Annotated in this window: 215 protein-coding genes, 2 tRNA genes, 3 pseudogenes and 2 riboswitches (1 of these 222 cut by a window edge); of the genes and pseudogenes, 119 read left to right on the forward strand and 101 right to left on the reverse strand. The window is 72.0% G+C overall.

The window, feature by feature from the left end; translation table 11 throughout:
* Positions 1 to 250 precede the first annotated feature (250 nt).
* Together ACYVJE_RS12055 and ACYVJE_RS12060 are read left to right on the forward strand one after the other, a co-directional pair.
* On the forward strand, positions 251 to 679 hold the full coding sequence (locus ACYVJE_RS12055) for an HIT family protein (protein ID WP_461144505.1): 429 nt from the start codon (positions 251 to 253) through the stop codon (positions 677 to 679).
* 134 nt (positions 680 to 813) lie between these two features.
* Positions 814 to 1,188, forward strand: coding sequence for a VOC family protein (locus tag ACYVJE_RS12060; RefSeq protein WP_461144506.1), 375 nt, complete (start codon positions 814 to 816; stop codon positions 1,186 to 1,188).
* A gap of 102 nt (positions 1,189 to 1,290) precedes the next feature.
* On the opposite strand, the gene ACYVJE_RS12065 is transcribed toward ACYVJE_RS12060, so the two are convergent.
* Entirely contained in the window at positions 1,291 to 2,397 is a 1,107-nt protein-coding gene (locus ACYVJE_RS12065) for an oxidoreductase (RefSeq protein ID WP_461144507.1), read from the reverse strand.
* A 55-nt stretch (positions 2,398 to 2,452) separates the two neighbouring features.
* Between ACYVJE_RS12065 and ACYVJE_RS12070 the strand changes: the two genes are divergently transcribed.
* A complete protein-coding gene (locus ACYVJE_RS12070; protein ID WP_461144508.1) occupies positions 2,453 to 3,406 on the forward strand; it encodes a cupin domain-containing protein in 954 nt (317 codons plus the stop codon).
* A 385-nt stretch (positions 3,407 to 3,791) separates the two neighbouring features.
* Here ACYVJE_RS12070 and ACYVJE_RS12075 read toward each other — a convergent pair whose 3' ends face one another.
* Positions 3,792 to 4,589 carry an alpha/beta hydrolase family protein gene (locus ACYVJE_RS12075; protein WP_461144509.1) on the reverse strand — a complete coding sequence of 266 codons (798 nt, stop codon included), beginning with the start codon at positions 4,587 to 4,589 and terminating at the stop codon, positions 3,792 to 3,794.
* 316 nt (positions 4,590 to 4,905) lie between these two features.
* Here ACYVJE_RS12075 and ACYVJE_RS12080 point away from each other — a divergent pair, with 316 nt between their 5' ends.
* Positions 4,906 to 5,265 (forward strand): hypothetical protein, encoded by a 360-nt coding sequence (locus ACYVJE_RS12080; RefSeq protein WP_461144510.1) that lies wholly within the window; start codon positions 4,906 to 4,908, stop codon positions 5,263 to 5,265.
* On the opposite strand, the gene ACYVJE_RS12085 is transcribed toward ACYVJE_RS12080, so the two are convergent.
* From ACYVJE_RS12085 to ACYVJE_RS12095, 3 genes are all read right to left on the reverse strand, one after another.
* Positions 5,235 to 5,327, reverse strand: a tRNA-Sec gene (locus ACYVJE_RS12085). The two genes, ACYVJE_RS12080 and ACYVJE_RS12085, sit on opposite strands and share 31 nt — an antisense overlap.
* A 198-nt stretch (positions 5,328 to 5,525) precedes the next feature.
* Positions 5,526 to 6,626: a methyltransferase gene (locus ACYVJE_RS12090; protein ID WP_461144511.1), complete on the reverse strand. Its 1,101-nt coding sequence runs from the start codon at positions 6,624 to 6,626 to the stop codon at positions 5,526 to 5,528.
* 141 nt (positions 6,627 to 6,767) lie between these two features.
* Positions 6,768 to 7,286, reverse strand: coding sequence for a hypothetical protein (locus ACYVJE_RS12095; RefSeq protein ID WP_461144512.1), 519 nt, complete (start codon positions 7,284 to 7,286; stop codon positions 6,768 to 6,770).
* A 338-nt stretch (positions 7,287 to 7,624) separates the two neighbouring features.
* Between ACYVJE_RS12095 and selA the strand changes: the two genes are divergently transcribed.
* The 8 genes from selA to ACYVJE_RS12135 all read left to right on the forward strand — a co-directional run bounded on the left by selA (position 7,625) and on the right by ACYVJE_RS12135 (position 15,834).
* Positions 7,625 to 8,914, forward strand: a complete 1,290-nt coding sequence (gene selA / locus ACYVJE_RS12100; RefSeq protein ID WP_461144513.1) for an L-seryl-tRNA(Sec) selenium transferase — start codon at positions 7,625 to 7,627, stop codon at positions 8,912 to 8,914.
* Positions 8,915 to 8,924: 10 nt separating this feature from the next.
* Positions 8,925 to 10,688, forward strand: a complete 1,764-nt coding sequence (selB, locus tag ACYVJE_RS12105; RefSeq protein WP_461144514.1) for a selenocysteine-specific translation elongation factor — start codon at positions 8,925 to 8,927, stop codon at positions 10,686 to 10,688.
* 89 nt (positions 10,689 to 10,777) lie between these two features.
* Positions 10,778 to 11,827, forward strand: coding sequence for a non-homologous end joining protein Ku (gene ku, locus ACYVJE_RS12110; RefSeq protein ID WP_461144515.1), 1,050 nt, complete (start codon positions 10,778 to 10,780; stop codon positions 11,825 to 11,827).
* Between the two features lie 2 nt (positions 11,828 to 11,829).
* Positions 11,830 to 12,750 (forward strand): non-homologous end-joining DNA ligase, encoded by a 921-nt coding sequence (ligD, locus tag ACYVJE_RS12115; protein ID WP_461144663.1) that lies wholly within the window; start codon positions 11,830 to 11,832, stop codon positions 12,748 to 12,750.
* 119 nt (positions 12,751 to 12,869) lie between these two features.
* A complete protein-coding gene (locus ACYVJE_RS12120; RefSeq protein WP_461144516.1) occupies positions 12,870 to 13,826 on the forward strand; it encodes a phytoene/squalene synthase family protein in 957 nt (318 codons plus the stop codon).
* A 107-nt stretch (positions 13,827 to 13,933) separates the two neighbouring features.
* On the forward strand, positions 13,934 to 14,323 hold the full coding sequence (locus tag ACYVJE_RS12125) for a hypothetical protein (protein WP_459159459.1): 390 nt from the start codon (positions 13,934 to 13,936) through the stop codon (positions 14,321 to 14,323).
* Between the two features lie 168 nt (positions 14,324 to 14,491).
* The gene (locus ACYVJE_RS12130; RefSeq protein WP_461144517.1) at positions 14,492 to 15,358 is read left to right on the forward strand and encodes an SDR family NAD(P)-dependent oxidoreductase; all 867 of its coding nucleotides are present in this window, start codon (positions 14,492 to 14,494) and stop codon (positions 15,356 to 15,358) included.
* Positions 15,358 to 15,834 carry a universal stress protein gene (locus tag ACYVJE_RS12135; RefSeq protein WP_459159457.1) on the forward strand — a complete coding sequence of 159 codons (477 nt, stop codon included), beginning with the start codon at positions 15,358 to 15,360 and terminating at the stop codon, positions 15,832 to 15,834. Before ACYVJE_RS12130 ends, ACYVJE_RS12135 begins: the two co-directional genes overlap by 1 nt.
* Here the strand turns inward: ACYVJE_RS12135 and ACYVJE_RS12140 are convergent.
* Both ACYVJE_RS12140 and ACYVJE_RS12145 read right to left on the reverse strand, forming a co-directional pair.
* Complete coding sequence (locus ACYVJE_RS12140) at positions 15,819 to 16,583, reverse strand: IclR family transcriptional regulator (RefSeq protein WP_461144518.1); 765 nt, start codon at positions 16,581 to 16,583, stop codon at positions 15,819 to 15,821. The genes ACYVJE_RS12135 and ACYVJE_RS12140 overlap by 16 nt on opposite strands.
* Before the next feature lie 99 nt (positions 16,584 to 16,682).
* On the reverse strand, positions 16,683 to 16,907 hold the full coding sequence (locus ACYVJE_RS12145; RefSeq protein ID WP_461144519.1) for a hypothetical protein: 225 nt from the start codon (positions 16,905 to 16,907) through the stop codon (positions 16,683 to 16,685).
* A 220-nt stretch (positions 16,908 to 17,127) separates the two neighbouring features.
* Between ACYVJE_RS12145 and ACYVJE_RS12150 the strand changes: the two genes are divergently transcribed.
* From ACYVJE_RS12150 to ACYVJE_RS12160, 3 genes are all read left to right on the forward strand, one after another.
* Positions 17,128 to 17,295, forward strand: coding sequence for a hypothetical protein (locus ACYVJE_RS12150; RefSeq protein ID WP_459159454.1), 168 nt, complete (start codon positions 17,128 to 17,130; stop codon positions 17,293 to 17,295).
* A 174-nt stretch (positions 17,296 to 17,469) separates the two neighbouring features.
* On the forward strand, positions 17,470 to 18,492 hold the full coding sequence (locus tag ACYVJE_RS12155; protein ID WP_461144520.1) for a Gfo/Idh/MocA family protein: 1,023 nt from the start codon (positions 17,470 to 17,472) through the stop codon (positions 18,490 to 18,492).
* A gap of 71 nt (positions 18,493 to 18,563) precedes the next feature.
* Complete coding sequence (locus ACYVJE_RS12160) at positions 18,564 to 19,424, forward strand: sugar phosphate isomerase/epimerase family protein (protein WP_459159452.1); 861 nt, start codon at positions 18,564 to 18,566, stop codon at positions 19,422 to 19,424.
* On the opposite strand, the gene ACYVJE_RS12165 is transcribed toward ACYVJE_RS12160, so the two are convergent.
* Both ACYVJE_RS12165 and ACYVJE_RS12170 read right to left on the reverse strand, forming a co-directional pair.
* A complete protein-coding gene (locus ACYVJE_RS12165; RefSeq protein WP_461144521.1) occupies positions 19,400 to 19,858 on the reverse strand; it encodes an RNA-guided endonuclease InsQ/TnpB family protein in 459 nt (152 codons plus the stop codon). The two genes, ACYVJE_RS12160 and ACYVJE_RS12165, sit on opposite strands and share 25 nt — an antisense overlap.
* Before the next feature lie 156 nt (positions 19,859 to 20,014).
* Entirely contained in the window at positions 20,015 to 20,386 is a 372-nt protein-coding gene (locus tag ACYVJE_RS12170) for a helix-turn-helix domain-containing protein (protein WP_461144522.1), read from the reverse strand.
* A 221-nt stretch (positions 20,387 to 20,607) separates the two neighbouring features.
* Here ACYVJE_RS12170 and ACYVJE_RS12175 point away from each other — a divergent pair, with 221 nt between their 5' ends.
* Both ACYVJE_RS12175 and ACYVJE_RS12180 read left to right on the forward strand, forming a co-directional pair.
* Entirely contained in the window at positions 20,608 to 21,516 is a 909-nt protein-coding gene (locus ACYVJE_RS12175; RefSeq protein WP_461144523.1) for a spermidine synthase, read from the forward strand.
* A gap of 265 nt (positions 21,517 to 21,781) precedes the next feature.
* Positions 21,782 to 22,297 (forward strand): lytic polysaccharide monooxygenase auxiliary activity family 9 protein, encoded by a 516-nt coding sequence (locus tag ACYVJE_RS12180; RefSeq protein WP_461144524.1) that lies wholly within the window; start codon positions 21,782 to 21,784, stop codon positions 22,295 to 22,297.
* Positions 22,298 to 22,784: 487 nt separating this feature from the next.
* On the opposite strand, the gene ACYVJE_RS12185 is transcribed toward ACYVJE_RS12180, so the two are convergent.
* The 4 genes from ACYVJE_RS12185 to ACYVJE_RS12200 form a co-directional block, all read right to left on the reverse strand.
* Positions 22,785 to 22,961 (reverse strand): hypothetical protein, encoded by a 177-nt coding sequence (locus ACYVJE_RS12185; protein WP_461144525.1) that lies wholly within the window; start codon positions 22,959 to 22,961, stop codon positions 22,785 to 22,787.
* Between the two features lie 156 nt (positions 22,962 to 23,117).
* A complete protein-coding gene (locus tag ACYVJE_RS12190; RefSeq protein ID WP_461144526.1) occupies positions 23,118 to 24,197 on the reverse strand; it encodes a VIT1/CCC1 transporter family protein in 1,080 nt (359 codons plus the stop codon).
* Positions 24,198 to 24,409: 212 nt separating this feature from the next.
* Positions 24,410 to 24,994: a type 1 glutamine amidotransferase domain-containing protein gene (locus ACYVJE_RS12195; protein ID WP_459159447.1), complete on the reverse strand. Its 585-nt coding sequence runs from the start codon at positions 24,992 to 24,994 to the stop codon at positions 24,410 to 24,412.
* A gap of 121 nt (positions 24,995 to 25,115) precedes the next feature.
* Positions 25,116 to 25,895: an enoyl-CoA hydratase-related protein gene (locus ACYVJE_RS12200; protein ID WP_459159446.1), complete on the reverse strand. Its 780-nt coding sequence runs from the start codon at positions 25,893 to 25,895 to the stop codon at positions 25,116 to 25,118.
* 229 nt (positions 25,896 to 26,124) lie between these two features.
* Here ACYVJE_RS12200 and ACYVJE_RS12205 point away from each other — a divergent pair, with 229 nt between their 5' ends.
* A complete protein-coding gene (locus ACYVJE_RS12205; RefSeq protein ID WP_459159445.1) occupies positions 26,125 to 26,307 on the forward strand; it encodes a hypothetical protein in 183 nt (60 codons plus the stop codon).
* Between the two features lie 115 nt (positions 26,308 to 26,422).
* Here ACYVJE_RS12205 and ACYVJE_RS12210 read toward each other — a convergent pair whose 3' ends face one another.
* Positions 26,423 to 27,769: a carboxypeptidase regulatory-like domain-containing protein gene (locus ACYVJE_RS12210; protein WP_461144527.1), complete on the reverse strand. Its 1,347-nt coding sequence runs from the start codon at positions 27,767 to 27,769 to the stop codon at positions 26,423 to 26,425.
* A 346-nt stretch (positions 27,770 to 28,115) separates the two neighbouring features.
* Here ACYVJE_RS12210 and ACYVJE_RS12215 point away from each other — a divergent pair, with 346 nt between their 5' ends.
* The 3 genes from ACYVJE_RS12215 to ACYVJE_RS12225 all read left to right on the forward strand — a co-directional run bounded on the left by ACYVJE_RS12215 (position 28,116) and on the right by ACYVJE_RS12225 (position 30,386).
* On the forward strand, positions 28,116 to 28,727 hold the full coding sequence (locus tag ACYVJE_RS12215) for a TetR/AcrR family transcriptional regulator (RefSeq protein WP_459159443.1): 612 nt from the start codon (positions 28,116 to 28,118) through the stop codon (positions 28,725 to 28,727).
* Positions 28,728 to 28,910: 183 nt separating this feature from the next.
* The gene (locus tag ACYVJE_RS12220; protein WP_461144528.1) at positions 28,911 to 29,393 is read left to right on the forward strand and encodes a TSCPD domain-containing protein; all 483 of its coding nucleotides are present in this window, start codon (positions 28,911 to 28,913) and stop codon (positions 29,391 to 29,393) included.
* Between the two features lie 99 nt (positions 29,394 to 29,492).
* Positions 29,493 to 30,386 (forward strand): NAD(P)-dependent oxidoreductase, encoded by an 894-nt coding sequence (locus ACYVJE_RS12225; RefSeq protein WP_461144529.1) that lies wholly within the window; start codon positions 29,493 to 29,495, stop codon positions 30,384 to 30,386.
* A 230-nt stretch (positions 30,387 to 30,616) separates the two neighbouring features.
* On the opposite strand, the gene ACYVJE_RS12230 is transcribed toward ACYVJE_RS12225, so the two are convergent.
* From ACYVJE_RS12230 to ACYVJE_RS12240, 3 genes are all read right to left on the reverse strand, one after another.
* A complete protein-coding gene (locus ACYVJE_RS12230; protein WP_461144530.1) occupies positions 30,617 to 31,762 on the reverse strand; it encodes a lantibiotic dehydratase C-terminal domain-containing protein in 1,146 nt (381 codons plus the stop codon).
* Positions 31,763 to 32,070: 308 nt separating this feature from the next.
* Positions 32,071 to 33,090 (reverse strand): oxygenase MpaB family protein, encoded by a 1,020-nt coding sequence (locus tag ACYVJE_RS12235; RefSeq protein WP_461144531.1) that lies wholly within the window; start codon positions 33,088 to 33,090, stop codon positions 32,071 to 32,073.
* Between the two features lie 145 nt (positions 33,091 to 33,235).
* Positions 33,236 to 34,273, reverse strand: coding sequence for an aldo/keto reductase (locus tag ACYVJE_RS12240; RefSeq protein ID WP_461144532.1), 1,038 nt, complete (start codon positions 34,271 to 34,273; stop codon positions 33,236 to 33,238).
* Positions 34,274 to 34,541: 268 nt separating this feature from the next.
* On the opposite strand from ACYVJE_RS12240, the gene ACYVJE_RS12245 reads away from it, so the two are divergent.
* Entirely contained in the window at positions 34,542 to 35,561 is a 1,020-nt protein-coding gene (locus tag ACYVJE_RS12245; protein WP_461144533.1) for a CobW family GTP-binding protein, read from the forward strand.
* A 7-nt stretch (positions 35,562 to 35,568) separates the two neighbouring features.
* Here ACYVJE_RS12245 and ACYVJE_RS12250 read toward each other — a convergent pair whose 3' ends face one another.
* Positions 35,569 to 35,997, reverse strand: coding sequence for a hypothetical protein (locus tag ACYVJE_RS12250; RefSeq protein WP_461144534.1), 429 nt, complete (start codon positions 35,995 to 35,997; stop codon positions 35,569 to 35,571).
* Between the two features lie 232 nt (positions 35,998 to 36,229).
* Here ACYVJE_RS12250 and ACYVJE_RS12255 point away from each other — a divergent pair, with 232 nt between their 5' ends.
* From ACYVJE_RS12255 to ACYVJE_RS12265, 3 genes are all read left to right on the forward strand, one after another.
* Positions 36,230 to 36,943: a GntR family transcriptional regulator gene (locus ACYVJE_RS12255; RefSeq protein WP_459159434.1), complete on the forward strand. Its 714-nt coding sequence runs from the start codon at positions 36,230 to 36,232 to the stop codon at positions 36,941 to 36,943.
* Positions 36,940 to 38,133 (forward strand): MFS transporter, encoded by a 1,194-nt coding sequence (locus tag ACYVJE_RS12260; RefSeq protein ID WP_459159433.1) that lies wholly within the window; start codon positions 36,940 to 36,942, stop codon positions 38,131 to 38,133. Before ACYVJE_RS12255 ends, ACYVJE_RS12260 begins: the two co-directional genes overlap by 4 nt.
* Positions 38,134 to 38,225: 92 nt before the next feature.
* Positions 38,226 to 38,975, forward strand: a complete 750-nt coding sequence (locus ACYVJE_RS12265; protein WP_461144535.1) for a cobalt-precorrin-6A reductase — start codon at positions 38,226 to 38,228, stop codon at positions 38,973 to 38,975.
* Positions 38,976 to 39,208: 233 nt separating this feature from the next.
* Here ACYVJE_RS12265 and ACYVJE_RS12270 read toward each other — a convergent pair whose 3' ends face one another.
* The 5 genes from ACYVJE_RS12270 to ACYVJE_RS12290 form a co-directional block, all read right to left on the reverse strand.
* The gene (locus ACYVJE_RS12270; protein WP_459159431.1) at positions 39,209 to 39,631 is read right to left on the reverse strand and encodes a PPOX class F420-dependent oxidoreductase; all 423 of its coding nucleotides are present in this window, start codon (positions 39,629 to 39,631) and stop codon (positions 39,209 to 39,211) included.
* A gap of 120 nt (positions 39,632 to 39,751) precedes the next feature.
* Positions 39,752 to 40,039 carry a muconolactone Delta-isomerase gene (catC, locus tag ACYVJE_RS12275; RefSeq protein WP_459159430.1) on the reverse strand — a complete coding sequence of 96 codons (288 nt, stop codon included), beginning with the start codon at positions 40,037 to 40,039 and terminating at the stop codon, positions 39,752 to 39,754.
* A 46-nt stretch (positions 40,040 to 40,085) separates the two neighbouring features.
* Entirely contained in the window at positions 40,086 to 40,937 is an 852-nt protein-coding gene (gene catA / locus ACYVJE_RS12280; RefSeq protein WP_461144536.1) for a catechol 1,2-dioxygenase, read from the reverse strand.
* A gap of 79 nt (positions 40,938 to 41,016) precedes the next feature.
* Entirely contained in the window at positions 41,017 to 42,117 is a 1,101-nt protein-coding gene (locus ACYVJE_RS12285; protein WP_461144537.1) for a mandelate racemase/muconate lactonizing enzyme family protein, read from the reverse strand.
* A complete protein-coding gene (locus ACYVJE_RS12290; RefSeq protein WP_459159427.1) occupies positions 42,114 to 43,022 on the reverse strand; it encodes a LysR substrate-binding domain-containing protein in 909 nt (302 codons plus the stop codon). Before ACYVJE_RS12290 ends, ACYVJE_RS12285 begins: the two co-directional genes overlap by 4 nt.
* A 349-nt stretch (positions 43,023 to 43,371) precedes the next feature.
* Here ACYVJE_RS12290 and benA point away from each other — a divergent pair, with 349 nt between their 5' ends.
* The 5 genes from benA (at position 43,372) to ACYVJE_RS12315 (ending at position 50,143) form a co-directional block, all read left to right on the forward strand.
* Complete coding sequence (gene benA / locus ACYVJE_RS12295; protein ID WP_461144538.1) at positions 43,372 to 44,736, forward strand: benzoate 1,2-dioxygenase large subunit; 1,365 nt, start codon at positions 43,372 to 43,374, stop codon at positions 44,734 to 44,736.
* Positions 44,737 to 44,822: 86 nt separating this feature from the next.
* Positions 44,823 to 45,332 carry a benzoate 1,2-dioxygenase small subunit gene (benB, locus tag ACYVJE_RS12300; RefSeq protein WP_461144539.1) on the forward strand — a complete coding sequence of 170 codons (510 nt, stop codon included), beginning with the start codon at positions 44,823 to 44,825 and terminating at the stop codon, positions 45,330 to 45,332.
* A 17-nt stretch (positions 45,333 to 45,349) separates the two neighbouring features.
* The gene (gene benC, locus ACYVJE_RS12305) at positions 45,350 to 46,378 is read left to right on the forward strand and encodes a benzoate 1,2-dioxygenase electron transfer component BenC (protein WP_459159424.1); all 1,029 of its coding nucleotides are present in this window, start codon (positions 45,350 to 45,352) and stop codon (positions 46,376 to 46,378) included.
* On the forward strand, positions 46,375 to 47,169 hold the full coding sequence (locus tag ACYVJE_RS12310; RefSeq protein WP_461144540.1) for a 1,6-dihydroxycyclohexa-2,4-diene-1-carboxylate dehydrogenase: 795 nt from the start codon (positions 46,375 to 46,377) through the stop codon (positions 47,167 to 47,169). Before benC ends, ACYVJE_RS12310 begins: the two co-directional genes overlap by 4 nt.
* Positions 47,170 to 47,335: 166 nt before the next feature.
* On the forward strand, positions 47,336 to 50,143 hold the full coding sequence (locus tag ACYVJE_RS12315; protein WP_461144541.1) for a helix-turn-helix transcriptional regulator: 2,808 nt from the start codon (positions 47,336 to 47,338) through the stop codon (positions 50,141 to 50,143).
* 137 nt (positions 50,144 to 50,280) lie between these two features.
* Here ACYVJE_RS12315 and ACYVJE_RS12320 read toward each other — a convergent pair whose 3' ends face one another.
* Both ACYVJE_RS12320 and ACYVJE_RS12325 read right to left on the reverse strand, forming a co-directional pair.
* Entirely contained in the window at positions 50,281 to 50,667 is a 387-nt protein-coding gene (locus tag ACYVJE_RS12320) for a RidA family protein (RefSeq protein ID WP_461144542.1), read from the reverse strand.
* Between the two features lie 28 nt (positions 50,668 to 50,695).
* Positions 50,696 to 51,442: an IclR family transcriptional regulator gene (locus tag ACYVJE_RS12325; protein WP_459159420.1), complete on the reverse strand. Its 747-nt coding sequence runs from the start codon at positions 51,440 to 51,442 to the stop codon at positions 50,696 to 50,698.
* Positions 51,443 to 51,690: 248 nt separating this feature from the next.
* Here ACYVJE_RS12325 and ACYVJE_RS12330 point away from each other — a divergent pair, with 248 nt between their 5' ends.
* From ACYVJE_RS12330 to ACYVJE_RS12340, 3 genes are all read left to right on the forward strand, one after another.
* Entirely contained in the window at positions 51,691 to 52,929 is a 1,239-nt protein-coding gene (locus ACYVJE_RS12330) for an amino acid deaminase (protein ID WP_461144664.1), read from the forward strand.
* Positions 52,930 to 53,012: 83 nt separating this feature from the next.
* Positions 53,013 to 54,602, forward strand: coding sequence for an N-acyl-D-amino-acid deacylase family protein (locus tag ACYVJE_RS12335; protein ID WP_461144543.1), 1,590 nt, complete (start codon positions 53,013 to 53,015; stop codon positions 54,600 to 54,602).
* A gap of 160 nt (positions 54,603 to 54,762) precedes the next feature.
* Positions 54,763 to 56,166: a GntP family permease gene (locus ACYVJE_RS12340; RefSeq protein WP_459159418.1), complete on the forward strand. Its 1,404-nt coding sequence runs from the start codon at positions 54,763 to 54,765 to the stop codon at positions 56,164 to 56,166.
* Positions 56,167 to 56,191: 25 nt separating this feature from the next.
* Here the strand turns inward: ACYVJE_RS12340 and paaE are convergent, their stop codons facing one another.
* The 8 genes from paaE to ACYVJE_RS12380 form a co-directional block, all read right to left on the reverse strand.
* The gene (paaE, locus tag ACYVJE_RS12345) at positions 56,192 to 57,310 is read right to left on the reverse strand and encodes a 1,2-phenylacetyl-CoA epoxidase subunit PaaE (protein ID WP_459159417.1); all 1,119 of its coding nucleotides are present in this window, start codon (positions 57,308 to 57,310) and stop codon (positions 56,192 to 56,194) included.
* Position 57,311: 1 nt separating this feature from the next.
* The gene (gene paaD / locus ACYVJE_RS12350) at positions 57,312 to 57,836 is read right to left on the reverse strand and encodes a 1,2-phenylacetyl-CoA epoxidase subunit PaaD (RefSeq protein WP_461144544.1); all 525 of its coding nucleotides are present in this window, start codon (positions 57,834 to 57,836) and stop codon (positions 57,312 to 57,314) included.
* The gene (paaC, locus tag ACYVJE_RS12355) at positions 57,830 to 58,714 is read right to left on the reverse strand and encodes a 1,2-phenylacetyl-CoA epoxidase subunit PaaC (RefSeq protein WP_459159415.1); all 885 of its coding nucleotides are present in this window, start codon (positions 58,712 to 58,714) and stop codon (positions 57,830 to 57,832) included. The genes paaD and paaC overlap by 7 nt, the downstream gene beginning before the upstream one ends.
* Before the next feature lie 8 nt (positions 58,715 to 58,722).
* Positions 58,723 to 59,016 (reverse strand): 1,2-phenylacetyl-CoA epoxidase subunit PaaB, encoded by a 294-nt coding sequence (gene paaB / locus ACYVJE_RS12360; protein ID WP_459159414.1) that lies wholly within the window; start codon positions 59,014 to 59,016, stop codon positions 58,723 to 58,725.
* Positions 59,013 to 59,936 (reverse strand): 1,2-phenylacetyl-CoA epoxidase subunit PaaA, encoded by a 924-nt coding sequence (gene paaA, locus ACYVJE_RS12365; RefSeq protein ID WP_459159962.1) that lies wholly within the window; start codon positions 59,934 to 59,936, stop codon positions 59,013 to 59,015. The genes paaB and paaA overlap by 4 nt, the downstream gene beginning before the upstream one ends.
* A gap of 197 nt (positions 59,937 to 60,133) precedes the next feature.
* Entirely contained in the window at positions 60,134 to 62,188 is a 2,055-nt protein-coding gene (gene paaZ, locus ACYVJE_RS12370; protein WP_461144545.1) for a phenylacetic acid degradation bifunctional protein PaaZ, read from the reverse strand.
* Positions 62,189 to 62,279: 91 nt separating this feature from the next.
* Positions 62,280 to 63,068 (reverse strand): enoyl-CoA hydratase/isomerase family protein, encoded by a 789-nt coding sequence (locus tag ACYVJE_RS12375; protein WP_461144546.1) that lies wholly within the window; start codon positions 63,066 to 63,068, stop codon positions 62,280 to 62,282.
* A 13-nt stretch (positions 63,069 to 63,081) separates the two neighbouring features.
* Positions 63,082 to 63,939 (reverse strand): 3-hydroxyacyl-CoA dehydrogenase family protein, encoded by an 858-nt coding sequence (locus ACYVJE_RS12380; protein WP_461144547.1) that lies wholly within the window; start codon positions 63,937 to 63,939, stop codon positions 63,082 to 63,084.
* 436 nt (positions 63,940 to 64,375) lie between these two features.
* Between ACYVJE_RS12380 and paaI the strand changes: the two genes are divergently transcribed.
* The 3 genes from paaI to ACYVJE_RS12395 are packed head-to-tail and all read left to right on the forward strand — an operon-like array spanning position 64,376 to position 66,760.
* Complete coding sequence (paaI, locus tag ACYVJE_RS12385) at positions 64,376 to 64,774, forward strand: hydroxyphenylacetyl-CoA thioesterase PaaI (RefSeq protein WP_459159961.1); 399 nt, start codon at positions 64,376 to 64,378, stop codon at positions 64,772 to 64,774.
* Positions 64,771 to 66,102 carry a phenylacetate--CoA ligase PaaK gene (gene paaK, locus ACYVJE_RS12390; RefSeq protein ID WP_461144548.1) on the forward strand — a complete coding sequence of 444 codons (1,332 nt, stop codon included), beginning with the start codon at positions 64,771 to 64,773 and terminating at the stop codon, positions 66,100 to 66,102. The genes paaI and paaK overlap by 4 nt, the downstream gene beginning before the upstream one ends.
* A gap of 34 nt (positions 66,103 to 66,136) precedes the next feature.
* Entirely contained in the window at positions 66,137 to 66,760 is a 624-nt protein-coding gene (locus tag ACYVJE_RS12395; RefSeq protein ID WP_461144549.1) for a TetR/AcrR family transcriptional regulator, read from the forward strand.
* Between the two features lie 89 nt (positions 66,761 to 66,849).
* Here the strand turns inward: ACYVJE_RS12395 and ACYVJE_RS12400 are convergent, their stop codons facing one another.
* Together ACYVJE_RS12400 and ACYVJE_RS12405 are read right to left on the reverse strand one after the other, a co-directional pair.
* The gene (locus ACYVJE_RS12400; protein WP_461144550.1) at positions 66,850 to 67,311 is read right to left on the reverse strand and encodes an SPW repeat protein; all 462 of its coding nucleotides are present in this window, start codon (positions 67,309 to 67,311) and stop codon (positions 66,850 to 66,852) included.
* 1,017 nt (positions 67,312 to 68,328) lie between these two features.
* Positions 68,329 to 69,150 carry an SAM-dependent methyltransferase gene (locus ACYVJE_RS12405; protein WP_461144551.1) on the reverse strand — a complete coding sequence of 274 codons (822 nt, stop codon included), beginning with the start codon at positions 69,148 to 69,150 and terminating at the stop codon, positions 68,329 to 68,331.
* Between the two features lie 435 nt (positions 69,151 to 69,585).
* Here ACYVJE_RS12405 and ACYVJE_RS12410 point away from each other — a divergent pair, with 435 nt between their 5' ends.
* Together ACYVJE_RS12410 and ACYVJE_RS12415 are read left to right on the forward strand one after the other, a co-directional pair.
* The gene (locus tag ACYVJE_RS12410; RefSeq protein ID WP_461144552.1) at positions 69,586 to 70,557 is read left to right on the forward strand and encodes a C40 family peptidase; all 972 of its coding nucleotides are present in this window, start codon (positions 69,586 to 69,588) and stop codon (positions 70,555 to 70,557) included.
* 270 nt (positions 70,558 to 70,827) lie between these two features.
* Positions 70,828 to 73,188, forward strand: a complete 2,361-nt coding sequence (locus ACYVJE_RS12415) for a xanthine dehydrogenase family protein molybdopterin-binding subunit (RefSeq protein ID WP_461144553.1) — start codon at positions 70,828 to 70,830, stop codon at positions 73,186 to 73,188.
* A 191-nt stretch (positions 73,189 to 73,379) separates the two neighbouring features.
* Here the strand turns inward: ACYVJE_RS12415 and ACYVJE_RS12420 are convergent, their stop codons facing one another.
* Positions 73,380 to 74,786: a diguanylate cyclase domain-containing protein gene (locus ACYVJE_RS12420; RefSeq protein ID WP_461144554.1), complete on the reverse strand. Its 1,407-nt coding sequence runs from the start codon at positions 74,784 to 74,786 to the stop codon at positions 73,380 to 73,382.
* Between the two features lie 686 nt (positions 74,787 to 75,472).
* Here ACYVJE_RS12420 and ACYVJE_RS12425 point away from each other — a divergent pair.
* From ACYVJE_RS12425 to ACYVJE_RS12455, 7 genes are all read left to right on the forward strand, one after another.
* On the forward strand, positions 75,473 to 76,081 hold the full coding sequence (locus tag ACYVJE_RS12425) for an acetate uptake transporter (protein ID WP_461144555.1): 609 nt from the start codon (positions 75,473 to 75,475) through the stop codon (positions 76,079 to 76,081).
* 76 nt (positions 76,082 to 76,157) lie between these two features.
* Positions 76,158 to 78,128 carry an acetate--CoA ligase gene (acs, locus tag ACYVJE_RS12430; protein ID WP_461144556.1) on the forward strand — a complete coding sequence of 657 codons (1,971 nt, stop codon included), beginning with the start codon at positions 76,158 to 76,160 and terminating at the stop codon, positions 78,126 to 78,128.
* A gap of 168 nt (positions 78,129 to 78,296) precedes the next feature.
* On the forward strand, positions 78,297 to 79,358 hold the full coding sequence (locus ACYVJE_RS12435) for a sensor histidine kinase (RefSeq protein WP_461144557.1): 1,062 nt from the start codon (positions 78,297 to 78,299) through the stop codon (positions 79,356 to 79,358).
* Positions 79,355 to 80,140 carry a LytR/AlgR family response regulator transcription factor gene (locus ACYVJE_RS12440; RefSeq protein ID WP_459159400.1) on the forward strand — a complete coding sequence of 262 codons (786 nt, stop codon included), beginning with the start codon at positions 79,355 to 79,357 and terminating at the stop codon, positions 80,138 to 80,140. Before ACYVJE_RS12435 ends, ACYVJE_RS12440 begins: the two co-directional genes overlap by 4 nt.
* A 23-nt stretch (positions 80,141 to 80,163) precedes the next feature.
* Positions 80,164 to 80,487, forward strand: a complete 324-nt coding sequence (locus ACYVJE_RS12445; protein ID WP_461144558.1) for a hypothetical protein — start codon at positions 80,164 to 80,166, stop codon at positions 80,485 to 80,487.
* A complete protein-coding gene (locus tag ACYVJE_RS12450) occupies positions 80,484 to 82,193 on the forward strand; it encodes a sodium/solute symporter (RefSeq protein ID WP_461144559.1) in 1,710 nt (569 codons plus the stop codon). The genes ACYVJE_RS12445 and ACYVJE_RS12450 overlap by 4 nt, the downstream gene beginning before the upstream one ends.
* Before the next feature lie 5 nt (positions 82,194 to 82,198).
* Complete coding sequence (locus tag ACYVJE_RS12455) at positions 82,199 to 82,897, forward strand: class I SAM-dependent methyltransferase (protein ID WP_461144560.1); 699 nt, start codon at positions 82,199 to 82,201, stop codon at positions 82,895 to 82,897.
* Here ACYVJE_RS12455 and ACYVJE_RS12460 read toward each other — a convergent pair.
* On the reverse strand, positions 82,875 to 83,444 hold the full coding sequence (locus tag ACYVJE_RS12460; protein ID WP_461144561.1) for a hypothetical protein: 570 nt from the start codon (positions 83,442 to 83,444) through the stop codon (positions 82,875 to 82,877). The genes ACYVJE_RS12455 and ACYVJE_RS12460 overlap by 23 nt on opposite strands.
* A 72-nt stretch (positions 83,445 to 83,516) precedes the next feature.
* Here ACYVJE_RS12460 and ACYVJE_RS12465 point away from each other — a divergent pair, with 72 nt between their 5' ends.
* Entirely contained in the window at positions 83,517 to 83,954 is a 438-nt protein-coding gene (locus ACYVJE_RS12465) for a MarR family winged helix-turn-helix transcriptional regulator (protein WP_459159395.1), read from the forward strand.
* Positions 83,955 to 83,979: 25 nt separating this feature from the next.
* On the opposite strand, the gene ACYVJE_RS12470 is transcribed toward ACYVJE_RS12465, so the two are convergent.
* Both ACYVJE_RS12470 and ACYVJE_RS12475 read right to left on the reverse strand, forming a co-directional pair.
* A complete protein-coding gene (locus tag ACYVJE_RS12470; RefSeq protein ID WP_459159394.1) occupies positions 83,980 to 85,383 on the reverse strand; it encodes a condensation domain-containing protein in 1,404 nt (467 codons plus the stop codon).
* A gap of 48 nt (positions 85,384 to 85,431) precedes the next feature.
* On the reverse strand, positions 85,432 to 86,277 hold the full coding sequence (locus ACYVJE_RS12475; RefSeq protein ID WP_461144562.1) for a lysophospholipid acyltransferase family protein: 846 nt from the start codon (positions 86,275 to 86,277) through the stop codon (positions 85,432 to 85,434).
* Positions 86,278 to 86,735: 458 nt separating this feature from the next.
* Between ACYVJE_RS12475 and ACYVJE_RS12480 the strand changes: the two genes are divergently transcribed.
* The gene (locus ACYVJE_RS12480) at positions 86,736 to 87,410 is read left to right on the forward strand and encodes a potassium channel family protein (RefSeq protein WP_459159392.1); all 675 of its coding nucleotides are present in this window, start codon (positions 86,736 to 86,738) and stop codon (positions 87,408 to 87,410) included.
* Positions 87,411 to 87,458: 48 nt separating this feature from the next.
* Here ACYVJE_RS12480 and ACYVJE_RS12485 read toward each other — a convergent pair whose 3' ends face one another.
* Positions 87,459 to 88,136, reverse strand: a complete 678-nt coding sequence (locus tag ACYVJE_RS12485; protein WP_461144563.1) for a haloacid dehalogenase type II — start codon at positions 88,134 to 88,136, stop codon at positions 87,459 to 87,461.
* A gap of 327 nt (positions 88,137 to 88,463) precedes the next feature.
* Positions 88,464 to 89,045, reverse strand: a complete 582-nt coding sequence (locus ACYVJE_RS12490; protein ID WP_461144564.1) for a quercetin 2,3-dioxygenase — start codon at positions 89,043 to 89,045, stop codon at positions 88,464 to 88,466.
* 89 nt (positions 89,046 to 89,134) lie between these two features.
* Here ACYVJE_RS12490 and ACYVJE_RS12495 point away from each other — a divergent pair, with 89 nt between their 5' ends.
* From ACYVJE_RS12495 to ACYVJE_RS12525, 7 genes are all read left to right on the forward strand, one after another.
* Entirely contained in the window at positions 89,135 to 89,572 is a 438-nt protein-coding gene (locus ACYVJE_RS12495) for a MarR family winged helix-turn-helix transcriptional regulator (RefSeq protein ID WP_459159389.1), read from the forward strand.
* A gap of 231 nt (positions 89,573 to 89,803) precedes the next feature.
* The gene (locus ACYVJE_RS12500; protein ID WP_461144565.1) at positions 89,804 to 90,928 is read left to right on the forward strand and encodes an ATP-NAD kinase family protein; all 1,125 of its coding nucleotides are present in this window, start codon (positions 89,804 to 89,806) and stop codon (positions 90,926 to 90,928) included.
* Between the two features lie 8 nt (positions 90,929 to 90,936).
* Positions 90,937 to 91,119 carry a hypothetical protein gene (locus tag ACYVJE_RS12505; protein ID WP_461144566.1) on the forward strand — a complete coding sequence of 61 codons (183 nt, stop codon included), beginning with the start codon at positions 90,937 to 90,939 and terminating at the stop codon, positions 91,117 to 91,119.
* Between the two features lie 59 nt (positions 91,120 to 91,178).
* Positions 91,179 to 92,174 carry a thiamine pyrophosphate-dependent dehydrogenase E1 component subunit alpha gene (locus tag ACYVJE_RS12510; RefSeq protein ID WP_461144567.1) on the forward strand — a complete coding sequence of 332 codons (996 nt, stop codon included), beginning with the start codon at positions 91,179 to 91,181 and terminating at the stop codon, positions 92,172 to 92,174.
* 14 nt (positions 92,175 to 92,188) lie between these two features.
* Positions 92,189 to 93,202 carry an alpha-ketoacid dehydrogenase subunit beta gene (locus ACYVJE_RS12515; RefSeq protein WP_459159384.1) on the forward strand — a complete coding sequence of 338 codons (1,014 nt, stop codon included), beginning with the start codon at positions 92,189 to 92,191 and terminating at the stop codon, positions 93,200 to 93,202.
* Between the two features lie 7 nt (positions 93,203 to 93,209).
* On the forward strand, positions 93,210 to 94,343 hold the full coding sequence (locus ACYVJE_RS12520) for an acetoin dehydrogenase dihydrolipoyllysine-residue acetyltransferase subunit (RefSeq protein ID WP_461144568.1): 1,134 nt from the start codon (positions 93,210 to 93,212) through the stop codon (positions 94,341 to 94,343).
* Between the two features lie 208 nt (positions 94,344 to 94,551).
* Positions 94,552 to 95,826: a GAF domain-containing protein gene (locus ACYVJE_RS12525; RefSeq protein ID WP_461144569.1), complete on the forward strand. Its 1,275-nt coding sequence runs from the start codon at positions 94,552 to 94,554 to the stop codon at positions 95,824 to 95,826.
* An 88-nt stretch (positions 95,827 to 95,914) separates the two neighbouring features.
* Here ACYVJE_RS12525 and ACYVJE_RS12530 read toward each other — a convergent pair whose 3' ends face one another.
* The gene (locus ACYVJE_RS12530; protein WP_461144570.1) at positions 95,915 to 96,571 is read right to left on the reverse strand and encodes a DsbA family oxidoreductase; all 657 of its coding nucleotides are present in this window, start codon (positions 96,569 to 96,571) and stop codon (positions 95,915 to 95,917) included.
* Between the two features lie 274 nt (positions 96,572 to 96,845).
* Here ACYVJE_RS12530 and ACYVJE_RS12535 point away from each other — a divergent pair, with 274 nt between their 5' ends.
* On the forward strand, positions 96,846 to 97,880 hold the full coding sequence (locus ACYVJE_RS12535; protein ID WP_461144571.1) for a C40 family peptidase: 1,035 nt from the start codon (positions 96,846 to 96,848) through the stop codon (positions 97,878 to 97,880).
* A gap of 246 nt (positions 97,881 to 98,126) precedes the next feature.
* Here the strand turns inward: ACYVJE_RS12535 and ACYVJE_RS12540 are convergent, their stop codons facing one another.
* Complete coding sequence (locus tag ACYVJE_RS12540) at positions 98,127 to 98,696, reverse strand: DUF421 domain-containing protein (protein ID WP_461144572.1); 570 nt, start codon at positions 98,694 to 98,696, stop codon at positions 98,127 to 98,129.
* 391 nt (positions 98,697 to 99,087) lie between these two features.
* Between ACYVJE_RS12540 and ACYVJE_RS12545 the strand changes: the two genes are divergently transcribed.
* Positions 99,088 to 99,498 (forward strand): cupin domain-containing protein, encoded by a 411-nt coding sequence (locus tag ACYVJE_RS12545; protein ID WP_461144573.1) that lies wholly within the window; start codon positions 99,088 to 99,090, stop codon positions 99,496 to 99,498.
* 678 nt (positions 99,499 to 100,176) lie between these two features.
* On the opposite strand, the gene ACYVJE_RS12550 is transcribed toward ACYVJE_RS12545, so the two are convergent.
* Positions 100,177 to 100,770, reverse strand: a complete 594-nt coding sequence (locus ACYVJE_RS12550; RefSeq protein ID WP_461144574.1) for a dihydrofolate reductase family protein — start codon at positions 100,768 to 100,770, stop codon at positions 100,177 to 100,179.
* A 689-nt stretch (positions 100,771 to 101,459) separates the two neighbouring features.
* On the opposite strand from ACYVJE_RS12550, the gene ACYVJE_RS12555 reads away from it, so the two are divergent.
* Positions 101,460 to 101,867 (forward strand): hypothetical protein, encoded by a 408-nt coding sequence (locus ACYVJE_RS12555; RefSeq protein WP_461144575.1) that lies wholly within the window; start codon positions 101,460 to 101,462, stop codon positions 101,865 to 101,867.
* Between the two features lie 52 nt (positions 101,868 to 101,919).
* On the opposite strand, the gene ACYVJE_RS12560 is transcribed toward ACYVJE_RS12555, so the two are convergent.
* Positions 101,920 to 102,321 (reverse strand): hypothetical protein, encoded by a 402-nt coding sequence (locus tag ACYVJE_RS12560; RefSeq protein ID WP_461144576.1) that lies wholly within the window; start codon positions 102,319 to 102,321, stop codon positions 101,920 to 101,922.
* Between the two features lie 271 nt (positions 102,322 to 102,592).
* Here ACYVJE_RS12560 and ACYVJE_RS12565 point away from each other — a divergent pair, with 271 nt between their 5' ends.
* The 4 genes from ACYVJE_RS12565 (at position 102,593) to ACYVJE_RS12580 (ending at position 105,403) form a co-directional block, all read left to right on the forward strand.
* Entirely contained in the window at positions 102,593 to 103,156 is a 564-nt protein-coding gene (locus tag ACYVJE_RS12565) for a helix-turn-helix domain-containing protein (RefSeq protein WP_461144577.1), read from the forward strand.
* A 91-nt stretch (positions 103,157 to 103,247) separates the two neighbouring features.
* Positions 103,248 to 103,679, forward strand: a complete 432-nt coding sequence (locus ACYVJE_RS12570) for a hypothetical protein (RefSeq protein ID WP_461144578.1) — start codon at positions 103,248 to 103,250, stop codon at positions 103,677 to 103,679.
* Between the two features lie 517 nt (positions 103,680 to 104,196).
* Entirely contained in the window at positions 104,197 to 104,544 is a 348-nt protein-coding gene (locus ACYVJE_RS12575) for a tyrosine-type recombinase/integrase (protein ID WP_461144579.1), read from the forward strand.
* A gap of 739 nt (positions 104,545 to 105,283) precedes the next feature.
* Positions 105,284 to 105,403, forward strand: coding sequence for a helix-turn-helix domain-containing protein (locus tag ACYVJE_RS12580; RefSeq protein ID WP_461144580.1), 120 nt, complete (start codon positions 105,284 to 105,286; stop codon positions 105,401 to 105,403).
* A gap of 44 nt (positions 105,404 to 105,447) precedes the next feature.
* Here ACYVJE_RS12580 and ACYVJE_RS12585 read toward each other — a convergent pair whose 3' ends face one another.
* Positions 105,448 to 106,335, reverse strand: coding sequence for a Kiwa anti-phage protein KwaB-like domain-containing protein (locus ACYVJE_RS12585; RefSeq protein WP_461144581.1), 888 nt, complete (start codon positions 106,333 to 106,335; stop codon positions 105,448 to 105,450).
* 920 nt (positions 106,336 to 107,255) lie between these two features.
* Between ACYVJE_RS12585 and ACYVJE_RS12590 the strand changes: the two genes are divergently transcribed.
* The 15 genes from ACYVJE_RS12590 to ACYVJE_RS12660 all read left to right on the forward strand — a co-directional run bounded on the left by ACYVJE_RS12590 (position 107,256) and on the right by ACYVJE_RS12660 (position 118,267).
* On the forward strand, positions 107,256 to 107,528 hold the full coding sequence (locus ACYVJE_RS12590; protein ID WP_461144582.1) for a hypothetical protein: 273 nt from the start codon (positions 107,256 to 107,258) through the stop codon (positions 107,526 to 107,528).
* A 6-nt stretch (positions 107,529 to 107,534) separates the two neighbouring features.
* On the forward strand, positions 107,535 to 109,265 hold the full coding sequence (locus tag ACYVJE_RS12595) for an alpha/beta hydrolase (RefSeq protein WP_461144583.1): 1,731 nt from the start codon (positions 107,535 to 107,537) through the stop codon (positions 109,263 to 109,265).
* Positions 109,266 to 109,622 carry a hypothetical protein gene (locus tag ACYVJE_RS12600; protein WP_461144584.1) on the forward strand — a complete coding sequence of 119 codons (357 nt, stop codon included), beginning with the start codon at positions 109,266 to 109,268 and terminating at the stop codon, positions 109,620 to 109,622.
* 92 nt (positions 109,623 to 109,714) lie between these two features.
* Positions 109,715 to 110,329, forward strand: a complete 615-nt coding sequence (locus ACYVJE_RS12605) for a hypothetical protein (protein WP_461144585.1) — start codon at positions 109,715 to 109,717, stop codon at positions 110,327 to 110,329.
* An 84-nt stretch (positions 110,330 to 110,413) separates the two neighbouring features.
* Positions 110,414 to 111,652 (forward strand): helix-turn-helix domain-containing protein, encoded by a 1,239-nt coding sequence (locus ACYVJE_RS12610; RefSeq protein WP_461144586.1) that lies wholly within the window; start codon positions 110,414 to 110,416, stop codon positions 111,650 to 111,652.
* Positions 111,649 to 112,227, forward strand: coding sequence for a flavoprotein (locus ACYVJE_RS12615; RefSeq protein ID WP_461144587.1), 579 nt, complete (start codon positions 111,649 to 111,651; stop codon positions 112,225 to 112,227). Before ACYVJE_RS12610 ends, ACYVJE_RS12615 begins: the two co-directional genes overlap by 4 nt.
* Before the next feature lie 112 nt (positions 112,228 to 112,339).
* Entirely contained in the window at positions 112,340 to 112,687 is a 348-nt protein-coding gene (locus ACYVJE_RS12620; protein WP_461144588.1) for a hypothetical protein, read from the forward strand.
* A 36-nt stretch (positions 112,688 to 112,723) separates the two neighbouring features.
* Entirely contained in the window at positions 112,724 to 112,984 is a 261-nt protein-coding gene (locus tag ACYVJE_RS12625; protein WP_461144589.1) for a hypothetical protein, read from the forward strand.
* Between the two features lie 103 nt (positions 112,985 to 113,087).
* Positions 113,088 to 113,891: a hypothetical protein gene (locus ACYVJE_RS12630; protein WP_461144590.1), complete on the forward strand. Its 804-nt coding sequence runs from the start codon at positions 113,088 to 113,090 to the stop codon at positions 113,889 to 113,891.
* Positions 113,881 to 114,699: an FtsK/SpoIIIE domain-containing protein gene (locus ACYVJE_RS12635; protein WP_461144591.1), complete on the forward strand. Its 819-nt coding sequence runs from the start codon at positions 113,881 to 113,883 to the stop codon at positions 114,697 to 114,699. The genes ACYVJE_RS12630 and ACYVJE_RS12635 overlap by 11 nt, the downstream gene beginning before the upstream one ends.
* Before the next feature lie 94 nt (positions 114,700 to 114,793).
* On the forward strand, positions 114,794 to 115,069 hold the full coding sequence (locus ACYVJE_RS12640; RefSeq protein WP_461144592.1) for a hypothetical protein: 276 nt from the start codon (positions 114,794 to 114,796) through the stop codon (positions 115,067 to 115,069).
* Positions 115,066 to 115,260 (forward strand): hypothetical protein, encoded by a 195-nt coding sequence (locus ACYVJE_RS12645; protein ID WP_461144593.1) that lies wholly within the window; start codon positions 115,066 to 115,068, stop codon positions 115,258 to 115,260. Before ACYVJE_RS12640 ends, ACYVJE_RS12645 begins: the two co-directional genes overlap by 4 nt.
* On the forward strand, positions 115,257 to 116,825 hold the full coding sequence (locus ACYVJE_RS12650; RefSeq protein ID WP_461144594.1) for a replication initiator: 1,569 nt from the start codon (positions 115,257 to 115,259) through the stop codon (positions 116,823 to 116,825). The genes ACYVJE_RS12645 and ACYVJE_RS12650 overlap by 4 nt, the downstream gene beginning before the upstream one ends.
* A gap of 24 nt (positions 116,826 to 116,849) precedes the next feature.
* Positions 116,850 to 117,068, forward strand: a complete 219-nt coding sequence (locus tag ACYVJE_RS12655; protein ID WP_461144595.1) for a helix-turn-helix transcriptional regulator — start codon at positions 116,850 to 116,852, stop codon at positions 117,066 to 117,068.
* Entirely contained in the window at positions 117,065 to 118,267 is a 1,203-nt protein-coding gene (locus ACYVJE_RS12660) for a tyrosine-type recombinase/integrase (RefSeq protein ID WP_461144596.1), read from the forward strand. Before ACYVJE_RS12655 ends, ACYVJE_RS12660 begins: the two co-directional genes overlap by 4 nt.
* A 78-nt stretch (positions 118,268 to 118,345) precedes the next feature.
* On the opposite strand, the gene ACYVJE_RS12665 is transcribed toward ACYVJE_RS12660, so the two are convergent.
* A tRNA-Pro gene (locus ACYVJE_RS12665) sits at positions 118,346 to 118,422 on the reverse strand.
* Positions 118,423 to 118,763: 341 nt separating this feature from the next.
* Between ACYVJE_RS12665 and ACYVJE_RS12670 the strand changes: the two genes are divergently transcribed.
* Together ACYVJE_RS12670 and ACYVJE_RS12675 are read left to right on the forward strand one after the other, a co-directional pair.
* Positions 118,764 to 119,480: an SDR family NAD(P)-dependent oxidoreductase gene (locus ACYVJE_RS12670; protein WP_461144597.1), complete on the forward strand. Its 717-nt coding sequence runs from the start codon at positions 118,764 to 118,766 to the stop codon at positions 119,478 to 119,480.
* A gap of 230 nt (positions 119,481 to 119,710) precedes the next feature.
* Positions 119,711 to 120,718: a DUF368 domain-containing protein gene (locus ACYVJE_RS12675; RefSeq protein ID WP_459159365.1), complete on the forward strand. Its 1,008-nt coding sequence runs from the start codon at positions 119,711 to 119,713 to the stop codon at positions 120,716 to 120,718.
* A 69-nt stretch (positions 120,719 to 120,787) separates the two neighbouring features.
* Here the strand turns inward: ACYVJE_RS12675 and ACYVJE_RS12680 are convergent.
* A pseudogene (locus ACYVJE_RS12680) lies at positions 120,788 to 120,982 on the reverse strand (type I methionyl aminopeptidase); the annotation flags it as partial.
* Positions 120,983 to 121,133: 151 nt separating this feature from the next.
* Here ACYVJE_RS12680 and ACYVJE_RS12685 point away from each other — a divergent pair.
* From ACYVJE_RS12685 to ACYVJE_RS12695, 3 genes are all read left to right on the forward strand, one after another.
* Positions 121,134 to 122,081, forward strand: coding sequence for a pseudouridine synthase (locus tag ACYVJE_RS12685; RefSeq protein WP_461144598.1), 948 nt, complete (start codon positions 121,134 to 121,136; stop codon positions 122,079 to 122,081).
* A 194-nt stretch (positions 122,082 to 122,275) separates the two neighbouring features.
* A complete protein-coding gene (locus ACYVJE_RS12690) occupies positions 122,276 to 122,563 on the forward strand; it encodes a hypothetical protein (RefSeq protein ID WP_461144599.1) in 288 nt (95 codons plus the stop codon).
* A gap of 2 nt (positions 122,564 to 122,565) precedes the next feature.
* Complete coding sequence (locus ACYVJE_RS12695; protein WP_459159361.1) at positions 122,566 to 124,062, forward strand: sodium:solute symporter family protein; 1,497 nt, start codon at positions 122,566 to 122,568, stop codon at positions 124,060 to 124,062.
* Between the two features lie 44 nt (positions 124,063 to 124,106).
* On the opposite strand, the gene ACYVJE_RS12700 is transcribed toward ACYVJE_RS12695, so the two are convergent.
* Positions 124,107 to 124,490: a DUF5313 family protein gene (locus ACYVJE_RS12700; protein ID WP_459159360.1), complete on the reverse strand. Its 384-nt coding sequence runs from the start codon at positions 124,488 to 124,490 to the stop codon at positions 124,107 to 124,109.
* Positions 124,491 to 124,618: 128 nt separating this feature from the next.
* On the opposite strand from ACYVJE_RS12700, the gene ACYVJE_RS12705 reads away from it, so the two are divergent.
* The gene (locus ACYVJE_RS12705; RefSeq protein WP_459159359.1) at positions 124,619 to 124,786 is read left to right on the forward strand and encodes a hypothetical protein; all 168 of its coding nucleotides are present in this window, start codon (positions 124,619 to 124,621) and stop codon (positions 124,784 to 124,786) included.
* Between the two features lie 13 nt (positions 124,787 to 124,799).
* On the opposite strand, the gene ACYVJE_RS12710 is transcribed toward ACYVJE_RS12705, so the two are convergent.
* A complete protein-coding gene (locus tag ACYVJE_RS12710) occupies positions 124,800 to 125,969 on the reverse strand; it encodes a fumarylacetoacetate hydrolase family protein (protein WP_461144600.1) in 1,170 nt (389 codons plus the stop codon).
* Positions 125,970 to 126,156: 187 nt separating this feature from the next.
* Positions 126,157 to 126,771, reverse strand: a complete 615-nt coding sequence (gene wrbA, locus ACYVJE_RS12715; RefSeq protein ID WP_461144601.1) for an NAD(P)H:quinone oxidoreductase — start codon at positions 126,769 to 126,771, stop codon at positions 126,157 to 126,159.
* A gap of 140 nt (positions 126,772 to 126,911) precedes the next feature.
* Between wrbA and ACYVJE_RS12720 the strand changes: the two genes are divergently transcribed.
* Complete coding sequence (locus tag ACYVJE_RS12720) at positions 126,912 to 127,406, forward strand: MarR family winged helix-turn-helix transcriptional regulator (protein ID WP_459159356.1); 495 nt, start codon at positions 126,912 to 126,914, stop codon at positions 127,404 to 127,406.
* Between the two features lie 18 nt (positions 127,407 to 127,424).
* Here ACYVJE_RS12720 and ACYVJE_RS12725 read toward each other — a convergent pair whose 3' ends face one another.
* A complete protein-coding gene (locus tag ACYVJE_RS12725) occupies positions 127,425 to 127,754 on the reverse strand; it encodes a DUF2795 domain-containing protein (protein WP_459159355.1) in 330 nt (109 codons plus the stop codon).
* Positions 127,755 to 127,887: 133 nt separating this feature from the next.
* Positions 127,888 to 128,151, reverse strand: a complete 264-nt coding sequence (locus tag ACYVJE_RS12730) for a GlsB/YeaQ/YmgE family stress response membrane protein (protein WP_459159354.1) — start codon at positions 128,149 to 128,151, stop codon at positions 127,888 to 127,890.
* A gap of 221 nt (positions 128,152 to 128,372) precedes the next feature.
* On the opposite strand from ACYVJE_RS12730, the gene ACYVJE_RS12735 reads away from it, so the two are divergent.
* Complete coding sequence (locus ACYVJE_RS12735) at positions 128,373 to 128,786, forward strand: CBS domain-containing protein (protein ID WP_461144665.1); 414 nt, start codon at positions 128,373 to 128,375, stop codon at positions 128,784 to 128,786.
* A gap of 181 nt (positions 128,787 to 128,967) precedes the next feature.
* On the opposite strand, the gene ACYVJE_RS12740 is transcribed toward ACYVJE_RS12735, so the two are convergent.
* Positions 128,968 to 129,759, reverse strand: a complete 792-nt coding sequence (locus tag ACYVJE_RS12740) for a CHAP domain-containing protein (protein WP_459159353.1) — start codon at positions 129,757 to 129,759, stop codon at positions 128,968 to 128,970.
* 295 nt (positions 129,760 to 130,054) lie between these two features.
* The gene (locus tag ACYVJE_RS12745) at positions 130,055 to 130,264 is read right to left on the reverse strand and encodes a hypothetical protein (RefSeq protein WP_461144602.1); all 210 of its coding nucleotides are present in this window, start codon (positions 130,262 to 130,264) and stop codon (positions 130,055 to 130,057) included.
* A 273-nt stretch (positions 130,265 to 130,537) separates the two neighbouring features.
* Between ACYVJE_RS12745 and ACYVJE_RS12750 the strand changes: the two genes are divergently transcribed.
* A complete protein-coding gene (locus ACYVJE_RS12750; RefSeq protein ID WP_459159352.1) occupies positions 130,538 to 130,870 on the forward strand; it encodes a putative quinol monooxygenase in 333 nt (110 codons plus the stop codon).
* Positions 130,871 to 130,980: 110 nt separating this feature from the next.
* Here ACYVJE_RS12750 and ACYVJE_RS12755 read toward each other — a convergent pair whose 3' ends face one another.
* The gene (locus ACYVJE_RS12755) at positions 130,981 to 131,724 is read right to left on the reverse strand and encodes a CDP-alcohol phosphatidyltransferase family protein (protein WP_461144603.1); all 744 of its coding nucleotides are present in this window, start codon (positions 131,722 to 131,724) and stop codon (positions 130,981 to 130,983) included.
* Between the two features lie 66 nt (positions 131,725 to 131,790).
* On the opposite strand from ACYVJE_RS12755, the gene ACYVJE_RS12760 reads away from it, so the two are divergent.
* Genes ACYVJE_RS12760 through ACYVJE_RS12780 form a run of 5 tightly spaced genes read left to right on the forward strand, consistent with a single transcriptional unit; the run spans position 131,791 to position 136,237 of the window.
* The gene (locus ACYVJE_RS12760) at positions 131,791 to 132,780 is read left to right on the forward strand and encodes a zinc-dependent alcohol dehydrogenase (RefSeq protein ID WP_461144604.1); all 990 of its coding nucleotides are present in this window, start codon (positions 131,791 to 131,793) and stop codon (positions 132,778 to 132,780) included.
* 40 nt (positions 132,781 to 132,820) lie between these two features.
* Positions 132,821 to 133,219 carry a 6-pyruvoyl trahydropterin synthase family protein gene (locus ACYVJE_RS12765; RefSeq protein WP_459159349.1) on the forward strand — a complete coding sequence of 133 codons (399 nt, stop codon included), beginning with the start codon at positions 132,821 to 132,823 and terminating at the stop codon, positions 133,217 to 133,219.
* Positions 133,216 to 134,289 carry a glycosyltransferase family 4 protein gene (locus tag ACYVJE_RS12770; RefSeq protein WP_461144605.1) on the forward strand — a complete coding sequence of 358 codons (1,074 nt, stop codon included), beginning with the start codon at positions 133,216 to 133,218 and terminating at the stop codon, positions 134,287 to 134,289. Before ACYVJE_RS12765 ends, ACYVJE_RS12770 begins: the two co-directional genes overlap by 4 nt.
* Entirely contained in the window at positions 134,286 to 135,197 is a 912-nt protein-coding gene (locus ACYVJE_RS12775; RefSeq protein WP_461144606.1) for a class I SAM-dependent methyltransferase, read from the forward strand. Before ACYVJE_RS12770 ends, ACYVJE_RS12775 begins: the two co-directional genes overlap by 4 nt.
* Positions 135,194 to 136,237: a lysylphosphatidylglycerol synthase transmembrane domain-containing protein gene (locus tag ACYVJE_RS12780; RefSeq protein ID WP_461144607.1), complete on the forward strand. Its 1,044-nt coding sequence runs from the start codon at positions 135,194 to 135,196 to the stop codon at positions 136,235 to 136,237. Before ACYVJE_RS12775 ends, ACYVJE_RS12780 begins: the two co-directional genes overlap by 4 nt.
* Before the next feature lie 42 nt (positions 136,238 to 136,279).
* Here ACYVJE_RS12780 and ACYVJE_RS12785 read toward each other — a convergent pair.
* A pseudogene (locus ACYVJE_RS12785) lies at positions 136,280 to 136,933 on the reverse strand (RibD family protein); the annotation flags it as partial.
* A gap of 150 nt (positions 136,934 to 137,083) precedes the next feature.
* Complete coding sequence (locus tag ACYVJE_RS12790; protein WP_461144608.1) at positions 137,084 to 139,090, reverse strand: hypothetical protein; 2,007 nt, start codon at positions 139,088 to 139,090, stop codon at positions 137,084 to 137,086.
* 99 nt (positions 139,091 to 139,189) lie between these two features.
* On the opposite strand from ACYVJE_RS12790, the gene ACYVJE_RS12795 reads away from it, so the two are divergent.
* Complete coding sequence (locus ACYVJE_RS12795) at positions 139,190 to 139,510, forward strand: hypothetical protein (protein WP_461144609.1); 321 nt, start codon at positions 139,190 to 139,192, stop codon at positions 139,508 to 139,510.
* Positions 139,511 to 139,725: 215 nt separating this feature from the next.
* Here the strand turns inward: ACYVJE_RS12795 and ACYVJE_RS12800 are convergent, their stop codons facing one another.
* On the reverse strand, positions 139,726 to 140,016 hold the full coding sequence (locus ACYVJE_RS12800) for a WhiB family transcriptional regulator (RefSeq protein ID WP_459159343.1): 291 nt from the start codon (positions 140,014 to 140,016) through the stop codon (positions 139,726 to 139,728).
* A 182-nt stretch (positions 140,017 to 140,198) separates the two neighbouring features.
* Positions 140,199 to 141,785 (reverse strand): N-acyl-D-amino-acid deacylase family protein, encoded by a 1,587-nt coding sequence (locus ACYVJE_RS12805; protein WP_461144610.1) that lies wholly within the window; start codon positions 141,783 to 141,785, stop codon positions 140,199 to 140,201.
* A 181-nt stretch (positions 141,786 to 141,966) separates the two neighbouring features.
* On the opposite strand from ACYVJE_RS12805, the gene ACYVJE_RS12810 reads away from it, so the two are divergent.
* Positions 141,967 to 142,485: a mycothiol transferase gene (locus ACYVJE_RS12810; RefSeq protein ID WP_459159341.1), complete on the forward strand. Its 519-nt coding sequence runs from the start codon at positions 141,967 to 141,969 to the stop codon at positions 142,483 to 142,485.
* Positions 142,486 to 142,582: 97 nt separating this feature from the next.
* On the opposite strand, the gene ACYVJE_RS12815 is transcribed toward ACYVJE_RS12810, so the two are convergent.
* From ACYVJE_RS12815 to ACYVJE_RS12835, 5 genes and pseudogenes are all read right to left on the reverse strand, one after another.
* Positions 142,583 to 143,596 carry a DNA polymerase IV gene (locus ACYVJE_RS12815; protein WP_459159340.1) on the reverse strand — a complete coding sequence of 338 codons (1,014 nt, stop codon included), beginning with the start codon at positions 143,594 to 143,596 and terminating at the stop codon, positions 142,583 to 142,585.
* A gap of 79 nt (positions 143,597 to 143,675) precedes the next feature.
* Positions 143,676 to 145,007 carry an MFS transporter gene (locus tag ACYVJE_RS12820; RefSeq protein ID WP_461144666.1) on the reverse strand — a complete coding sequence of 444 codons (1,332 nt, stop codon included), beginning with the start codon at positions 145,005 to 145,007 and terminating at the stop codon, positions 143,676 to 143,678.
* A 254-nt stretch (positions 145,008 to 145,261) separates the two neighbouring features.
* The gene (locus tag ACYVJE_RS12825) at positions 145,262 to 145,948 is read right to left on the reverse strand and encodes an ABC transporter permease (RefSeq protein WP_461144611.1); all 687 of its coding nucleotides are present in this window, start codon (positions 145,946 to 145,948) and stop codon (positions 145,262 to 145,264) included.
* Positions 145,945 to 146,823, reverse strand: coding sequence for an ABC transporter ATP-binding protein (locus ACYVJE_RS12830; protein WP_461144612.1), 879 nt, complete (start codon positions 146,821 to 146,823; stop codon positions 145,945 to 145,947). The genes ACYVJE_RS12825 and ACYVJE_RS12830 overlap by 4 nt, the downstream gene beginning before the upstream one ends.
* A 31-nt stretch (positions 146,824 to 146,854) precedes the next feature.
* Positions 146,855 to 147,196: pseudogene (locus tag ACYVJE_RS12835) on the reverse strand (GntR family transcriptional regulator); the annotation flags it as partial.
* 267 nt (positions 147,197 to 147,463) lie between these two features.
* Between ACYVJE_RS12835 and ACYVJE_RS12840 the strand changes: the two are divergent.
* Together ACYVJE_RS12840 and ACYVJE_RS12845 are read left to right on the forward strand one after the other, a co-directional pair.
* Positions 147,464 to 148,933: an aldehyde dehydrogenase family protein gene (locus ACYVJE_RS12840; RefSeq protein WP_461144613.1), complete on the forward strand. Its 1,470-nt coding sequence runs from the start codon at positions 147,464 to 147,466 to the stop codon at positions 148,931 to 148,933.
* A gap of 99 nt (positions 148,934 to 149,032) precedes the next feature.
* Positions 149,033 to 149,857 (forward strand): SAM-dependent methyltransferase, encoded by an 825-nt coding sequence (locus tag ACYVJE_RS12845; RefSeq protein WP_461144614.1) that lies wholly within the window; start codon positions 149,033 to 149,035, stop codon positions 149,855 to 149,857.
* A gap of 73 nt (positions 149,858 to 149,930) precedes the next feature.
* Here the strand turns inward: ACYVJE_RS12845 and ACYVJE_RS12850 are convergent, their stop codons facing one another.
* Positions 149,931 to 150,950, reverse strand: coding sequence for an NADP-dependent oxidoreductase (locus ACYVJE_RS12850; protein ID WP_461144615.1), 1,020 nt, complete (start codon positions 150,948 to 150,950; stop codon positions 149,931 to 149,933).
* Positions 150,951 to 151,116: 166 nt separating this feature from the next.
* Here ACYVJE_RS12850 and ACYVJE_RS12855 point away from each other — a divergent pair, with 166 nt between their 5' ends.
* Together ACYVJE_RS12855 and ACYVJE_RS12860 are read left to right on the forward strand one after the other, a co-directional pair.
* Entirely contained in the window at positions 151,117 to 152,079 is a 963-nt protein-coding gene (locus ACYVJE_RS12855) for a pyridoxal-phosphate dependent enzyme (RefSeq protein WP_461144616.1), read from the forward strand.
* Between the two features lie 91 nt (positions 152,080 to 152,170).
* The gene (locus ACYVJE_RS12860; protein WP_461144617.1) at positions 152,171 to 152,968 is read left to right on the forward strand and encodes an IclR family transcriptional regulator domain-containing protein; all 798 of its coding nucleotides are present in this window, start codon (positions 152,171 to 152,173) and stop codon (positions 152,966 to 152,968) included.
* Positions 152,969 to 153,008: 40 nt separating this feature from the next.
* On the opposite strand, the gene ACYVJE_RS12865 is transcribed toward ACYVJE_RS12860, so the two are convergent.
* Positions 153,009 to 153,884 carry a glycine/sarcosine N-methyltransferase gene (locus tag ACYVJE_RS12865; RefSeq protein ID WP_461144618.1) on the reverse strand — a complete coding sequence of 292 codons (876 nt, stop codon included), beginning with the start codon at positions 153,882 to 153,884 and terminating at the stop codon, positions 153,009 to 153,011.
* 584 nt (positions 153,885 to 154,468) lie between these two features.
* Between ACYVJE_RS12865 and ACYVJE_RS12870 the strand changes: the two genes are divergently transcribed.
* Positions 154,469 to 155,980 carry an acetyl-CoA hydrolase/transferase family protein gene (locus ACYVJE_RS12870; protein ID WP_461144619.1) on the forward strand — a complete coding sequence of 504 codons (1,512 nt, stop codon included), beginning with the start codon at positions 154,469 to 154,471 and terminating at the stop codon, positions 155,978 to 155,980.
* Positions 155,981 to 156,063: 83 nt separating this feature from the next.
* Here the strand turns inward: ACYVJE_RS12870 and ACYVJE_RS12875 are convergent, their stop codons facing one another.
* The 8 genes from ACYVJE_RS12875 to ACYVJE_RS12910 form a co-directional block, all read right to left on the reverse strand.
* The gene (locus ACYVJE_RS12875; RefSeq protein ID WP_461144620.1) at positions 156,064 to 156,978 is read right to left on the reverse strand and encodes a PfkB family carbohydrate kinase; all 915 of its coding nucleotides are present in this window, start codon (positions 156,976 to 156,978) and stop codon (positions 156,064 to 156,066) included.
* A 63-nt stretch (positions 156,979 to 157,041) separates the two neighbouring features.
* On the reverse strand, positions 157,042 to 161,007 hold the full coding sequence (locus ACYVJE_RS12880; RefSeq protein WP_461144621.1) for a HAMP domain-containing protein: 3,966 nt from the start codon (positions 161,005 to 161,007) through the stop codon (positions 157,042 to 157,044).
* 4 nt (positions 161,008 to 161,011) lie between these two features.
* Positions 161,012 to 161,668 carry a response regulator gene (locus tag ACYVJE_RS12885; protein WP_459159326.1) on the reverse strand — a complete coding sequence of 219 codons (657 nt, stop codon included), beginning with the start codon at positions 161,666 to 161,668 and terminating at the stop codon, positions 161,012 to 161,014.
* Between the two features lie 277 nt (positions 161,669 to 161,945).
* Positions 161,946 to 162,182: a hypothetical protein gene (locus ACYVJE_RS12890; protein ID WP_459159325.1), complete on the reverse strand. Its 237-nt coding sequence runs from the start codon at positions 162,180 to 162,182 to the stop codon at positions 161,946 to 161,948.
* A gap of 279 nt (positions 162,183 to 162,461) precedes the next feature.
* A complete protein-coding gene (locus ACYVJE_RS12895; protein WP_461144622.1) occupies positions 162,462 to 164,018 on the reverse strand; it encodes a PrsW family intramembrane metalloprotease in 1,557 nt (518 codons plus the stop codon).
* A gap of 111 nt (positions 164,019 to 164,129) precedes the next feature.
* Complete coding sequence (locus ACYVJE_RS12900; protein WP_461144623.1) at positions 164,130 to 165,551, reverse strand: amidase; 1,422 nt, start codon at positions 165,549 to 165,551, stop codon at positions 164,130 to 164,132.
* A gap of 55 nt (positions 165,552 to 165,606) precedes the next feature.
* Entirely contained in the window at positions 165,607 to 167,100 is a 1,494-nt protein-coding gene (locus ACYVJE_RS12905) for a CoA-acylating methylmalonate-semialdehyde dehydrogenase (RefSeq protein WP_461144624.1), read from the reverse strand.
* Entirely contained in the window at positions 167,097 to 168,401 is a 1,305-nt protein-coding gene (locus ACYVJE_RS12910; protein WP_461144625.1) for an aspartate aminotransferase family protein, read from the reverse strand. The genes ACYVJE_RS12905 and ACYVJE_RS12910 overlap by 4 nt, the downstream gene beginning before the upstream one ends.
* Before the next feature lie 327 nt (positions 168,402 to 168,728).
* Here ACYVJE_RS12910 and ACYVJE_RS12915 point away from each other — a divergent pair, with 327 nt between their 5' ends.
* The 3 genes from ACYVJE_RS12915 (at position 168,729) to ACYVJE_RS12925 (ending at position 169,985) form a co-directional block, all read left to right on the forward strand.
* A complete protein-coding gene (locus tag ACYVJE_RS12915) occupies positions 168,729 to 169,445 on the forward strand; it encodes a TSUP family transporter (RefSeq protein WP_459159320.1) in 717 nt (238 codons plus the stop codon).
* 115 nt (positions 169,446 to 169,560) lie between these two features.
* Complete coding sequence (locus ACYVJE_RS12920; RefSeq protein ID WP_459159319.1) at positions 169,561 to 169,773, forward strand: zinc finger protein; 213 nt, start codon at positions 169,561 to 169,563, stop codon at positions 169,771 to 169,773.
* Positions 169,770 to 169,985 carry a hypothetical protein gene (locus ACYVJE_RS12925; RefSeq protein ID WP_459159318.1) on the forward strand — a complete coding sequence of 72 codons (216 nt, stop codon included), beginning with the start codon at positions 169,770 to 169,772 and terminating at the stop codon, positions 169,983 to 169,985. The genes ACYVJE_RS12920 and ACYVJE_RS12925 overlap by 4 nt, the downstream gene beginning before the upstream one ends.
* Positions 169,986 to 170,087: 102 nt before the next feature.
* On the opposite strand, the gene egtD is transcribed toward ACYVJE_RS12925, so the two are convergent.
* From egtD to ACYVJE_RS12945, 4 genes are read right to left on the reverse strand one after another with little or no spacing between them, the layout of a single operon-like run.
* The gene (gene egtD, locus ACYVJE_RS12930; RefSeq protein WP_461144626.1) at positions 170,088 to 171,059 is read right to left on the reverse strand and encodes an L-histidine N(alpha)-methyltransferase; all 972 of its coding nucleotides are present in this window, start codon (positions 171,057 to 171,059) and stop codon (positions 170,088 to 170,090) included.
* Entirely contained in the window at positions 171,056 to 171,865 is an 810-nt protein-coding gene (egtC, locus tag ACYVJE_RS12935; RefSeq protein ID WP_461144627.1) for an ergothioneine biosynthesis protein EgtC, read from the reverse strand. The genes egtD and egtC overlap by 4 nt, the downstream gene beginning before the upstream one ends.
* Positions 171,866 to 171,878: 13 nt before the next feature.
* Positions 171,879 to 173,183 (reverse strand): ergothioneine biosynthesis protein EgtB, encoded by a 1,305-nt coding sequence (gene egtB / locus ACYVJE_RS12940; protein ID WP_459159959.1) that lies wholly within the window; start codon positions 173,181 to 173,183, stop codon positions 171,879 to 171,881.
* Between the two features lie 46 nt (positions 173,184 to 173,229).
* Positions 173,230 to 174,498 (reverse strand): glutamate-cysteine ligase family protein, encoded by a 1,269-nt coding sequence (locus ACYVJE_RS12945; RefSeq protein WP_461144628.1) that lies wholly within the window; start codon positions 174,496 to 174,498, stop codon positions 173,230 to 173,232.
* A 181-nt stretch (positions 174,499 to 174,679) separates the two neighbouring features.
* Between ACYVJE_RS12945 and ACYVJE_RS12950 the strand changes: the two genes are divergently transcribed.
* The 3 genes from ACYVJE_RS12950 to ACYVJE_RS12960 all read left to right on the forward strand — a co-directional run bounded on the left by ACYVJE_RS12950 (position 174,680) and on the right by ACYVJE_RS12960 (position 179,145).
* Entirely contained in the window at positions 174,680 to 175,270 is a 591-nt protein-coding gene (locus ACYVJE_RS12950; protein ID WP_459159314.1) for a TetR/AcrR family transcriptional regulator, read from the forward strand.
* A gap of 158 nt (positions 175,271 to 175,428) precedes the next feature.
* On the forward strand, positions 175,429 to 177,516 hold the full coding sequence (locus ACYVJE_RS12955; protein WP_461144629.1) for an FUSC family protein: 2,088 nt from the start codon (positions 175,429 to 175,431) through the stop codon (positions 177,514 to 177,516).
* A 75-nt stretch (positions 177,517 to 177,591) separates the two neighbouring features.
* Positions 177,592 to 179,145 (forward strand): alpha/beta hydrolase, encoded by a 1,554-nt coding sequence (locus ACYVJE_RS12960; protein ID WP_461144630.1) that lies wholly within the window; start codon positions 177,592 to 177,594, stop codon positions 179,143 to 179,145.
* Positions 179,146 to 179,197: 52 nt separating this feature from the next.
* Here the strand turns inward: ACYVJE_RS12960 and ACYVJE_RS12965 are convergent, their stop codons facing one another.
* Positions 179,198 to 180,670 carry a peptide MFS transporter gene (locus tag ACYVJE_RS12965; protein WP_461144631.1) on the reverse strand — a complete coding sequence of 491 codons (1,473 nt, stop codon included), beginning with the start codon at positions 180,668 to 180,670 and terminating at the stop codon, positions 179,198 to 179,200.
* Between the two features lie 746 nt (positions 180,671 to 181,416).
* Between ACYVJE_RS12965 and ACYVJE_RS12970 the strand changes: the two genes are divergently transcribed.
* The 3 genes from ACYVJE_RS12970 (at position 181,417) to ACYVJE_RS12980 (ending at position 184,807) form a co-directional block, all read left to right on the forward strand.
* Positions 181,417 to 182,757, forward strand: coding sequence for a hemolysin family protein (locus ACYVJE_RS12970; protein ID WP_461144632.1), 1,341 nt, complete (start codon positions 181,417 to 181,419; stop codon positions 182,755 to 182,757).
* The gene (locus ACYVJE_RS12975; RefSeq protein WP_461144633.1) at positions 182,754 to 183,809 is read left to right on the forward strand and encodes a hemolysin family protein; all 1,056 of its coding nucleotides are present in this window, start codon (positions 182,754 to 182,756) and stop codon (positions 183,807 to 183,809) included. The genes ACYVJE_RS12970 and ACYVJE_RS12975 overlap by 4 nt, the downstream gene beginning before the upstream one ends.
* 107 nt (positions 183,810 to 183,916) lie before the next feature.
* Positions 183,917 to 184,807 carry a 3-methyladenine DNA glycosylase gene (locus ACYVJE_RS12980; protein WP_461144634.1) on the forward strand — a complete coding sequence of 297 codons (891 nt, stop codon included), beginning with the start codon at positions 183,917 to 183,919 and terminating at the stop codon, positions 184,805 to 184,807.
* A 270-nt stretch (positions 184,808 to 185,077) separates the two neighbouring features.
* On the opposite strand, the gene ACYVJE_RS12985 is transcribed toward ACYVJE_RS12980, so the two are convergent.
* From ACYVJE_RS12985 to ACYVJE_RS13020, 8 genes are all read right to left on the reverse strand, one after another.
* Complete coding sequence (locus ACYVJE_RS12985) at positions 185,078 to 185,350, reverse strand: HesB/IscA family protein (RefSeq protein ID WP_459159307.1); 273 nt, start codon at positions 185,348 to 185,350, stop codon at positions 185,078 to 185,080.
* 164 nt (positions 185,351 to 185,514) lie between these two features.
* The gene (gcvP, locus tag ACYVJE_RS12990) at positions 185,515 to 188,418 is read right to left on the reverse strand and encodes an aminomethyl-transferring glycine dehydrogenase (protein WP_461144635.1); all 2,904 of its coding nucleotides are present in this window, start codon (positions 188,416 to 188,418) and stop codon (positions 185,515 to 185,517) included.
* 57 nt (positions 188,419 to 188,475) lie between these two features.
* A riboswitch (glycine riboswitch) is annotated at positions 188,476 to 188,594 on the reverse strand.
* A riboswitch (glycine riboswitch) is annotated at positions 188,595 to 188,692 on the reverse strand. It lies immediately after the preceding riboswitch.
* Positions 188,693 to 188,828: 136 nt separating this feature from the next.
* On the reverse strand, positions 188,829 to 189,347 hold the full coding sequence (locus ACYVJE_RS12995) for a MerR family transcriptional regulator (RefSeq protein WP_459159305.1): 519 nt from the start codon (positions 189,345 to 189,347) through the stop codon (positions 188,829 to 188,831).
* Between the two features lie 530 nt (positions 189,348 to 189,877).
* Entirely contained in the window at positions 189,878 to 190,354 is a 477-nt protein-coding gene (locus ACYVJE_RS13000; protein WP_459159958.1) for a bifunctional nuclease family protein, read from the reverse strand.
* A 342-nt stretch (positions 190,355 to 190,696) separates the two neighbouring features.
* Positions 190,697 to 191,161: a glycogen accumulation regulator GarA gene (garA, locus tag ACYVJE_RS13005; RefSeq protein WP_459159304.1), complete on the reverse strand. Its 465-nt coding sequence runs from the start codon at positions 191,159 to 191,161 to the stop codon at positions 190,697 to 190,699.
* A 119-nt stretch (positions 191,162 to 191,280) separates the two neighbouring features.
* Positions 191,281 to 191,664, reverse strand: a complete 384-nt coding sequence (gcvH, locus tag ACYVJE_RS13010) for a glycine cleavage system protein GcvH (protein WP_459159303.1) — start codon at positions 191,662 to 191,664, stop codon at positions 191,281 to 191,283.
* A 125-nt stretch (positions 191,665 to 191,789) separates the two neighbouring features.
* On the reverse strand, positions 191,790 to 192,389 hold the full coding sequence (locus ACYVJE_RS13015; protein ID WP_461144667.1) for a CDP-alcohol phosphatidyltransferase family protein: 600 nt from the start codon (positions 192,387 to 192,389) through the stop codon (positions 191,790 to 191,792).
* Between the two features lie 380 nt (positions 192,390 to 192,769).
* Positions 192,770 to 193,000, reverse strand: a complete 231-nt coding sequence (locus tag ACYVJE_RS13020) for a hypothetical protein (protein WP_461144636.1) — start codon at positions 192,998 to 193,000, stop codon at positions 192,770 to 192,772.
* Between the two features lie 390 nt (positions 193,001 to 193,390).
* Between ACYVJE_RS13020 and ACYVJE_RS13025 the strand changes: the two genes are divergently transcribed.
* A complete protein-coding gene (locus ACYVJE_RS13025; protein WP_461144637.1) occupies positions 193,391 to 195,277 on the forward strand; it encodes a propionyl-CoA synthetase in 1,887 nt (628 codons plus the stop codon).
* Between the two features lie 131 nt (positions 195,278 to 195,408).
* Here ACYVJE_RS13025 and ACYVJE_RS13030 read toward each other — a convergent pair whose 3' ends face one another.
* From ACYVJE_RS13030 to ACYVJE_RS13065, 8 genes are all read right to left on the reverse strand, one after another.
* Positions 195,409 to 195,651 carry a phosphopantetheine-binding protein gene (locus ACYVJE_RS13030; protein ID WP_459159299.1) on the reverse strand — a complete coding sequence of 81 codons (243 nt, stop codon included), beginning with the start codon at positions 195,649 to 195,651 and terminating at the stop codon, positions 195,409 to 195,411.
* A 26-nt stretch (positions 195,652 to 195,677) separates the two neighbouring features.
* On the reverse strand, positions 195,678 to 196,355 hold the full coding sequence (locus ACYVJE_RS13035) for an isochorismatase family protein (protein WP_461144638.1): 678 nt from the start codon (positions 196,353 to 196,355) through the stop codon (positions 195,678 to 195,680).
* 1 nt (position 196,356) lies between these two features.
* A complete protein-coding gene (locus ACYVJE_RS13040; protein ID WP_461144639.1) occupies positions 196,357 to 198,021 on the reverse strand; it encodes a (2,3-dihydroxybenzoyl)adenylate synthase in 1,665 nt (554 codons plus the stop codon).
* A gap of 51 nt (positions 198,022 to 198,072) precedes the next feature.
* Positions 198,073 to 199,323 (reverse strand): isochorismate synthase DhbC, encoded by a 1,251-nt coding sequence (dhbC, locus tag ACYVJE_RS13045; protein WP_461144640.1) that lies wholly within the window; start codon positions 199,321 to 199,323, stop codon positions 198,073 to 198,075.
* 49 nt (positions 199,324 to 199,372) lie between these two features.
* Positions 199,373 to 200,158, reverse strand: coding sequence for a 2,3-dihydro-2,3-dihydroxybenzoate dehydrogenase (locus ACYVJE_RS13050; RefSeq protein ID WP_461144641.1), 786 nt, complete (start codon positions 200,156 to 200,158; stop codon positions 199,373 to 199,375).
* A gap of 133 nt (positions 200,159 to 200,291) precedes the next feature.
* Complete coding sequence (locus ACYVJE_RS13055; RefSeq protein WP_461144642.1) at positions 200,292 to 201,668, reverse strand: carboxyl transferase domain-containing protein; 1,377 nt, start codon at positions 201,666 to 201,668, stop codon at positions 200,292 to 200,294.
* The gene (locus ACYVJE_RS13060) at positions 201,661 to 203,103 is read right to left on the reverse strand and encodes an acyl-CoA synthetase (RefSeq protein WP_459159293.1); all 1,443 of its coding nucleotides are present in this window, start codon (positions 203,101 to 203,103) and stop codon (positions 201,661 to 201,663) included. The genes ACYVJE_RS13055 and ACYVJE_RS13060 overlap by 8 nt, the downstream gene beginning before the upstream one ends.
* 24 nt (positions 203,104 to 203,127) lie before the next feature.
* Entirely contained in the window at positions 203,128 to 204,462 is a 1,335-nt protein-coding gene (locus tag ACYVJE_RS13065; protein ID WP_461144643.1) for an SLC13 family permease, read from the reverse strand.
* A gap of 225 nt (positions 204,463 to 204,687) precedes the next feature.
* On the opposite strand from ACYVJE_RS13065, the gene ACYVJE_RS13070 reads away from it, so the two are divergent.
* The 3 genes from ACYVJE_RS13070 to ACYVJE_RS13080 all read left to right on the forward strand — a co-directional run bounded on the left by ACYVJE_RS13070 (position 204,688) and on the right by ACYVJE_RS13080 (position 208,319).
* Complete coding sequence (locus ACYVJE_RS13070) at positions 204,688 to 205,437, forward strand: FadR/GntR family transcriptional regulator (RefSeq protein WP_461144644.1); 750 nt, start codon at positions 204,688 to 204,690, stop codon at positions 205,435 to 205,437.
* A 139-nt stretch (positions 205,438 to 205,576) separates the two neighbouring features.
* Positions 205,577 to 206,065 (forward strand): VTT domain-containing protein, encoded by a 489-nt coding sequence (locus ACYVJE_RS13075; protein ID WP_461144645.1) that lies wholly within the window; start codon positions 205,577 to 205,579, stop codon positions 206,063 to 206,065.
* Positions 206,066 to 206,198: 133 nt separating this feature from the next.
* Entirely contained in the window at positions 206,199 to 208,319 is a 2,121-nt protein-coding gene (locus ACYVJE_RS13080) for a catalase (protein ID WP_461144646.1), read from the forward strand.
* A gap of 230 nt (positions 208,320 to 208,549) precedes the next feature.
* On the opposite strand, the gene ACYVJE_RS13085 is transcribed toward ACYVJE_RS13080, so the two are convergent.
* Positions 208,550 to 209,047, reverse strand: a complete 498-nt coding sequence (locus ACYVJE_RS13085) for a hypothetical protein (RefSeq protein ID WP_461144647.1) — start codon at positions 209,045 to 209,047, stop codon at positions 208,550 to 208,552.
* Between the two features lie 428 nt (positions 209,048 to 209,475).
* On the opposite strand from ACYVJE_RS13085, the gene ACYVJE_RS13090 reads away from it, so the two are divergent.
* Together ACYVJE_RS13090 and ACYVJE_RS13095 are read left to right on the forward strand one after the other, a co-directional pair.
* Positions 209,476 to 210,453, forward strand: a complete 978-nt coding sequence (locus ACYVJE_RS13090) for a hypothetical protein (protein ID WP_461144648.1) — start codon at positions 209,476 to 209,478, stop codon at positions 210,451 to 210,453.
* A 106-nt stretch (positions 210,454 to 210,559) separates the two neighbouring features.
* Complete coding sequence (locus tag ACYVJE_RS13095; RefSeq protein WP_461144649.1) at positions 210,560 to 211,999, forward strand: amino acid permease; 1,440 nt, start codon at positions 210,560 to 210,562, stop codon at positions 211,997 to 211,999.
* Between the two features lie 17 nt (positions 212,000 to 212,016).
* Here the strand turns inward: ACYVJE_RS13095 and ACYVJE_RS13100 are convergent, their stop codons facing one another.
* Positions 212,017 to 213,447, reverse strand: a complete 1,431-nt coding sequence (locus ACYVJE_RS13100) for an MFS transporter (protein WP_461144650.1) — start codon at positions 213,445 to 213,447, stop codon at positions 212,017 to 212,019.
* A gap of 169 nt (positions 213,448 to 213,616) precedes the next feature.
* Positions 213,617 to 215,284 carry a BCCT family transporter gene (locus ACYVJE_RS13105; RefSeq protein WP_459159285.1) on the reverse strand — a complete coding sequence of 556 codons (1,668 nt, stop codon included), beginning with the start codon at positions 215,282 to 215,284 and terminating at the stop codon, positions 213,617 to 213,619.
* A gap of 260 nt (positions 215,285 to 215,544) precedes the next feature.
* Between ACYVJE_RS13105 and ACYVJE_RS13110 the strand changes: the two genes are divergently transcribed.
* The 5 genes from ACYVJE_RS13110 to ACYVJE_RS13130 all read left to right on the forward strand — a co-directional run bounded on the left by ACYVJE_RS13110 (position 215,545) and on the right by ACYVJE_RS13130 (position 219,232).
* Positions 215,545 to 216,405 carry a TetR family transcriptional regulator C-terminal domain-containing protein gene (locus ACYVJE_RS13110; RefSeq protein ID WP_461144651.1) on the forward strand — a complete coding sequence of 287 codons (861 nt, stop codon included), beginning with the start codon at positions 215,545 to 215,547 and terminating at the stop codon, positions 216,403 to 216,405.
* Positions 216,406 to 216,533: 128 nt separating this feature from the next.
* Positions 216,534 to 217,418 carry a beta-keto acid cleavage family enzyme gene (locus tag ACYVJE_RS13115; RefSeq protein WP_461144652.1) on the forward strand — a complete coding sequence of 295 codons (885 nt, stop codon included), beginning with the start codon at positions 216,534 to 216,536 and terminating at the stop codon, positions 217,416 to 217,418.
* An 83-nt stretch (positions 217,419 to 217,501) separates the two neighbouring features.
* Entirely contained in the window at positions 217,502 to 218,482 is a 981-nt protein-coding gene (locus tag ACYVJE_RS13120) for a 3-hydroxyacyl-CoA dehydrogenase NAD-binding domain-containing protein (protein WP_461144653.1), read from the forward strand.
* Positions 218,479 to 218,919: a thioesterase family protein gene (locus ACYVJE_RS13125; RefSeq protein WP_459159281.1), complete on the forward strand. Its 441-nt coding sequence runs from the start codon at positions 218,479 to 218,481 to the stop codon at positions 218,917 to 218,919. The genes ACYVJE_RS13120 and ACYVJE_RS13125 overlap by 4 nt, the downstream gene beginning before the upstream one ends.
* A 148-nt stretch (positions 218,920 to 219,067) precedes the next feature.
* Positions 219,068 to 219,232, forward strand: a complete 165-nt coding sequence (locus ACYVJE_RS13130; protein ID WP_459159280.1) for a hypothetical protein — start codon at positions 219,068 to 219,070, stop codon at positions 219,230 to 219,232.
* A gap of 78 nt (positions 219,233 to 219,310) precedes the next feature.
* Here the strand turns inward: ACYVJE_RS13130 and ACYVJE_RS13135 are convergent, their stop codons facing one another.
* Positions 219,311 to 220,693 carry an FAD-binding oxidoreductase gene (locus tag ACYVJE_RS13135; protein WP_461144654.1) on the reverse strand — a complete coding sequence of 461 codons (1,383 nt, stop codon included), beginning with the start codon at positions 220,691 to 220,693 and terminating at the stop codon, positions 219,311 to 219,313.
* Between the two features lie 153 nt (positions 220,694 to 220,846).
* Positions 220,847 to 221,827: an NAD-dependent epimerase/dehydratase family protein gene (locus tag ACYVJE_RS13140; RefSeq protein ID WP_461144655.1), complete on the reverse strand. Its 981-nt coding sequence runs from the start codon at positions 221,825 to 221,827 to the stop codon at positions 220,847 to 220,849.
* 180 nt (positions 221,828 to 222,007) lie between these two features.
* On the opposite strand from ACYVJE_RS13140, the gene ACYVJE_RS13145 reads away from it, so the two are divergent.
* Together ACYVJE_RS13145 and ACYVJE_RS13150 are read left to right on the forward strand one after the other, a co-directional pair.
* Entirely contained in the window at positions 222,008 to 222,877 is an 870-nt protein-coding gene (locus ACYVJE_RS13145) for a hypothetical protein (protein WP_459159278.1), read from the forward strand.
* A 31-nt stretch (positions 222,878 to 222,908) separates the two neighbouring features.
* A protein-coding gene (locus ACYVJE_RS13150; RefSeq protein ID WP_459159277.1) for an amidohydrolase crosses the window boundary here: on the forward strand, positions 222,909 to 224,158 show its 5' portion. It continues 379 nt past the right edge of the window; 1,250 of the gene's 1,629 nt are visible here — the first part of the coding sequence; its start codon is at positions 222,909 to 222,911; its stop codon lies beyond the right edge, outside the window.

Consider the following 224,158-nt stretch of genomic DNA (forward strand, 5'->3'; position numbering starts at 1 on the left):
GCAGCGTTCAACGCACGCCACCCTGACGGCACGGTGGTCGAGTACGTACATCACCGCCCCACCGAAGACGAGCGCTGACTGGCCAGAAACCGGGACATCCTCATCCCGAAACGCGTCCGCAAGACCAGCCCCCGTGAGAGTGACGAGGAGGTGCTGAACCAGGTCAGCGGCGAGACAGGGAGCACCGGGCAATGGCCGCTCTGTCACGAGCGATGCGCCGCTACCCGAGCAATGGCTAACGTCTATGGGCATGAGCGATCAGTGCCTGTTTTGCAGCATCGTGACCGGCAACATCCCGAGCGTGAAAGTAGCCGAGGACGAAACGACGTATGCGTTCATGGACATCCACCCGGCCTCGGACGGTCACTTGCTGGTCGTTCCCAAGCAGCACAGCAGCGACCTGTTCGAGATCCCGGTCAAGGACCTCACCGCGGTGACCCTGGCCGCACAGCGGGTCGCCAAGGCAGCGGTCGGGGAATTCGGTGCCGACGGGGTGAATCTGCTCAACTGCTGCGGTGCCGAGGCATGGCAGACGGTGTTTCACTTTCACCTGCACGTGATTCCGCGGTACGTCGACAAGGCCAAGGACCGACTGGTGCTGCCCTGGCAACCGGGAACCCCGGGCGACATGGACGCGATCGCCGCCCGGGGCGGTCGGCTCTCCGCCGCCCAGGACTGACTCGCCGCTGGGGAAGTAGGTCAGTGGAGCGGTAGTCCGAGAAGGGATCGTCATACGAGACAGGGCGCTGCTGGTGTGGCGTGTCCGGGTCAGCAGGCTGTAACCGCGTCTGTGCGCGGCGCTACTGTTGGGCAATGATCACCCACATCGCATCTGCTGTGTTGTACGTCGCCGACCAGGACGAGAGTCTGGTGTTCTACCGCGACACCTTGGGCTTCGAGATAGTCACTGATGCCGACATGGGCGGAGGAAACCGCTGGCTGGAGGTACGCCCGGCTGGAGCGCAAACGGCGATCGTCCTGGCGTCAGCTGAGGGCTTCGGTCGATCACCCGGTGAAGGAGCGAATCTCACGTTCGCCAGCGAGGACGTGGCCGCGACGGTCGAGGCACTGCGCTCTACCGGTGCAACCGTCTCAGACCCGGTCAGGGAGCCGTGGGGGACGTACGCAACGGTCGACGGTCCTGACGGCCATAAGGTCCAGTTCCACGAGCGGAGCGCGCACGCCTGAAGTTCCGGCGTCTCACGAGAGGATCCCTCAACTGCAGCTCTGTCGGCTTCCCAGACTCCATACCTCCGGAAATAACCCATCAGCATGATCAGAACACCTCAGTCAGAATGCCCGGTGGTACTGCTTGGGCCAGGTATCGGTCGGCGTCCCGTCGTGGGCGCGGAGGGTCCAGTAGGGGTCGCGCAGCATGACCCGGCCAACCAGCAGCGCGTCGACAGAGTGCGGGATGGCCTCGTGGAGTTGCCGTGCTTCGGTGACCGAGCCGGAGGTGGCGGTGGCCACTCCGAGCGTGCGGAATCGCCCTGCGAAGCGGGCGTTCTCGAGCGGTTCGGTGGGGCGGGGCGCTTCGGGCACGAGGGCGCCGGAGTTGATGTCGAGCAGGTCCGCGCCGAGCTCGGCCATACGAGCGACGAGGACCTCGGTCTCGTCGATGGTCACGCCCCCCTCGAGGAGATCGGTAACCGGCGTGCGGATCACGAGGGGCTTCTCCGCCGGCCACCCGGCCCGCAGGGCGGACACCACCGCGAGCGGGAACCGCAGCCTACTCTCGAGGTCACCGCCCCACGCGTCGGTGCGCTCGTTGGCCAGCGGTGAGAGGAACTGGTGGAACAGGTAGCCGTTCGCCCCTTGCAGTCCGAGGGCTTCGTAACCGGCCCGGTGGGCGTTGCGGGCGGCGCGTTCGACGTCGCCGAGCACGCGGTCGATGTCGTGTGCGGTCATCGAGCGAGGTGGGGCGAGTCCGGAGAACGGCAGCGGTGACGGCGCGAGCGGCTGCCACCCACCCTCTGCGGGGGAGACGGGGTGGCGTGTGCCGGTGTTGTCCCACGGGATGCCGTGCGAGCTCTTCCGCCCCGCGATGCCCAATTGGACCGCGGGCACGGACCCGACGGAGCGGATGAGCCCGGCCAGCCGCCGGTGCGCGGCGACCTGGCGCTCACTCCACAGGCCCAGATCGCCAACGGTGGTGCGCATGTCCGGGGCGACAGCGGTGGCCTCGACCATCACCATCCCCACACCGCCGGCAGCTCTGGCCCCGTAATGGGCCAGGTGCCAGCCGGTGGGAGCGCCGTGTTCGTCCGCGGAGTACTGGCACATCGGCGAGAGCCACACCCGGTTGGCCAGTTCCAGCTCCCGCAGGTGCATACCCGTCCAGGGCGTCACGTCCGCCTGCACCACGTCGTGGTCCGATTCTGCCGTTCCGAGTTCCATGACCACGATTGTCGCGACCAGGCGTCTGGACGGTCAGTAGCATGGAATCTAAGACTTGTACCCGTTCGTCCAGGAGCTTGCTGTGCGTGCCGTTGATGACCTGTTGCTGACGATGAACATCGAGGAGGCGCAGTTCAAACGGATCACTCCCCGCGCTCCCTGGGGGATCGCCTTCCCGCCGCGCCACGTGGCGCGCCTGTTGCTCGTGGCACGGGGGTCGTGTTGGCTGAGCGGCGCAGGCTTGACCGAACCGCTGCGGCTGCGGACGAATGACTGTTTCCTCGTCCGGGACGGGGTGACCTTCGAGCTGCAGGACCGTCCCGGCCGCGCGCTCGTCGACTGCGAGGACTTCCAGAGCGCGCCAGACGGCGCCGATACCGGCGAGTCGACCGAGATCCTCTCCAGCCGCTTCACCTTCGACGTGGTAGCCGCCGACGCGCTGTTCGCGCTGCTGCCCCCACTGTTCCGGATCGACCTCGACGAGCAGTCGGGTCGCCAGCTGCGGGCCACCTTCGACCTCATCGCGCAGGAAACGGCCGAGGGCGCCATGGGCTCCGGGTTCATCAGCGCGCGACTGTCCGACGTGCTGTTCGTCCAAGCGCTGCGTGCCTGCTCCTCCGGACCGGCAGGCTCCGTCGGATGGCTCGCAGCGCTCCGGGACCCGCAGCTCGCTCCGGCAATCAACGCCATGCACACCGACCTGGCCCATCCCTGGACGATCGACGAACTCGCCAGTCGCGCAGGAATGTCCCGGTCCGCGTTCGCCGCCGCGTTTCGCGACAAGACCGGCGACACACCCCTGGGGTATCTCACAACCTGGCGGATGTTCCGCACCAAGACCCTGCTGCGCGACACCGACATGAGCCTGCAGGAAATCGCCAACCGAGTCGGCTACCGCACCGGCCAAGCACTCAGTCGGACCTTCACGCGACGACAGGGCCAAGCACCCGGCAGCTGGCGACAGCGCCCAGGGGCCAACGGTCAGAACACCGACACTCTGGCCAGTTGATCGTTAGAGTCCAGGCAGCGATCCCGGCCGGGAGGGGCTGAGTGTGTTTCTGTGTTGGTCACAGCCTCAAGATTGGCCTGCGACGAGGGTTGGAACAGGATCGAGTCACCTCCGCGAGGTCCCTCGGCGGTGGACGGGCGAGCGCGCGAGTGCAGGCGAGTAACCCCGTCGGGGCTCGCGCCCGCTCGTCCGTTCTGGAGGCCCCGGGGCCACTTCCGCAGTTGGTGCCCTGTCGGGTGATCCGGGCACCTGAACTAGTGCCACAACCTGTGGAGAAAGAGCGTTCGGCGACGGATGGTGGGGCGGCAACCGGATACACCGCGGCCCCTTTCCCGCGGATCCCACCCCAGCTGAACCGGGGCGGCCGTGAACGGAGGCACTAAAGCTAGCTGTTCTGTCCCGTGAGGTGGTGTCGGAACCAGGTGATCAGGCCGGCGTCGACCTCGCGAGCCAGCGGCAGCTGTGGCGCGGGCTCGATTCCGGGCTCGTCGGCAAGCGGATGCGCCAACTCGGGGATCGACAGCAGGTCGGAGTCTTCTCCCAATGCGTCGACGAGATCCAATGCGTCGGCACGTAGCGCCGGGTGATCCCGCTTGCCACTGACGACCAGCAACGGCGAGCGACCAGCGATGGTGCCAGCCTTGGCAACGAAGTCCAGACTGTCGACGGCCTTTGCGGACTCGGTGTCATACGAGTAGTCGCCGAACAGGTCGACGACGGAGCGCATCCGGATGGCGGCGTTCACCACGGCGCCGGCGAAGACCGGAATCTCGGTCTCGGCAAGGACCCGCAGCGCCACGGCCCCGCCCAGTGAACCGCCGAGCACGCCGATCGGACCGTCATCGATCGGCAGCTGCGCACGGATCGACGCCAGCACGGCCGGGAACTCCTCGGTCGCCTCTCGGACGAACGGGTACAGAGCAGACATCAGGGGATCGGTGCGCAGCAGCTCCAAGCCAGCGTCCATGCTGCCGTCGACCATCCGCGCCCCGCACATCGGCATGCCGAGGTGCACACGCCACGCGGGCAGGCCGTTCATCGGCAGCGCGGCAGCGAACGCGGCATCCGACCTCGGCGCGTCCAGCATGTGCCAGGTGACGATCAGAGGCGCTGGGCCGTCATCGTTCGGTGGCAGCGCGGTGAATGGCACGCCGGCAGCCGTGCCCGTGATCGGTGAGCGCATGCGGCAACGGTAGGTCGACGGCCCCCTGCCAGAAAGCGGTTACGCCACCAGCGGAATCAGCGCGGCGGGCCGAGCATTGCTCCGCAGGTCGGCCCGCACGTCATGCCATTTTGAACGCCGCCGACGAGACTCTCCGATGACTGGCTCTGGCCCACTTGCGGCGATAATAGACAGTAGCGGCGACGACGGGAGTCCGGCGAGCAAGCATCCGCAGGCCACGAAGCTGAAGTGGTCCTCCGTGAGAGTTGACATGGCCTCCGAGGTGAGCCCGGTGCCCGGGCCGCATCCTCGCTGCAGCGCTGTCCGTTCGCGAACCGTGGAGGTCAGAGCACCAACCAATCTCGCCGTATCTGTTTGTGACAACCACTCAACGATTCGTCACCACCGCAAGTCGACCAGAGCCGTCAGATCGACACTCCCGGACGAGGCCACCCTCGAGGCCATCACCGAGCAGCTCGACACCGTCCTCGCCACCGGCCCCCAGGCCGAGGCCAAAGCCGTGCTCGCAGAACTCGTCGCCACCGTGCGCGTCACCGGGCCCCAGCACGTCGTGCCCGTGTTCCGCGTCCCGGCCGGCGACGCCGCACCCGCGGCATCCTCGCAGGGCACAGAATCGCCGGCCGGGGTTCGCACGGTGCCACATCAGCGGAGGCGGACGGGAATCGAACCCGCCTGACCGAGCTTCTCGGCCACATCGGTTTTGAAGACCGCGGGGCCCACCAGGACCCAAACGCCTCCGCGGGGCAGCGTAGTAGACATCGTCCTGGCAGCAACGTCGCAGACCTCGGCGCGTCGAGCGCTCCACACGGCAACGCGGTTGGGAGCGCCCAGTTCTGCTCCGCACCTTCCCCGCGGTCACCGCCAACCGCGTCCGCGGTGAGCACCGAACGGGTGCTCGCTGGGAGCGCTGAACGGCGCGGCCCCGCGCGGACGCCGTCAGCGCAACGACGCCTCGAGCACGGAGTACGGCCCGGCGCCGCGCGCCGGTGCGACGCGGTCGAAGTTGAATCCTGCGGCGTGGAACAACTCCTCGAACTCCGCGCGGGTGCGCTCGCGACCGGTGATCATGCCGAGCATCGTGAGGTCGGAGTACTTGCTGAAGTGCGGTTGGTCGTCGTCGGGCATGACGGTTTCGACGACGACCAGGCGGGCGCCGGCATCGGCGGATGCGGCGATGCGCCGCAGCAGTGCGGTGGCGGCCTCGTCGTCCCAGTCGTGCAGGACCGTCGACAACAGGTACACCGCACCGCGCGGCACGGACGCGAAGAAGTCACCGCTGATGACGTCGACGCGCCGCTCCAGGTCCGAGTCGTGGACCCGCTGCTCCGCCGCAGGCACCACCGCGGGCAGATCGAACACGACGCCGGACCGGTCGGGGTGTTCGCGCAGGAGGCGTGCGAGCACGGAACCGTCGGCCCCGCCGACGTCGACCACCGGGTCACCGGGTGGCAGCGGGTAGCCGTCGAGCGTGGATTCCTTGACCACGTCGGTCAGGTCCGCCATCGCTGCGCTGAACGCCTCGGAGCGCTCGGGCACTTCGACGAGCCAGTCCATGAACGGGCGGCCGTAGTGCACCGTGGCCGCGGGGGTCCCGGTGCGGACGGTCTCGGCGAGGTGCGCGAACGCCGGGTAGTGCGTTTCCACCAGCATCAGCGTCATGTCGCGGATCGACTGCGGCGCGTCCGCCGCCAGGCACCGCCCCAGTTCCGTGGTGGCGAACGCACCCGGAGTCGGCTGGTGGAACACGCCGAATCCGGTGAGCGTGCGCAGCAGCCGGAAGACCGCATCCGGACAGGTGCCGGTGCGTTCGGCGAGATCCGCGGCCGTTCGCGGGCCGGAGGCGAGTTCCGTGGCCAGGTCGAGCTTCGCCACCGCGTACAGCGCCTGGGACACCTCGAATCCCTGCACCATGCGCAGCAGTCGCAGCGGTGGTGCGTTCTCCGCGGATGCGGTGTCCTCCGCGGGTGCGGCACCCTGCGGGGGTGCGGCACCCTGCGGGGATGTGGCGGCCTGCGGGGAGTCCGGGTCCGCTGTCATGCTTCCGCACCTTCCCGCCTCGACGCGACGAGTGCCGACCGTACCGCCGAGCCGCGCGCATGAGTGCCCCTCGACCGCGAATTCCACCGCAGGGACGAATCGGATTCCCGGGGCGCGTCGACCGAGCCCTTCGCCGCGCGGTCACCGCGCTCGAGCACAGCACCCACCTCCGTGCAGGAACCACGTGCCATGATCCGTTGGAGCGACCCCGGCCCACCGCAGCGCGGCCACCGCCAACGGGTCCAGAGCGCTCGCGTCCCCATCAGCGCGGAGCAGTTCCTCCATCGCGCGGAACGCGAGGTCGACCGCGATCTCCTCGTCCTCGGGGCGGCGGAAGCGCTTGGCGCCGCGCAGCAGTCTCCGCTCGACCTTCTCGGCGCGTTCCAGCACCTGCTGCCGCTCGTGTTCGCGGCGCGCACGGCGCAGCCGGCGCGCGGCTTTCCTGGCCGCGTCCGCGGCGAGGAGTTCGGCGAACCACTCCGGTGCCGTGTCCGGCCGCGCCTTCCAGCCACGCGCTCGCGCGGCGGTGAGCTGTTCGTCAACTCCCGCTGCGCGCATCGCGTTGGCGACATCGCGCACCCGCAGCTGCACGGCGCTCGCCACGGCGACGGGGCACAGGGCGCGGTCCGCGCGCTGCCGCGCGGTCCGATCTCCGGACACGTCACATCCCCCAGCACACCAGTCGTTTTCACGCCCGCCCCCGTCCAATCGCCCCGCAGTCCGGCGCACACCGGCGACTCCGCGGTCCCACCGAAGGCCGGGAGCCGCGTGGCGATCCGGTCCTCGGCGGACACCTCGAGAACCCGCAACCGCCGCGCGGTGGGCACCGCACCTCCGGCCAACGGCACAACCCGAGCGTGCCCGACGTCGAACTCGTTTTCGACCGAGCAGTGCGAGATCCACACGACCGTGCGAAGTGCCTGTCGCACCCGCCGCCCGACACGACGAGGCGTGTCGGCCTCCGACCGGACCTGCCCCCGCCGCCTATAGTGCGGTGCATGGCGGACGAACGCCGACGGATCCCCGGAACGGGCTGGCTGCTGCACTCCCCGGAACTGGCCGCGCCGATCGCCCGGCTCGGGCGGCCGCTGGTCAAGAGCGTGGTGCAGCGCGTGCAGCAGCGCGCCCGCGACGGCGAGATCGACCCCGACGAGGTGCTCGACGCGGTGCACGCCGCCCTGCCGCGCGCGGCCACGCAGCTGCGGCACGTCGTCAACGCCACCGGCGTCGTGCTGCACACCAACCTCGGCCGCGCCCCGCTGTCGGAGGCGGCGGTGCAGGCGATGGGCGAAGTCGCCGCGACCTGCGATGTCGAGCTCGACGTGCACACGGGTCATCGCGGCGGTCGCGCGGTCGCGGTGCGCGCGGCGCTGCGCGGGGCGGTGCCGGAGGCCGAGGACGCGCACGTGGTGAACAACGGCGCGGCGGCGCTCGCACTGGCCGCGACCGCGCTGGCCGGCTCCGGCGAGATCGTGCTGGCGCGCGGTGAGATGGTGGAGATCGGCGACGGTTTCCGCATCCCCGAACTGCTCGAGTCCACCGGTGCCCGGTTGCGCGAGGTCGGCACGACCAACCGGGTGCGCCTGGAGGACTACCGGGCCGCGGTGGGACCGCGGACGGGGTTCGTGCTCAAGGTGCACCCGTCGAACTTCGTCATCCGCGGGTTCACGGCCTCGGTCCCCCCGGCCGCGCTGCGCGAGCTGGAGGTGCCGGTGGTCGCCGACATCGGTTCGGGCCTGCTGCACCCGGATCCGGTGCTCGGCGACGAACCCGACGCGCGCGGCCTCCTGCGCCAGGGCGCGGACCTCGTCATCGCCAGCGGCGACAAGCTCCTCGGCGGCCCGCAGGCGGGGTTGCTGCTCGGCGAGGCCCGGCTGATCAGCCGCCTGCGCGCGCACCCGCTGGCACGGGCGCTGCGCGTGGACAAGACGACGCTGGCCGCGTTGGAGGCCACGATCTCCGGCCCGGAGCCCCCGGTCTCGGCGATGCTGCACCAGGACCCGCAGCGCCTGCACCGGCGCGCGCACCGGTTGGCCGAGACGCTGTCGGCCGCGGGGGTTCCGGCCACCGCGGAGTCCGCGGAGGCCACCGTCGGCGGGGGCGGTGCTCCCGGGGTGGTGCTGCCGAGCGCGTCGGTGGCGCTGCCGGAACGCTACGGCAAGGCGCTGCGCGGAGCAGATCCCCCGGTGCTGGGGCACGTGGAGCGGGGGCGCTGCGTGCTGGACCTGTTCGCGGTACCCGAGGACGAGGACGAGCTGCTGTGCCGGGCCGTGCTCGCGTGCGATTGAGGTGAGGGACATGCACGTCGTGGCCACCGCCGGGCACGTGGACCACGGCAAGTCCACGCTGGTGCGCCGGTTGACCGGGACCGACCCGGACCGCTGGGCCGAGGAGCACCGGCGCGGGCTCACGCTGGACCTGGGGTTCGCCTGGACGGGCCTCGACGACGGCTGCGCGGTCGCGTTCGTCGACGTCCCCGGCCACGAGCGGTTCGTCGGCAACATGCTCGCCGGGGTGGGGCCGGTGACGGCGGTGCTGTTCGTGCTCGCCGCCGACCAGGGGTGGCAGGCGCAGTCCAGCGAGCACCGGGACGCGCTGCACGCGCTGGGCGTGCGGCACGGGCTCGTGGCGATCACCCGCTGCGACCTGGCCGATCCGGCGCCCGCGGCCCAGCAGGCGCGCGAGCAGCTCGCCGGCACCGGGATGACCGACCTGCCGGTGTGCCCGGTCAGCGGCGCCACCGGCGAGGGCTTCGCCGAGCTGCGCGCGGAGCTGGACGCGCTGGCGCACCGGCTCCCCCGCCCGGACGCGGAGGCGGCCGCGCGGATCTGGGTGGACCGCTCGTTCACCGTGCGCGGTGCGGGCACCGTGGTGACCGGCACGCTGCCGGCGGGGCGCGTGCGGCGGGGTGACCGCCTGCTGCTGCACCCGGGGCAGCGCCCCGTCACCGTCCGCGGTTTGCAGGCGCTCGGCGAGGACCGCGCGGAGGTGGTGGCGGCGGCGCGGGTGGCGGTGAACCTGCGCGGTGCCGAGCACCACGAGATCCGCCGCGGGCACGCGCTGGTCACCCCCGGGCGGTGGTGGTCGACCGGCACCGTCGACGTGCGCGTCGCGGGCGCGCCGGTGGCGGAACTGCCGCGGGAGCTGGTGGTGCACGCGGGCACGGCCTCGCTCGCGGCGCGGGTGCGTCCGCTGGGCGCGGACACGGCCCGGTTGCAGCTGCGCGAACCGCTGCCGCTGGTGATCGGCGACCGCGTGGTGCTGCGCGACCCCGGTCAACACCGGATCGCGGGCAGCGCGTGCGTGTTGGACGTGTCCCCTCCGGCGCTGCGGCGGCGCGGGGCCGCGCGGCAGCGGGCGCGCGCGCTGGAAACCGCGGACGGCTCACCGGACGCGTGGGCGGAGCTGCGCCGCCGCCGCATCGTGCGCGCTGCGGATCTGCGCGCCATGGGTGTGGCGCTGCCGCCCGAGCTGCGCGAGGACACCGCGGGCCCGTGGCTGGTGGATCCCCGGTACCGCGCGGAGGCGGCCGAACGCCTGGCCGAGCACGTGGCCGAGCACGAGCGGCGCCGTCCGCTCGACGGCGGTCTCGCGCCGGAGGCGGCGCGCCGGGCGCTGGAGCTGCCGGACCGCGACCTGGTCGTCGAGCTGGCCCGCGAAGCGGGGGTCGTGTTCGCGCGCGGGCGGTTGCGCACGCGCGACGAGGTGCCGCAGGCGGCGCGGGAGGTGGCCGCGCGGGTGTGCGACGTGCTGTCCGAACGGCCGTTCCGCTCCCCCACCAGCGATGAGCTCGCCGAGCTCGGTGCCGGTGAGGCCGAGCTGGCCGCGGCCGAGCGGGGCGGGCTGCTGGTGCGGCTCGCGCCGGGCGTGGTGCTGGGGCCGCGGTCCGCGGAGCACGCCGCTGCCCTGCTGGCCGATCTGGAGCAGCCGTTCACGCCGAGCCAGGCGCGGCGGGCGCTGGACACCTCGCGGCGAGTGGTGGTTCCGCTGCTGGAGCACCTGGACCGGTGCGGGTTGACGCGGGCGCTGCCCGACGGCACCCACCAGGTGCGCTCCGCGTAACCGACCCTGTCCCCTTTCGGGTACTGCGATCTCGCGGGTGCTGCGCGCATCGTGGGGGTGGGAGCTGGTCGCGGCGAGGGGAGGAAGCCATGCCGCCGCGCAGGATCTGGACCTGTTCGATCAACTTCGGGCTGGTCACGATCCCGGTCGACCTGTACAGCGCGACCGAGGATCGCAGCAACCAGTTTCACCAGTACGTGCGCGACACCGCTGACCGGGTGCGGCTCAAGCGCGTGAACGAGCGCACCGGCGAGGAGGTGGACTACGGCGACGTCGTGAAGGGCCGCGAGATCGGCGACGTGGTGGTGACCGTCGAGCAGTCCGAGCTGGACGAGGTCGCACCGGGCCGGTCCCGCGCGATCGACATCGATCGTTTCGTGCCCGTATCGGAGATCGACCCGGTGTACTTCCAGCGGACCTACTGGCTGGCGCCGACCGGAGGCGCGTACGCGCGCCCGTACGCGCTGCTGCGGCGCGCGCTGCAGGCGTCGGGCCAGGCCGGCATCGCCACGGTGGTGCTGCGCGGCAAGCAGTACCTGACCGCCCTGCGCGCGGAGGACTCGGTGCTGGCGCTGGACACGTTGCACTTCTCCGCGGAGGTGCGCGATCCCGGCGGCCTCGTCGGCGATGCGGCGGAGGCGGTTCCCAGCGGCAACGAGATGCGCATGGCCGGCATGATCATCGACTCGATGAAGGGCGCCTGGGAACCGGAGCACTACACCGACACCTACGCCGAGCGCGTCGAGCAGCTGCTGGTGGAGAAGGCCCGGGGCGTCGCGCCGGCGCCGGCCGCGAGCCCGCCGGAGCCCACGGAGGTCACCGACCTGAGCGAGGTGCTGCGGCGCAGCGTCGACGAGGCGCTGCGGCGCAGCGCCGAGGAGTCCCGCGAGGGCTCGGGACCGGTGCCGGGGCCGCGGGACGGGCCGCGCGGCCGCTCGGGGACCAGCTCCTCCGGTGGGCGTTCGCGCGGAGCGCCCGGTGGGGCGCACCGCCCGGACCTGGCGGGCATGCGCAAGTCCGATCTCGCCGAGCGCGCCCGGCAGCTGGGCATCCGGGGACGGTCGAAGATGAGCCGCGGAGACCTGGAGCAGGCCGTTGCCGCCGCGGACGCGGGCGGCCGATCACGGCGGGTGCCGTGACCATGGCCGGCACCGAGGTCTCCCACCACGTCACCGTCGACGTCGACGGGGTGCGCCTGACCCTGTCGAACCCGGACAAGCCGCTGTACCCGGCGGCCGGGTTCCGCAAGCGGGACGTGCTGTCGTACTACCACCGCGCGGCGGAGGCCGTGCTGCCGCACGTGCGCGACCGCGCGGCGACGCTGGTCCGCGCGCCGGACGGGGTGGGCGGTGCGTCGTTCCTCGAGCGGAACACCGGCAGCCGCGCGCCGGAGTGGGTGGACGCGGTGCCGGTCACCAGCGACGCGGACGGGTCCGGTTCGGCGACGAACCACCACGTGCGCATCAACGACCTGCCCACGTTGATCTGGACGGCGGACCTGGCCGCGCTGGAGCTGCACGTGCCGCAGTGGACCGTGGAACGCGACGGCCGGCGGCACCTGCCGGACCTGCTCGTGTTCGACCTGGACCCGGGCGATCCGGCCACGGTCGTGGACTGCTGCCGGATCGCCGAGCGGTTGCACCGCGTGCTGCACGCGGACGGGCTGCGGGCGTTCCCGAAGACGAGCGGGTCCGCGGGGATGCAGCTGTACTGCCCGATCTCGGTGGCGGAGGCGGCGCGGCCCGCCGACTACGCCCGGGAGCTGGCGCAGCGCTTGGCGCGCGAGCACCCCGAGCACGTGGTGGCCACCGCGGGCCGCGAGCTGCGGCGCGGGAAGGTGTTCATCGACTGGAGCCGGAACAACGCGGCCACGGCGACGGTGGCCGCGTATTCGCTGCGGGCGCGGTCCCGCCCCACGGTCTCCACGCCGGTCACGTGGGCCGAGGTCCACCGGTGCAGCGAGCCGCACCAGCTGGTGTTCACGGCGGAGCAGGTGCTGCGGCGGCTCGACTCGGGGCTGGACCCGTTCGAGGGCCTGCACGAGGCGCCGACCGCTCTGTGAGGCCGCCGGCGGCGACCCCGCGCGGGGAGTCCTCTGTGGATCGGCGGCGGGCGTGACCGGGTTCACCGCAGGTCGCACCGCGCGTCGCGGCACCGGCCGCGTGTGCTGTGATGACGCTCATGGGCAGCCGACCCGGGGGCTCACCGACAGCGTTGCGCGAGCTGCGCGCCGCCGGTATCGACCGGCCGTCGCTGCGCGCGGCGTACCTGCGGTGCCGGGAGATCAACGCAGCGCACGGACGCACCTACTTCCTGGCCACGCGGCTGCTGCCCGCGGCGCGGCGCCCCATGGTGCACGCGCTGTACGGGTTCGCGCGGTGGGTCGACGACATCGTCGACGATCCGGAGGTCTCCCCCGCCGCGCGCCGGGAGGCGCTGCTGCGCGTCGAGCGCGAGCTGGACGAGTCCTGGACGGCCGGTGGGGGTGCCGATCCGCTCGTGACCGCGGTGGTCGACGCGGCCGCGCGCTACGAGCTGGACGTGGCGCTGTTCCGCTCTTTCCTGCACTCGATGCGCATGGACCTGACGGTGCGGGACTACCCCACCCGGGCGAGCCTGGACGCCTACATGCACGGCTCGGCCGGGGTGATCGGGTTGCAGGTCATGCCGATCCTCGGCACGTCCGTCCCGCGCGCGGAGGCAGCGCCGTACGCCGAGCGGCTGGGCCACGCGTTCCAGCTGACGAACTTCCTGCGCGACATCGCCGAGGACCTCGACCGGGGGCGGCTGTACCTGCCGGCGGACGAGCTCGCCGCGTTCGGGGTGGACCGGGAGCGGCTGCTGCGGTGCCGGCGGCGCGGGCGCGCCGACGGCCCGGTGCGGCGCGCCCTGGCCGACCAGGTGTCCCGCGCGCACGCCTGCTACCGCGCGGCCGAACCGGGGATCCGCTTGCTGGCGCCGCACGCGCGGCCGTGCGTGGCCACCGCGTTCACGCTCTACGGCGACATCCTCGACGGAATCGTCCGCTCCGGATACCAGGTGTTCGCCCAGCGCGTCACCGTTTCCCGCGCCCGCCGGCTGGGGGTGGCGCTGCCCGCTGCCGGCGCCGCCGGGCTGTTCCGCCTCGGCGCGGCGTGAGGCCGGCGCACCGCCCGGCGGCCCCCGGATGTGTAGTGGCCGCTGAGCGGGGTATTCGCCGAGATGGCAGGAGTTGTGCGACGTGGCGAGACGTGGGGAAGCCGAGGATGACGGGAAGCGCTTCGGACTGGCACGAGCTGCACGCCCGCGCGGAGGCGCTCGCGCAGGCGAGCCACCGGTTGGAGAACCGCACCGCCGGGGAGCTCTCGGCCGCGGAACTGGCGCAGGTGCGCGAGGCGCTGCACAGCATCACCGGTGCTGGCCGGAGCCTGTCGCGGCAGCTCGACCGCCTCTCGCAGCGGTGCCGCCCGGTCGGCCGGACCGAGCCCTCGGACAGCCAGGTGGCCCTGGACCAGGCCGCCGCCGCTGCCGAGGACCTCGGTGCGTGCTCCAACGCCGCCGCGCAGGCGCTGCAGGACGAGCAGGAGCAACCGCACACCGGTCAACGGCCCGAGGCGGGTGAAGTCCCGCGGCAGAGCGATCCGCCGCGGCCGTGACCCCGGTGCGCCGGGTGCGGGTCGCGGAACGACCGGGGAGCGGACACGCCCGCCCGGCGCGGGTGACAACGCGGTGCCGCACTCCGCACACTGGTGGGTGCTGCCCGTGCCCGGCAGCGCACGAGGGCGACCGCCGTGCAGGCCACCCCCCGACGTGAGGGAGCGACCGTGTCCTCTTCCGCACCGCCCACCGTCCTGCTGACCGGCGCGACCAGCGGCCTGGGGCGCGCCCTCGCCGAGGAACTCGTCCGCAGCGGTGCCCGGCTGGTGCTGCACGGGCGGGATCGCGAACGCGCGGCCGCGGTGCGCGACGAGCTGGCGCGGTCGGCGGGCGCGGACGCCGTGGACGCGGTGGTGGCCGATCTGGCGCGGTTGCACGAGGTGGAGCTGCTCGCCGGCTCCGTGCACGACCGGTGCGCGCGGTTGGACGTGCTCATCCACAACGCCGGGGTCGGCCCCGCGGACGGCGGGCGGTCCGAGAGCGCCGACGGCATCGAGCTGCGCTTCGCCGTCAACCACCTCGCCGGGTACCACCTCACCCGGCTGCTGCAGCCGCTGCTCGTCTCCTCCGCCCCGGCGCGGGTCATCAACGTGGCCTCGGCCGGCCAGCGCCCGATCGACTTCGACGACCCGTTGCTGACCACCGGCTACACGGGGTCGCGCGCCTACGCCCAGAGCAAGCTGGCGCAGATCATGAGCACCTTCGACCTGGCCGACGAGCTGCGGCCGCACGGGGTGCTGGTCAACGCGGTGCACCCGGCGACCTACATGAACACGCCCATGGTGCGCGCGGCCGAGATCAGCCCGGTCAGCGACGTGTCCGAAGGGGTGCACGCGGTGCGGCGCCTGGCCTTCGCCCCGGAGCTGGCCGGGACCACGGGGGAGTACTTCCACGGTGTGCGGCAGGCCCGCGCGCTCGACCAGGCCTACGACGCGGGCGCCCGCGCACGGCTGCGGGAGGTGTCCGACGACCTCATCCGGCGGGCTCAGCAGGGGAGCACCGCCGCACGGAGCACGCGGAGCGAGGAGGTCTGATGGCAGCTGCTGGCGGTCCGGGCACGATCGTGGTCGGGGTGGACGGCTCCCCCTCGGCGAAGGCGGCGCTGCGCTGGGCGGCTCGCCAGGCCGAGGCGACCGGGGCGCGGCTGCGCGCCGTGGGGGCGTGGGAGTTCCCCGCCTTCTACTCCTGGGAAGGCGGCCCGATGCCGCCGGACGACTTCGAGGAAGCGGCGCGCACGGGCATGAACGAATCGGTCGACGAGGTCGAGCACGAGGGCACGAGCGCGACGATCGACCGGGAGATCCACCACGGCCACGCGGCGCAGGTGCTGCTGGACGCCTCCCAGGCCACCGGGGTGGAGCTGCTCGTCGTCGGCAGCCGGGGGCACGGCAGCTTCTACGGCGCGCTGCTGGGGTCGGTCAGCCAGCGCTGCGCCCAGCACGCGAAGGTGCCGGTGGTCATCGTGCGCGGGCAGGGCACGACCGGCGGCGGGGATCAGTCGGCCCGGTAGCCGAGCTGCTCGGAGAGTCCGGCGGCCCCGCTGCGGGCGAGCTCGACGAAGGTGGCCGCGGCCTCGTCGTTCCACCGCAGGATCGGCACGGAGATGCTCAGCGCGGCGACGACGGTGCCCCGGTGGTCGCGGACCGGGGCGGCCACGCAGGCCACGGCGTCGTTGGACTCGCAGTACTCGCGGGCCACGCCCGCCTCGGCGACGGCGGCGAGTTCCCGGTGCAGGGACTTGCGGTCGGCGATGCTGTTGGCGGTCATGGTGGTCAGCGGCTCCTCGCCGCAGAGCGCGTCGACCTCCGCTGCGGGCAGCGCGGCGAGGAGGGTCTTGCCGAGAGCGGTGCAGTGCGCCGGCAGCCGCCTCCCGACCGCGGAGACCATGCGGACGGGGTGGCTGCTGTCGACCTTGGCGATGTAGAGCACCTCGGCGCCGTCGCGCACTCCGACGTGCACCGTTTCGTGGCACTGCGCCGCGGTGTCCTCGGCGGCGCGCTGACCGACGCGGGCCAGGTCGAGCCGTTCGAGGTAGGCCGAACCGAGCTGGAAGCCGCGCACGCCGAGGCCGAACCGGTTGCTGTCCCGAGCGGTGGGGGCGAGGTAGCCGCGAGCGGTGAGGGTGCCGATGAGCTCGTGCACCGTGGTGCGGGGCAGGCCGAGGCGCTGGGTGATCTCGGGTGCGCTGAGCTCGGCCTCGTCGAGGAAGAGTTCGAGCACGTCGAAGGCGCGTTCCACGGCGGGTACGGACCGGGCCACGGCGTTCCCCCACTCCTTCACAACGTTCGGTATCTCGAACAGTGTAGTGGACGGGAGGGAGTGCTCCGCAGCCGCCCGCTCGGGCGTGTCCGCGGAAGGTCAGCCGTGGTGGTCGGGGCGCGCCCGCCGCAGGCGCAGCAGCCACAGCTCGAGCTCGGAGAGCTGGCCGTCGAGGCTCTCGCTGCCGTACATGTCGGGGCTCACGCGCAGCGTGGCGAGCTCCTGCCAACGCCGCTCCATCTCCTCGACCAGGTCGGCGACCGTGGGGGCGGCATCGGCGCTCTCGCGCGGTCGCGGTGTGGCGGCGGACTCCCGGGGCTGCACGATCGATCACCTTCCGTTGCGGTGCGGCTGCGTCCGGTGACGACGGTATGCCGAGCGGCCGCTGCGGCACACGGGAAAAAGTCCCGGACGCGCCGTGACCGCCCACCGCTCGGCCCCACCGTCCGGGCGAGAGCGGGCGGTCACTTCGAGTGATGAGCACCCCGGGGAGCCGCAGCTGTGGTGGGATCGGACCAGGGACGAACCGAGCGCGAGGAAAGCGATGAGACGCGGACGCCGAGGACATCCGTGCGAGGTGGACACCTCGCGCATGGGGTTGTGGCGCTGCCCGGAGTGCGGACAGCAGTGGGAGGTGCACGGGGTGGCCGATCGGCCGCGGGTGCGCCGGGTCAGCCGCATCGGGTGGTTCCTGGCGCGGATGCTGAGCTGACCCGCCGCGCCCCGGCCGGAGCACCGCTCGCCGCGCCGGAGCAGCGTTCCCGCGCCACCCGAACAAAAAGTCCTTATGTCAGGACCAAGTATTGACACGTGCCTCGTGCCCCGGAAACACTGGCCGCACCCGGGCGATGGGAGTCACACCCGGGAGCGTCCCAGGGAGGTAGGCATGAGCGAGCACGACGTGCGCATCGGACTCATCGGAGCCGGCCGGATGGGTGCCGACCACGCGCGGCGCATCCACGAACGCATCAGCGGGGCCCGACTCGCCGTGGTCGGCGACCCCGATGCCGACCGGGCGCACGCCGCCGCCGCGGACACCGGGGCGCGCGTGACCACCGACCCCAGCGACGTGATCACCTCCGCCGACGTGGACGCCGTGGTCATCGCCTCGCCGGGGCACACGCACGAACCGCTGCTGCTCGCCGCGCTCGAGCACCGCATCCCCGTGCTCTGCGAAAAACCGCTCACCCCGGACGCCGAGTCGGCCCAGCGGATCGTCGCCGCCGAGGCCGACACCGGCCGGAGGCTGATCCAGCTCGGCTTCATGCGCCGGTTCGACGCGGAGTACGCCCACCTCAAGCAGGTGCTCCGCGACCGCGAGCTCGGCGAGGCGCTGCTGCTGCACTGCACGCATCGCAACGCGGCCACACCCCCCGAGTTCACCGACGAGATGATGATCTACGACTCGGTGGTGCACGAGGTCGACACCGTCCGCTGGCTGCTCGACTCCGAGATCAGCGCCATGTCCGTCCGCGCTCCGGGGCGCAGCACCCGCGCCGCCCCCGGCCTGACCGACCCGCAGCTGGTCACGATCGAAACCGACGAGGGCGCGCTGGCCACCGTGGAGATCTTCGTCAACTGCCGCTTCGGCTACCAGGTGCGCTGCGAAGCCGTCTGCGAGGACGGCACCGCCCGCATCGGCGCCGAATCCGGGCTCGTCCGGCACACCCGCGACGGTTGGGGCGGATCGGTGCCGGCCGGTTTCCCCGAGCGGTTCGGGCAGGCCTTCGACCTGGAGGTCCAGCGCTGGGTCGAGGCCGCCCAGCACGGCGAGGTCGTCGAAGGCGCGGCCAGCACCTGGGACGGCTACGCCGCCGCGGCGGCCTGCGCCGCAGGCGTGCGCGCCCAGGCCAGCGGTGAACGCGTGCCCGTCTCCCTCGGTGAGATGCCCAAGCTCTACGCGACCTGAGACTCCCCACCGCGCCCGCACCCCCGGGCGCTCGCCCCCGCCGTACCAGCACCACTGACGCGAGGTCCGCAATGAAGATCGCACTCGACCCGCACATGTTCCGCTTCACCCCGCTGCTGGAGTTGCCACGGCTCGTGGCCGAGCTCGGCTACGAGTGGATCGAGCTCTCCCCGCGCGACGACGTCCTGCCGTTCTTCGAGCACGCGCGCATCGACGACGCCACGCTGCGCGCCTTCCGCCGGGAGCTCGACGCGGCCGGCGTGGGGATCAGCTCCGTGCTGCCGCTGTACCGGTGGTCCGGCCCGGACGAGGACTCCCGCGAGGCCGCGGTGCGCTACTGGAAGCGCGCCATCGACATCACCAGCAAGCTCGGCGCCGACGTCATGGTCTCCGAGTTCAACGGCCGCCCCGAGGAGCCGGCCCGCAGCGAGGCCTGCTTCTGGCGGTCCATGGAAGAGCTGCTGCCGCTGTTCGAGCGCGAGGGCATCACGCTGCGCCTCGAACCGCACCCGGACGACTTCATCGAGGAGGGGCGCGCCGCGGTCGACCTCATCCGCGGCATCAACTCGCCCAACGTGGAGTTCCTCTACTGCACGCCGCACACGTTCCACATGGGCAACGACGCCCCGGGCATCATCGAGCACGCGGGGCCGCTGCTGACGCACGCGCACATCGCGGACACGTTCGACCACACCGCCTCCTCCGGCAAGCGCTACATCGTCAACCCGCCGTGGTCGACCGCCCGCATCCACCAGCACCTGGACATCGGCCAGGGCGAAGTGGACTGGGAGGAGTTCTTCCGCGCGCTGTCCGGCATCGGCTTCGACGGCACGCTGGTGGCGTGCGTGTTCGCCTGGGAGGAGCGCGCCCGCGAGTCCTCGCTGTACATGCGCGAGACGATCGGCGACTACGTGGCGAAGCACCTCTCCTGACTTCCTCCCCGCCCTCGAGGGGCGGGGATTCCCCTCGGGCTCGCGCCCGGGGGTTCCTGCTTCATCGCTGGCTGCGGAAGGGAGGACCCTTGCCGACTCGCACCAGCTCCACGGGCTTGGCCGGGGTTGTCCCCGGCTACCGCTCGACCAGCGGCAAGGATGTTCTTCGCCGCGTTGACATCCCGGTCGTGCCGGGTGCGGCAGTGCGGACACGTCCACGCCCGCACCGGGAGTTCCAGGCCGGACAGCAGGTGCCCGCAGTTCGAGCAGGTCTTGCTGGACGGGTACCACCGGTGCACCGCGAGCACGCGCTTGCCGGCGCGAGCTGCCTTGTACTCCAGCTGGCGGCGGAACTCGCTCAACGCGGCGTCCAGGAAGCGCCGTTCAACCCGGCTTTCGACCGCACGTTGCGGCCCGGCTCGTCGGCGGTTCATGCGGCGCTGCTGGTCATGCCAGCGACGTTGAGATCCTCGATGGCGATCGTCTCGGCCCGGCGCACCAGACCACCACCATCGTCGGGTTCAACGCGGCCGGATCGATGCCCGGCCAGGACAACACGAACCGCAACGGCGATTTCTGCTTCGCCAGCGTCAGTTCCCCGCCGCGCAGTGTGAAGGCGCTGCGGGTGCAGTGCGCCGACTGCTTCCCGTTGCGGACCCGAACCTCGGGTGTTGGGCGCGTCCGGCGAAGAAGTTCGCGAACGCGGTGTGCTGGTGCCGCAGCGTCTGCTGCAACGGCACGGACGACACCTCGGGCAGAAACGCCAGCTCGCCGATCTTCTTCCACTCGGACAGGGCCGCGTCGGTTTCCTTGCAGGAGGTCGACCGGCCTTCGGCGCGGTAGCGGCGGTGCCGGGCGCCGAGGGACTTGTTCCACACGAGGCGCACACAGCCGAACGTGCGGCTCAGTTGGGCCACCTGTTCGTGATCCGGGTAGGCCCGGCACTTGCACGCCGTCCGCATACCGATCATTTTACCCGTGATGTCCGTTCGAGTAAGCGAGGGTCGCCGCGCCCCTTCAGGATCGATTTCCTCCCCGGCCTGAGGGCCAGGGCTTCTCTCGATGGGAGACCCGGTGAACCGCTGCCCCGGGCTGCACTGTCCGCTGCGGACAGTGCAGCCCGGGGCAGCGCATCCGCAGGACCTGTGATCCAGCAGACACCGGCAGGTCGGTACGGTACGTGGTGACAGATGACGGTATCGGTGACCGATTGGTGGTGCAGTTGAACACGCGCTGGCTTACGGAACCCGTCCGCGACGACGTCCGCGACCTCTGGCGGCTGCACGAGGTGCTCCACGAGGGGTCCACCCCCTACCAGCAGGTGCTCGTCGCCCGGACCCTGCTGGGGACCACCCTCTTCTGCGACGACAACCCGCAGAGCGCCGAGATCGGCCAGCTCGCCTTCCACGAGGCGGAGCTCGTGCCGGCGATGCTGCTGGCCGAGCGCCTCGACCGGGTGCTGGTGATCGGCTGCAGCGAGGGGGCCGTCTCGCAGATCGCCGCCGAATCCGGTGCGCAGGTCGACCACGTCGACATCGACCCGGAGTGCGTGCGCATCTGCGCGGAACACCTGCCGTACGGGTTCACGCCCGAGGAGGTGCGCGCCGCCGAGGCCGGTGACGGCCCCGTCCGCCTGCACTACCAGGACGGCGCGGACTTCGTGCGCTCCGCTTCCCCCGGAGCGCGCTACGACGTGATCGTGCTCGACCTCCCGGAGGAGCAGGAGGAGCTGGACCTGCCGCACAACGCGCTCTACGAAGCGGACTTCCTGCGCGAGTGCCAGCGGTTGCTGGCGCCGGGAGGCGTGATCAGCACGCACGTCAGCCGCCCCTACCTGAGTCTGCCCACAGCGGACTCCGCTGCGAGCCTGGTGCGACCGTGGCAGCGCTTCGGCGAGGTCTTCGGCACCCGGGTGTACTTCCGCGCCGACGAACAGCCGTGGGGAGCCATCATGCTCGGCCGCGACGACGCGCTCACCGATCCGGTGGCGCGCATGCGGCGGCGGCTGGCCGAGCTGCGCTACCGGCCGCGGACGATGGACGACCCCGCCCTGTTCAGCGCCACGCACGTGCCCATGGTCCTGCGCACCTGACGCGCGGGCTCCGCCGCGGCGCGAGCGCTCGGGTGCACCGGCGCGGCCGCGTGCACCCGAATCCGAGGAATTTCCCGGTATTGCCGGTATTCCCCCTCGGTCGCGGCAGTTTTGCCGGGCGCCTGCCGTCTTTCCCCGTTTCGTTGACCCCCGCCCGCCCCCTCCCTAGAGTCGTCGCCTCGTGACACGGAAATCCGTGCCGCACGGGAATTCTCAGCACCCCTCCCGCGCATCCGCGGGAGGGGTCGACCGACTCGGGAGAAACATGCGCTCCACCGCGAAGATCGCCGCCATCAGCGCTGCCGTCGCCCCGCTGCTCGTCACGTTCGGCTCGGGCACGGCCAGCGCGCACGGTTACGTCTCCGACCCGCCCAGCCGGCAGGCGCAGTGCGCCGCCGGCGCGGTCGACTGCGGGAGCATCCAGTGGGAGCCGCAGAGCGTCGAGGGACCGAAGGGGCTGCGCAGCTGCAGCGGCGGCAACGAGCGGTTCGCCGAGCTCGACGACGACAGCAAGAACTGGCAGTCCACGCCGGTCGGCGAGACCGCCGAGTTCAACTGGTCGATCACCGCCGCGCACGCCACCAGCACCTGGGAGTACTACGTGGACGGCACCAAGGTCGCCGAGTTCGACGACGGCGGGGCCAAACCCGGCGACCACGTCTCGCACACCGTCGACCTCAGCGACCACCGGGGAGAGCACACCGTGCTGGCGGTGTGGAACATCGCCGACACGAGCAACGCGTTCTACGCCTGCACCGACGTCGTCGTCGGCGCCGCGTGACCCGAACCTCCCGCCCGGACTGCGCCCGCCCGGCGGCACGGCCGCTGCGGGCGCAGGCCGCGGCCGCGAACACGGCCGCATCAGCAGGCCTGCCCGCACTTGGCGCAGATCCTGCCCTCATCGCCCTGCAGCGGGATCGGCGCGTGCGCCCCTCCCTGCGGGCACTCCTCGACGGCGGGCACCAGACCGCGCCCACCGGGCGCCTCCCACCGAGGATGCTCCGCCACCCCCGCGCGGGACGCCCGATCGAGCGTCCGCCGCCCCCGCGGGAGAGCACCACAACGACGCGCGCACGAGGACACCGCTGCCGGCAGCACGACCAAGATCATCCGGCTATCGTGCCGGACGCACCGTGAAATGTGATTCGGATCGCGATCATGCGCACATGCCCGCAACCTTTGCCGCGGGCACCGGCAGCGATCGGGAGAACCGCGAACGAGGCGGCCGAATCCGGTGGCGCCTCCTCACGCGCGGCGGCCGGGGACCGCTACTCGGACGGGTCCACCCCCTGCTCGGCCACCGGGGGCTCCTGCTCGGCGACCTCCTCGACGATCTCCTCGTCCTCCTCCTCGGCACCGAGCACGGCGGGGGCCGCCGTTTCGTCGACCTCGAACATGTCCCGACTCGCGTACACCATCGCCAGCTGCTCGCTCTCAGGTCCCACGCACAACAACGGATGGGGCAAGCTCGCACGTGCGTTCTGATCCGGTCAAGTTCGCGACACAGCGGACTTTCGCGCCATGTCGGAATCGGCGGTGACCGCCGGAGCGGCGGCACCGCACCTGCCGCACAGGTCCGATGTGGATGGGAGGAGCGCATCTCACCCGACGGCCCCGAAGGACAGGCCGAGCGCGTAGGTGATCCCGGCGGCCCCGAACCCGATCGCCAACTGCCGCAGCGCGCGCGTGACCGGTGAGGCACCGGAGATCACCCCCACGCAGGCACCGGTGCCCAGCAGCGCGATACCGACGAGCACGACCGCGCTGAGCACCGCGGGCCACCCCGCGGCCCCGACGGCGAAGGGCAGCACCGGGACGAACGCCCCGCAGGCGAACGTGCCGAAGCTGGTGACGGCGGCGCGCATGCCGGTGCCGACGACCTCGTGCCCGTCCTCCTGGGCGATGTCGGTGGGGGAGGCCGCGCCGGAACCGCCGGCCAGCACCGCGTCCGCCTTGCGCTGCGCCGCTTCGCCGTCCATGCCGCGGGCGCGGTAGACGAGGGCGAGCTCGTTGGTGTCGACGTCGAGGTGCGGCACGGCGGAACGGGCCTGCGCGTCCGGCGCGGTGGCCGCGAGCAGTTCGCGCTGCGAGCGCACCGACACGAACTCCCCCGCCGCCATGGACAACGCCCCGGCCAGCAGCCCCGACAACCCGGTCAGCAGCACCGTGTCCGCGGCCAGTCCCCCGCCGACGACGCCGAGCACCAGAGCGAGGTTGCTGACCAGGCCGTCGTTGGCGCCGAAGATCGCGGCGCGGAACGCGCCGGAGAGGCGTTCACGCCCGCGCGCCGCGAGCGCCCGCACGACCTCCTCGTGGATGCGCTCGTCCGCGGCGATCTCCGGTGCGGCCTCCTCGGCGGCACCGCGGGAGGCGCGCTTCTCGGCGCGCTGCGCCAGGGCGAGGACGACCACGAAGCCGAACACCCGTGCCAGCTGCGCGAGCACGCGCATGCGCAGCGCGGCGCGCGGCTCCGGTGCGGCCTTCGCCCCGAGCAGCTCGCGCCAGTGGGCGGCGTGGCGCTCCTCCGCCTCGGCCAGCCCGAGCAGCACGTCGCGTTCGCTGCCGCTGCTGCGGGCGGCGAGCTGCCGGTAGACGGCGGCTTCGGCGCGCTCGTAGCCGAGTCGGCGCCGCCAGCGGCGCAGCGTCCGCGGGCCGGCGGCGTGCGGGGAGGGCTCGGGCACGGGCCCAGAGTGGCAGCGCCCGGGCGGGCGGACCAGCGCGGGCGCGGCGCGACGACCAGCGGCAACCGACGGAGTCGAACCGTGCGCGGCGTGTGACGGCGGCGCCCAATATCCGGCTGTGACCCTTCGGCCCAGCGGCGGTTGCCGCGGGGTGCAACGCGCGGCGCCGGGGGCGTATTCCGCCTCCGGCACCACGCCGTTCCCCGGCCGCGTCAGCCGGACGCGGCCTGGCCGACCACCCGCTGGCCGTGCACGCCTTCGGCGATCTCCTCGACCACCTTCGCGTCGAAGGCGGCGAGGTCGTCCGGCGTGCGGCTGGTGACCAGCCCGCGGTCGGTGACCACTTCGCGGTCCACCCAGGTGGCCCCGGCATTGCGCAGGTCGGTGGCCAGGCTGGGGTACGAGGTCACCTCGCGGCCGCGCACGACATCGGCCTCGACGAGCATCCACGGCGCGTGGCAGATCGCCGCGACCGGCTTGCCCTGTTCGAACAGGGTGCGCAGGAACGACACGGCGGAGTGATCGCGCCGCAGCGCGTCCGGGTTGGCCACGCCGCCCGGGAGCACGAGCCCGTCGTAGCGGTCGGGATCGGCCTCGGAGACCACGGTGTCCACGGCGAACAGGTCGGCCTTGTCCAGGTGGTGGAAGGCCTGCGCGGTGCCGGAGCGGGTGGACAGCAGCTCCGTGGCGGCACCGGCTTCCCGCACCGCGTTCCACGGCGTGGTCAGCTCCACCTGTTCGATTCCTTCGGTGGCGACGAGGAACGCCACGCGCTTTCCTTCCAGCGTCGTTGCCACTGCTCCTCCTTGCGCGCTCGGATCGCGCGGGCGCACCTGCCGCGCCCGCGGAGGTCCGTGCTGGAGGTTCCCGCTGCTGCGGCAGCGGCAAACGTGCCCGCGGTGCGGGAGCGGACGCGGATCACTCCGGGAACGCCGGTGGGCGCTTGTCCACGAACGCCTGCATGGACTCGCGCCCCTCGGGGGTCTGCGAGGAGGCGGCCATGGCCTCCAGCGCGATCGCGTAGGCGTCCTCCTCCGGCCGGTCGAGCTGGGCGTAGAGCACCTGCTTGCCGAGCGCGGTGCTGCGCCGGCTCCCGCGGGTGGCGCGGGCGAGCAGCTCGTCGACCGCGTCGTCGAGCGCGTCATCGGCGACGACGCGGTTGACCAGCCCCCAGTCGGCGGCGGTGGCGGCGTCGATCGCGTCGCCGGTCAGGGCCATCTCCATCAGCCGCTTGCGGCCGATGTTGCGCGCCACCGGCACGGCCGGGGTGTGGCAGAACCAGCCGCCCTTGCCGCCCGGCAGCGCGAACCCGGCCGACTCGCCGGCCACGGCCAGGTCGCAGGAGGCGACGAGCTGGCACCCGGCGGCCACCGCCAGCCCGTGCACGCGGGCCACCACCACCTGCGGGACGGACTGGACGGTGCGCATCAGCTCGGTGCACGAGCGCAGCATCTCGCGGGTCTCCTGGTGGTCCCGCTCGGCCAGGTCGGCGAAGTCGTGCCCGGAGCTGAACACCGGCCCCGCACCGGCCAGCACGATGCCCGCGGCCTTGGTCTCGCCCGCCTGCTGGAACGCTGCGCGCAGTTCGGCGAGGTGCTCGCCGGTCAGCGAGTTGCGGCGCTGCGGCCGGTCCATGGTGATGCGGACCGCGGGGTCGGTGTGCTCGACCCGGATGTGCTGCCACGACGTGCTGCTCATGTTCGTCGCCTCCGGTGGATGCGTGTGGTGGACCGCACGTGCCACGGCAAGCCTCGCACATCGCCCGCGGTCGTTGAAGGAACGCGACGGCGGGCGGAACGTCCGGCGTGCCGCGTTCGACGCGTTCGGGCGCGCCGTGCCCGCCGGTCGCCACCGCACCTCCGGTGCGGCCGGGTAGGCTCGCACGCGCATCTCGGTCTGATCGCCGCTGACTCGGAGGGTTGATCCGGTGGACCGCAAGGGTGTTGTGGTGATCGTCGTCCTCGCCGTGCTCGTCGTCGGCTTCCTTGTGGTGCGCGACCCGGTCAACGCCGCCGGGGTGGTGCGCAACGGGTGGGAAGCCCTGCTGAGCCTGGTCCGCACCATCGGCTCCGCGCTGGTGACCTTCTTCCAGCACCTCGCCCAGGAGTGAGGCCCGCCGGGCGGGGAGGTCGACGAGCGGCGCCGCACGCGCGTGCGGCGCGCCGCTGCCGGTTCCGGCAGCGGCGCGCCGCGTGATCACCTGCAGGGGTGTCCCGGACCGCCCGCTACTGGAGCTGCGCGGCCGCCTTCCCCGCCGGCTGCAGCGCGAAGTCGTAGCCGGCGGTGCGCCCGGGGCGGACGGCGACCCGGTCGGCCAGCGGGCGCATGCCCTGGGCGGCGACGACGACGGTGACGTGCTGGTCCGGCAGGTCGTGCACCTCGTAGGTGCCGTCGGCGTCGCTGGTGACGCGGGCGAGCTGCGCCCCGCTGCTGTCGGTGACGGTGACGACGGCGCCGGGCACCGCCGTCGCCGCGGTGTCGCGGACCGTGCCGGCCAGCGTGCGGTGGTGCGCGGGCCGCGGGGGCACCACCGACGGGTCGGCGACCGCCTCCGAGGGCTCCTCCTCGTGCTCGTAGGTCCCGCCGGTGTCCACGACCTCGGGGTCCTCGGCCTTCTTGCGGTGCTGCCACCACTGGGTGCCGGACACGAGCGCGACGCCGATCGCGCACCACGCGACGAGTCCCCAGACAGCGGGGGTGGCACCGGAGCCGCCGAAGTAGAAGATGCCCCGCATCGCGTCCACCGCCTGGCCCAGCGGCAGGAGGTTGTGCAGGAACTGGAAGAACTCCGGCACGAGCTCCTTCGGGATCGCGCCGCTGGAGGACGGGATGCTCAGCAGCACGAACAGGCCGATGGCCACCGCGGGGATGAACTGCTTGACCAGGGGGACGAGTCCGAAGGCGGTCCACCCGATGGCCTGCGTGAGCATGAACGCGATCGGGATGAACGTCAGCGGCTGGTTCGGGATGACGTTGGTGCTGACCGCGAAGACGTAGGCGGCCACCGCGGCGAAGATCCCGACGCCGACGATGGACAGGAGCTTCTGCCGGGTGCCGACCTCGGCCCGCAGCAGCATCATCACGGTGATGTACGGCGGGATGTTCAGCGCCATCAGGCAGTAGAACAGGCCCGTGCCCATCACGTCGCCCGCTGCCGTCGGCGCGAGGTCGGTGAGCTGCAGCTGCTGCCCGGTCGCTGCGGCCACGGGGCTGAAGATCTTCTGGGTGAACTGCATCAGCGCCTGGCCGTTGGCCTTGCCGTAGAACAGCTGCCCGTCGGCCGGGTCGTAGGCCGCGACCACGTCCCGGTCCTGCACCGCTTGCCGGGCGTCCTGCTCGGAGGGCACCGCGCTGACGTCCACCCCGTCGGGCATCTTCTGGTCCAGCTGCACCTCCAGCTGGGCCGCCGCCTGGTCACCGACGACCGCCACCGGCATGTGGTGCGGCGACGGGGCGTGGAACGGCAGCAGGTAGAACACCAGGAACCCGAGGATGAAGAACAGCGGGAACCACAGTGCCGAGGTCAGCGCTCGCGCCGTGCGCACCCACTGGCGCGACTCTTCCGCAGCCAACAAGCCTCCTGATCTGTGGAACGGATCTGCGTGCAACGACCGGTCGCCCCGAGCTGCGCTGCTCGCGGGCTGCGCGTGAGCTCCCGCGACGCGGGACGGGGCGGACATGCGCCAGGACGGCAGCAGTGCCGCGCTGCCGATGACCGCGTCCCCACCGATGGTGGGCGCACGTCGACGGACCCCCCGTGCTCCTTGCTTAGTCAGGCTAACTGATTTCTGCAGTCGATGCAAAAATGCAGGAACGCACGGATGCCGGGTCCGCACCCGCGGGAGGCGGGCTCTACCATCCGGCGCAACGGCCCCGCACGTCGCACGCAGCACCGCCGGAGCAGTCGGAGGGATGGCCATGTCACACCCCGCAGGCGCGTCACCCGGGGGCCTGCGCGAGCGCAAGAAGCGCGCCACCCGGGAGGCCCTCCGGCAGGCCGCGATCGGCCTGTTCCGCGATCACGGCCCGGAGTCGGTCACCGTCGACGACATCTGCGCGCGAGCCGACGTCTCCCCGCGGACCTTCTTCAACTACTTCGCGGCCAAGGAGGAGGTCCTCGTCCCGTGGGACGACGACATCCTCGCCTGCGTCGCCGACCGCATCCCCGCCGCCCCGGCCGAGCAGGAACCGCTGACCGTGCTGCACACCGTGCTGGCCGAGGCCGTGGACAGCGCGATGGCCGGGCCGACCTGGCGCGACCAGACGCGCGTGCTGCGCGAGCACCCGGAGCTGCTCCCCCGCGTGATCACCTCCTCCCGCGCGCTCGAAGCGACCGTCATCGACGGCCTGGCGCACCGGCTCGGGCGCGACCGGACGGACCCCTACGTGAACCTCACCGGCGGGGTGGCCATGACGGCTCTGCGCACCGCGGTGCAGTGCCAGGGCCAGAGCGACTCCGAGCGCGGCGCGCGCGACTACCTCGACGAGCTCTTCGAGCACCTCCACCGGGGACTGCGCCCGCCGTCCTGACCCCGCCCGCGGACGCGCCGGCAACCGCGCGTCCGGGAGCGAGCGCCCCGACCGCCGCGCGGTCGTGAACGTCCACACGGGACGCGACACCCGGGGCCGGTGCGCCGCAACGGCGGTGCGCTGCTGTACCTTGCGTGCCACGGCACCACGACCCGACACCGAACCGAAGGAGCGCCCCGCGGCATGTCCCGCCCCGTCGGCACCCGTGACACCCGCAGGCTCATCCCGATGGACCTCGGCACCCGGCGCCGCCACGCGCCGCGCCGCCGCCGCGGGTACACGCGCGAGTTCACCATCGCCGGCCACCTCGGGAGGCTGACCACGAACGTCTACCCGGACGGCGCTCTCGGCGAGGTGTGGGCCGGCATCGAACCGGCACCCGACAGCACGTGGGACCACCAGTCCGTCAACGGCTTCCTCAGCGGCCTGTGCAGCGCGGTCACCCTCGGCCTGCAGCACGGGGTCTCGCTCGAGCACTACGTCCGCCAGTACGTCGGCATGTCCTTCGCCCCGGCCGGGCCGGTGTCCGATCCGGACATCCCCCGCGCGCTCAGCGTGCCCGACTACGTGTTCCGCCGCATCGCACTGGACCACCTCGACTTCCCCACCCGCTCCCGCCTCGGCATCCGCAGCAGCGGCGAAGCCGGCGGCGAGACCTCCGCCTGAGCCCGGCCGGGACCCCACCGCCCTGGGCCGTCCCCGTGACGTCGGCGCCGCGTCCCGCTAACGTGCCCGGGAGATCGTCCCGGGAGGAAGGAGCACGGCGTGACGGCATCGGTGGGGGTCGTCGGGCTCGGCCCGATGGGAACGGCGCTGGCGCAACGGCTGGCGGAGTGCGGCATCGCCACCGCGGCCACCTCCCGCAGCGCGTCGACCCGCGAGGCCGCGGCCGAGCGCGGCGTGCACGTCGTGCCGGACGTTCCCGCACTGGTCGAGTCCGTCTCCGAACGTCCGGTCATCGTCACCTCGCTGCCGTCGGGGCCGGAGGTGCGCGCGGCCTGCCTCGACGCGAACGGCCTGCAGGACTCCGGCCTGCACGAGTTCGTGCTGGTCGACACGAGCACCTGCGCACCGCGGGACTCGGCGGACCTCGCCGCGGAGTTGCGCAGGCGCGGGTGCGCCGCGGTCGACGCCCCGGTCTCCGGCGGCCCCGCGGCGGCCCGGGACGGCAACCTGTCGGTCATGGCCGGAGGTGCGCAGGACGACCTCGACGCTGCCGATGCGGTGCTGCGGGCGATCGCGGGCCGGCTGGTCGTCTGCGGCGGCCCGGGCGCGGGGCAGGTGGCCAAGGCGTGCAACCAGATGGTCGTGGCCGCGAACCTCGCCACCGTGGCCGAAGCGCTGGTCACCGCCTCGGCGTTGGGCGCCGATCCCGCCTGCGTGCGGGAAGCGCTGCAGGGCGGCTACGCGGCCAGCCGCGTGCTCGACCTGCACGGCGAACGCATGCTGCAGCGCGACTTCTCGCTCGGTGGCGCGGCGCGCACGCACCTCAAGGACATCGGCATCATCCGGGAGCTGACCGAGGGGGTCGCCGACAACCGGGTCTTCGAGCAAGCCGCCGAGATGATGGCCGAACTCGTCGAGGACGGCGGTGCCGACCTCGACCACAGCGCCGTGGTGCGCATCGCGGAGAAGCGTTCCGGGCACCGGCTGCCGTGAGGGCCTGCGCCGGGGCCGCCTCACGGCGCGTGCCTCACTGCTCGGAGAAGTCGCAGTACATGATGTGCAGCCCCCGCGGCCGAGCCCGGGGTGCTGGAACGCGCCGAGCACGGTGCCGACGATCTGGAAGCCGAGGCGCCCGTGGAGCTCCACCGCACCGCGGTTCGTCTCGACCGCGGCGACGGCGGTGCGGGCCGGACGAGCTCGCGCCGTCACGAGTGGTGCACCGCTCACCGCACCGGACTCGCACCGGGCCCGGACAGCGCCCGGCCCAGCATGGCCGCGGCATCGCTGCGTCCGGGTAACCGGTGCAGCACCTCGGGCAGCGACGTGCCGTGGACCGACTCCACGGCCGAGGCGACGAGGTGGCACACGCGCAGCCGGTCGAGCGCGCTCAACCCGATCCGTCCGATGTGGACATCGGTCAGGTGCAGCAGCACCCGGTACGTGGCGAACCACGTGCTGCGCACCGCGCTCCGGAAGCCGCAGCCGCGCACTCCTCGCCGCAGCAGCAGGCCGGAGGCGCCGTGACCGCGCCGGGCGGCGCGTTGACCGCCGAAGCGCTGCGGAGGTCGCAGCAGGCCGCTGTGGACGCAGCCGTCGATGTGGGGGCGGTAGGCGCTGCAGTGCGCGAGCCACTGCCGCACCAGGGGGAAATCGCTCAGGTCGCCGTGGTCGAGCGCGGCGACGAGCCGGTGCAGGCGCGCGCGGTACCACTCCGCGTCGGCGGCGCCGATCTCGCGCCACGACGCCGACAGCGCAGCTCCGCCGGCGAAGGTGCGCACGGTTTCCGCTTCGGCCCGCAACGCGGTGAATCCCCACTCGACACCCAGCCCGCACGCGACGTGCGCGGTCGCGGCGAGCAGGTCGAAGGCGTGCGCGCAGCGGCCCTCGTGGGCGGGGTGCTGCTCGAGGGCGGTGAAGGCGAGGTCGTTGGTGTCCACGCAGGAGGCGACGGTCAGCTCGGCCAGTTCCCCGCCCAGCACCGCGGAACCGTCGTCGTGACCCGCCTCGCGGATGGTGTTGTCCGGCATCCACGGCCACAGCGGCGCGGTCTCACCCTCCCACCAGGCGAGCTCGGTGTGCCACGCGCGCGAGGACGCAGGGTCGAGCGCGCTGCGCGAGGGGAAGCGGTCCAGGTACCCGGCGAGGCATTCCGCGACGCGCCGGCGGACGCGACCGCGGTGCAGCTCCGGCCTCGCGCGCACGTTGACCCGCAGGTGCGGACCGCGGCGCCAGTGCCGCTGCCAGTACACCGCGGCGATGTCGCTGTCCGTGCGCAACTGCCGCAGCAGGGGACGGACCGCGCGCAGCGCCAGCTCGTCGAGCGAGGCGTGGTAATGCACGTGCGTGCTGCGCCACTCGGCACCGTTCATGCCGCCTCTCCCGTGCGCTCGCCGCGGCGCGCGCGCCGCGGCGGGGCACCTGCGCGTCCCCGCCGGCCGGGGGCTCTGTCACGCCGGTTCGTCGGTGCCGCGCGGCGGCGCCTCACCGACCTCGTCGTCGATCTCGAAGGCGTCGTGGGGAACTTCCTCCAAGCCCTCCGGCGGGTCCTCATCGGCCATGCGCTTTCCTTCCGCAGTGGATGCGCGTTTTCGCGATCACCGAAAATCTTGCTGTGCAGCGCTGCTTTGTGTAGCACGCCCGTGAAAACGCGGACAACGAGCACTACCCGATCAGTTGATCACGACCACCGTTCGCGGGAACGGCGCCCTCCCGCGCGGCGGGAGGCGTGCACCGGGCAGTAGTGCCGGGGCTCGTCGCGCTCGGACTCCGGCGGGAGGTTCCGCTCCGGCGTGTGCAGCACGGGAACCCCCGGCCGCACGCGTCCCGCCACCCGATCCATCCCGTCCCGCGCTCGGGGGTACTTGCGCCACCGCGGCGGCACGAGCCGGAACGCGCGATTCACCGCACGCCCGAAGCGGCGGTGCCGGCGCGCGTCGCGCTCGGTCCACGTGCAGCCGAGCAGTGCGCGCACGGGCTCGTCGTACAGCCCCGCGGTCAACCAGACGAACCAGCGCTGCAACCCCCGCCGCAGCGGCGCCCACAGCGGCGCGGGCAACCACCGCAGGAACGGCGGCGGGGGCAGCGCGCTCAGGTCGAGCACGCGCCGGGCCGCCGGCGTGTCGACGAGCACCTCCCGGCACATGCGGTCCCAGTAGCGCTGGAACTCCTCCCACGTGCCGGGGACGGGCCGCATGCTCACGCCGTACCGGCGGTACCACTCGCGGTGCTCGGAGAACAGGCGGCGCTTGTCCTCCTCGGTGAGCCCGCCGCAGAAGTGCTCGGCCGTGCGGAGCACGCCGCAGAAGAACGTCGCGTGCGCCCAGTAGAAGACGTCGGGTTCCAGCGCGTGGTAGGGCCTGCCGTGCACGTCGAGGCCGCGGATGTCGCGGTGGTACCGGCGCACCTCCCGCGCCGTGCGTTCCGCGCGCACTCCGTCGAACACGACACCGCCGATCGGGTACAGCGAGCGGAACAGACGCTCCCACCGCTCGCCGAAGAAGTCGGAGTACTGCTCGACGGCGGCGCCGAGCTTCGGGTGCATGTTCTGCATCGACCCCGCCCACAGGGCCTGCAGCAGGCCGCGCCAGTCCCCGAAGTAGCGCCAGGTGAGCGATCCCGGTCCGAGCGGTGCTTCCTCCCCCTCCGCGGAGCGGCCGTCGCACCCGGACGCTCCGGGGGTCCCCGCGCTGCGCGTCATCGCGCCTCCCCTCCTCCGAGGCGTCGCACCGCTCCGCGAGCAGGAGCCTGCTGCGAGCAGGTCCTGCCAGGGTAGCGCCGCCGCGGCGGTGGGCCGAGCGGCCGAACGGGCCTGCCACCCCTCCGGCCGTCGGAACGCGGCGCGGTCAGCCGTGCAACGCGCGGTCCGCCGGGCCGAACCGGTCGGCGGCCAGCCGAGCCTGGTGCCAGTGCGGGTACAGCAGTGCCGGCGCGCTGACCGCGTCGAGTCGGGCCATCTCCTCGTCCCCGAGCCGCACCTCGGCGGCTCCGAGGTTCTCCCGGAGCTGCTCGTCCTTGCGCGCACCGATCACCAGCGAAGTCACGGCCGGTTTGCGCAGCAGGTACGCGAGCGCGACCTGCGCGGGCGTGATGCCGCGGTCCGCCGCGATCTCCAGCACGACGTCGATCGTGTCGTAGAGCTTCTCCTCGTCGCGAACGGGCGGTTCGTCCCACCCCGCCAGGTGCCGCCCTTCGGAGGTCCGCGCGTCGCGGCGGTACTTGCCGGAGAGCAGGCCGCCGGCCAGCGGGCTCCAGACGAGGACGCCCAGGCCCTGGTCGACCGAGGCGGGCACGAGCTCGTACTCGGCGTCCCGGCTCTCCAGCGAGTAGTAGACCTGGTTGGCCACGAACCGCTGGTACCCGTGCCGATCGGCGACGCCGAGCGCCTTCACCAGCTGCCAGCCGGTGTAGTTGGACACGCCGAGGTAGCGGACCTTGCCCGAGCGCACGAGGGTGTCGAGCGCGTCGAGCGTTTCCTCCAGCGGCGTCTGCCCGTCCCACTCGTGCACGTGGTACAGGTCGATGTGGTCGGTGCCGAGCCGGCGCAGGCTCGCCTCCGCCTGGTCGAGCACGTGCTTGCGGGACAGGCCGGCGTCGTTGGGCCCCTCCCCCATCGCCATGCGCACCTTGGTCGACAGCAGCACCTGGTCGCGCTTGTCCTTGACCGCCTCGCCGACGATCTCCTCGGCGGCGCCGGCCGAGTACATGTTCGCCGTGTCGATGAGGTTGACCCCGGCCTCGAGGCACATGTCGACCTGCCGCCGGGCCCCCTCCAGGCCGGTCTCGCCGACGCGGCCGAAGTCCCCCTCCCCGCCGAAGGTCATCGTGCCCAGCGTCAGCGCCGACACGCGCAGACCGGACCGTCCGAGCTGCCGGTACTCCACACCGCGCTCCTTTCCGAAGAGTTCGGGCCGCCCCTCCACACCTACCGCACGAGCGGCGCTGCGACCAGGCGCCGCGAGCGGGCCCGACTGCGCGGGCTTTCGCTGCGGGCACCCCGGTCGCGAACCCGGCAGCAGCATCATCGAAAATGATTATCACAACAAATACGGGGCGCGGGCGCGCGGCAGCACCGGTCGGCCGAGTCCGCCGGGCCGGGAGGCTGCTCCCTACCATCGTCCCGTTCGCCGTCGCACTCGGAGGGAAGCAGCGTTGGCCACCGACCGCGTCCCCGTCGTCGTGCTCGCCGGGTTCCTGGGAGCGGGCAAGACGACCCTGCTCAACCACGTGCTCCACCACTCGGGCAGCACCCGGGTGGGCGTCGTCGTCAACGACTTCGGCGCGATCAACGTCGACGCGCTGGCCGTGTCCGGGCAGGTCGACGCCGCGGTCTCGATCGGCAACGGCTGCCTGTGCTGCGCCGTCGACACCAGCGAGCTCGACCGCATGCTGCGGCGCCTCAGCAGGCCGAGCGCGGGCATCGACGTCGTCGTCGTGGAGGCCAGCGGCATCGCCGACCCGCGGGAGATCGTCCGCATGCTGCTGTCCAGCGAGGACCGCCGCACCACCTACGGCGGCCTCGTCGAAGTCGTCGACGCCGTCGAATTCGACGCGACCCTGCAGCAGCACCCGGAAGTGGCCGCGCACGTCGACTTCGCCGACCTCGTCCTGCTCAACAAGGTCGACCGCGTCGACGCGGACGCGCTGAGCGCGCTGCACGGCACGATCGAGCGCCTCAGCCCGGGAACGCCCGTGGTCGGCACCGACCACGGGCGCATCGACCCCGGACTGCTCTTCGACACCCGCCACCGCGAACCGACCGGCCAGCTCTCGTTCGACCTGCTCGGCACCGGCCCGTGCGCCGAGCACGAGCACCCGCACACCGACTACCGCAGCATCGAGTTCAGCACGCCCGAACCGCTCGACCCGCGCAGGCTGATGCGCTTCCTCGACGAGCGGCCCGACGGGCTGTTCCGCATCAAAGGATCCGTCCACTTCGGAATTCCCGGGTACCGCCGGAAGTACGTGCTGCACACCGTCGGCCGCTACGTGCGCCTGCACCCCGAGCGGTGGCGCAGGTCCGAGCCGCGCGCGACGAACCTGGTCGCCATCGGAGCGGGCCTCGACGACGAGGACGTGACCGAGCGGCTGCGGCGGTGCGTGGCCCGCCCGGACGACCCGACCGACGAGGAGGGGATGTTCCCCGTCCTGCGCTACGTCGAAGCGGCCTGACCCGGGATCACCGCCACCCGCGCTCCGCGGTGCCGAGCACGGCCGCCGAGCACGCCCCGGTGAGCACCGCACCGCCGGCGAGCCCGGTCACCGCCCACCGGCCCCACCGGGGCAGCTCCGGTCCGCCCGCGGCGGTCGCGGCGACGTCGGCGGCATCGGCCGCCGCCGAGGCCGCCAGCCACACCGCGGCCGCGGACGTGCCGTCGCGGCGCAGCGCGTGCAGCGTCCCGATGCCGAGCGCGAGGTCGCGGCCGCCGAGAGCCCGGCCGAGCACCTGCACCGGCGCGGTGGCCGCGCTGCTCCTGCCGACCCAGACGGCCGCGGGCAGCTCCGGCCGCACCAGGGCGGTGCAGCCGAGCGCGACGCGACCCGCGCTCAGCGCTGCCGCCGCCCACCGGGCGGTCCGCTGCGCGTCCACTCGTCCGGCAACACCCATTCCGCACCTCACTGCACCGGCCGCCGGGCGGCCTCCGCCGTTCGCGTCCCGGCACGAGTGTCCCCGGTCGCACCGGTGACCTCCACCCTCCGCACCGGTGATCCGCGACCGGCCGGCTCCGTGCTCTGCACCGCGCGGCGGCCCGATCCCCGCGCAACGACCCGGACCGGCCCTTGCACACCGGGTTGTATACTGGTCTGGATCCTGAATGGGGCCCCGACCGAGGAGGACGATGTCGCCGTCGGGCAAGACGCGCGCGGCCTACCTGCGCCTGCGCGCGCTGATCGAGTCGATGCAGCTGCCGCCCGGGACGCAGCTGAGCGAGACGAACCTCGCGGAACGCCTCGAGACCTCCCGCACACCCGTGCGCGAGGCGATCCGGCAGCTCTCGCACGAGGGGTTGATCAGCTTCACCCCCGGTTCGGGCGCGCGGGTCGCACCGATCTCCCTGCACGGGGTCCGGGCGCTGTTCGAGTTCCGCATGGTCCTCGAACCCGCCGCCGTGCGGATGGTCACCGAGGACGGCCGGGAACGGCCCGAGCTGCTCACCGACTTCGCCGACATCGCGGCGGAGCTCGAGCGCATCGCCGTCCGGGCCGACACCGCCCCGCACGCGGAGCTGGCCCCGCACTTCTACCCCCTCGCGGAACGGTTCGACGAGGCCGTCACCACCGCCTGCCACAACGAACCGCTCGCCCGGACGATCGCCCACCAGCGCGGCCAGACCGCGCGGCTGCGCGAACTCGCCCACTCCGCGCCCGAGCGGCTGCCCGGGTCCGCGCACGAGCACCAGCGCATCTGCCGCGCGGTGCTGGACGGGAACGCCGAGGAGGCCGCGAGCGCGCTCACCGAGCACCTCTCCCGCACGCAACGGGCGATCGTCGAACAGCTCACCCGCGGGATCAGCGCGGGCACGTTCGACGTCGAGATCGGACCGACCTCGTGACCACCGCGAAACGGCGGGGCGTCTCCGCGCAGCTGGCGATGCTGCTGCTGGGCGTCATCTGCACCCAGACCGCCCTCAACCTGGCCCGTCCGCTGATCTCGTACCGCGCGATCTCCCTGGGCGGCGGCGAGGTCGCCGTCGGCCTGATCACCTCCGCCTACGCGCTGCTGTCACTCGTGGTCGCCCTGCCGCTCGGCCGCTACACCGACCGCACCGGTCGCACCGTGCCGGTGCTGCTGGCCGGCACCGTCCTGCTCGCCGCAGCACCGCTGTGGTTGGCGAGCTCGGAGTCGCTGGCCGGCGTGATGCTCGGCTCGGCCGCGCTCGGCTTCGGCCACATCGTGTTCATGATGGGCGGGCAGCGCTTCGTCACGACGGTGTCCGCCGACGACGCGCTGGACCGCAACTTCGGCCTGTACACCGCCGCCGTGTCGGTCGGGCAGATGCTCGGACCGCTCGCCTCCGGCCTGCTGCTCGGGCAGGCCTCCGGCGCGGCGCTGATCGGGGCGACGACCACGGCGTTCCTCGTCGCGGCGATCGCGGCCGCCACCGGGCTGCTGCCGGCGCTGCTGCTGCGCCGGGGCTCCTCCGCCGCAGCGCCGGCCCGCGAGCCCGGGGGGCAGCGGGGGGCGTTGAGCCTGCTGCGCCGTCCGGGCATGGCCACCGCGCTGTTCAGCAGCCTCGCGCTGCTCGGTGCGGTCGACCTGCTCACCGCCTACCTGCCGCTGATCGCCGAGAACCGCGGGATCGCCCCCGCCGTGGCGGGCGTGCTGCTGGCCGTGCGCTCAGCGGCGTCGATCCTCTCGCGGCTGGGGCTGGGGTATCTGGCCGCGCGGTGGCAGCGGCGACCGCTGATCATCACCAGCTGCCTCGGTGCGGGGGCGTGCCTCGTGCTGGTCGCCGTTCCGGGTGCGGGCGTGTTCGCGATGACCGCCGCTCTCGCCGTCGGGGGGTTCTTCCTCGGCATCGGACAGCCGCTGACCATGACCGCGGTGGTCCGCACCGCGGGCGAGACCGACCGGGGTGCGGGGCTCGCCCTGCGGCTGTGGTCGAACCGCGCCGGCCAGGTGACGCTGCCCGCCTGCGCCGGTGCGGTCGCCGGCCCGCTGGGTGCGCCCAGCTCCCTGCTGTTCGCAGCTGTGGTGCTGCTCGCCGCGGGCGGGTTCGCCCGCTTCGGCCCCCGCGAGTGACCGCGGCCGCCGGTGCGCCTTCCCGCGCGGCGAGCAGCTGGACCGGGCGGGATCTCCCTCCGCCGGGCGCGGGCGGATGGCAGACTGAGGCGATGGCTGCGGTGCGCGTGTTGCTCCTCGGCGGGACCGGGGAGGCGAAACAGCTGGCCCACCTGCTCGACGAGCACGACTCGTTCCACGTGGTCTCGTCGATGGCCGGCCGCGTCCGGGATCCGCAGCTGCCCGCCGGCGAGGTGCGCATCGGCGGTTTCCACGGGGCGGAGGGCCTGGCCGGGTGGTTGCGGGACAACGCGATCGACGCCGTGGTCGATGCGACCCACCCCTTCGCCGCGAAGATGTCGGCCTCGGCCGCGCAGGCCACCCGCGAGACCGGGGTGGCGGCGGTGGTGCTGCGGCGTCCGGGGTGGAGGCAGCGTCGCGGTGACGTGTGGCACCGGACGCCGACGCTGGACGGTGCCGCACAGCTGTTGCGCGGCCTCGGACGACGCGTCCTGCTCACCACGGGCAGGCGGAGCATCGGCGCGTTCGCCGGGCTGGACGCGCACCACTTCGTGCTGCGCTGCGTCGACCCGCCGGAACCGCCGGTGCCCGCGCACCTGGAGGTCGTGCTGGACCGCGGTCCGTACACGGTGGAGCAGGAGCATTCGCTGCTGCGGTCGCACCGCGTCGACGTGCTCGTGACCAAGGACAGCGGCGGGTCGATGACCTCCGCCAAGCTCACCGCGTGCCGCGAGCTCGGGGTGCCGGTGGTGCTCGTGCAGCGCCCACCGGTCCCCTCCGGGCTCGCGTCCGCGGAGACGCCGGAAGCGGCGCTGGAGTGGCTGCGCGCCCGGTTCGGGTGAGCGGGCGCCGGAACAGCCGCCCGGAACAGCCGCGAAGCCCGCCGACGGGCGCGCAGCGAGACCTCGCCGAGGTCCTGCCCCTCAACGGGTACGTCCCGCAGAAACAGCACCTGTCAGTGCTTCGGCGGGTCGCCAGTGTCGCTGCTCGGCGTCGAGCACCCCGGAGCGGGAGCCGCGCAGGAGGTTCCGCTGCGGAAATCCGCACGCGAAAGGGCCGGGCAAAGCCCCGCTCCTCAGTGGTGGACGACGTCGGTGTTCTCGGTCGCACCCCACCCGTGCCAGCGCTGCACGTCGATCCACGCGCTGATCCGGTGCCGGTCGCGCACGTGGTACGGGGCGCCGGTGTAGTGCTGCGCCAGCCGGTCGATGTCGACCAGCTCCGGGTCGTCGGTGATCTCGGCGACCGTCCCCTGCAGGCTGACGTGCGTGTACCAGTCGTCCGCGGCGAGGACGGTCAGCGTCACGCGCGGGTTCCGGCGCATGTACTCCAGCCGTTTGCGGCCTTCGTCCATGTTGACCAGGATCCGTCCGTTGTCCCAGACGTACCACGTCGCCACCGACACGGGCTGCCCGTCCGGACGCACCGTGCTGATCACCGACGGGTTGGGACGGGACAGCAGGTGGTCGACCTTCTCCGGGACCGGTGGCTTCGCCACGGAGCACCTCCTCGACGCACGGGCTCGGCTTGCCGCACCCATGCTAGGTGAGGCCGAGCTCCGGGGCCGCGCACCGCCCCGCCGGTGTGTCGGCGCCCCGCAGGCGGACGCGACCGGCGCTCAGCTCTCCGCGGCGATGTCGGAGGGATGCGTCGTCAGGGGGGTCACCTCCACGTCCATGTACGGGAACAGCGGCAGGTTGGACAGGATCTCGTGCAGCCGCGCGTTGCTGTCCACGTCGAAGATGCTCAGGTTGGAGTACCGCCCCGCGCACCGCCAGATGTTGCGCCACTCCCCTCCCCGCTGCACCTCCTGCGAGTAGGCCTTCTCCCGCGCGAGGATGTCCTGGCGCACCTCCGGATCCATGTCCGGCGGCAGGTTGACGTCCATTCTCACCGCGAACAGCACGATGTCCTCCTCTCCACTTCCGAGCTCGGCCGCGTGCCGCGGGAGCTCACGCCGGGTCGAGCACGAAGTCGTAGGTGACCGCGTTGCCCGATCCGTCCTCCCGCGGCCGCGGGTCCAGGATCAGGTCCGGTTTGACGGCCTGGGCGATGTCGTCGTCGACGTACTCGCCGCCCTTGAAGTACAGCTGCGAGGTGATCGTCCGGTGCCCGTCGGCGGTGACGCGCACGTGCAGGTGCGCGGGCCGCCACGCGTGCCACCCGGCGGCGTTGATCAGCGCGCCGCACGCCCCGTCGTGCGGGATCTGGTAGGGAGCCGGCTGCACCGTGCGGACGGTGAAGCGTCCCTGCTCGTCCGGGACGATCGTGCCGCGCAGGTTCCACGTGGGCAGGCCCGGCGCGTACTGGGAGTAGTAGCCGAGGTCGTCGGCGTGCCACATCTCCAGGCGCGCACCGGGGAGCGGAGCGCCGTCCACGCTGCGGATCTGCCCCTGGAAGACCAGCGGGACGCCTGCTTCGCCCTCCCGCATGGGCAGGGTCGCCTCGCTGGGCAGTTCGGGCGCGCCCTCGACGTAGTAGGGGCCTTCGATCGAACCGGCGGTGCCGCTGCGGTCCTCGTTGGCCACTTCCTCGACGACGTGCTCGATCCACACGTCGAGGAACAGCGGCCACTCGCCCTCCTCGCCGACGCGGATCAGCCACGCCTTGAGGACGTCGTACTCCTCGTAGGTGACCTTGTGGCGGCGGATCACGTCGTGCAGGGCACTGAGCGCGTCGGAGACGATGGCGTTGACGCGTTCGGGGCTGCTGTCGGCGAGGGTCTGCTTCTGCTGGAAGCGCTCGGTCGCCGCCGCACCGGAGGCGGCCGCGGTGGCGTCCTGCTCGTTGAGCTGCTGCGTCATGGTCGTTCCCTCACTTCACTGTGTTGGTGGTCCCCTGCTGGTTCGGTGGTGCCCGGCTGCCGGGGCTGCGCCGGCGACGTCAGTCCTGCCGGTAGCGCGCCAGCTTCTCCGGGTCGATGTCGATGCCGATGCCGGGTCCGCGCCGGACCCGGACGGTTCCGTCGGTGATGCTGACCGGTTCGGTCAGCAGGTCGTCGCTCATGTCGAGGAAGTTCGACAGCTCCCCCGCGCGGCTGGCCGTCGATTCGTGGGCAGCGCCGAACGCGGCGGTGCACATCGTGCCGATCTGACCGTCGACCTGGTTGCCCATGACGACCTCCACGCCGAGCCCGTCGCACTCGTGCAGGACGCGCTGCGAGTCGCTGAAGCCGGTGCGCGCCGTCTTGATGCTGATCGCGTTGGCGCTGCCGGAGAGCAGTTCGCGGGTGACCTCCCCGGTGTGCGTGGCGCTCTCGTCGGCGACGAACGGGAGCGGGCAGCGCTGGACCAGCCACCGCCGGGCCAGCACGTCGTCGGCCGGGCACAGCTCCTCGGCGAGCGTGAGGTCCAGGTCCTGCATGGCCTGCAGGGCGCGTGCGGACTCGGACGCGGTCCAGCCGCGGTTGCCGTCGACGTAGAGCTCCACGCCGTCGCCGAGCCGTTCCCGCAGCACGCGGCACGCCTCGACGTCCACCGTGTACGGGCGACGGCCGACCTTGACCTTGAAGGTGGTGATTCCGTAGGTGTCGCGGACCCGTTCGGCTTCGGCGACCATCTTCTCCGCGTCGTCGAAACCGACCATGTGCGACACCCGAACGCTGTCGGCGTAGCCGCCGAGCAGGTCGGTCACCGGCACGCCGGCGACTTTGCCGATGACGTCCCACATCGCCATGTCGATGGCGGCCTTGGCGGTCGGATTCCCCACCGTGCGGTGCATTCTCGAGCGCGCCACCTCCCGCTCCCAGGGGGACAGGCCGAGCAGTTCGGGCGCGAAGAGGCGCCGCACGGCGGCGATGACCGATTCCTGGGTCTCACCGTAGGTGAACGGCCGCGGCGGTGCTTCGGCGACACCGGTGATCCCCTCGTCGGTGTGCACCCGCACCAGCACGTGCTCGGCCCGGTGCACGGCTCCGCTGGCGAAGCGCAGCGGTTTCACGTAGGGGATGGCGAACGGGATCGCCTCGATCTCGGTGATTTTCACTCGGTCTCCTCGCTGTCCGACAGGAACGCACCGCGCGCGTGCAGGATCTCCACCAGCTTCCGCACCGTCGGGTGCTGCGCTTCGCGGCGCCACGCCAGTGCCACCTCCAGCTGCTCCGCCCCGCGCAGCGGCCGGAACACCACCCCCTCCAGCGGCATCGCGCGCACCGAATCGGGGGCCAGCGCCACCCCCAGGCCGGCGGCGACCAGCGCCAGCAACGTGGACGTCTCGGTCACGTCGTGCTCCCGCCGCGGCGTGAACCCGGCGGCCAGGCAGGCGCGCACGACCGCGTCGTTGACCACCGACCGGGATTCGGCCGAGTACAGCACGAACGCCTCCTCGCGCAGCTCGGCCACGTCGATCTCCGCGGTGCCGGCCAGGGCGTGCCCGGTCGGCAGCACCGCCATGAGCGGTTCGCGGGCGAGCACGCGGTAGGCGACGTCGTCGCGCCGCACCGGCGGGCGCAGCAGACCGGCGTCCAGGCGCTGCTCGGCGATCGCGTCCTCCTGGGCGGGGGTGAGCATCTCGGAGTGGACGTCGAGCTCCACCCCCGGCAGTTCGCGGTCGACGACCCGGGCCAGCTCGGGCAGCTGCCGGTACGACGCCAGTCCCGTGACCCCCAGGCGCAACCGCCCGCTCAGCCCTGCGGCGATGCGCCGAGCGCGGTCGACGCCGCTCTCCACGGCCTCGAGGACGCGCAGCGCATCGGTGTAGAAGGCCTCGCCGGCGGGGGTCAGTTCCACGCGCCGGGTGGTGCGGGTGAACAGGCCGACCTCCATGTCGTTCTCGAGCTGGCGGATCGCCTGGGACAGCGGCGGCTGGGCCATGTGCAGGCGCTCCGCCGCCCTGCCGAAGTGCCGCGTCTCGGCAACGGCGACGAAGTAGCGCAGGTGCCTCAGTTCCACCGATTCCTCCACGCGGACGAGCGAAACTCCCGGGCGGGCGGCCTGCCCGCTGTCCGGCCCCGGCGCCCGCACCACCCCTCCGACGTCCGGAGCGCGAATCCCTGCGCTGCGAATACCGGGGACCGCACGAGCACGGACCGCGGTTGGCAGCCGAGTTTAGGTTCAGCAATTGAACGCGAACAAATACTGAAACCGAAACCGTCGAAACGCAACACCTCTCAATCAGGACCTAGGTCAGTGCTAGGCAAATGCCTGGGGTGTTCCGCGTAACTCCGGTGCCACCGTGTTGCAACTTCCGGCGCTGACATGTGGCGCCCGCAACTCGCTCCCACCATCGACAGGAGGAACAGTGACAACGACGTTGGACCACCTCCGCGACACGCTGGACCGCGCGCTCGTCGACGACCCCGCCAACGGTCGTCGCCAGGTCAAGCGGGGGATCTTCGCCGACCCGGACCTGTTCGAGCTCGAGATGAAGTACATCTTCGAGGGCAACTGGATCTACCTGGCGCACGAGAGCCAGATCCCCGAGGTCGGGGACTACTACACGACCCACATCGGTCGTCAGCCCGTGGTGATCACGCGTGACAAGAACGGTGAGCTGCACTGCCTGATCAACGCCTGCAGCCACCGCGGTGCGATGTTGTGCCGCCGCAAGACCGACAACCGCCGCACCCTGACCTGCCCGTTCCACGGGTGGACCTTCAGCAACGACGGCCGGCTGCTCAAGGTCAAGGATCCCCGCGAGGCGGGGTACCCCGAGCAGTTCAACACCGACGGCTCGCACGACCTGACCAAGGTCGCCCGCTTCGGGAACTACCGCGGTTTCCTGTTCGGCAGCCTCAACGCGGACGTGCTGCCGCTGGAGCAGCACCTCGGCGAGGCCACCAAGATCATCGACATGGTCGTCGACCAGTCCCCCGAGGGGTTGGAGGTGCTGCGCGGGGCCTCGACCTACACCTACGACGGCAACTGGAAGCTGCAGGCCGAGAACGGCGCGGACGGCTACCACGTCTCCGCCACCCACTGGAACTACGCGGCCACCACGGCCCGCCGCCAGGAGGGCGAGTCGAAGAACGACACCGCGAACATGGACGCCGGCACCTGGTCGAAGCAGAAGGGCGGGTTCTACTCGTTCGAGAACGGCCACCTGCTGCTGTGGACGGAGTGGTCCGACCCGTCGAACCGTCCGCTCAACGAGCGCCGCGCGGAGCTCACCGAGGAGTTCGGCGAGCAGTGGGCGAACTGGATGATCGGGTACGCGAGGAACCTGTGCCTGTACCCGAACGTGTACCTGATGGACCAGTTCAGCTCGCAGATCCGGCACATCCGACCGGTCTCGGTGGACCGGACCGAGGTGACGATCTTCTGCATCGCCCCGAAGGGCGAGAGCGCCGAGGCGCGGGCCAACCGGATCCGCCAGTACGAGGACTTCTTCAACGCCACCGGCATGGCCACTCCGGACGACCTCGAGGAGTTCCGGTCCTGCCAGCGGACCTACGCGGCCACCGAGACGCTCTGGAACGACCTCAACCGCGGTGCCGCGCACGAGATCGACGGCCCGGACGAGGATGCGCAGGAGCTCGGCCTGCAACCGCTCGCCAGCGGCGTGCGAACCGAGGACGAGGGGCTCTACCCCATCCAGCACGGCTACTGGCTGCAGCGCATGCGCGAAGCCGTGGAACAGGAGGAGAAGCAGGCCACCGACGCGTGACGCCGGACCCCCACTGAACTTCCCGCCGCACGCCCGCATCCGGGGCGTTCCGGCGCGGTTTCCGACTCGGACGAAAGGCACGACCCATGACCGCGATGACCGACACGGTTGCCGTCGAGGACGTCCGCCAATTCCTGTACCGGGAGGCGCGCTACCTCGACGACTGGGAGTTCGAGAAGTGGCTCGAGTGCTACCACGAGGACGTCGTGTTCTGGATGCCCTCGTGGGACGTCGACCACAAGCTCACCGAGGACCCGCACAACGAGATCTCGCTGATCTACTACCCGAACAAGGGCGGTCTCGAGGACCGCGTGTTCCGCATCCGCACCGACCGCTCGGGGGCCACGAGCCTCCCGGAACCGCGCACGGGCCACAACATCACCAACGTGGAGGTCCTCGAGCAGCGCGGCAGCCTGGTGGACCTCCGGTTCAACTGGTTCACGCTGTACTTCCGCTACGACGTGGTGGACACCTACTTCGGCATGTCGTTCTACACGGTCGACTTCGCCGACCCCGAACAACCGTTGATCACGTACAAGAAGGTCGTCCTGAAGAACGACTACATCCACCACGTGATCGACATCTACCACATCTGATCCGAGGTGAAGTGGCGATGACCCACAAAGTTGCGCTGAATTTCGAGGACGGCGTCACGCGCTTCATCAGCTGCGGTGCGCAGGAGACCGTGGCCGAAGCGGCGTTCCAGAACCGCATCAACATCCCGCTGGACTGCCGGGACGGCGCGTGCGGGACCTGCAAGTCGTTCTGCGAGTCCGGCGACTACGACGGGGGCGACTACATCGAGGACGCCCTCACCGACGAGGAGGCCGAGCGGGGCTACGCGCTGCCGTGCCAGATGATGCCGCGCAGCGATCTCGTCCTGCAGATCCCGAGCACCTCCGCCGCCGCGAAGACGGCGGCGGACAAGCACGGGGCCGCGCTCAGCGACATCCGGCGGCACTCGGACTCGACCATCGGCTTCACGCTGGAGCTCGACGACCGGGACCGGTTGAGCTTCCTCCCCGGCCAGTACGCCAACCTCGACGTGCCCGGCACCGAGGCGCGCCGGTCGTACTCCTTCTCCAGCGGGCCGGACGACAAGACCGTCGAGTTCCTGGTGCGCATCACCGAGGGCGGGTTGATGTCGACCTACCTGCGCGACCAGGCCGACATCGGCGACCGCCTGGACCTCACCGGCCCGATGGGGACGTTCTTCCTGCGGGAGACGGTGCGCCCCGTGCTCATGCTGGCCGGCGGCACCGGACTCGCACCCCTGCTGTCGATGCTGGCGACGTTCACCGAGGACCCGCCGCAGCACCCGATCCACCTGATCTACGGCGTGACCTACGACGAGGACCTCGTCGGGCTGGACGCGCTGCGGGAGCACGCCGAGGCGCTGCCCGGGTTCACGTTCGACTACTGCGTCGCCGACGGGAGCAGCACCGCTCCCAACAAGGGCTACGTGACGGGCCTGTTCACCGAGGAGAACCTCAACGGCGGTGACGTCGACGTGTACCTGTGCGGCCCGCCGCCGATGGTCGAGGCCGTGCGGTCGCACATGTCCGAGCAGGGCATCGAACCGGCGAACTTCTACACCGAGAAGTTCAACGTGGCCGCCGAGCAGGAGGGAGAACGGTCATGAGCACCCCGACCAACGCGCGCCGCTTCTCCGGCCAGGTCGCCGTGGTGACGGGAGCGGCCCAGGGCATCGGGCGTGCCGTCGCCGAGCGGTTGTTCGCCGAGTCCGCCGAGGTCGTCCTCGTGGACCGCAGCGAGCTGGTCCACGAGGTGGCCGAGGGGCTCATCTCCGACGGCCGCAAGGCGCACGCGCTCACCGCGGACCTCGAGCAGTACTCGGGAGCCGCGCACGCGATGGACCGCTCCCGGGAGCTGCACGGCGGGATCGACATCGTCGTCAACACCGTCGGCGGCACGATCTGGGCCAAGCCGTACGAGCACTACGAACCGGAGCAGGTCGAAGCGGAGATCCGCCGGTCGCTGTTCCCGACGCTGTGGTCGTGCCGCGCCGCGCTGCCGCACCTCGTCGAGCAGCAGCGGGGCACGATCGTGAACGTCTCCTCGGTGGCCACCCGCGGGATCAACCGGGTGCCGTACTCGGCCGCCAAGGGCGGTGTCAACGCCATCACCCGGTCACTGGCGATGGAGGCGGCGCAGCACGGCATCCGCGTGGTCGCCACCGCCCCCGGCGGCACCTCGGCACCACCGCGCCGGGTCCCGCGCGGTCCCGGCCCCGCCGACGAGCAGGAGGAGGCCTGGAACGCCGAGGTGGTCCAGCAGACCGTGGACTCCTCGCTGATGCACCGGTACGGCAGCACCGAGGAGCAGGCCGCTGCCATCGCGTTCCTCGCCTCCGCGGAGGCCTCCTACGTCACCGGCAGCGTCCTGCCGGTCGGGGGCGGCGACCTCGGCTGAGCGGCCGCGCGGATTGGTGGCCGCGTGCTTGGCCGTACCGGTCCGCCAGGCGAGCGGCGAAGCCGCTTTCTGCCACCGGCTCCGCTGTGCCAGCCAATCCGCGGAGTCTCATCCTGGCGCTTCCTGAACTACCGGTCCCGGGGAGGACGTCGTTTACAGTGGCCGCATGTCGTCCGCGTGGCACCGGCGCCCCGTGGTGGGTCGCGAGTCCGAACTCGCCGAGCTCACCGCCCTTCTCGAGCAGGCCCGCACCGGAAACCCCCGGGCGGTCGTCGTGGCGGGTCCGGCGGGGGTCGGGAAGACGGCGTTGCTCGACGAGTTCCTGCACCGGCACCCGGAGCTGCACGTGCTCCGCGCCTGCGGGCTCTCCTGGGAGCGCTCCGTCCGGTTCGGCGTCGCCGAGCAGCTGCTGTGCTCGGCCGCACCCGAGGGCGCGTGCACCGGCTTCCCGCCGCCGAGCGCGCAGCCGGCCACCGCGGCGGACGCGGAGCGCGCGGACGCGGTGGACACCGGTGACGACGTCGTCGAGACGGGACGCCGGTTGCTGAGCAGGTCGGTCCCGCCGTGCGGGCACGCGGTGCTGCTGATCATCGACGACGCGCATTGGGCCGACACCGCCTCGCTGCAGGCGGTGTCCTCCGCCCTGCGGCGGGCCGGATCCGCGCGGCTGCTGGTCGTGGCCGCCAGCAGCGACGACCGCGAGGAGGAGAGCGCCGAACGGGCCCAGCGGCTGCTGACCGGGCACCGCGTCCCGGTGCTGCGGCCGGGGCCCCTGCTGCCGGAGCACGTCCGCGACATGGCCGCGTGGATCGGCGTCGACGTGCCGCTGCCGGCGGCGCACCGGCTCGCCGAGCACACGGCCGGTACCCCGCGGCACATCGACCAGCTGCTGCGGGAGTGCCCCGAGCAGCAGTGGGCGGGGCGCCGGCCGTACCTGCTGCCGGCGCCCCGGGCGGTGACCACCGAGGTGGTGAACCGGCTGCGCACCTGCAGCGCCACCGCCCGCGCGGTGGTGGAAGCGGCAGCGGTGCTGGGCGAGACCGTCTCGCTGGCCGATGCGGTCGCGCTGGCCGAAACCGTCGACGCCGCACCCGTCAGCGGCCCGGTGGCCGCGCTCGACGAGCTGTGCTCCGGCGGACTGTGCACCACGGCCGAGGGCGAGCTGCGCACCCTGCGGTTCGCCGCACCGCTGGTGCGCTCGGCCGTCCGCGGCACGATCCCGCCGGCGCGGCGGCAACGGCTGCACCACTCCGCCGCGGCCGTGGTCGCCGACGAGGGGGCGCGGCTGTCGCACCGCGTGGCGGCCAGCCCGTTCCCCGACGCCGACCTGGCCGCGGAGCTCGACCGCTACGCCGGGGACCAGGCCGCCCAGGGCGCGTGGCCGGCGGCGGCGAACGCGCTCGTGCAGGCCAGCGAGCTCAGCCCGCGCCGCGCCGACCACGAGCACCGGTTGCTGCGCGCGGCCGACGCGCTCATCGGCGCGGGCCACCTGTTCGAAGCCGGTGCCTACACCCCGGCGATCCAGAGCTTCCCGCCGACCGCCTTCCGCGACGCGGTGCTCGGCTACCACGCGCTGGCACTGGGCCGCAGTTCCGACGCCGAGCAGCTGCTCGCCGACGCGTGGGAGCGCTGCGAGCCGGAGCACGACCCGGAGCTGGCCGCGCTCATCTGCCAGCGGTTCGTGCTGCACTCGCTGAGCCGGTGGCGCGGTGCGGACCTGGTGCGCTGGGCCCAGCGCGCCCGGACCCTGGCCGGCAGCGGCACCCCTGCGGTGGTGGAGTCCGAAGCGATCATCGGGCTGGGCATGGCTGTCTCGGGCCAGGTCGAGCAGGCCCGCGAGATCTACGCCGGCTCGAGCACGGCGGCCGGGGCCCAGGCGCAGCGGTTCCAGATGGCGCGGGGGTGGTTGTCCCTGGCGCTGGACGACCCCCTCTCGGCCCGCAAGGACCTGCAGGACGCCGTGCCCACGCAGTACCGCATGGGATCGGTGCGCATCTCGCTGTGGGCGCAGGCGTGGCTGGCGCGCACCGAGTTCTCCCTGGGCCTGTGGGACGAGGCGCTGCGCACCGTGGAGCGGGCCCGCGCGCAGCTGGACGACTCCGGGATCGAGCTGCTCGCCCCGCTGGTGCACTGGACGGGGGTGCAGATCCGCGCTCTGCGCGGTGACTGGGAACTCGCCGATGAGCACCTGAGCCGTCTGACCGGTGCGTTCGACTACGAGATCATGCTGCTGCCCGCGCGCATGGCCAAGGCGCACTACGCGGAGGCCCTGTCGGACTACGCCGGCGTGCTGCGCGCGCTGGAGCCGATCGCGCACACGCCGAACCGCGAGCTCGTCGACGAACCGGGTTTTTGGCCGTGGCAGGACATCTACGCCAACGCGCTGGTGCAGACGAACCGCCTGGACGAGGCCGACGCGTTCCTCGAGCCGCACGAGAGGCGTGCCGCCGAGTGCGGACACCGCTCAGCCATGGCCCGCATGGGGTACGTGCGCGGCCGGTTGCGCGGAGCGCGCGGCGACATCGAGCAGGCGCGCCGGCACTTCGACACGGCGCTGGAGAACGTGGCGCAGACGCCGATGCTGTACGAGCGGGCGCGGGTCAACTTCGCCTACGGGCAGACGCTGCGCCGGGCGGGCAAGCGCCGCGATGCCGACGTGGTGCTGCACCGGGCGCGGGAGCTCTACGCGGCGATGCGCGCCCGCACCTACGTGCAGCGCTGCGACCGGGAGCTCAAGGCCGGCGGACTGCACGGGCACAGGTCGGAGGCCGAGGCCGCCGAGCTGACCGCGCAGGAAAACGCGGTGGCCAAGCTCGTCGCCGAGGGCAGGAGCAACAAGCAGGTCGCCGTGGAGCTGTACGTGTCGGTCAAGACGGTGCAGTTCCACCTCACCCGCATCTACGGCAAGCTCGGCGTCGCCTCGCGCGGGGAGCTGGCGGCGCGCTTCCACGAGGAGGCGGGACGTGCGGAATGACGGCGGTGCGGCGAGGTTGCGGTGCCGCCGGCGGTGCGGCGGGCGCGGCTCCGCGGGAGCACCGCCGCTGCGTCCCGGGTGCCTGGAGGGCAGTCCTGCGGAGCGCCCTCCAGGCACCGCCGGGCGCGGAGCCGGTGTCAGCCCGTCACTGCGAGGGCATCGATCTCCACCAGCAGTCCCGGGGGAAGGCCGACGTACACCGTGGTCCGCGCCGGGAACGGCTCCCCCACGACGCGCGCGTAGGTCTCGTTCATCTCCGCGAAGTGGGCGACGTCGGTGAGGTACACCCGCAGCATCAGCACGTCCTGCACACCGGCGCCGCTGGCCTCGAGGATCGCGAAGACGTTGCGCAGGGCCTGCTCGGTCTGCGCGCGCACGTCGCCCTCGACGGGCTTGCCGGTCGCCGGATCCACACCGGTCTGGCCGGACACCTGCACGAGGTTGCCCTTGCGCACCCCCTGCGACAGCGGGATCCCCGCCGCGGGCCGCGGTGCGTCGTCGGTGGTGATGACGGTCCTGTCCACGTTGCGTTCCTTTCCTCTCCGGGGACTGTCACGTTCCGCTCCACCCGAGCTCGGTGGAGATGCGCCGTGCGGTGGCCCGCAGGTCGTCGACGAGCGCCAGCAGACCGGTGCGGTCCAGCAGCACCTTCGGCACGGAGACCGAGACCGCTGCCACCACTGCACCGCGGTCGTTGCGCAGCGGAGCGGCGATGCAGTGGATGAAGTCCTCGTGCTCCGCGTCGTCGACCGCGTAGCCCTGCTGCTGCACCCGGTCGAGTTCGGCGAGGAACTGCTCGGGCGCGGTGATCGTGCTCGCCGTCAGGGCCGGGTACTCGAGGCGGTGCGCGAGCTCGGCGCGGGCGCTCCGGTCCCGCCCCGCGACGAGGACCTTGCCCACGGCGGTGCAGTGCAGGGGTGCGCGGCGGCCGATCCGGGAGTACATCCGCACCGGCTGGCTGCTGTCGACCTTGTCGATGTAGACGACTTCGTCGGCCTCGCAGATCGCCAGGTGGATCGCGTGCCCGGTCCGCCCGCCCAGCGCCTCCAGCTCCGCCCGGGCCGCGGCCCGCACGTCGAGGTCTTCGAGGGCTTGGTTGGCGAGGCCGAACAGGGCGCTCCCGAGGCGGTAGCGGTGCTGGTCGACCCGGTGGACGAAGCGGTGGTTCTCCAGCGTGCGCAGCAGGCGCATGGCCGTGGACTTGTGCACGCCGAGCCTGTCCGCGAGCTCGTCGAGGGTCAGCGGGTCCGCGGCGAGCTCGCTCAGCACGACGAGTCCGCGCTCCAGGCTCTGACTCACCCCTGACCTCCGCGTTCTCGTTCCTTTGACGCCCTGTTGGCCATATGCTAAACATTCGTTCACCAGATTGCGCAACAAGCATTGCACAATATGCAATACCAGCGCTGCGCGCAGGGCGGACGGCCGGTGCGCACGCTGCGATACGACAGATTCCGACGCATAACGGGGTTCTCGTGCCGCGAACCGCGATCAATGAGACAGCCGTTCAGTCCCTCCAGGACGAACGCATCGACTGGCGCCACAAGGGGATGCCGCACACCGCCTTCGGCAGCACGGTCCGCGAGTTCCTCGCCGACCGGCCCGGTCTGTTCGACGCCGGGTTCACCGGGCCGCTGCTCGTGCTCGACGACCAGGCGCTCGAGCACAACCTGCGCTCGATGGCCGAGTGGTGCTCCCAGCGCGGTGTGCAGCTCGCACCGCACGGGAAGACGACGATGGCGCCCCAGCTCTTCGTGCGCCAACTCGCGCACGGTGCCTGGGGGATCACCGCCGCCACCCTCAGCCAACTGCGCGTGTACCGCGCCTTCGGCGTCGCACGCGTCCTGTTCGCCAACCAGCTCGTCGACCCCGGTGGCCTCGCGTGGCTGGCCCGGGAACTGGACGCCGATCCGGACTTCGCGTTCAGCTGCTGGGTCGACTCCACGCAGGGCGTCGAGCTCATGGACGCGGCGCTGCGACGAGCGGCGCCGCACCGGCAGGTGGACGTGCTGCTGGAGCTCGGCGGCGCGGGAGGGCGCACGGGCGTGCGCGACCTCGCCGAAGCCGACCGGGTCGCCGCAGCTGTTGCGGCCAGCCCCGCGCTGCGCCTGGCGGGCGTGGGCGGCTACGAGGGGGCGCTGGCCCACGACCTCAGCGCGCACGACGTCTCCGCAGTGGACGAATACCTGGCACGGCTGCGCGAGGCGGTCACCAGGCTCGCCGCGGCGGGGCACTTCGACGGGCTCGACGAGGTGCTCGTGACCTGCGGCGGCAGCGCGTACTTCGACCAGGTCGCGGAAGCCCTGACCGCACCGTGGCCCGATGATCTCCCCGTGACCCCCGTGCTCCGCAGCGGTGCCTACCTCACCCACGACGACGGCCTCTACCGCACCATGTCGCCGTTCGGCAGGCAGCACCGCCTGGCCGCCACCGAGGCGGCGTTCCGGCCGGCGATGCGGATCTGGGCCCAGGTCACCTCCCGCCCCGAGCCCGAGCTGGCCCTGCTCACCATGGGACGGCGCGACGCCTCCTTCGACCAGCACTTCCCCGAGCCGCAGGTCGTGCGCTCCGGCGACGGGAGCACCCGCGCCGTCGCCGAGACCGCGCAGGTCACCGAACTCGCCGACCAGCACGCGTTCCTGCGCGTCGACCGCGGCACCGAGCTGCACATCGGTGACTGGGTCGGGTTCGGCCTCTCGCACCCGTGCACGGTCTTCGACAAGTGGAACCTCATCCCGGTCGTGGACGACCGGAGCACCGTGGTCGACCTGGTCCGCACGTACTTCTGAGCACCCGGGCCGGACCGGAGCGCGCCGGTCCGGTCCGCAGGGACCCGCACAGGCGCGTCCGAACACGAAAGCGCAGGTGAGGCATGGACACCGTCATCAGCGGAGCCGAGGTCATCGACGGCGCGGGAACACCGCGGTACCGGGCCGATGTGCGCATCCGGGGACCGCGGATCGCGGAGATCGCCGAGGCCGGCAGCCTCTCCGGGAGCAGGACCATCGATGCCGGCGGGCTCGCGCTCGCCCCCGGGTTCATCGACATGCACGCGCACTCCGACCTGCAGGTCCTCGCGGAACCGGACCACACCGCCAAAGTCTCGCAGGGCGTCACGCTGGAGGTGATCGGGCAGGACGGCCTCTCCTACGCCCCGGTCGACGACAGCACGCTGGACGCCCTGCGCGGACAGATCGCCGGCTGGAACGACGACCCGGCCGGATTCGACTGGGACTGGCGCAGCGTCGGCGAGTACCTGGACCGGCTGGACCGGGGGATCGCGACCAACGCCGCGTACCTCGTTCCGCAGGGCACGCTGCGCATGCTCTGCGTCGGTCACGACGACCGTCCCGCGAGCGAGCGCGAAGTGCGGGCCATGCGCGCGCTGCTCGCGAGGTCCCTGGCGGAGGGGGCGTTCGGCATGTCCTCCGGACTGACGTACACCCCGGGCATGTACGCCTCCACCGCGGAACTCACCGCCCTGTGCGAAGTCGTCGGGCTGCACGGCGGGTTCTACAGCCCGCACCACCGCAGCTACGGCGCCGGGGCGCTGGAGGCCTACGCGGAGATGCTGCGCGTCACCGGCGACTCCGGCTGCCCGCTGCACCTGTCGCACGCGACGATGAACTTCACCGTGAACGAGGGCCGGGCGGGAGAGCTCCTGTCCCTGTTGGACGACGCCCTCGCCGGCGGGCAGGACATCACGTTGGACAGCTACCCGTACCTCCCCGGCTGCACCTCCCTGCACGCGCTGCTGCCCAGCTGGGCCACCGAGGGCGGTGTCGAAACCACCCTGCGCCGGCTGCGCGATCCCGAGCAGCGCGAACGGATCCGCGAGGTGGTGGAGGAAGTGGGCTCCGACGGGTGCCACGGGGTGCCGGTCGACTGGGAGTCCATCGAGATCAACGGCGTGCGCGACTCGGCGCGCAACGGCGGGTTCGTCGGTCGCAGCATCGCCGAGTCCGCGCGCCGCTCGGGCGTTCCGCCCTTCGAGGTGTTCTGCGACGTGCTCGTGCGCGACCACCTCGGAACGTCGTGCCTGATGCACGTCGGCCACGAGGACAACGTCCGGGCGATCATGCGGCACCGCGCCCACACCGCCGGCAGCGACGGACTGCTCGTGGGCGAGCGGCCGCATCCGCGCGCCTGGGGCACCTTCCCGCGCTACCTCGGTCACTACGCGCGGGAACTCGGCGTGTTCACGCTGGAGGAGTGCGTCGAGCACATGACCTCGCGGGCGGCCGACCGGCTCGGGCTCACCGACCGCGGACGCGTCCGCGCCGGCAACGCGGCCGATCTCGTCCTGTTCAGCCCCGAGGACGTCGCGGACACGGCAACGTTCGAACACCCGCGGCAGCAACCGGCCGGAATACCCCACGTCTTCGTCAACGGTGCCGCGGTCATCGACGCGGGCGAGCGCACCGACGCGCTTCCGGGCGGAGCACTGCGCAAACCCGCCTAAACCGCGGGCACGCGCGCCCTGCCGCGGGCACCGCACTCCGGGGTTCCGCCGCGCCGTTCTCCGCCGTGCCGTTCACGGGGCGGGGCGCACCCGCCCGCCGCCCACCGCCGCGACCCCCGCGGTCCGCACTGGTCCGACCCCCCGGTCCGAGGAGTACAGCGTGGATTCCTTAGTGCACTGGCTGCAGCACGAAACCGCCGGACTGCTCACGCTCTGCGCGAGCGGCATCGCCGTGCTGCTGCTCATGATCATCCGCTTCCGGATCGAACCGTTCATCGCGCTGATCATCACCAGCCTGCTCGTGGCCGTGGCGGCGGGACTGCCCCCGGAGCAGATCCTCGGCTCGGCGCAGTCCAGCGGGGACTCGCTGCTGGAGAGCGGTTTCGGCGACATCCTCGGGCACATCGCCGCGATCGTGGGACTCGGCACGATCCTCGGCTCCCTGCTGGAGCAGTCCGGAGGGGCGCAACGGCTCACCCGCTCGTTCCTGCGGGTGTTCGGGGACCGCAGGGCACCGCTGGCCATGGGTCTGTCCGGCTTCGTCTTCGGCATTCCCGTGTTCTTCGACATCGGCGTCTTCGTGCTCGCACCGCTGGTCTACGTCGCCGCGCGGCAGAGCGGCCGTTCGATCCTGCTGTACTGCCTGCCGCTGGTCGCAGGCCTGTCCATGACCCACGCGTTCCTCCCTCCCCACCCCGGACCGGTGGTGGCGGCCGGACTGCTGGGCGTGGATCTCGGCTGGCTCATCGTCATGGGACTGGCCTGCGGCCTCCCGGCGCTGGTCGTCAGCGGCGTCCTGTTCCCGGCGTGGATCGGCAACAGGATCCACGTCCCGGTCCCGGAGGAGATGCTCTCCGCGACCGACTCCGCGGAGGAGCCGGAGCGCGGGGCTCCCGGACTCGGCACGGTCGGTCTGATCATCGCCCTGCCGATGGTGCTGATCCTCGGCGGCACGGTCGGCAGCCTCGCGCTCACCTCGGGCACCACCGCGTACGACCTGGCGACGTTCTTCGGCAACCCGGTCGTCGCCCTGCTCATCTCCGTGCTGCTGGCCTTCTGGCTGCTGGGCGCGCGCCGCGGGATGTCCGGTGCCGAACTGTCGGCGCTGACCGGCAGGGCGCTGCGCCCGCTGGGCATGATCCTGCTCGTCGTGGGAGCCGGCGGGTTCTTCGGCACCGTGCTCGCCGAGACAGGTGTGGGCGAGGCCCTGGCCGGTTCCCTGAGCGCGGCCGGCCTGCCCCTGCTCGTCTCGGCCTACGTCATCAGCGCGGGACTGCGCATCGCCCAGGGATCGGCGACGGTGTGCATCGTGACCACCGGCGGCATCATCGCCCCGCTGGTCGCCGACCAGGGCTACGCGCAACCGCAGCTCGCGCTCATCGCGGTGGCGATCGCGGCGGGCTCGGTCGTCGCATCGCACGTCAACGACGGCGGTTTCTGGATCATCTCCCGGTACTTCGGGATCTCGGTCAAGGACACGCTGCGCACGTGGACCGTCCTGGAGACCGTGCTGTCGCTGGTCGCCTTCGGGACGGCCGCCGCGCTGAGCGCGTTGCTGGCCTGACCGCGCGGAGGTGCGCGAGCGCGGTTCAGCAGTCGTAGTCCACGGTGACCGCGTCGGTGTCCGGCAGCGACTGGCACGTCAGCACGAACCCGTCATCCACTTCGGACTGCTCGAGGGCGAAGTTGCGCCGCATGGTCACCGCGCCCTCGGTGACCTTGGCGCGGCAGGTGCCGCACACCCCGCCCTTGCAGGCGAACGGCAGGTCCGGCCGGGACTTCTGCGCCGCGTCGAGCACCGGCGTGTCCTTGGGCAGGGTGAGCGCGGAGGTGCGCCCGTCCAGGGTGATCTCCACCTCGGCGCAGTCCCCCTCGGGGACGGTTTCGCTGCGCCGCACCGGTTCCGGCGGAACCTCCTCGACGTGGAACAGCTCCTGGTGCACGCGCTCGTCGTCCACGCCGATCCCGGCGAGCACCTCGCGCGCTGCCGTGACCATGCCGTGGGGGCCGCACAGCCACCAGTGCTCGTCACCGGCAACGGCCACGAGGGAGTCCACGAGCCCGCGCAGCTTGGCCCCGTCGAGCCGCCCGGACACCAGGTCCGACTCGCGGGGTTCGCGGGAGAGCACGTGCACGAGTTCGAACCGGGCCGGGAACCGGTCCTTCAGGTCGGCGAGCTCGTCGGCGAACATGACCGTGTCGCTGCGCCTGTTGCCGTAGACGAGGGTGACGTGCGCGTTCGTCTCGCGCAGCAGGCTGGCGGCGATGGACAGCACCGGCGTGATCCCCGATCCCGCGGCGACGAGGACGTGCCGGTCGGAGGTGTCGTCGCCGGGGCTGAACGATCCGGTGGGCGGCTGCACCTCGATCACGTCGCCGGGCGCGACCTCGTTCACCAGCCAGCTGGAGAACAGCCCGTCCGGGACCAGCCGCACTCCGATGCGCAGCGCGCTGCCCCGCGCGGCGCAGATCGAGTACGACCGGCGGTGCTCACCGTCGGGCAGCCGGCGGCGCAGCGTCAGCGACTGGCCGGGCCGGAAGTCGAACACGTCGGCCGCCTCGCCGGGCACCTCGAAGGTCACCGCGACCGCGTCCTCGCACAGCCGGTCCACCGAGGCCACGCGCAGCGGGTGGAACTGCCGGCGCCGGTTCGGTGCGGCCGCGCTCGCGGGTGCGGTGGCGACCGCGGTGCGTTCGGTGGTGGTCACGTCACAGCTCCTTGAAGTGTTCGAACGGCTCGGCGCAGCTGCGGCACCGCCGCAGCGCCTTGCAGGCGGTCGACCCGAACCGGGAGAGCTCCTCGGTCTCGCGCGAGCCGCAGCGCGGGCAGGTCACCGCCCGCCGCGGGGGGCCGAGGGTCAGCGGCACCGGACCGCTGCCGTGCGCCGGAGCGCTGCCGGGCGGGGCGATGCCGTGCTCGGCGAGCTTGCGCCTGCCTTCCGCGCTGATCCAGTCGGTGGTCCACGGCGGGTCGAGCACGGTGCGCACCTCGACGTCGGCGAAACCCGCCCCGGTCAGGCGGCGGTGCACGTCCGCACGCATCTCCGCCAGCGCCGGGCATCCCGAGTAGGTCGGCGTCAGCGTCACCACGACGGTGCCGTCCGCGGCGAGCTCGACCGCGCGCAGCACGCCGAGATCGGCCAGCGTGAGCATGGGCAGCTCCGGGTCGGTCACCGCCTCGGCGACCGACCGCGCCCGCTGCTCGGCGGAACGGGTGGGGCTGCCGATCACCATGTCGCCTCCGGGTGCGCACGCGCCAGGCTCTGCATCTCGGCGAGCACGTAGCCGAGGTGTTCGGTGTGCACCCCGTCGCGGCCGGCGCGGCCGCCGACGCCGGCGAGGGAGCTCGCCTCGGGCTGCGCCAGCGTCGCGGTGCTGCGCACCTGCTCCCAGGCCGCGTCGAACTCCGCTCGGGCCTGCGACGGGTCGACGCCGACACCGGCGTCGGCGGCGGCGCGCTCCGCGGCGTGCGGGCGGAACAGCTCGTCCACGAGCGGCCACACCTCCTCGACGCCGGACTGCATGCGGGTGTGCGACTCCGCGGTGCCGTCGCCGAGCCGCACGATCCACTTGGCGGTGTACTCCCGGTGGTACTCGAGCTCCTTGACGCCCTTGGCGGCGATGGCGGCCAGCACCGGGTCGCGCGAGGAGCGCAGGCGGGAGAACACCGCCAGTCGCCAGGAGGCGAACACGAACGCCCGCGCCATCGTCTCGCCGAAGTCCCCGTCGGGCGGTTCGACGAGGCGGACGTTGCGGAACTCGTGCTCGTCGCGGAAGTACGCCAGCGCGTCCTCACCGCGCCCGGTCCCGTCCACCTGACCCGCCCTGCCGAGCAGCATGCGGGCCTGGCCGAGCAGGTCGAGCGCGATGTTGGCCAGCGCCACCTCGTCCTCGAGCTCCGGCGCGGCGGTGACCCACTCGGTGAGCCGCTGCGCGGCGATGAGCGCGTCGTCGCCGAGCATCAGGCAGTACTCGCCGAGCAGCGCACCGTCCACACCGCCCGGAACTGCTGTGTCCACTCCGGACAGCGGATCGTCGAACCCGGTTCCGAACGCCCACCGGGGTTCGGCTTCGGCGGAGGCGAGCGCCTCGTAGGCGTTGTCGAACGACATGGCCGGCCTCACATGTGCGGGACGTCGTCGGGAATGCTGTAGAACGTGGGGTGGCGGTAGACCTTGTCCCCGTTCGGCGCGAACATCGGGTCCTTCTCGTCCGGGCTCGAGGCGGTGATCGCCTCGGCGCGCACGACCCAGATGCTCACGCCCTCGTTGCGCCGGGTGTAGAGGTTGCGCGCGTTGTGCAGCGCCATCTCCTCGTCGGCGGCGTGCAGCGAACCGACGTGGACGTGGTTGAGTCCGCGCTTGCCGCGGACGAAGACCTCGAACAGCGGCCACGAGGCGCGGGTCTCGCTCATGACGTGCCCTCCTCGGCGTGCTTGGCGGCGTGGGCGAGCGCGGCTTCGCGCACCCACCTGCCGTTGTCGTGCGCGGCGCGGCGGCGCCGCATGCGCTGGGCGTTGCACGGCCCCCGGCCGGAGATCACGTTCTTGAGCTCGGACCAGTCCGGTTCGCCGAAGTCGTAGTGGTCGCGCTCGGCGTTGAAGGCCAGTTCCGGGTCGGGCAGCGTCACGCCGAGCGCTTCGGCCTGCGGCACGGTCATGTCGACGAACTTCTGGCGGAGTTCGTCGTTGGTGTGCCGCTTGATGCGCCAGGCCATGGACTGCTGCGTGTTCGGCGAGTCCCCGTCCGGCGGCCCGAACATCATCAGCGAGGGCCACCACCAGCGGTCCGTCGCGTCCTGCACCATCCGGCGCTGCTCGGCGGTGCCGCTCATCATCGTCAGCAGCATCTCGTAGCCCTGCCGCTGGTGGAAGGACTCCTCCTTGCAGATGCGCACCATCGCCCGCGCGTACGGGCCGAAGGAACTGCGGCACAGCGGCACCTGGTTGCAGATGGCCGCGCCGTCGACGAGCCAGCCGATGACGCCGATGTCGGCGAAGTTCAGCGTCGGGTAGTTGAAGATCGAGGAGTACTTCTGGCGACCCTCGATGAGCTTGTCGGTGAGCTCGGCCCGGTCGACGCCCAGGGTCTCGGCCGCCGAGTACAGGTAGAGCCCGTGCCCGGCCTCGTCCTGCACCTTCGCCAGCAGGATGGCCTTGCGCCGCAGGCTCGGCGCGCGGGTGAGCCAGTTGCCCTCCGGCTGCATGCCGATGATCTCCGAGTGCGCGTGCTGCGCGATCTGCCGGACCAGGGTCTTGCGGTAGCCCTCGGGCATCCAGTCCCGGGGCTCGATGCGCTGGTCGCGAGCGATCCGCTCGTCGAAGTGCTGCTGCAGTTCCCCCTCGCCGGGGGTCTGCGCTTGTTCGACGACTGCTCCGCCGGTCGTCACGGGGACCACCTCCGCCGTTGCCGTGCACCGCTGGCATTCACGATCGGAATTACCGACCGTTCGGTCAGTAAATATTTTCGCGCAGGACACCTGCGGAACGCAACCCCCTCGCCGGGCCGTTCCGCGGTGCCTGCCGGGCCCGCTCAGGCGGAGCCGGCCGTCGCCCCGGCGTCCCGCTTGGCCACGAGCGTGAGCACGTCGTACTTGGCCACCGAGTCGCCGTTGCCGTTGGTCACGTCGGCGTCCCACCGGACCTCGCCGTGGGCCGCGTTCGCGCGCGGCGTGATGCGCTTGGCCGTCAGCGTCACCGTGATCTCGTCACCCGGGTAGGTCGGCGTGAGGAACCGCAGGTTCTCCAGCCCGTAGTTGGCCAGCACCGGTCCCGGCTCCGGCGCGACGAACAGCCCCGCGGCGAACGACACGACCAGGTAGCCGTGCGCCACACGGCCGCCGAAGAACTCGTTGGCCGCCGCGGCCTCCTCATCGGTGTGCGCGTAGAAGGTGTCGCCGGTGAACTCCGCGAAGTGCTCGACGTCCTGCAGCGTGACCTGCCGCGGACCGCCAACGACCGCGTCGCCCACCCGCAGGTCCTCCAGGTGCTTGCGGAACGGGTGCTCGTCGGTGATCGAGCGCCGGCTGCCCGGGACCCACTCGCCGCCGATCGCGGTGAGCGTGTCCGGATCGCCCTGCACCGCGGTGCGCTGCATGTGGTGCAGCACCCCGTGCAGGCCGCCCAGCTCCTGCCCGCCGCCCGCGCGGCCCGGCCCGCCGTGGACCAGCTGCGGCACGGGGGACCCGTGCCCGGTCGACTCGGCGGCGTTGTGGCGGTTGAGCACGAGCATCCTCCCGTGGCTCGCGGCCGCGCCGAGCACGACCTCCCGCGCGAAGTCGCGGTCGGCGGTGACCACCGACCCGACCAGGCTGCCCCGCCCGCGGCGGGCCAGCTCCACCGCTTGCGCCGCGCCCTCGTACGGCAGGAGCGTGCTGACCGGGCCGAAGGCCTCCACCTCGTGCGGCTGCGAGCGCTGCGGATCGTCGCAGCGCAGCAGCATGGGCGGGACGAAGGCTCCGTGCTCGGCATCGGCCCCCACCGGTTCCACCCGGTCCGGGTCGCCGTGGACCAGCTGCCCGGCCTCCAGCAGCGCCTTCACCGAGCGCCGCACCTCCTCGCGCTGCTCGAGGCTGGCCAGCGCCCCCATGCTCACGCCCTCGGCACGCGGATCACCGACCACGACGCGCTCCAACCGCTGCCGCGCGGCCGCGACCACGTCGTCGAGGAGACCCGCGGGAACCAGCGCCCGGCGGATCGCGGTGCACTTCTGCCCCGCCTTGACGGTCATCTCCGCGACGAGCTGATCGACGAACAGGCCGAACTCCTCGGTGTCCGGCCCGGCGTCGGGGCCGAGCACGGAGCAGTTCAGCGAATCCGCCTCCGCGTTGAACCGCACCGCCCGGTCCACCAGCGTCGGGTGCGCGCGCAGGCGTTCGGCCGTGGTCGCGGAACCGGTGAACGACACGAGGTCCTGGTCGGTCACGTGCTCCAGCAGGTCCCCGGCACCGCCGCACACGAGCTGCACCGTCCCCTCCGGCAACAACCCGGACTCCACGATGAGCTCGACCAGCCGGTGCGTGAGGTGCGCGGTCTGCTCGGCCGGCTTGATCAGGCTCGGCACGCCCGCCAGGAACGCCGGGGCGAGCTTCTCCAGCGGTCCCCACACGGGGAAGTTGAACGCGTTGATCTGCACCGCCACCCCGCGCAGCGGTGTGCACACGTGCCGACCGAGGAACGTGCCGCCCTTGCCGAGCGGTTCGGTCCCGCCGTCGAGGTAGACGGTGGAGTTCGGCAGTTCGCGGCGCCCCTTGCTGGCGTAGGTGAACAGCACCCCGATCCCGCCGTCCACGTCGAACTTGGCGTCTCCCCTGGTCGCACCGGTGCGCGCCGACAGCTCGTACAGCTCCTGGCGGTGCTCCCGCAGGTGCGAGGCCAGCGATTTGAGCAGTGCCGCGCGCTGGTGGAACGTCAGTTCGCGCAGCGCCGTCCCGCCGGCCTCCCGCCCGTGGGCGAGCGCGCCGGCCATGTCGATCCCCGCCGAGGAGACCCGGGCGATCTCCGCGCCGGTGACCGCATCGCGCATCGGGGTCCCCTCGTCGGCGGGCTGCTGCCAGCGACCGCCGACGTAACTGGGCAGTGCACTCATCTTCAACGACCTCCTCACCGGACGCGCCGGTCGATCGGTACCGCGGAGCCGGCGGCGGCTCCGGCAGCGACTCCGCGGTTCGCCCGCGGGGCTACTCGCCCCGGAACTCGGGCTGCTGCTTGTTCAGGAACGCTTCGACCGCAGTGCTGTGGTCGCTGGTCGTGGCCAGGCGCTCCTGCGCCAGCGCCTCGGCCTCGAGGGTGGCGCCGAGCCCTTCCTGCGCCCGCAGCAGCGCCTTGAGCTCGGCGTAGGCGGCGGTGGGCCCGTGCGCGAGCTGCCGGGCCAGCTCCCACGCCGCCGACGGGGTCTCCTCGGCGGCGACGACGCGGTGCACCAGCCCCCACTCGTGAGCCGTCTCGGCCGGGATCATCTCGCCGAGGAAGAACAACCGGCCGGCGCGGGAAGCACCGATGGCGCGCACGAGGCTCGCGCTCAACCCCGAGTCGCTGGCCAGTCCGATGCCGGTGAAGGCGGTACCGAACTTGGCCCGGTCGGCGGCGACGCGGACGTCGCCGGCCAGGGCGAACCCCAGGCCCGCTCCCACGCACGGACCGTTGATGCCGACCACGACGGGCTTCGGCAGTTCGGCCAGCGCTGTCACGATCGGGTTGTAGTGCTCCCGCACCGTCGCCAGCGCGCTGCCCGCGTCGGCGCGCAGCGCCTGCGCGTGCTCGGCGAGGTCCTGGCCCACGCAGAAGGCCTTGCCCGCGCCGGTCAGCAGCACCCCGCGCACCGCGGTGTCCGCGGCGGCCTCGCGCAGGGCCTCCAGCAGCTCCTCCTTGAGCCGCTGGTCGAGCGCGTTCGCGGCCTCCGGGCGGTTCAGCGTGATCGTGCTGACCGCGTCGGCGGTTTCGCAGTGCACCGCGCTGTCGGTGGTCATGGACTTCCTCCGCTCACTCGTTCCAGTCGTGGAAGCCGAGCCCGCTCTTGCGGCCGAGTTCCCCGCGTTCCACCTTGTCCCGCAGCACCTGCGGCGGGGTGAAGCGCTCGCCGAGGGTGCGGCTCAAGTATTCGGCGACGGCCAGCCGCACGTCGAGCCCGACGAGGTCGGTGGAGCGCAGCGGACCCATCGGGTGCCGATAGCCCAGTTCCATGGCGGTGTCGATCGACGCGGCGTCGGTGACGCCCTCCTCGAGCATGCGCATGGCTTCCAGCCCCAGGGCGACTCCGAGGCGGCTGGTGGCGAACCCGGGGGAGTCGCGCACGACGATCTCGGTCTTGCCGAGCGCCCGCGCCCAACCGCGCACGGCCTGCACCGCGCCCTCGCCGCTGGCGTCGGAGGCGACGACCTCGACGATCTTCGAGGCGGGAACCGGGTTGAAGAAGTGCATGCCGACGAAGCGCTCGGGAGCCCGCAGCGCGGCGCCGAGCTCGGCGATGGACAGCGAGCTGGTGTTGCTGGCCAGCACCGTCGAGGCCGACACCGCCTCTTCGGCGGCGGTGAGCATCCGGACCTTCAGCTCCGGGTCCTCCGGCACCGCCTCGACGACGAGGTCCGCCTTCGCCGGCAGCTCGGAGAGCTCGGTGGTGGTGCGCAACCGCTGCAGCACCGCCTCCGGGGAGGCTTCGAGCTTCCCGCGCTGGCGGGCACCCTCCAGACCGTCGCGCACGCGCTCGCGGGCCACCCGCGCCGCGGCCTCGTCGCTCTCGACGATGTGGACCTCGGCGCCGAGCGCGAGGAACACCTGGGCGATCCCCGCGCCCATGCGTCCACCACCGAGGACACCGACCAGTTCAGCCGTGTCGCTCACGTCCGTTCCTCCGTTCCTCCGACCCTGCTCGCCGTGCTCGGCCGCACCCGCGAGCGGCGCGGGGTGGGCATTTCCCGGGAAATGCCCGCGACTTCTCCCGAGAAGTGCTCCCGGCTCCGCTGGAGATCGTGCGCCACCGGCGGGCTCCGGCGGAAGCCGGCGGCGCGGCTGCTCCCCGATCGCGGCACGATCGGCGGTCTCCCCCGAGCCGGATTCACCCCTCGGACGCGTGCTCCTCCCGCACCTCCGGTGAGACTGGACCGCGACGCGCAGCGATCCCCGTTCCAGCGGCGGGAACTCCGGCGGTGGAGCAGGGTTGACAACACATCGGGCACGGCCAACACTGCACATTAATAACCGACTGTTCGGTCAGTTCGCAAGGTGGTGAGACCCTGTGACCACGTCGGATCTGCCCGTGGCAGCGTCCACGCGCGCCATGCTCGACGACGACCACGCCTCCAGATCTCTCGGCATCGAGGTCGACGAGGCCGCCGACGGGTGCGCCTCGGCCCGGATGCGCATCACCGCCACCATGGTCAACGGGCACGGCATCGCGCACGGCGGCTACGTCTTCACGCTGGCCGACACCACGTTCGCCTGCGCCTGCAACAGCCACGGTCCCACCACCGTCGCCGCCAGCGCGGAGATCACCTTCGTCGCCCCCGCCCGCGAAGGGGACGTGCTGCACGCGCGCGCGGAAGAACGGGTCCGGTTCGGACGGAGCGGCATCTACGACATCACCGTCCGCCGCGGACCGGAGTCCGACAGCACCGTGGTCGCGGAGTTCCGCGGGCACAGCAGGAGCATGAAAGAAGGGAAGGAGGCAGGGAAATGACCGGGACAACGGAGTCGCCGGCACCCGCCGACACCGTCGCCGCACCGGCCGCGGTCGCACCCGGCGACATCGCGCGCACCCGCACCGAACTCGAATCCCTGCAACTCGAGCGTCTGCAGTGGACGCTCTGGCACGCCTACGAGAACGTCCCGTTCTACCGCGAGCGCTTCGACTCCGCCGGCGTCCACCCTCGCGACTGCCGCGCCCTGTCCGATCTGGCGAAGTTCCCGCCGACGACCAAGTACGACCTGCGGGACAACTACCCCTTCGGCATGTTCGCCGTGCCCCGCGAGCAGGTGCGGCGCATCCACGCCTCCAGCGGCACCACCGGCCAGCCCACGGTCGTCGGCTACACCGAGCACGACCTCCAGGTCTGGTCCGACGTGGTGGCCCGGTCCATCGCGGCCGCGGGCGGTCGCGCCGGCGACATGGTGCACGTCTCCTACGGGTACGGGCTGTTCACCGGCGGGCTCGGCGCGCACTACGGGGCGGAGCGCCTCGGCTGCACCGTCGTCCCCGCCTCCGGCGGGATGACGGCGCGCCAGGTGCGGATCATCCGGGACTTCCGCCCCGAGATCATCATGGTCACCCCGTCCTACATGCTCACCCTCATCGACGAGTTCCGGCGCCAGGGCGTCGATCCGCGCGAGAGCTCCCTGAAAGTCGGGATCTTCGGCGCCGAACCGTGGACCGAGCAGATGCGCCGGGAGATCGAGCAAGCCGTGGACATCGACGCGGTGGACATCTACGGCCTGTCCGAGATCATGGGCCCGGGCGTGTCCTCGGAGTTCGCCAGCACCAAGGACGGCCCGCACGTCTGGGAGGACCACTTCTTCCCCGAAGTGCTCGACCCGGTGCACGGCACGCCGCTGGACGACGGCGAGAGCGGGGAGCTCGTGTTCACCTCGCTGACGAAGGAGGCCTTGCCGATCATCCGGTACCGCACGCGGGACCTCACCCGCCTGCACCCCGGTACCGCGCGGCCGGAGTTCCGACGCATGGAGAAGATCACCGGGCGCAGCGACGACATGATCATCCTGCGCGGGGTGAACGTCTTCCCCAGCCAGATCGAGGAGCTCGTGCTGCGCTGCGAGGGCCTGTCCCCGCACTTCCAGATCTCGCTGGAGCGCGAGGGCCGCATGGACCGCATGACCATCCGGGTGGAGTCCGCGGAGAGCACCACCGCGGCGCGGATCACCGCGATCCCCGAGCAGCTGACCGAGTCGGTCAAGGAAGCCGTCGGGGTGACCGCCCAGGTCGAGGTGCTCGAACCGGACACGTTGGAGCGCTCGGTCGGCAAGCTGCGCCGGGTCGTGGACCACCGATGACCGGCCCGCCGCTACAGCTGGGAAGATGATGGCCATGACGGCGAGGACGGCGAGCAAGAACTCGAATCGCGGACGTCCGGGCTACGATCTGGACTCCCTGCTGCGCACGGCGGCGGTGGTGTTCCACGAACGCGGCTACGACGGCACGAGCATGGAGGACCTCGCCAAACGGCTCGGCATCACGAAGTCGGCGATCTACTACCACGTCTCCGGCAAGGAGGAGTTGCTCCGCCTGAGCGTCGACCGGGCGCTCGACTCGCTGCTCGCGGTCACCGAGGAGGCCGCCTCGCAGCAGGGGGCGGCGATCGACCGGTTGCAGCACGTGGTGCGGCGGAGCGTGCAGATCCTCATCGAGGAGCAGCCGTTCGTCACGGTGCTGCTGCGCCTGCGGGGCAACAGCAAGGTCGAACGGCAGGCGATGGCGCGTCGCCGCACGATCGACCACTTCCTCAGCGACCTCGTCGACGACGCCCAGAGCGAGGGCAGCATCCGCGCCGACCTCAACCCGGCGCTGACCACGCGGCTGCTGTTCGGCATGGTCAACTCGATCATCGAGTGGTACCAGCCCCGCAAGGGGCTGTCCGCCGAAGAGGTCGCCGACGCGGTGGTGACGCTGGCCTTCCGCGGACTCGCGTCCGCATCGGACGGCGACGGGTGAAACCCGGCGGCGGGCGGCCGAGGTCCGGGGGACCGGCACGGATCGGGGTGGTGGTGCATGGCACCACCACCCCGGACCGTTGCCACCGGTCACTCGCCGTTGGAGCGAGTGCCCGCCATCGCGAACGCGGCGACGCCCGCTCCCGCGATCACCATGACCGCACCGGCGATCACGTTGCTCCACACCAGACCCGCGGTCGGCCCGGCCGCGGGGACGATCCAGGTGGAGATGATCAGCCAGATTCCCAGCGGGGCCGCCACCCAGGACAGCCCGCCACCGCGCTCGGCCATGCCGGTGACGCCGAGGCCGATCCCGGCGACCACGAGGCCGATGACGAGGTGGTGCGTCGCCAGAGCGGGCACACCGCTCAACCCGATCACGAACGGTGAGATCGCTGCCCACACTCCGGCCAATGCGAGGACTCCGTCACCGAGGACCGTGCGGGGTGACCCCAGAGCCCCCCCGTACTGCCGCTGCAACTCGACCACGTCGGGGTGGTAACGCATGGATTCCCGTTCCGCGGTCCGACGCGGTTCTGCTCCGTCAACCACGGTGCTCCTCCTCCGTTCGAAGGTGCGCGTCCGCGGGGAGGAACTCCGCGCGGGCGCTGGAATCCCGGCGCGCCCTGTTGGGTACGAGGCGGAGAACCCGCAGGGCCGGAGCTGCCAGCACCGGCGACTCCACCGAGTTCTCCGCGTTCCTCGTGGTCCCGCCGCTCTCCGCGTTTCCGGAAGCGGGCTCCTCGCAGAGCCACCTCCGGGTGAGCGAACAGGCTGCCACCGGGAGCGTTTCGGTGCGCGGTCGGATCCGTGCGGGTTCCGATCGAGACCGTTGTCGTGCGGCGTCCGGGAGGCGCACCCGTCGCCGGCGGTCACCGGCGGCGCGTGCCGCTGGTTCCGCGAACGTCGCGCCGCGGACTTCCCCACGGAATTCCGCGACCAGGAGGCCGCGAACACGCGCATCGTGTTCGCCCGATCCATGTTAGCGCGTCCGCTTCCGCCGCAACCAGGACTTTCAGCCCGAATTCGGTCCGGAGTCCAGGCGGGGGCGAACGGCAGTTCGACCGCACCGCAGCCGCACCGCGACACCGCCGCGGATCAGTGCGGCGACTCCGGCGGGTCCGGTGCGCGCGGTGGATCCGGCCGCTCCGGTGGCGGGACCTCGGGCTCCTCCGGTGCTTCCGGAGCGGGAACCTCCGGCGGATCCGGTGGCTGCGGGGCCTCCGGCTGCTGCGGGGGTTCCGGCTCCTCCGGAGGTCGCGGCTGCTCCGGATCAGGCCTCTCCGGCCGGTGCGCCTCGGGCGGAGGCGGGGCGCCCACGGCGGCACCGGCACGCGCGCGCAGCCGGTCCGCGACCCGCTCCGCTGCACGGCGGGTTTCTGTCAGCAGCATCGACACCACCACGCCAGGGCCACCGCGCCACCGCGGCGGCACTCCTCCGATACTCGGCTACGCCCTCCCGGTACCCGGCAGGACCGCGCGCGACACGTCGTACCGAGGGCGAGCAGCGCACCCGCGGGGACCGGGCGCCGCACGGGGCCGGTCACCGAGCGTCACCGGCCCGGCGGATCAGGGCTTGCGGGCCACGGCGGCGTACTGCGGCACCGCTTCCTCCGGCGGGGAGGTGCTCACCGCGCCCGGATCCCAGTCGGCGCAGGAGACCAGCCCGGGCGACTGCACCTCGAGGTCACCGAGCAGACCGCGGATCTGCGCCCCGCTGCGCGCGGTGATCGGCGGGGTGGCGTTGGCGTTCCAGAACTCCATGGCCGCGCCGTTCTCCTCCCCGCCCAGTTCGGTGGTCGGATGGCTCAGCACGACGTAGCTGCCGGAGGGCACCGCGGCGGTCAGGCGTTCGACGGTGCGGCGGGCCTCGTCGACGTCGGTGAGGAAGTTGAGCACGCCGAGCAGCATGAGCGCCACCGGCCGGCCGAAGTCGAGCGTGCCCGCCGCCGCGTCCAGCACGGCCTCGACGTTGCGCGCGTCCTCGTGCAGGTAGTCCACGGGGCCGCTCGCGTCGTCGGAGGTCAGCAGCGCCCGGGCGTGGGCGAGCACCAGCGGGTCGTTGTCCACGTACACCACTCGGCAGCTCGGGTCGTGCCACTGGGCCACTTCGTGGGTGTTGTCCGCCGCGGGGAGCCCCGTGCCGATGTCGAGGAACTGCTGGACCCCGCGGTCCTGCACGAGGTGCCCGACGGCGCGGGCGAGGAACGCCCGGTCGGCGCGGGCGACCGTGGCGATCCCGGGGAACAGCTCGCGCACCCGGTCCCCCGCCTCGCGGTCCACGGCGTAGTTGTCCTTGCCGCCGAGCCAGTAGTCCCACACGCGCGCGTTGTGCGCGACGGTGGGATCGACGTGCGGGGTGGTCAGCGGCCCCTCGGCCTGCTCGGTCATGCGTCCCCTTCCTCGTGCGGCGTCGTCGCGCACATGCTTCTGCCTCCACCGCCCCCCGTCAAGGCGAGCCGCGCGCCCGCTGGCGGGAAGGGCTCACCTCCGCACCACCGACCGGCCCCGGTTCCCACCAGTCCCGGGTGCGCTTCGGGGCCTCGCGCCCGTGCTTAGAGATCGCTGTACTAACCTGCACCGCGTTGCGTAACCCGAACGTGGTTGTGCGCGGGAGAGCGCGGCCCTCCCGGACGTTCCGCCCCGAGCGGCGATTCGCCGCGAAGCGGGCACACCGTCCGGCCGGGTCGCGGTTCCCGGCCGTCAACCCGGCGCAAGTCCCCCGAACCCGGCGAAGGAGACGGAGTCACCGTGCACCACGCGGCGTCGCCCCGACCGAAACGCACGATCCGTGCTGCCTGCACGGCGGCGGTCCTCACCGCCACGATGGGCGTAACGGCCTCCCCCGCGCTGGCAGCCCCCGACCTCCCCGACGACCCCCAGCAGGCGGAGCAGAAGCTGCACGAGCTGTCCCGCCGCGCCGAGGAGCTCACCGAGAAGCACAAGAAGGCCCAGGACGACCACGAAGCCAAGCAGGAGGAACTCGCCAAGGCCACGGCCAGGGCGGAGCAGGCCGATCGCGTCGCCGAGCAGGCCCGCAACGAGGAGGAGCGCTTCCGCGGCCGCGTCGACCAGCTGACGAGCGCCAGCTACCAGGGGGCGCGGCTGAACAAGATGTCGGCGCTGCTGGCCAGCGAAAACCCGGATGACTTCCTCGACCGCGCCGCCACGCTCGACGTGCTGGCCAAGGACAACAACAAGGTGATCGGCCGGCTCGCCGCGGCCACCCACCGGGCGGAGAGGGCCGAGCACCGGGCGCAGGCGGCGCGCGACCGGGCCGCGAAGGCCGAAGCTGCCGCGGCGCGCCTGAAAACCGACATCGAAAACCGCAAGAGCGCCATGGACCAGCAGGTGGCCAAGGTCGAGGAGCACTACAACAGCCTCAGCCAGCAGGTCCAGGAGGAGATCTCCGGCGAGACCAGCTCGGTCGGGCAGCTCCTCGGCGGCGGTTCGGCCATCGAAGCGGTCAACGCGGCACTGGGCAAGCAGGGCTCGCCCTACGTCTACGGGGCCAAGGGGCCGAGCCAGTTCGACTGCTCCGGCCTGGTCCAGTGGTCGTTCCAACAGGCCGGGGTGGACCTGCCCAGCTCCACCCAGTCGCAGATCACCGAGGGCAAGGAGGTCTCGCAGAGCGAGATGAAGCCGGGCGACGTGATCTTCTTCTACAGCTCGGGCAGCCACAACGGCATCTACATCGGCAACGGGCAGATCGTGCACGCGCCCACCGAGGGGCAGACCGTCACGGTCGAAGAGGTCGCCTACATGGGTGAGGTCAACAGCGTGCGCCGCTACACCTGAGTCCGCACGGTCCTGCTGCCGAGCACCGGCCCGCGGCGCGCCACCGCTCGCGCCGCGGGCCGGTTGCTCGTCCGGTCCTCCCGTCCCCCGCACGCCGCGTGCGGCTGCCGCGCGCGGGCGCACCCGGTACCGCCCGAACGGAGGATCTCGGCGACACGCCGCCCCGAACCACCTCCGGAACGGTGCGCGCGCGGAGACGGTCGGCGATCCTGGGGCGAAGCGCCCACGGCGAACCGCGACCGCCCAGGCGGCAGGGGAGGCTGTCCGAGCATGACCGAAACACTTCGACCGGCCGTCGGAACTCCGGTTCCGCGCAAGGAAGACCAACCGCTGGTCCAGGGCAAGGCCACCTGGACCGACACGATCACCCCGCCCGGCACGATGCACGTGGCGGTGCTGCGCAGCCCCTTCGCGCACGCCCGCATCACGGCCCTGGACACCGCCGCCGCGGCCGAGCTGCCCGGCGTCGTCGCGGCGTTCAGCGGTGCCGACCTCGCCGGCGAGTGGGCCGGCATCCCGTGCGCCTGGCCGGTCACCGAGGAGATCCACCTGCCCGAGCACCCGCCGATGGCGGTCGACACCGTGCGCTTCGCCGGCGAACCCGTCGCCGTCGTCGTGGCCACCGACCGCGCCGCGGCCGAGGACGCCCTCGAGCGCATCGACGTCGACTACGAGCCCGCCGAGGCCGTCGCGGACGTCGAGGAGGCCCTGCGCGGTGGCCCGCTGGTGCACGAGCAGTTCGGCACGAACGAGTGCTACACGTGGGGCCTGGACAACGGCGACGTCCAGGCGGCGTTCGCGAACGCCGACGTCACCGTCTCGGAGCGGTACGTCCAGCAGCGCCTGCAGCCCACGCCGATGGAACCGCGCGCGGTGGTGGCCACCCCGGACCTGGGGGGCGGGGGGTTCACCCTGCACTCCTCGACGCAGATCCCGCACATCCTGCGCGGCGTGCTGGCGGCGGTGTGCTCGGTTCCGGAGTCCAAGCTCCGGGTGGTGGCCCCGGACGTCGGCGGCGGCTTCGGTGGCAAGCTCAACGTCTACCCCGAGGAGTGCCTGGCGCTGGCTCTGGCGCGACGGCTGGGCGCGCCGGTGAAGTGGGTGGCCGACCGCTCCGAGGACAGCCAGGCGATGACGCACGGCCGCGGCCAGGTCCAGTACGTCGACCTGGCGGCCACGAACGAGGGGCGCCTGCTGGGCATGCGGGTGCGCATCCTCGCCGACATGGGTGCCTACCTGCAGCTGCTCACCCCGGGAATCCCGCTGCTGAGCGCGTTCATCTTCCCCGGCGTCTACTCCTTCGACGCCTTCTCCATCGAGTGCCGGGGCGTGTTCACCAACCGCACCCCCACCGACTCCTACCGCGGCGCGGGGCGCACCGAGGGCATCTACGGGGTGGAGCGGGCCGTGGACGCGCTGGCCCGCGAGCTCGGTATGGACCCGGCCGAGGTCCGCCGCCGCAACTACCACGCCCCCTTCGACTCGGGGTCGACCACGCCCGCCGGGCTCGAGATGGACTCCGGCAACTACCCGCTCGCGCTGGACCGGGCGCTCGAACTGTCCGACTACGCCGGTTGGCGCGCCGAGCAGCGCCGCAGGCGCGACGACAACGACCCGGTGCAGCTGGGCATCGGCGTGTGCAGCTACACGGAGAACGGCGGGCTGTCCCCCTCGAAGATGACCGCCGCGCTGCGGCTGGGAGCACCCGGGTGGGAGATGGCCGGCGTGCGGATGCTCGCGGGCGGCACGGTGCAGGTCGTCACCGGCACCTCGCCGCACGGGCAGGGGCACGAGACCACCTGGGCGCAGATCGCGGCCGACGCCCTGGGCGTGGCCGTCGAGGACGTCGAGGTCGTGCACGGCGACACCAGCACCGCACCGTACGGGCTGGACACCTACGGTTCGCGCAGCGCGGCGGTCGGCGGCACGGCGGTGCACCTGGCCTCCCGCAAGGTCCTGACCAAGGCGCGGGCGATCGCCGCGCACATGCTCGAGGCCGCCGAGGACGACCTCGAGTTCGAGGCCGGGCGCTTCTCCGTCGCGGGCGCGCCCGGCGGGGGCGTCACCATCCAGGAGGTGGCGGGGGCCGCGTACCTCGCGGCCGACCTGCCCGAGGGGATGGAGCCGGGGCTGTCCGAGGAGCAGTTCTTCGACCCGCCGAACTTCACCTACCCCTTCGGCACGCACATCTGCGTGGTCGAAGTGGACACGGAGACCGGGAAGGTCACCGTGCCGCACTACTTCGGCGTCGACGATTGCGGCAACGTCATCAATCCCTCCATCGTGGATGGTCAGATGCACGGCGGCATCGCCCAGGGGATCGGGCAGGCGCTCTACGAGGAGGCCGCGCACGACGCCGACGGAACGCTCACCAGCGCCGCCCTGTCGGACTACCTCGTGCCGGCGGCACCGGAACTGCCCGAGTTCACCCTCGGGCACACGGTGACCCCCTCGCCGACGAACGCGCTCGGGGCGAAGGGGGCGGGCGAATCCGGCTCGATCGCCGCCACTCCCGCGGTGGTCAACGCCGTGCTCGACGCGTTGGCCCCGTTCGGCGTGGAGCACATCGACATGCCCGCCACTCCGCGGCGCGTGTGGGAGGCGATCCGGCACGCCCGGCAGCGGTCCTGACCGCGGGCGGGATCCCCGGGCACCGCGCCGGTCCTCGCGTGACCGCACCCCGGCGCGGTGCTCCCGGCTGCGGTGCCCGTCCTGACTCCACCTGCCCGCGTCCCGCTCCCCCGGTGTCCGCGCCGGCCTCCGCTGGCCGGCGCTCCCCGGCATGTCTGCGCGCCGGCGCCGCGGCCGTCGCGAGGGGCCGCCTACCGCGCTTTGTCGCGGTACATGGCCGCATCCGCCCGCGCGAGCGCCTCCAGGGGCGTGTCCGCCCCTGCCGCGAGCACGTGCCCGACGCTCGCCGCGATCCCCTGCGGGGCCTCCTGCCCCAGCGCGACCGGGGCCCCGAGCGCGTCGGCCAGCCGCTGCTTGAACTTCTCCGGCGAGCCGGCAGGTTCGAGGATGACCAGGAACTCGTCCCCGCCGATGCGGCCGATGAGGTCGGTTTCCCGCGTGCACTGCTTCAGCCGCTGGGCGCACGTGCGCAGCAGCATGTCCCCGACGTTGTGCCCGAACCGGTCGTTGATCTCCTTGAAGCTGTCCAGGTCGACGTAGACCAGGCCGACGTCGTAGTGCCCCCGGGAAGCGCGGGAGAGCGCCGCCTCGAGGTACTCGAGCACGAGCGCCCGGTTGGCGACCCCGGTGAGGTCGTCGTGCGTGGCCTGGTGGTGCAGTTCCAGGTGCACGCTGTAGAGCTGCTGCAGCGTCACGAGCTGGCGCAGCACGACCAGTCCCACGACCACGCCGAGCAGGTACATCTCCACCGGGTTGGTCTCGGTCTCGCGCGTGCGGCCGACGACCATGATGACGATCACCGCGACCAGCGGCACGTACGGCAGGAACAGCAGCGGCAGGCTCGGCTTCAACCGCGGCAGCGGGTTGTCCGGGACCAGTGCGGCGATCAGCAGGAACACGGGTGCGGACAGGTAACCGATGTCGCTGGCAGGTGCGGCCTCCGCTCCGAGGGAGATCGTGTAGGTGTACGCGGCGTCGGAAACGCCGATCGCGATGAGCCCGAGCATGATCCAGGCCAGCGGGATGCGCCGCACGCTGTGCAGCGTCACGGCGAGCAGGATCGCCACCACGATCAGCACGAGGTCGCCGAACGTGTAGGACACCGCCAGCAGCAGCGCTGCGGAGTTCTCCCCGTAGAAGATCGATCCGAGCGTCAGCTCCCACAGCAGCACTGCCAGGCTGCAGACGATGATCAGCGCGTCGAGCGCGATCACCCGGCGCGGCGAGACGACGTCCTCCCGCCGCAGCGAGCGCTCCCTCCGCGCGGCGCTGACGAGGGCGACGAACGCGCACAGCGGCAGCCCGAAGTAGAAGATGTTCTCGATGTCGGGGAAGGTGATCACCCGGCCGTTGAGCCGGTGCCAGGTCCACATCGCCTGCCCGACCGCCCACAGCGCCATCGCCGTGGACAACCAAGCCCGCCACGCCTCACCGCTGCGGTAGCCGGTGATGCCGAACGCGGCGGCGGCCGCGACCGCCCCGACGAGTCCGGTCACATCGGCGAGCGTGCGCGTGGCCTGCGGCGGGAGCACTCCGGACGCCACCAGGGCGGCCACCGCGCACACGGCGATGACGAGGTACGGCTGCCACTGCCTCACCACGGCGACCGCGCCAGGATCCGCGACCGACGACCGCACCGCGCACGCGCCGCCCCGGGCCCAGCAGCGGCGGTCCGGCCGCACGCCGCGCGGCGTGCGCGCCGCGGCCTGGGGACGCGGAATCGAGCAGCACCCATGTCACTCGCAGCCTGATCTCTTCGTTCCGCACGCGTCGTCGGCGCCCGCGGAGCACGCATCCGCACTCCTCCGGACACGACCGGATCAGCGGCCACCGGTTCCGGTGGTCCGGTCGGACGTTCGCGGCCCAGCGAGGCGCAGGAGAAGTGTACCGCGAGCGGAGGAGACGCACAGCTGAGCGAACAGCGCCGCGCGGGAACAGCGGGATTCCGCTCCTCGCTCTTTCGCGCGGGCGGAGAACCCGCAGGGCGGCATTCGAGAACGCGCGGATCCGCGTGAACTGCAGTTCGATTCGACAACCGCTCGTTCGTGCCACCGATCACGAGGAGGAATGCGAACTGCACCGCTCGTCGCGCAGGGGTACCACTGGTCGTGCTGCGCGACCACTCGTCGCGGTCCTGTTGCGTGTGATCCCGCACTCACCGAAGGATGTCGCGCACACGGCAGAGCCCCGCGAGGGGCGCGGAGACGGATCGGCGCGGCGGCGTTTCCCACCGCCGCGCGGATTCCGCTCCGGCGAGAACAGCGAACATCTGCGAGGAGAAACGATGGCGGACAGCGACACGGGCGGAACTGCCGACCCGACGGCGCACATCGCGGATCCGGGGCCGTTGGGGCTGGCCGGATTCGCCTCGACCACCCTGGTGCTGAGTTTCGTCAACGCGGGCCTGGTGGGCACCAGCGTGGAGACCACCGCCGTGGTCGCGTTGGCGTTGTTCTACGGCGGTCTGGCCCAACTGCTCGCGGGGATGTGGGAATTCCGCAAGGGCAACACCTTCGGCGCGACCGCCTTCCCCACCTACGGCGCCTTCTGGCTGGCGTTCGCGGTCTACGTCTGGCAGTTCTTGGACACCATGGACGACCAGCAGCAGGCCGTGGCGACCGGTCTGTTCCTGCTCGCCTTCACGATCGTGACGGGCTACCTCACCGTCGCCTCACTGGCCACGAACACCGCCCTCGTGACGGTGTTCGTCCTGCTGTTCCTGACGTTCCTGGTGCTGACGATCGGCGATCTCGGCGGTGTTGACCCGCTCGGCACCCTCGGCGGTTGGCTCGGCATCCTCACCGCGCTGGCGGCCTACTACGCCTCCTTCGCGGGAGTGCTCAACACGACGTGGAAGCGCACCGTCCTGCCCGTCGGCCCGCGCACACCGTGAACCGCACCAGCGTGCCGGAGGCGGCACGCGCCCACCGTCACGCCGCCCACGAACGAGAGAGAAGCAAGGCAAACGCATGAGCGACCAACAACCGTCCACTGGGGATGCCGGCGCGCGCACCTTCCCGCCGAGCGCCGAGTTCGCCGCCCGGGCCAACGCCGGCTCCGAGCTGTACGACCGGGCCGCGGTGGACCGCGAGGCGTTCTGGGCGAGCCAGGCCGAGCGGCTGCACTGGGACGCGAAGTGGAACGACGTCCTCGACTGGTCGAACGCACCGTTCGCCCGGTGGTTCACCGGCGGCCGGCTCAACGTCGCCTACAACTGCGTCGACCGCCACGTCGAGGCGGGCCACGGCGACCAGATCGCGCTGCACTGGGTGGGCGAACCCGGTGACACCCGCGACATCAGCTACGCCGAGCTGCAGCGGGAGGTCTCCCGCGCGGCCAACGCGCTGAGCTCGCTCGGCGTGCGGGCCGGTGATCGGGTCGCCATCCAGCTGCAGATGATCCCCGAGGCCGTCGTGGCCATGCTGGCCTGCGCGCGGATCGGGGCGACGCACAGCGTCGTCTTCGGCGGGTTCTCCCCGAGCGCGCTGCGCTCCCGGGTGGACGACGCGGAGGCCTCCGTCGTGATCACCTCGGACGGGCAGTACCGGCGCGGTCAGGCGGCCCCGATGAAGGAGGGCGTCGACGAGGCGCTGCAGGGCGCCGAGACGGTCCGCCACGTGGTCGTGGTGCGCCGCACCGGCGACGACCTCGGTTCCGTGCCCTGGACGGAGGGCCGCGACCTGTGGTGGCACGACCTGCTCGCCGAGCAGCCGGAGCAGCACGCCCCGGAGGCGTTCGACTCCGAGCACCCGCTGTTCATCCTCTACACCTCGGGCACCACCGGCAAGCCCAAGGGCATCGTGCACACCTCGGGCGGCTACCTCACCCAGGCCGCCTACACGCACGACGTCGTGTTCGACCACGAGCCCGGCCGCGACGTCTACTGGTGCACCGCCGACATCGGCTGGGTCACCGGGCACACCTACATCGTCTACGGCCCGCTGGCGAACCGGGCCACCCAGGTGCTCTACGAGGGCACGCCGAACACGCCGCACCAGGGGCGGCACTGGGAGATCGTGCAGCGCTACGGCGTGTCGATCTACTACACCGCACCCACGCTCGTGCGCACCTTCATGAAGTGGGGCGAGGACGTCCCCGCCCAGTACGACCTCTCCTCGCTGCGGCTGCTCGGCACGGTCGGCGAGCCCATCAACCCGGAGGCCTGGACCTGGTTCCGCGAGCACATCGGCCGGGGCAGCACCCCGATCGTGGACACCTGGTGGCAGACCGAGACCGGTGCGATCATGATCTCCCCGCTGCCCGGGGTGACCGCGGCCAAGCCGGGCTCGGCGCAGCACGCGCTGCCGGGGATCTCCGCCCAGGTCGTCGACGACCACGGCGACGAGGTGCCGGCCGGTTCCGGCGGGTACCTGGTGCTGACCGAGCCGTGGCCCGCCATGCTGCGGGGCATCTGGGGCGACCCGGAGCGCTACCGGGACACCTACTGGTCCACCTTCGCCGACCGCGGCTACTACTTCGCCGGTGACGGCGCCAAGTACGACGAGGACGGCGACGTCTGGCTGCTCGGCCGGGTCGACGACGTCATGAACGTCTCCGGCCACCGCATCTCCACCACCGAGGTGGAGAGCGCGCTCGTGTCCCACCCGGCGGTGGCCGAGGCGGCGGTCGTCGGCGCCTCCGACGAGACCACCGGTCAGGCGATCGTGGCGTTCGTGATCCCGCGCGGCGAGGCCGCCGCGGCGGAGGAGGTCGTGCAGGAGCTGCGCGACCACGTGGCCGCCGAGATCGGGCCGATCGCCAAGCCCAAACGGATCATGGTGGTTCCGGAGCTGCCCAAGACCCGTTCGGGCAAGATCATGCGGCGGCTGCTGCGGGACGTCGCCGAGGACCGCGAGGTCGGCGACGTCAGCACGCTCGCCGACTCGAGCGTGATGGACTCCATCGCGCGCGGCATGCGCGCTCCGAGCGACGAGAGCTGACGCCACCGGTCGGCGCCGGGGCTTGACCGCCCGCCTCGGCGCTGTGGCAGTGTTCAGCCCCGCGGAGTCATCGGGTACGTTCCTCGGGCGGCCGGGTTCAGGACCTCACCGGTCCGGCCCGGCCCCCGGGAGCGACGATCGTCCGCCGTCCGTCGAGGTTGAACCGTCATGCCGGTGCGCGCTACCAGGACACTGCTACGGCCGGAGAGAGCGGCCGGTGATCCCACGAGCGCGCTGCGCGCGTCCCGGCACCTGCTGGACGACCTCCGCGACGGGATCACCACGCCGGCCGCGGCGCGTGCGCTGGAACGCGCCCGCGAACTGCTGGGCGTTCCGGGGCTCGCGCTGATGGACGTCTCCGGCGAGTCGGTCTGGGCGGGAACGCCGGCCTCCGCCGAGCAGGTGGGGCCGCTCGTCGAGAACACCTGGCGTACCGAGCGCCGCAGCGGGCGCCCCCCGCTGATCACCGTGCCGCTGCACGTCCACGAGGAGCTCGCCGCCGTGCTCGTCGTCTCCGGACGCGCCCGCGCGGGTGCGCTCCGCGAGATCGCCGCGCTGCTCGTCCACGGACTGGAACGCGGTGAGCTCGAGGCCTCGGCCGAGCACGCCGGGCGAGCCGAACTGCGCGCGCTGCGCGCCGAGATCTCCCCGCACTTCGTGCACAACGCGCTGACCGTCATCAGCTCGCTGGTGCGGGGCTCGCCCGAACGCGCCCAGGAGCTGCTGCTCGACTTCGCCGACTACGCCCGCTACACCTTCGCCCGCAGCGACGAGTACACGACGGTCTCCGAGGAGTTCTGCGCCATCGAGACCTACCTCGCGCTGCAGCGGGCCGTGCTGGGCGAGCGCCTGCAGGTCCGCATCCGCGTCGCCCCGGAGGTGCTGGGCGTGGCGCTGCCCTGCCTGATCCTGGAGCCCCTGGTGGAGAACGCGATCCGGCACGGCATCGAACCGCGCACCGAACCCGGCACGCTGGAGGTGCGCGGCGGCGCCGACGGCGACGAGTGCGTGATCACGGTGGAGGACGACGGCCCGGGGATGCCTCCGGAGCACGCGGCCGAACTCCTCGCGGGCGAATCGCCGAGCGGCCGGGTGGGGCTGGCCAATGTGGATCGACGTCTCCGCAAGGTCTACGGTTCCTGGTTCGGACTGGTCCTGGAAACCGACGTCGGCAGCGGCACGCGCGCCGTGGTCCGGCTGCCGCGTTTCCAAGCGGGAGTGACACCGTGAGCGAACATCGTGGCGAACTGCGCGTTCTCGTCGTCGACGACGTCGCTGAAGCGGCCGACGAGCTGGCCCGGCTGCTGGCGGGCACGCCCGAAGTGGACAGCGTCAGCACCGCGACCGAACCGCTCGCCGCGATCCGCGAGATCGAGCTGCATCCCTTCGACGCCGTGTTCCTCGACATCGCCATGCCCGGCCTGGGCGGGCTGGAACTCGGCTCCCTGCTGGCGCGCCTGGCCGCCCCGCCGGTGATCGTGTTCGTCACCGCGCACGCCGAGCACGCCGTGAACGCCTACGGCGTCGGGGCGATCGACTACCTGCTCAAGCCGGTCCGCGCGGAGCGGCTCGCCACCGCCGTGTCCAAGGTGCGGCGCATGGTGCGGGGCACGCACCTGGTGCAGCAGGAGTCGGCCCCGGAAACGGCCGAGGACCTGCCGGTGCTCACGGTGGAGTCCGAGGGGCGCACCTGGTACGTGCGCCGCGAGGACGTGCGGTTCGTGGAGGCCAGCGGCGACTACGTCCGGCTGCGCACCCCGAGCGGACGGCACCCGGTGCGCATGCCGATCTCCCGGCTGGAGCAGCAGTGGGCCGCAGCCCACTTCCTGCGCGTGCACCGCAGCTACCTGGTCGACATCCGCGCCGTGCGCGAGCTGCGCAGCGACTCGGCGGGCAGTCTGCTGGCCCGCACCGACGTCGGCGACGTCCCCGTCAGCCGCCGCCACGCCCGCCAGCTGCGGGAGAGCCTGCTGCACGCAGCGCAGAACGGCCTGCTGGAGGACACCTCGTGAACCGCCCGCGCCGGACGACCGTGATGAGTCCGCGCACGCGCCTGGCCCGGGAACGCGGCCGGATCCGCCGCCGCTGGCCCGCGCGGCGGCTGGACGCCGCCCAGGCGCGGCGCGCGCAGCGCACGCGGCGGACGCTGCTGCCCCCGGTGCTGGGCACGCTCGCGACGCTGGTGCTGCTGCTGTTCGGGCTGCCGGTGCTGCTGTGGTCGCTGCCGGTGCTCACCGAGCTGCGCGTGGCCGGCGTTCCGGTCTCCTGGCTGCTCGTCGGGGCGGCCCCCTTCCCCGCGATGCTCGCGCTGACCTGGTACCACCTGCGGCGGGCCGAGGAGATCGAGGAGAACGTGTGACAGCCGCCGTGTCCGTGGCCGCTCTGCTGGTGCTGACGCTGCTCATCGGCACCCGCGGCGTGGCCGCGATGCGCACCACGTCGGATTTCCTCGTCGCCTCGCGGCAGGTTTCGCCCCTGGTCAACGCCGCGGCCGTGTCCGGCGAGTACCTCTCGGCGGCCTCGTTCCTCGGCATCGCCGGGTTGATGCTCAAGAGCGGTGCGGGAGCGCTGTGGTACGCGGTGGGGTTCACCGCCGGCTACGTCGTGATGCTCACCCTGGTGGCCGCGCCGATGCGGCGGTCGGGGGCGCTGACGGTGCCGGACTTCGCGGAGGCGCGGTTGCAGTCGCTGGCCGTGCGCCGGCTGTCGGCGGTGATCGTGCTGGTCATCGCGACGCTGTACGTCGTCGCGCAGTTCCGCACCGCGGGGCTGGTGCTCGGGCTGATCGCGGGCACGCCGTACTGGGTGGGTGTCGTGCTCGCCGCCGCCACCGTGAGCCTCACGGTGGCGCTGGGCGGCATGCGCGCGGCCACGTACGTGCAAGCCTTCCAGTTCGCGCTGAAACTGGTGCTGTTCGCCGGCTGCGCAGCGGTGCTGCTGGTGCTCGTCGGCGGGCAGACCCGCGAGGAGCTGGGCGACCCCGTCGAGTTCACGCACTTCGAGCAGCGCACCCGGGTCACCTTCGACGTTCCGGTCACCCTCGGGATCGCCGAACCCACCCGCGTGCTGGTCGCGGGCGAGCCGCGCACGCTGCCGCCGGGGGAGGTCGACGTCGGCGCGGACGAGCGGTTCACCTTCCCGCGGGGTGCGGCGGTCCCCTCCGTCGACGGCACCGAGCGCCCGGGCGGCCGGGGGTGGGCCCACCCGCTCGTCGACAGCGGCGCGACCGAGCACCCGCTGCTGAGCACCTGGGGCGTGCTCCTGGCGACCATGTTCGGCGCGATGGGCCTGCCGCACATCCTCGTGCGCTTCCACACCAGCCCGAGCGGGGCCGCGGCACGCCGCACCGCGGCGTTCACCGTCGCCCTGCTCAGCGCGTTCTACCTCTTCCCCGGCGTGTACGGGGCGCTGGCGCGGGTGCTCACCCCGCAGCTGTACCTCTCCGGCGGCGCGGACACCGCCGTGGTGGCCCTGCCGATGCACCTCGGCGACGGCCCGGCCGGCACCGTGCTGACGGCGCTGCTGAGCACCGGGGCGTTCTCGGCCGTGCTGGCCACCTCGCTCGGGCTCGTGCTCGTCGTCTCCTCGGCCGTGGCGCACGACCTCATGCCGGCGCGGCTGCGGACGCTGCGGCTGAGCGCGCTCGGCGCGGCCGCCCTGTTCGTCGCCGCGACGCTGCTCGTGCCGAACGCCGATGCCGACGCGCTCGTGACCTGGGCTTTCACCATCGCCGCGGCCACGTTCTGCCCCCTGCTCGTGCTCGGGATCTGGTGGGACGGGCTCACCACCCGCGGTGCGGCCGCGGGCATGACCGCGGGCCTGGTCGCCACTTCGGCGGCGACGTGCGCCGCGCTGTTCGGCCCGGAGCTCGCGCCGTGGGCCACGAGCCTGCTGCGCCAGCCCGCGCTGTGGACCGTGCCGCTGGCGTTCGCTCTGATGCTGCTGGTGTCCCGGTGGGATCCCGCTCCGCGGGGCGATCGCTCGGCGATGGTGCGCCTGCACCTGGCCCGGCCGGCGGGTCCGAGCGGGGGCACCGGAGAACCGGAACCGAGCGAACGGAATTGAGGACCATGGTCACCGGTTGGGACGATGCGGCGGCCGCGGACGCCTTCACCGCGTTCGACGCGGAGCTGTGGTGGCGGGCGGGCTACCACTACCTCCCGGAGGAGCTCGCGGTCGAGGCCGGGCAGCGCGTGCTCGACGTCGGCTGCGGGCCGGGCGCGGTGGCGCGGTGGCTGGCGCGGACGTGCGACGTCCGCGTCTTCGGCCTCGACCGCTCGCCGGCGATGCTCGGCCGCGCCGCGCGCGAGGCCGACGACGCCCGCGTGTCCTTCCACCGGTTGCGGCACGGCACCCTGGTCCGGCTGCTGCCGCAAGGGTCGGTCGACGCGGCGGTGGCCGCGTTCGTCTACGAGTGCGAACCGCGGTGGGCGGAGCTGGTCGAGCTCACCCGCGGAGTGTTCCGGTCGCTGCGTCCGGCGGGGCGGTTCGTGCTGCTGGCGGGCAATCCGGACACGACGGGCACGCTCTTCGAGGGGCTGCGCCAGGGCGAGCCGGGGGTGTCCTACCGGCCGGGCGATGATCTCCCGGTGGACATGCGCCGGCACGACGGCACGTGGGAGCGGATCTGGGACGTGTTCTGGGACCGCGACAGCTACGAGCGCCTGCTGCGGGAGGCCGGTTTCCGCGTGCTGCACCACCGCAGCCCGGTCGTCGCCGCGGCGGGGGCGGCACCGTTCCTCCTCGTCACGGCTGAGCGCCCGGGGTGACCGCGCGGGCGCGCCGGCGCCGCCGGGCGCCGATCCGGCCCCACGGCTTGTACACGGCGAGGACCGTCGCCGCGAGCAGGCCGAGCGGGGACACCACCGCCGGGAAGACGAGCTCGCCGACGACGGCGTCCGCCGCGCCCTGCTCGCCGAGCGCGCGCCCGCGCTCGGCCGCGGCGAGGACCTGCGGCCGCAGCGCCAGCACCACGAGCGCGACGAAGACGACGTTGATGGCCAGCTTGGCCGCGACCCACCAGTAGCGCAGCAACCCGTACTTCGTCCCCCACCCCAGGGTCAGGCCGCTGAGCAGGCACACCACTCCCGCGGCCAGCAGCGGTCCGATCGCGAACAGCTCGAGGGCCCGCAGGCTCACCGCCGCCACCTGCGCGTCCGCCGTGAACAGCGCGGTGAACACGAACACGGCCAGCACCACGTCCATGCCGATCCACGCCCCGGCGGAGACGACGTGCGTCAGCAGCGCGGCGCGCCGCGCGCGTCGTCCCAGGTGCGCGGTGCTGCTGCGGGGAGGTGCCGTGCTCGTCGCCGTCATACGGAAAAGGTAGGCGCCTAATCATTAGGCGTCAATCCATTAGGTTCCGAACGTTCGTGCTAGGCTGCGCCCATGCCCCGCCCGCCCGGAACCCCCCTCGGACTCGCCCTCGCGAACACGGCCAAGACCGTCAGCCAGGCCTTCGACGAGGCGCTGGCCGCGGCCGGGGGATCCCGCCCGAGCTGGCTGGTCCTGCGCTCGCTGAAGGCCACCCCCCGGGCCAACCAGCGCGAACTGGCCGCGGCCGTCGGCATCCGCGGCGCGACGCTGACCCAGCACCTGCACGCGATGGAGCAGGACGGGCTGCTCACGCGGCGCCGCGATCCGGACAACAGGCGCGTGCACCTCGTCGAGCTCACCGAGCGGGGCGAAGCCGCGTTCTCCCGGATGCGCGATGCGGCCGCGGCCTTCGACCGACAGCTGCGCAGCGGCCTCGCCCCCGAGGAGGTCGCGCAGCTGGAGCGGCTGCTCGGTCGCCTGCGCGACAACGCCTCCGGCTCGGGGGGATGACTCCGCCCGCGCCGGGGCGCTGCGCTCACGCGCGCGCCGGGGCGGGCACCGGCCGGTGCGCACCGGTCTCCGCGACCGCGCGCACCACGCGCCGCAGCTGCGCCAGGAACGCGCGCGCGGTCCCGCGGGCCCCGCCGGTGTCCGCGTGGGCCGCGGTCACCGACAGCCCGTCGCAGGTGCGGTGGAACCACAGACCGGCGTGCCAGCCGTCGGCCTGCACGAACTTGCCGAGGTTGCACGCGTTCCACTCCGACCAGCCCTCGATCCCCGGCACGCCGCGGAAGTCCATGTAGGACACGTTGAAGGGAGCCTCGGGCAGTTCGCCGAGCAGCTCGGCGACCCTGCCGCTGGGCACGCGCAGCGCGGGGATCGCGCCGCGGATCACCGCCGCGGCATCCGCGTTGACCTCGGCGAAGCTCGCGCCATCGCGCACACCGAGGTGGAACGGCAGCACGTTGACGTACCACCCGAAGGAGGAGACCCACTCGTTGCGGCGGCGCGTGTGCATCGGCAGCGTCGCCCGGAATTCGCGCGTGCCACCGGTCTCCGAGGCCGCGAGGGCGCAGGCGGCCATCACCCCGGTGTGGAACCGCCCGCCGCTGCCCGCGCACACCTCCTCGAACTCGGCGGCCTCCGCGGCGCCCAGCAGCTCCTCGCGGTGCGCCGTCGAGGGCACCACCTGCCCCGGCGCGAGTTCCGGGTCGAACGGGAACGCCGCGTTCCCCTCGCCCGCTCCGTCGAGGAACTTCCGCCACACCCCCGCAGCCGGATGGGCCGAGTCCACATCGGAGGCCGCGGACCGCTCGACCGCGCTGTAGTCCACGTGGCTGCCGGTCGCGGGCAGGCCCACCGGACGGTCGTCCCGCTCGGCGAGGAGCAGTTCCCGGATCTCGTGCGGCACGAGTCCGTTGGAGTAGCCGTCGGTGGCGCTGTGGTCGAACGCCGTGAACACCGTCGCCGTCCCCTCGTGCAGCACCGCGGCGAACACGTAGGCCGGCCACCGCGCCAGCACGTCCGTCCCCTCGTCGAACAGCTCCTCCAACCGAGCGCGCACCTCCGCACCGGAGGTGAAGTCCCCGAGCACGGCGGAGCGGACGGCCAGCTGCTCCGAGGCGTAGGTGAACCGCCGCAGCCGCCCACCGGTGCGGACCAGCCCGGTGCGCAGCCCTTCGTGGCGGCGCACCCAGGCGGCGAAGGCGCCGCGGAGGTGGTCGAGCTCGACCGCCTCCGGCGCGTCGAAGGCGATGGCCAACCACGTGGGCGACCACCGATCCGCGCGCAGCAGCGCCTCCTCGGCGCGCAGGTGGGTCTCCTGCAGGTAGGACGGCGGCCTGTCGTCGGCGGGGGCGGCTCCGGAGGCGGCGGGCCGCACGCGGAACTCCACGAGACGCCCGGGCGGCACGGGGTGGTCGGAGAGCGCGGTGAGCATGAGCTTCCTTCGCGTGGTCGGGGTCGGCAGCAGCGGCCACGAGCCCGCTCAGCGCTGGGGCTGTTCGGCCGGGGCCGGGGCCGCGCAGCTGTCGGGCAGGGGTCCGGCGAGCTCGTCGATCGGTCGTTTCGCGAGGACGGCCAGGTCGCGGCGGTTCCGCGCGGTTCCCGGGTCGAGCGGGGGCAGCAGGGTGATGTGCAGGTGCAGTCCGCGCATCCGCAGCACGCGGCGCAGCATCGCCGCGGGTGATTCGTCCTGGGCGAAGAACGTCGCCCGCGCGGTCGGCGTTCCGTCCGCCAGCACGCAGCGGAGCAGCACCGGCTGCACGGCGACGTCCGCGTCGAGGGCGGCTTGCAGCACGGCCGGCGGGAACGGCCCGCCGGGTTCCCGGCAGCGGATCTCCCCCTCCGGGCAGACGAGCACGGACTCGCCGGAACGCAGCGCTCCGGCGACGGAGCGGACCATGGTCACCAGTCCCGAGCCGCCGCCCTCGAGGAAGACCGCTCCGCTCGCGCGGCTCAACCGGCCGAAGACCGGGTTGTCCGCGGATCCGCTGTCGGCGACGAGGACGAAGTGGCCGAACCGCGCCAGCATCGCCATCCCGTCGAAGGCGGACACGTGGTTGGACGTCACGAGCTTCGCACCGGGGTGCTCGGGCGCGCCGTCGATGCGGACGGAGATCCCGGCGGCCCGGAGCAGGCAGCGCGACCACAGCTGCAGCAGGCGCCGCGCGGACCGCTCGGACGACCACCGGCTGGCCCACCCGAACGCGATCGCCACCAGGTGCGAGACCGCGACGGCGACCTGCCGCAGGGAGCGGTGCGCCACGCCGACGCGGGGCGGGGCGTCGTCCGGGGGCAGGCACGCGGGTCGGCAGCGGTTGTGCACGGTCACCAATCCATCGAGGTTCTGGACAGGAGCGGAACGTCCGCTGTGGACGATCCGCCCGAACGGGTGCACCATCGCGGCGCCGCCCCATCCTGCGATGCGTGTCCACTCCGGCGTTTCCCCCATCGGGAACGCCCCGTGCCGAAGTTTCCCGCGCGTCACCGCGAATTTGCCGCAATGTCCCCGCGCGTTCCGCGTGCACGGGGAGCTCCGCGTCGGAATCCACTCGATCGAGTGATCCTCGCGATTTCGGTCGTCCACCGCGCCGGACCCGCGCCTGCCCTCCACCGCACCGGTCGGGCCAGTTGCCGCGCGCCGGTGCTCGACGGCGCCGCTCGCGCACCGCGCCGCGCGCCGTTCCGCGCAGTCCGGGCGGTACGACGTTCGCCCGCCGCACGCGGGCGGTGGCATCATCGTGGTGGCACGTGCACCGGAAGGAACCGGCGAGCGGAGAGGACGCGTCGTTGGCTGAATCCCACCGCCCGCACCGCCGCGACCGGGTCGTGGTGATCGGGCTCGGCCGGTTCGGCGGCTCCCTGGCCGCGGAACTGACCGAGCGGGGCTCCGAAGTGCTCGCCCTGGACAACCGGCCGAACGTCATCCACCAGTTCGCCGATTCGGTCGCCTACGCCGCCGTCACCGACGCGACCGACCCGGAAAGCCTCCGGCAGCTCGACGTGCACCACTACCGCACCGCGGTCAACGCCATCGGTGACGACCTCGAGTCGAGCGTGCTGACCACGTCGAACCTGACGGACATGGGCCTCCCGCACATCTGGGCGAAGGCGGTGACCCGGCAGCACGCGCGCATCCTCGAGCGCGTCGGCGCCAACCACGTGGTCCTGCCGGAGCACGACATGGGCCGGCGCACCGCCCACCTGGTCACCGGGCGCATGCTGGACTACATCCAGCTCGAGGACGACTTCGCGATCGCCAAGACCCGCGCTCCGGCCGGTTCGCTCGACAAGCCGCTGGAGGAGAGCCGCATCCGCAGCCACTACCGCGTCACCATCGTCGGCATCAAACGCCCCGGCGAGGGCTTCACCTACGCCACGCAGCGCACGGTGCTGCACGCCGACGACCTGCTCATCATCTCCGGCCTGACCGGCGATGTCGAGCGCTTCGCCAACCTGACCTGAGCACCGGCGCCCGCAGGGTCCGGCGCACGGCGGCGCGGCGGGCTCACCTCAGGGCTGCGCGGGCATGTCCTTCAACGCCTCGGCGACGTCGACGAGGTCCTCCCCGGTCACGTCCGGTGGGGCGCACACGTCGGAGTAGTGCCCCTCGAGACGGCTGGCCCATCCCGCGGTGAGCCCGGCGCGCTTGGCGCCGTGGCAGTCGAAGGCGTGCACCGCCACGAGGGCGACCTCGTTCGCCGGCAGGCCGAGACGCCGCAACGTGTGCTCGTACACCCCGGTCACGGGTTTCCAGCCGGGCACGTCGGCCACCGTCAGGACCTCCTCGACGTAGCCGTCGAGACCGCTGCGGGAGAGGAAGCTCGTGGTGGCCTCGGTCGTGCCGTTGCTCAGGCACACCATCCGGAGCCCGGCCTCGGACAGCGTGCGCATCGCCGGTTCGGCGTCGGGGTGCGCCGGGAGCTCGGCCAGGCCCGCGAGGACGTAGTCCACCGCGTCGTCGTCGAGCTCCCCCCGCGACAACGTCCGCAGCGAGGTCGCCGCGACCGCGGGGAACGGCTCGTAGTCCCCGGTCAGCGTCAACGTCATGCCCTCGCGCAGCACCCGGTCGAACCAGTGCTCCAGCAGGTTGCCGGACAGGCCGACGTCGATGAAGCGGTCGCGGAGCGGGTCCAGGGACATCAGCGTCTCGATCACGTCGAACACCACTGCGTGCGGCCGGGTCGGCATGGAAGCTCCTCGCTGGATCGGTGCTCGCTCCGCCCGTCGCCGGGCGCGACCCCCGTCATCGTGCCACGCACGAGACCTCGGGTGTCCGTCCGCGCGGACCGCGGTCGCACTTCCCTCCGTTCGGAGGACGGACCCGGGCCGGAGCACGACCGCGCCCCGGAGGAGCGCCGCCGGTGGCTGCACGGGACCCGGCCCTCGCGCTGGAGACCGAGCCCGGGGTGCGGACGCTGGCCGCGGCTCGGCCGCAGCGGTCCGCCAGGCAAGCGGCGCAGCCGCTTTCCACCGCGTACCAGCCAATCCGCGGACTCCCCGACCGAGCGCGCCGGTTCAGGCCTCGCCACCGGTGCGGAAGCTCGGGGTGTGCCAGGTGTGCTCCGGCAGGAACTCCACGTCGTACTCGCGCGGCACGCGGGCGAAGTCCGCCGCGGCGGGGACGACGGGCTCCCGCGGCAGGCCGAGCTGCTCGGTCGGCACGCCCAGGTTCTCGAAGAACCGCTCGAAGGTGCCGCCCGGGCCGGCCGCCACGCCGACGATGCGGCTGTGGTGCCGTTCGATCCGGTAGGCGTGCGGGCAGTTCTTCGGCACGAACCCGAAGTCACCGGCGCCGAGCAGCTTCTCGTACTGCTCTCCGGCGGTGTTCTCGACGAACACGCGCACGGCACCGCCGGTGACGTAGAAGACCTCGTAGGTGTTCGGATGGCTGTGGGCCGGGATGACGTCGCCCTGCGGCCCCTCGCAGGTGAAGAAGTTGAACGTGCCCTCCGTCTGCTCCCCGCCGGCGTAGACGGTCACCAGATCGCCGAACAGGTGCGCGCGGTCTCCCCTCCCCTGCTCGACGAAGTACGGCGTTCCCGGTTCGGGCGGGATGTGCGAGCGCGAGCGGTGCGGCGTCGCGAACTCCATCGTCATGTGCCACCTCCTGCGACGTGTCACTGTCAGGTTACCTGACATATATCGTGCCGCGGGGACGCCGCCCGACCACCGCACCGCGAGGGACCATGAACGAGCCGAACCTGCCGCAACTGCTCACCGCGGCCAAGCGCTGGTTCGACGACGCGCTGCTCACCGGCATGCGCGAGGCCGGCGAACAGCCCGTGACCGCGGCCCAGGCGTCCGTGTTCGCCCACCTCGACCCGGACGGGACCTCGATCGCCGAACTCGCGCGCCGGATCGGAACCGCCCGGCAGTCGGCGCACCAGGCGGCGCACGCGCTCATCGCAGCGGGACTGCTCGAGCAGGTACCCGACCCCGGCTCGGCGCGCACCCGGCTGGTCCGCCGCACCGCCGAGGGCGAGCGCGTCCACCGCCGCGCGCTGCGGACGATCGGACACGTCGAAGACGCCCTCGCCGAGCGCATCGGCCGCGACGCGTTCACCGCCCTCCGCTCCGCCCTCGCCCAGCCGTGGGGCGAGCCGCCCGCAGTCCGCGAGGACTGAACACCGGAGCGCGCCGCAGCGCCCGCGGCCGCACCCCGCACCCCCAGCAACGCCACCCCGCGCCGCAGCAACGCCGCGGAGCACCGCACCGGGCCGTGCCCTGATCGCGGCACACGGCGCGCGCCGAGCCCGGCACTGGCGCATGGTGCACAGCGGGGTTTGCAACCCCGCTGCAACCCTTCTCACACACCTTTGTGACGAGTATCACTGGGACATGGAGCTGGTGACGCCGTGCTGGAGGCCGAGGCCGCGATGGGTGCGTCAACGATCGGTGTGATCGCCAACCCGATGTCCGGGCGCGACATCCGGCGGCTCGTCGCGCAGGCCTCGGTGTTCCCGAACGCCGAGAAGGCGAACATGGTGCTGCGGTTGATCTCCGCGGCGGGGCGGCTCGCGGTGGACCGCGTCCTCGTCTCCGCCGACGACACCGGGATCGCCGCGGCCGTGCGACGCGCGCACCTCAAGCAGCGCGACGCGGGCGCCCACCCCGAAGTCACCTTCCTGCGCCCCGAGGCCCCGGAGGGAACCGCCGCCGACACCCGCGATCTCGTGCGCCGGATGCGCGCGCAGGGCGCCGACGCGATCGCGCTGCTCGGCGGGGACGGCACGATCCGCGCCGCCGTCCCGGAACTCGGCGACACCCCGGTGCTGCCGCTGTCGACCGGGACGAACAACGCCTTCCCGCAGGTCTGGGAGGCCACCGTGGCGGGCGTGGCGATCAGCCTGCTCGCCACCGGTCGGATCGGTGCCGACGAGGCCGCCGGGCGCCCCAAGGTGCTGTGGGTGGAGTGCGGCCGGGCGCGGGAACCAGCCCTGGTCGACGTGTGCGTGTCCACCGAGACCGACGTGGGCGCCCGGGCCCTGTGGCGGGTGGGCGCGCTGCGCGAGCTGTACTGCACCTTCGCCCGGCCGCAGGCGATCGGCCTGTCCGCCGTCGCCGGCCAGCTCGACCCCACCGCCCCGGAGGACGAGCACGGCGTCGCGGTGCACCTGTCCGGCACCGCGCCGGCGCCGCGCTCGGTGCTCGCCCCGATCGCCCCGGGCCTGCTCGACACGGTCGGGGTGCTCGACACCTCGCGCATGACCGACGGGGTCAGCGCGCTGAGCACAGTTCCCGCGGGGACCGTGGCCCTCGACGGCGAGCGCGAGCTGGAGTTCGGCGGCGGCGACCCCGTCCGCATCACGCTGCGCCGCACCGGACCGCGCGTGGTCGACATCGGCACCGTCCTGCGGTTGGCGGCCGACCGCGGCCTTCTGCGCACCGAGGACGGCACCACCGGCGGGGCCGGCAGGACCGCCGCGGCGCGCGGCGCGGCCGCGCAGCGGGAAACGCAACCGGGCACAACGGCGTGTTGAGGAGCGCGATGAGCATCGAGGGGACCAACGCCGTCGTCACCGGAGCGGGGCGGGGCACCGGACGGGCGATCGCGCTCGGACGGCTGCAGCGGCCGGAGGACGTCGCCAGTTCCGTGTCCTACCTGGCCGGTCCCGACTCGGACCGCACGACCGGCCAGTCGGCGGTGATCGGCGGCGTGGTGGTGCGTTGAGCACGACCGTCGCACGACCACCGGTGAACGGGTCAATCCCACGTGGAGGAGGCACCGAGATGACCGAGACCCTCGCGGCACCGGGATCCCCGGATCTCGATTCGGCCGCACTGCACGAGGCCTACCGCACCATGCGCACGATCCGCGCGTTCGAGGAACGCGTGCACGAGGAGTTCGCCACCGGCGACATCCCCGGGTTCGTGCACCTCTACGCCGGCGAGGAGGCCTCGGCTGCCGGCGTGTGCGCGCACCTGGACGAGCGCGACACGATCGCCAGCACCCACCGCGGGCACGGGCACTGCATCGCCAAGGGCGTGGACCCCGCGGAGATGATGGCCGAGGTCTACGGCCGCAGCACCGGCTCGTGCCACGGCAAGGGCGGGTCGATGCACATCGCCGATCTGTCCAGGGGCATGCTCGGCGCCAACGGCATCGTCGGCGGCGGCCCGCCGCTGATCTGCGGTACCGCGTTGGCCGCCAAGCAGCGCGGCACCGGTGGTGTGGGCGTGGCCTTCTTCGGCGACGGCGCCAGCAACCAGGGCACCACGCTGGAGGCGATGAACCTCGCCGCGGTGTGGAACTTGCCGGCCGTGTTCGTCGCGGAGAACAACGGCTACGCCGAAGCGACCGCGAGCACGTGGTCGGTGGCGGCGGACAACATCGCCGACCGGGCCGCCGGTTTCGGCATGCCCGGCGTCATCGTCGACGGGTTCGACTTCTTCGCCGTGCACGAAGCCGCCGGCGAGGCCGTCGCCCGCGCCCGCGAGGGAGGTGGCCCCACGCTCATCGAGGTCACCTTCACCCGCTACTTCGGCCACTTCGAGGGCGACCAGCAGGCCTACCGCGGCGACGAGGTCGCGCGGGCGCGCGCCGAACGCGACTGCCTGCAGCGCTTCCGCGACCGGGTCACCGAAACCGGCCGCCTGTCCACATCGGACTTGGACGCGGTGGACGGCGAAGTGTCCGCGCTGATCGACGGCGCCGTGCAGCGGGCCAAGGAAGCGCCCAAACCCACCCGAGCCGACCTGGAAACCGACGTGTACGTCGCGTACTGAGCGAGGAGTTCGCAATGGCCAGGACGATCAGTTACCGCGAGGCGCTCAGCGAAGCGCTGCGGCAGGAGATGGAACGCGACGAGAACGTCATCGTCATGGGCGAGGACAACGCCGGAGGTGCCGGCGGGGCCGGGGCCGAGGACGCCTGGGGCGGTGTGCTCGGTGTGACCAAGGGACTGTACCACCAGTTCCCGGGACGCGTGCTGGACACTCCGATCACCGAGTCCGGGTTCATCGGTGCGGCGATCGGCGCGGCCACCCGCGGGATGCGCCCGGTCGCCGAGCTGATGTTCATGGACTTCATGGGCGTGTGCTTCGACCAGATCTTCAACCAGGCGGCGAAGTTCCGGTACATGTTCGGCGGCAAGGCCGTCACCCCCGTCGTCATCCGCACCATGTACGGGGCCGGGCTGCGCGCCGCCGCGCAGCACTCGCAGACGCTGTACGGGACGTTCACCTCCGTGCCCGGCCTGAAGGTCGTGGTGCCCTCGAACCCGTACGAGGCGAAGGGGTTGATGACCCAGGCGATCCGCGACGACGACCCGGTGATCTTCTGCGAGCACAAGACCATGTACGACACCTCCGGCGAAGTCCCGGAGGAGAGCTACACGATCCCGTTCGGCGAGGCCGAGTTCGTCCGCGAAGGCCGCGACGCCACGGTCGTGGCCATCGGCCGGATGGTCTCGGTGGCCGGCGACGCCGCCGAGGACCTGTCCTCCTCGGGCATCGAGTGCGAGGTGATCGACCCGCGCACCACCAGCCCGCTGGACATGGACTCGATCGTCGAGAGCGTCGAGCAGACCGGCCGGCTCGTGGTCGTCGACGAATCCACACCGCGGTGCAACGTGGCCACCGACATCTGCGCGCAGGTCGCCTCGCAGGCCTTCCACGCGCTGCGCGCACCGGTGCAGATGGTCACCGCCCCGCACACGCCGGTGCCGTTCTCCGACTCGCTGGAGGACCTCTACATCCCGGACGCGCAGCGCGTCGCGAACGCGGTGAAGACGACCGTCGAAGGGACGAGGTGAGCGGCGCATGGCCGACGACCGGATTCAACGGGTGGTCATGCCCAAATGGGGCCTGTCGATGAAGACGGGCAAGGTCACCGAGTGGATCGCCGCCGAAGGCGACGAGATCAGCTCCGGCGACGACCTCGCCGAGGTGGAGACCGACAAGATCGCGGGCACGATCGAGTCCACGTGGGAGGGGCAGCTGCGCCGGATCGTCGCCCGGGTCGGCTCCGACGCGCCCGTGGGAGCCACGATCGCCGTCATCGCCCCGCAGGAGGTCCCCGACGAGGAGGTCGACGCGGTGGCCACCGAGGCCGCCGAGCAGATCGCCGCCGGGGAGGTGGAGGAGGAGGCGGGCCCGCGCGTGGACACCGCCGACGTGGACGGCCGGTCGCTGAGCTACTCGGTGCTCGGCGAGGACGCCCCCGGCGAACCGCTGGTGCTGGTGCACGGCTACGGCGGGGACAAGAACTCCTGGCTGTTCGTGCAGGAACCCCTCGCCCAGCAGCGGCCGGTGTACGCGCTGGACCTGCCCGGCCACGGCGCCTCGGGCAAGGACCTCGGCGGCGGCGACGTGCTGGGCACGCTCACGCGGGCGGTCACCGGGTTCCTCGACGCGCTCGGCATCGCCCGCGCCCACCTCGTCGGGCACTCGCTCGGCGGAGCCGTGTCCGCCTCCGCGGCGGAAGCCGCCCCGCAGCGGGTCGCCTCGCTGACCCTGCTCGCCCCGGCCGGGTTCGGATCGCGGATCAACGCCGACTACGTCCGCGGGTTCGCCGCGGCGGGCACCCGCCGCGAGCTCAAACCGCACGTCGGCGAGCTGTTCGCCGACTCCTCGCAGGCCACGCGGCAGATCGTGGACGACCTGCTGAAGTACAAGCGGCTCGACGGGGTCGGCGAGGCGCTGTCGGCCCTGGTGGGGGCGCTCGTGGCCGAGGGCGACGTGCAGGCCGTGGACGTGCAGCGCCTCACCGCGGGACTGGACGTGCCGGTGATCGCGGTGTGGGGCGAGCAGGACCGGATCCTGCCCGCGGACAACGCGGCCGCCCTGCCCGAAGCGGTGCGGCTCACCCGCCTCGACGAGGCCGGCCACATGGTGCACATGGAAGCGCCGCGCTCGGTCGTCGAGGCCGTCGGCGCGGCCACCGGCGAGCGGTGACCGCGGGCGCGCCGGTGCCGTCCCCGGGAGCTGCCCGCCTCGGCCGGGGAGGGCAGCTCCGTGCCGCACCGGCCGGACCGCCGGACCGGATCGATCCGGTCCGCGGTCTCCGTGGCGCGTGCGCTGCGACGTCGGCAGAATCGGAGCCGCGCGCGCAGGAGGCGCGCCGCGGGCACCACGCCCCGCGCCACGTCCGAGGGAGACGCCGGTGCGTCGTGACCAGCTGGAACCCGCTGTGCCCACGGGCACGGACCCGCGCAGGTACGCGCGCGTGCTGGCGGCGGTGCACGAGGCGACCCTGAGCGGCTCCTCCCCACCGGTGCGCCCGCGCGGCGTCATCGCGCAGTCCTGGTCACGCGTGCGGGCCGGCGGGCTCGACCCGGACCGCGGTTTCGACCCGGCCCCGCTGCCACCGGACGAGGTCGAGCGGCGGCGCCGCACCTGCAAGCTCGGCGAGCTCCTGCCCCAGCTGCGCGGCGAGCTCGTGGCCGTCGCCGACGCGGCCGCGCACATCATGGTCATCGCCGACGCCGACGGCCGCGTGCTGTGGCGCGACGGCAGCTCCGCGGTGCGCCGCCGGGCGGACGCGTTGACCTTCGTCGAGGGCGCCGACTGGAGCGAGCGCACCGTCGGCACGAACGCGATCGGCACCGCCCTGGCCACCGGCCGTCCCGTGCAGGTGTACTCCGCCGAGCACTACGTGCGCACGCACCACCCGTGGACCTGCTCGGCCTCACCGATCAACGACCCCGCCAGCGGTGCGGTCCTCGGCGTCGTCGACGTCAGCGGCCCGGCGGCCACGGTGCACGCGAGCACGCTCGCCCTGGTCGACGCGGTCGCCAAGCTCGGCGAGATGCACCTGCGCACCGCCCACCAGGAGGAACTGGAGCGGTTGCGGGCGGTCTCCGCCCCGCTGCTCGCCCGCGGCACCTCGCCCGCGCTCGTCGTCGACCGGCACGGCTGGGTCGCGGCGGTCTCCGGCACCACCCCGGTCGACCGCGTGCTGCTGCCCGAATTCGGTGAGGACGCCGAGACGTGGGTCCCGGCGCTGGGACCGTGCGCGGCCGAGCCGCTGCCCGGTGGCTGGTTGCTGCGGCCCGGCGGCGACGGGCCGCCGGCGTGCACCACCGCCCAGTTGGACCTGCGGCGGACGAGCGGCTGCACGCTCACCGTGAGCGGCCCCAGCGGCACGTGGGAGCACCGGCTGACCCCGCGCCACGCCGAGATCCTGTACGTGCTGGCGCGCACGCCCGAGGGGCGCAGCGCCGCCGCGCTGGCCGGGGACCTGTTCGGCGATGCCGACCGCACCACCACCACCCGCGCCGAGATGTCCCGGCTGCGGCGCCATCTCGGCGGGGTGCTCGCCCAGCGCCCGTACCGCTTCGACGAGCGCGTCGACGTGCGGGTGCTGCACCCGGAGCCACCCGCCGAACCGCTGCCGGAGAGCGCGGCCCCGGGGGTGCTGCGGTTGCGCACCTGTTGACACCCCGCGCGGGCCCGGCGCCGCGAACGCTCCCGCGGGAATCCACATCGGACTGGAGGCGGAGCCGGCCGGCGGAACCTCCCCGGAGTCACCGCCCGAGGTGCTCCAGCAGCAGCCGGTGCGGCGCGTCCGGGTCCGTGGTACCGACGCGCGGGATGCCGCGCACCCACTGGTGATCGGTCATGCCCGGGTTGTGGGTGCTCGTCCCGTCCGGCCAGAAGATCTGCGGGCTCCCCCGGATCGGCAGCTCGTGGCTGCGCCGGTAGTCCGCCAGCACGTCGGCGCGCACCGGTTCGGAGTCCCAGACGTCGAGGATCCGCCCCGCGTCGAGCTCGGGGTGGTGCTCCGCGGCGGCGGTGAGCACCTGCCACAGCCCCGCCCGGATGCTGATGTCCACACCGTCGCGGAAGTAGGCCAACCGCACGTGGTAGTCGACGTCCTCCGCGGCACGCGCGCCCTGCGCCCGACGGGCCGCGGCGATGAGCTCGAACGCGGGCATCGCCGTGGACGGCCGCGGCTCCTGTCCGAAGGCGGTGAACAGCTCCGGTTCGAGCGAGGCGAGCACGGCCGCCTCCACCGGCACGACGTCGTACGGGATGCCGCGCCCGTTGACCAGCTCCAGCGGCCACGCGCGCTGGTCGAGCACGACATCGAGGCCTTCGGCGTCGCGGGCGGCGCGCAGCCGGTGCACCGCCACCGCCGCCCACGGGCAGTGCACGTCCGACCAGACCACCACCGTCGTCATCGCCGCCGGTCCTCTCCGCGTTCGGTCACGGGTACCTGCGCGCACCATCGGAGCGCACCACCGGATCAATGCCGGTTCTACCACGGCCCCGCCACGTGCGCCCACCACCGCGGTTACCGGAATTTGACGTTTTCGTGATCTCGCTGATATTACTCCTTTCGAGCGAAACACGGGATCGCGACGGCATGCTCCCCGCCCGGACCCCGCCCTTGCCGACAACGCGCGGGGTCACCGTCCGACCCCTCGTTCGACGAGAGCGATGGAGACACCCCCGATGCCCCACTCCGCCCCGACCCGGAACCGCGTCGCCGCGGCCACGGCGCTGATCGCCGTCCTCGGCATCGGTTCCCCGGTCGCGAGCGCCGCCCCGGACCCGCCCGAGAACTCCTCGGAGGCCGCCCAGCGCCTCGAAGACCTGACGCGCAAGGCCGAGATCCTCACCGAGGACTACAAGAAGGCCCGGGAGGACCACGCCGCGCGGGAACGAGCCCATCAGCGGGCCGAATCCGCAGCAGCTCGTGCCGAGCGGACGGCGCAGCGCGCTCGTGCCGAGGAAAACGCGCTGCGCGGCAAGGTGGACGAGCTCACCGCCGCCTCCTACCAGGGGGCCCGGCTCAACCAGGTCCCCGCGTTGATGGCCAGCGGTGCCCCGGAGGACTACCTCGACCGGGCCGCGGTGCTGGACAAGCTCGCCGCCGACAACAACGAGGCGATCACCGAGCTGGCGAAGGCCACCCGGCAAGCCGAAGACGCTGAACACCAGGCGCGGAGATCCCGGGACGAGGCAGCCGCAGCCGCGGAGAAGGCCACTCGGCTGGAACGCGCGATCGCCCGGCGCAAGCAGGCGATGGACGAGCAGATCACCGCGGTCAAGCAGCAGTACCAGCGCCTCAGCGAGCAGGAGCAGCAGGCGCTCAGCGGCGATTCCACGAACGTCGGGGCGATCGATGGTTCGGGTGCGGCGGTGGCCGCGGTCAACGCCGCGTTGGGCAAGCAGGGCTCACCGTACGTCTGGGGCGCCAAGGGGCCGGACCAGTTCGACTGCTCCGGGCTGGTGCAGTGGTCTTACGAGCAAGCGGGCGTCGACCTGCCCGCCTCCACCCGCAGCCAGGTCAACGCGGGCCGCAGCGTGTCCCAGGGCGAGATCAAGCCCGGCGACGTCATCTTCTACTACAGCTCGGCCAGCCACAACGCGATCTACATCGGCAACGGGCAGGCGGTGCACGCACCGACCGAAGGCGAGGACGTCAAGGTCGACGACTACCAGGACATCGGCGACCTCCACTCCATCCGGCGGGTGGTCGGCTGACCTCTGAGCTCGTCGCTCGAGCCGGGACGCGGAGCCGAGCGGGCCCCGGGCGAGCCCGGAGGCAGGGGCTGAGCAAACAGTCGCACGATGCATTCGCGGCACACGCGCAGGAAATTCGGGTGCGCCAGCGCGGATGCGGGCTGTTCACGGCCCGCGCGGCGAGCGCGTCGGCACCGCGCGCCGCCTGCCCCGCGGGCCGACCCGCGTTGAGCCGCCCCGCACGGGTTCGGCGCGCTCGACCGGTCCCTACGGCTCGGAGGAGTCCTCGTCCGCGAGCTTCGAACGGAGCCGGTCGGCACCGGCGACCGACTGCAGCAACGTCGGATCGAGCGACCGACCTTGCGCATCGACGGTGAGCACCGAAACCGTGCCCGTGGTCTCCAGCACCACCGCAGCCACCTGCTCGGACCGGACCACTCCCGCCAGCCGCAATTTCGAGCGCAGGTCGTCGTCGGTCATGCGGGCGCGCGCCAGGTTCCCGGTCAGCACCGTTGTGCCGTCCATCAGCAGCAGCGGGCGACTGTCCACGGTCCGTTCGACGCGTTTCCGCCGGCGCAAGTAGGCGATCCCGGCTTGCACCGCGAACAGCACCGCGAGCGCCACGACTCCCTGCAGCAGCGACGTGGACGTGCTCACCGCCGTCGTCGCGGACATCGACCCGAAGATGACCGTGGCGGCCAGGTCGAAGTTCGTCATCTCGGCGAACGAGCGCAACCCGGCGATCCGGGAGAACAGGATCAGCGCCAAGTACACGCCGATCGTGCTGATCACGACCACCGCGATCGTGTTCCCCGAGCTTCCCAGCTGAGACAGCAAAACCCATCACATCCTTCCCGCACCTGCTGATCGCGCGGCATTCCGGATACCCCGGAGGAGCAACGATCCAACGATCCCGTCCGAGTTCCGCGATCGACCTGCCGGGGGTGCAGGCAGGACGGTGTCACGGCGCGTGCGCACTCGCCACGGGCCGCGGGTGTCCGCTGTAGACGCAGCAGTTCCCCGGCCCCGGCGCTGGTCGCGCGCTCCGGCTGCTCCGCTCCGTCACCGGGCCGAGCCGGGAAGCCCTCGACCTGGATGGAACAGCTCGGGCACAGCTCCACCGGGCGGCACGGGCGTCTGCCCCTGCTCGACGACAGCAAGCGGGAGATGTCGAGCCGGAGGGACCGCTCCCGCAACGGCGGTTGAGGGCAGGCGCGGATGTGAGCACATGATCCTGGAGAGCACGTGCTCGGCGTGCGAGACTGAGCTCGTGGCTCATCATCCGGTCGATATCGCCGAGAAGTTGTCCCTGTTCTCCGAACACTGGTCGCCGAAGACGGTAGCTCGGCTCAACGACCACGAGATCAAGCTCGTGAAAGTCGAAGGCGAGTTCGTCTGGCACACCCATGACGACACCGACGAGCTGTTCCTGGTCATCGACGGGGAGTTGACGATCCAGATGCGCGACGAAGACGTGCGTCTGCGACCTGGTCAGCTGTTCGTCGTTCCTCGGGGCGTGGAGCATTGCCCGATCGCCCGAGGCGAGGTTCACGCGATGCTCGTGGAACCAGTCGGTGTGGTCAACACCGGCGACGCGGAGAGTTCACTGACTGCTGCACACGACGACTCGTTCGCGTAGCTTCGGAATATCCGCAGGTCACCCTGCCGATGCGCATGCGCCACCATCCCGCTGTCCTCGCCGCCGCACTGCCGGGGTTATCGGTGTCAACCCGGGACCGCCACCTGCCCACTCGGCACCGCGCTCGCGAGTCGTTCCGGGTTGACCCCGATGTTCCCGGCTTTGTTCACGCGGCGGCAGCGGGAGGGACGGCCATGACCACCGAACCCGCCGGCCGCTCGTGCTGGGCGCAACGCTGCGTCCTTCAAGTCCGCTCCCGCGAGACGCGCCGCGCGAGCCAAGCCGGCGGCGACCGACCGGCGCAGAGCGGAGCCTGCGGAGCGGCGCGCCAAGTCGCCCGGCTCTTGGCCGCGTCCGCCCCGCTTCGCGGGGCGGCTTGAAGACGTGCAGAAAGTTCTCACAGCACGGGCACCGGCGGCGCTGTGCGGTCCCGGGAGATGCTTGACACACCGGTCTCACCTGATGCTTCACAGGGGGCCTCATCGGCTTGGCCGTCACACGCCGCGGACCGGGGCCTTCGTATCACTGGTGGCGTAACGGTTGGCCCCCTTCAGGGAGATTTTCACCGCACTAGGCATGTGAGACATCCCTGGTCAGTGACGTACCAGTTCATGACTCCCTCGCGTTCGCACACCAGACCGCGGCTGTCTCAGTGGGAGTTCCGCTATTGACGCACGGTCACGTGCCCCGGGGCGCGAGCACGGTGGGGCGGTATTCGACCAGTTGAGTACGCCCGTCGAAGGTGCGGTGGTCGATCATCTCGAGGGCGACGTCCGGGTAACCGTCGTAGATGCGCTCGGCTCCCGTGGCGCCGGTGATCACCGGGAACATGACCACTCGGAAGCGATCGACGAGTCCGGCTCCTAGTAGCGACCGGCACAGGCTGAGGCTGCCGATCGTGCTCAGGAGCCCCGAGCCGTTCTCCTTCATGGCGCGGACCGTCTCGACGGCGTCGTCGCGGACGAGCGTGGAGTTGGCCCACGTCAGTGGCTCCTCGAGCGAGGAGGAGAACACCACCTTGGGCGCTTGCGTGAGCTCGTCGACGGACGCCTCTTCTTCGGCCCTGAACTCGTCCAGGCCCTCCGGGACCTCGCCGGCGGCGAAGCCTGACATCTGGCGGTAGGTGTTCGCTCCCATCAGGTAGGTGGCCTCGGGCTGCTCGCCGACCCAACCGAGATATTCGGGTCCTTCCAGCCCCCACCATCCTGGCCAGCCCTCACCTGAAGCGCAGCCGTCGAGGGAGGTGATGAAGTCTACGAGGAGTTCAGACATGGTCGTGACCTTTCTGCGCCGTCGGTGGCCGCCCGATGCGTCATGGCCCCCGGCGTTACAAGGTTGGACGGGCGGTGAGTCCAGAACTCATCGCTGAAGCGGCCACTGGCGACCGCGCTGCCTGATGCGATGCCGGGGGATAATGCCGCGCGCACCTCGAAGAGCATGCCTCACCAGCGTGGTGGGCACGAGCGTGACGCGCAGCCGGTCGGCCGCGTGCTTGGCGATCGCTGGTCGAGCACTGCGGAGGTTCACCCGCGTGCCTGATGCGGCGTCGAGACGAGCGGCTCATACGCGTCCCGCTGGTCGATCCCCCGACGAGACAGGCCGGGAGGTCGAGTCCTTGGTCCTGTCCAGTCGGGGAGCGTCCGCGGGGGTTGATGTTGGACCCGAACAGCGGGCCAGTGCCCGCCCTGCACAGCCCTCACGTCAAGCACCAGGTGGAACCACAACGTCAACCATCACCCGAGACCCAACAAGGCACCGGCGAGGCTGTGCGGTCTCGGGAGATGCTTGGCACACCGATCTCACCTGATGGACGGCAGTGAGCCAGTTCCACTTCGGTTCAACCTGCGTGGCTGGGTTGCGCTCAGGTCACGGCGGTGTTTTCCGCGTTCCTACCTGCAGGCTACGCGGGCTTGTAGAGTGCTTCTGGATCAAGACCGATCGAGACCCAGCTTGGGGGACGGATGGCCGAGAACACGACCGTTCCGAACGCCGCGCCGCCGCTGCCGTTGCCGACGACGCTCGGCAGCGAGACCACCACGGCCGAGCCGGCTGCCGCACCGTTGACGGGTTTTGCCGTGGCGCGCCGGTTGGTGACGGTGAACACGCACGTCAACGACGGCAGCGGTGGAGCGGAGCAACCCTCGTTCAGCGTCGATGTCGAGCAGGTCCCCGGACTCGTCGAGCAGCACGAGAAGGCGAGGGACAAGTTGCACGACATCCTGCGGAAGACCACCGACTTGCAGCAGGTTGAGGGGCCGGGAACTGACGAGGTCAGCCAGAAGCTGCCGCAGCCCTTGGGCGACGTGACCGGCGAGGATCCCGGCAAGCTCGCCTGGGTTGTGAACAAGACGATCGAGCGCTTGGGATGACGCGCCCGAAACGCGGCATTTTTGCGGGTGCGTCGACAAGGTAGCCGAGAAGTTAGAGGGTCTTCGGGCCTGAATCACCGGCCGGCACAGCGTCCACGAAGTTTTGATGAGGACGATTGATGATTACGTAGGTTCCATCTTCGGAAGCACGGGCTTGGACCAAGCGAGGCACGGATGCTGCGGAGAACACGAACGCCGAGCTGAGCAGCAGCGCGAACCCAAGTACAGCGAATCCGCCAAGCACAGCGCTCTGACGATTAATGATGGCAGCTGCTATGAACGCACCCAAGATCAGTACGAGTGCCAGCCAGAACACGACCTGCGTGAGCGTGAACAAAATCATCCGCGTCCGTGCGCACCGCTCGCAGAGCGGCCAGTCACGCACGCCGACGATCTGCACTTTCCGCGCCTTCTCACCAAGACGGCCGGCCACACCGAGAGCGTTGGCACTCATGAAACGGCTTCCCTGCGGCTGAGCGCGCGACTGGAGCGCGAAGTCCCGCCGCCGAAAAGCAGGGCGCCCGTGTCGAACGCAGTACGGTGGCAAGCTAGCAGGCGTGCCAACCATCTCCGCCGACAAGACGAGCCCTTGCCGCTCCATCTGCCCTCCAGTGCTCATCAGACCGTTACTGCTACTCAGCATGACATTCTGGAAAACAGTACCAGGAAGATGATAAGTTGCCAACAATGCAGCGCAGCCACCAAGAACGGTACCGAGGTGACTCGTGGGCTTCAAAGCGAACCACAAAAGTATCCAGCAATTTGGCGAAGAACTGAACGGCCTGGTCGGCGATTCCCGAGAAGCTGAATCGTACACCGAAAAGTGGCTCTCATTCGGTTACTCCGAAGGCCGCATGTTCATTGCTGCTGTCGAGGCAGCGGAAAACGCCAAACTGATTCGCGTCTACCTGAGCAAGATCGAACGCGGTGAGCGCGACGTCCGCCGGTTGGACGTCATCTCGGACGTGGCTCGTGCGCTGCGGGTGACCGTGGCCGACCTGTTCGGCCAACCGGTGCTCATGGAGGACGACGAGGACCACGACGACATCCCGGCCGTGCGCGATGCCCTCATGTCCCCGCGCCGGTTGTCCCGCACCCTGTTCGGCACTGCTGCCCCGCCGGTCAACGTCAACCCGTCGGCCTCGGTTCACTTCGTCGAGCAGGCCTGGGACAGCTACCAGTCCGGATATCTCGGGCGCGCGGTCTCCTCGCTGTCCGGCCTCGTCGAAACGGCGCAGCAGCTCGAGGATGCGGCGAACGCGAGTGAGGGCGACGTGCAGGCGTGTTGAGGCCGTCTCAGCCCGGACGCACCACCTCGCCGCCACCGCGCTGAGCGAGGTCGGCGAGGCCGACCTGTCCTGGATCGCTGCCGAACGAGCCATGCAGGCCGCCGACCGCTCCGGGGATCCGCTCGTGCTGGCTTCGGCATCGCGGGCCGGAACGCACGCGCTCCTGGCGGTCGGCCGGTTCGACGACGTGCTGTCGCTGGGCAACACCGCCTCGGAATGGCTGGCTCCGCAGATGGCCAGGCGCGATCCGTCCGCGCTGAGCCTGTACGGCATGTTGCACCTGCGCACCGCCATCGCGGCCGCTCGGCGGCAGAATCGTCAGACCGCGACGGAGCTGCTGCGGCGGGCTTCCTCCGCTGCGCGGAGCCTCAACGAGGACGGCAACTGCTGGCAGACCGCTTCGGTCCCACGAACGTCGAACTGCACCGCATGGCAGCCGCTCTGGACCTCGGCGATGTGCCTTGCGTCGTCGAGCACGGCCCCTCGGTCGTGGTGGACCATCTCCCCGTGGAACGACGCGTGACGCACATGATCGACGTCGCACGGGCACAGAGCATGATCGCCGACGACGAACCGGCGTTGCAGTACTTGCTGTCCGCTGAGCGGGCCGCACCGAGCTCGTGCGGCACAATCCCGGCGTGCGCGAAACCGTCAAGGCGATGCACCGCCGCGCGCCCGCCACCGGCGGGGCGAAGTCCTCGCCCCTGGCCGGGCTCGCCGAGCGTTGCAGGTCGCAGTGAGCGGAACGCGCCCACGCTGGGCCTGCTCGTGACCGCGGCCGGCAGCCGGGCAGCCAGGGGCAAGGTGCTCTCCCCGCGGACCGCGCGCTGCATCCACGCGGTCCTGCGCAGCGCGTTGCAGCACGCCGTGCGCGAGGAACTGAGCGGTCGCAACGTCGCCGAGCTCGTGTCACCGCCGAGCACCACCGACCACGAGGTCGCCCCGATGGAACCGCGACGCCCGCCGGCTGGTCGAGCACGCCCAGCAGCGCTGGCTGTGCGCCCTCTGGTTGATCTACCTCGCCACCGGGCTGCGCCGGGGTGGAGCCCTGGGCCTGGCCTGGTCGGACGTGGACCTGTCCACCGGCGAACTGCGCGTGCGCCGCACCGTCCAGCGGGTCAAGGGCCGGATCGTGTTCGGCGAGCCGCAGCGTCAACCGGGTGCTCGGGTCGCTGCTGAAGACCGCCGAACTGGAACACGTGCGCGTGCACGACCTGCGGCACACCGGTGCGATGTTCCTGAAGACGCACGACGCGAGTGACCGCGAGGTCATGGAGCAGCTCGGGCACAGCTCCATCGGCGTGACCATGAACATCTACGCCCACGTGCTCGACGACAGCAAGCAGGAGATGTCGAGCCGGATGGACCGCTTCCTGAGCGAGGACTGATGTCACCCGTCGATGTCAAAACGGGCCGCCGGTGTGTGCCGGCGGCCCGCTCGCGCTGGTCGGGACGGCGGGATTTGAACCCACGACCCCCTGACCCCCAGTAGTGCTTGGTTGGAGTCATCGCAGTTCACGCGCGGTGCGCGGTCCATGAGCGACGTTGGTCGACCAGCGGATCGTTCGGGGCCGTGCACCGCGTGTGGTCCCCACATGGTCCCCAGACGACGACACGCACTCGCCTCCATCCCGCTGTCCTTGCCGCCTCACTGCCGGGGTTATCGGTGTCAACCCGGAACCACCACCCGCAGGGCCTGCACCGCGCTCGCGAGCCGTTCCGGGTTGACTCCGATGTTCCCGGCTTTGATCATGCGGCGGCAGCGGGATGGACGGCCAGCACCAGGCCGGTGCCGACCACGCCAGCAGAGTACTGTGCGCAACGTTTTGCGGCTTCACAGCAAACCGCGATGCTGGCCGCGCGAAGCCAAGCCGGCGGCGACCGGCCGGCGCAGAGCGGAGCCCGCGGAGCGGCGCGCCAGGTCGCCCGGCCCTTGGCCGCGTCCGCCCCGCTTCGCGGGGCGGCTTGAAGACGTACAGAAAGTTCTCACAGCACGGACGCCGACACGGTTGTGCGGTCCCGGGAGATGCTTGACACACCGGTCTCACCTGATGCTTGACAGGGGGCCTGATCGGCTTTGCTGATTGCCGTCCTGGTGGCGGTGATCGGGAGGCCAGATTGGCTCTGGTGAAGTTGTCGGTTGTCGAGCAGCGGTATCGGGCCGTCTTGGCGGTCGAGCGTGGTGAACCGAAGCAGGCCGTGGCGGCCCAGTGCGGCGTCTCCCGGCAGACGTTGCATACCTGGTAGAATCGTCTTGCATGAATGTTCTATTAAAACACGAAGGATATTCACTATCGCTTCGTTTTTCGTGTTGCAGAGTATTGATCCCCAGAAAAATCCCCTACCCACAAATCCTCATTCAAAAGCGCCAGCAAAGTCTTTTCGTGCTCCTTGCTGAAAACTAGGCGTCCATCTTTTATGATTTCATTCGGATCTAATCCGTTTTCTAGGGCACTCTTCTTTAGAATCTCAATTGTTAGGTACTTCAAATTGCTTCCATTTCGGATGCTATATGCGCGACGTCGATAGGATGAATTCTCTCGAATCCTCCTCTTTAAGTATTCTACTCCCTCTAGCTCTACTGGAAGTTCGTCTGCGATATCATCAGCCCACTTCTGAGCTTGCTCAAGCACAGCCTCACTATCCCGGAATATATCCTCAAATTTATTCTGATCGAGAATATTTATACTGTTAGGGGTAAACACAACGTCGAAATTGTTGTCGAAAGACAGGATCGGATCTTCGACCCTGTCCAGGGTTTCGTCAAACCAGCGCGTCACGATGCTCTTCGTTGCAAGCTTTACCGGATTCACCCTTCGGATAAACATATAGCGATTATCTAGATCGTCGCCAATAATTAGTGCATACAACACAAAAGACTGTCGCTTCAGTTCACCTTGAGAGACAACAGGGAGCGAGTCCCCTTTCCATATCTCATCCAGCAAATCCGAATCGAAAACTTCTTCTCGATCTGTTGTTAGGTAATATACCTCATCATCTTTCTCTCCATTTGGGTCGTATGTACGCCCATTTCCTTCTTCGATTTTCTGTAGTGTAGCTTCCGCGTACCCTCTCAACAGCTCAACAACTTCACCTCCTGACTTAACAAGACGTCCTGTCGCTTTTTTCCTGTCTCGCCAAGCAACAACTAGACAGGCAGGACTTTTATCTTCTTTCATCGCAAATCCTCCATATAGATAGACGGATAATATGCTAACAACGGCCCGGCGGCCGATTTATTAGAACCGGGTCCTTAAACCTAGTTGCTCGTATCTCGTCCCCCTTGCCAACTGATTGTCGAGTTATCATATAAGCACGCAATCCATTGCTGTCCAATATAGATTGGATCTTGTATCCAAACAAGTACAGAAGGGGGTTTATTTGCACTATCGAAGAATGTAGGTATATTGATGCCACGACCACCATGAATCCAACATATGCGATAAAATCTCGTGCTGAAGGAGTGGACACCGTGACAAAAGGAAGCAAATAGGTTCCAAGATATGCACCTGCCTCAGCTCCAGCATCCCGCGCCTCCTCTATGCGATGTATACCCGGGGGGATACGGCTCCTTCGATGTAGAAATAATAACAACACAAGAGAAATTACCCCCAAGCTAGCTAAGAAAACGCAAACGAGCACCAATTTGACCGAGTCAAACCTGATTGCCAGGAGGGCAAACAGTGGCGCATAAGAAGAAAAAAGAAGCAGAGGCTTCGCTAGCACGCTAATTCCTTGTCGTAAGTTACACCATAAGATCCACCCTTTCGGATGCGACTAACTTCCTAGGGCGGCAGACTTACCCTGCTTTCGCCTACACGGAGACCCAATCGGATCTCTAAACAGAACACCTAGCATTATCCAGGATTCAATGCCGCACCTTAACATGTAATCGAATTCCTTCCGTAAGATGATCTTGGTCTAGATCTTACGCCGTGTCAAGGTCTTCATCAGATCTACTAAGTGTGCGTTCCCATGTTGCTCCGTCTGAGTGATCACGGGTGATGATAAGTAGAAACCCGCATCCCCGCGTAGCTGATCGTCCGGTACGGTGCGTCTCCGGTACAGATCAGTGATCTTCTGTGGGGAGGCTTCCAGGGTGAACGTGCGGGTTGAGCCGGCAACGCTGTCTGCGCTGGCAGGCGGGATCGAACGGTCCACCAGCGAGCTCGGGCAGGCGCAACCACCAGCGACTCCGGACCTCGGTCCGTCGAGCGCGGCCGCTGCCGCCACGGTGGCCGATCTGCTGCGCGTCACCGCCGGGTTCGTCGAGACCCTGCACCGGGGTGCCTCCGACCTGGATGCCAACAAGGCCGACTACACCTCCACCGACGACAACAACGCGGGACTCTTCCACAACCTGGGGCAGTGACAACCGATGACGCTGAACACCTACGTCGCCGGCAACCCCGGCGAGGCACGCTCGTTCGCGCGGGAACTGCGCAAGCTCGGCGGAGGCACCGAGAGCTCGGCGACCGGCGTACACCAGGCGCGTACCCGTGCTGCTGGCGAGTGGGAAGGTGCCGCTTCGGAGTCGTTCCAGGGCTGGGCGAAGACGCAAGGCACCGATGGCGACCGGCTCGCCGAGGTGTATCCCACGGTGGCGCGCGCCCATGAGGCGTGGGCTGATGAGATCGACACTGTGCAGGCGCGGATGGAGCAGGCCAAGCAGGTGGCCCGGGACGGTGGCCTCAAGCTCATGGGGGAGAACCTCATCCTGCCGCCGAAGGGGCCGGAGATGAGCAAGCCCGAGCCGCTCAAGGGGAGAGCGACCGCTGCCCAGTCCGAGCAGTACTTGAAGGATAAGGCGGCCTACGAGGCGGCCCTGGCCGAGATGCACCGGCAGCAAGCCGTGTGGGAAGAAGCCAAGGCCACCGTCGAAGGCGCCCGGCAGAAGGAATGTGCCGCCCACGAGACGTTCGTCAACGCCATAGACCAGGCCAAGGCCCAGCTCAAGGACATCGGCCAAGTGGAGAAGTGGGCCCAGGACGGTGTCCACCCGGCCAGCGGTGCCGCTGGTGGACTCGCTCAGGCTGCTACCGAGATGGAGTCGAGCGCCACCAACGCCACTAAGGGTCTGTTGGAGAAGGCGCTGGTTAACAGTCCAGCAGCTGTCAGCGCAGCATGGGCGTCGATGTCCACAGCCCAGCGCACCGACCTGGTCGATCGCTTCCCCAAAATGGTCGGGGATGCTGATGGTTTGCCGACCCCGGTACGACATCAGGCCAACGTCTCCCTCCTCAACCAACAGCGCAACAACTTGATCCAGCGCTTGAAGATCGTGAAAGCGAACCTGCGGGCGAACCCCCGTATGCCTCTGGGTGGTGAAAAGCGGCAGCTCGAGGATGCACTCGCGGGCCTGGATCAGGTGGCTGAAACCGCAAAGCGCCCGGATAAGTACCTTCTGTCGATCGACTCAACCGCGAACAATCGGGGGCAGGTCATCATCGCATCCGGCAACCCCGACACGGCGGACAACGTGTCGACAGTGGTTCCGGGAACGTTCTCAGACCTTGGCGACGCGATGAACTACGTCGGACACGGCGAGGACATCAAAGGGAAGGCCGAACAGTTCGCACTCAACGAGTCTTTCGCGAACGTCACATACGTTGATTACGAATCGCCGTCTCAGCTGTATTACGCTGGCGCGGACCGCTACGCCGACAGTGCCTCCGAGGACATCGCTAAGTTCCAGGAGGGGCTTCGAGCCTCCCACGAGGGCGATGCGCCAAGCCATAACACGATCATCGGCCACAGCTACGGCACCACGGCCATCGGTTACGCTGCTCAAGACCATGGTCTGCCGGTCGACGACATGGTTCTCCTCGGCTCTCCCGGCACCGGGGCATACCACGCGAGCCAGCTGGGCGTTCCACCGGAACACATCTGGGTTGGCATGAATGGCTTCGACGAGATCAAGGCCGTGCCGAACGGCTGGTTCGGAACAGACCCCGCCGACCCACTGTTCGGCGCATCCGAGTTGCCCACCGAGACCTTCTCCCGTCACAGCGACTACTTCACGGACGAGAAGACCGTTGATCGCATGGGACGTGTGGTTGCCGGCCAGGCAACAGGGAGCCCGCAACCACTGCACCCTGAAGGACGCTAATTGACCAGTGAAGCGAGCAAGCAAGACAGCAACTACAGCGGGCGCGGCTACCATGTGCTTGGCTGGGCAATGATGGTCATCGCCTTGACACTCACGGTCTTCGAGGCCGTTACGGGCGCGTTCGATAACCTCGGCGGAGTACCAACAGAGCAGTATGACGGCAGTGAGCGTGCCCAGGACCAGATGAACGGGGTCTTCATGCTCATCATCGTATTTCCGCTGTGGACTGCGGGGGGATTTCTCGCGCGGAAACAGACATCCTCATCCTCGTTCTACGCCAGCCTGCTGTTCGGACTTGCCGTTGGCGGCGCTATCGTGATCCTGGCTATCATTGGCCGACTCTTCACCCTGGGATGAACAGACCTCTTCGCCGTGTTTAACATGCACGCCGAGACACTATGATCGGCGCGCTGCCGAGTGTGAGTGAGGATGAGTGATCCGCCCCTGTCATGGTGGATGTTGGCTACTGGGAAGCCTGGGGCCTGTGGTGGTCGGGCACCAAGCTCGAAGACTTCGCGATGTGGGGACTTCCGCTGCTGTGGTGGGCACGCATCGGGAAGCTCCTCCAGTTCACTGGCGGCGCTGTCGTCGTCCTAGACCTTATTGGCCCCGAGCGGTTTACACGGTTCGCAGACTGGCTGGCTCAGTTCAGCAGCTGGTTTTCCAGAATACGCTCCGCAATACGCAGAAAGGCATACAAAAAGAGCAAGGAAAAACTAAAAAGGGTTGACACCGAGGCAGAATCCCTCCTTCTCCATAAGACCTGGAAAGCCATGCTAGCGTGGGATGCCCTGGGTATACTGACCCTTGGCCCAGCTTACCTCGCAGGGCTATATTTTATAGTCAACTCCACAGGAGACGACCCTCTTTACCAAAAGATCATTAGCTATATTCTTGCCCTATTCTGGCAATGGGCCGTATTGGCTGCCTATGCGCTGTTTGGCCAACATCTAGTGCAGGCCGTTGCTGCGATCATCCGCCTCGGAAAATTTCGCCATGCTGCCCAGTGGGCAGGATTTGTGCTCATCGTCATGGGATTTCACTTCGACCTCCTTGCATCGTAAACCAAGAACTTGATCGCATCGTTACTTCCTCTTGCACCTGTTTGGTGTATGCGCCATCGCTTTTCCGCGGGTAGGATTGGATCTATGCGTGGAGCCGGTGACCAGATGACCGTCGGGGAACGGATCAAGTTCTACCGGCGGCGGCGCGGTCTGACTCAGGAGGTCCTCGCCAACCTGGTTGGTCGCAAGGTGGACTGGCTGAGCAAGATCGAGCGCGGTGAGCGGGAGGTCCGCAGGCTGGACGTCGTCTCGGACGTGGCTCGTGCACTGCGGGTGACCGTGGCGGACCTGTTCGGTCAGCCGGTGCTCATGGAAGACGATGAGGACCACGACGACATCCCGGCCGTGCGCGATGCCCTCATGTCCCCGCGGCGGCTGTCGCGGACCTTGTTCGGGACCGCTGCCCCGCCGGTCAACGTGAACCCTGCCGCCTCGGCGCACTTCGTCGAGCAGGCCTGGGACGGCTACCAGTCGGGCCGGCTCGGCCGCGTGGTCTCCTCGCTGCCCGGCCTCATCGAGACGGCGCAGCAGCTCGAGGAAGCCGCGAACGCCGGTGAGGGCGACGTATCGGCGTGCTGGGCCGTCTCCGCACGCACGCACCACCTCGCCGCCACAGCGTTGAGCAAGGTCGGTGAAGCCGACCTGTCCTGGATCGCCGCGGAACGAGCCATGCAGGCCGCCGACCACTCCGGCGACCCGCTCGTGCTGGCCTCTGCGTCACGAGCCGGCACGCACGCGCTGTTGGCCGTCGGCCGGTTCGACGACGCGTTGTCGCTGGGCAACACCGCCTCGGAGTGGCTCGCCCCGCAGATGGCCAGGCGCGATCCCTCCGCGCTGAGCCTGTACGGCATGCTGCACCTGCGCACCGCCATCGCGGCCGCTCGGCGGCAGGACCGCCAGACCGCGACGGAGCTGCTGCGGCAGGCTTCCTCCGCTGCGCGGAGCCTCAACGAGGACGGCAACTACTGGCAGACCGGGTTCGGCCCGACCAACGTCGAGCTGCACCGCCTGGCCGCTGCGCTCGACCTGGGTGACGTGCCTTACGTCGTCGAGCACGGACCGTCGGTCGTGGTGGATCATCTCCCCGTGGAACGACGCGTGACGCACATGATCGACGTCGCCCGGGCGAAGAGCATGGTCGCCGAAGACGAACCGGCGTTGCAGTACCTGCTCTCCGCTGAGCAGGCCGCACCGCAGCTCGTGCGACACAACCCCGGCGTGCGCGAAACCGTCAAGGCGATGCACCGCCGAGCGCCCATCACCGGCGGTGCGAAGTCCTCTCCCCTCGCCGGGCTCGCAGAGCGTTGCAGGGCGTTGCAGTGACCGGAGAGCGCCCCACGCTCGGCCTGCTGGTGACCGCTGCCGGCGGGACTGAACGCATCCGGGAGAAGTTCGTGCAGCCGGCCATCGAGGCTGGCTGGTCGGTGGCCATCATCGTCAGCCCGACGGCCGCGACCTGGCTTGACGACCTCGGTGAGAGGCAACGGCTCGAGGTGACGACCGGTTACGAGGTTCGCGTACAACCCCGCATGCCCGGGGAAGCAAGCCCGCACCCGCCGATCGACGTCTACGCGGTCATCCCCGCCAGCGCCAACACCGTCGCCAAACTCGCCCTCGGCCTGGCGGACAACCAGCTCCTGACAGCCGCATGCGAGGCCATCGGCGGCCAGAGCGTGCCCGTGGTGGTCTTCCCGCGCGTCAACGCCGCCCACGCTCGACAGCCCATGTGGGAACAGCACATCACCGCGCTCCGCAGCGTCGGCGTCCACCTCGTCTACGGTGAACACGTCTGGCCGCTGCACGAGCCGAGGCAGGCCCCGCCCGGCAAAGAAGAGCCGTGGCCTGCGCTTTTGCAGGCGGTCAACGACGCCTACGTGAACCGTCCAGACCCCGCGTAAACCTACCCGGACAGTTTGTCCGGGTCATGATCCCTCCTCGGCGGTCTACTGGTGTCACTCCGCGATGACGGAGCTTCCACCGAGAAGAGACCGAGCCGAGGAGGGCTTTGTCATGCGTCTGCTTGTTGATACGTCGCACGTGTCGTTCACCGTGGGCCGCGAAGCCACGCCGAAGAACGACCAGAACGGGATTCAGCGCACCGACCGCAACACGAAGGAACCATTGTTCGCTGTGCAGCTGGTTGCCGTAGACGAAGGCGGGGCCGAGGTCATCAACGTGACCGTCGCGGGAGCCAACCCGCCTCAGGTCGCGAAGGGTCAGGCCGTCAACCCGGCAGAACTTCAGGCGATTCCCTGGGCACAGAACGGTCGCAACGGTGTGGCGTTCCGCGCCAGCTCCATCACCCCTGTCTCCACCCCGAGCTCGAGCAAGTCGGCGTCGTCGAGCCAGTCGTCCTGACGCCTCCCATCGGTGAACTGACCACCAGGAACAACGATGACGCACTCCGATGACACCGCAGCATCCGAGTTGTGGAAGCAATGGGAAGCGCTCTGCGCAGAGCAGCACTCATGGAGCGTCTTCTACGTCAACCGCTTTCGACGTGCCAACGAGATCGGCCAGCACGACTTCGACGCCTTGAGTGAGATCAATTGGGCCCGTCACGTCCTGGATGGGCTGGCCTCGCTGGCTATGGCCAAATACGAATTCGCACGTGCCGGTGTGGATCACTCGCAGATCTCGACACCGCGTTTGTAACCAGCTGCGAAGGTCCGGGACCGGCTGTGGTTCTTGGCGGTTCCGTCGCCGGTCCCGACCCTTCGTCTTCCTCATTCGACTCTGCCTAGGAGGGCTACGAGTCATGCCCAAGTCTAGCCGCGCCCAACGTCAGCCCGCGAGCGGCGACGTCTCCGTCTCCGAACTGCTGCCCCGACCGCAGCAGTCGCTCGCGGTCAGAATTCTCGGCCTGCTCTTGCGGTGCCGCACCGAGTTGACCGCTGTGGCACTCCTGATCGCTGCGTTCCTCTGGGTCGATTCGTTCGGCAACCCCGTCGTGACGTGGGTAGTGATGCTCGGCGTGCCCGCCGCGCTGTTGCTCGTGCCCCACTCGCGCCGGTTCCTCCTCGCCCGCATGTGGTGCGTTCTCGACCGGCACCGACTGCGGGCGGCCCTGACCCGCACGAAGATCCGCACGATGACCCGTGACGGGTCGTACCCGTACCTGCTGTGGGCTCGACCCACCAAGACGGGGGAACGCATCTGGGCGTGGCTGCCCGCCGGAATGGCAGCCACCGACATCGAGCGGTCCCTGGAGTTCCTGGCCCCGGCCTGCTTTGCCCGGAACGCCCAACTGCACAAACCGAAGAAGATTTCCACCTTCGTCGCGGTCGACATCGTCCGCCGCGATCCGCTCGACTCGAAACAGCCGGTCACCTCGCCCCTGTCGCGCTGGCGCAGCAACCACGCCACGTCCGGAACGAGCGTAACCCCGATCAAGGCCGCTCCCTCGGCGAAGGACTCGCACACAACGGATACGGACCGCGAAGCGAATTCCGCACCGCGCAGCGAAAGTGCAACGACCTCCAGCACCAAGACCGCGACGAAGCCCGCCACCACCCCTGCGGTGGTCGTGAACGGAGAGGACCTGAGCGACTATGTTGACTGAGAACGGAACCATCTCGGTACCCGTGGCTGGACTGTCGATCTACGATCCCGTGCACCTGGGCATCGACGAGCACGGGAACCGCGTCGACATCGAGCTGATCTACCGCAACATCCTGTTCGGCGGGGAGCCGGGTTCCGGCAAATCCAACGGGGTGCAGAACATCCTCGGGCACGCCTCCATGTGCCAGGACTGCCAACTGTGGCTCTTCGATGGCAAACAGGTCGAACTCGGGTTGTGGCGCAGCGTCGCTGACGTGTTCGTCGGGCCAGACGTCGACGACGCCATCCGGCGGCTGGAACAGCTCCAGGCGGAAATGGACCGGCGCTACGCCGAGCTGGACAAGGTCCGGCGGCGCAAGATCGGCCCGGTCGACCCGGTTGATGTGGTCGTGGCCGTCATCGACGAAATCGCCCTGTTCAGCGCCACTCTCGGGAGCAAGGAGCAACAAGAGCAGTTCGTGCGCCTGCTGCGGGACCTCGTGGCCCGTGGGCGCGCCGCCGGCATGATCGTCGTGGCGGCGACGCAGCGGCCCTCAGCGGACATCGTGCCGACCTCCCTGCGCGACATCTTCGCCTACCGCTGCGCCTTCCGGTGCACGACGGATGCCAGCTCGGACACGATCCTCGGCCGCGGCTGGGCTCAACAGGGCTACTCGGCCACCGCGATCGCCCCCGAAAACCTCGGCGTCGGGCTGTTGCTCGCCGAAGGCGGAGTGCCGCGGCGGATGAAGTACGCATACCTCACAGACCCGGACATCTACAGGCTGGTGGAGTACGCCCACCACATCCGCTCCCCGCACGCCGCGTAGCGGCCGCAGAACAAGCTTTTCGAAAACCCTGCGCATTCCTCACCCGGGCGGAGTGTGCCCAACACCGCTCGAAACGAGACCGAAAGGACAGCTCATGTACGTGACCTATCCCCTCGCCATTGCCGCGGACGAGGTCTGGCTGTTCGTCGAGTACGACGGCATCACCGAAATCGAGGCCTACCGACTGGGCATCAGCCCGCGCACGGGGGACTACACCGCCTTCCCCACAGACCAGTTCCACGCGGACGGCATCGTCCCCGTCTGCCGCGCTCACGGCGAACCCGTCGACGACCACGTCTGGGCCACCGTCACCGACCTCGAGGCGAACCCCGTATTTCCTGGACACCGCGCCACGGAGCGCCCCGAATGACCCAGCGACGCGTCGCCAGCGAAGCCCAAGTGGCCATGCAGCACCGCTACCGCTGCCCCCGAGGCCACGTGATCCGAGTCGACGCACTTCCGCCCGGCAGCACCGACCTCGTACGGCAGCGCTACTGGTGCGATTCCTGCGGGCTGTACCTGACCGGAACCCAACTCACCGACGAGGAACGAAACCCGTGACCGTCTCGACCACACCACTCGTCCCCAGCGCCGGCCCGGTGCTGGGGACGGGTGCTGTCGCCGAGCCCACCACACTGGCCGGCCTCGTGCACCGCGCCAGCCAACCCGACTACGACCGGTGGCTGGCGCACATCACCCCGGCCGCCGGTTGCCGCTTCCCCGTCCGACTCACCGGCCGCGCCCGCACAGCCGACGCGAACACCGGTGAAGTCCTCTCGGACCTGGATGCCACACGAGCCCCCGATGGCGTCCTCTACACCCCGTGCGGCAACCGCCGCGCAACGGTCTGCCCGTCCTGCGCCGAGACCTACCGCAGTGACACCTTCCACCTCGTGCACTCCGGCCTCCTCGGCGGCAAGGGGGTGCCCGAGACGGTGGCCGAGCACCCCACCGTGTTCGTCACCCTCGCCGCGCCCTCGTTCGGCGAAGTCCACGCCGCACACAAGTCCGGCAAGCCCTGCCATCCCCGGCGGAACCCCCACGTCTGCCCGCACGGAGTCACCTTCTCCTGCCTGCAGCGCCACGAATCCGGCGACGAGTACGCCGGCCGGCCGTTCTGCCTCGACTGCTACGACCACCACGCCCAAGTGGTGTTCAACTCCCAAGCCGGGGAACTCTGGCGACGCACCACCATCAACCTGCGCCGCGAGATCACCCGTCTCGGCAAGTCCTGCGGCGCTCAGCTGCGCATCTCGTTCGCCAAGGTCGCCGAGTTCCAAGCGCGCGGCGTGGTGCACTTCCACGCCCTGATCCGCCTCGACGGCTACGACCCGGACAACCCGGCAGTCGTCGTGCCGCCCGACCCGCGCATCCATCCTGGCGTGCTCGAGCAGCGCATCCGCCAGGCAGCAGAAGCGACCACGTACCGCACCCCGCGGCACCCGGACAAACCCGACGGCTGGCTGCTGCACTGGGGTCACCGCTCGATCGACACCCGCCAGGTGCAGCTGACCGCGCGCGACACCGACGAGGCCGGTGCCCTCTCCGACCACGCCGTCGCCGGCTACCTCGCGAAGTACGCCACGAAGGCCACCGAAGACACCGGCCACGTATCCCGCCGGCTCACCCACGAGACCGTAGGCCACTACGCCGATCCGCACACCCATCCCGGCCGACTCATCGCCGCGTGCTGGTACCTCGGCCAGCTCCCGGACACCGATCCCGACACCGAGCACGCCGAACTCCCCGACTTCTACGAGCGCCGGGTTGCCGAGCTCGACGATGACGTCGCCGAACGCCTCGCTTTCCAGCGCGCCTGGGCCCGGCTGCACCGGTGGGCCCACCAGCTCGGCTTCGGCGGGCACTTCTCCACCAAGAGCCGCCGCTACTCCACCACCCTCGGCGCGCTACGCGCCGCCCGCCGCGACTGGAACCGCACTCAACCGCAGCAGGCCCCCACCAGCACCGCAGAACCCGGCGACGAGCCCGACATTCTCACGCTCGGACACCTCACCTACGCCGGCATCGGATGGCACACCAACGCCGATGCCCAACTCGCCAACACGGCCGCGGCGAAGGCACGCGAGCAGCGACAGGCAGCACGTGACGCAGACGGGCAACGTTGATCCACTGTGTACGAAAGGGAGACCATGACCGTGAAACTGCTAGAAGGCCAGTGGTACACGACGGAGGAGTTGGCGAAAGTCCTCGGCATCGACGGCTCGACGCTACGTCGGTGGAGAACGATGGCCCCGCCACAGGGACCACCGTTCGTGCAGATCTCGGACCGGGTCACCATGTACCACGCCGAGGACGTCGAACAGTGGTTGGACGCTCGACGCGTCAACCCGAGCGAGGCGACCCGATGAGCACGACACCACCGGTCGGAGCGAATCTTTCGTCGGACGTGGAGCACCGGGAGGGACGCAGAGCGCCCTACCGCGCTCGGGTCCGTTGGATCGACCCGACGTCCAAGAAGCGCCGGTCCCGTTCAGAAGCCTTCGCCACCCGCGAGGAGGCCCAAACCTGGATCGACGGGATGAAGCGGGCTGCCGCCGGGGGCGTCACACCGGACGTGGCCACGATGACCCTGGCGGAGTACGGGGAGAGCGCGATGGAGTTCGCCTTGCGCGGCCTCGAGATGAAGACGCGCGATCCCTATCTGACGGGCTGGCGGCAGCGCGTGGTGCCGACGTTGGGGCACCTGCCGGTACGCATGATTACCAACGGAGCGGTAGACCGCGCGGTGCACAACTGGATCGCCGAGGGCTGTGGCAAGTCCAGCGTGAAAAACACGGTGGCCGTTCTCGTTCGGATTATGGAACAAGCCGTGCGGGATGGCATTGTCGACCGCAACCCAGCACGAGTTACCGGATGGCAATCGGCCTACCGGGCGGCTGAAGACGAACTCGAAGATCCGCGATCGCTGGCCCTCCCCGACTGGGGTGCTCTCCGGCACCTCGCCGATGCTCTGGTGCATCGGTCCTCGAACGAGTACGAGGGCTGGGGCGAGGTCGTCATCTTCGCCGCGTGCACTGCTGCCCGCATCGGTGAGGTTTCCGGCTGCCGGGCCGGCGACATCGACACCGGCTCGTGGACGTGGACGGTGCGGCGGCAGACCACGACGTCGCCCGGTGGTCTCGTGGACAAGGGGACCAAGGGCAAGCGTGCGCGGACCGTTCCGCTCATCCCCGAGGTGCGCGAGCTCGTCTCGCGCCGGTTGGCAGCCGTGGGCGACGACCCGGACGCCCGGTTGTTCACCGGCCCTCGCGGGGGGCGCATCAGCTCCGCTGTACTCCGCGACGCCACCTGCTGGGACGAGGTGGTTACCGAGCTCGGTCACGAGCACCTGCGCCGGCACGACCTCCGGCACACCGGGCTCACGTGGATGGCCGACGCCGGCGTTCCGGTGCACGTGCTCCGCAAGGTGGCCGGCCACGGCAACATCACCACGACCCAGCGCTACATCCACCCGAACCAGCAATCGATCAACGATGCCGGGGCCGCCCTGTCCGCATTCTTGAAGGGCGAGCGGTCCCCACGTGGTCCCCACTTGAGGGCGGTGTGATCGTGCGCGCTGATCTCGAATCAGACAAGAAAAGCCCGCTGACCTGTGCTTTCAAGCCAGATCAGCGGGCTTCGCCGTTGGTCGGGACGGCGGGATTTGAACCCACGACCCCCTGACCCCCAGTCAGGTGCGCTACCAAACTGCGCTACGTCCCGTTGCGGTGTGCCCCTACTCTAGCGCACGCCGCACCAGCGCGATCAGACCCCCCTCCTCAGCCGTTCTCGCAGCGCACCTGCTCGGTGAGCGCGACTGGGTTGAATTTCAACCAACACTGAAGTTGCGGATGCAAAAAATTCCGGACATCGAGCCGGCGCGTCCCGAGCTCGACACCCGAGCACCGCGTGCATCCGCGGACGAAGATCACTACCCTCCGCGGCTGAAGAACGACCACTCCCCCGCCCCGCGGCAGGCGTCCGCGCCGGCCGAGCGTTGTCCCGGAGTGCGGCACCGGCCGGTCGCCTCCGCCCGACAGCGGTGACTTCACCAGGAGGCCCACGTGAGCTGGTTCGACAACGCCCGGATCGCGGTCACCGGTGCCGCGGGCGGCATCGGCCACCAGACCTGCGCAACGCTCGCCGCGCGCGGCGCCCGGGTGTTCGCCCTCGACCGCGCTCCCGCCGACGTCGGGGAGCACGTGCCGTGCGACGTCACCGACGAGCACGACGTCTCCGCCGCCCTGTCCCGCGTCCTCGAGCAGGCCGGCGGTGTCGACGGGCTCGTCACCGCGGCCGGCGTGGTCGAGGACGACGTGCCCGCCGAGGAGATGAGCGCCGCGGAGTTCGACCGCGTGCTCGGCGTCAACCTGCGCGGCGTGTTCCTGGCCTGCTCCACCTTCGGCAGGGCCATGCTGGAGGCCGGCGGCGGCCGGATCGTCAACGTCGCCTCGATGTCCGGCAACCACGTCGTCAACGTTCCGCAGAAGCAGGCCGCCTACAACTCCTCCAAGGCCGCGGTGAGCGCGCTGACGCGCTCGCTCGCGGTCGAGTGGACCGGGCGCGGCGTGCGGGTCAACGCCATCTCCCCCGGGTACGTGCGCACCAGCCTCGTCGAGGGCAAGTCCGAGCTCTTCGACGGCTGGCTGCAGGGCACCCCCGCGGGCCGGTTCGCCACCCCCGAGGAGATCGCCGCGGCCATCGCCTGGCTGCTCAGCGACGAGGCCGCCTACTGCGCCGGCACCGAACTGCTCGTCGACGGCGGCTACTCCCTGTCCTGAGCAACGGGGTCCTGAGCAACGGGCGCACCGAAGATCTCCCCGGCATCTTCCCCGAATGCCCCGCAGAGCCCGACCGAAGCGGCAGAACGGACGGCTGACCAGGGCCTGCGCGCCCGCGCACCGCGCCTTCAGTAGTGTCGAGCGCACGACCCCGTTGTTGAGCCGGCCGGCGCCGGGTGCTGCCGCGGCAGCCACCGCGCTGGCCGTCCCGTGAAGGTCAAGGAGAGCTGGTGACGAAGTCCCTCCCCCGCACGGCCGCCGGGCCGTCCTGGTCGAGGAGTGTTCTGAACGCGGTGCGCGGTGCGCTGATCGGCACCGCGGAAACGGTGCCGGGGGTGAGCGGCGGTACGGTCGCGCTGATCACCGGTGTGTACGAAGCGCTCATCACATCAGCCGGACACCTGTTCTCCGGGGTCCGCCGGGCGGCCGTCGACCTGCCGAAGGGTCGCGGCCTGGGCCGGGCCACCGCCGAGTTCCGCGAGGTGCGGTGGGGCGTCGTGCTCCCCGTGGTCGTGGGCATGGCGTTCGCGGTGCTGGTGATGGCCCGCTTCATGGAAGGGTTCGTCACCGGCTACCCGGTCCACACGAGCGCCCTGTTCTTCGGGCTCGTGCTCGCGTCGCTGTGGGTCCCGTTCTCGCTCGCCGCGCGCGCTCCCCGGCCCCGCCCGGACCGCGCCGCCTGGGGCGGGCGCAACCTCGTCATCGCCGTCGTGGTCGCCGCGGCGACGTACGTGGTGGTCAGCCTGCCACCGAGCGATGTCGCGGCCACGCCGGTCGCGGTCGTGCCGGCGGCGATGGTGGCGGTCTCCGCCCTCATCCTGCCGGGGCTGTCCGGGTCGTTCATCCTGCTGACCTTCGGCCTCTACGAACCCACGATCTCCGCGGTCAACGATCGCGATCTGGCCTACATCGGGCTGTTCTTCCTCGGCGCGGTGATCGGGCTCGCTTCGATCGTGAAGCTGCTGCAGTGGCTGCTCGAGCACCGCGAGCAGATCACCCTGGTCGTGCTCACCGGTGTGATGGCGGGCAGCCTGCGCGCGCTGTGGCCGTGGCAGAACGACGACCGCGAGTTCGTCGCCCCGGACGCGCACCTGGGGGCGGGCATCGGCATGTTCGCGATCGGGTTCCTCGTCGTCGTGGCCGTGCTCGTGGTCGAGCGCCGCTTCACCTCCGAGCAGCCCGGCGGGCCCGGTGGTGACGCGTCGATGGAGGACACCCAGCAGATCCCGCGCACCTGAGCAGCACCCCGCGGCAGTGGCCGGTCCCCGCTCGGGGCCGGCCACTGCCGCGTCGGGGCCCGGTCGCGCTCAAGCCGTCAGCACGCGCGCTCCTCCTTCGGTCACCGCGAGCGTGTGTTCGGTGTGCGCCGTCGCCGAGCCGTCCGCGGAGCGCAAGCTCCAGCCGTCGGCGTCGGTGACGACGCGGTCGGTGGTGCGCGCGAACCAGGGTTCCACCGCGAGGGTCAGGCCGGGGCGCAGGAGCAGTCCCCGGCCGGCGCGGCCCGACCTCGTCCCCGGGGCAGGAGCCTCGCCCGCCGCGGGACCTGCGTGCCGGACGAGCACGTCGCAGCCGCCCACGCCCGGCAGCACTGAGCGGAACGGCGCAGGTGCGAGGCCACCGCCGGTGCGCAGCGCACCTCGGTAACCTGGGCGCGTGGCACGCAGCAGGCGATCCCCGCTGCCGCAGCGGAACGGAGTGGACGCGACCCCGGTCAAGCTCCCCCGGCAGGAGCAGTGGGACACGCTCTGGGCCTACCTGCGGGAGCGCTTCCACGCCTCCGCCGAGCAGCTGGCGGCGAAGTTCCGCGCCGGCGACATCGCCGACGCCTCCGGACCGCTCGGGGCGGACGCCGCGTTCGCGCCCGGCGCGAAGATCTGGATCCACCGCGAGCCGCCCGCGGAGACCCCGGTCCCCTTCGAAGTCGGGATCCTGCACCGCGACGAGGACATCCTCGTCGTCGACAAGCCGCACTTCCTCGCCACGACCCCGCGCGGGCAGCACGTGCTGCAGACGGCGCTGGCGCGGCTGCGCCAGCGGCTGGGCCTTCCGCAGCTCGTCGCCGCGCACCGGCTGGACCGCATGACCGCCGGGGTGCTGCTGCTGGTGGTCAACCCGGCGCGGCGCGGTACCTACCAGAAGCTGTTCCAGCAGCGTCGCGTGCACAAGGAGTACCGCGCGGTCGCGGGGCGGCGCTCCACTGCGGAGTTCCCGCGGGTGGTGCGCACCCGGCTGGAGAAGGAGCCGGGGTGCCGGGCGGCGCAGACGCTCCCCGGGCCGCCCAACAGCGCCACCGAGGTCGAACTGCTCGAGCAGCGCGGCGCTCTGGGCCACTACCGGCTCGTCCCGCGCACCGGCCGCACCCACCAGCTGCGCGCGCACATGAACCACCTCGGCACGCCGATCCTCGGCGACGACCTGTACCCGCGCGTGGCCGTCCGGCCCCCGGGCGAGTTCACCCGCCCGCTGCAGCTGCTGGCGAGCGCGCTCGAGTTCACCGACCCCGTCAGCGGGCGCGTGCGGCGGTTCGAGACGCGGCAGCACCTGCAGGCGTGGGACGACTACCGCGCGTGGGCGGCGGGGCGCTGGCCGGACCGGGCATGATCGTCGTCACTTGACGGATCGCTGCTTCCGCAGCAGGCTGTTCCGCCGGACATCGGTTCGATCACCGCGACCCGGGATCGTCGGCGTCCGCACCTGTCCGCCGCGGCCGTCCGCATCCCGGGCGACCACGGCGGGGTGGTCACCCACCACCGCCGGGATCGAACGATTCGCGATGCGACGACGGGATGGCAACGGTGCCGACTGCGCGACCGCGCGGCCAGGAACCCATCCGCAAGCCGGGGGTCTGGGCCGGTCTGGTGGTGATTCTGCTCGCCGGCGTCCCCTGGTACTTGCCGGAGGGGACGATCGGCCCGCTCGTGCTCGGCGTTCCGCTGTGGATGCTGGTCGCGGTGCTGTTCTCGGTGGTGCTGTGCGGTTTTCTCACCCGGGTGCTGATGCGCGACTGGCACCTCGCGGATGAGGACCGCTCCGCGGAGGAGGGCGCGCAGGAGGATCCCCGGACGAGCGGCGAGCAGGAGTGACCGTGCAGACCCCCACCTTCGCCGGATCCACCGGCATCGTCGTGCTGCTGCTGTACGCCGTGCTCATGCTGGGCATCGGGTTCTGGGTCGGTCGCGGCAAGGTCGGCAAGCGGCACGACCTGAAGAGCTACTACCTGGCCGGTGGCAACCTCGGCGCGCTGGTGCTGTTCTTCACGCTCTACGCGACCCAGTACAGCGGCAACACGGTCATCGGCTACGCACCCGAGGCGTACCGCGAGGGCTTCGCGTGGTGGCAGTCGGTGACGTTCTTCACCGCGATCGTCGGCGGATACCTGCTGTTCGCCCCGCGGCTGTACGTGCTGGCCAAGCGGCACTCCTTCGTCACGCCGAGCGACTGGCTGCGCCACCGCTTCCGCTCGCCCGCGGTGACGACGCTGGCGGTGCTGCTCATGCTGTGGGCGCTGGCCAGCTACCTGCTGGAGCAACTCATCGCCATGGGCCACGCCATCAGCGGGCTCACGGGCCAGACGGTGCCGTACCAGCTGGGCGTGACGGTCTTCGTCGGCGTGATGCTCGTCTACTCGTGGCTGGGCGGGATGCGGGCCGTCGCGTTCACCGACGTCATGCAGGGCATCGCGCTGCTCTTCGGCGTCGCGCTGATGCTGGTGGGTGCGTTCGTGCTCACCGGGGACTCGCTCGGGGGCAACACCAGCTGGTTCGCGCAGCACCACCCGGAGACGATCGCGGTGCCCTCGCTGACCGAGTCGGTCAACTGGCTGTCCATGGTCGTCATGGTCGGCCTCGGCATCGTGTTCTACCCGCACGCGGTGCAGCGGATCTTCTCCGCGCGCAGCGAACGCGCGCTGCGCACGTCGCTGGTCCGGATGGTGTGGATGCCGCTGATCACGGCCGGGGCCGTGGTGTGCATCGGGATCCTCGGCGTGCGCCTGTTCCCGGACCTGTCCGAAGCGGACTCCGAGCGGCTCGTGGGGTTGCTCGCCAACGAGGTCGCCGGGATCAACGTCGCGTTCTCGGTGGCGATGGTGCTGCTGTTCGGCGGTCTGGTCGCCGCGATCGTGTCCACTGCGGATTCGGCGCTGCTGAGCCTGTCCTCGATCGTCGCGCGGGACATCGTGGGGCGGCGCCGGCCGGACGTCGACGAGCACCGGCTGGTGATGACGGGCAAGGTCGTCGGGGTCGTGGTGGTGTGCCTGCTGCTGGTGCTGGCCTGGTTCCCGCCGAGCACTCTGGTGGACATCTTCGTGTTCAAGATCGAGCTGCTCGTGCAGCTGGCCCCGGTGTTCGTGCTCGCGCTCTACTGGCAGGGGCTGCGCGACCGGGCGGCGTTCTGGGGGATGCTGCTGGGCACCGCGGTGACGGTGACCATGACCTTGGCCGGCGTGCCGACCGTGTTCGGCGTGCACGGCGGCGTGTTCGGCCTGCTGGTCAACCTCGCCGTGTGCGTGCTCGGCTCGCTGCCCCCGCGGCGCGGCCGCTCCACCCCCGCGCGCACCGATCCCGAGGGCGCGCTGGTGTGATCACCGGCGGGCGGGCACCGCGCCGCTCCGCGGGCGCCGCCGGCTCACTCCCACCAGCGGCGGTGGTTCAGCCCCCGCTTGCCCGCCCGGCGCACGTCCTTGCCGAGCGCGCGGATCTCCCGGGCCATCCCGGGCGGGTATCCGTGCTTGATCGCGCGGTGCTCGGCCGCTTCGCCCATGTAGCAGAACGAGTAGAACAGCCCGACGAACAGCCCGAGCGCGACGGCGCTCACGCGGATCCACAGCGGTCCGGGCAGGAGCACGAGCAGGCAGAACGGGGCCAGCTGGGTCAGCGCCCGCGCCAGGTGCCGCAGCGGCCACGTCCGGGCCGTGACGTCGTGCAGCACCCACTCGGCGTGCCGGTCGGGGAGCTTTCCGCCGAAGGCGTACCAGACCCACTGCGCCGGGTTCGGGCGTTCACTGGCCACGACTTCAGGTTAGTCGCCGGGCGCGCCCCGATCGGGGAGGGCCCGGCGGGAACCGCGCCCCTGTTCGCCCCCGCGCGGTAACGAAACGGGCGGTGCGGCGATACCTCCGGTGAAGGAGGAGGATCACCGTGTTCATCATCGCCGTGACCGTGCTGACCGTGCTGCTCGTGGGATGCGTCATCTTCACCGACCTGGTGGATCAGGACGGGAGCGTGAACACCGGAAGTCTGCGACGCGCAGCCGACCAAGTGCTCCGGGCGGTGCGGGCCCTCTTCTCCGCGGCCCGTCCGCGCTGACCGGACCGCCCCGCTACCCCGGCGCGCCGAGCAGCCCGCGGCCGCCGAGGTTGCGCAGCAGCGCGCCGAGCCCGAAGGTCCACTGCGGACACTCATCGCACGGGGCGACCTCGTTGACGAGCGCGCCGAGCTCGGACGACGTGATGCGCACCCGGTCCCCCGAGTGGTGGGTGAACCCGTGACCGGGGACGTCGCGGTCCTCCGTCGGGGCGAACGCGGTTCCCGTGTAGAGCAGGAACCCGTCCGGGTACTGGTGCGTTCCCAGCGCCGCGCTCACGAGCTCCGCCGGGTCGCGGCTGATCTCGCGCATCGAGCTGCGCCCGTCGAGGACGAACCCGTCCGCACCGGTCACGCGCAGGTGCAGATCGGTGCGGCGCACCCGGTCGAGGTCGAAGTCCTCGTCGAACAGCCGGATCAGCGGCCCGAGCGCGGCCGAGGCGTTGTTGTCCTTGGCCTTGGGCAGCAGCAGGGCGCTGCGGCCTTCGACGTCGCGCAGGTTCACGTCGTTGCCGAGGGTGGCGCCGAGGACGCGGCCGTCGGAGCGCACCGCGAGCACCACTTCGGGCTCGGGGTTGTTCCACCGCGAATCGCGGGGAACGCCCACGCGCTCGCCGGTGCCGACGGCTGCGAGCAGGGGCGCTTTGGTGAAGATCTCCGGGTCGGGGCCGAGGCCGACTTCGAGGTACTGCGACCACAGGCCCTCCTGCTGGAGCCACTGCTTGACGGTGCGCGCCTGCGGCGAGCCGGGGCGCACGGAGGTGATCGTGTCGCCGATGGCGCGCTCGATGCGCGTGCGGACTTCGGCCGCCGCACCCGCGTCGCCGCCGGCCCGCTCCTCGATGACGCGCTCGAGCATGCTGCCCGCGAAGGTGACGCCGGCTGCTTTGAGCACGTGCAGGTCGGCCGGGGCCAGCAGCCGCGGGGCTTCGCCGCCGCGCAGCGTCGCCTCCAGGACGTCGGCGAGCGGCCACTCCCGGCGCGGTGCGGCTTCGCGCGCCAGGCCCACGGGGTCGGGGTGCTCGGTCAGGGCGCTGAGCGTGGGGGCGGCCTCGCCGAGGTCGACGAGCCGGTCCCCGCGGACGGCGACGACGACCGGGCCCGCTTCGGCCGGGTCGTGCACGCGGCCCACGAGCGTGGCCGACGGGTGATCGCTGGGCAGGGCGTCGCGCACGTCCGGCAGCACGGGCACTCCTCGCAGTCGGTGACCGCGACCAACGTAGCGCTCCCCGCAGGTGCGCGAATTCCTCCGCTCGACGCACCCGCGCTGCCCCGAGCGGCGCACGGCGCGCCGCGCCTGCCGCGGGGAGGACGTGCGCACCGGGCCGCGCGAGGACCTCCCCGCGCGACCCGGCCGCTGCGCGCCGGTCGGTTCAGGCGCGGGCGCCCTTCAGCGCACCGGCGACGCTGACCACGCGCCGGGCCTGCACCGCGGCGGCCGTGCGGGCGATGGCGTCGACCTTGTTCTCCCCCTGCGCGTCGGCGTGGCTGGTGCCGTAGGGGTTGCCGTCGATGAACTTCGACCCCTCGGTGAAACCGGGAGCGACGAGGACGCCGCCGAAGTGGTGCACCGTGTTGTACAGCGCGAGCAGGGTCGCCTCCTGGCCGCCGTGCTGGGTGGCGCTGGAGGTGAAGCCGCTGTAGACCTTGTCGGCCAGCTTGCCCTGGGCCCACTCGCCGCCGAGCGTGTCGAGGAACTGCTTCAGCTGCGCGGAGACGTTGCCGAAGCGGGTCGGCGTGCCGAGCAGCACCGCGTCGGACCACACCACGTCCTCGGCGGTGGCCTCGGGGATGTGCCGGGTGGCCTCCAGGTTGGTGCGCCAGGCCGGGTTGGCGTCGATCGCCTCGTCGGGGGCGAGCTCGGGCGCCCGGCGCAGGCGCACCTCGGCTCCGGCGTTCTCCGCCTCGCTGACCAGGCTGTTGGCGATCTCGGCGATCGTGCCGGTGGACGAGTAGTAGATGACGCTGAGCTTCACGGGCTCGCTCATGACGCGGTCTCCTTCTCCGATTGAATCTTCCGAAGAAGACACTACTGTGAACTTATCTTCCTAGCAAGAGTTTATATCGCGAAGTGATGCGGTAAACTCGACACGAGGCGCATCCCGGCACGACACGAAAGGACCCACCGGTGAGCACCAACGACCCGAACCACGCCGCGTCGACACCGATCGACCCGTGCACCGACGACAACGAGATCGTCACGTGGTGGGGGCTGGTGATCGAGGGCTACCAGGCCACCCAGGAGCGCCTCATGGAAGAGATCGCCGACCTGTTCGACCTCTCCCCCGCCTCCTTCGACATCCTCGTGCGGCTCGTGCGCTCCGCCGAGCACCGGATGCCGATGACGAAGCTCGCCCACGAGGCCGCGCTGAGCAGCGGGGGTTTCACCAAGGTCGCCGACCGGCTCGTGAAGTCCGACCTGATCCGCCGCGAACCGTGCGCGGACGACCGCCGCGTCACCTACGCCGTCCTCACCGAGCACGGCAGCGACGTCGCCGAGCGCGCGCGCTCCGCGTGCGCCGAGATCCTCCGCCGCCGCGTGCTGAACCCCCTGGGCGCGGAGGACTCGGCCGCGCTGGCCCAGGCGATGCGGACGCTCCGCGCCGCCAACGCGGCCGAATAGCCGGCACGTCCGGCGCGGTCACGCGCGCCGGTTCCTGCCGATCTCGTCGGCGATGGGATGGCCCGGGATCCGGGCCTGGTGCTCCGCGAGCGCGCCCTTCTCCGCCTGGCTCGCCTGCTGGGCCTTCTGCCCGTGCGTGCGCCCCTCTTCCGGTCCCGGCCCCAGCGGGACGGAGCGCAGCACTTCCTGGAGGTTGTCGTAGTCGGCGACCGGCATCGCGCGCAGCGCGCGCACCGTCACCGCGTCCGCACCGTGATCGTGCGCGTGCGTCACGATCCGGTCCTTGCTCGCCGGGAAGTCCAGCGAGGAGAGCGCCTGCTTCACGGACTTGCTGTCGGTGCCCATCATCGCTGTTCCTGCTGTTGTCGCGGGATCTGCTCGGGTGCGCACCGCCCGGCGGTGCGCACCCGGGGGCTACCCGCTCCCGGCGAGCCGTAACCGGGCCGGCCGCGGCGAGGGGCGCGACCGGCCCGGCGCCCGGTCACGCCCGCGACCGGTGGAACACCAGCCGGTAGACGAGCAGCAGGATCAGCGAGCCGATCACGGCCCAGATGAAGCTGCTCAAGTTGAACCCGGTGACCCCGCTGTTGCTGAACACCGAGCTGCCGAGCCAGCCGCCGAGCATGCCGCCACCGATGCCGATGAGGATCGTGACGATGATGCCGCCCGGATCGCGTCCGGGCATGATGACCTTCGCGATCGCGCCGGCGATCAGTCCGAAGATGATCCAGCTCAGGATTCCCATGAGTGTTCCTCCTCGCGCTCCGTGCCGCCTGCGCGTGTCCGAACAGGCTTTCCCGATCGCAAGTGTGGCACGCCGGCCGTGCCGGCACGGCCGGTGACGCCCCGGAACGATCACGGCCTCCCGGACCGCACCGCGCCGGCCGGACCGCACCGGGTGTGCCGCAGGCGGCCACCGGGTAGTCATCGACCGTCCACGAAGCTCGCAGGAAGGACGTGACCGGCATGACAACGGCCCGCGACATGATGACCGAGGACACCGTCACCCTCCGCACCGACGCCACCGCGGCCGACGCGGCCCGGGTGATGACCGAGCACGGCATCGGGTCGATCCCCGTCCGGGGGCACGACAACCAGCTCAAAGGCCTGGTCACCGACCGCGACCTCGTGCGGAAGGTCGTCGCTCAGGGCCGCGACGCCGGCACGTTCCCCGCGGGGGACCTCACCCAGTCGGAACCGGCCTCGATCAGCGCCGACGCTTCGGAGACCGAGGTCGTCGACGCCATGATCCGCCACGGCGTGCGGCGCCTGCCCGTCGTCGACGGCGAGCGCCTCGTCGGGGTCATCAGCCTCGCGGACGTGGTCCAGGTGGTGCCCGAGCAGCGCTCCGGGGAGCTCGTCGCGCAGCTCTCGCGGTGAGGCCGGTGAACGCGCAGCAGGCCGCTCCCGACGGGTGGGAGCGGCCTGCTCGCGCGGAGCGGGGAACGCGTCACCGCAGCTCGGTGACCGCGCGGATCGGCGGCCATGTGCTCGACCGCACCGGCCCCACGACGCCGGCCGATCCGCGGTCTCCCTCAGCTGAGGAGCCGGGAGTCCGGGGTCACCACGGGGAGACACCGCCGTAGAAGGTGTCCGGGGTGAGCTGGTGCTGCTGGCGCTTGACGCTGTCGCTCGCGTTGCCCTCGATGGTGGTCACCGTGTTGCCGTCGACGCTCTCCACGATGCCGATGTGCTTGCTGGTGTCCGGCGAGGAGGGACCGCTGCCGAACAGCAGCACGTCGCCCGGCTTGGCCTGCTGCAGCTGGTCGGCGCCGTAGGCGGTGCCGTGCTCCTGGCCGGCGGTGAACAGGTCACCGGTGAAGGCGTACTGCTCGCTGTCGATGTCCACGCCGGCGTCCTGCCACATCTGGCTGGTGAACAGGGCGCACCAGGACACGGCCTGCGGGGAGTACGGGTTGACGTTGTCACCGGTCTCCTGCGTGCCGATCTCGGCGCGGGCGTTGTCGACGATGCGGTTGCGCAGGTCCTGCTCGGCCTTGGCCGGATCCGGCTTCTGCTGCTGCTTCGGGGCCTGCTCACCGCCCTGCTGAGCGGCGTCCTTCTGCTGCTTCGGCGCGGCCTTCTGCTGCTGCGCGGCGCCGCCGGAGTGGCCACCGCTCTGCTGGCCCTGCTGCTGGACCTCGGCGACGGTGCGGGTCTGCTCGTGCTCCGCGTCACCCGAGGACCCCAGCGGGGAGGTGAACGCCGCTGTCACGGAGGCCACCGCGAGCACGCCGGCCGTGCCGACCGTCGCGAGGCCGAACGGGACGCGGTCGGCGAACTTCCGAATCGGGGTCTTCGTCTCGGAAACGTTGTTTTCGGGGGAATTCGAACCGTCGGTGTCTTTCCGCATGGCTCCGGGAGTTTCAATCGGGGGCATCTCGGAGTTCATTGCCCGACCCGTCACCGGCCCGAGGCAACAACCCGATGTTGCCGAAGGAACGCGCTCGCAGAACCGAGGTATCTACGGGGACGACTACCTAGAACGGCCGAATCCGCTGTGAGGCACCGCATGATTCCGGCGCAGCGCGCACGGTGCACCACGCTCCGTGTCGGCACCTCGTCGCCCGCTGCGCGCACGCGTGCGCGTGCGCGCAGTGCACGGACACGAGCGGGCAGGCGGGCCGCACTCGCCCCGGGATCGTGCCTCACCCGGCGCGGCGCGACCGCGCCGGGTGCTGCGCGCCCGACCGTTCCGAGCGGTCGACGAGGAGGAGGAATCCGACGAGAACCAGCACGAACGACACCGCCGACATCGGTTCACCGACCTCCGCATTCTCCGAAAATCGCCGCGGTTTCCATTTCAGCGGAGCGCGCTTCGCGCGGGAACCGCCGAACGGGTGGTTCGCGCCCGGCATTCTCGCCGAATTCGCTTCATCGCGGAACCGGACGGCTCCGGGCGCGCCGAACTCGGTTCGGCGCGCCCGCGGTGCCGGCGGGGCGCCGCAGGCGCGGGCAGTCCGCCGATCCGGGCCCCGACGTCCGCCGCGGCGGCGTGCAGTCCACAGCAGACGGAGTGCGCGGTGCCGCGCGGAGGGGGACGCGGCCGGGGCGACCTCCCCCGCGCGCACCGCGATCGGGTCCTCTACTGTGGATCACGCGCAGAAGGTGCGTCCAGAAAGGCATGGCTCATGATCTTCATCACCGCCAAGTTCCGCGTGCGTCCCGAGTCCGCCGACCGCTGGCCGGAGATCGCCGCGGACTTCACCCGCGAGACCCGCAACGAGCCCGGATGCCTGTGGTTCGACTGGTCCCGCAGCATCGAGGACCCCAACGAGTACGTGCTCGTGGAGGCCTTCCGCGACGGTGACGCCGGGGCCGCGCACGTGCAGTCCGAGCACTTCAAGACCGCGCAGCAGACGCTTCCGCCGCACCTGGTGGAGACCCCGCGCGTGATCAACGCCCAGATCGACCAGCAGGACTGGTCCGAGCTCGGCGAGATGGCCGTTCCGCAGGAGGGCTGACCCGCGCGGGTGCGGTGGGCGCCGCTCCCGCACCGGTGGGCGCTCCGGCCCGCGCTCCCGCACCGTCCTGTTCGGACGCCCCCGCGGGGCGCGGTCCGGCCCGCTCCCGTTCACATCGCGGATCCGGCACGCCGCCGCTCCCGCGTCCCGGCGCGGGAGCGGCGCCACAGCCACCAGGTGTCCGCGCCGAACGACCACAGCAGCGACACCAGCGCCAGCAGCGCCGCGCCGTGCGCCGCGGGCGCCGGCACCACCGGCGCCGCCGCGATCACCAGCAGCACGCCCTGCGCGGCCGCGACGGCCTTGCGGCGCCGGCTCGGCGGCAGCGCGGCGCGCATCCACGGCAGCGCGCGCCCGGCGAGGACGAACGCGTAGCGCAGCGCACCGATACCCAGCACCCACGCGCCCAGGTCCAGCGCGACGTACCCGCTGAGCACGAGGACGAGGAACGCGTCCAGCTCCATGTCGAAGCGCGCGCCGAACGCCGAGACGCAGTTCCGGCGCCGCGCCACCTGACCGTCCACCCCGTCGAGCACGAGCGCGGGGACGACGAGGCCGAGGAACACCCCCGCGGGGATCGGGCCCGCCGTGGCCTGCACCGCCTGCGCGGTCACCGCACCGACGAGCACCGCGCGCACCAGCGTCACCCGATCGGCTGGCCCCCAGGGAGCGGTGCGGGCGGTGCGCCACAGCAGCAGCGCGAGCCCGGCCGCGTAACCGCATCCGGCGGCCGCGCCGCGCGCACCGAGCGCACCGCCGGCGTTCAGCAGCGCCAACGCGCCGAGCTGCGCGGCCGTGGCGAGCGCCAGTTCCGCGGCGAAGCGACCACTTCCGGGAGTCGTCCGTGCCACCACGCACCCCAGGGTGCCGCGTATCCTCCCGGGCGAACACAGCAGGCGCGATCACCCGACGGAGGAAGCATGGCGACCTCTGCGCGCGCGTTCTGGCTCGCCCGGCCGGAGCAGGGCGAGATCCGCGCCGTCACGGTGCCCGACCCCGGCCCCGGCGAGGTCCTCGTGCGCACCCGCTACACGGCGGTCAGCCGCGGGTCGGAGGCACTGGTGTTCCGCGGCGGCGTCCCCGCCGACCAGCACCGGTTGATGCGCGCCCCGTTCCAGGAGGGCGAGTTCCCCGCCCCGGTCAAGTACGGCTACCTCAACGTCGGCGTGGTGGAGCAGGGCCCGGCCGACCACCTCGGCCGCACCGTGTTCTGCCTCTACCCGCACCAGACGCACTACGTGGTGCCCGTCGAGGCGGTCGTCCCGGTGCCGGAGGCCGTGCCGGCGCACCGGGCGGTGCTGGCCGGAACGGTCGAGACCGCGGTCAACGCCTGCTGGGACGCGGTACCGCTGCTCGGCGACCGCGTCACCGTCCTCGGCGCCGGCATGGTCGGCTGCTGCGCCGCGCGCCTGCTCGCCCGCTTCCCCGGCGTGCACGTGGAGCTCGTCGACGTCGACACCTCCCGGCGGGCGGTGGCCGAGGCGCTCGGCGCCGACTTCGCCACCCCGGAGCGGGCGGCGACCGGCCGCGACCTCGTGGTGCACGCCAGCGCCACCGAGTCCGGGCTCGCCCGCGCGTTGGAGCTGCCCGTCACCGACGGGACGGTCGTGGAGCTGAGCTGGTACGGCGACCGCCCCGTCACCGTGCCGCTGGGCGGATCGTTCCACTCGGGCAGGCTGACCGTGCGCGGCAGCCAGGTGGGCACCGTCTCGCCGAACCGGAACCACCGGAGCACGCGGGAGCGGCTCGCGCTGGCACTGGACCTGCTCGCCGACGAGGCGTTCGACGCGCTGGTCACCGGTCAGAGCGAGTTCGGCGAGCTGCCCGCGGTGCTGCCGCGCCTGGCCCGCGGGGAGCACTCGGCGCTGTGCCACCGGATCGTCTACGGTTCCGGCGAACCGGTGTCCTGATCGCACCGGACCGGCGCCGGCGAGCACGAAGGAGACGGCATTGTTCAGCGTCACCGTCCGCGACCACGTGATGATCGCGCACAGCTTCCGCGGCGAGACCTTCGGCCCCGCGCAGCGGCTGCACGGGGCCACCTACCTCGTCGACGCCACCTTCCGGCGCCCCGAGCTCGACGCCGACGGCCTCGTCGTGGACATCGGACGCGCGAGCGGGAAGCTCGGCGAAGTCCTCGCGGACCTCAACTACCGCAACCTCGACGACGACCCGGCCTTCGCGGGGCGCAACACCTCGACGGAGTTCCTCGCGCAGGTGATCGCCGACCGGTTGGCCGAGCGGGTGCACGCCGGCGAGCTGGGCGAGAACGCGCGCGGGCTGGCCGGAATCACCGCCACGCTCTCCGAATCGCACGTGGCCTGGGCGAGTTTCGACCGATCGCTGTGACAACCGCGCGGTCCGTCCACTTCGTACTGCCGCCGGAGGGCGACGCCCCCAGCGGCGGCGACCGGTACGACCGGCGGGTGGTCGAGGAGCTGCCCGGCGCGGGGTGGCGGGTGCGGTGCACCGTCCTGCCGGGACGCTGGCCCGAGCCCGGAGCGGACGACGCGGCGCGGTTGGACGCGGCGCTGGAGGAGCTGCCGGACGGTCGCCCCGTCGTGCTGGACGGGTTGGTGGCCTGCGGCACGGCCGGCGTCCTCGAGCGGCACGCGGCACGGCTGCCGCTGGCGGTGCTGGTGCACCTGCCGCTGGCCTGCGAGACGGGAACGCCGACCGATCTCGCGCGCGAGCTGCACCGGCGGGAGGGGCAGGTGCTGCGCGCGGTGCACCAGGTGCTCGTCCCGAGCTCCTGGACGGCTCGCCACGTCTCCCGCGAGCACGGCGTGGCGCCGGCGCGGATCACCGTGGCCCCGCCGGGGGCGGATCCGTCCGCCCCCGCCCGCGGCAGCGGCGGTTCCGGCGCGCTGCTGTCGGTCGCCGCGGTCACACCGATGAAGGGCCACGACGTGCTCGTCTCCGCGCTGGCGCGGTGCCGCGACCTGGACTGGCACTGCTGCGTCGCCGGTTCGCGCACCCGCGCCGCGGAGCACGCGGCGCGGGTGCGCGACGACGTCCGCGCCCGCGGGCTCGCCGACCGGGTGCGGCTCGCCGGCCCGCTGCGCCGCGCGGAGCTCGGCGCGGCCTACGCGGCCTCCGACCTGGTCGTCGTGCCCTCGCGGGCGGAGACGTACGGCCTGGTGGTCACCGAAGCGCTCGCGCGGGGCCTGCCCGTGGTGGCTTCCGATGTCGGCGGGGTGCCGGAAGCACTGGGCAGCACCGACGACGGGACGCTGCCGGGGATGCTGGTGCCGCCGGATGACCCGGCCGAGCTCGCCCGGGCGCTGCGCCGGTGGTTGACCGGTGCCGGCGAACGCGCGCGCCTGCGCGACGCGGCGCACCGCCGCCGTGGCACCCTGAACACGTGGCGGGAAACAGCCCGGCAGGTGGGGCGGACGCTCGAGCACCTCAGCACGTGAACGCGGCGGAGGTCGACTGGTTCGCGTTGCGGGCGCCCGCCGACGCGGCGGCCCGCGCGGAGGAGCTGGTGGAACTGCTGCGCCCCCGGCTGAGGCCGGTGCGCGGTGAGCTGCGCATCCGCGACCTCGGCTGCGGTACCGGTGCGCTGGGCCGGTGGTTGGCCGGACGGCTGCCCGGGCCGCAGCACTGGATCGCCCAGGACCGCGACGCGCACGCCCTCGACCGGATCGGGCCGCGCGGGGAGGGGCCGGACGGGGACGGCCTCACCGCCGCCGACGGTCGGCCGGTGCGGGTCACGCCGGAGCAGCGCGACCTGACCGCGCTGACGCCGGGGATGCTCGCGGGGACCGCGCTCGTGACCGCTTCGGCCCTGCTCGACGTGCTCACCGCGCCGCAGCTGGAGCGGATCGCCGCGTGCTGCGCGGCGGCGCGGGTGCCGGTGCTGGTGACGCTGACGGTCACCGGCCGGGTGACGTTCGACCCGCCCCACCCCGCGGACGCGGCGTTCCGCGAGGCGTTCAACGCCCACCAGCGGCGCCGCGCCGGTCGTCACCGCCTGCTCGGACCGGACGCCGCGCCCGCCGCGCGCATCGCGTTCCGCCGCCGCGGCGCGCGCGTGCTCGCCCGGCCCTCCCCGTGGTGCCTGGACGCCGGTTCGGCCGCGCTCACCGAGGCGTGGCTGCGCGGCTGGGTCGACGCCGCGCAGCAGCAGCGCCCGAGCCTGGCGCGGCGGGCCGCGGACTACCGGCGCGACCGCCTGGCCCGGTTGCGGGCCGGCGAGCTGACGGCGCGCGTGGAGCACACCGACCTGCTCGTCCTCCCCCCGCGCGCGCTGCCACCTCGACGGGGGCCATCTCGAAAGGGGCTGCCGCGAAAGGGGCCACCGCGGAGGGGGCGTGCGCGATGAGACGTGCGCGACGCGCGGCGGTGCGCGTGCTCGTCACCGGTGGCGTGCTCGCGCTGCTGACCTGGCAGGTGGGACCGGGCGCGTTCGCCCGCGGCGTGCAGGTGGTCGACGTCGCCACCGCGGGGGCGGCGCTCGCGCTCGGCGCCGCGTCGACCGCGTGCAACGCGGCGCGCTGGTGCCGCGTCGCGCGCGGGCTCGGGATTCGGCTGCCGCTGGGCAGGGCGATCGCCGACTACTACCGCGCGCAGTTCCTCAACGCGGCACTGCCCGGCGGGGTGTTCGGGGACGTGCACCGCGCCGTGCAGCACGGGCTGGCCGGACCCGCGCGGGGACGACGGGTGCGGGCGGTGGTGCTGGAACGCGTCGCCGGGCAGGTGGTGCTGCTGCCGCTCGCGGTCGCGGCGGTCGCGCTGGCCCCGGCGCTGGCCGAGCTGCGGTTCGGCGTCCTGATCACGGCGCTGGCCGCCGCCGGGGGCCTGATCGGCGCCGTGGCGGTCGCCGCGCTGCTCGCGCGCACCGGTCGCCGCGCGGCGCGCTGGCGCCGGGTCCTGGCCGAGACGCTGGCCGATCTGCGGGAGCTCGCCGCTCCCGGTGCGTGCGCGCGGATCATCGCGCTGTCGGTGGCGGCGCTGGCGGGGCACCTCGCGTTGTTCGTCGTGGCCGCGCGGGCCGTCGGGATCGCGGCCCCGGTCGAGCAGGTGCTGCCGTTGGCGGTGGTGGCGCTCGTGGCGATGAGCGTGCCGGTCAACATCGGCGGCTGGGGGCTGCGCGAGGGCGCGGCCGCCGCGGCCTTCGCCCTAGCCGGGCTCGGCGCCGCCCAGGGCGTCGCCGTGTCCGTCGCCTACGGCGTGCTCGCGCTCGTGGCCTGCCTGCCGGGCGCTGGCGTGCTGCTGCTCCAGCGTCACCGGCCGCGGTCCGGTCAGGTCGAGCTCGAACAGCGAGTCGGCGCCGAGGGAGAACCGGCGCACGGGGGCGCGCAGCGCATCGCGCATGCGCGGCGTCCCCGGAAAGCGCAGGCCGGGCACACCGTCGCCCAGTAGCACCGGGGCGATGGTGACGTACAGCCGGTGCAGCGCGCCGGCGCGCAGGAAGCGCGACACGGTCACGCCACCGCCTTCGACGAGGACGCGGTGCAGGCCGAGCTCGGCGAGCCGGTCGAGCACCACGTCGGCGGCGAAACCACCGGACTCGCGGGGCAGGTGCAGCACCTCCACGCCCTCGGTGCTGCTCGCGCCGGGCCGGTCGTCGCCCTCGGCGAGGATCCACAGGGTGGGCGCGGCGCCGTCGGTGAACACGCGCCGACCGCTCGGCACGCGGCCCTGCGGGTCGAGCACGACGCGCACGGGGTTGTCGCCGGTGCACGCGCGCACGGTCAACTGCGGGTCGTCGGCGGTGACCGTGTCCGCACCGACGACGACCGCGTCGGCGAGCGCGCGCAACCGGTGCAGGTGCTCCCGGTCGTCCTCGCCGGTGACGTGCACGGCGTCACCGGTGCGGGTGGCGATGCACCCGTCGAGGCTCTGCCCGAGCTGGGCGTAGGCGCAGCGCTGCCCCGCCAGGCACAGCGGGAGGTAGAGCTCGAGCAGCCGCTCGGCCACGGGCGAGGCGCCCTCGCCCCACCGCCACTGCCCGGCGCCGTCGGTGACCAGGCCGGCGCGCGCTGCGTCGGGTGGGGTGCGGACGTCGAGCAGTCGCCGCCACGCCTCGGCCGCGTCCACGGCGGGCTCGTCGTTCATCGCTCGTGCCACGTCATCGTCACCGCGGTTCGTCTCAGGCGGAAGGATGCTGCGGCGTCACGCTACCGCGGGTGGGCTCGCGCGCACCACTCTCCCGGAACCGGGTACCACCGCGGCCGCCGCGGCGCTCCGGACGGTCACCGGGCCCGGTCACTGGCTGATCCAGTAGCCGAAGGAGAGGTAGTCCGAGTACGGCCCGACGTACTCCTGGGGGGACTTCAGCTCCACCTGCACCTGCCGACCGGTGACCAGTTCGGGCGGGATGGAGAACTGCGTCTCCGCCCAGCCCCGCGGGTTCGTGGTCAGCTCGTGCGTGCCCAGGTAGGTGCCGTCGACGAACACCCGCACCGCGCGGCCGCCCGAGGGCGCACCGGGCTTGGGACCGCTCGCGTCGTGCCGCGCGGTGACCGTCGCCTCCCGGTGCGGGGTCAGGTTGCCGAGGGTGAACGACTCGGCGCCGTACACGTGCCGGTTGCTGTCCGCGACCCGTCCGCGGGGGGTCTCGACGGTGGCCGCGTCCGTGGTCGGGCGGAAGGCGGCCATCGGCGAGCGCACCGCGTGGTCGTGGGCGCTCTCGCTGTCCATCGAACCCACGTCGAGGTGGTCGCGGATCTCCCCGGGAACCGGGCGCAACGGGGTGTTCCCGGTGCCGGTGCTGCTGTAGTCCGCGCGGTAGACGGTCATGTCCTGCCGCGCGAGCACGACCTCGCCGAACAGGCCGGCGTGTTCCAGGTGCTCCAACCGCACCCCGCCGGGCATGGAGTCGTAGATGGCGAAGTAGTCGGGCCGCTCCTCCGGCGGCATGGCGCGGAGCTCCTCGTAGAGGCTGCCGGCGCCGTTGATCGCGGGTTTGGCCAGCCCGTTGGTGGTCAGCCCGATGAGGTCGACCGTGGGTTGCCGCCCCAAGTAGGCGGCCGCACCGACGTCGTGCACGCCGATGCGGGCATCGGGCGGCAGGTGCCCGGAGGTCCACGTCGCCAGCGAGACGATCCGCTCCCGGATCGCACCGGTGTCCAGGCCGACGGTGTGGGCCCAGGCCGGCAACGACAGCAGCGTGAACAGCCCTGCCGTGCCGAGCACGCCCGCGGCCAGCGCGCGGCCGGCTCCCCGGCCGAACCAGCGCGCGCAGGTCACCGCTCCCACGACGACGAGCACGATCACCGGTGGCAGGAACGGGTGCAGGTAGCGCACCTGCTGCCACAGGGCCGTGGCGAGCGTGGACACGGCCAGCAGGCTCAGCAGCACCCCGCCGCCGAGGACGAGGCCGAGCGCGCGGTGCGTTCCCGGCCGCCGCACGAGCACGGCCACCCCGAGCGCCGCCACGAGCAGCGCGCCGGGGAAGAGGAAGTCCTGCCTGCTGATGCCCGCGAGGATCGCGGAGAACTGCCGCATGTTGTCCGCGACGCCGCCGGCGAACTGGCCCAGGTTGAACGCCGGCATGCTCAGCATCGATTTGGCCTGGTTGCCGTTCGGCGACAGGCTGCCGGTTGCGATCCCGTAGAACAGCAGCTGTCCGCCCAGCGCGAGCAGCGGCAGCGCGAACCACGCGGCACCCAGCACGCGCCGCGGCCAGGACCGCTGCCCGCGCAGCAGCGCGAGGAGCATCGCGAGGATGATCAGCACCACCACCGGGGCCATCTCGAACCGGCACAGCACGGCGAGCACGGCCACCAGCGGTGTCCAGCGGAAGCGTCCCGCCTCGTGCTCGGCGGCGAAGACCGCCAGCAGCCCGGTCACCAGTGCCGCGGCCACGGGGGCTTCCATGCCGCTGACCGCCGACCACAGCAGCGGCCCGCTCAGCGCGACGAGCAGCCCCGCGCACACCCCGCCGAGGCGGCCGACGAGGCGGCGGGTGAGCACGGCGGTGCAGGTGGCTGCCAGCACGTGGGAAGCCATCCCGATCACCACCGCTGCCGGCAGCAGGAGGCTGCCGTGGGCGCCGAGGGCGTACAGCAGTCCGACCGCGAAGACGTAGAGCAGGCTGCTGGCACCGGTGCTGATCGGCTCGCCGTCCTGGAACCGCAGGATCTCGCCCTGGCCGATCTGGCGGCCGTACTGCATGTGGATGTAGGTGTCGTCGAGCGGTGGGATGAAGTGGCCGCCGTTGAAGTACAGGTTCACGCCGAGGAAGGTGATCGCGGCGATCGCGGCCGCCACCGGGACGCTCCACCACAGGGGATCGAAACGGCGGCCGGAATCGTTGCCGGGCCGGTCCCGATCCGATCCTGCGGGATTCCCCTCCGCACCGTCGACGCGATGTTCTTCGCGGATCTCGGAAAACGCTCGCTGATCGATCGACATCAGGGCGGCTCCGTCGGTTTCGACATCGTGCTGGCTCGCCTCAGCGTCGGGGGACGGCCTCCGCGAACGCCGGTGCCGCCCCGGTGCGCAGCGACGATCAACAGCATCCGGGACGGCGCCGCCGTCCCGGAGGACCACGTCGCTGTCGGCGGGCGAAAGTATGCCGATCTGCGCGCGCCCTTGCATGCTGATCTCGGTCAATCAAATATCAACACGGCATGCACCGGCACTGGACGCAGTTTTTTCACCACCCTGAGGGACGCGCCACCGCGGTGACACCGCCATTCCGGTGCCGTGTTCGCGGATGGCCGCGCGCATTCACGGGTTCCTCCGGGACCGGCACCCGCGGTGCGCCTGCGCGTTCGCCGCCCCGCGGCGCGCCCCGGGGTCTGCCGCGGGGCGCGCGCAGCAGAGGTCCGCGCACGCAGAAGGGGCCCGGACGTTCGTGAACGTCCGGGCCCCTTCTGCCGTGGCTGAGCGAGGTGCGCGGCTCAGTCGCGCGCCGAGCGCTCGGCGCTGACCGTCCGGGTGTTCCGCCGGGACAGCGAACGCCGCTCGCGCGGCGTCATACCGCCGAAGATCCCGAAGTCCAGCCCGTTGCTGAGCGCGTCGGCCAGGCATTCGGACGCCACCGGGCAGCGACCACACACCGCTTTCGCGCGGTCGACCTGCTTGGCTCCCAACCCCACCTCGGAGATCGGGAAGAACAGCTCGGGGTCCTCGTCCCGGCAGGCGGCACGTTCCCGCCAGTCGTCGCCCGCATAACCGTTGTTCTCCGCCATCGTGCCACCTCCTTAAGCAATGGAACTCGCGTTCACGAACGGTCTCCCCGTCCACACGCACGCGCGCTCCCCACGCGCGCGGTCAACACGCGCACACGTGCGGGCGGGGAGACCATGACGATCGGATCGACGGTGAAACCCAGGAGTTAACGCGTCAGCCCCCGCGGATGTTCCGCGGAGTGTCATGACTCACGATCATCTCTGCCGAGCACCCGGCCCGGGCGCCGCCCTGTTGTGTCACCGTCCACAATCACCGGCTCGCCGTTGACAACCACAGCGCGACACCCGGTCGCCCCCTGCCGCGGTCGCTCGTAGCGCGCCCGATCGTGGATCGCCGCCGGATCAAACACTGTAACGTCACCGACCGCCCCCGTGGCAAGTACGCCGCGGCCCGCGAGCCGCAATCGTGTCGCAGGCAACTCCGTCATCTTCCGCACCGCCTCCTCGAGCCCGAGAAGGCCCTCGTCCCGCACGTACCACCCGAGGACCCGCGCGAACGTGCCGAAACTGCGCGGATGCGGGTGACCTTCGCCGCGCTCGGCGAGCGTCCACCCGTCACTGGCCACCGCCACGCGGGGATGGCGCAGCACCGCGCGCACGTCGTCGGCGTGCATCGAGTGGTGCACGACCAGCACCTCGCCGCGGTGGGCCTGCAGCACGCGCAGCACCGCTTCGGCCGCGTCGGTCCCCTCGCACCGCGCGATCTCCACCACTGAGGACCCGACGTGCGCGGAATAGCGCCCGGCGGGCGCTTCGGCCAGCACGAGACCGTGCGGATCGAGATCGCGCCCGAACCTCCGCCGCGTCTCGGCGGCGATGCGCCGCCGCTGCTCCGCGTCGGCGAGCCGCTCCAGCAGGGGCCCGGATCCCCCGTCGACCGCCCACGGCGGCAGCGCGGTGAGCAGCGACGTGCTCGACGCGGTGTACGGGTAGACGTCGGCGGCCGCGTCGACACCGCCGGCGCGCGCGGAATCCAGCCGCGCCAACGCCTCCGTGACCGAACCGTGATTCTCCGGGCCCGCGGCCTTCAGGTGCGACACCTGCAGGCGCGCCCCGCTGCGGCGGGCCGCCACGACCGCCTCGTCGAGCGCGCCGAGCAGTCCCGCGGCCTCGTCGCGCAGGTGCGTCGAGTACAGCAGGCCGTGCGCGGCGGCCGTTTCCACCAGTGCGGCGACCTCCCAGTCCGGTGCGAACACGCCGGGCGCGTAGATCAGGCCGGTGGAGAAGCCGAGCGCTCCCCCGGCCGCGGCCGCGCGCACGCAGGCCCGCATCCGCTCGAGTTCCGCCGGATCCGGCTCGCGGTCCTGCTCGCCCAGCACGGCCAGCCGGATCGCGTTGTGCCCGACCTGCACACCGATGTTGACCGCCGGGCGCGCCCGGTCCACCGCGGCGCGGAAACCCCGCGCGTCCCGCCAATCCCAACTCAGCGGACGGTCGTCGAAGATGCTCGCGCGGCGCAGCAGTCCGAGATCCCCGACCGGGAACGGCGAGTGTCCACAGTTTCCAGTGATGAGCGTCGTCACACCCTGCCGCAGCTGCGGCAGCGCCGCGGGGCTCTCCTCGACGGTGAAGTCGGCGTGCGTGTGCAGGTCGATGAACCCGGGAGCCACGACGAGCCCGGTGGCGTCGATCTCCCGCGCGCCCCGCAGCCGGCGCGGACCGATCTCGGCGATGCGGCCTGCGGTGATGCCCAGGTTCCCGCGGCGGCGGGCGCGTCCCGTCCCGTCGACGAGCACTCCGCCGTTGACCGCGATGTCGTGTTCGGACACGTGCACTGCTCCCCTCGCCGCTGCGCCGCGCCCTGCAGGACGGGCGCCGCGCAGGATAGGCGCCGCGCAGGGCGGGCACCGCACCGCGGCCGGGGCCGGCGCGCCCGCGCCGCGCACGGTGCCGCCCGCCGGCAGCGGGACTACCCTGCCGTGAGGACGTCGCCCCGCGGAGGTGTTCCCGATGACCAGTGCCGACCTGCTCGACGACGGTTTCGACCGGATCCGGGAGTCCGCGCACAACGCGGCGGCCGGGCTCTCCGGCGACCAGCTGACCTACCGCGCCGACGCCGCCGCGAACTCGATCTCGTGGCTGCTGTGGCACCTCACCCGCGTGCAGGACGACCACGTCTCCGAGCTGACCGGAACCGAGCAGATCTGGACCGCGCAGCACTGGCACGAGCGGTTCGACCTGCCGCTGCCGGTCGACGACACCGGGTTCGGGCACACCGCGGAGGAGGTCGCCGCCGTGTGGGTGCCGACCCCGGAACCGCTGCTCGGCTACCACGACGCGGTGCACGAGCACACCACCGCGTTCGTGCGCGGCCTCACCGACGAGGACCTGCCGCGCGTGGTCGACGAGTCCTGGGAGCCGCCCACCACGCTCGGGGTGCGGCTGGTCAGCGTGCTCGCCGACGGCCTGCAGCACGTCGGGCAGGCCGAGTTCGTCCGGGGAATGGTCGAGCGCGGAGCGGGCGCGTAGGAGAGTCCGCGAATTGGCTGGCGCAGTGAATCCGGTGGCAGGACCTCCGGCGAGGCCTCGCTGCGGGATCCCCGACATCGGGTAGCCACCCGCGCCCCTACTCCAGCTCGGCGCGGACGCCGACGAGCCGGACGGGCCTGTCGAGCGGGAACTCGCCGAGGGCGGTGAGGGCCGCTTCGGTGATCGCCTCGGCGGTGGCGGCCCGCACACCGCGGCCGTGGGTGTGCGTGCGGAACCGGTCGTCGCGGATCTTGACCACGACGCGGCGCGGCCGCAGCCCGTCCTGCTCGAGCTCCCCGGACAGGGTCGCGGCGAGCCGCCGCACCTCGGTGCGCACCCGGTCGCGGTCGTCGAGGTCGGTGTCGAAGGTGACTTCGCGGCCGTGCGAGCGCGGCGGAGGGGGCGTGTCGGTGACGGGACTGCTGTCGAACCCGTGGGCCAGCGCGACCAGCCACGGCCCGATGGACGGGCCGAAGGCGGCGGCCAGCTCGCCCCGGTCGGCGCGGGCGAGTTCGGCGACGGTGCCGATGCCGCGCTCGGCGAGGCGGCGGCTCGTCTTCGACCCGATGCCGTGCAGCGCATCGCACGGGCGGTCGGCCATGACGGCGACCCAGTTGTGCACGTCGAGCCGGTGGACGTTCTCCGGTTTCGCCAGCCCGGAGGCGATCTTGGCGCGCAGCTTGTTGTCGCCGATGCCCACCGAGCACGCCAGTCCGGTGCGCTCGCGCACGCGCCGCTGCAGTTCCCGCGCCGCGGACTCGGCCTCGGCCGTGTCGACGAGCAGGAAGGCCTCGTCCCAACCGGTCTGCTCCAGCCGCCCGCCCCAGCTCCGCAGCACGGCCATCACCTCGGTGGAGGCCTCCTGGTAGTGGTCGGAGTCGGCGGGGAGGAACACCGCCTGCGGACAGCGGGCGGCCGCGGTGCGCAGCGGCGTGCCCGAGCGCACCCCGTGCTCGCGGGCTTCGTAGGAGGCGCCGGCCACGACACCGCGGCGCGTCGGGTCGCCGGTTCCGCCGACGAGGACCGGCCGGCCGCGCAGCTGCGGGTGCCGCAGCAGTTCGACGGCCACGATGAACTGGTCCAGGTCGACGTGCAGCACGACGCGTTCCACGCCCTCAGGGTCGTCCCGGTCGGGTGCGGGCGCCAGCCGCACCGGGCGCCGGCGGAGGGATCCGCCGGTGCCCGCGCGCTCAGCGGTCGATGTCGGTCTGGCGGGTCTCCCGGGTGGCGATCAGGGCCAGGAGGGTGAGCGCGCCCATCGCGGCGAGGTAGACGCCGACCCAACCGAGCCCGTGCTCGTCGGCGAGCCAGGTCGCCGCGTACGGCGCGACGGAGGCGCCGAGGAGGCTGGCGAGGTTGTAGGAGACCGAGGCTCCGGTGTAGCGCACCGCTGCGGGGAACAGCTCCGGCAGCACCGCCCCCATCGGACCGAAGGTCATCCCCATCAACGCCAGCCCGACCACGAGGAACGACACCGTCGGCAGCACGCCGCCCCGCCCGAACCAGGGGCCGAGCAGCAGACCGAAGGCGATGATCGCCGAGGTGGTGGCGATGAGCGCGGGCCGGCGTCCGAACCGGTCGGCGCACCAGCCCGCGACGGGGATGGTCAGCCCGAAGAAGACGACGCCGATGAGCAGCAGCACCAGGAACTCGGAGCGCTCGTAGCCGAGGCCACCGGCGCTGGTCCCGTACGACAGCGAGAACACGGTCATCAGGTAGAACAGCACGTAGGTGGCCAGCATGACGAACGTGCCGAGCAGCACCGCCTTGGCGTCGGTGCGGAACACCCGCGCGAAGGGCACCCGGGCGCGCTGGTCGCTGGCCACGACCCTGGTGAACGCCGGGGTCTCGTGCAGGCTCAGGCGCACCCACAGGCCGACGAGCACCAGCGCCGCGGAGACGAGGAACGGGATGCGCCAGCCCCAGGAGAGGAACGCCGCGTCGCCCATGGTTCCGGACAGCAGCAGGAACAGGCCGTTGGCGATGAAGAACCCGATCGGCGCGCCGTACTGGGGGAAGGTGCCGAACAGGGCGCGGCGGCCGGGCGGCGCGTTCTCCGTGGCCAGCAGCGCGGCACCGCCCCACTCCCCGCCGAGGCCGAGGCCCTGGCCGAAGCGGCACAGCGCCAGCAGCAGCGGTGCGAGCACGCCGATGCTCTGGTAGGTGGGCAGCACCCCGATGAGCACCGTGGAGATGCCCATCGTCAGCAGCGAGGCGACGAGGGTGGCCTTGCGCCCGATGCGGTCGCCGAAGTGGCCGAACAGGGCGGATCCGACGGGCCGGGCGACGAAGGCGATGGCGAACGTCGCCAGCGACTGCAGCGTCGCTGCCGTGTCGTCCCCGGCGGGGAAGAACAGGTGCGGGAACACGAGCACCGCGGCGGTGGCGTAGACGTAGAAGTCGTAGAACTCGATCGAGGTGCCGACGAGACTGGCGACGACCACTTGGCGCGTCGAGTTGCGCCGTTCCGCCCCCTCTGCTCGGACCCCCGCCGGCGGGGCCTCGGTGCGGCCGGCAGTCATGGCACCCACCCTTCTCCTCACTCGTTCGAACGAGGAGACAGAGTACGTGCCGACTACCCACTCAACGGGACAGGGCTCCCATCATGTGGTTCAGCTCGCGTTGCGGACCGAGCGGGAACCACGCGAAAAGCCGTTGCGCTGCGCGGACACCGCGAAACCCCGCCGGGGAGACCACATCGCGGGACAGGGCGTTCGGGACGCCCCGAAACGAGCGGCGGGGCGGCCCGCGCCCCGCGGACGCGGACCGCCCCGCCTCACACCGCGAGGCGGCGGATCGTGGCGAATCCGCCCGCGCCGAACACCGCGGCGAGCAGCGCCGCGATCCCGGCGAGGCCGAGCGGACTCAGCGCCGCGAGGAACTCCCCGATCGCGGACCACGCCCCGATCCAGGTCACCACGACGACGAATCCCGCGGCGAGGACCAGCTGCGCGGCGAGGTAGCACACGGCGCCGAGCACGCGCCAGCGCCGGTAGGTCAGCCCCCACCACATCCCGTAGGCGAACAGCAGCACCATGAACGCGAACGCGGTCAGCCACGTCAACGGCCACGGCCCGTCGAGCACCCAGGGCACCCGGAAGAAGTGCATCTGCAGCCCCCACCCGCCGGTGGCCGCCTCGACGACCTGCAGCGCCGCCACGCCGAGCGCGTACACCGCGGCGACGAGGACGCCGAGGCCGAGCGCGCCCAGGTAGTAGCTGCGCCGGCTGACCCCCAGGGAGAACGCGAACGGCAGCGCCTGCGACATGCCCACGCTGCCCTGCACCGCCAGGAACACGTACAGCGCGATGATCCCGCCCGTGAAGTGCTGCTCACCGCTGGCCACCACCCCGGAGACGACGGCGTTGATCGCGAACGACAGCGCGAGGACGGCGGGCGGCAGGACCGCGTACTGGAACCGGTCGATGAGGAGGTACCGACCGACGTTGACGAGCGTGCTCATGACTCCCCCTGTTCGGCGCCGGAGGTCTGGACGAGCAACTGCTGCAGCGACAGCGGTTCCAGCCGCAGCCCCAGCCGCGCGGCGCGGGTCTGGTCCAACGAGTCGAACGGTTCGGCGATGGTCACCACCGACCGGGAGCCGAGGCTCTTGCGGTGCAGCACGCGGCTGCCGGTGACGAACTCCTCCACCGCGCCGCCGGCACCGGTGACGGTGACCGCGCTGCCGCGCACCTCGTCGCTCGGAGCGCTGACCGCCAGCCTGCCGCGGTCGAGCATGACGACGTCCTCCAGCAGGTCCGCGGCCTCGTCGACGAGGTGGGTGGACAGCAGCACGGTGCGCGGACGCTCGGCGTAGTCGGCGAGCATCCGGTCGTAGAACAGCTGCCGCGCGGCGGCGTCGAGCCCGGCGTAGGGCTCGTCGAAGATGGTGAGCTCCGCCCGCGAGGCGAGTCCCACCACGATGGACAGCGCCGAGCGCATACCGCGGGAGAGCTTCTTGACCTGCCGGTTCACCGGGAGGTCGAAGTCCTCGATCAGCCGGGCCGCGAGCTCCTCGCTCCAGTTCGGGTGGAACCAGGAGGCCGCGCGCACGGCGTGCCGCACCCGGATTTCCGGGAACACCTGGTCCTCGCGGACGAAGACCATCCGCCGCAGGACCCCCTCGTTCTCCACGGGATCCTCGCCGAAGACGCGGAGGCTGCCGGAGCTGGCGAACTCGTGCGCGGTGATCAACCGCATGAGCGTGGTCTTGCCCGCCCCGTTGCGCCCGAGCAGTCCGGTGATCGTCCCGCTCCGGACCTCGAGGTCGACGTCCTCAACCGCCGTGGTCCCGCGGTAGCTGCGCGTCAGCGCCCGTGTTGAAATCGCCGGTTCCATTGCCGTGGTCCTCCGCAGTCCTGCTCGTCGTCTCGATCAGCGACAGCAACGTGCCGTGGTCGATGCCCAACCGCTGCGCTTCGGCCAGCATCGGTTCGACGTACTGCTGGGCGAATCGCGTGCGCCGCTCGGCGAGCAGCTGCTCGCGGGCCCCCTCGGCCACGAACATCCCCACGCCGCGCCGCTTCTCCAGAAGTCCCTGACTGATCAGCATGTTGATTCCCTTTGCCGCGGTCGCCGGGTTGATCCGGTGAAAGGCCGCGAGCTCGTTCGACGAGGGAACGCGATCGCCCTCCGCCAAGCTCCCCTCCGCGATCTCGTCCGAGAGCTGCTCGGCGATCTGCGCGAAGAGGGGAACTCCCTCGTTGAGCACGGTCACCTCCCTGCGTCCCCTCACCACCTTGGTTAGGTGGTTCACTACTTGACTAATGTACCCGAGAGGTAGTTCGGACACCACCCCCCGCCCGCAGCTGCCACCGGCCGAGGGGCGGCCCGGCGCGGCCCGCACCGAGCGCTCCGCCCGCTCGCGGGCTCCGCTGCGGCCGACCGGTGGCCCCGGACCGGGTGGTGCGAGGCGTTCCGCGGCGGTGCAGCGGGTATCCGCCCGGCGGAACCGCACAACCGCACCCCGGAGGTGGCCGTGACGCAGGAGCAGCCCTACACCGGATTCGACCGGATGCCGATCGGCGGCGAACGGACCGCGAGCTCGACCGGTCGGACCGCCGCCGACAACGACCCCTACAGCGGCGAAACCCTCGTGCGGACCGGGCAGGCCGATGCGTCCGATGTGGACGCGGCGTTCCGCGCCGCGGAACGGGCCCAACCCGCGTGGGCGGCCGCGCCCGGCGTGGAGCGGTCCGAGGTGTTCCTGCGCGCCGCGGAGATCCTGCAGCGCCGCCGCGCGGAGATCCTCGACTGGCTCGTGCGCGAAGCCGGCGCCGTGCGCCGCCGCGCGGAGTGGGAGTGGCTGGCGGTGCGCGCGGTCATGCTGGAAAGCGCCGGTCAGACCACCCACGTGACCGGCAGCATCCTGCCCTCGGCGCTCGTCGCGGGCAAGGAGAACCGCGTCTACCGCGAACCGGTCGGCACCGTCGCGGTCATCAGCCCGTGGAACTTCCCGCTGCAGCTGTCCAACCGCTCGGTCGCCCCCGCGCTGGCCGCGGGCAACGCGGTCGTGCTCAAACCCGCCACCGACACGCCCGTCACGGGCGGGTTGCTGCTGGCGCGGATCTTCGAGGAGGCCGGCCTGCCGCCCGGCCTGCTCAACGTCGTCGTCGGACGCGGCGGCGAGGTCGGCGACCCGCTGGCCACCGACCCGCGCGCGGCGGTCCTGTCGTTCACCGGCTCCACGGCGGTGGGCCGCGGCATCGCCGCGAAGGCCCCGCTGAAGCGGCTGAGCCTGGAACTCGGCGGCAACGGCCCGCTCGTCGTGCTCGACGACGCCGATATCCCCCGGGCCGTGGAAGCGGCCGTGTTCGGCTCGTGGTTCCACCAGGGCCAGGTGTGCATGGCGACCAACCGCATCATCGCCGAACGCCGCGTGCACGACGACCTCGTGGAGCGCGTCGCCGCGCGCGCCCGCGAGCTGCGCTGCGGCGACCCGGCCGATCCGGACACCGCGGTGGGTCCGGTGATCAACGCCGACCAGCTGCGCGCGGTGCTCGGCGCGGTCTCCCGCGCCACCGACGACGGGGCGACCGTCGTGGTCTCCGGCGACGCGACGGGGCCGAGCGGGCTGGTGCTGCCGCCGCACGTGCTCACCGGCGGCAACGACGTCGCCACCGCGGCCGAGGAGGTGTTCGGGCCGGTGGCCACGATCGTCCCCGCCGAGGACGAGCAGCACGCGCTGCGGCTGGCCAACGACACCGAGCACGGGCTGTCCAGCGCGGTGTTCACCGGCGACGCCGAGCGCGGCGTGCGGTTCGCCCGGCAGGTGCGCGCGGGGATGACGCACGTCAACGACACGACCGTCAACGACGAGCCGAACACCGCCTTCGGCGGGGAGGAGGCCTCCGGTCGCGGCCGGTTCGGCGGCGGGTGGGCGATCGAGGAGTTCACCGCCGACCACTGGATCAGCGTGCAGCACACCCCGCGCGACCTGCGGTTGTAGCCGGTGGGCGCGCGCTCGTGGCCGGAACCGGCGACAGCGGCCCGCGGTGCGTGCGAAACTGCGCTCCCACGGAGATCACGAACGCGAACGGGGTGGAGCATGACCACGGAGCCGTCCTCGGAGCAGCCCTCCCGCGCGCACGCGGGCACCGGCATCGACGACACCGTCGCCCACTCGGCCCGGGTGTGGAACTACTGGCTCGGCGGCAAGGACCACTACGCCGTCGACCGCGCCCTGGGCGACGGCATCATCAACGCCGACCCGCAGATCGTCGACATCGCCAGGGCCAGCCGCAGCTTCCTCGCCCGCGCGGTGCACCACCTCGTCCGCGAGGCGGGCGTGCGCCAGTTCCTCGACGTCGGCACGGGCCTGCCCACCGCGGAGAACACCCACGAGATCGCGCAGCGGCTGGACCCGAGCTGCCGCGTCGTCTACGTCGACAACGACCCGCTCGTGCTCGCCCACGCCCGAGCGCTGCTCACGGGCACCGACGAGGGCGCGACCTCCTACATCGACGCGGACCTCTACGACCCGGAGGCGATCCTGCGGCAGGCGGCCGGGACGGTGGACCTCGACCGGCCGGTGGCGCTGATGCTGCTGAGCGTGCTCGGCCACGTGCCCACGGCCGAGCGCGCGCGCCGCGTGGTCACCGATCTCGTCGACGCGCTGCCGCCCGGCAGCTACCTCGCGATCACGGACAACGTGGACACCGATCCGGTCAACGCGCGGGCCGCGGAGCTGTACAACAGCAGCGACACCGTGCCGTACCACCTGCGCAGTCCGGAGGAGTTCACCGCGTACTTCGACCGCGTGGACGTGGTGGACCCGGGGATCGTCGGCTCGGTCCACTGGCGCCCCGACCTCGCACCGGAACCGCTCGAGAACGACGTGCCCACGCTCGGGGCCGTCGGGCGCAAACCTTGATCCGGTGGGACGGGGCGGGGGCGCGGCGCCCCCGCCTCCGCGGAACAGCTGCGCGGCGGAGCTGTTCCCCCGCTCACGCGGGGTCGGCGATCTTCACGAGCATCTTGCCCGTGTTCTGGCCGCGCATCATGTCCAGGAACGCCTCCGGGGCGTTGCGCAGGCCCTCCACCACGGTCTCCTGGTAGTGGATCTTGCCCTCGCTCAGCCAGCCGCCGACGTCGCGGGCGAACTGCTCGGTGAGCTCGGGGTGGTCGCCGACGATGAAACCGCGCATCCGCAGCCGCTTGCTCACCATCATGAACATGTTCCGCGGACCCGGTTCGGGTTCGGCGGCGTTGTACTGCGAGATCATCCCGCAGCAGGCGATGCGGCCGAAGTCGTTCATCGCGCCGATGGCCGCCTCGAGGTGCTCCCCGCCGACGTTGTCGAAGTAGACGTCGATGCCCTCCGGCGCCGCCTGCTTCAACTGGTCGCGCACCGGACCGTCCTTGTAGTTGAACGCGGCGTCGAAGCCGACCTCCTCGGTGAGGAAGCGCACCTTCTCCGCCGAGCCGGCGCTGCCGATGACGCGGGAGGCACCGCTGAGCTTCGCCAGCTGCCCGGCCAGCGAACCGACCGCACCGGCCGCCCCCGAGATGAACACGACGTCGCCCGGCTGCTGCTGCGCGATCTCGGACAGCCCGACGTAGGCGGTCATGCCCGGCATGCCGAGCACGTACAGGTAGGCGTTCAGCGGTGCGCGGTCGGGGTCGACCTTCTTCACCCGGCCCGCGTCGAGCACCGCGTAGTCGCGCCACCCGCGGTCGTGCAGCACGACGTCTCCGGCCTCCAGCTCCTCGGAGGCCGAGCTGACCACCTGGCCGACGGCGCCGCCGTCGAGCGGTGCACCGACTTCGAACGGGGCCACGTAGGACCGGCCCTCGTTCATGCGCCCGCGCATGTACGGGTCCACGCTCATCACCAGGTTGCGCACCAGGACCTGGCCCGCGGCGGGCTCGTCGACGGTGACCTCGGTGACGTCGAAGTTCTCCGAGGTGGGCCACCCCCGGGGCCGCGACGCCAGCCGGATCTCCACACCCGTGCGTTCCGTCATTCAGTGCTCCTCTTCCCGTCGGTTGCGTCTCGCAACGGAATTCCCCGCTCGACCATACGTCCGCGGGACCGGTGCCAGCTCGTCACCCGCGCCGCTCGTCGCCCGTACCGCCACCCGCAGCGGTGGCAGTACGATCAACCGCGGTCGCACCGACGAAAGGAACCCGATGACCGCGGAACTCGCCCCCTCCGACGTGTGCGACGCCGCGCGCCTGCTCTCCCCCGTGGCGCACCGCACACCGGTGGTCACCTCCCGCACGCTCGACGCCCGCGCCGGCGCCGAGGTGCTGCTCAAGTGCGAGAACCTGCAGCGCGCGGGGGCGTTCAAGTTCCGCGGCGCCTACAACGCGATCGCCCGGCTGTCCCCGGAGGAACGCGCCCGCGGTGTCGTGGCCTACTCCTCCGGCAACCACGCGCAGGCCGTCGCGCTGGCCGCGCAGCTGCTCGGCGCCCGCGCGGTCATCGTCATGCCCACCGACGCGCCCGCGGTGAAACGCGCGGCCACCGAGCTCTACGGGGCCGAAGTCGTCGCCTACGACCAGCGCACCGAGGACCGCGACGAGCTGGGGCGCCGCCTGGCGGCCGAACGGGGGCTCACGCTCGTGCCCCCGTTCGACCACCCGCACATCATGGCCGGGCAGGGCACGACCGCGCTCGAGCTGTGGGAGCAGTCCGGCGAGGACCTGGGGGCGGTGCTCGCGCCGGTGGGCGGCGGCGGTCTGCTCGCCGGTTGCGCCACGTTCCTCCGCCACGCGCGACCGGGCATCCGCCTGATCGGGGTGGAGCCGGACACCGCCGACGACACCCGCAGGTCGTTCGCCGCCGGGGAGCGGGTGGCGATCCCGCGGCCGGAGACCCTCGCGGACGGCCTCGCCGCGCCCACCCCCGGTGCCCGCACCTTCGCCGTCAACCGCGCCCTCGTGGACGAGGTCGTCGTGGTCGGCGAGGACGAGATCCGCTCGGCGGTGCGGTTCGCGTTCGAACGCCTCAAGCTCGCCGTCGAACCCAGCGGGGCCGTCCCGCTGGCTGCCGTGCTCAGTGGACGGTTGGAGCTGCCGCACCGCGTCGGCGTGGTCGTCTCCGGGGGCAACATCGGCACCGAGCAGATCGCCCGGCTCTTCGCCGCGTGAGCCCCGGCCGCGGTCGGGGGCGAACGCGGGCCGCGGTGTTCCGGTCGCCCGCGCGCGCGGCGCTCCGAGTAGTCTGGGCCGAGGAGGCACGATGGCACAGCAGCGGGGGGAGCACTTCGTGCGCTCGGTGGACCGGGCGCTGTCGGTGCTCCGCGCCTTCACCCCGGAGCGGCAGGAGATGACGCTGACCGAGGTCTCCCGGGCCAGCGGGCTGGACCGGGCGGGTGCCCGGCGCATCCTGCTGACCCTGGCCGAACTCGGCTACGTGCGCCACGACGGGCGGCACTTCGCGCTGACCTCGCAGGTGCTCGAGTTCGGCCACGCCTACCTGTCGAGCCGTTCGCTGCCGCAGATCGCCGAGCCCCACCTGCGCCGCCTGACCGAGCAGGTGCGGGAGATGTCCGCGCTGGCCGTGCTGGAGGGCGAGGAGATCTGCTACGTCGCCCAGGTGCCCGGCCCGAAACTGCTGTCGGTGACGATCCCGGTGGGCACCCGGTTCCCCGCGCACGCCACGTCGATGGGCAAGGTGCTGCTCTCGGCGATCCCGCCGGAACGCCTGGCGGCGCGGCTGCAGGGCAAGGAGTTCAGCCGGTTCGCCTCCCGCACGGTGACCACGTGGGAGGAGCTGTTCGCCGAGCTCGCCCGGATCCGCAAGCAGGGCCACGTCATCGCCGACAGCGAACTCGAGGACGGGCTGCGCGGGGTCGCCGTGCCGGTGCGCGATGCGGACGGGAGCGTCTGCGCGGCGGCGAACGTCTCCCTCGACGCGAACAGCGCCTCGGTGGAGGACGTGCGCCGCGACGTCGTCCCGCTGCTGGCCGCCACGGCGGCGCGCATCGAGGCGGACCTGCGGATGCGGCCGCGGCACCCGGCGGACCACGCGCAGTGATCCCGCCGGGCACCGCTCCCCTGTGGCGGGCCCGCCGGCCTCAGTGGCCCGCGAGTTCCTCGCGGTAGGCCTTCTCCGCCACGTGGATGAAGAAGTCCGGTTCCGAATCCGCGTAGGAATCCTGGAAATCGCCGTAGGTGTCGATCCGCTGGAAACCGACGTCGCGCAGCAGGCCGCGCGTGTAGTCCTTGCGCAGCGGGTACATGTTCAGGTGGTACTCGCTGCCGTCGGGGAACCCGTAGCGGTAGCGCGCCAGCCCCTCGTCGACGTGCTCGGGCACGGCCGAGACCTGCTCACCGCAGTAGTAGTAGGTGTGCTCGCTCGTGCCGTCGCCGTCGAGGACGGCGTCGTAGTTGCGCTGGTCGAGGATGAGCACTCCGTCGTGGGCCAGCACGGAGTAGAACTCGGCGAGCGCCTTGCGGCGATCGTGCTCGTCGAACAGGTGCGTGAACGAGTTGCCGAGGCAGAGCACCGCGTCGAACGGGCCGTCCACCTCGCGGCTGAGCCAGCGCCAGTCGGCGTTGACCGTCCGCAGCACCTGACCGCCGTGCTCCATGCCGTTGCGGAACGCCTTGGCCAGCATCTGGGGACTGCCGTCCGCGCTGACCGCGTCGAATCCCTCGTCGAGCAGGCGCACCGAGTGGAATCCGGTGCCGGTGGCCGCGTCCAGCACCCTCCGCGCTCCGCGGGAGCGGAGCTGCTCGATGAAGAACCGGCCTTCGCCGTGCGCCCGACCGCTCCAATCGATCAGGTCGTCCCACTTGTCGACCAGACCGCCGACGTATTCCCGGGCGTAGTGCCCGGTCTCGCGGACCTCCAGCGGATTCGCGCCGAAATCCTGGGACTCCATGGCCAGCGACTCCGCGGTTCCGGTCGTCGTTTCGCCGCTGCGCTGGTTCAGGACGTTTTTCGTCATGCTCCGTTTCCTATTTCTGCTCGGGCACCGCGAGGCGGAATGCGCGCATCCCGCGCGGGTCGTTCTTTCTCCACCGCTTTCCGGTGCCGAGCTCGACATTAGGCGGTTCCACCTCGGATTCAAGACCGCGCTGCCGGGCTTCCGGGCGGAATTCGGGGCCGCGTCCCGGAGCGGGTTCGGCGCGTTGCCCGCCTGACCTGGTGCGTCGCCGCGCCGCGCGGTGGCCGCGCTGCCGGCGGAGAAATCCGCGCCGCGTTCGTGCCGCGACCGCTGCTGTCGCTGCGCGAACGGGCCGAATGCGGGAGCGGCCGCCGGCAGGAGCTCTTCCCGGATCGGATCGCCCTCCCCTCGACCGCGTCGTTTCCGCAGGTCATGGACTCGAACACCGACAGGTGCGCGGACCTCCGCGCTCGCTCCGGCACCGGCGACGGGGCGCGAGGTGCTGCGCATCACAGTTCAACCGCGCACAGCGCGCTCCTACGGTGCTGCGCACACCGCGATCCAGGTCACACGCGGTGAGATGCGGCGGAAGACGACGGGGACCGCACGCGCCCGAGCGCGGTGCGGGCACGCGGGAGGTTTCGATGGAGAAACGGATCCGGAACAGGGCGTTCGCGGCAGCGGTCGTGGAGGCCGACGAGGCCGCGCAGTTGATCGAACCGGGATCGATCGTCGGCATGAGCGGGTTCACCGGCGCGGGCTATCCGAAGGAAGTGCCGCAGGCGCTGGCCAAGCGGATCTCCGCCGAGCACGAGCAGGGCCGCGAGATGCGGATCTCGCTGTGGACGGGTGCCTCCACCGCGCCCGAGCTCGACGGGGCGCTGAGCGAAGTGGACGGCGTCGACCTGCGCATGCCGTACCAGTCGGATCCGGTCACGCGGGAGCGGATCAACACCGGCCGCGTCGACTACGCCGACGTGCACCTCTCCCACGTGGCCGACAACGCCCGGCGCGGCTCGTTCGGCCACCTCGACACCGCGATCATCGAGGTCTCCGGGATCACCGAGGACGGCCGGCTGATCCCCTCCTCCTCGGTCGGCAACAACGCCGCGTGGCTGGCCCTGGCCGAGAAGGTGATCCTGGAGGTGAACTCGTGGCAGAGCGAACACCTGCGCGGGATGCACGACGTGCTGGACCTGTCCGGTGCGGACAGGTCGCGGCCCGTCCCGATCGCCACGCCGTCCGATCGCGTGGGCGAGCCCGCGCTGACGTGCCGGCCGGAGAAGATCGCGGCCGTGGTGCGCACGCACTCGCCGGACCGGAACAGCCCGTTCACCCCGCCCGACGCGGTGTCCCAGCGCATCGCCGAGCACGTGCTCGACTTCCTCGACGGCGAGAGGCGCTCCGGACGCCTGCCGCGCAGCCTGTTGCCCCTGCAGTCCGGGGTCGGCAACGTCGCCAACGCGGTCCTGTCCGGTGTGGACTCCGGACCGTTCACCGGCCTGGCCGCCTACACCGAGGTGATCCAGGACGGCATGCTGCAGCTGCTCGAATCGGGCACGTTGCGCACCGCATCGGCCACGGCGTTCTCGCTGAGCCCCGCGGCGGTGGACCGGTTCAACCGGGAGGCCGCGGCCTACCGGGACCGGATCATCCTGCGGCCGCAGGAGATCAGCAACCACCCCGAGGTGATCCGCCGGCTGGGCTGCCTGGCGATGAACGGCGCCGTCGAAGCCGACATCTACGGCAACGTCAACTCGACGCACCTCATGGGCAGCCGCGTGCAGAACGGCATCGGCGGGTCCGGGGACTTCGCGCGCAACGCCGCCCTGTCCGTGTTCGTCACGCCCTCGCAGGCGAAAGGCGGTGCGATTTCCGCGATCGTGCCGATGGTCTCGCACGTGGACCACACCGAGCACGACGTCGACGTCCTCGTCACCGAGCAGGGGGCGGCGGACCTGCGCGGCCTGTCACCCCGCGCGCGGGCCCGGCTGATCATCGAGCGCTGCGCCCATCCCGACTTCCGCCCGGCGCTGCGCGACTACCTCCAGCGCAGCCTGCGGAGCTCGTACGGGCTGCACACCCCGCACCTGCTCGACGAGGCGCTGTCGTGGCACCAGCGCTTCGTCCGGACGGGGAGCATGCGGTTCGGTTGACCCGCGGGTTCCGCGCAGCACCGCACGGCGCCCACCGGGGGAACCCGGACCACCGCTCCGCTCCCGGCGAGCGGTCCGCGGCCTCACATGCCCCGGACGTCCTCGACCCAGGTCCTGGTGCCGACGCGGGTCACCCTGATCGACGCGACGCGGTTGGCCCGGTCGAGCAGTCGCGGCACCTCCTCCCCGGCGGGAACGCGGCCGAGCTCGGCCACGCCGTGGGCGAGAGCGCCGTGCCAGACGTCACCGGCGGCGAGGGTGTCCTGCGGGCTCACCGACGGCGGTTCCACGGTGCCGCTGCGCTCCGGCCCCGACTCGGTGCGGTGCACCCAGCTGACCGGTCCGGCTCCGGCCGTGCGGGCGAGCACGCCCACGCCCCGGTCGAGCAGGGCCGCGTCGGTGTCGTCCTGCCCCGGCAGGTCCGGCAGGCGGAACCCCTCGGAGCAGGCGCAGAGGTCGATGTGCGGCAGGAGCTCGTCGAAGACCGGTTTGTAACTGCCCGCGTCGGCCACCACGGGCACCCCGCGGCGCGCGGCGGCGTGCACGGCCTCGCGGGCGAGCTGCGGGTGGTGGCCGTCGATGAGCACCGCGTCGGCCTCGGCGACGGTGCGTTCGGTCTCCGCGGGCGCGGGCAGGTCCACCCCGGCGGCGTTGTGCGAGACGATCGTGCGCTCGCCGTCGCTGTCCCGCACGGTCACGGCGCTCACGGCCGGGGCCTCGTCTCGTTCGGCGGCGGCGTCGAGCAGGGCGACCCCCTGTTCGACGAGGTCATCGCGGGCGAGGGCGGCGAGCGGGTGCCGCCCGAGCCCGGTGAGCAGGGTGGCCCGCCCGCCGAGCGCGGTGACCGCCACCGAGGCGTGGCTGGCCGGACCGCCGGCCGCGGTCTCGACCGATGTGGACTGGGCCTTCTGCCCGAGCCGGGGGTACTCCTCGACCCGCTGGACCAGGTCGACGGTGCACAATCCGACCAGCAGCACTGCGATCCGTTCTCCGGGCATGTCCCCAGTCTGCCTGCCGCCGCCGGGGTCCGTGGCTGCGGCTGTTCACCCCTCAGCGGCAGTTCACTCCGCGGCGGGGTCTTCCGGCGGCAGCTCGGGTTCCGGCGGGGCGGGGCGCGTCCCCGCGCCCAGTCGAGCGGTGAGCAGTTCCACCAGCTGTTCGGGGTCGACCGGCTTCGGGACGAACTCGTCCGCACCGGCCTGCAGGCTGGTGCTCCGGTCGTCCTCGCGGGCCTGGGCGGTCACGGCGACGAGCAGCAGGTCCCGGTACCGGGGGATCTCCCGGACGAGCCGGATGGCGGTGTTGCCGTCCATCTCCGGCAGCATCACGTCCATGAGCACCGCGCGCACGTCGTGCTCGCGCTGCAGCGCGGCGAGCCCGGCGGCGGCGGACTCCGCGCACAGCACCCGCAGGCCGTGCCTGCGCAGCAGTGCGGCCGTCGCCTCGGCCCCCCGCGGGTCGTCGTCGACGATGAGCACGGTCTCGCCCTGGAACTGCGCGGGGGACGTCCGCACCGCCGCGTCCGGTTCGGCCTGCGGCCCGGGCGGGTCGATGCCTTCGGCCACCGCGTCCCAGGTCGTCGTGGGGTCGTCCCCGGCGGCGACCCCGGCGGCGACCCCGGTGGGCTGCTGCGGGATCGCTCCGGCCGGCACCGGCGCTTCGCCCTGCTCCTGCGGCTCCACTTCGGGGGCGGCGGGGAGGTAGAGGGTGAAGGCGCTGCCCTCGCCGTGCCGGCTGTGCACCCGCAGCTCCCCGCCGAGCAGGGCGGTCAGCTCCTGGCTGATGGACAGGCCCAGCCCGGTGCCGCCGTGCCGGCGGGCGGTGGTGCCGTCCACCTGCTGGAAGGCCTCGAAGATCCGCTGCAGCTGCTCGGCCGGGATGCCGATGCCGCTGTCGCGCACCGAGAACGCCACCGGCTCCGCCGCCGCGGTCAGCGCGGTGCCGCCGACCTCCGCGAGCTCGGCGCGGCGCATGCGCAGCTCGACGCTCCCCTCCTCGGTGAACTTGATGGCGTTGGACAGCAGGTTGCGCAGGATCTGCTCCAACCGGCTGTGGTCGGTGCGGATCGTGCCGGGCAGGTCCGCGTCGACGAGCAAGTCGAAGTGCAGCCCCTGCTCCTCGGCCAGCGGCCGGTACAGCGACTCCAGGTGGGTGGCCAGGTCCGCCACGGCCACGTCCTCGATGAGCAGCCGCATCCTCCCGGCCTCCACTTTGGACAGGTCGAGGACGTCGTTGATGAGCGCGAGCAGTTCCGAACCGGCCTGGTGGATGGTCGAGGCGAGCTCGACCTGTTCGGCGGTCAGCGTGCCCTCGCTGTCGTCCGCGAGGAGCTTCGCCAGCAGCAGCACGCTGTTGAGCGGGGTGCGCAGCTCGTGCGACATGTTGGCGAGGAACTCGGACTTGTACGCCGAGGCCTCGGACAGCTGGCGGGCGCGCTCCTCGAGCTCCTGCCGGGCGCTCTCGATCTCCCGGTTCTTCAGCTCGATGTCGGCGTTGCGGCTGGCCAGCAGCGCCGCCTTCTCCTCCAGCTCCGCGTTCGACCGGCGCAGCTCCGACTGCTGCCGCTGCAACTGCTCGGACTGCTGGCTCAGCTCCGCGGCGAGGTGCTGCGACTCGGCCAGCAGCGACTCGGTGCGCGAGTTGACGACGATGGTGTTGACGTCGACGCCGATCGTCTCCTTCAACTGCTCGAGCAGGTCCAGCTGCAGCGGCCCGAACGGGTGGAACGCGGCCAGTTCCACCACGCCCAGCACCTGCTGCTCGAACGGGACCGGCACGACGACCAGGTGGGTGGCCTCCGCACCGCCGAGCCCGGAGCTCACCCGGGGGTACTCCCCCGGCGCGCCGGTGACCACGATGGTGCGGTTGTCCGCCGCCGCCTGCCCCACCAGCGACTCGCCGGCGCGGAACCGCCGGTCGGGCCGGCCCTCGGTGGTGCCGTGGGAGGCGATCTCCCGCCACGAGGGGCTCCCGTCGTGCTGGTCGGTCTCGCCGAGGTAGAACACCCCGCAGGGCGCGTCCAGCAACCAGGCGAGCTCGCCGAGCAGCAGCCGGGCCAGCGTCCGCACGTCCTGCTGGCCCTTCATCAAGGCGGACAGGCGCGCGAAGTTGCTCTTGAGCCAATCCTGCTCCCGGTTGACCCGAGTGGACTCGCGCAGGTTGTCGATCATCGCGTTGATGTTGTCCTTGAGCACGGCCACCTCGCCGGAGGCCTGCACCGTGATCCGCTGCGTGAGGTCCCCGTTGGTGACGGCCGTGGCGACCCCGGCGATCGCCCGCACCTGGCTGGTGAGGTTGCCGGCCAGGCTGTTGACGCTCTCGGTCAGGCGCCGCCACGTCCCGGACACGTCGGCCACCTCGGCCTGCCCGCCCAGCTTGCCCTCGGTGCCCACTTCGCGCGCCACGCGGGTGACCTCGGCGGCGAACGCGGACAACTGCCCGACCATCGTGTTGATCGTCGTCTTCAGCTCGAGGATCTCGCCGCTGGCGTCCACGTCGATGCGCCGGGAGAGGTCGCCGCGCGCGACGGCGGTGGTGACCTGCGAGATGTTGCGCACCTGGTTGGTCAGGTTGCGCGCCATGATGTTGACGTTGTCGGTGAGGTCCTTCCACGTGCCGGCGACGTTCGGCACCCGCGCCTGCCCGCCCAGCTTGCCCTCGGTGCCCACTTCGCGCGCCACCTGCGTGACCTGCTCGGCGAACACGCTGAGCGTGTCGACCATGTCGTTGATCGTCTCGACGAGGCTGCCGACCTCGCCGCGGGCGGTGACGGTGCTCTTCTTCGACAGGTCGCCTCCGCCCACCGCCGTGGCCACCCCGCCGATGCTGCGCAGCTGGGCGGTGAGGTTGTCGGCCATGGTGTTGACGTCGTCGGCGAGATCGCGCCACGCCCCCGACAGGCCGTGCACCCTGACCTGGCCGCCGAGCTTGCCCTGGACGCCCAGCTCGCGGGCCAACCGGTCCATCTCGTCGGTGAACGCCGCCAGCTGGTCGATCATGCCGTTGACGGTGTTCTGCAGCACGAGCACCTCGCCGCGGGCGTCGACCGGAACCCGCCCGCCGAGGTCGCCGCCGGCGACGCGGTCGGCCACCTCGGACAGCCCGCGCACGTGCTGGGCGAGGTTGCGCGACATGCCGTTGACGGCCTCGGCGAGGTCGTGCCACGCACCGGGTTCCGCGGCGATGTCGACCTGCCCGCCCAGCTGGCCCTCCACGGAGATCTCCCGCGCGACGCGGACGATCTCGCCGTGCACCGAGGACAGCCGGTCCACGGTGGTGTTCACCTGGTGCCGCAGTTCGGCGAACTCGCCGTCGGCCGCGGTGGTCATCCGGCGTCCGAGGTCGCCGGTACCGGCCGTGCGCACGACTTCGGTCGCCTCCCGGACCTGCAGCGTCACGGTCGCGACGAGCTCGTCGACCGATTCGGCCATCTCCCGCCAGCTGCCGGCCAGCCCGGAGGTCTGCAGGCGCCCGCCGAGGCGCCCGTGGTGCCCGGTTTCCGCCGCGACGCGCGTCATCTCCCGCGACAGCAGCGACAGCTGGTCGAGCAGCGCGTTCACCTCGGCTCCGAGCTGCCCGAACTCGCCGGGCAAGCCGACGTCCCCGGCGCGGCGGGGCATGCGCTGGGTGAAGTCGCCGCGGGTCATGGCCGTCAGCACCCGGTGCAGCTCCTCCAGCGGTGCGAGCGTCGAGTGCAGCAGTCCGTTGATCGACTGCGCCGCGACCGACCAGCCGCTCTCCGCGGGCGCGGTGAACCCGACCGGGGCGACGGGCCACCGCCCGTCCGCGGCGGCCTCGCTCACCCGGTGCAGCTCGCCGACCAGGTGCTGGTTGCGCTCGGCGAGCGCGTTGAACGCGGTGGCCAGCTCGGCCGGCAGCCCGTCGCCGGAGACCGCGAGGCGCCGGCGGAAGTTCCCGTCGCGCAGATCGGTCAACCCGCCCAGCACCCGGCGCATCGCCGCTTCGGCGGACCGCAGGCGCGCATGCGCGGAGCCTTCCGCATCCGCGGCCCGCTGCTGCTCGCTCATCTCGTCACCGCTTGTCGCGGGGGTCCCGTTCCAGGCGCAGTTCGGTGGCCAGCACGGCGGCTTCGCTGCGGTGCCGCATCGCCAGTTTGGACAGCATCTGCGAGACGTAGTTCTTGATCGTCTTCTCGGCGAGCTGCATCTCCCGCGCGATCTCGCGGTTGGTGCGCCCGGCTCCGATGTGCTCGAGGACTTCGCGCTCGCGGACCGTCAACCCCCGCAGGGGGTCCGCCTGCTGCTCCTCGCGGCGCAGCATGGCCATCATCGCTTCGGTCCGGCGCGGATCGACGAGCGTGCGGCCCGCGCCGACGCTGCGGATGGCGTCGAGGAGTTCGGTGCCGACGACCCCCTTGAGCACGAAACCGGCCGCACCCGCCAGCACGGCGTCCATCAACGCCTCCTGGTCGTCGTAGGAGGTCAGCATCAGGCACCGCAGCGAGGGGATCCGCGAGCGCAGTTCCCGGCACAGCTCGACACCGTTGCCGTCGCGCAGGCGCACGTCGAGCACGGCCACCTCGGGGGAGAGCTGCTCCGCCCGCGCGAGCGCCTCCCCCGCGGAGGCCGCCTCGCCGACCAGGTCGAGATCAGCGGTCCCGCCGATCATCGCGGCGATGCCGCGCCGGATCACCTCGTGGTCGTCGACGACGAATACGCGCGTTCCCATCCTCACCTCACGCCGAGGCCTCCCGTCGGGGCGCACCGCTGCCGCGCCACAGGGCGGACGCGCCGGTCCCAGCTGCGCGGCTTCCCGTTCCTGTTGTAGCGCACCGCGCGCGGCGAAGGCGCGTTTGCGCTGATCAAACGGGTAGTGCAACTCGAACGAGTGAAATCTCGGCGTGCTCCGCCCGCACCGCGCGAACCGGTGCGCCGCCGGCTGCGGGCACGGCCGGCGACACCCGGCTCCCGCCACCCCCGAGCTGGCGACTCCGGACCCGCGCGCGTCAGTAGCGGCGCATGAACCGGTCGAAGGTCGTGTTCGCCGCGCCCCAGTCCGCCGTGATCAACTCGGTCGTCTCACCGCCGGCGGGCTCGGCGTCGACGGTGACCACGAAGCCCGGCTCGGACACCCGGCGGCGCAGTTGCACCAGCCGCCCGCCCGCCGAGCGGCCGACCCGCTGCCCGCGGTCGCGCGTTGCGCTCTCGCCCGGTGCGAGCTCGGTCGCCGCGTTCTCCGCCATGGGTCCGTTGTAGCGCACGCGCGGTCACCGGCACAGGGGGCCCGGAGCGATTCGGCATCCTCCGAGCGAGTTAGGGGCCGCGCGGATTGGGCGGCCATGTGCTCGACCGCACCGGCCCGCGCGACCGCTCGTCCCCGAACGGGCGCCGCGGAGACGTGCGGGCGGCGACCGCCGGGGACCAGCCGACGAGTTCGGCGGTCGAGCAGCGTTCGGGGAAGCGGAGCCCTGCACGCCGCGGGGACTCGCGCTCGAGTTCCGCGGAACTCGAGCTCGCCGGTCTCAGCCTCGCGGCGGCCCCTGCTGGGGTCCCTGCGGAGGCCCCTGCGGAGGGGGACCCGGGGGGCGCTGGCCCTGCGGCGGACCTGGGGACGGCGGCCCCGGCTGGGGTGGTCCCTGCTGGGGTGGTCCCTGCTGGGGCCGGCCGCCCGGCGCCTGCGGTGGCGGACCGCTGCCGCCTGCTCCCGGGGAGTGCCCCGGTGCCGGCGGCCGGGGGGCCGGTTGCCCCCGGGGAGCGTGCCCGGGCGCCTGCGGCGGGGCGGGTCGCCGCCCTCCCGGCGCGACCGGCTGCTGCGCGGCGGCAGGTTGGCCCACGGGCGGGCTCGCCGGGGCCTGCCGGTAGCTCGGCATCTCGCTGCGCTGCAACTGCGCCGGCAGCGCGACGAATCCGGACTGCTCCCCGCGCGGAGTCCAGGAGGGGGCGGAGGCGCTCGGCATCCGGCGGAAGAACGCGTCGCGGGCCACGCGCATCAGCCCGAGGATCGCGTCGCGCCGGGCGTAGAACGGCTGCGCGTCGATCGTGCGGCGGCGCGCGTGGTCGTGCAGCAGCGCCAGCTCGGTGGCGGCCAGCTGGTAGTCGGCCATCGCCCGGGCACCGTTGACCCCCGCCTGCGTCCGCGCCCAGCGGCGCGCCTTGCGCCGCTCCGGCAGGCTGCAGAGCATGCGCACGTCGTTGGGCTGCACGAGCCCGCTGGGCACGTACGGCGGCAGGTAGGTGCCGATCTTGCCGATGGTGCGCTTGCGGTCGACGACCACGACGACGACCAGCCCCACGAGCACCAGCGCCAGGAACAGGTACGCCAGCACCATCCCGACGAGGCCGAGCAGCGTGACCCCGCCGTTCCACAGCGCGTGCAGGAACACGGCGCCGACCCAGCCGCCGATCACCGCGAACGCGCCCCCGGCGCCGCGGTTCTTGGCCGCGTAGGCCACGCCGAGCCCGATCATCGCCGTGTACATCGGGTGCCCCAGCGGGGAGATCACCCCGCGCATGAGCACGGTGACCAGCACGTCCTGCCCGGATTCGGCGAGGCCGCGCATGTAGTACAGGATGTTCTCGACCAGGGCGAAGCCGAGGCCGCACATCCCGGCGTAGACGATGCCGTCGGTCGGCCCGTCGATCTCCTGGCGCCGCACCCACAGCAGGTACAGCAGCAGGGCGCCCTTGAAGCTCTCCTCGACGACGGGCGCGACCAGCGCACTGCTGAACAGCTCCGACCACGCCCCGAACGCCGGCTGCGCGAGGATCCCCACCGTCGTGTTCACCACGAGCGCACCGAGCACGGCCACCCCCGCGCCCCAGGCGAAGGACAACCACAGGTTCAGCTGCGGTTCCGGTTCCAACCGGTCGATGAGCAGCAGCAGCCCGCAGCAGACGACCGCGGTCGGAACGGCCAGCAGCGTGCCCACGGCGACGTTCACCGGCCCGCCCCGCAGCAGGTAGTACGCCAGGGCCAGCAGCAGGCACGCACCGGAGATGATGAGGCCGACGATCAGCGCCACCGGCGCGCGCTGCGGATTGCGACCGTCGAGGATCGACTGCGGGCTGAACACGGGCATGCCGGAGAGGGTAGGAGACGCCTCCCCGCGCGTGGTTCCGAACCGGCGCACTCGGCGCCTGAGATCCACGTCATGCGCCGCCGAGCAGCCGCGCGGCGGCACCGCACCGGATCACAGGGCGGGACGGTGGTTCTCGGTGTAGGCCCACGGCCGGATCCGCTCGAGTTCCTTGCCGAGGCGGAACACGGCGGCATCCGCGTGGGGGCGGCCGACGATCTGCACCCCGGTGGGCACGCCGGTGCTCGCGTGCCCGCTGGGCACCGCCAGCACCGGGCACCGGTTGGCGATGTTGAACGGAGCGGCCATGGTGGCCTCGATGTGGTCGGCGAAGCGCACACCGTCCACTTCGAACCCCCCGGCGAGGTCGTCACCGGCCGGGAACGCGGGCACACCTGCCGTGGGGCACAGCAGCACGTCGTAGTCCTGCAGCGTCTCGGCGAGCTGGCGCTGCACCCGCGCTTCGATCGCGAGGCCCCGCGGCACGCTGGTGCTGCGGGCGGCCTGCTGCATGGATTCGAGGAACCGCGCGGTGTAGGGGGCGACCCGGTCCTCCTGGCCGGAGACCTGCTCGGCCACGAACGCGCCGAAGAACCGGGAGAAGTGCGCCGCGGTGGCGTAGGTGATCTCCTCGCGCCGCCACGGCAGCGTCACTTCCTCGACCAGCACGCCGGCCTGCTCCAGCGCCGCGGCGGTGGCCCGGGTGTTCGCCGCCACCTCCGGTGTGACCGGGTAGTCGCCCACGGTTTCGCACATCGCCACCCGCATGCCCGCGGCCGGCGGGTGCTCGAGGGGCAGTTCCTGCCGCGGCAGCGAGGCGTGGTCGCGCGGATCCGGCCCGATGAGCGCGTTGGCGAACAGGATCGCGTCGTCCACGGTGCGCGCCAGCGGGCCGTCGCCGCGGTAGTAGTCGGCCGACAGCGGGGGTTTGCCGGGGATTCTGCCGTAGGGGGCCTTGTAACCGACCAGGCCGGTGAACGCCGCGGGCACCCGGGTGGACCCCGCGATGTCCGAAGCGGAGGCCAGCGTGGTCGTGCCCGCGGCCAGGGCCGCGGCCGATCCGCCGGAGGATCCGCCGGGGCTGTACTCCCGGTTCCACGGGTTGCGGGTCACACCCCACAGGGGACCGTGGGTGAAGGTGGCGATGCTGAACTCGGGAGTGGTGGTGCGCGCGTGCACGATCCCGCCCGCCTGCTCGATGCGGTCGACGACCGGGGCGTTCTCCTCGGCAACGGCGTCGGCGAACAGCACCGATCCTTCGCTGAGCGAGTAGCCGGCCAGCGCGTGCTTCTCCTTGGCCGCCACCGGGATCCCCTCCAGCGCGCGCGGCGCGGGCCCGGTTCCGCGGAACCGGGCTTCCGCGTCGCGCGCCTGCCAGCGGGCCCGCGCGTACAGGCGCTCGGTGAACGCGTTGACCTGCGGCTCGACCTCGTCCGCCCGTTCGATCAGGGCGTCCAGCAGTTCCACGGGGGACAACTTGCCCGCCCGGAACAGCACCGCGGCCTCCGCCGCGCTCAGGTAGCACAGGTCGTTCATCGCGACACCTCACGTCGTTCCGGGCGCACCGCGCACCGCCGGCCTGCGGCTCGGGTCAGGAGTTGCGGGGGAAACCGAGGTTCACCCCGCCCTGCGAGGGGTCCGGCCAGCGCGTGGTGACCACCTTGTTGCGGGTGAAGAAGTGGATTCCCTCCGGACCGTAGGCATGGGTATCACCGAACAGCGACTCCTTCCAACCGCCGAACGAGTACTGCGCCACCGGAACCGGGATCGGCACGTTCACCCCGACCATCCCGACTTCGACCTCCTCGGCGAACTCCCGTGCCGCACCGCCGTTCTCGGTGAACACGGCCGTGCCGTTGCCGTACGGGTTGCCGTTGAGCACGTCGAGGGCTTCGCGGTAGGAGCCCGCGCGCAGCATCGACAGGACGGGACCGAAGATCTCGTCGGTGTAGACGGACATGTCGGTGCGCACGTGGTCGAACAGGGTCGGGCCGAGCCAGAACCCCTCGGCGGCGCCGTCGGCCCGGCAGTTGCGCCCGTCCACGACGAGCTCGGCCCCCGCGCGCACCCCGGAGTCGACGTAGGACGCGACCCGGTCCCGGTGCGCCGCGGTGACCAGCGGGCCCATGTCGCAGCCGCGCCGCCCGTCGCCGACGCGCAGCTTGTCCATCCGCTCGCTGATCTTGGCCGCCAGCTCGTCCCCGACCGGGTCGACGGCCACGACCGCGGACACGGCCATGCACCGCTCCCCCGCGGAGCCGAACCCCGCGTTGACGGCCGCGTCCGCGGCGAGGTCCAGGTCGGCGTCGGGCAGCACGACCATGTGGTTCTTCGCCCCGCCGAGCGCCTGGCACCGCTTGCCGCGGGCCGTGGCCGTTTCGTACACGTACCGGGCGACCGGGGTCGACCCCACGAACGAGATCGCCCCGACCTCGGGGTGCTCCAGCAGCGCGTCGACGGCGACCTTGTCCCCGTGGACCACGTTGAACACGCCGTCGGGCAGCCCCGCCTCCCGCCAGAGCCGCGCCAGCAGCACCGACGCCGAGGGGTCCTTCTCGCTCGGCTTGAGCACGACGGCGTTGCCGCAGGCGATCGCGGTCGGGGCGAACCACAGCGGCACCATCGCCGGGAAGTTGAACGGGGAGATCACGCCGACCACGCCGACGGGCTGGCGCACCGAGTGCACGTCCACCCCGGTGGAGGCGTTCCCGGAGAACTGCCCCTGCAGCAGGTTCGGGATGCCGCAGACGTACTCGACGTTCTCCAGGCCGCGCTGCACCTCGCCGGCGGCGTCCTCGAGCACCTTGCCGTGCTCGGCGGTGATCAGCTGCGCCAGTTCCTCGCGGTGCCGGTGCACGAGCTCGCGGAAGGCGAACAGCACGTTCGCCCGCCGGGACAACGAGCTCCTGCGCCACTGCTCCAACCCCTCCTGCGCGCTCCGGACCGCGGCTTCCACGTCGGACTCCGCGGCGAACGCGACGCGCCCGGCGACCTGCCCGGTCGCCGGATCGTGGACGTCGCCGCCGCGCTCACCCGCACCCGCGGTCCCCTGCCCGCCGATCCAGTGACTGATCTGCTCGGTCATGCGTCCCCTTCCTGCTCCACCTGCGCGATCGACTCGCGCAGCACCTGCAACGCCTGCTGCACCTCGTCCTCGGTCACCGTCATCGGCGGGGCGATGCGCAGCGTGTTGCCGTAGAGCCCGCCCTTGCCGACGAGCAGGCCGCGGTCCTTGGCCAGCTCCAGCACGCGACCGGCCGCGGCGGGCGCGGGCCGCCCGGAGGGCTGGACGAGCTCCACCCCGGCCATGAGCCCCTTGCCGCGCACCTCGCCGATGACCGGGTGCGCCGCGGCCGCTTCCCGCAGCCCGTCGAGCAGCTGCGCGCCCAGCTTGTCGGCGCGGGACTGCAGGTCGTGCTCCACGATGTAGTCCACCGTGGCCTTCGCCGCCGCCGTGGCCACGGGATTGCCGCCGAAGGTGGAGATCGAGTTGGCGCTCAGCCCGTCCATCAGCTCCGCTTCGGCGACCACACCGCCGATGGCCATGCCGTTGCCGAGGCCCTTGGCGAAGGTCATGGCCGCGGGTGTGACACCGTGCGCCTGGATCCCCCAGAAGTGCGTCCCCGTGCGCCCCCAGCCGGTCTGCACCTCGTCGGAGATGAGCGGAATCCCGTGCTCGGCGAGCACGTCGGCGTAGGCGCCGAACAACCCGTCGGGCGGGGTCGCGAACCCGCCGACGCCCTGCACCGGTTCCACGATCATGCAGGCCACGTCGCCGGCGGTCTCGGTCGCCAGCACCTCGCGCAGGTCCTCGGTGCACGCGGCGATGTAGTCCTCGTCCGAGTATCCGCGGAACACGCTGCGGTAGCGGTACCCGCCGTGCGCGTAGTGCACCTTGACCGGCGACAGCGAGCTCGCCGACCAGCCGCTGTTGCCGGTCACGCCCATCGTGGCGAACGCGCGGCCGTGGTAGGAGTTGCGCAGGGCCAGCACCTGGTTGCTGCGCCGGTGCTGGGTCGCCAGCAGCAGCGCCGTCTCGTTCGCCTCGGTCCCGGAGTTGGTGAAGAACACCTTCGGGTTGCGCAGCCCGGAGAGCTCGGCGATCCGCTCGGCCAGCTCCACCTGGTTGCGGATGAGGTACAGCGTCGACGTGTGCAGCACCCCGGTGTCCACCTGCCGCCGGACGGCCTCGCTGATCTCCGGGATGTCGTAGCCGACGGCGTTGGTGAGGATGCCTGCGAAGAAGTCGAGGTAGGTCGTGCCGTCGCCGTCGGTGACGTGCCTGCCCCGCCCGGAGGCGATCTCGATCGGCTCGTCGTAGTACAGCGACAGCCAGCTCGGCAGCACGGCGCGGTGCCGTGCCAGCAACTCGGATTGCTCGCTCATGTCGTCCCCTCCGGCGGACACCGTTGAACACTGCGCCGCCCAGTCTCGCCGACACGGCTCCGCGGGGCCATGGTTCCGCCGCGTCCCGGTGCGGATCCATCCTGGCATCCGTCGAACACCGATTCGACCCCCGCGCTCGCGCTCCACACGTCCGGGTGATCACGACCGCAGCTGCAGGACCCGGCTCCGGGCTCCGCGGCGAGGAGTGGCACGGCGCACGTACGCGCTCACCGCACCGCCAGGCGCAGTACGGTCGCACCGGCCCCGGCGAGCGGGGCCCGGCGCGGCCCGCGAGCGGCCGGCCGCGGTGCGTCGAGAGGAGGCTCGGTGACGCTGGCCGCCTTCGGTCTCGCCGCCGCGGTGATCTTCCTCGGGGCCGTGATCCAGGGGGTCGTCGGCCTGGGGATGAACCTGCTGGCGGCTCCGCTGCTGGCGCTGGTCGACCCGGCGCTGGTGCCGGTTCCCCTGCTCATCCTCGCCTTCGTGCTGTCGTTCCTGGCGCTGCGCCGCGAGTCGGGGTACGCCGACTGGCGCGGCATGCCGTTCGCCGTGCTCGGCCGCGTACCGGGCGCGGCCGTGGGCACGGCGGCGGTGGCGCTGCTGCCGCGGCGGTCCTTCGCCGTGCTCGTCGGCGTGTTCGTGCTGGCGTGCGTGCTCGCCTCGGTGTGGACGTGGCAGCCGCGGCCCACCCGCCCCGCCCTGCTCGCCGCCGGCTTCCTCGGCGGGGTCGGCGGCACGGCGGCCTCGATCGGCGGACCGCCGGTGGCGGTGCTGTACCAGCACGAGGAGGGGCCGCGGGTCCGGGCGACGATGGCCTGCTACATGCTCTTCGGAGGGGCGGTGTCGCTGGCCGGCCTGGGCATCGGCGGGCAGATCGGCCCCTCCGAGCTGACGACGAGCCTCGGTCTGGTGCCGTTCATGGCGCTGGGGTTCCTGCTGTCCACACCGCTGCGGGGACGCGTCGACGCGGGGTGGACCCGGCCCGCTGTGCTGGGGCTGTCCGCGGCCAGCTCGGTGCTCCTCATCGTCCGCTCCCTGCTCTGACCGCGGGCGCGCCGCCCGGGTTCCCCGCGCATCGTTCCTTCGATCGAGTTACTTTCGCGCGGAATCCGTCATCGGCGCGCCCCGCTGCGGTCACCCTCGCAGGAGGTGATCACCGATGGGACAGCGAACACCCCGCTGGCGGCCTGCCGAACGGTACCGGCACGCCGTGCTCGGGCCGACCAGCCCGGCCACCACCAGCGTCGCCACCCTGTGCGCGCGCACGGTGCTCCCCGCGCGGGACGGCCGTTCCTGGATGTGGCCCACCTGCCCGGAGTGCATGCGCGCGGCGAACCCGTTACCGCTGACGACGACCTGGGGGCTGTCATGACCGAGACGATCGCCGTGCGCTACGCCGCGGGCGTGGTGGGCGAAGCGCAACGCCTGGTGCACATGGCCGACGCGCCGACCGCGGACGAGCCGCCGCAGCACTGGCTCACCCTGTGCGGCGAGGAGATCCCGGCCGAGCTGGCCGAGGTGTCGCAGGAACCGCTCGGCATGCCCTGCATGGGCTGCCTCTCCCGCATCGGCCCCGCGCAGTGACGTCCGCCCGGGCGGCGGGCCCGGCAGCACCGCCGCGGTGCGCGCACCGCGGCTCACCGAATCGCGCTCCACCCGACCCGGGCTTCCACTCGAGCCGGACGTCTACTCGAGCCGGGCCAGCGTCACGGCGAAATCGCCCGCGGCGTCGCACCACTGCCGGACGGTGCGGAAACCGGCCTCGGTGAGCTCGGCGCGCACCGAACCGGTGCGGAACTTCGCCGAGATCTCGGTGTGCAGCTCCTCGCCCGCGGCGAAGCGCACGGGCAGGTCCAGCGCGGAGAGCCTCGTCGCTGCGGGTTCGCGCGCCCGCAGCTGCATCTCCATCCGTTCCTGCTCGCCGTTGAACCGGGCCACGTGGTCGAAGTTCGCCACCGGCAGGTCCCCGCCGAGCTCCCGGTTGAGCACGTGCAGCACGTTCCGGTTGAACTCCGCGGTGACGCCCTGCGCGTCGTCGTAGGCGGCGACGAGCCGCTCCGGGGACTTCACCAGGTCCGTGCCGATGAGCAGCCACTCCCCCGGGCGCAGCGCCGCGCGGACCGCGGCGTGGAACGCGGCGCGCTCCTCCGGCAGGAGGTTGCCGATCGTGCCGCCGAGCAGCGCCACCATCCGCGCGGGCTCGCCGGGGAGCGCGATCGTCCCGGCGGTGAAGTCGTCGACGACCGCGCGGATGTGCAGCTGCGGGTACTCGGCGGCCAGCGCGGCCGCCGCCTCCCGCAGGGCGGACTCGGACACGTCGACCGGCGCGAACGTGCGCAGCGTGCCCTGCTTGTGCAGGGCGTCCAGCAGCAGTCGGGTCTTGGCCGAGGACCCCGATCCCAGCTCCACCAGGGTGCCCGCTTCGGTGAGCTCGGCGAGCTCGGCGGAGCAGGACTGCAGGATCTCGTGCTCGGCCCGGGTGGGGTAGTACTCCGGCAGCTCCGTGATGCGCTCGAACAGCTCGCTGCCCCGCTGGTCGTACAGCCACATCGGCGACAGCCACTTGGGGTCGGCGCGCAGTCCCCGGTCGGCTTCCGCGCGGAGCCGCCGCGTCGCCTCCTCCGGGGTGAACCGCACGGCGATTTCGGGCTCGTTCATGCTGTGCTCGCCTTTCGTCGGTGATCCGCGCGGGCCGCCGGCGCGCCGGGTTCCGGGGCCGCGGGCAGGGGTTGGACCGTCGTGCGGTGCCGGTCCGCGAGGACGAGGCTGCCGTCCGGCACCTCCGACCAGGCGGTCGTCCCGCCGTCGAGCGCGAAGGGCTCGGAGGAGACCAGCGCGGCGTTCCCGCCGCGGCCGGTCCACAGGCTGTGCGACCAGGTGGTGGCGATGATCCGCTCCCCGTCGGTCAGCAGCAGGTTCAGCCGCGACTCCGGGGCCCGGTCGGCGACGTCCCGGACGGTGCCGACCACGACCGACACCGGGTCGCGCCCCTCGGCCAGCCGCGCACGCACCAGGGCCCACAGGAAGGCCGAGTCGGTCGGCGCGTCCATGGTCAGCAGTCGTGTCGCGTCGAGGCCGCCGGCCAGGTCGGCCACGGCACCGGGCCAGCCGGCGATGCGCCCGTTGTGGCTGAACAGCCACGTGCCGTCGGCGAACGGGGCGCAGGCGGTGTGCGTGGTGGCCATGCCCGGCGTCGCCGAGCGCACCGCGGCGAGGAACGCGCTCGCGCGCAGCGACCCCGCCCGGTGCAGGAAGTCCGAGTCCGCCCACATCGGGTGAACGGAGCGGTAGCGCACCTGCTCGCCGCGCTGCCACCACCCCGCCCCGAACCCGTCGGCGTTGATCGTGCCGCCGCCGCGCATGTCCCGCGGCGCCCAGGTCTGCTCGAGCAGTCCCCGCTCCGGTTCGCTGATCACGCCGGCGAGCGCGACCGGTTCGCCCACGTAGGCCAGGTGTCGGCACATGCGCCCGCCCCCGTCAGTCCGCTCGGACGTCGCGGGCGCAGCGGAAACCGGCGAAGATCTGGCGGCGGACCGGGAAGTCCCAGTTGCGGAACGTTCCCCGGCAGGCGGCCGCGTCCGTGCCGAACGACCCGCCGCGCAGCACCTTGTGCTCGCTGCCGAAGAACACCTCCGAGTACTCCCGGTACGGGAAGGCCGCGAACCCCGGGTACGGGCGGAAGTCCGAGGCCGTCCACTCCCACACGTCGCCGATGAGCTGGTGCGCCCCGCACGGGGCCGCACCGGCGGGGTAGGCGCCGACCGGCGCCGGGGACAGGTGGCGCTGGCCGAGGTTGGCGTGCTCCGGCCCGGGGTCCTCGTCGCCCCACGGGTACCGCATCGAGCGACCCGTGCGGGGGTCGCAGCGCGCCGCCTTCTCCCACTCGGCTTCGGTGGGCAGCCGCTTGCCCGCCCACGCCGCGTACGCCTCCGCCTCGTGGTGGGACACGTGCACGACGGGCTCCTCCGGCCGCACCGGTTCGACGCGGCCGAACCGCCGGCGCACCCACCGGTCGCCGTCGCGCCTCCAGAACAGCGGAGCGGCCAGCTCCGCCCGCTGCCGGTAGGCCCAGCCCGCTTCGCTCCACCACCGGGGCTGGTCGTAGCCGCCGTCGGCGATGAACTCCGCGAACCGGGCGTTGGTCACCGGCGCGGCGTCGAGCCGGAAGTCGCCGACGTGCACCTCGTGCGCGGGACGTTCGTTGTCCAGCGCCCACGGTTCGGTGCTGGTGCCCATGGTGAAGGCACCGCCGGGCACGAGCACCTCCGCGGGCACCTCGGCCGCGGCCGGTTCCGGCGGCGCCGGCGCGTGCAGCGCGGGCGGGCCGGAGCGCAGCTGGTGCGTGGCGAGCATCGTCTCGTCGTGCTGCTGCTCGTGCTGGACGATCATGCCGAAGGCGAAGGCCTCCCGGACGAGGTCCCGCCCGGACAGCGGGCTCCGGTCGAGCACGTCGAGGACCTTCTCGCGCACGGTACCGATGTACGAGCGGGCCTCGCCGGGGCCGAGCAACGGCAGCTCGGGGCGCTGGTTGCGCGGATGTTGGAACGCGTCGTAGAGGTCGTCGATGTCCGGGCGCACCGGAGCGATGCCGCCGACGTCGCGCACGAGCCAGATCTCCTCCTGGCTGCCGACGTGCGCGAGGTCCCACACCAGCGGGGACATCAGCGGCGAGTGCTGCCGCACCAGTTCGCCGTCGTCGACCGCGTCCGTCAGCTCGGCGCTGCGCTGCCGGGTGCGGGTCATCTCGGTGGCGACGCGCTCCTTGAGCCGCCCGCTCGTCATGTCGTCCACAGTGGACACACCTGCTCTCGGTCGCTCTCGATCGCCCTCAGCACCGCACCGCCGCGCACCGCCCGGCGACGAACGTCGCCAGTCGGCGGGTGAGGGCTTCCACACCTTCCATTTCGGACAACCTGCGCCAGGCGAGGTGCAGCACCGGACGCGCCAGCCGCGCCAGCACCGGGTCGGCGAGGCCGTCGCGCGCGGCTTCGGTCCACCGCCCCTCGGCGGGAGCGGTGAGCTCGCGCACGGCGTCGACGGTGCTCTCCTCGCGGAACAGCGCCGCCAGCACGGCCACCGGCAGCATCCAGTCGTGCGCGGGCTGGGCGTCGAGGTAGCGGACCTCGAAGTAGCCGTGCGGCCGCACCGGGGGGAACACGGTGGTCAGGTGGTAGTCGAGGTCCTCCGGCGTGGGCTCGCGGTCGAGCCCGGCGCGGTCGGGACCGATCCACTCCGCGAGGCTGACGCCCGCGGGCGCGCGCCAGTCGCCGCTGTCGCGGCGGACGCAGGTGAGCTCGGTGTCGAGCATCCGCCGCGCCCAGTCGCGGGCGGGCTGCGCGGTCAGCCGCTCCGGCGGGCCGTCCCGGGAGGGGTTCATCCGCAGCAGCGACCGCATCCGCGTCGACGCCCACCCGGTGCGGGCGCGGTGCAGGCGCGGCGAGTTGGAAAACGCGGCGATGAGCACCGGCCCGAGCGTGTGCAGCGCGGCCCACCGGGCGGCCGAGCGGTGCTGCTCCCCCACGTCCAGGCACACGTGGATGCCGGCGGTGCCGTGCATCATGAGCCGCCCGTGGCGGCCGACGCGGTCGAACGTGGTCGCCAGCGCCACGTACCGCGGTGCGCGCAGCACGGCGCGCGGCAACCGCCAGGCGTCCATGGCCTCGTCGGCCATGGCCAGGTCGCAGCGGGCGAGCCGCTCGCGGAGGTAGGCGGCGTCGGCGGTGACGCGGGTGAGCAGTTCCCCCAGGTCGGTGGCCGGCGTGCTGGAGATCTCGACCTGACCGCCGGGCTCGAGGGTGAGGGTCGAGCCGTGCGGCAGCGGCCGGTGCGGGCTGTCGGCGACGAGCACCGCGGGCGCGTGCGGACCGAGGGAGGTGGCCAGCGCCGCGGCGTCGAGCGGCCGCCGCGGGTCGCTCCGGTGGTGGACGAGCCACTCGAGCTCGACGCCGAGCAGCCTGGGCGGCCCGTGCCGGAAGCTGGCCCCGGCGATGCGCTCCTCGGCTGCGCCCCGGTCGTGGACGACCGCACCGGCGGGATCCGAGGTGCGCGGCACCGGCACCACGTGCCGGTCGGTCTGCTGCCCGGTGGATACGGCCATGCGGTCACCGCCAGACGGGGCGTACGGCTGCGGGAGTGCCGGGCCGCTGCGGGCCCTGGGGACAGCCTCGTTGTGGCACGGCCGGGACGACAGTGCCGTTTACGGTGATACGTGAGCGCGGAAAGTAACAGTACGTACGTACGGATTGCACTGGTGGCCCGTGTGTTGCAAGGATCAACCCATGCCACGGGTCAGTCAAGATCACCTGGACGCGCGCCGCCGTCAAATCCTCGACGGCGCCCGCACGTGCTTCGCGCGGTTCGGCTACGAGGGCGCGACCGTGCGGCGGCTGGAAGACGCGACCGGGTTGTCCCGCGGCGCGATCTTCCACCACTTCAAGGACAAGGAGTCGCTGTTCCTGGCCCTGGCCGAGGACGACGCGGCGCGCATGGCCGACGTCGTCGCCGAGCAGGGACTGGTGCAGGTCATGCGCGACCTCCTCGGCCAGCCGAGCGGGCACGACCGCACGCCGGGGGCGGACTGGCTGGGCACCCGCCTGGAGGTCTCGCGCCGGCTGCGCACCGACGAGGAGTTCCGCGAGCGCTGGGCCCAGCGCTCCGAGCAGCTCACCGCAGCGACCAAGGCCCGCCTGCGCTGGCAGCGCCAGTCCGGCAACCTCCGCGACGACGTGGACGTCGACGTGCTCACCTCCTACCTGGAGCTCGTGCTCGAAGGCCTCGTGTCCCACCTGGCGATGGGCTTCCCCGCCGACGACCTGGGCCCCGTGCTCGACCTCGTGGAGGAGAGCGTGCGGCGCCACCGGAACGCGTGAGCCGCCTCCACCAGACGCGCGGGTGATGTCCCCCGGTCGTCCCAGCGGCCGCGTAATGTCGGGGGCCGCGGATGTCCGGACCGCGGAGACCGGGGCGCGGCGTCCAGGAGCGCGGGCTCCGGGAGCGCGGCGGCAGCGAGGGAGAGGAGCACGGCCGGATGTGGAGCGAGTGGTGGAACCGCTTCCTCGCATCCGACCCCGCGCTGCGCCGGCTGCGCACCGCCTCCCGGGTCGTCCTCGCCGTCGGCACCGAGCTGCTGGTCATGCTGCCGCTGCTGACCTGGTGGGGGCAGCCACCCACCATGGCGCTGGTGGGCGCGGTGGTGGCCATCATGGCCACGCTCGCCGTCAACGACCCGGACCTGCGCCAGCAGCGGGTCACCACCGTGCTCCTGCCGCTGCCCGCCGGCGCGTCGCTGACGCTGTCCACCGTCCTGACCCCGTGGCCGGCGGCCCGCATCCTCGTGTTCCTGGCGATCATCTTCCTGGCGACGTACGTGCGGCGGTTCGGACCGCGCTACTTCCCGCTCGGGATGGTCGCGTTCATGGGGTACTTCTTCACCATGTTCCTGCAGCCCGCGGTCGCCAACGTGCCCGCGCTGCTCGCCGCGGCCGGCTGCGGGACGCTGAGCGCCTACGTCGTGCGCTTCCACGTGCTCAGCGACGCACCGGAGGGCGTGCTGGAGCGCGGCCGGCGGACGCTGCGCGCGCAGGTGCACGGGCTGCTGCACGCCGTGCGGGACGTGGCCGCGCAGCCGGACGTGCCCCGCAGGCGCAAGACCCTGCACAACCGGCTGGTGCGGCTCAACGAGACCGCCGTGATGCTGGAGAGCACCGTCCAGCAGCTGACCCCGCTGGACCAGGCCGGCGAGGAACTCGTGCGGCAGCGCATCCTCGACGTCGAACTGGCCGCGGAGAACCTGCTCACCCCCCTCCTGCAGCTCATCGACCACCCCAGCGGCGGTACCGACACCGCCCGCGCCATCGACTCGCTGCTGCTCGTGCTGCGCACCCGGCCGAGCGAGGTCCGCGAGGCCGCGCAGTCGGTCGCCGACGGGATCGAGCGCTCCGGATCGGTGCAGGTGGCCATGGGGGTGCGCAGGCTCGGCGCCAACCTCGCCGACCTCGCCGACGCCACCGGGGAGCTCGGCGCGCACCGCGCGGACCCCTCCGCGCGGACCGAGGAGGACTCCGAGGAGGAGCAGGACACCGCCACCGGCCTGCAGCGGTTGGAGACCCGCATCGCCGTGCAGGTCACCACCGCCGCCGGCCTCGCCATCCTCGCGGGGCAGCTCGTCTCGCCGAACCGCTGGTACTGGGCGGTGATCACGGCCTTCGTCGTGTTCATCAGCACGCGCAGCCGCGGCGACCTCCTCGTGCGCGCGTGGCAGCGCACCGCGGGCACCCTGTTCGGCGTCGTGGCGGGCATCCTCGTGGCCATCCAGATCGGCGGGCACCAGACGGCGCAGATCGCGGTGATCCTCTGCTGCCTGTTCCTGGCGTTCTACTTCGCCGGCTACTCCTACGCGGCGATGACGTTCTTCATCACCACGCTGCTCGGCGCCCTCTACGACATGCTCGGCACGTTCAACATCGGCGTGCTCGAGGTGCGGCTGGCCGAAACGGCCATCGGTGCGGGAGCGGGCATCCTGTCCGCGCTGTTCATCCTGCCGACCCGCACCCGCGACCAGGTCCGGGACAACATCGAGGAGATGCTGCTGTCGCTGCGGACGTTCCTGCGCGAGACGGGCACGAGCATCGACGCGGAAGGCGGCGTCTCCAGCCTGCGCGGGTCCGTCCGCGACATCGACGACCGGTTGCAGCAGGTGGTCACCAGCGCGCGCCCGCTGACCAGCTACCGCTTCCGCTCGCGGCGCAGCGATCTGCAGCGCTCGGTGACGATCCTGAGCGGGTGCGCCTACTACGTGCGCAACCTCGCCGTGTCGCTGCCGCCCACCGTCGACATGACCGACGAGGACACGCGCGGACGGCTGGCCGAGCTGCTGTGGGCGCTGGCCGATGCCGCCGAGGCGCTGACCGCCGAGGCCCAGCAGGAGTTCGGCGCGGCGCAGGAGGCCGCCCGCCAGGCCGGGGAATCGCTGCACGACCTGGCCGAAGCCCTGCCCGCGGGCCCCACGTCGCTGCACCGCAGCCTGCACTGGCTCGACCGGATCGAGCAGCTGCTCGAGGACCTGGACGAGGAGCTGCTCGCCCCCGGCCAGCGCTCCGGAGCACCGCGCACCTGATCCGCGGTGGCGCCCGGGCGTGCGTGATCGACTACGCTGCGGCGCGACTCGATCACGCACGACGGAGGGTCGCCCGTGGCACGCTCAGCACTCGCCAAGATCGGCTCCGGAATCGCCGCGGCGGCGGTGGCCGCGAGCCTGACCACCGCCCCGGCCCAGGCCGCACCGGCCGGGCAGTCCCCACCACCGGCCGACTTCGGTCCGTGCCCGCAGGACCTGGCCGAGCAGCACCCGGACCTGCGCTGCACCTGGGTGGACGTGCCGGTGGACTACTCCGCGCCCGGCGCCGAGCACATCCGCCTGCTCGTGTCCCGGCTGCCCGCGCGCGAGCCCGCGCAGCGGCGGGGAGCGCTCGTGGTCAACCCCGGCGGCCCGGGCGGGCCCGGCGCCTCCTTCGCCGGCCGCCTCGCGAGCGCGGTGCCGGCCGAGGTGCGCGACCACTACGACCTGGTCGGGTTCGACACGCGCCACAGCGCGCACAGCGCTCCGATCAGCTGCGTCGACCCGGAGGAGCACTGGACGCCACCGCTGCCCGATCCGGACTCCCCCGCCGACCGAGCGGAGAACTGGCAGCGCGCCGAGGACTACGCCGCGGGCTGCGCGGAGCGGGCGGGCCGGTACCTGCCGCACCTGACCACGCCGAACAACGCCCGCGACATGGACCGGGTGCGCGCCGCCCTCGGCGAGCAGCGCATCAGCTACCTCGGCTACTCGTACGGGACGTACCTCGGCGCGGTCTACGGCGAGCTGCACCCGCAGCGCGTCGACCGGATGATCCTGGACAGCGCGGTGGACCCGACGCGCGGGCGCCTGTGGTACGAGACGATCCTCGACCAGGACGTCGCCGTGCAGCACCGCCTGGAGCGGTACTTCCGCTGGGCCGCCGAGCACGACGGTGCGCTCGGCCTCGGCAGCAGCGCCGCGCAGGTGCGCGAGCACTGGAGGGGCGTGCTGCAGGAACTGCGGCAGCGGCCGCACGGCCCGCTCGGCCCGTCGGAGTTCATCGAGATCACGTTCAACGCCCTCTACGGCGAGAGCGACTGGGTGCCGCTGGCCGAGGCGATCGACCGGTTCCGGAGCGGGGACGACCGGGCGCTGGTCGGCATGGTCGAGCCGAAGGACCGCGCCGCGGAGAACGCCAACGCGATCTACAACGCCGTCGAGTGCGCCGACAGCCCGTGGCCCGCGCGCCGCTCCGAGTGGGAGCGCGACGCCACCGAGATGGCCGCGGACCACCCGCTGGCCGCCTGGTACAACAGCTGGACCGTGGCGCCCTGCCGGACGTGGGCCGCACCGCCGCGGGAGCCGGTCGAGATCACCGGGGAAGGCCTGCCGCCGGTGCTGGTGATCAACTCCGAGCACGACGTGGCCACCCCGCACGAGGGGGCGCTGGCCATGCACCGCGCGCTGCCGTCCTCGGTGATGATCACCGAGCGGAACGCCGGCAAGCACGGGGTGTTCGCGCTGGCCGGCAACGCGCGGGTGGACCGCATCGGGGCGGACTACCTGGTGGACGGCGCGGTTCCGCCGCACGACCGCAGCGTCCCCGGGCACGCCCCGCCGGACCCCGGCGAGGACTCCGCGGCCCAGCGCTCGGTGGAGCTGCCGCTGGTGGGCCCGCTCGGCTGAACGCGCCGTGCGGGTGCCGACGCGGAGCCCCGGCACCCGCGCGGCGGCGCGATCAGAGCACGCCGTGCATGTAGCGCTTGATCGACCGCGCGGCGAGGAGCAGCAGCGCGGCGCAGGCGATGGTGGCCGCGCCGATGACGCCGAAGTACAGCTGCTGGTTGCCCACGGTGAAGTAGTTGACGACCTGGGCGCCCAGCCCCTGCCCCATCGCCGGGGCGAGGAAGTACAGCGCCATCGCCTGCGAGGAGAACGCGGCCGGCGCGAGCTTCGTGGTCACCGACAGGCCGACCGGGGAGAGCATGAGCTCGCCGAGGGTCAGGATCACGAAGACGGCTCCGAGCATGAGCGCGAAGTGGTCATCGCCGCCCGCGGCGGTCTTGGACAGCACCACCCACAGGAACGCGATGCCGACGCAGACCAGACCGCCGACGAACTTCTGCGGCGTGTTCGGCTGCCGGTCGGCCATCTTCACCCACAGGGCGGCGAACACCGGCGCCAGCACGATGATGGACAACGCGTTCACCGACTGGAACCACGAGGCCGGGATGTGGAACCCGAAGAAGTCGAGCTGGGTGTCCTCCTTGGCCAGCGCCGCCAGGGTGTTCGGCTGCTGCTCGAACAGCAGGAAGAACAGCGCCGTGGCCAGGAAAAGCGGGATGTAGGCGATCATCCGCTGCCGTTCGGTCCGGGTGATCTGCCTGCTGGAGAGGATCACGGCGAAGTAGCCGATCGGCAGCACCGCGGAGAGCACGCTGATCAGCGTGACCAGGCCTTCCAGATCGAGCACCCCGGTGGCGGCGAGCCCGCCGAGGACGGCGACGAGCAGCACGACGATGCCGGCGGCCCGGCCGAGCACTCCGCTCTTGCGCTCGGCGGGCAGCGGGTTGACCGGGTGCAGGCCGGCGGTGCCGAGGTTGCGGCGGGTGAGCACGTACTGGATCAGGCCGAAGGCCATGCCCACGGCGGCGGCACCGAAACCGGCGTGCCAGTTGACCTTCTCGCCGAGCCAGCCGCAGATGAGCGGGGCGGCGAAGCCGCCGATGTTGATGCCCATGTAGAAGATGGAGAACCCGGCGTCGCGGCGCGTGTCGTGATCGCCGTAGAGCCCGCCGACGATGTTCGAGACGTTCGGCTTGAGCAGACCGGTGCCGAGCACGAGCAGGAACATGCCGCCCAGCAGCGTCGGCAGTCCTCCGGGCAGCGCGAGGCAGACGTGGCCGAGCATGATGATGAAGCCGCCGTAGAGCACCGAGCGCTGCGCGCCGATCACGCGGTCGGCCAGCCAGCCGCCGAGGATGCCGGACATGTACACCGAGGCGCCGTAGCCGCTGACCACGGCCAGCGCGGTGGACTGCGGGATGCCGAGCCCGCCCTCGGAAACGGCGGTGTACAGGTAGTACGCGAGGATCGCCCGCATGCCGTAGTAGGAGAAGCGCTCCCACATCTCGGTGAAGAACAGCGTTTGCAGCCCGCGGGGGTGCCCGAAGAACCCCCGCTGCGGCGCGTCCGCAACCGTGGTACTCACGATCACGTCCTCTCGTGTCACGAGCGGCGGTAGCCGCCTGTCAGTTCTGCCGCCTGTCGGCTCGGTCCGGCCGCGTCCCGGGGTTTTGGACTAGACCACGCAGGAGACGCTGCGCGACTGGCACGCGGGCGCGGCGCGCACGCGCGAAGCGCGACGTATCCGGGGTGGCTGGCCACACCGATGAGTGCCCAGGAGTCGTTCCACCACGGGGGAGACCGGTCGATCACTACATGTAATCAACACGCGTGATCATTCCGATTTATACCCCCTTGCGAGGGAACAACTTTACTCTGCGCATCAGGCGGACTGTACGCGGCGTTTCCGCACCCCAGGTTGCGAAACGGCTGAGATGGCGTAACCGACTCGCAGCACCCCGCCCGGACGCGGTCGCGGCGGAATGCTCCGCGCGGCCGCCGCGTTGCCCCCCGAGCGGGGTTGCCCGCGCGGCGACTCCCCGGTCATCCGGGCTCAGCCGGCAGCGGTCACGCGCGGGGGACGGCGACCGCGACGCGCATCTCTCCGGGCTTTCCCGCGCGTGCACACCCGATATACTGGACCGGGAACTGTCATCCCTTTCCCGACGACCCCTTCACGACGCCCTATTCCCGATGAGGAGTGACAACGTCAGTGCCCGAGGCACCATCCCCCGACGGGGGCAGTACCGGGCCGGGTCATAGACCCGGCGCCCCCGCGAGTTCGTCCCACCCCCTCCCCCGAGTCCTCGCCCTCCCGCGAGGTGGCCGGTGATGGACGTTCTCACAGCGATCGGCGGTCTCCTCTTCGTCGTCGTGCTCACCCTGGGCACCGGCGCAGCAGTGGCCGCCGAGTTCTCCCTCACCTCCCTCGACCGCAGCACCGTGGACGCGAACGTCCACCAGGTGGGCGATCGCCGTTCCCGTTCTGTGCGTAAAGCGCACGGAAGCCTGTCGTTCCAGCTCTCCGGCGCCCAGGTCGCGATCACGATCACCACGCTCGCCACCGGCTACGTGGCCGAGCCGTTGATCGGCGAGCTCATCCGGCCGGTCGCGCTGGCCGCGGGACTGCCCGGCTCCGCGGCGGGAGCCGTGTCGCTGGCACTGGCGATCCTGCTCGCCACGGGACTGTCGATGGTCTTCGGCGAGATGGTCCCGAAGAACATGGCCATCGCGCGCCCGCTGCGCACCGCACGGCTGGTCTCCGCCTACCACGGGGCGTTCTCGCGCGTGTTCCGCTGGCTGATCAACGGCATGAACAACAGCGCGAACTGGGTGGTGCGCCGCTTCGGCATCGAACCGCAGGAGGAACTGCGCTCGGCGCGCTCGGCCGACGAGCTCGGGGCGATCGTCCACTCCAGCGCCGAGCACGGCACCCTCGACGCCGCCACCGCGCAGCTCATGGACCGCTCGCTGCGCTTCGGCGAGCGCACAGCGGAGGAGGTGATGACCCCGCGCGTGCGCGTGGAGGCGCTGTCCACGGATTCGAGCGTCGTCGAGCTGCTGGAGACCGCGCGCCGCACCGGCCGCTCCCGCTTCCCCGTGCACAGCGGGGACCTCGACGAGGTGCACGGCGTCGTGCACGTCAAGCAGGCCTTCGGCGTGCCCGCGGACCGGCGGGCGCAGACGCGGGTCGGCTCGCTCGTGCGGCCCGTGCCGCGCGTGCCCGAGAGCCTCGACGGCGACTCGCTGCTCAACCGGCTGCGCGGCTCGGGCCTGCAGCTGGCCGTGGTCGTCGACGAGTACGGCGGCACCGCCGGCATCGTGACCCTGGAGGACGCGGTGGAGGAGATCATCGGCGACGTCCGCGACGAGCACGACACCGGGGAGGCCTCCCCGGTGCGGAAGCTCGCGGAGAACACCTGGATCGTGTCCGGGCTGCTGCGGCCCGACGAGCTCGCCGAGTCCACCGGTTTCACCATGCCCGACGGGGACTACGAGACCGTTGCCGGCCTGATCCTGGCCGAGCTCGGACGCATCCCGCACATCGGTGATTCCGTGGCGATCGGCGACTGGCGCCTGACCGTGCGCCGCATGGACCGCAACCGGGTGGACCGCCTGGCGCTGACCCTGGTCAGCGCGCCGGTTCCCGCGCAGGTGCAGGAGGTGCGATGAGCGAGACGTCCGCGATCCTGCTGGCACTGGCGCTGCTGCTGCTCAACGCCCTGTTCGTCGGTGCCGAGTTCTCCCTGCTCTCGTCCCGGAAGGACCGGTTGGAGGCCCTGCGCGAGCAAGGGGTCGGCCGCGCCCGCACGGTGATCAAGGCGAGCCAGGAGGGCTCGCTCATGCTCGCCAGCGCCCAGCTCGGCATCACGCTGTGCTCGCTGGGACTGGGCCGGCTCGGCGAACCCGCCGTGGCCGCGCAGCTGGAAGTGGTGCTCGGCCCGCTGGGGATCCCGGAGGCGGTGCTGCACGCCATCGCCTTCACCGTCGCCATGGCGATGGTGGTCGTGCTGCACGTGCTCGTCGGCGAGATGGTGCCGAAGAACCTCGCCATCTCCGACCCGGAGCGGCTCGCGCTGTGGCTCGTGCCCGCGCTGGTGGGATTCACCGCGATCGCCCGACCGCTGATCGCCGTGTTCAACGCGCTCGCCAACGGGGTGCTGCGGCTGCTGCGGATCACCCCGAAGGACGAGCTGGAAACCGCCTACACCTCGGAGGAACTGGCCGAGCTGCTGGTGCAGTCCCGGCGCGAGGGGCTGCTGGAGCAGGCCGAGCACCGGCGCCTGGCCCAGACGCTGTCCTCGGTGCAGCACCACGTCAGCGACGTGGTCGTACCGCTGGACGACGTGCGCACGCTGTCCGAGCGCCCCACCCTCGGCGAGGTCGAGCGGGCCGTGTCCGAAACCGGGTTCTCCCGCTTCCCGGTGCGCGGACCGCGCGGGCGCCCGCGCGGGTACCTGCACGTCAAGGACGTGCTGGACCAGGTCTGCGGTCCGAGCGGGACCGCGGTGCCCGCGGAGCGGATCCGGCAGCTGCCGAGCGTGTCGACCGGCTCCCGGCTCAACGAGGCCCTGGCCGCGCTGCGCCGGACCGGCAGCCACCTGGGCATCGCCGTCGACGACGGCGGGACGATCACCGGCGTCGTCGCGCTCGAGGACCTCGTCGAGGAGTACGTCGGCACCGTGCGCGACGGCACGCACGTGGCCGGCGCGGCAGCGGTCTGACCTCCCCGCACCGGAGACCGCAGGGTGCGCCCCCGCCGGGGGCGCACCGCCGGTTCCACCGGATCCACTGCGCCAGCCGGTCCGCGGACTCCCTAAGCTGGTGGGCGATGCGGGTGCTGAGCGAATCCGAGTGGCGCGCGCGGCAGCGGGCCCACGCCGAGCGCGTCGAGCAGTGGACGCGGCCGCACCGCGAGCGGCAGCGCCGCGGCGAGAAGCACCCGATCTGGGACTTCCTCTGGACCTACTACTCCTACCGCCCCTCCCGGTTGGAGCGCTGGCAGCCCGGCGTCGGCGTCGCGCTCGCCGGCGGGACCGAGTTCCTCGAGCGCTCGGGGTTCACCGAGCTGCCCGAAGGCGTGGCGGTCGACCCCGCTGCGCTGACCGCCAAGCGCCGGGAAACCGTCGAGTTCGTCCACGGCCTGCTGTCCGCCACGGCCGCGCGCCCGGCGAGGTTGGGCTGCTTCGGCCTGCACGAGTGGGCCATGCTCTACCGCACGCGGCCCGGTGATGAGCGGCACGCCGAGTGGCCGCTGCGCCTCGGCCACACCGGCACCGACGAGGTCGTCGAGTCGATGCGGATCACGTGCACGCACTTCGACGCGTTCCGGTTCTTCACCGAGCAGGCGCGTCCGCGCAACGAGTTCCAGCTCAGCCGCGCCGACCAGGTCCGGAGCGAGCAGCCGGGGTGCCTCCACGGCAACATGGATCTTTTCAAGTGGTGCTACAAGCTCGACCCGTTCGTCCCCGCGGAGTTGACCGCGGACTGCTTCGACCTGGCGATGCGCGTGCGGGAACTGGACATGCGCGCCAGCCCGTACGACTTCCGGGAGCTCGGTTTCGCACCGGTGCCCATCGAGACCGCGCAGGGACGGGCCGAGTACGCGCACCGGCAGCGCGCCTTCGCCGAGGAGGCCGACGGGCTGCGGCAGCGGATCATCGCCGCCTGCGAGGAGATCCGCACCTGGGGCCGGCAGCACGCCGACGGCGCCCGCGCCTGAGCCGGGCGGGGAGGCCCGGCGCCGCGGACGGGTCCGCCGCAGCGGCTCGGCCCCATCGGCGGCCCGGCCAGCGGGCCCGCTGCGGGTGTTGACGTCGTCAGCCGTCCCGACCACCATGGCTGCTGCCCACGACGCTCGCGCACCGCGGCACCGGGCGCGCGCACCATCGCGCCGGGCGGCCGTGCGCCGGTGGGACGCGATGCGCGAAAGCCGCCGGCGGCGGTTCCGGACGGGAACGCGCGCCGCCGACGGCCGATGACGTCAGTGGTGTCAGTCCTCGCGGACGGCCAGGCTCAGCTCACCATTGTCGTCGCGTTCCGCGTCGAGCGTCTTGTCCGAGAGCACGGAAGCAGCGTGCTGTTCCAGGAACACACGGACCCCGTCCCGCTCGACCACCTGGTCCTGGGCTTCCGGCTCGTCCGCGACCGCGGCCTGCAACCCGTCGCCGCTGGCCGCGATGCGCAGCCCGGACCCTTCCGGAGAGTCACCGCCGATCAGGACCAGCTTGATGACCTCCGCGGCACTCTCACTGATGGTGAGCATGATTCGCCCCATTCCTCTCGGAGCCGTCACGTAAAAGGGCAACCGTGTCATGCTCCCAACGCCGCACGCAAATCCGCCGTGCGGCGGAATCCGGGACGGGCGCCCGCGCGGGGCGCGTGCGCGACTGCCCTGGGAAGGAAGGCGCACACGCCCCGCGGAGGACCTCAGCTCTCGTAGGCCGACAGCGGCGGGCACGAGCAGACCAGGTGGCGGTCCCCGCGCGCCCCGTCGACGCGGCGCACCGCCGGCCAGACCTTGGAGGCCACCCCCGTGCCCATCGGGTAGGCCGCCTCCTGCCGGCTGTAGGCGTGCGGCCAGTCACCGGCCAGCGAGGCGGCGGTGTGCGGCGCGTGCACCAGCGGGTTGTCCTCGGCCGGCCACTGACCGGCGGTGACCTTGTCGATCTCGGCGCGGACCTGGATCATGGCCTCGCAGAACCGGTCGAGCTCGGCGAGGTCCTCGCTCTCGGTCGGCTCCACCATGAGCGTGCCGTTGACCGGGAAGGACATGGTCGGCGCGTGGATGCCGTAGTCGGCGAGCCGCTTGGCCACGTCGTCCACCGAGACGCCGCTGCTCTTGCTGATCGGCCGCAGGTCGAGGATGCACTCGTGGGCCACGTAGCCGTCCTTGCCGGTGTAGAGCACCGGGAAGTAGTGGTCCAGGCGCCGCGCCACGTAGTTCGCCGCCGCGACCGCGGTCAACGTGGCCCGGCGCAGCCCGTCGGCACCCATCATCCGCACGTACGCCCAGGAGATCGGCAGGATCGACGCGCTCCCCCACGGGGTTTCGCTGATCGGGCCGACCCCGGTCTCCGGACCGGCCTGCGGCTGCAGCGGGTGGTTCGGCAGGAACGGGGCGAGGTGCTCGCGCACGCCGATCGGGCCCACACCGGGACCGCCGCCCCCGTGCGGGATGCAGAACGTCTTGTGCAGGTTCAGGTGGGACACGTCCGCGCCGAACTTGCCCATCCGGGCCAGCCCGATGAGGGCGTTGAGGTTCGCCCCGTCGACGTAGACCTGACCGCCCGCCTCGTGGACGACGCCGCACACCTCCCGCACGGTGTCCTCGTACACGCCGTGCGTGGACGGGTAGGTGATCATGATCGCGGCGAGGTCGTCGGCGTGCTTGGCCGCGAGCTCCCGCAGGTGCTCCATCTCGACGTTGCCCGAGTCGTCGCAGCGCACGACGACCACGCGCAGCCCGGCCATGGTGGCGCTGGCGGCGTTGGTGCCGTGCGCGCTGGCCGGGATCAGGCAGACGTCCCGCTGCTCCTGCCCGCGCTGTTGCTGGTAGGCGCGGATGGCCAGCAGACCGGCGAACTCGCCTTGGCTGCCCGCGTTGGGCTGCACGCTCACCGCGTCGTAGCCGGTGATGTCGGCCAGCCACCGCTGGAGGTCGTCGACGATCCGCAGCATCCCCTCGGCGTCCTCCGCGGGCGCGAACGGGTGCAGGTCGCCGAACTCGGGCCAGGTGACCGGCTCCATCTCGGTGGTGGCGTTGAGCTTCATCGTGCACGAGCCCAGCGGGATCATGCTGCGGTCCAGCGCGACGTCCTTGTCGGAGAGCTCCCGCAGGTAGCGCAGCAGCGAGGTCTCCGACTGGTGGCGGTGGAACACCGGGTGGGTCAGGTACTCGGACGTGCGCTCGAGCGGGCGCGGCAGCGCGTCCGCGGTGCCGGTGTCCAGCTCGTCCAGCTCGCCGAGCTCGGCGGTGAGGCCGAACGCGGCGCACACGCCGCGCAGGTCCTGCCGGGTCGTCCTCTCGTCGCAGGCGATGCCCACGTGGTCCGCATCGGCCCTGCGCAGGTTGATGCCCTTCGCGCGCGCGGCGGCCACGACCTCGTCGGCGCGCCCGGGCACGCGGGCCAGCACCGTGTCGAAGAAGGCGTCCTCGACGACCTCGACCCCGCCCTGGCGCAGGCGGGCGGCCAGCACGGCCGCCATCCGGTGCACCCGGGTGGCGATGTTCCGCAGGCCCGCCGGGCCGTGGTAGACGGCGTACATGCCCGCCATGACCGCCAGCAGCACCTGCGCGGTGCAGATGTTGCTCGTGGCCTTCTCGCGGCGGATGTGCTGCTCGCGGGTCTGCAGTGCCAGCCGGTAGGCCTGGTTGCCGTCCGTGTCGACGCTCACGCCGACGAGACGTCCCGGCAGCTGCCGCTCCAGGCCCTTGCGCACGGCCATGAACCCGGCGTGCGGGCCGCCGAACCCGAGCGGCACGCCGAAGCGCTGGGTGTTGCCGACGACGACGTCGGCGCCGATCTCACCGGGGGCGCGCAGCAGCGTCAGGGCCAGCAGGTCGGTGGCGACCACGGCCAGCGCCCCGCGGCGGTGGATCTCCGCGAGCACCTCCCCCTGGTCCCGGACGGCGCCGGAGGCGCCCGGGTAGGCCAGCAGCGCGCCGAAGAACTCGCCGTCCGGCAGACCGCTCGCGCCCTGCGACAGGTCGGCGACCTCCAGCTCGATGCCGAGCGGTTCCGCGCGGGTGCGCAGGATTTCCACGGTCTGCGGCAGCGTGTCGGCATCGACGACGAACCGCGGCGACTTGGCCTTGCCGCCGCGCCGCACCAGCGTCATGCCCTCGGCGGCAGCGGTGGACTCGTCCAGCATGGAGGCGTTGGCGACCGGCACCCCCGTCAGATCCGAGACCATCGTCTGGAAGTTCAGCAGGGCTTCCAGCCGCCCCTGCGAGATCTCCGGCTGGTAAGCCGTGTAGGCCGTGTACCAGGCGGGGTTCTCCAGCACGTTGCGCAGGATCACCCCGGGGGTGATCGTGTCGTAGTAGCCGAGCCCGATCATCTGGGTGCGCGGGGTGCAGCGCTGCGCGAGGTCGCGCAGCTCCGCGAGCGCCTGGGCTTCCGTGGCCGGTTCCGGCAGCTCGAGCTGCAGGTCCCGCTCACGGATTCCGCTGGGCACGGCTTTGTCTGCCAGTTCCTCGAGGGAACCGACCCCGACCACGTCGAGCATCCGGGCGAGTTCCGCCGGCGTCGGCCCGACGTGCCGATCGGCGAACGGAGTCCCGTGCTCCAGCGCGGCGAGTGGAATGCGGTCGTGGGTCACGTCGGTCATCGCCCAACCTCAATCTTCGCGGCGAACAAGGGGGCGGCAACACCAGCGTGCTGCCGACTCTCCCCCTCTGTCACTGTTCGCTGCGCGAACGCCTGAGAGCTTCGTCCGGCGGTCCGGCCGGACTTGCACCGTCGGCGGGGTGCGCCGCCGTCGCCGCACCCTCTTTCCAGAGGCATCTCGCCCGCGCGGTCCAGTGGCCTGAGAGGTTGATGGGGAGATTTGCTCCTTCGGCGCCGACTCGATCGCTCGAGCCGAACTCTCCCGCACGGGGTCAGCGATGTCGTGAGCATACCTGATCAGGCGCTCCCGCCCGAGGGGCTGTCAGCTGACGCACACCTGCTTGACGGTGCGCACCGGCGCGAGCGCGCGGTGCGCCCGTCCCCGCCGGGGTCGCGGCCCCGGGCCCGCGGTCACCCGGTGCGCCGGTCCCGCCGCCGGCGGGAGAGCTCGTCCTCCTCGAGCGGTTCGACCAGCGCGCCGTCGGCGCGTTCGGCGGGGAACTCGTGGATCGTCCCGGTGATCTCGCGCATCGCCCCGCTCACGGCGATCCCGAAGACGCCCTGCCCGCCCTGCAGCAGGTCGACGACCTCCTCGGGGGAGGTGCACTCGTAGACGGTGGTGCCATCGCTGAACAACGTGAGCCCCGCCAGGTCGCGCACCCCCCTGCTGCGCAGGTGGTCCACGGCCAGCCGGATGTTGTGCAGCGACACCCCCGTGTCCAGCAGCCGTTTGACCACCTTGAGCACGAGGATGTCCTTGAACGAGTAGAGCCGCTGCGAACCCGAACCGGTGGCGCTGCGGATCGACGGGCCCACGAGCTTCGTGCGCGCCCAGTAGTCCAACTGGCGGTAGGTGATGCCCGCGATCTGGCACGCCGCCGCTCCCCGGAAACCGACGAGCTCGTCGGATACCGAGTCCTCGGGCAGCATTCCGCCGGCCCCGCGCGGGGACGATTCCTCCGTCACGCCGCCCCCGCCGGGCATCGGGGGCGCACCGGTCGCAGCGGTCCCAGCGGACGGCGCACCAGGCGACTCGTCCTCTTCCCCTGCGGAACCCCGCTCGGGCGCTTGCTCGACCACGCCTGCCTCCCCTCGTCCGGCACGCTGCCGACGAATCCGGTCCGGTGCGTTCGGCGAATCCGCTCCGGCCCGGCTGCCGGTCCCGGCAGCCGACGCGCCCGGGTGCCCGCCAGCACCCGCCTCGGCGCCAGCAGCCGGGACCTCCCTGCTGTCCCGATCCCCCACGACTGCCAGCGAAAACGACACCGGAGCGATTCGCGCAATTCGACAGTAGGCCGCCCGGTGTGGGCGGTCAACGCGACGCGCGGACCACGCCGGAGAAGATCAACAGCGGCGGGGCCTCCGCGCCGCCCCCGCCACACGCGGGCGAGGGAGCGCGACGACGACGGGGCCCTCGACCGCGCCGAGGGCCCCGTCGCTCCGCGATCGTCCTCGCGCGGTCACGTGTCCGCGCCGCGGAAGTCCTCCGGTGAGACCGAATCCAGGAACTCGCGGAACTTCTCCACTTCGTCTTCCTGCTCGTCCGGGATGATCAGACCTGCCTCGTCCAGCACCGCCTCGTCGGCGTGGATGGACACGCCGGCGCGCAGGGCCAGAGCCACCGAGTCGCTCGGCCGAGCCGACACTCGCACGTCCCCGTCGAAGACGAGTTCGGCGAAGAACGTCCCCTCCTGCAGATCCGTGATACGCACCTGCTCGAGATCACGCCCCAGGGCACCGATCACATCCTTGAGCAGATCGTGCGTCAGCGGACGCGCCGGCCGCACCCCCTGCTGCTCCAGCGCGATGGCGGTCGCCTCCACCGAGCCGATCCAGATCGGCAGGTACCGCTCACCCTCCGTCTCCCGCAGCAGCAGGATCGGCTGGTTGGCCGGTAGTTCCACGCGCACGCCGACGACGCGCATCTCGCTGCTCATCGTCACATCGCCTCCTCCAGCGCGCCGAAGCGTGACATCCCTGTCGAGGATCGCGCACCGACGCTTCCGACGCTACCCGCGATACGGCGGACGCGCCCAGCCGTCCGTCCTCCACTGCGCACCGCCCCGACGGGAGGCGCGGGCCCGTCGCAACCCCGCCGCTCGGCGGATCGCCGCGGGTTCCCGGCCGACGGCAGCGCTCGTCACCCTACACCGCCCCGCGGGCGGCGGTGGACGCGAAGGCTGACCGGGCCGCGCAGTCGCGCCTCGGCGGCGACACTCGCACCGCTCGGGGCGGCGCCCGCTCACCGGCGTCGCCCCGCGTTCAGGTCCGCTGCCGCTTCAGCGCGCGCTCTGTCCCCCGTCGGCCGGCCCGGTCAGGAACACCAACCGGAACTTGCCGACCTGCACCTCGTCACCGTTGGCCAGCACCGAGGTGTCCACCGGTTCCCGGTTGACGTAGGTGCCGTTGAGGCTGCCGACGTCGACGACGACGAAGTCGTTGCCCTCGCGCCGGAACTCGGCGTGCCGGCGCGAGACCGTGACGTCGTCGAGGAAGATGTCGCTGTCCGGGTGCCGCCCCGTGCTGGTGGTCTCCCGGTCCAGCAGGAACCGCGAGCCCGCGTTCGGACCGCGCTTCACCACCAGCAGCGCCGACCCGGCCGGCAGCGCGTCGACCCCTGAGCCCGCGGACTCGGTCTGCGGGGCGCTCTCGGTGCCGTCCTGCTCCGAGAAGGGCTTGAAGACCGAGGTGGTCTCCGGTGACTGCTCCGGTGGGACGTCACCGGAGCCGCTGTTCTGGCTCACCTGAGCTCTCCTCTACGCGGATAGATCGTGCCAACGAGATTCCAACGTACCGCGCCGGCACCAGCCCGAGTACGCGGGAGTCCCGGTCGCCGCAGTGATCAACGCGCGCCGCGGCGCGGTCATTCCTGCTCGATCAGCCGCTGGTAGGCCTCGGCGTCGAGCAGCACGTCCCACTCGGCGACGTCCGCCAGGCGCAGCTCCACGAGCCACCCCTGCCCGAAGGGGTCGCTGTTGACCAGCTCGGGCCGGTCCTGCAGGGCCTCGTTGCGGGCGGTGACGACACCGCCGACCGGGGCGTAGAGGTCCGACACGCTCTTGGTCGACTCGACCTCGCCCATCGCCCCGCCGGCTTCGACGCCCTCGTCCACGTCCGGCACCTGCACGAACACGACGTCACCGAGCTGCTGCTGCGCGTAGTCGGTGATGCCGACGCGCACGGTCTCCGCATCGGTGCGGCGCACCCACTCGTGCTCCTGGGTGTACCTGATCTCCTCCGAGGCCACTGGGTCCGCCTTCCTGCTCGGGGGCGCTGCTCAGCCCGGTCACCGGCCGGGCTCGCGAGATCATCCGCCGGCGGGCAGCGTATTGCCCACCGGCACGTCCCGCAACACGCGCTGCGCCGGGCGCGTCATCCGCGCACCGCGCGCGCCGCCTCCCGCAGCGCTGCGGTCACCTGCCCCAGGTAGAGCACGCCGGCCCAGAGGTAGAGCACGCCGCCCCAGCAGGTCAGCGCGTACGCGATGGGCCGCAGCACCTCGCTGAGCGCGATGTCCTCCTGCACCAGCAGCAGCATCGGGAAGGCGTACATCAGGCAGAACGTGGCCGCCTTGCCCAGGTAGTGCACGTCCGGCGGCTGGAATCCGCAGAAGCGCAGCACCGGCACGCACAGCGCCAGCACCACGTCCCGCCCGACGAGCACCGCGGCGATCCACCAGGGGACGACGTCGCGCAGCACGAAGGCGACCAGCGTCGCCACGATGTAGAGGCGGTCGGCCACCGGGTCGAGGACTTCGCCGAGCCGGCTGTACTGCCCGAGCCACCGCGCCAGCTTCCCGTCGAGCCAGTCGGTCACACCGCTGGCGACGAGGACGAGCAGGGCCAGCAGGTCGGCCTGCGGGCCGAGCAGCAGCCACAGGAACAGCGGCACCCCGCCCAGCCGGATCGCGCTGAGCAGGTTCGGCACGGTGAACCACGGGTCGTGCCAGAGTCCGACGGCGACCTCGCGCATCCGCTCGATGCCGGGTTCGATCGGCGCGCCCTCGCCGGAAGCAGCGGTGGCGCCGCCGGGCTGGTCCCCGGTTCCGGCGGGGTCGCTCGCCGACGCCCCCGGTTCCTCGGCCGGTCCTCGCGCGGTGCCGTTCGTGGTGCTGTCCGCGTCGTGCACCACGGCCTCCCCCTGTGTGTCGCGCCGCCGCCGGTACCGAGCCCATCGGTACGACGCCTCCCCGGATGAGGATCGCACATGCGGCCCACCGCCCCGGTGCGGGACCGACGTGCGCAGCGCAACCGCGCGGTGATCGAACAGTGGCCGCCGAGCGCGCCCCCACCGCGGCGCGGTCCGGGGACGCGCGGCGCAAGTCGGGGCGGCGCTGCGCACCGCCCGGTCGCTCAGGCCGTGCGAGCCCGCTGCACGGTGAAGCCGCGACGCCGCAGGTCGGCGTCGGTGAGGAAGCACGGTCGGCCGCGGTCGTCGACCCCGGCCCAGCGGGCCCCGCTCAGTCCTTCGAGCACGTAGGCGTGCCCGTGGCTCCACACCACGCTGTGCAGCGCGGTGGGCAGGTCCTCGGCGGCTTCGCTCCCACCGGCCCCGGAGGCGTCGCGGGCTCCGTCACCTGTCATTGCGGAAAGCACCTCCCGTCCGTGCTCACCGGCGAACGTTGCGGCGCCGGCACCGCATCTCCCCGCGGCGCCGGCCTCGGCGGAACGCCCGGCGAGGCGTCCCGCCGCCGATTGTGCGGACTCCTCCACCACATGTCGCGCACCCGACACGAACAGTCGCCGGACGAACACCACGCGTCGCCGAGCGCGAGCGCGGCGCCGATCACGCGAGCGCCGGACCGAACAGCTGCACCGGGCACCGGGCGGAGCGCCCGGCCGGACACCGCTCCGGGGAGCACCCCGGGCCCCGTGCGGGCCCGGGAGCCCGCCGCGGGCCGCCCCCTGGCATCACCTGCGGGCGTGCGGTAGGACACGGGGATCCGTTCCCCACCGTTCCCGCGGAGGTTGCCGATGGCGGGTTATGCCGATCTGCACCACGAAAGCCTGCACGACCCCGAGCGCTTCTGGCTGCGCGCGGCCCGGGCGATCGACTGGGACACCGAGCCGACCCGGGCGCTCGACGACGGGAACGCGCCGTTCTACCGCTGGTTCCCCGACGGGCGGATGAACACCTGCTTCAACGCGCTCGACCGGCACGTCCGCGACGGCCGCGGGGACCAGCCGGCGGTGGTGTGGGACTCGCCGGTCGCAGCGGCGGCGGAGACGTGGAGCTACCGCGAGCTGCTCGACCGGGTCGCGCGGTGCGCGGGCGCGCTGCGCGAGCAGGGGGTGGCGCGCGGTGACCGCGTCGTGCTCTACCTGCCGATGATCCCCCAGGCGATCGTGGCGATGCTCGCCTGCGCGCGGATCGGGGCGGTGCACTCGGTGGTCTTCGGCGGGTTCGCCCCGGACGAGCTGGCAGCGCGCATCGAGGACGCCCAGCCGAAGGTGATCGTCGCCGGTTCGTGCGGGATCGAACCGCAGCGGGTCGTGCCGTACAAACCCATCGTCGACGAGGCGCTGAGCCGCACGACCCACCAGCCGGACCGCGTGCTGCTCGTGCAGCGTCCGCAGTCCCCGGCCGAACCGGGCCCGCGCGACCTGGACTGGGACGAGGCCCTGCGGGACGCGCACCCGGCCGAGTGCGTCCCGGTGGCGGCCACCGATCCGCTCTACGTGCTGCACACCTCGGGCACCACGGGGCGGCCGAAGGGCGTGGTCCGCGACAACGGGGGGCACGCAGTCGCGCTGGCCTGGTCGCTGCCGAACATCTACGACATCCACCCCGGTGACGTGTTCTGGACGGCCTCCGACGTGGGATGGGTCGTCGGCCACTCCTACATCGTCTACGCGCCGCTGCTGGTCGGCGCGACCACGGTGCTCTACGAGGGCAAGCCGGTGGGCACCCCGGACGCGGGCGCGTTCTGGCGGGTCATCGCCGAGCACGGCGTGCGGGTGCTGTTCACCGCTCCGACGGCGTTCCGGGCGATCCGCAAGGCCGATCCGGACGCCGAGCTGATGCACCGCCACGACCTGTCCGGCCTGCGCAGCCTCTTCCTCGCCGGGGAGCGCCTCGACCCGGAGACGTACCACTGGGCCGGCGAGAAGGTGCGCGTGCCGGTGGTCGACCACTGGTGGCAGACCGAGACGGGCTGGCCGATCTGCGCCAACCCGCGCGGGCTCGAACCGATGCCGCTCAAGGCCGGCTCCCCCACGGTCCCGATGCCGGGCTACGACGTGCGGGTGCTCGACGAGTCCGGCGCGGAGGTTCCCACCGGCACCGAGGGGGCGCTGTGCCTGCGGCTGCCGCTGCCGCCGGGCACGGCGCCGACGCTGTGGGGCGACGACGAGCGCTTCCGGGAGTCGTACCTGGCGAGCTACCCGGGTTACTACGCCACGGGCGACGGCGGCTACGTCGACGAGGACGGTTACGTGTTCGTCCTCGGCCGCACCGACGACGTGATCAACACGGCGGGCCACCGCCTCTCCCCCGGCGCGATGGAAGCCGTGCTGGCCGAGCACCCGGCGGTGGCCGAGTGCGCGGTGATCGGGGTGCACGACCCGCTCAAGGGCCAGGTGCCGTACGGGCTCGTGGTGCTCAAGGCCGGGGCGGCGGACTCGGCGGAGGCGGTCGCCGCGGAGCTGACCGAGAGCGTGCGCAACCGCGTCGGCGCGATCGCCACCCCGCGCGGTGTCGCCGTGGTGGACGCGCTGCCGAAGACCCGTTCGGGCAAGATCCTGCGCAAGTCGATGCGGGAGATCGCCGACGCCGACCGGACGGCGGTGCCGTCGACGATCGAGGACCCCGAGGTGCTGGAGGCGCTGCGCCCGGCGCTGCGGGCCGCCCGGCAGGAGTGACCCGGCCGCCGCGGGACCACAGGCCGCCGCGGGCCCGCGTGCGAGGGCGGGGCCGCTGCGGCGCGGGCGGGTTCCGGCGCGCGGAGGGGACGGAGCGGCCCTCCCCGGCAGCACCGCAGCACCGCGCCGGTTCAGAGGCCGAGGACCTCCCACCACTGGCGCAACGTGGTCGTCTCGCCGAGGTCGGCGAAGCCGACCTGCACGCCCCGGGCTCGCAGCTTCTCGACGAGCGCCATGATCCGCATCGAGTCGAGGCCCCAGTCGAGCAGGTCGTCCTCGTCGCCGATCTCCGCGGCGCTCTCCTGCAGCAGCTCGGCGACGTGCTCCCGCACCTCCCCGCGGCTCAGCGCACCGGTTCCTGCCGTCTCCGGCATGCTCTCCCCTCTCGTCGCTCGCTCGTTCAGGCGTCCTCGCCGACCACGGGCCGCACGTGCCCGGCGGGAACGGTGGTGCCGGCGAGCTCATCGGTGATCCAGCCGGTCGATCCCACGACGGCGCAGCGCTTGGCCGCGTAGTCCAGCGCCATGCGGTGGTCCTCCGCGGAGAAGTCCGCGATCCCGTCGGCGACGAGGAACGCGGGCAGGTCCAGCTGGAAGGCCTCGGCCGTGGTGAGCAGGCACCCGATGTGGCCGTAGACGCCGGTGACGACGAGCTGGTCGCGACCCCACTGCCGCATCCGGTCTGCCAGCGAGGTGTGCTGGAACGCGCTGTAGCGCCACTTCGTCAGCAGCACGTCGTCGGCCGCGGGGGCGAGCTCCGGGATGATGCCGGACTTGTCGCTGGCGGCCAGGCCGGGACCCCACCAGTCCCACTGCAGCCCGCGCTGCCGGCGGGTCTGCCCGCCGGGTTGCGCGCAGTACACCACGGGCACGCCGCAGCGGCGGGCCTGCGCGCGCAGCCGCCGGATGTTCGGCACGACCCGGCGCAGCGGGTCGGCGTCCCGCTCGAACGCGCCGACGAAGTGCTGCTCCATGTCGTGGATCAGCAGGACGGCGCGGGCGGGGTCGGGCCGCCACGGGACCCGGTTCTCCGGCAGCTCGTCGGGCACCGGGTACGGTGCGATCCTCGGCAGCGCCACGCTACTTCCCCTCCCCCTCGGCGGAGCGCTCCAGCACCGCCGGGAGCAGCTCCCGCTCGATCACCGCGCGCAACTCCTTCTTGCTGGTCTTGCCCGCGCCGGTGTGCGGGAACTCCGCGACGAACTCGACGCGGTCCGGCACCTTGTAGCCGGCGAGCCCGCGCCCGCGGACGAAGGAGATCAGCTCGCGGGCCTTCGGCGGGTCGGTGCGGGCGATGACGAACGCGCAGGTCCGCTCGCCCAGGTACTGGTCCGGCACGGGCACCACGGCGGCGTCGCGCACCGCGGGGTGGGCCACGAGGTGGTTCTCCACCTCCTCGGCCGCGATCTTCTCGCCGCCGCGGTTGATCTGCTCCTTGGCACGTCCGGAGACGACGATGTTGCCGCCCGCGGTCAGCCGCACGAGGTCCCCGGTGCGGTAGAAGCCCTCCGGGGTGAACGCGCGGGCGTTGTGCTCCTCGGCGCGGTAGTAGCCCCTGATCGTGTACGGGCCGCGGGTGAGCAGGTGGCCGACTTCCCCGGTGGGCACGGGCCGGTCCTCGTCGTCGACGACGAGGACCTCGTCGTCCGGGGAGATCGGTCGGCCCTGGGTGGTGAGCACGACCTCGTCCGGGTCGTCCAGCCGCGTGTAGTTCACCAGCCCCTCGGCCATGCCGAACACCTGCTGCAGCTGCGCCCCCGTCGCGGGCCGCACCCGGCGGGCCAGTTCCTCGGGGCACTTGGCCCCGCCGATCTGCAGCACCTGCAGGCTGGACAGGTCGTGCTCGGTGGTCTCGGCGGAGTCGAGCCACACCGCGGCCAGCGGCGGCACGACGGCGGTGAGCGTAACGCGCTCGGCCTCGATGAGCGCGAAGGCCACGTCCGGGCCGGGTTTGCGGGCCAGGACGACGTGCCCGCCCGCGCGGAGCACGCCGAAGCTGCCGGGCGAGCTCATCGGGAAGTTGTGCGCCGCGGGCAGGGCCACGAGGAACACCGTCTCCGCGGTCACGCCGCAGATGTCGTTGCTCGCGCGGAACGAGTAGATGTAGTCGTCGTGGGTGCGCGGGATGAGCTTCGGGACTCCGGTGCTGCCCCCGGACAGCTGCAGGAAGGCGATGTCGTGCGGCCGCGGTTCGGGCGCCCCCGCCGGTTCGGCGTCCACTTCGGACAACGCGTGGAAGTCGTGCTCGCCGACCTCGCCGGCGATGATCACGTGCTGCAGGCCGGGGACTTCCGCGCGCACCTGCTCGGCCAGCCCGCGGTGGTCGAAACCGGCCTCGCGGTCGACGGTGATGTAGGCGGCGGCTTCTCCGTGCTCGCAGAAGTAGGCGATCTCGGTGGCGCGGTGCGCGGGCAGCGCGAACACCGGGACAGCGCCCGCGCGGAACAGCGCGAAGCTCACCTCGAACAGCTCGGCGGTGTTCGGCAGCTGGACCACCACGCGGTCGCCGGCGCCGATGCCCAGTTCGCCCAGCCCCGCCGCCAGCCGTTCGGCGCGCGCGGCGAGTTCGCCGTAGGTGACGCGGCGGTGCTCGTCGGTGATCGCGGTGCGCTCCGGGTGCCGCGCCGCGCGCTCGGACAGCATCCGCGGGAAGGTTTCCCCGCGCCAGTAGCCGCGCTCGCGGTAGTGGCGGGCGAACTCCTCCGGCCAGGTCGGGCATCCGGGCAGAACGTCCGGGGCCGTCATCGTGCTCCTCGTGTCGTGCGTGCGGACCGGGCGGTTCGCGCCTGCGGCGCGTCACACCTCCCGGTCGAGCCCCACCGCGGACAGCGCGGTCCGCAGCTTCGCGGTGGTCTCGGCGAGCTCGGCGCTCGGGTCCGAGCCGCGGACGATGCCGGCGCCGGCGAACAGGCGCAGCACCTCGGGTTCGATGTCGGCGCAGCGGATGGCGACCACCCACTCCCCGTCCCCGTCCGCGTCGCACCAGCCGACCAGGCCCGCGTAGAAGCCGCGGTCGAACGGTTCGGCGGCGTCGATGACCTCGCGGGCCGCCTCCCCCGGCGCTCCGCACACCGCGGGCGTGGGGTGCAGGGCGGTGGCCAGTTCCAGCGAGCTCACCGCGGGATCGGCGAGCTCGCCGGTGATCTCGGTGGCCAGGTGCCACATCGTGGGGGTGCTGACCAGCGTCGGCGCCTCGGGCACGTCCAGGTGCGTGCAGTAGGGGCGCAGCGTTTCGGCGACCTGCTCGACGACGGCCACGTGCTCCCGGTGCTCCTTGTCCGATGTGGATAGATCGGTGGCCAGGCGGTGGTCCTCGGCCGCGTCCGCGCCGCGCGGCCGGGAACCGGCCATGGGCTGCGACCGCACGGTCATCCCCTGGCGGGACACGAGCAGCTCCGGGCTGGACCCGGTGAACGTCCGGCTCAGGCGCGGCGCGGCCACACCCGAGCGGGTGCCGTCCTCACCGCGGGCCGGCAGGTCCACGGCGAAGGTGTGCCCGGCGGGGTTGGCCAGGGCGAAGTTGCGCAGCACCCGGCGGGCGTCGACGGACTCGGACGTGCCCAGCTCCAGCGAGCGCGCCAGCACGGCCTTGCTCAGCTCGCCGCGCTGCATGCGGGACAGCACCCGCCGCACACCGCGCTCGTACTCGTCCGCCGAGGGGACCTCCCGCGGGGTGCAGTCGGACACGGCGGGCAGCGCCCGCTGGGGGACCACGACGTTCAGCGGCGCCGAGCGCACCAGCTCGGTGGGCATGACCAGGTGCGCGGGCAGGTTCTCGCCGAAGGGCACCGCGCCCATCACCATCGGGTTGGCCCGCCCGAAGTCCCGCGCGGCGGTGAGGAACTCGCGCACCCGTCCGGGCAGGTCGGCGCGGGCGCAGGTCAGCTTGGGAACCGTCGCGTCCACGCCGCGCCCGAGGAGCACGCCCCCCTGCGAGGCGAAGAAGACGGAGCCGCCGGGTTCGTAGAGGCCCAGCAGGCGCAGCGCCTGCTCGTCCGCGGCCAGCTCGTCGGGAACGGGCGGGTCCTGCTCGCTCGTGGTCGTCATGCGTCCCCTCGTTCTCGCACCGTTCTTGCGGGTGCCGTCCTCGGTCCGGTCAGGCACGGGGAGTCGTTCCCCCATCGACGTAGAGGTCCTGCAACGTGATGTGCTCGGCGTGCCGCGACACCAGGAACACCACCGCGTCGGCGACGTTGTCCGGGGCCGCGAGGCGCCCCAGCGGAATGCCGATCTTGTAGGTCTCCGGCGAGCCGGCGATCACCCGGCGCGCACCGCCCTCGTCCGTCCACAGTGATCGCTGCATGGCCGTGTCCGTCGGTCCGGGGGAAACGACGTTGCACCGGATGCCGTCCTCGGCCAGCTCGAGGCCGAGCGACTTGGTGAACTGGGCGGCCGCGGCTTTCGACGCGGCGTAGGCGGCCATGCCGTGGCGGGGAACCCCCGCGGCGTTCGACCCGACCGTGACGATGCAGCCCCGTTGCCGCGGCACCATCCGGTCGGCGACCGCGCGGCAGGTGTGGAACACGCCGTCGGTGTTCACCGCGAAGACATGCTCCCAGTCCGCGTCGGTGAAGTCACGGACCCGCCCCGCACGCATGGCCCCGGCCACATTGACCAGGGTGTCGAGCGGTCCGCACTCCCGCTCGACCCGAGCGGTGAGGGCCGCCACCGCGGCGGAGTCGGTGACGTCGGCCGGGTAGTCACGCACCGCGCACCCCCGGTCCCGAGCGGCGGAACCCGCCGCGGCCAACCCCTCGGCGTTGCGGTCGACGGCGGCGACGGTCGCCCCGCGCCGCGCCAGAGCCCGCACGACGGCCGCCCCGATGCCTTGCGCAGCACCGGTCACCAGCGCCACCGTGCCCGCGATCCCGGTGTCGTCCATCGCTTCCTTCTTGGTCAGGCTAGCCTAACCTTCGTCAGGCGAACCTGAGTCTAATCCGTCAGAAGGAACATGCCAGCCCCTCATCAGGTGGCATTGATCACCAGGAGTGGTCGCGGCCGGGGAGGGCCGGAGCTCAGACGTCGTGCACCCGGGCGAAGCCGAGCTCGGCGAGGTCCTGCGGGCGCAGCCGCATCCACCCGGCCAGCTCGCCCACCTCCTCGGCGGGCTGCTTGAGGATGCGCGCCGCCGACTCCGGCGCGATCACCGCGAAGTACGCCTCCGGCGCGATCCACGTGCTCCCGGGCGCGCACAGCGCCAGCGCCCCACCGGAACCGCCCTCCCCGACGACGAGGCTGGTCACCGGCACCCGCGCCTCGGCGACCGCGGTGAACGCCTCCGCGATCGCCGGCCCGATCCCGGCGTCCTCGGCAGCGGCGTCGTTGGCCGCACCGGGTGTGTCCACGAGCGTGAGCACCGGCAATCCCAACCGGTCGGCGAGCCGGACCAGGCGCGCGGCCGCCCGGAACCCGGCCGGGGTGTTGGCCGTCCCCGTCTGCGCCGCGTAGGCGACCACCCGGCCGCCGCGCTCACCGATGCCACAGCGCATGCCGTGGTCCCTCCCACCGGCCCGGTCGCCGCCGAGCTCCAGCCGGGCGTCGAAGTGGGCCCGGAGGTAGTCACCGGCGCGGGGGCGGTCGTCCGCTCGGGCGCGGACGACCGCCTCCCACCCGGTCTCCGGCGGATCCGCGCGGCCCAGCGCGGCGGGCAGCTCCGCCGGCTCCGGCCGGCCCGGCACCGCGCTCGGGTGCAGCAGGTGCACGCACTGCCGCAGCACCTCCGGCAGGTCCGCCTCGGCGACGACCTGGTCCACCTGCCCGGCGGCGAGCTTGCCCTCCGCGGTGAACGACGCGTCTCCTCCACCGCTGCCACCGGGGTCGCTGCCGGGGCCGCCGGCATCGCCGCGCACACGGCTGCCGCCGAAGGCGACGAGCGCACCCGGCGAGGCCAGCACCACATCGGCCGAGGCCGCCAGCGAGGCCCACATCCCGCCCGTGGTCGGGTGCCGCAGCACCGCGACGTGCGGGATCCGGTCGCGCCGCGCCCGCAGGCAGGCGTGCGCGATGTGCTGCAGCTGGCCCAGCGCGACGATCCCCTCCTGCATCCGGCTCCCGCCGGATGCCAGCAGGGTGACCACCGGCAGCCGCAGCTGGCGCGCCCGGTCGAACGCGTCGACGATGCGCGCCCCGGCACCGGCCCCCACGGAACCGCCGAGGAAGGCGAAGTCGAACGCCACGAGCACCGCTTCCCGCGCCCCGAAGCGCCCCCGCCCGCAGCGGACCGACTCCTCGTGCCCGGTGCGTTCGGCCGCGCGGTCGCGCTGCTCCGGATAGCCCGGCCAGCCCAGCGGGTCCTCCGCACCGGTCCCGGACGGAGCGGGGAACTCCTCGAACCCCCGGCACACGGCGGCGATCAGGTCGTCGGTAGCGGAGCGCGCAGCGTCCTCAGCCATGCATCAACGCCTTCTTCTGCACCTTGCCCATCTCGTTGCGGGGCAGTTCCGCCACGAACCGCACCGCGCGCGGGCGCTTGTGCGGCGTGAGCAGCCGCGCCACGTGCTCGGCCAGCTCGTCCTCGGCCGGCTGCCGCTCGCCGGCGACCACCCAGGCCACGATGCGCTCGCCCAGGTCCGGGTCGGTCTCACCGGTCACCGCGACCTCGGCGACGTCCGGGTGCTCGAGCAGGGCGTTCTCGATCTCGCCGGCGCCGATCTTGTATCCGCCGCTCTTGATGATGTCGGTGGCCTTGCGCCCGACGATGCGGAGGTAGCCGTCGGCGGCGCGGGTGGCCATGTCACCGGTGCGGAACCAGCCGTCGGCGAAGGCCTCCGCCGTCGCGTCCGGCCGGTTGAGGTACTCGGTGAACAGGTTCGACCCGCGCACGAGGATCTCGCCGACCGTCGCGTCGTCGCTGTCGCCGATCGCGGCGCCGTCCTCGTCGACGAGCTCGATCTCGACACCGGCGAAGGGCCTGCCGACGTAGCCGGCGCGGCGGTCGCCGTCGGCGCGGACACCGGCGTTCATGATCGTCTCGCTCATCCCGTAGCGCTCGACGACGCGCTGGCCGGTGAGCCGCTCGATCCGCTCGTGCTCGGTGGCCGGCAGCGGTGCCGATCCGGAGACCAGCAACCGGGCCCGCCCGACGGCTTCGCCGATCCACGGCCGCTCCTCGGCCGCCTGCGCCAGCCTGCGATACATCGTCGGCACGCCGAACATCATCGTCGCCGGCCCGGACAGCTCCTCGGCCATCCGCTCGGCGTCGAACCTGCCCAGGTGGTGCACCGCGCCGCCGATCCGGACCGGACCGAGCGTGCCGAGGATCAGCCCGTGCACGTGGAACAGCGGCAGCGCGTGGGCGAGCACGTCGCGCTCGGTCCACTGCCACGCCTCGGCGAGCGCGTCCAGGTTCGCCCGGACGGCGCGCCGCGGCAGCACGACGCCCTTCGGCGCCCCCGTGGTGCCGGAGGTGTAGACGATGAGCGCGGGCGCCTCCCCGTCCGGTTCGGGCCGCTCGACCCAGGACTCGGCGCGCGGGTCGACCTCGTGCCGCGGGATGCCGGCCAGCGCCTCGGGGGCGGCGAACCCGGGCTGCGCCAGCAGCACCTCGGGTTCGCTGTCCCCGACGATGTGCTCGAGCTCGCGGGTGCCCACCTTCGGGTTGACCGGCACGACCGCCGCACCGGCGAGCAGTCCGCCGAGGGCGGCCACGCAGGTGTGCAGCGTGGGTTCGGCCCAGACCGCCACCCGGCGTGCCGCGCCGATCCCCTCGGCGACGGCGCCGGCCGCGCCGGCGAGTTCGCGGTAGGTCAGCGCCCCCTCGGCGAACCGCACCGCCTCGGCGTCGTCGGGTTCGTGCAACTTCGGAAACAGCACGGGCGTGCTGTCCATGACCACCTCCACGTCGCTCGCTCGTCACACCAGCCCGGGAACCACGAACACCAGCCACACCAGGGCCGGGCCCAGGGCGGTGATGGTCGCACCGTAGATCAGCAGCTGCCGGAAGAACCGGTCCCGATCCACACCCTTGGCGTTGGCCAGCACGATCGCCCCGTTCGTCGAGAACGGGGAGACGTCGACCACCGTGGACGCCAGCGCCAGCGCCACGACCATGCCGATCGGGGCGACCGCGCCCTGCTCCAGGAACGGGATCGCCAGCGGGATCAACGCCCCCATGATCCCGGTCGAGGAGGCGAACGCGGACACGATGCCGCCGATGTAGCACAGCAGCAGCGCCCCCACCAGGGGGAGGCCGATCGCGGCGACCGCCTGGCCGGTGTAGTCGATCGTGCCCATCTCCTGCAGCACGCCGACGTAGGTGAGCACGCCGCAGATGAGCAGCACGGTGGACCAGTTGACCTCGCTCGGGGCGTTCTTCGCCGAACGCGGCCACAGCAGGGTGAGCACCAGGCCCACGGTGATCGCGGCGAAGCCCACGTCGAGGCCGAACACCAGGGTGCCGATCACGAGCACGGCCAGGCCGAGCAACGTGCCCAGGCGCTCCAGGGTCAGCGGCAGCTCCTCGAGCTCCCCCGCGGCCTGCTCGCCGGAGCCGGTGCGCGTGGCGGCACCGGGCGCGTCGCCTCCGGCGCCTCCCCCGCCGGCACTGCCCCCGCCGGAGAGCGCGGCGGCCGGCCGCTCGGCGCGCAGCAGGCGCATCCCGCCGAAGGCGACGTAGGCGAACACCGCGATCGCGAGGTTGAGCACGAGGCTGCTCACGAACAGCAGCAGCGGGCTGCCCGGCAGGTCGTTGCCCTCCACGACCCCGTTGACGATGACCCCGAAAACGCTGATCGGCGAGAAGCCACCGGCCTGCGTGCCGTGCACGACCATCGCCCCCATCAGCAGCGGGTTGATGCCGTGCTTGAAGGCGAAGTTCAGCGCGATCGGCGCGATGATCGCGCAGGCGGCCGGGCTGGCCGCCCCGATCGCGGTCAGCACGGCGGCGACGCCGAACATCACCCAGGGGACGGCCGCCACGCGGCCCCCGACGAGGCGGACCGACCAGCTCACCAGCCAGTCGGTCGTGCCGTTGGCCCGGGCGATCGCGAACAGGTACGTCACGCCGACCAGCACGAGGAAGATGTCGCCGGGGAAGCCGGCGAAGATCGTCTCGTCGTCGAACCCCGCGACGAACCGGCCGACGAGGAACGCGGCGGTGAAGGCGACCACGCCCATGTTCACCGAGATGGTCGTCGCCACCACGAAGCAGGCGACGAGCGCGAGGATGGAGATGATTTCGGGCGACACTGCCCCTCCCGCTGCAGACCTGGGACGCTGTGGGCAACCCGGAGTGGTGCGCATCACCGGTTGCGCATCACCGGGTGTTCTGGATCACTGGTTGGACCACTCTCCCGGTGACGCGCGATCCCGTCAAGCGCACGTGGTAGAACTGGTTCATCCAGTGAACCTCGCTGCGGTCGGTGGCGCCGTGCTGCCGCCGCACCGGCAGCCCCGCGGTGTCGAGGAGTAGCGGTGTCCGAGGCCTTCCGCCCGCTGGCGCGCACGCGGCTGTACGAGCAGGTGGTCGCGCGCCTGCGCGAGCACGTCACCGCGGCCGGGCTGCGCGCGGGAGACCGGCTGCCCTCCGAGCGCGAGCTGTCCGACCGCTTCGGCGTCAGCCGCGCCTCGGTGCGCCAGGCGATCGCGGCCCTGGAGGTCCAGGGCGTCGTCGAGGTGCGGCACGGCGGCGGCACCTACCTGCGCCGCGACACCGTCGAGACCGAACCCGTGGACGAACTGCTGGACCGCCAGCGCCGCCTGCCCGACGTCCTCGACGCGCGGGAGGCGCTGGAGACGAAGCTCGCCGAGCTCGCCGCGCAGCGGCGCTCCGCGGACGACCTGGTCGCGATCGACGCGGCGCTGGGCAGGATGCGCACCGAGATCGAGGAGGGCGACTTCGGCCTCGACGGCGACCGGCGGTTCCACGCCGCGGTCACCGCCGCCGCGCACAGCGACCTGCTGGCCGAGTTCATGCGGCGGCTCGACGACGACATCGCCGAGAGCCGCGCGGAGTCGCTGCGCCAACCCGACCGCCCGCAGCGCTCACTCGCCCAGCACGAGCGCATCGCCGAAGCCATCCGCGCGCAGCAGGCGCGCGCGGCCGCCACCGCGATGCGGCGCCACCTGCGCACCGTCAGCCGCGTCCGGCTGCTGGAGTGGGACCCGGAGCAGTCGGACGCGTCGGAGGCGGGCGACCCGGAGCAGGCGGGCGACCCGGAGTAGCCGCGGCCACACCGCGGCCTTCCACCTCCGGGCGGGACCGGCGCGGCCAGTAGGCTTCCAGCACGCGCGCAGGTCACCGACCCCTGGGAGTTCAGCCGATGCACCGCTCACCCGCCCGGCCGCCGCGGCTGGTCGCGTGATGCTGGGGTGGTTGCTGACCACCGCGGGCACGGCCGCGCTCGGCAGCGTGTTCCCCCTGGTCAACATCGAGCTCTACCTCGTCGGCGTGCTCTCGACGGTGGACGGGGTGAGCTGGTGGCCGCTCGCGCTGGCCGCGGCGGTCGGCCAGGTCGCGGGCAAGAGCCTGCTGTACTTCGCCGGTCGCGGCAGCGTCACCCTCGGCACGCGGCTCAGCCGGCGGGTGCAGCGTCGGCGCCGGGGGCGCTGGTCGGCCTGGTTCGACTGGTTCCAGCAGCGCACCCGGCAGCAGCCCTGGTGGGGCACCGGCGTGCTGATGATCAGCGCCGTCCCCGGGCTGCCGCCGTACTCGGTGATGTGCCTGCTGTCCGGCGCGGCGCGGCTGCCGCTGGTGGCGTTCCTCGGCGCGAGCCTGCTCGGCCGCTCCGGGCACTTCCTGCTCGTGGCCGCGGCTCCGGAGGTGTTCTCCGAACTGCCCGTGTTCGGGTGACGGCGCTTTCGGACGGGGACTCTGTTCGGGTGATGGCGCCGTTCTGGTGAGGCGCGGGAGGAATAACGATCGCAGCAGCGGGAAACCCCTCCGCGCGGAGAGCGCAACCGTACACCGCGCGAAGGGGTCGGCAATGGCAGACGACTCGCACGATGAGAAACACCGCCAGCTCGACGGGGACCGCAAGGATCCGCAGGACACCCACCTGACCACGCAGCAGGGGGTGCGCGTCGACCACACGGACGACACGCTCACCGCCGGCGAGCGCGGTCCCTCGCTGCTCGAGGACTTCCACTTCCGCGAGAAGGTCATGCACTTCGACCACGAGCGCATCCCCGAGCGGGTGGTGCACGCGCGCGGAGCGGGGGCCTACGGGCACTTCCAGCCCTACGACGGATGGCTCTCGGACTACACGGCGGCCAGGTTCCTCACCGACCCGAACGAGCGCACACCGCTGTTCGTCCGGTTCTCCACAGTGGCGGGATCCCGCGGCTCGGCCGACACCGTCCGGGACGTGCGCGGGTTCGCCACCAAGTTCTACACGAGCCAGGGCAACTACGACCTGGTCGCCAACAACATGCCGGTGTTCTTCATCCAGGACGGGATCAAGTTCCCGGACTTCGTGCACGCGGTGAAACCGGAACCGGACTCCGAGATGCCGCAGGCGGCATCCGCGCACGACACGCTGTGGGACTTCGTCGGGCAGCAGCCCGAGACGATGCACATGATCATGTGGCTGATGTCGGACCGGGCCATCCCCCGCAGCTACCGCATGATGCAGGGCTTCGGCGTGCACACCTTCCGGCTGGTCAACACCGAGGGCAAGGGCACGTTCGTGAAGTTCCACTGGAAGCCGGTGCTCGGCACGCACTCGCTGGTCTGGGACGAGTGCCAGAAGATCGCGGGCAAGGACATCGACTACAACCGCCGCGACCTCTGGAACGCGATCGAGGCCGGCGAGTACCCGGAGTGGGAGCTCGGGGTGCAGCTCGTCGACGAGCAGGACGAGTTCAAGTTCGACTACGACCTGCTCGACCCCACGAAGATCATCCCGGAGGAGGAGGTGCCGGTGCGCCCGGTCGGCCGCATGACGCTCGACCGCAACCCGGACAACTTCTTCGCGGAGACCGAGCAGATCGCCTTCCACACGGCCAACGTCGTGCCCGGCATCGACTTCACCAACGACCCGCTGCTGCAGGCGCGCAACTTCTCCTACCTGGACACCCAGCTGATCCGGCTGGGCGGGCCGAACTTCGCGCAGCTTCCCGTCAACCGGCCGGTGGTCGACGTGTCCACGAACCAGCGCGAGGGCTACGGCCAGCAGCGGATCCACAAGGGTCCGGTCTCCTACTCGAAGAACACCATCGCGGGCGGGTGCCCGGTCGTCTCCGGCGCCGGTGCGGACGTGTTCTCCCACTACCAGGAGAAGGTCGAGGGCCACAAGATCCGCAAGCGCAGCGAGAGCTTCCAGGACCACTACTCGCAGGCCACGCTGTTCTGGAACAGCATGTCCACCTGGGAGAAGCAGCACATCATCGACGCCTTCCGGTTCGAGCTCGGCAAGGTGAACCGGTGGCACGTCCGCGAGAACGCCGTGGAGCGGATCAACCACGTCGACCACGAGCTCGCCGTCGCGGTCGCCGAGGGCATCGGGGTGACCCCGCCGTCCGATGCGGCCGCGGCGAACCACGGCCGCAGCTCACCCGCGCTGAGCCAGGCGAACACGGTCATGGACACGGTCGCCACGCGGCAGGTCGCGGTGCTGGCCGCGGACGGCGTCTCGGCGGGCGAGGTGGCCGCGGTCCGGGAGCGGCTGACCGGCCAGGGCGCGCACGTCGACGTGCTCGCCCCGCGCGAGGGCACGCTGCGCGGCGACGACGGCGACGAGGTGGCGGTGGACCACGGCATGCGCACGACGGCCTCGGTCATCTACGACGCGGTGTTCGTGCCCGGCGGCGAGGAGAGCGTGCGGACGCTGTCCGGCGACGGTTACGCGGTGCACTTCCTCGCCGAGGCGTACCGGCACCACAAGCCGGTGGCCGCCAGCGGCGCGGGCGTCTCGCTGCTGCGGCAGGCCACCGTGGACACCGTGCGCACGGCGCAGACCGGCGGCGACGGCGTGGTCGTCGACCAGGGCGCGGTCACCGCGTCCGACACCGGCGGGAGCCTGCCGGAGCAGTTCACCGAGGAGCTCACCGGTGCGCTCACCCGCCACCGCGTGTGGGACCGCAACACCGAGCCCGTGCCGGGCTGAGCGGAGGCTCACCGAGTTCCGCAAGGGGATCTGCGGAACGGATCGGTCCCTTCCTCACCAGCGGGGAAGGGGCCGATCCACTGGACCTCCGGCTGTACCGACTGCACCCAAGCTCGAACACCGCCCTCGCCGATGAAGTACACGGTTTCCGCGGCGCAGGCACTCGGGTGCACCGACTTCCACTGCTTGGCGAACAGTCTTCCGCTGCCCTCGCTGGAACGGCTCCCCGCCTACACCAGCGCCTCGACCTCGGCGATCCGAAGGTCCACCCGGGCGGAATTCACCCCGCGGTTGCGCGCTTCGTCGAGGGCGCGACGTGCCGCGTCGAACACCCCGGCCCGTGCGTACGACTCCGCGAGCCACGTCTCGTACAAGGCGACCTCACGGGCGTGCTCCGGTGCGTAGGCCGCGATGGCGTTCGACAGCAGAGGCTCGGCCCGTACCGGGTCACCGAGTTCGATCATGCAGCGCCCGGCCATGACGTCGATCTCTTTGCGGTCGAGCCAGTACACCCACTCCGGTTCCTCGGCATCCTCCGAGCGCTGCTCGTACGCGTCGTCGACCGCATCCAGGGCCCGGCGCGTTCCCTCAATGTCCTGCGAACGAGCACGCGCCCACGCGACCCGCTCCAATAGCAGCGCACGGGTTACCGGAGGGGCGCACTCGTTCCCTTTGATGGCTGAACGAGCGAGAAGCGCCGCATCCCTCGGGTCGCCAACGTTGGCCATCCCCGAGTGCTCGCTTGGCCGTGGTTCTGCGGACAGCGCAGTGGGATCTGGACAGCGTGGCATTCCGTCTACCTCGCGGGGAGGTCTCCGACGATGAATGCATCGCGCTCGCACACGGCCTCGACGAGGTCGCCCGGGAACTCCGACTCCACGCCACCCGCGGACAGATCGCCACGGGCGAGCGTCCGTGACCAGGATCGGAGTTGCCGAGCCTTCCGACCGGCCGGCGTGCTTCCCCGAGCACGTCGGCCGGTCGGGCACGTGGTGTCGACGTGCTCTCTCCGCCTGGAATGCTGGAACAGCGGTAGCAGTGCAACTCAGGGAGAAGCAAGACCACGGCCCTGCGGGGCAGCTCGGCATGTGGCGCCGATCAGCAGCGCAGGTCTTGCTCAGCCCCATGAGGCGTTGAACGGCTTGTGGGGTGGTGAATGGCTGCAGAACGACCTTTCCGCCCCGGGTTCGTCCGCGCGGTCGGCTCGTGCTTCGTCGCGGTCGACGAGGTGCAACCGGTCGCGATGTCCCTGTCCCCTTCAGGCGAGGTCCTCGACGTGACCTCCTGGGCGGAGCAGACGACCCCGGTGACTACGAAGACGCGCACGATCGCTGCGGGCGAGGACCGCGCGTTCGTGCGCGACTGGCCGACGTCACTGAGCGCACCGAGCGCGCCGAGAGCACCGCTCGCCACCGTCGCCATCGACGTCGCCTCCGACGGCCAGCTCTCGCCCACGGTCGGCGAAGTCGCCGAGGTGCCGCCGCAGAACCGCAGGGACAGGCACCTGCGGCACACGGAGGAGCCCCACACCATCGAGGAGTTCCAGCAGGACTGGACCTTCCGCATTCACCTGACCGGCGTGGCCTGGCACTCCGAGGCCTTCCACGCGAGCGAGCGGGTCGACTTCCCCGCCCCGGCGGAGATCCGCTCGCAAGCCGTCCTCGACAACGTGGCGGCGATCTGCGTGCAGCGGGCGAACAAGAGGCCGTGGCCGTTCCACCCGGACTGCGACATCCAGCTTCTCGCCGCAGCTGAGCACGGCCTGGCCACCGCCCAGGTGCCGAACCCCGACATCGCGCACCTGTGCTGGCCCCGCCAACGCGATGACCTCGCCGTGCGCCGCGAACTCGGCGAATACCTCGACTTCGCCCTCGGGAACCTGGACGCTGCGGCTGAACACGGAGCGCGCGAACCGCAAATGATCGTGCACGGCACCGGCCTGGACACCGTGATCGAACTGCGGTTCAGGCTCGACGCCTTCCCGGAGACCGTGCTCTGCCGCCGCGACGTCCCGTTCGACGAGACCGGCGCCGTCTCCGGGCTGCGCGCCCGCAACGTCGTCCTCGACGAGGACATCGAGTTCAGCGTGCTCACCGGCGCGTTCGACACCTCGGGGCCGGTCACCCGGATCTAGCGGACCGCGCTCAGCGCCGCCGAGCGCTCCACGGCGCACAGCCGCCCGGAAGCGCATCGCCGCCGCGCCCCCTGCGCGCCTTGCCCGCGTGATCTACGGTTCCGGCGTGGATCTGCTGCGCACGCTCCCGGTCGAGGACGTCCTGGAACGCACCCGCACCGGCACGCTGGCCCGCCGCCTGCGCGGGCGCGACCTCGTCGGCTTCGGGGTCGGCATCATCGTGGGCACGGGCATCTTCACGCTCACCGGCGTGGAGGCGAAGCAGCACGCCGGTCCCGCCGTGGTGCTGTCCTTCCTCATCGGCGGGGTCGTGGCCGCCCTCGCAGCGCTGTGCTACGCCGAACTCGCCTCGTCCGTGCCGACCGCGGGCAGCGCCTACACCTACGCCTACGCCGCGCTCGGCGAGATCTTCGCCTGGATCATCGGTTGGGACCTGCTGCTCGAGTTCGCGCTCGGTGCCGCGGTGGTCTCCCGCAGCTGGTCGGCCTACGTGGCCAGCCTGCTGCACCTGCCGCAGCAGTGGTTCGGCGAGGACGCGGCGATCAACCTCGGCGCCGTCGCGATCCTCGCCGTGCTGGCGACCGTGGTCGTCACGGGCATCCGGCAGTCCTCGTGGGCGACGAACGCGCTCGTGGTCATCAAGGTCGCCGTGTGCGTGCTCCTCGTCGCCGCGGGGCTGTTCTTCGTCCGCACCGCCAACCTGACTCCGTTCGTCCCGCCGTCCCAACCGGCACCGGAGACGACCACGGTGCTGGGCCAGCCGCTCGTCGAAGCCGCGCTGGGCATCGGGCAGACGATGTACGGCCTCGGCGGGGTGCTCACCGCCGCGGCGGTCGTGTTCTTCGCCTACACCGGCTTCGAAGCGCTCGCCAACCTCGGCGAGGAGACCCGCCACCCGCGCCGCGACCTCCCCGTGGGCCTGCTCGGCAGCCTGGCGCTGTGCACGGCGCTGTACATCGGGGTGGCGCTGGTGCTGACCGCGATGGTGGACTACCGCCGCATCGACGAGGGCGCGCCGCTGGCGGCCGCGTTCCACACCGTGGGCCAGCCCTGGATGGCGGCGGTGATCGCGCTCGGCGCGGTGACCGGGCTGACCTCGGTGATGCTGGTCCAGCTGGTCACCATCGGTCGCATCGGCTTCGCCATGGCACGCGACGGCCTGCTCCCGCGGCCGCTGGCGCGGGTGCACGGCCGGTGGGGCACACCGCACCGCGTCACCATCGGCGGGACCGCGCTGATCATGCTGCTGGCGGGTTTCGTGCCGATCTCCGAGCTGGCCGACATGGTCAGCATCGGCGCGCTCTCCGGGATGCTCATCGTCGCCCTGGCGGTGCCGGTGCTGCGGCGGACGAAACCGGGCATGGAACGTCCGGTGCGCGTACCGCTGTCGCCCCTGCTGCCGATCGCGACCGCGCTGGCGTGCCTGTACCTCATGGTGAACCTGGACGTGCTGACCTGGATCCGCTTCGCCGCGTGGCTGGTGCTCGGCCTCGTGCTGTACCTGGCGTACGGCTACCGCCACGCCCGGCTGGGCCGGCGTTCGTGAGGATCACCGGGCGGGCGCTACCGGGCGTGCGGCTGCGCGCTCGCCCGGCTGCCCTTGACGAGGTCGACCGCGGCGACGACCAGCGCCGCGGCGACGAACACCACCGACACCCACAGCCCGTGCGTGATCGCCGTGGTGTAGCCGCCCGCGGCCAGGGCGTGGAAGAACACCCCGGAGGCCGCGGCGATCCCCAGGGAGGATCCGATGCGCTGGCCGGTCTGCTGCACCCCGGCGGCCGTGCCGCCGGACTCCGGGTCGATCTCGCTGAGCGTGACCGTCTGGTTCGGCGAGATCACCAGGCCGCTGCCCGCCCCCGCCAGCAGCAGCGGCAGCGCGACGGCTCCCCCGGCCCACGGTCCGGGGGCGGCGGCCAGCACCACGTCGGTGACGAGCAGCCCCAGCAGCGCCGCGCACAGGCCGACCGCGACGAGGCGGCGCCCGAACCGCGCGACCAGGCGCCCGCCGACGACCGAGGAGACCGCGGAGCCCACGGCGAACGGGGTGAGCGACAGCCCCGCCTGCAGCGCCGTGTAGTCCAGGCCGCGCTGCAGGTACACGGCGAGCACGAAGAAGATCCCGGTGAACCCGGCGAAGTACAGCAGCGCCAGCAGCGTCCCGAAGGCGTAGCTGCGGATCCGCAGCAGCCGCAGGTCGACCAGCGGTGCGTTGCCCGCCGACCGGTAGCGCTGCTCCCAGGCGACGAACGCGGCCAGCAGCACCGGCGCGACCACGAGCAGGTACCACGTCCCGCTCTCCAGCTCGACCAGCGGCAGCAACAGGCACACGAGCCCGGCGCCGAGCAGCGCCACGCCGACGAGGTCCAGCGAGTTCCCGCCCGCCTGCGGGCGGTCGCGCGGCAGCACCCGCAGTCCGTAGAGCAGGGCGAGCGCGCCGATGGGCAGGTTGACGAAGAAGATCCAGCGCCACCCGTTCTCCGCCCCGGCGAGCTCGATGATGAGCCCGCCGAGCATCGGGCCGATCGCGGTGGACACGCCGATGACGGCGCCGAACAGGCCGAAGGCCTTGCCGCGCTCGCGCCCGTGGAACATCTGCTGCATCAGCCCGAGCACCTGCGGGTTGAGGATGCCGCCGGCAGCGCCCTGGGCCAGGCGCGCGAGCACCAGCCACAGGCCGCTCTGCGCGAAGCCGGCAGCAGCGCTGGCGAGGGTGAACAGCGCGAGGGCGAGCAGGAACATGCGGCCGCGCCCGTGGTCGTCGCCGATGCGGCCCGCGGGGACGAGCACGAGCCCGAACGTCAGCGCGTAGCCGGACACCACCCAGGACAGGGCGCTGGCCGGGGCGTCGAGGCCCTGCTGGATGGACGGCAGCGCCACGTTCACGATGCTCACGTCCAGCAGGGTCATGAAGCCGGCCGCCAGGCAGAGCACGAGCACCGGCCAGCGGTTCCGCTCCGTCGCGGCGGTCTCGCTCGTCCTGCCGAGCTGCATCCCGGGGTCCCCTTTCGGTCAATCCGCACACCCGGCACCCAGGATCGCCCCGACGGTTGGAACACGCGAACACGGGGTGCGCCGCCTGCCCGCCCGCATGTGCTGGGCAGGAGCGGTGGTGCACCGCGCTGCTCCCCGCGGCGGCGCTGCCGCGGGGAGCAGCTGCGCCTCAGCGCACGGCCGCGCGCTCCGCGGTGTCCGGGGTTTCCGGGGCGGCCTCGCCGGTCGCGGCGCCGGTGGCGGCCTCCGCGCCGGTCCCGCTCGCGGTCCCGGCGCCGCGCCCCCGCGGCGGTGTGGTGTCCAGCACGCCCGCGCGCTCATCGGCGACCAGGGCCCGCCAGAAGGAGACGGCGACGATGGCCAGCACGAAGATCAGCGGGAACGCTGTGATGATCGACAGGGTCTGCAGCGCGTCCAACCCGCCGGCGTACATCAGCGCCACGGACACACCGGAGAGCACGACCGCCCAGAACACGCGGTGCCAGCGCGCCGGGTCGGCGTCGCGCGGCAGGTGCCGCGTCGCCGCGGCGGCCATGGTGTAGGCCGAGGAGTCCAGCGTCGTGGCCAGGAACACCATCAGCAGCACGAGGAACAGGCCGAGCGCGACGCCGCCCCACGGCATCGCGAGCAGCGTCGCCACGATGCCCGCGGTGTCGCCCTGCTGCGCGACGATGCCCGCCACCGGCAGCACGTCGCGGACCTCGTAGAACAGGCCGGTGTTGCCCATGAGCATGAACGACAGCCAGCACCCGGCGCTGCCGCCGAAGCACATCGCCGCGATCATGCCGCGGATCGTCCGCCCCTTGGAGATCTTGGCCACGAACAGGCCGACGAACGGGGCGTAGGAGATCCACCAGCCCCAGTAGAAGATCGTCCAGTCCTCCTCGAACCCGGAGCCGCCGACGGGGTCGGTGTAGAAGCTCATCTCGAGGAAGTTGTTCAGCAGGATGCCGAGGCTGTTGGTCGCCGTGTCGATCATGAACACGGTGGGCCCGGCGACGAGCAGGAACAGCGCGAACACGCCGGCGATGCCGAGGTTGGCGTTGGCCAGGCGCTTCAGACCGCGCTGCAGTCCGAAGTAGACGCTGCAACCGAACAGCAGCGTCCAGACGGCGATCACCCCGATGTCCAGCCCGATGCCCTTGTCCACCGGGAAGATGGTGGAAGCACCTTCGGATATGACCGGAACCTCGAGTCCCAGCGAGGTACCGGCGGCACCGATCAACCCGAAGATGAACAGCACGTCGATGACTTTGCCGAGCCAGCCGTCGACGCGGTCGCCGAGGACTCCGCGGCAGGCTTCGCTCAGCCGCAGCGTCGGCCGCTTGCGCACGTGGTAGAGGTACGACAGGGCCAGCGCGGGCAGGCAGAACAGCGCCCACGCGGTCGGACCCCAGTGGAACAGCGGGTAGGTCGCCGCCCAGTGCGCCGCTTCGACGCTGTGCGGATCCATCTGCCGCGGGGGGTCGTTGTAGTAGTAGGCCCACTCGATGATGCCCCAGTACATGATGCCGCCGCCGATGGCGGCGGTGAAGATCATGCCGAGCCACGCGACGAGCGAGTGGTCGGGCCTGTCCGCGGCGTCGCCGAACTTCACCCGGCCGAAGCGGCTGAAGGCCAGGCAGGCCAGCAGTCCGGCCAGGGCGGCCGCCGCCAGGAGGTACAGCCACCCGAACTGCCCGCCGAGGAAGCTCAGCACGGCGTCCAGGGCGGCCATGCCGCGCTCCGGCGCGATCATCACGGGTACGCAGACGATCGCGACCAATATCAGCGCGAACCAGAAAACCTGTCTGTCGATCCGGATCTCTCCGGTCGCGATACCGATGGCTTCGAGCACCTCCCAGGTCTCCCCTGCGGGACGGTCCCGCAGGGGCGGGCTCGCTCCGCCGCCGGTCCGGCGTTGCGAGTCGACTGATGAATCAGTCGTTGAATCGCACCAGACCGTGGATCTGCCGCGCGGAATCGGTCAACACGGAAGCAGAATCCATCACACCAGGACGTTTCCTGCTTCGATATCGCGGCGGCAGCCGGTCAGGTATCCCATGAGTCTGCACCGGTATTGCGATAATCGCAATGCCCCTGCTACGGTCTTCCACTGTGCAGGACACGACAGCCGAACTGCGTCATCGCGTCCGGGAGGTCTTGCGGACCTACCCCGGCAGCCAGCGGGCCTTCGCCGGCGAAGTCGGACTCGACCCGACGAAGTTGTCGAAGTCCCTCGCGGGCACCCGGCGGTTCACCGCCACCGAGCTCAAGCAGATCGCCGAGGTCGGTGACGTCACGGTCAACTGGCTGATCAACGGCGCCGACGACGTCGAAACCGTCGCGGCGATCCCGCAGCGCACGGCCAGGGTGGACGGATCCCTCGAGGGCTCCGCCGAAGCCGGGCGCTACCAGCAGATCCTCGACGCGGCGTGGACGCTGATCGCCGAGCGGGGCTTCCACGCGGTGCGCGTGTCCGACGTGGCGCGCGCGTGCGGAACCTCCTCGGCGACGATCCACTACCACTTCCCCGGCCGGGACGACCTGCTCACCGCGACGTTGCGCTACGCGGTGCGGCTGGCCTTCGACCGGCAGGTCGCGGAGCTGCACGCCATCGCCGACGCGCACGAGCGGCTGCTGCGCCTGGTCGAGCTGCAGCTGCCCACCCCGGGGCTGCTCCGGCAGGAGTGGTCCATCTGGCTGCAGGTCTGGAACGAGAGCTCGCTCAACCCGAACCTGCAGGTCCTGCACAGCGACTCGTACGCGCGGTGGCACGACACCATCGCGCGGACCATCCGGGAGGGGCAGCAGCAGGGCGTGTTCGTCGAGCGGGACGCCGACGCGCTCACCGCCGCTCTGGCAGCTCTCGTCGACGGCCTGGGCATCCAGGTGATGACCGGCCGCCCCGGCCGCTCGGTGGACGGCATGCGCGAGCTGCTGCGCGATTTCGTCGAGCGCGACGTCGTGCGGCACTGACACCGCCCGCCGACCGGCCCAACGCCCCGCCATCCGGGCGAAACCACACGACAACCCACCACCGCAGCACGAACCGACCGCCTCACCGATCCGGTCGGCAGGTGCCGTCGTATCCAAGGAGGTCCACCGTGGACAACCCCGTCATCCTGACAGCAGCGCTCACCGGCGCCGGAGACACGACGAAGAGGAGCGAGCACGTCCCCGTCACGCCGGAGCAGATCGCCACCTCCGCGGTCGACGCGGCCAACGCCGGTGCCTCGGTGGTGCACATCCACGTGCGCGATGTGGACACCGGGGCGGGCTCGCGCGAGACCGCGCTGTACCGCGAGGTCGTGCGCCGCATCAAGGAGACCGGCGTCGACGTGGTCATCAACCTCACCGCCGGCATGGGCGGTGACCTCGTCATCGACCAGGAGGACCCGCTCAAGCCGGTGGACGGAACCGACCTGGTCAACGGTCTCGACCGGCTGCCGCACGTGGCGGAGCTGCTGCCGGACATCTGCACGATGGACTGCGGTTCGCTCAACTTCGGCGAAGGCAGCCAGCTCTACATCTCCACTCCGGACATGCTCCGCGCGGGTGCCCGCCGCATCCAGGAGCTCGGCGTCAAGCCGGAGCTCGAGATCTTCGACACCGGCCAGATGTGGTTCGCCACCCGGCTCATCGAGGAAGGCCTCATCGACGACCCGGCGCTGTTCCAGCTGTGCATGGGCATCCCGTACGGCGCCCCGGCGGACCCGGCCGTGCTGCAGTCCATGGTGGGCATGATGCCGGCGGGGGCGAACTGGGCGAGCTTCGGCATCGGCCGCAACCAGCTTCCCTGGGTGGGTCTCACCGCGGCGCTGGGCGGCAACGTCCGCGTCGGCCTGGAGGACAACCTCTACCTGAGCAAGGGGGTCAAGGCCACCAACGCCCAGCTCGTCGAGCGCGCGGTGACGATCATCGAGGGCATGGGCGGCAAGATCGCCACCCCCGACGAGGCGCGCACCAAGCTCGGCCTGCCGCGCGCTTGAGAACCCGGTCCGGAACCCCCTCCGCTGCGAGCGGGGTCCCGGAACGGGCTCTCCCCCACCCGTTCTCATCGAAAGGAAAGCACGTGTCCGACAACACTCCCGCCGCGGAGGCGGTGCGCCGGGTCGCCTGCATCGGCGCCGGTGTCATCGGCGGCGGCTGGGTCGCCCACTTCCTCGCCCGCGGCTACCACGTGACCGCGTGGGACCCGGCCCCCGACGCCGAGGCCAAGCTCACCCGGCTCGTCGACGCGGCCTGGCCCGCGCTGACCGAGCTCGGCCTGTCCCCGGGCGCCTCGCGGAAGAACCTGACCGTGGCGTCCACATTGGAGCAAGCCGTCGCCGAGGCGGAATTCGTCCAGGAGAGCGCCCCGGAGGACCTCGAGGTCAAGCGGGACCTGCTGGCCCGCATCGACGCCGCCACCCCGGCCGGTGTCGTCGTCTCCTCGTCCACCTCGGGCTACGGCATGACCGAGATGCAGCCGGACAGCCCCCACCCCGAGCGGCTCGTCGTCGGGCACCCGTTCAACCCCCCGTACCTCATCCCGCTCGTCGAGGTGGTGGGTGGTGAGCGCACCGAGCAGTGGGCCGTCGACTGGGCCGGCCGCTTCTTCGAGAGCGCCGGCAAGTCCGTGATCACCATGGACCGCGAGGTCCCCGGCTTCATCGCCAACCGCCTGCAGGAGGCGATCTGGCGGGAGGCGCTGCACATGGTGGCCAACGGCGAAGCCACCGTGGAGCAGATCGATCGGTCGATCACCGAGGGCCCCGGCCTGCGCTGGCCCCTGTTCGGGCCGTGCCTGACCTTCCACCTGGCCGGCGGCGAGGGCGGGATGGCGCACATGCTCGACCACTTCGGCCCCTCGCTGCAGTCCCCGTGGACCAGGCTGCAGGCACCGGAGCTCACCTCGGAGCTGCGCGAGCGCATGGTCTCGGGCTGCGCCGAGGCTTCCGACGAGCGCAGCATCCCTGAGATGGTGGCCGAGCGCGACCGCGCGGTGATCGCCGTCATGCGCGCGATCGGGCAGGTCCGCGGACAGCAGGGCGAGCAGGAGGACGCCGCATGACCCGACTGGCACCGCTGCACCAGCAGGTCCGTCCCGAGTGGATCGACTACAACGGCCACCTGACCGAGGGGTACTACGGCGTCGTGTTCGGGCACGCCAGCGACAACGTGCTGGAGCAGCTCGGCTTCGACGCCGACTACCGCGAGCGCACCGGCTGCTCGGTCTACACGGTGGAGGCGCACGTGCGCTTCCTGCGGGAGGTCCCGCCGGACTCGGACCTGGTCGTGACCAGCCGCGTCGTCGAGGCCGGTGGGAAGAAGCTGCGCGTGTGCCACGAGATGCACGCCGGCGAGCAGCTCCGGGCCACCCAGGAGGCCATGCTCGTGCACGTGGACAGCACAGCGGGCAGGGCGGCACCGTTCCCCGACGGGATCGCCGAGGAGCTCGCGCGGCACGTCGAACCGCTGCCCGACTACGCGGGGCGCGCGATCAGCTGACCCCGGCTCGCGCCCTCGGCCCGGCCGGGGGTTGAGCATTTCGCGCGAAATGTTCGACCCCCGGCTTCACCCGGACGGGCGTAGATCGCCTCCGCGGCGCCGCCGTTCGCTACCGTGACGGCAGAACCCGTCAGCGAGAGGAGAGCTGATGAACCCGGAGACCCCCGAGGCCGACGCCGCTGAGCAGGCCCGCGAGGAACAGCTGTTCTTCGACGACGAGGACACCCCCGGCAACGTGCCCGACGACGTGGACGCCGCCGACATGGCGGACCAGGCGCGGACCATCCCCGCCGAGGACGACTACGACTACTGAGCGGAGTCCGCGGGTTGGCTGTTGAGGGCGGGTGGACGGGGGTAGCTGGGAGGAACTTCCCGCCCGGCGCGCGCTTGATCAGGGGACCTCGGGCAGCACGCGGCCCGGGTTCAGGATCCCATCGGGATCGAGCGCCCGCTTGATCCCGCGCTGGGCGTCCAGCCCCGCCTCGTCCAGCTCCTCGGCCAGCCAGCGGCGCTTGAGGTGGCCCACCCCGTGCTCGCCGGTGATGGTCCCGCCCAGGCGCAGCCCCAGCTCCATGATCGCGTCGAAAGCGCGCTGCGCCCGAACCGCCTCGGCCGCGTCCTCCCCGTCGAAGGCCACGACCGGGTGCATGTTCCCGTCACCGGCGTGCCCGGCGCACAGCACCCGCACGTCCTGCTCGGCGGCGATGGCGTGCAATCCGCTGACGAGGTCCACCAGGTGCCTGCGCGGCACGCACACGTCGTCGATGAGCAGCGATCCCAGCAGCTCGTGCGCGTCGCCGACGAGGCGGCGGGCGCGCATGAGCATCTCCCCCTCGGCCGGGTCGTCGGCGACGACGACCTCCGAGGCCGCGTGCTTGCGCGCCACGCGGTCGAACTCGGCCAGCTCCCCCGGCGCCTGCTCGCCCCGGTCGGACTGCACCAGCAGCATCGCCGCCATCTCCTCGGGGAACCCGAGATCGGCGATCTGCTGCACCGCCCGCACCGTGGGACGGTCCATGAACTCCAGCACCGAGGGCCGGTGCCCGGTGGCGAGGAAGCCGGTCACGGTGCGGCAGGCGTCCTGCACCGTCGGGAAGAACGCGACCGCGGTCAGCGGCTGCGCCGCGGCCGGGCGCAGCGCCAGCGTCACCTCGGTCACCACGCCGAGCGTGCCCTCGGAGCCCACCAGCAGCTGCGTCAGGTCGTAGCCGGCGACGCCCTTGGCGGTGCGCCTGCCGGTCCGGGTTGTGCGCCCGTCGCTGAGCACGACCTCGAGGCCGCGCACGAAGTCCCCGGTCACGCCGTACTTGACGCAGCACATCCCGCCGGCGTTGGTGGCCACGTTGCCGCCGATCGTGGACAGCGACTTCGAACCCGGGTCCGGCGGGTAGTACAGGCCGTGCCGGCCCGCCGCCGCCGCGAGGTCACCGTTGATCACGCCGGGTTGGACCGCCGCCACCTGCTCCTCGGCGTCGATCTCGACGATGCCGTCCATCTTCTCCAGCGACAGCAGCAAGCAGTCGTCGACGGCGTTCGCCGCGCCGGACAGGCCGGAGCGCGCACCCTGCGGCACGACCGGGACCCGGTTCTCGCGGGCCCAGCGCACCGCGGCGGCGACATCGGCGGTGCTGCGCGGGCGCACCAGCGCCGCGGGCGTACCCGCTGGGCAGAACGTCGCGCGGTCCCTGCTGGCAGCGTCGAGCACATCGGGGTCGGTGGTGACCGCCTCGGCACCGACGCGATCGCGCAGCTCGGACACATCAGCGGTGACCACGTGGCCGCACCCCTCCCGTTCACCGGGCGCTGCTCGTGACGGGTGGCCGTGCGCCGCATCCGTCACCTGATCGTGTCGGCATCCTAGTGCCGAGGACCGCGAACCGGTCAACACGAGGCACCCGCTCGGCCGCACCGCCCTGGCGAACTCCTGCTAACCGGGCCAGAGCCCGAACATCGACGCGAACCCCTCCCGCCAGCTCGGCCACGTCGGCCGCCAGCCCGCGGTCTCCCGCAGGCGGAAGTTGCTGGCGCCGCGCTGCTCGGAGAGCTGGTGCACGGTCCACCAGGACAGCTGCGCGTCCGCCTGCTCCCGGCTGAGCACCACCGGCTCCGGCGCGCCGATCATGCGCGCGTAGGCGGGCAGCCACTCGCCCGACTCCGCGGGTTCGTTGTCCACGACGTTGTACGTGCCCGGGTCCACCCCGGCGAGCACCTCGACGACCGCCCCGGCGGCGTCCTCCACGTGGGTGAACGAGGTCATGCCGATGCCGCCCTCGATGAGCGGCAGCTCGCTGCCGCGCACCTGCTCGTACTGGGCGCCCTCGGGTGCGAACCCGGTGCCGGGGCCGTACAGCGCGCCGAAGCGCAGCACCACGCCCTCGATGTCCGGGCTGGTCAGCACCGCGTTCTCCACATCGGCCACGGCGCTGACCATGTCGCCCCACTCGTCGGGCGCGTCGGTCCACAGCGGCGACTCCTCGTCGAGCACGTCGTGGCCCTCGGGCCGGTAGGTCGCGGTGAGGCCGTGCGTGATGATCCGGCGGGCCCCCGCCGCGATCGCGGCCTGCGCCAGGGTCAGGCTGCCGGTGCCGCGCAGCCGCGCGGTGCGGCGCGCGCGCTCGGCCGGCTCGCTGCTGCCGCAGTCGCTGAGGAGATCGACGACCACGTCCGGACGAGCGCCGAGGACGGCGGCGCGCAGGTCGTCCGGGGCGGTCGCGTCGGCGATGACGAACTCGTCGGCGCCCTCCACGTGCTCGTCCCGGTCCCGGATCAGCGCGGTGACCTGGTGGTCGCGTTTTCGCAGCAGCGGGACGAGCGCAGACCCCACGACTCCGGTCGCACCGGCCAGAAGAATACGGAGCGGCACACCGACCTCACTTTGTGTTGGCAACGCCGCGTTCAGGATAACCACCCGCGCCGACGATGCCCGAACGGTCCGCTTCCGGCGCGCCTCGCGGAGGCGGGACGTCGACGGAGCGGACTCCACCGCGCCGCTCTCTTCTAGGCTGCCGGTGCCGCCGCACGACCGCGGGGAGCCGGCAATGGCGGGAACGGCTCCCGAGGTCGTCTTCGAGCTGGGAGGATGCAGGGTATGAGTCAACCGGGATCGCTCGCGCAACCGAACGCACCGCAGTCCGACACACCGGGCACTCTGGACCAGGCCGAGCAGCAGCGGCTGATCCAGGAGATCGGCCGGCTGGTCGTGCACGCCCTCCCCCCGGGCTGGCAGGAGACGCGCGTCGAGTACCGCGCGGCCGGGGTGCACGACGAGGTCTCGGCCGTGCTCGTCGCGCCCAACGGCACGCAGGTACCGCTGGCGGCCCCGGTGGACGTCAAGCGGTTGTTCGTGCGCCTGCGCGAGGGCATGTACCAGCCCGAGCGGGGCACCTGGGTCAGCGCCCTGTACCGGTTGCAGCGCCCCGGCAGCTACGCGGTCGACTTCAACGGCGACCACGAACCGCAGTGGCAGAACCCCCCGCCGCCGCAGGCCTACGTCGACGAGCTGCGCATGTTCCCGCGCCCCGCCGAGTCCACACCGGACTGGCTGGCCCGGCGCGGCGGCGCGCCGGGCGGGGGTTCCGCCGGCGCGCACCCGGCGCTGCGCACCGCCGAGGTCTTCGACGGGACCGGCAGGCCGATCACCGCGCACCCCGCCGTGCCCCCCGCCGAGCGCGAACCGCTGCTGAACTACCTGGACAGCGCCCCCGCGGTCGTCCCGGCCCGCGACACCGACGCGGACCGGTTGGCGCCGGAGCGCGGCCCGGTCGTGCCGCTGTCGTTCCACACCGACGGCACGTGGGTTTGGCCCGCCGCGGCGCCGTACTACCTGCGGGAGCACGACGTGGCCCCGGAACCGGAGCTGGTCGAGCACGCGCGCCGCAACGGCTTCCGCCCGCCGGAGGTCGACCCGACCGCGCGGGAGGAGGCGGTGGCGCTGATCACGGGCGAACGAGCGCGGTGACCTCCAGCGATCACCTGCGACAATGAGCGGCATGCGTTCCCCGCACGCCGATGTCGCCTTCCTCGGTGGACCTGTGGCCACCATGGACGCCGCCCGCTCCTGGACGGACGCGGTGGCGGTGCGCGACGGGCGCATCGCAGCGCTGGGGCGCACCGCCGTGGACGAGCTCGTCGGTCCGGGCACCGATCTCGTCGACCTGCGCGGCCGGTTGCTCATCCCGGGGTTCTTCGACGGGCACGCGCACCCGATCTACGGCGGGCTGCAGCGGCTGCGCTGCGATCTCACCGACAGCGCCGACGCGCGGGACGCGCTGCGCCGCATCCGCGACTACCTGCGCACCCACGACCCGGACTGGCTGCTCGGCGGCGGTTGGGACCCCGGGCACTTCCCGGGCGGCACACCGACGCGCGAAGCCCTCGACGAGGTCACCGGGGACCGGCCCGCGTACCTCGTCAACGGCGACCACCACGGCGCGTGGGTGAACACGGCCGCGTTGCGGCTGGCCGGGGTCGACCACAACACGCCGGATCCCCCCGACGGCCGGGTGGAGCGCGACGAGCAGGGCCGCCCCAGCGGGACGCTGCACGAGGGCGCGACCCGGTTGGTCGCCCGCGCGCTGCCGACGACCTCCACCGAGGAGTACCTCGCCGCGCTCGTCGAGGGCCAGCGCTACCTGCAGGCCCGGGGCGTGGTGGGCTGGCACGACGCGATCGTCGGCGCCTACCTGGGCTACGGCGACACGCTGGAGACCTACCTCTCCGCCGACCGCCGCGGACTGCTGACCGCGAAGGTGCGCGGCGCGCTGTGGTGGGACCGCCAGCGCGACACCGAGCAGATCGACGAGCTGCGCGACCGCCGCGAGCGCGCCCGCGGCGAGCGGTTCCGCGCGGACGCGGTGAAGATCATGCAGGACGGTGTGTGCGAGAACTTCACCGCGTCGATGCTGCAGCCGTACCTGGCGCAGCGGGACACGGGGATGTCCTTCGTCCCCCGGGAGACGCTGCTGCGCGCCGTGCCGCTGCTGGACGCCGAGCAGTTCCAGCTGCACTTCCACGCGGTGGGCGACCGGGCGGTGCGCGACGTGCTGGACGCGATCGCGCTGGCCCGCGAGGGCAGCGCCTCCGGGGCGCGGCACCAGATCGCGCACGTGCAGGTGGTGCACCCGGACGACCTGGCCCGGTTCCGGGGGCTGGGGGTGGCCGCGACGGTGCAGGAGGCCTGGGCGGTCAACGACGCGGCGATGACCGAGCTGACCGTGCCGCACCTGGGCTCGCGGCGGTC

The organism is Salinifilum aidingensis, from assembly GCF_054782015.1.

Bases quoted from the DNA above. Each gene is read 5' to 3' on its own strand.
- ACYVJE_RS12055 (WP_461144505.1), top strand. From the start codon at position 251: ATGAGCGATCAGTGCCTGTTTTGCAGCATCGTGACCGGCAACATCCCG.
- ACYVJE_RS12060 (WP_461144506.1), top strand. From the start codon at position 814: ATGATCACCCACATCGCATCTGCTGTGTTGTACGTCGCCGACCAGGAC.
- ACYVJE_RS12065 (WP_461144507.1), bottom strand. From the start codon at position 2,397: ATGGAACTCGGAACGGCAGAATCGGACCACGACGTGGTGCAGGCGGAC.
- ACYVJE_RS12075 (WP_461144509.1), bottom strand. From the start codon at position 4,589: ATGCGCTCACCGATCACGGGCACGGCTGCCGGCGTGCCATTCACCGCG.
- ACYVJE_RS12090 (WP_461144511.1), bottom strand. From the start codon at position 6,626: ATGACAGCGGACCCGGACTCCCCGCAGGCCGCCACATCCCCGCAGGGT.
- selA (WP_461144513.1), top strand. From the start codon at position 7,625: ATGGCGGACGAACGCCGACGGATCCCCGGAACGGGCTGGCTGCTGCAC.
- selB (WP_461144514.1), top strand. From the start codon at position 8,925: ATGCACGTCGTGGCCACCGCCGGGCACGTGGACCACGGCAAGTCCACG.
- ku (WP_461144515.1), top strand. From the start codon at position 10,778: ATGCCGCCGCGCAGGATCTGGACCTGTTCGATCAACTTCGGGCTGGTC.
- ligD (WP_461144663.1), top strand. From the start codon at position 11,830: ATGGCCGGCACCGAGGTCTCCCACCACGTCACCGTCGACGTCGACGGG.
- ACYVJE_RS12120 (WP_461144516.1), top strand. From the start codon at position 12,870: ATGGGCAGCCGACCCGGGGGCTCACCGACAGCGTTGCGCGAGCTGCGC.
- ACYVJE_RS12125 (WP_459159459.1), top strand. From the start codon at position 13,934: ATGACGGGAAGCGCTTCGGACTGGCACGAGCTGCACGCCCGCGCGGAG.
- ACYVJE_RS12135 (WP_459159457.1), top strand. From the start codon at position 15,358: ATGGCAGCTGCTGGCGGTCCGGGCACGATCGTGGTCGGGGTGGACGGC.
- ACYVJE_RS12150 (WP_459159454.1), top strand. From the start codon at position 17,128: ATGAGACGCGGACGCCGAGGACATCCGTGCGAGGTGGACACCTCGCGC.
- ACYVJE_RS12155 (WP_461144520.1), top strand. From the start codon at position 17,470: ATGAGCGAGCACGACGTGCGCATCGGACTCATCGGAGCCGGCCGGATG.
- ACYVJE_RS12160 (WP_459159452.1), top strand. From the start codon at position 18,564: ATGAAGATCGCACTCGACCCGCACATGTTCCGCTTCACCCCGCTGCTG.
- ACYVJE_RS12165 (WP_461144521.1), bottom strand. From the start codon at position 19,858: ATGAACCGCCGACGAGCCGGGCCGCAACGTGCGGTCGAAAGCCGGGTT.
- ACYVJE_RS12170 (WP_461144522.1), bottom strand. From the start codon at position 20,386: ATGCGGACGGCGTGCAAGTGCCGGGCCTACCCGGATCACGAACAGGTG.
- ACYVJE_RS12180 (WP_461144524.1), top strand. From the start codon at position 21,782: ATGCGCTCCACCGCGAAGATCGCCGCCATCAGCGCTGCCGTCGCCCCG.
- ACYVJE_RS12200 (WP_459159446.1), bottom strand. From the start codon at position 25,895: ATGAGCAGCACGTCGTGGCAGCACATCCGGGTCGAGCACACCGACCCC.
- ACYVJE_RS12215 (WP_459159443.1), top strand. From the start codon at position 28,116: ATGTCACACCCCGCAGGCGCGTCACCCGGGGGCCTGCGCGAGCGCAAG.
- ACYVJE_RS12220 (WP_461144528.1), top strand. From the start codon at position 28,911: ATGTCCCGCCCCGTCGGCACCCGTGACACCCGCAGGCTCATCCCGATG.
- ACYVJE_RS12230 (WP_461144530.1), bottom strand. From the start codon at position 31,762: ATGAACGGTGCCGAGTGGCGCAGCACGCACGTGCATTACCACGCCTCG.
- ACYVJE_RS12235 (WP_461144531.1), bottom strand. From the start codon at position 33,090: ATGACGCGCAGCGCGGGGACCCCCGGAGCGTCCGGGTGCGACGGCCGC.
- ACYVJE_RS12250 (WP_461144534.1), bottom strand. From the start codon at position 35,997: ATGGGTGTTGCCGGACGAGTGGACGCGCAGCGGACCGCCCGGTGGGCG.
- ACYVJE_RS12255 (WP_459159434.1), top strand. From the start codon at position 36,230: ATGTCGCCGTCGGGCAAGACGCGCGCGGCCTACCTGCGCCTGCGCGCG.
- ACYVJE_RS12265 (WP_461144535.1), top strand. From the start codon at position 38,226: ATGGCTGCGGTGCGCGTGTTGCTCCTCGGCGGGACCGGGGAGGCGAAA.
- catA (WP_461144536.1), bottom strand. From the start codon at position 40,937: ATGACGCAGCAGCTCAACGAGCAGGACGCCACCGCGGCCGCCTCCGGT.
- benB (WP_461144539.1), top strand. From the start codon at position 44,823: ATGACCGCGATGACCGACACGGTTGCCGTCGAGGACGTCCGCCAATTC.
- benC (WP_459159424.1), top strand. From the start codon at position 45,350: ATGACCCACAAAGTTGCGCTGAATTTCGAGGACGGCGTCACGCGCTTC.
- ACYVJE_RS12310 (WP_461144540.1), top strand. From the start codon at position 46,375: ATGAGCACCCCGACCAACGCGCGCCGCTTCTCCGGCCAGGTCGCCGTG.
- ACYVJE_RS12315 (WP_461144541.1), top strand. From the start codon at position 47,336: ATGTCGTCCGCGTGGCACCGGCGCCCCGTGGTGGGTCGCGAGTCCGAA.
- ACYVJE_RS12330 (WP_461144664.1), top strand. From the start codon at position 51,691: ATGCCGCACACCGCCTTCGGCAGCACGGTCCGCGAGTTCCTCGCCGAC.
- ACYVJE_RS12335 (WP_461144543.1), top strand. From the start codon at position 53,013: ATGGACACCGTCATCAGCGGAGCCGAGGTCATCGACGGCGCGGGAACA.
- paaD (WP_461144544.1), bottom strand. From the start codon at position 57,836: ATGGTGATCGGCAGCCCCACCCGTTCCGCCGAGCAGCGGGCGCGGTCG.
- paaC (WP_459159415.1), bottom strand. From the start codon at position 58,714: ATGTCGTTCGACAACGCCTACGAGGCGCTCGCCTCCGCCGAAGCCGAA.
- paaB (WP_459159414.1), bottom strand. From the start codon at position 59,016: ATGAGCGAGACCCGCGCCTCGTGGCCGCTGTTCGAGGTCTTCGTCCGC.
- paaZ (WP_461144545.1), bottom strand. From the start codon at position 62,188: ATGAGTGCACTGCCCAGTTACGTCGGCGGTCGCTGGCAGCAGCCCGCC.
- ACYVJE_RS12375 (WP_461144546.1), bottom strand. From the start codon at position 63,068: ATGACCACCGACAGCGCGGTGCACTGCGAAACCGCCGACGCGGTCAGC.
- paaI (WP_459159961.1), top strand. From the start codon at position 64,376: ATGCTCGACGACGACCACGCCTCCAGATCTCTCGGCATCGAGGTCGAC.
- paaK (WP_461144548.1), top strand. From the start codon at position 64,771: ATGACCGGGACAACGGAGTCGCCGGCACCCGCCGACACCGTCGCCGCA.
- ACYVJE_RS12395 (WP_461144549.1), top strand. From the start codon at position 66,137: ATGACGGCGAGGACGGCGAGCAAGAACTCGAATCGCGGACGTCCGGGC.
- ACYVJE_RS12405 (WP_461144551.1), bottom strand. From the start codon at position 69,150: ATGACCGAGCAGGCCGAGGGGCCGCTGACCACCCCGCACGTCGATCCC.
- ACYVJE_RS12410 (WP_461144552.1), top strand. From the start codon at position 69,586: ATGGGCGTAACGGCCTCCCCCGCGCTGGCAGCCCCCGACCTCCCCGAC.
- ACYVJE_RS12415 (WP_461144553.1), top strand. From the start codon at position 70,828: ATGACCGAAACACTTCGACCGGCCGTCGGAACTCCGGTTCCGCGCAAG.
- ACYVJE_RS12425 (WP_461144555.1), top strand. From the start codon at position 75,473: ATGGCGGACAGCGACACGGGCGGAACTGCCGACCCGACGGCGCACATC.
- acs (WP_461144556.1), top strand. From the start codon at position 76,158: ATGAGCGACCAACAACCGTCCACTGGGGATGCCGGCGCGCGCACCTTC.
- ACYVJE_RS12435 (WP_461144557.1), top strand. From the start codon at position 78,297: ATGCCGGTGCGCGCTACCAGGACACTGCTACGGCCGGAGAGAGCGGCC.
- ACYVJE_RS12445 (WP_461144558.1), top strand. From the start codon at position 80,164: ATGAGTCCGCGCACGCGCCTGGCCCGGGAACGCGGCCGGATCCGCCGC.
- ACYVJE_RS12455 (WP_461144560.1), top strand. From the start codon at position 82,199: ATGGTCACCGGTTGGGACGATGCGGCGGCCGCGGACGCCTTCACCGCG.
- ACYVJE_RS12460 (WP_461144561.1), bottom strand. From the start codon at position 83,444: ATGACGGCGACGAGCACGGCACCTCCCCGCAGCAGCACCGCGCACCTG.
- ACYVJE_RS12465 (WP_459159395.1), top strand. From the start codon at position 83,517: ATGCCCCGCCCGCCCGGAACCCCCCTCGGACTCGCCCTCGCGAACACG.
- ACYVJE_RS12470 (WP_459159394.1), bottom strand. From the start codon at position 85,383: ATGCTCACCGCGCTCTCCGACCACCCCGTGCCGCCCGGGCGTCTCGTG.
- ACYVJE_RS12485 (WP_461144563.1), bottom strand. From the start codon at position 88,136: ATGCCGACCCGGCCGCACGCAGTGGTGTTCGACGTGATCGAGACGCTG.
- ACYVJE_RS12490 (WP_461144564.1), bottom strand. From the start codon at position 89,045: ATGACGATGGAGTTCGCGACGCCGCACCGCTCGCGCTCGCACATCCCG.
- ACYVJE_RS12495 (WP_459159389.1), top strand. From the start codon at position 89,135: ATGAACGAGCCGAACCTGCCGCAACTGCTCACCGCGGCCAAGCGCTGG.
- ACYVJE_RS12505 (WP_461144566.1), top strand. From the start codon at position 90,937: ATGAGCATCGAGGGGACCAACGCCGTCGTCACCGGAGCGGGGCGGGGC.
- ACYVJE_RS12510 (WP_461144567.1), top strand. From the start codon at position 91,179: ATGACCGAGACCCTCGCGGCACCGGGATCCCCGGATCTCGATTCGGCC.
- ACYVJE_RS12515 (WP_459159384.1), top strand. From the start codon at position 92,189: ATGGCCAGGACGATCAGTTACCGCGAGGCGCTCAGCGAAGCGCTGCGG.
- ACYVJE_RS12520 (WP_461144568.1), top strand. From the start codon at position 93,210: ATGGCCGACGACCGGATTCAACGGGTGGTCATGCCCAAATGGGGCCTG.
- ACYVJE_RS12530 (WP_461144570.1), bottom strand. From the start codon at position 96,571: ATGACGACGGTGGTGGTCTGGTCGGACGTGCACTGCCCGTGGGCGGCG.
- ACYVJE_RS12535 (WP_461144571.1), top strand. From the start codon at position 96,846: ATGCCCCACTCCGCCCCGACCCGGAACCGCGTCGCCGCGGCCACGGCG.
- ACYVJE_RS12545 (WP_461144573.1), top strand. From the start codon at position 99,088: ATGATCCTGGAGAGCACGTGCTCGGCGTGCGAGACTGAGCTCGTGGCT.
- ACYVJE_RS12550 (WP_461144574.1), bottom strand. From the start codon at position 100,770: ATGTCTGAACTCCTCGTAGACTTCATCACCTCCCTCGACGGCTGCGCT.
- ACYVJE_RS12555 (WP_461144575.1), top strand. From the start codon at position 101,460: ATGGCCGAGAACACGACCGTTCCGAACGCCGCGCCGCCGCTGCCGTTG.
- ACYVJE_RS12560 (WP_461144576.1), bottom strand. From the start codon at position 102,321: ATGAGTGCCAACGCTCTCGGTGTGGCCGGCCGTCTTGGTGAGAAGGCG.
- ACYVJE_RS12570 (WP_461144578.1), top strand. From the start codon at position 103,248: ATGCAGGCCGCCGACCGCTCCGGGGATCCGCTCGTGCTGGCTTCGGCA.
- ACYVJE_RS12585 (WP_461144581.1), bottom strand. From the start codon at position 106,335: ATGAAAGAAGATAAAAGTCCTGCCTGTCTAGTTGTTGCTTGGCGAGAC.
- ACYVJE_RS12595 (WP_461144583.1), top strand. From the start codon at position 107,535: ATGACGCTGAACACCTACGTCGCCGGCAACCCCGGCGAGGCACGCTCG.
- ACYVJE_RS12605 (WP_461144585.1), top strand. From the start codon at position 109,715: ATGGTGGATGTTGGCTACTGGGAAGCCTGGGGCCTGTGGTGGTCGGGC.
- ACYVJE_RS12610 (WP_461144586.1), top strand. From the start codon at position 110,414: ATGCGTGGAGCCGGTGACCAGATGACCGTCGGGGAACGGATCAAGTTC.
- ACYVJE_RS12620 (WP_461144588.1), top strand. From the start codon at position 112,340: ATGCGTCTGCTTGTTGATACGTCGCACGTGTCGTTCACCGTGGGCCGC.
- ACYVJE_RS12625 (WP_461144589.1), top strand. From the start codon at position 112,724: ATGACGCACTCCGATGACACCGCAGCATCCGAGTTGTGGAAGCAATGG.
- ACYVJE_RS12630 (WP_461144590.1), top strand. From the start codon at position 113,088: ATGCCCAAGTCTAGCCGCGCCCAACGTCAGCCCGCGAGCGGCGACGTC.
- ACYVJE_RS12635 (WP_461144591.1), top strand. From the start codon at position 113,881: ATGTTGACTGAGAACGGAACCATCTCGGTACCCGTGGCTGGACTGTCG.
- ACYVJE_RS12640 (WP_461144592.1), top strand. From the start codon at position 114,794: ATGTACGTGACCTATCCCCTCGCCATTGCCGCGGACGAGGTCTGGCTG.
- ACYVJE_RS12645 (WP_461144593.1), top strand. From the start codon at position 115,066: ATGACCCAGCGACGCGTCGCCAGCGAAGCCCAAGTGGCCATGCAGCAC.
- ACYVJE_RS12655 (WP_461144595.1), top strand. From the start codon at position 116,850: ATGACCGTGAAACTGCTAGAAGGCCAGTGGTACACGACGGAGGAGTTG.
- ACYVJE_RS12660 (WP_461144596.1), top strand. From the start codon at position 117,065: ATGAGCACGACACCACCGGTCGGAGCGAATCTTTCGTCGGACGTGGAG.
- wrbA (WP_461144601.1), bottom strand. From the start codon at position 126,771: ATGAGCGAGCCCGTGAAGCTCAGCGTCATCTACTACTCGTCCACCGGC.
- ACYVJE_RS12725 (WP_459159355.1), bottom strand. From the start codon at position 127,754: ATGATGGGCACCGACAGCAAGTCCGTGAAGCAGGCGCTCTCCTCGCTG.
- ACYVJE_RS12730 (WP_459159354.1), bottom strand. From the start codon at position 128,151: ATGGGAATCCTGAGCTGGATCATCTTCGGACTGATCGCCGGCGCGATC.
- ACYVJE_RS12735 (WP_461144665.1), top strand. From the start codon at position 128,373: ATGACAACGGCCCGCGACATGATGACCGAGGACACCGTCACCCTCCGC.
- ACYVJE_RS12740 (WP_459159353.1), bottom strand. From the start codon at position 129,759: ATGCGGAAAGACACCGACGGTTCGAATTCCCCCGAAAACAACGTTTCC.
- ACYVJE_RS12745 (WP_461144602.1), bottom strand. From the start codon at position 130,264: ATGCCGGGCGCGAACCACCCGTTCGGCGGTTCCCGCGCGAAGCGCGCT.
- ACYVJE_RS12750 (WP_459159352.1), top strand. From the start codon at position 130,538: ATGATCTTCATCACCGCCAAGTTCCGCGTGCGTCCCGAGTCCGCCGAC.
- ACYVJE_RS12760 (WP_461144604.1), top strand. From the start codon at position 131,791: ATGGCGACCTCTGCGCGCGCGTTCTGGCTCGCCCGGCCGGAGCAGGGC.
- ACYVJE_RS12780 (WP_461144607.1), top strand. From the start codon at position 135,194: ATGAGACGTGCGCGACGCGCGGCGGTGCGCGTGCTCGTCACCGGTGGC.
- ACYVJE_RS12795 (WP_461144609.1), top strand. From the start codon at position 139,190: ATGTTCTTCGCGGATCTCGGAAAACGCTCGCTGATCGATCGACATCAG.
- ACYVJE_RS12800 (WP_459159343.1), bottom strand. From the start codon at position 140,016: ATGGCGGAGAACAACGGTTATGCGGGCGACGACTGGCGGGAACGTGCC.
- ACYVJE_RS12810 (WP_459159341.1), top strand. From the start codon at position 141,967: ATGACCAGTGCCGACCTGCTCGACGACGGTTTCGACCGGATCCGGGAG.
- ACYVJE_RS12820 (WP_461144666.1), bottom strand. From the start codon at position 145,007: ATGACTGCCGGCCGCACCGAGGCCCCGCCGGCGGGGGTCCGAGCAGAG.
- ACYVJE_RS12825 (WP_461144611.1), bottom strand. From the start codon at position 145,948: ATGAGCACGCTCGTCAACGTCGGTCGGTACCTCCTCATCGACCGGTTC.
- ACYVJE_RS12830 (WP_461144612.1), bottom strand. From the start codon at position 146,823: ATGGAACCGGCGATTTCAACACGGGCGCTGACGCGCAGCTACCGCGGG.
- ACYVJE_RS12845 (WP_461144614.1), top strand. From the start codon at position 149,033: ATGACCACGGAGCCGTCCTCGGAGCAGCCCTCCCGCGCGCACGCGGGC.
- ACYVJE_RS12850 (WP_461144615.1), bottom strand. From the start codon at position 150,950: ATGACGGAACGCACGGGTGTGGAGATCCGGCTGGCGTCGCGGCCCCGG.
- ACYVJE_RS12855 (WP_461144616.1), top strand. From the start codon at position 151,117: ATGACCGCGGAACTCGCCCCCTCCGACGTGTGCGACGCCGCGCGCCTG.
- ACYVJE_RS12860 (WP_461144617.1), top strand. From the start codon at position 152,171: ATGGCACAGCAGCGGGGGGAGCACTTCGTGCGCTCGGTGGACCGGGCG.
- ACYVJE_RS12865 (WP_461144618.1), bottom strand. From the start codon at position 153,884: ATGACGAAAAACGTCCTGAACCAGCGCAGCGGCGAAACGACGACCGGA.
- ACYVJE_RS12870 (WP_461144619.1), top strand. From the start codon at position 154,469: ATGGAGAAACGGATCCGGAACAGGGCGTTCGCGGCAGCGGTCGTGGAG.
- ACYVJE_RS12875 (WP_461144620.1), bottom strand. From the start codon at position 156,978: ATGCCCGGAGAACGGATCGCAGTGCTGCTGGTCGGATTGTGCACCGTC.
- ACYVJE_RS12880 (WP_461144621.1), bottom strand. From the start codon at position 161,007: ATGAGCGAGCAGCAGCGGGCCGCGGATGCGGAAGGCTCCGCGCATGCG.
- ACYVJE_RS12885 (WP_459159326.1), bottom strand. From the start codon at position 161,668: ATGGGAACGCGCGTATTCGTCGTCGACGACCACGAGGTGATCCGGCGC.
- ACYVJE_RS12890 (WP_459159325.1), bottom strand. From the start codon at position 162,182: ATGGCGGAGAACGCGGCGACCGAGCTCGCACCGGGCGAGAGCGCAACG.
- ACYVJE_RS12895 (WP_461144622.1), bottom strand. From the start codon at position 164,018: ATGCCCGTGTTCAGCCCGCAGTCGATCCTCGACGGTCGCAATCCGCAG.
- ACYVJE_RS12900 (WP_461144623.1), bottom strand. From the start codon at position 165,551: ATGAACGACCTGTGCTACCTGAGCGCGGCGGAGGCCGCGGTGCTGTTC.
- ACYVJE_RS12905 (WP_461144624.1), bottom strand. From the start codon at position 167,100: ATGACCGAGCAGATCAGTCACTGGATCGGCGGGCAGGGGACCGCGGGT.
- ACYVJE_RS12910 (WP_461144625.1), bottom strand. From the start codon at position 168,401: ATGAGCGAGCAATCCGAGTTGCTGGCACGGCACCGCGCCGTGCTGCCG.
- ACYVJE_RS12920 (WP_459159319.1), top strand. From the start codon at position 169,561: ATGGGACAGCGAACACCCCGCTGGCGGCCTGCCGAACGGTACCGGCAC.
- ACYVJE_RS12925 (WP_459159318.1), top strand. From the start codon at position 169,770: ATGACCGAGACGATCGCCGTGCGCTACGCCGCGGGCGTGGTGGGCGAA.
- egtD (WP_461144626.1), bottom strand. From the start codon at position 171,059: ATGAACGAGCCCGAAATCGCCGTGCGGTTCACCCCGGAGGAGGCGACG.
- egtC (WP_461144627.1), bottom strand. From the start codon at position 171,865: ATGTGCCGACACCTGGCCTACGTGGGCGAACCGGTCGCGCTCGCCGGC.
- egtB (WP_459159959.1), bottom strand. From the start codon at position 173,183: ATGACGAGCGGGCGGCTCAAGGAGCGCGTCGCCACCGAGATGACCCGC.
- ACYVJE_RS12945 (WP_461144628.1), bottom strand. From the start codon at position 174,498: ATGGCCGTATCCACCGGGCAGCAGACCGACCGGCACGTGGTGCCGGTG.
- ACYVJE_RS12950 (WP_459159314.1), top strand. From the start codon at position 174,680: ATGCCACGGGTCAGTCAAGATCACCTGGACGCGCGCCGCCGTCAAATC.
- ACYVJE_RS12955 (WP_461144629.1), top strand. From the start codon at position 175,429: ATGTGGAGCGAGTGGTGGAACCGCTTCCTCGCATCCGACCCCGCGCTG.
- ACYVJE_RS12970 (WP_461144632.1), top strand. From the start codon at position 181,417: ATGGACGTTCTCACAGCGATCGGCGGTCTCCTCTTCGTCGTCGTGCTC.
- ACYVJE_RS12975 (WP_461144633.1), top strand. From the start codon at position 182,754: ATGAGCGAGACGTCCGCGATCCTGCTGGCACTGGCGCTGCTGCTGCTC.
- ACYVJE_RS12980 (WP_461144634.1), top strand. From the start codon at position 183,917: ATGCGGGTGCTGAGCGAATCCGAGTGGCGCGCGCGGCAGCGGGCCCAC.
- ACYVJE_RS12985 (WP_459159307.1), bottom strand. From the start codon at position 185,350: ATGCTCACCATCAGTGAGAGTGCCGCGGAGGTCATCAAGCTGGTCCTG.
- gcvP (WP_461144635.1), bottom strand. From the start codon at position 188,418: ATGACCGACGTGACCCACGACCGCATTCCACTCGCCGCGCTGGAGCAC.
- ACYVJE_RS12995 (WP_459159305.1), bottom strand. From the start codon at position 189,347: ATGCTGCCCGAGGACTCGGTATCCGACGAGCTCGTCGGTTTCCGGGGA.
- ACYVJE_RS13000 (WP_459159958.1), bottom strand. From the start codon at position 190,354: ATGAGCAGCGAGATGCGCGTCGTCGGCGTGCGCGTGGAACTACCGGCC.
- ACYVJE_RS13015 (WP_461144667.1), bottom strand. From the start codon at position 192,389: ATGCGCGAGGTCGCCGTCGGACTCTGGCACGACCCGTGGTTCACCGTG.
- ACYVJE_RS13020 (WP_461144636.1), bottom strand. From the start codon at position 193,000: ATGACAGGTGACGGAGCCCGCGACGCCTCCGGGGCCGGTGGGAGCGAA.
- ACYVJE_RS13025 (WP_461144637.1), top strand. From the start codon at position 193,391: ATGGCGGGTTATGCCGATCTGCACCACGAAAGCCTGCACGACCCCGAG.
- ACYVJE_RS13030 (WP_459159299.1), bottom strand. From the start codon at position 195,651: ATGCCGGAGACGGCAGGAACCGGTGCGCTGAGCCGCGGGGAGGTGCGG.
- ACYVJE_RS13040 (WP_461144639.1), bottom strand. From the start codon at position 198,021: ATGACGGCCCCGGACGTTCTGCCCGGATGCCCGACCTGGCCGGAGGAG.
- dhbC (WP_461144640.1), bottom strand. From the start codon at position 199,323: ATGACGACCACGAGCGAGCAGGACCCGCCCGTTCCCGACGAGCTGGCC.
- ACYVJE_RS13050 (WP_461144641.1), bottom strand. From the start codon at position 200,158: ATGGACGACACCGGGATCGCGGGCACGGTGGCGCTGGTGACCGGTGCT.
- ACYVJE_RS13055 (WP_461144642.1), bottom strand. From the start codon at position 201,668: ATGGCTGAGGACGCTGCGCGCTCCGCTACCGACGACCTGATCGCCGCC.
- ACYVJE_RS13060 (WP_459159293.1), bottom strand. From the start codon at position 203,103: ATGGACAGCACGCCCGTGCTGTTTCCGAAGTTGCACGAACCCGACGAC.
- ACYVJE_RS13075 (WP_461144645.1), top strand. From the start codon at position 205,577: ATGCTGGGGTGGTTGCTGACCACCGCGGGCACGGCCGCGCTCGGCAGC.
- ACYVJE_RS13080 (WP_461144646.1), top strand. From the start codon at position 206,199: ATGGCAGACGACTCGCACGATGAGAAACACCGCCAGCTCGACGGGGAC.
- ACYVJE_RS13085 (WP_461144647.1), bottom strand. From the start codon at position 209,047: ATGGCCAACGTTGGCGACCCGAGGGATGCGGCGCTTCTCGCTCGTTCA.
- ACYVJE_RS13090 (WP_461144648.1), top strand. From the start codon at position 209,476: ATGGCTGCAGAACGACCTTTCCGCCCCGGGTTCGTCCGCGCGGTCGGC.
- ACYVJE_RS13100 (WP_461144650.1), bottom strand. From the start codon at position 213,447: ATGCAGCTCGGCAGGACGAGCGAGACCGCCGCGACGGAGCGGAACCGC.
- ACYVJE_RS13125 (WP_459159281.1), top strand. From the start codon at position 218,479: ATGACCCGACTGGCACCGCTGCACCAGCAGGTCCGTCCCGAGTGGATC.
- ACYVJE_RS13130 (WP_459159280.1), top strand. From the start codon at position 219,068: ATGAACCCGGAGACCCCCGAGGCCGACGCCGCTGAGCAGGCCCGCGAG.
- ACYVJE_RS13145 (WP_459159278.1), top strand. From the start codon at position 222,008: ATGAGTCAACCGGGATCGCTCGCGCAACCGAACGCACCGCAGTCCGAC.